Origin of the sequence: Arthrobacter sp. efr-133-TYG-120, from assembly GCF_030209785.1 — a bacterium.
In the GTDB taxonomy this organism is placed as follows: domain Bacteria; phylum Actinomycetota; class Actinomycetes; order Actinomycetales; family Micrococcaceae; genus Arthrobacter.
In genome coordinates this window covers 57,130-266,400 of record NZ_JARVRI010000001.1, presented here as the reverse complement: position 1 = coordinate 266,400, position 209,271 = coordinate 57,130, and the positions used below count along the sequence as shown (strand labels likewise).

The 209,271-nt window shown below is 64.2% G+C and carries 188 protein-coding genes, 2 tRNA genes and 3 pseudogenes (1 of these 193 only partly in view); 103 read left to right on the top strand and 90 right to left on the bottom strand.

From position 1 onward, the window contains the following. Positions 1 to 169: 169 nt before the first annotated feature. A pseudogene (glgC, locus tag QRN51_RS01235) lies at positions 170 to 1,489 on the top strand (glucose-1-phosphate adenylyltransferase); the annotation flags it as partial. Here the strand turns inward: glgC (QRN51_RS01235) and QRN51_RS01230 are convergent. From QRN51_RS01230 to QRN51_RS01190, 9 genes are all read right to left on the bottom strand, one after another. Then, positions 1,485 to 4,916: an error-prone DNA polymerase gene (locus tag QRN51_RS01230; RefSeq protein ID WP_284988310.1), complete on the bottom strand. Its 3,432-nt coding sequence runs from the start codon at positions 4,914 to 4,916 to the stop codon at positions 1,485 to 1,487. The pseudogene glgC (QRN51_RS01235) and the gene QRN51_RS01230 sit on opposite strands and share 5 nt — an antisense overlap. A 35-nt stretch (positions 4,917 to 4,951) precedes the next feature. After that, positions 4,952 to 6,574, bottom strand: a complete 1,623-nt coding sequence (locus QRN51_RS01225; protein WP_284988309.1) for a DNA polymerase Y family protein — start codon at positions 6,572 to 6,574, stop codon at positions 4,952 to 4,954. Further along, positions 6,571 to 7,227, bottom strand: coding sequence for a DnaE2-dependent mutagenesis accessory factor ImuA' (imuA', locus tag QRN51_RS01220; RefSeq protein WP_216363235.1), 657 nt, complete (start codon positions 7,225 to 7,227; stop codon positions 6,571 to 6,573). Before imuA' ends, QRN51_RS01225 begins: the two co-directional genes overlap by 4 nt. 31 nt (positions 7,228 to 7,258) lie before the next feature. Beyond that, positions 7,259 to 9,001 carry an ABC transporter permease subunit gene (locus tag QRN51_RS01215; protein WP_284988308.1) on the bottom strand — a complete coding sequence of 581 codons (1,743 nt, stop codon included), beginning with the start codon at positions 8,999 to 9,001 and terminating at the stop codon, positions 7,259 to 7,261. Beyond that, the gene (locus QRN51_RS01210) at positions 9,001 to 10,527 is read right to left on the bottom strand and encodes an ABC transporter substrate-binding protein (protein WP_284988307.1); all 1,527 of its coding nucleotides are present in this window, start codon (positions 10,525 to 10,527) and stop codon (positions 9,001 to 9,003) included. Before QRN51_RS01210 ends, QRN51_RS01215 begins: the two co-directional genes overlap by 1 nt. A gap of 34 nt (positions 10,528 to 10,561) precedes the next feature. After that, positions 10,562 to 11,824 carry an MFS transporter gene (locus QRN51_RS01205; protein WP_284988306.1) on the bottom strand — a complete coding sequence of 421 codons (1,263 nt, stop codon included), beginning with the start codon at positions 11,822 to 11,824 and terminating at the stop codon, positions 10,562 to 10,564. Then, a complete protein-coding gene (locus QRN51_RS01200; protein ID WP_284988305.1) occupies positions 11,821 to 12,621 on the bottom strand; it encodes an ABC transporter ATP-binding protein in 801 nt (266 codons plus the stop codon). Before QRN51_RS01200 ends, QRN51_RS01205 begins: the two co-directional genes overlap by 4 nt. Then, positions 12,618 to 13,496 carry an ATP-binding cassette domain-containing protein gene (locus tag QRN51_RS01195; RefSeq protein WP_284988304.1) on the bottom strand — a complete coding sequence of 293 codons (879 nt, stop codon included), beginning with the start codon at positions 13,494 to 13,496 and terminating at the stop codon, positions 12,618 to 12,620. Before QRN51_RS01195 ends, QRN51_RS01200 begins: the two co-directional genes overlap by 4 nt. Positions 13,497 to 13,655: 159 nt before the next feature. Then, entirely contained in the window at positions 13,656 to 14,501 is an 846-nt protein-coding gene (locus tag QRN51_RS01190; RefSeq protein ID WP_284988303.1) for a phosphotransferase, read from the bottom strand. Between the two features lie 87 nt (positions 14,502 to 14,588). On the opposite strand from QRN51_RS01190, the gene QRN51_RS01185 reads away from it, so the two are divergent. From QRN51_RS01185 to QRN51_RS01175, 3 genes are all read left to right on the top strand, one after another. After that, on the top strand, positions 14,589 to 15,191 hold the full coding sequence (locus QRN51_RS01185) for a cadmium resistance transporter (RefSeq protein ID WP_284988302.1): 603 nt from the start codon (positions 14,589 to 14,591) through the stop codon (positions 15,189 to 15,191). An 88-nt stretch (positions 15,192 to 15,279) separates the two neighbouring features. Beyond that, positions 15,280 to 15,843, top strand: coding sequence for a hypothetical protein (locus tag QRN51_RS01180; RefSeq protein ID WP_059389348.1), 564 nt, complete (start codon positions 15,280 to 15,282; stop codon positions 15,841 to 15,843). A 47-nt stretch (positions 15,844 to 15,890) separates the two neighbouring features. After that, positions 15,891 to 16,262, top strand: coding sequence for a sec-independent translocase (locus tag QRN51_RS01175; RefSeq protein ID WP_284988301.1), 372 nt, complete (start codon positions 15,891 to 15,893; stop codon positions 16,260 to 16,262). 4 nt (positions 16,263 to 16,266) lie between these two features. Here the strand turns inward: QRN51_RS01175 and QRN51_RS01170 are convergent, their stop codons facing one another. Together QRN51_RS01170 and QRN51_RS01165 are read right to left on the bottom strand one after the other, a co-directional pair. Next, on the bottom strand, positions 16,267 to 17,988 hold the full coding sequence (locus QRN51_RS01170; RefSeq protein ID WP_284988300.1) for an amidase: 1,722 nt from the start codon (positions 17,986 to 17,988) through the stop codon (positions 16,267 to 16,269). Continuing rightward, positions 17,985 to 19,031 (bottom strand): agmatine deiminase family protein, encoded by a 1,047-nt coding sequence (locus tag QRN51_RS01165; protein ID WP_284988299.1) that lies wholly within the window; start codon positions 19,029 to 19,031, stop codon positions 17,985 to 17,987. Before QRN51_RS01165 ends, QRN51_RS01170 begins: the two co-directional genes overlap by 4 nt. A 100-nt stretch (positions 19,032 to 19,131) precedes the next feature. Between QRN51_RS01165 and QRN51_RS01160 the strand changes: the two genes are divergently transcribed. Next, positions 19,132 to 19,797, top strand: a complete 666-nt coding sequence (locus QRN51_RS01160) for a TetR/AcrR family transcriptional regulator (protein ID WP_284988298.1) — start codon at positions 19,132 to 19,134, stop codon at positions 19,795 to 19,797. Here the strand turns inward: QRN51_RS01160 and QRN51_RS01155 are convergent. From QRN51_RS01155 to QRN51_RS01140, 4 genes are read right to left on the bottom strand one after another with little or no spacing between them, the layout of a single operon-like run. Next, positions 19,794 to 20,633, bottom strand: coding sequence for a PfkB family carbohydrate kinase (locus QRN51_RS01155; protein WP_284988297.1), 840 nt, complete (start codon positions 20,631 to 20,633; stop codon positions 19,794 to 19,796). The genes QRN51_RS01160 and QRN51_RS01155 overlap by 4 nt on opposite strands. 46 nt (positions 20,634 to 20,679) lie before the next feature. Next, positions 20,680 to 21,174 carry a nucleoside deaminase gene (locus tag QRN51_RS01150; RefSeq protein WP_284988296.1) on the bottom strand — a complete coding sequence of 165 codons (495 nt, stop codon included), beginning with the start codon at positions 21,172 to 21,174 and terminating at the stop codon, positions 20,680 to 20,682. Positions 21,175 to 21,185: 11 nt separating this feature from the next. Further along, positions 21,186 to 22,163: a nucleoside hydrolase gene (locus QRN51_RS01145; protein ID WP_284988295.1), complete on the bottom strand. Its 978-nt coding sequence runs from the start codon at positions 22,161 to 22,163 to the stop codon at positions 21,186 to 21,188. 37 nt (positions 22,164 to 22,200) lie between these two features. Continuing rightward, positions 22,201 to 23,634, bottom strand: coding sequence for an MFS transporter (locus QRN51_RS01140; protein WP_284988294.1), 1,434 nt, complete (start codon positions 23,632 to 23,634; stop codon positions 22,201 to 22,203). A 159-nt stretch (positions 23,635 to 23,793) separates the two neighbouring features. Between QRN51_RS01140 and QRN51_RS01135 the strand changes: the two genes are divergently transcribed. After that, positions 23,794 to 24,579 carry a GntR family transcriptional regulator gene (locus tag QRN51_RS01135; RefSeq protein WP_284988293.1) on the top strand — a complete coding sequence of 262 codons (786 nt, stop codon included), beginning with the start codon at positions 23,794 to 23,796 and terminating at the stop codon, positions 24,577 to 24,579. Between the two features lie 105 nt (positions 24,580 to 24,684). On the opposite strand, the gene QRN51_RS01130 is transcribed toward QRN51_RS01135, so the two are convergent. Continuing rightward, positions 24,685 to 25,464 carry an SDR family NAD(P)-dependent oxidoreductase gene (locus tag QRN51_RS01130; RefSeq protein WP_284988292.1) on the bottom strand — a complete coding sequence of 260 codons (780 nt, stop codon included), beginning with the start codon at positions 25,462 to 25,464 and terminating at the stop codon, positions 24,685 to 24,687. Positions 25,465 to 25,555: 91 nt separating this feature from the next. Next, positions 25,556 to 26,173, bottom strand: coding sequence for a TetR family transcriptional regulator (locus QRN51_RS01125; protein WP_059389342.1), 618 nt, complete (start codon positions 26,171 to 26,173; stop codon positions 25,556 to 25,558). On the opposite strand from QRN51_RS01125, the gene QRN51_RS01120 reads away from it, so the two are divergent. Continuing rightward, a complete protein-coding gene (locus QRN51_RS01120; protein ID WP_350224956.1) occupies positions 26,055 to 27,224 on the top strand; it encodes a ScbA/BarX family gamma-butyrolactone biosynthesis protein in 1,170 nt (389 codons plus the stop codon). The genes QRN51_RS01125 and QRN51_RS01120 overlap by 119 nt on opposite strands. Position 27,225: 1 nt before the next feature. On the opposite strand, the gene QRN51_RS01115 is transcribed toward QRN51_RS01120, so the two are convergent. Next, entirely contained in the window at positions 27,226 to 27,924 is a 699-nt protein-coding gene (locus tag QRN51_RS01115) for a ScbR family autoregulator-binding transcription factor (protein WP_284988290.1), read from the bottom strand. Between QRN51_RS01115 and QRN51_RS01110 the strand changes: the two genes are divergently transcribed. Both QRN51_RS01110 and QRN51_RS01105 read left to right on the top strand, forming a co-directional pair. Continuing rightward, positions 27,915 to 28,865: an NAD-dependent epimerase/dehydratase family protein gene (locus QRN51_RS01110; RefSeq protein WP_284988289.1), complete on the top strand. Its 951-nt coding sequence runs from the start codon at positions 27,915 to 27,917 to the stop codon at positions 28,863 to 28,865. The two genes, QRN51_RS01115 and QRN51_RS01110, sit on opposite strands and share 10 nt — an antisense overlap. A 251-nt stretch (positions 28,866 to 29,116) precedes the next feature. Next, a tRNA-Ala gene (locus tag QRN51_RS01105) sits at positions 29,117 to 29,192 on the top strand. Positions 29,193 to 29,267: 75 nt separating this feature from the next. Here the strand turns inward: QRN51_RS01105 and QRN51_RS01100 are convergent. Continuing rightward, positions 29,268 to 29,645 carry a cupin domain-containing protein gene (locus tag QRN51_RS01100; protein ID WP_059389338.1) on the bottom strand — a complete coding sequence of 126 codons (378 nt, stop codon included), beginning with the start codon at positions 29,643 to 29,645 and terminating at the stop codon, positions 29,268 to 29,270. Positions 29,646 to 29,854: 209 nt separating this feature from the next. Between QRN51_RS01100 and QRN51_RS01095 the strand changes: the two genes are divergently transcribed. Then, positions 29,855 to 30,994: a class I SAM-dependent methyltransferase gene (locus QRN51_RS01095; RefSeq protein ID WP_502870835.1), complete on the top strand. Its 1,140-nt coding sequence runs from the start codon at positions 29,855 to 29,857 to the stop codon at positions 30,992 to 30,994. Positions 30,995 to 30,997: 3 nt separating this feature from the next. On the opposite strand, the gene QRN51_RS01090 is transcribed toward QRN51_RS01095, so the two are convergent. After that, entirely contained in the window at positions 30,998 to 31,888 is an 891-nt protein-coding gene (locus QRN51_RS01090) for an aminoglycoside phosphotransferase family protein (protein WP_284988287.1), read from the bottom strand. A gap of 129 nt (positions 31,889 to 32,017) precedes the next feature. Between QRN51_RS01090 and QRN51_RS01085 the strand changes: the two genes are divergently transcribed. The 4 genes from QRN51_RS01085 (at position 32,018) to QRN51_RS01070 (ending at position 36,536) form a co-directional block, all read left to right on the top strand. Then, entirely contained in the window at positions 32,018 to 33,271 is a 1,254-nt protein-coding gene (locus QRN51_RS01085; protein WP_284988286.1) for an ROK family transcriptional regulator, read from the top strand. Positions 33,272 to 33,375: 104 nt separating this feature from the next. After that, on the top strand, positions 33,376 to 34,731 hold the full coding sequence (locus QRN51_RS01080) for an extracellular solute-binding protein (protein ID WP_284988285.1): 1,356 nt from the start codon (positions 33,376 to 33,378) through the stop codon (positions 34,729 to 34,731). A gap of 111 nt (positions 34,732 to 34,842) precedes the next feature. After that, on the top strand, positions 34,843 to 35,661 hold the full coding sequence (locus QRN51_RS01075) for a carbohydrate ABC transporter permease (protein ID WP_284988321.1): 819 nt from the start codon (positions 34,843 to 34,845) through the stop codon (positions 35,659 to 35,661). A gap of 20 nt (positions 35,662 to 35,681) precedes the next feature. Next, complete coding sequence (locus QRN51_RS01070; RefSeq protein WP_284988320.1) at positions 35,682 to 36,536, top strand: carbohydrate ABC transporter permease; 855 nt, start codon at positions 35,682 to 35,684, stop codon at positions 36,534 to 36,536. A gap of 18 nt (positions 36,537 to 36,554) precedes the next feature. Here the strand turns inward: QRN51_RS01070 and QRN51_RS01065 are convergent, their stop codons facing one another. Next, a complete protein-coding gene (locus QRN51_RS01065; RefSeq protein WP_113990700.1) occupies positions 36,555 to 36,758 on the bottom strand; it encodes a hypothetical protein in 204 nt (67 codons plus the stop codon). A 451-nt stretch (positions 36,759 to 37,209) separates the two neighbouring features. Here QRN51_RS01065 and QRN51_RS01060 point away from each other — a divergent pair, with 451 nt between their 5' ends. After that, positions 37,210 to 38,178 (top strand): methylenetetrahydrofolate reductase, encoded by a 969-nt coding sequence (locus tag QRN51_RS01060; RefSeq protein WP_284988284.1) that lies wholly within the window; start codon positions 37,210 to 37,212, stop codon positions 38,176 to 38,178. A 66-nt stretch (positions 38,179 to 38,244) separates the two neighbouring features. Beyond that, on the top strand, positions 38,245 to 40,578 hold the full coding sequence (gene metE / locus QRN51_RS01055) for a 5-methyltetrahydropteroyltriglutamate--homocysteine S-methyltransferase (RefSeq protein WP_284988283.1): 2,334 nt from the start codon (positions 38,245 to 38,247) through the stop codon (positions 40,576 to 40,578). A 90-nt stretch (positions 40,579 to 40,668) separates the two neighbouring features. On the opposite strand, the gene QRN51_RS01050 is transcribed toward metE, so the two are convergent. Next, complete coding sequence (locus QRN51_RS01050) at positions 40,669 to 41,175, bottom strand: DUF2004 domain-containing protein (protein WP_059389332.1); 507 nt, start codon at positions 41,173 to 41,175, stop codon at positions 40,669 to 40,671. A gap of 51 nt (positions 41,176 to 41,226) precedes the next feature. Then, positions 41,227 to 42,204, bottom strand: coding sequence for a LysR family transcriptional regulator (locus tag QRN51_RS01045; protein WP_284988282.1), 978 nt, complete (start codon positions 42,202 to 42,204; stop codon positions 41,227 to 41,229). Positions 42,205 to 42,690: 486 nt separating this feature from the next. Between QRN51_RS01045 and nrdH the strand changes: the two genes are divergently transcribed. The 12 genes from nrdH (at position 42,691) to ppgK (ending at position 56,708) form a co-directional block, all read left to right on the top strand. Continuing rightward, complete coding sequence (nrdH, locus tag QRN51_RS01040; RefSeq protein ID WP_028267421.1) at positions 42,691 to 42,933, top strand: glutaredoxin-like protein NrdH; 243 nt, start codon at positions 42,691 to 42,693, stop codon at positions 42,931 to 42,933. 56 nt (positions 42,934 to 42,989) lie between these two features. Then, positions 42,990 to 43,460, top strand: a complete 471-nt coding sequence (gene nrdI, locus QRN51_RS01035) for a class Ib ribonucleoside-diphosphate reductase assembly flavoprotein NrdI (RefSeq protein WP_059389331.1) — start codon at positions 42,990 to 42,992, stop codon at positions 43,458 to 43,460. Between the two features lie 11 nt (positions 43,461 to 43,471). After that, positions 43,472 to 45,619 (top strand): class 1b ribonucleoside-diphosphate reductase subunit alpha, encoded by a 2,148-nt coding sequence (gene nrdE, locus QRN51_RS01030; RefSeq protein WP_284988319.1) that lies wholly within the window; start codon positions 43,472 to 43,474, stop codon positions 45,617 to 45,619. 118 nt (positions 45,620 to 45,737) lie between these two features. After that, the gene (gene nrdF / locus QRN51_RS01025) at positions 45,738 to 46,712 is read left to right on the top strand and encodes a class 1b ribonucleoside-diphosphate reductase subunit beta (protein WP_059389329.1); all 975 of its coding nucleotides are present in this window, start codon (positions 45,738 to 45,740) and stop codon (positions 46,710 to 46,712) included. A gap of 272 nt (positions 46,713 to 46,984) precedes the next feature. Beyond that, positions 46,985 to 48,199, top strand: a complete 1,215-nt coding sequence (locus QRN51_RS01020) for an ROK family transcriptional regulator (RefSeq protein ID WP_284988281.1) — start codon at positions 46,985 to 46,987, stop codon at positions 48,197 to 48,199. Beyond that, positions 48,196 to 49,161: a carbohydrate ABC transporter permease gene (locus tag QRN51_RS01015; RefSeq protein ID WP_284988280.1), complete on the top strand. Its 966-nt coding sequence runs from the start codon at positions 48,196 to 48,198 to the stop codon at positions 49,159 to 49,161. The genes QRN51_RS01020 and QRN51_RS01015 overlap by 4 nt, the downstream gene beginning before the upstream one ends. Further along, positions 49,154 to 49,969 (top strand): carbohydrate ABC transporter permease, encoded by an 816-nt coding sequence (locus QRN51_RS01010; protein WP_269995570.1) that lies wholly within the window; start codon positions 49,154 to 49,156, stop codon positions 49,967 to 49,969. The genes QRN51_RS01015 and QRN51_RS01010 overlap by 8 nt, the downstream gene beginning before the upstream one ends. Before the next feature lie 41 nt (positions 49,970 to 50,010). Continuing rightward, the gene (locus tag QRN51_RS01005; protein WP_284988279.1) at positions 50,011 to 51,261 is read left to right on the top strand and encodes an ABC transporter substrate-binding protein; all 1,251 of its coding nucleotides are present in this window, start codon (positions 50,011 to 50,013) and stop codon (positions 51,259 to 51,261) included. Positions 51,262 to 51,355: 94 nt separating this feature from the next. Then, positions 51,356 to 52,543, top strand: coding sequence for a glycoside hydrolase family 15 protein (locus QRN51_RS01000; RefSeq protein WP_284988278.1), 1,188 nt, complete (start codon positions 51,356 to 51,358; stop codon positions 52,541 to 52,543). Then, positions 52,540 to 54,792, top strand: coding sequence for a glycoside hydrolase family 31 protein (locus QRN51_RS00995; protein WP_284988277.1), 2,253 nt, complete (start codon positions 52,540 to 52,542; stop codon positions 54,790 to 54,792). Before QRN51_RS01000 ends, QRN51_RS00995 begins: the two co-directional genes overlap by 4 nt. Before the next feature lie 39 nt (positions 54,793 to 54,831). Continuing rightward, positions 54,832 to 55,830 carry an aldo/keto reductase family protein gene (locus QRN51_RS00990; RefSeq protein WP_284988276.1) on the top strand — a complete coding sequence of 333 codons (999 nt, stop codon included), beginning with the start codon at positions 54,832 to 54,834 and terminating at the stop codon, positions 55,828 to 55,830. Positions 55,831 to 55,895: 65 nt separating this feature from the next. Continuing rightward, the gene (gene ppgK, locus QRN51_RS00985) at positions 55,896 to 56,708 is read left to right on the top strand and encodes a polyphosphate--glucose phosphotransferase (protein WP_284988275.1); all 813 of its coding nucleotides are present in this window, start codon (positions 55,896 to 55,898) and stop codon (positions 56,706 to 56,708) included. Here the strand turns inward: ppgK and QRN51_RS00980 are convergent. The 8 genes and pseudogenes from QRN51_RS00980 to QRN51_RS00945 all read right to left on the bottom strand — a co-directional run bounded on the left by QRN51_RS00980 (position 56,674) and on the right by QRN51_RS00945 (position 71,353). Then, the gene (locus QRN51_RS00980) at positions 56,674 to 57,345 is read right to left on the bottom strand and encodes a DNA alkylation repair protein (protein ID WP_284988274.1); all 672 of its coding nucleotides are present in this window, start codon (positions 57,343 to 57,345) and stop codon (positions 56,674 to 56,676) included. The genes ppgK and QRN51_RS00980 overlap by 35 nt on opposite strands. Positions 57,346 to 57,463: 118 nt before the next feature. After that, a pseudogene (locus tag QRN51_RS00975) lies at positions 57,464 to 59,087 on the bottom strand (HNH endonuclease signature motif containing protein). A 72-nt stretch (positions 59,088 to 59,159) separates the two neighbouring features. After that, positions 59,160 to 62,336: an efflux RND transporter permease subunit gene (locus QRN51_RS00970; RefSeq protein ID WP_284988273.1), complete on the bottom strand. Its 3,177-nt coding sequence runs from the start codon at positions 62,334 to 62,336 to the stop codon at positions 59,160 to 59,162. A gap of 1 nt (position 62,337) precedes the next feature. Next, on the bottom strand, positions 62,338 to 62,802 hold the full coding sequence (locus tag QRN51_RS00965) for a hypothetical protein (protein ID WP_284988272.1): 465 nt from the start codon (positions 62,800 to 62,802) through the stop codon (positions 62,338 to 62,340). Next, positions 62,799 to 65,993, bottom strand: coding sequence for an efflux RND transporter permease subunit (locus QRN51_RS00960; protein ID WP_284988271.1), 3,195 nt, complete (start codon positions 65,991 to 65,993; stop codon positions 62,799 to 62,801). The genes QRN51_RS00965 and QRN51_RS00960 overlap by 4 nt, the downstream gene beginning before the upstream one ends. 275 nt (positions 65,994 to 66,268) lie before the next feature. Beyond that, positions 66,269 to 67,261 (bottom strand): hypothetical protein, encoded by a 993-nt coding sequence (locus tag QRN51_RS00955; RefSeq protein WP_284988270.1) that lies wholly within the window; start codon positions 67,259 to 67,261, stop codon positions 66,269 to 66,271. A 404-nt stretch (positions 67,262 to 67,665) separates the two neighbouring features. Next, entirely contained in the window at positions 67,666 to 70,431 is a 2,766-nt protein-coding gene (locus QRN51_RS00950; RefSeq protein ID WP_284988269.1) for a PAS domain S-box protein, read from the bottom strand. 31 nt (positions 70,432 to 70,462) lie between these two features. Beyond that, on the bottom strand, positions 70,463 to 71,353 hold the full coding sequence (locus tag QRN51_RS00945; protein ID WP_284988268.1) for a ribonuclease Z: 891 nt from the start codon (positions 71,351 to 71,353) through the stop codon (positions 70,463 to 70,465). A 136-nt stretch (positions 71,354 to 71,489) separates the two neighbouring features. Between QRN51_RS00945 and QRN51_RS00940 the strand changes: the two genes are divergently transcribed. Then, the gene (locus QRN51_RS00940) at positions 71,490 to 72,464 is read left to right on the top strand and encodes a dienelactone hydrolase family protein (RefSeq protein WP_284988267.1); all 975 of its coding nucleotides are present in this window, start codon (positions 71,490 to 71,492) and stop codon (positions 72,462 to 72,464) included. 28 nt (positions 72,465 to 72,492) lie between these two features. Then, complete coding sequence (locus QRN51_RS00935; RefSeq protein ID WP_284988266.1) at positions 72,493 to 73,149, top strand: DNA alkylation repair protein; 657 nt, start codon at positions 72,493 to 72,495, stop codon at positions 73,147 to 73,149. A 61-nt stretch (positions 73,150 to 73,210) separates the two neighbouring features. Here QRN51_RS00935 and QRN51_RS00930 read toward each other — a convergent pair whose 3' ends face one another. Further along, positions 73,211 to 74,365, bottom strand: a complete 1,155-nt coding sequence (locus QRN51_RS00930; RefSeq protein WP_284988265.1) for a PDDEXK nuclease domain-containing protein — start codon at positions 74,363 to 74,365, stop codon at positions 73,211 to 73,213. 215 nt (positions 74,366 to 74,580) lie between these two features. Here QRN51_RS00930 and QRN51_RS00925 point away from each other — a divergent pair, with 215 nt between their 5' ends. From QRN51_RS00925 to QRN51_RS00905, 5 genes are all read left to right on the top strand, one after another. Continuing rightward, positions 74,581 to 74,775, top strand: coding sequence for a DUF1918 domain-containing protein (locus tag QRN51_RS00925; protein WP_059389323.1), 195 nt, complete (start codon positions 74,581 to 74,583; stop codon positions 74,773 to 74,775). A gap of 72 nt (positions 74,776 to 74,847) precedes the next feature. Beyond that, positions 74,848 to 75,336 carry a DedA family protein gene (locus tag QRN51_RS00920; RefSeq protein ID WP_059389322.1) on the top strand — a complete coding sequence of 163 codons (489 nt, stop codon included), beginning with the start codon at positions 74,848 to 74,850 and terminating at the stop codon, positions 75,334 to 75,336. 32 nt (positions 75,337 to 75,368) lie between these two features. Next, positions 75,369 to 76,172, top strand: a complete 804-nt coding sequence (locus QRN51_RS00915) for a thioesterase family protein (protein ID WP_059389321.1) — start codon at positions 75,369 to 75,371, stop codon at positions 76,170 to 76,172. Beyond that, positions 76,172 to 76,948 carry a lipoate--protein ligase family protein gene (locus QRN51_RS00910; RefSeq protein ID WP_284988264.1) on the top strand — a complete coding sequence of 259 codons (777 nt, stop codon included), beginning with the start codon at positions 76,172 to 76,174 and terminating at the stop codon, positions 76,946 to 76,948. The genes QRN51_RS00915 and QRN51_RS00910 overlap by 1 nt, the downstream gene beginning before the upstream one ends. Before the next feature lie 56 nt (positions 76,949 to 77,004). Next, complete coding sequence (locus QRN51_RS00905) at positions 77,005 to 79,305, top strand: FdhF/YdeP family oxidoreductase (RefSeq protein WP_284988263.1); 2,301 nt, start codon at positions 77,005 to 77,007, stop codon at positions 79,303 to 79,305. Positions 79,306 to 79,334: 29 nt separating this feature from the next. On the opposite strand, the gene QRN51_RS00900 is transcribed toward QRN51_RS00905, so the two are convergent. Together QRN51_RS00900 and QRN51_RS00895 are read right to left on the bottom strand one after the other, a co-directional pair. After that, the gene (locus QRN51_RS00900; RefSeq protein WP_059389319.1) at positions 79,335 to 79,592 is read right to left on the bottom strand and encodes a mycoredoxin; all 258 of its coding nucleotides are present in this window, start codon (positions 79,590 to 79,592) and stop codon (positions 79,335 to 79,337) included. Between the two features lie 126 nt (positions 79,593 to 79,718). Then, the gene (locus QRN51_RS00895; RefSeq protein ID WP_059389318.1) at positions 79,719 to 80,108 is read right to left on the bottom strand and encodes a hypothetical protein; all 390 of its coding nucleotides are present in this window, start codon (positions 80,106 to 80,108) and stop codon (positions 79,719 to 79,721) included. Positions 80,109 to 80,313: 205 nt separating this feature from the next. Here QRN51_RS00895 and QRN51_RS00890 point away from each other — a divergent pair, with 205 nt between their 5' ends. Continuing rightward, entirely contained in the window at positions 80,314 to 81,513 is a 1,200-nt protein-coding gene (locus tag QRN51_RS00890) for an MFS transporter (protein ID WP_284988262.1), read from the top strand. On the opposite strand, the gene QRN51_RS00885 is transcribed toward QRN51_RS00890, so the two are convergent. From QRN51_RS00885 to trxB, 3 genes are all read right to left on the bottom strand, one after another. Next, positions 81,503 to 82,750 carry an APC family permease gene (locus tag QRN51_RS00885; RefSeq protein WP_284988261.1) on the bottom strand — a complete coding sequence of 416 codons (1,248 nt, stop codon included), beginning with the start codon at positions 82,748 to 82,750 and terminating at the stop codon, positions 81,503 to 81,505. The genes QRN51_RS00890 and QRN51_RS00885 overlap by 11 nt on opposite strands. 4 nt (positions 82,751 to 82,754) lie before the next feature. After that, positions 82,755 to 84,005 carry an Nramp family divalent metal transporter gene (locus tag QRN51_RS00880; RefSeq protein ID WP_059389316.1) on the bottom strand — a complete coding sequence of 417 codons (1,251 nt, stop codon included), beginning with the start codon at positions 84,003 to 84,005 and terminating at the stop codon, positions 82,755 to 82,757. 172 nt (positions 84,006 to 84,177) lie between these two features. Beyond that, complete coding sequence (trxB, locus tag QRN51_RS00875; RefSeq protein ID WP_284988260.1) at positions 84,178 to 85,155, bottom strand: thioredoxin-disulfide reductase; 978 nt, start codon at positions 85,153 to 85,155, stop codon at positions 84,178 to 84,180. A 66-nt stretch (positions 85,156 to 85,221) separates the two neighbouring features. Between trxB and QRN51_RS00870 the strand changes: the two genes are divergently transcribed. Continuing rightward, positions 85,222 to 85,740: a GNAT family N-acetyltransferase gene (locus QRN51_RS00870; RefSeq protein WP_284988259.1), complete on the top strand. Its 519-nt coding sequence runs from the start codon at positions 85,222 to 85,224 to the stop codon at positions 85,738 to 85,740. Between the two features lie 31 nt (positions 85,741 to 85,771). Here QRN51_RS00870 and QRN51_RS00865 read toward each other — a convergent pair whose 3' ends face one another. Then, positions 85,772 to 86,464, bottom strand: a complete 693-nt coding sequence (locus QRN51_RS00865; protein WP_284988258.1) for an NUDIX domain-containing protein — start codon at positions 86,462 to 86,464, stop codon at positions 85,772 to 85,774. 46 nt (positions 86,465 to 86,510) lie between these two features. Between QRN51_RS00865 and QRN51_RS00860 the strand changes: the two genes are divergently transcribed. Further along, entirely contained in the window at positions 86,511 to 87,269 is a 759-nt protein-coding gene (locus tag QRN51_RS00860; protein WP_284988257.1) for a DeoR/GlpR family DNA-binding transcription regulator, read from the top strand. Between the two features lie 12 nt (positions 87,270 to 87,281). Here QRN51_RS00860 and QRN51_RS00855 read toward each other — a convergent pair whose 3' ends face one another. The 3 genes and pseudogenes from QRN51_RS00855 to QRN51_RS00845 form a co-directional block, all read right to left on the bottom strand. Beyond that, on the bottom strand, positions 87,282 to 87,878 hold the full coding sequence (locus QRN51_RS00855) for a TMEM175 family protein (RefSeq protein ID WP_284988256.1): 597 nt from the start codon (positions 87,876 to 87,878) through the stop codon (positions 87,282 to 87,284). A gap of 73 nt (positions 87,879 to 87,951) precedes the next feature. Next, positions 87,952 to 88,995: pseudogene (locus tag QRN51_RS00850) on the bottom strand (NAD(P)-dependent alcohol dehydrogenase). 125 nt (positions 88,996 to 89,120) lie between these two features. Continuing rightward, complete coding sequence (locus QRN51_RS00845; RefSeq protein ID WP_284988255.1) at positions 89,121 to 90,683, bottom strand: CehA/McbA family metallohydrolase; 1,563 nt, start codon at positions 90,681 to 90,683, stop codon at positions 89,121 to 89,123. A 232-nt stretch (positions 90,684 to 90,915) separates the two neighbouring features. Here QRN51_RS00845 and QRN51_RS00840 point away from each other — a divergent pair, with 232 nt between their 5' ends. Continuing rightward, positions 90,916 to 91,158, top strand: a complete 243-nt coding sequence (locus QRN51_RS00840; protein WP_284988254.1) for a hypothetical protein — start codon at positions 90,916 to 90,918, stop codon at positions 91,156 to 91,158. A 90-nt stretch (positions 91,159 to 91,248) separates the two neighbouring features. Here the strand turns inward: QRN51_RS00840 and QRN51_RS00835 are convergent, their stop codons facing one another. The 4 genes from QRN51_RS00835 to QRN51_RS00820 form a co-directional block, all read right to left on the bottom strand. Continuing rightward, complete coding sequence (locus QRN51_RS00835; protein ID WP_284988253.1) at positions 91,249 to 91,860, bottom strand: DUF305 domain-containing protein; 612 nt, start codon at positions 91,858 to 91,860, stop codon at positions 91,249 to 91,251. Between the two features lie 136 nt (positions 91,861 to 91,996). Further along, a complete protein-coding gene (locus QRN51_RS00830) occupies positions 91,997 to 92,428 on the bottom strand; it encodes a hypothetical protein (RefSeq protein WP_284988252.1) in 432 nt (143 codons plus the stop codon). Between the two features lie 93 nt (positions 92,429 to 92,521). Continuing rightward, complete coding sequence (locus QRN51_RS00825) at positions 92,522 to 93,349, bottom strand: slipin family protein (protein WP_059389307.1); 828 nt, start codon at positions 93,347 to 93,349, stop codon at positions 92,522 to 92,524. 207 nt (positions 93,350 to 93,556) lie between these two features. Next, a complete protein-coding gene (locus tag QRN51_RS00820; RefSeq protein ID WP_059389306.1) occupies positions 93,557 to 93,742 on the bottom strand; it encodes a hypothetical protein in 186 nt (61 codons plus the stop codon). Positions 93,743 to 93,840: 98 nt separating this feature from the next. Here QRN51_RS00820 and hrpB point away from each other — a divergent pair, with 98 nt between their 5' ends. The 3 genes from hrpB (at position 93,841) to QRN51_RS00805 (ending at position 99,668) form a co-directional block, all read left to right on the top strand. Continuing rightward, positions 93,841 to 96,555, top strand: a complete 2,715-nt coding sequence (hrpB, locus tag QRN51_RS00815) for an ATP-dependent helicase HrpB (protein ID WP_284988251.1) — start codon at positions 93,841 to 93,843, stop codon at positions 96,553 to 96,555. A gap of 69 nt (positions 96,556 to 96,624) precedes the next feature. Then, the gene (locus QRN51_RS00810; protein ID WP_284988318.1) at positions 96,625 to 97,377 is read left to right on the top strand and encodes a M50 family metallopeptidase; all 753 of its coding nucleotides are present in this window, start codon (positions 96,625 to 96,627) and stop codon (positions 97,375 to 97,377) included. Between the two features lie 113 nt (positions 97,378 to 97,490). Further along, positions 97,491 to 99,668 carry an elongation factor G-like protein EF-G2 gene (locus tag QRN51_RS00805; RefSeq protein WP_284988250.1) on the top strand — a complete coding sequence of 726 codons (2,178 nt, stop codon included), beginning with the start codon at positions 97,491 to 97,493 and terminating at the stop codon, positions 99,666 to 99,668. Between the two features lie 21 nt (positions 99,669 to 99,689). On the opposite strand, the gene QRN51_RS00800 is transcribed toward QRN51_RS00805, so the two are convergent. From QRN51_RS00800 to kynA, 8 genes are all read right to left on the bottom strand, one after another. After that, on the bottom strand, positions 99,690 to 100,355 hold the full coding sequence (locus QRN51_RS00800) for an alpha/beta hydrolase family protein (RefSeq protein ID WP_284988249.1): 666 nt from the start codon (positions 100,353 to 100,355) through the stop codon (positions 99,690 to 99,692). A 2-nt stretch (positions 100,356 to 100,357) separates the two neighbouring features. After that, on the bottom strand, positions 100,358 to 100,978 hold the full coding sequence (locus tag QRN51_RS00795) for an L-threonylcarbamoyladenylate synthase (RefSeq protein ID WP_059389303.1): 621 nt from the start codon (positions 100,976 to 100,978) through the stop codon (positions 100,358 to 100,360). Positions 100,979 to 101,005: 27 nt separating this feature from the next. Next, entirely contained in the window at positions 101,006 to 101,806 is an 801-nt protein-coding gene (locus QRN51_RS00790; protein WP_284988317.1) for an ABC transporter permease, read from the bottom strand. Positions 101,807 to 101,882: 76 nt separating this feature from the next. Then, a complete protein-coding gene (locus tag QRN51_RS00785) occupies positions 101,883 to 102,869 on the bottom strand; it encodes an ABC transporter ATP-binding protein (RefSeq protein ID WP_284988248.1) in 987 nt (328 codons plus the stop codon). Further along, positions 102,866 to 103,951, bottom strand: coding sequence for a LolA family protein (locus QRN51_RS00780; protein WP_284988247.1), 1,086 nt, complete (start codon positions 103,949 to 103,951; stop codon positions 102,866 to 102,868). Before QRN51_RS00780 ends, QRN51_RS00785 begins: the two co-directional genes overlap by 4 nt. A gap of 86 nt (positions 103,952 to 104,037) precedes the next feature. Continuing rightward, on the bottom strand, positions 104,038 to 104,892 hold the full coding sequence (locus tag QRN51_RS00775) for a PaaX family transcriptional regulator (RefSeq protein ID WP_284988246.1): 855 nt from the start codon (positions 104,890 to 104,892) through the stop codon (positions 104,038 to 104,040). Then, positions 104,889 to 106,127: a kynureninase gene (gene kynU, locus QRN51_RS00770; protein ID WP_284988245.1), complete on the bottom strand. Its 1,239-nt coding sequence runs from the start codon at positions 106,125 to 106,127 to the stop codon at positions 104,889 to 104,891. Before kynU ends, QRN51_RS00775 begins: the two co-directional genes overlap by 4 nt. 43 nt (positions 106,128 to 106,170) lie before the next feature. Then, positions 106,171 to 107,055 (bottom strand): tryptophan 2,3-dioxygenase, encoded by an 885-nt coding sequence (gene kynA, locus QRN51_RS00765; protein ID WP_284988244.1) that lies wholly within the window; start codon positions 107,053 to 107,055, stop codon positions 106,171 to 106,173. A 119-nt stretch (positions 107,056 to 107,174) separates the two neighbouring features. On the opposite strand from kynA, the gene QRN51_RS00760 reads away from it, so the two are divergent. The 4 genes from QRN51_RS00760 (at position 107,175) to QRN51_RS00745 (ending at position 109,907) form a co-directional block, all read left to right on the top strand. After that, positions 107,175 to 107,672 (top strand): HAD domain-containing protein, encoded by a 498-nt coding sequence (locus tag QRN51_RS00760; RefSeq protein ID WP_284988243.1) that lies wholly within the window; start codon positions 107,175 to 107,177, stop codon positions 107,670 to 107,672. 169 nt (positions 107,673 to 107,841) lie between these two features. Beyond that, positions 107,842 to 109,056 carry an inorganic phosphate transporter gene (locus QRN51_RS00755; protein WP_059389297.1) on the top strand — a complete coding sequence of 405 codons (1,215 nt, stop codon included), beginning with the start codon at positions 107,842 to 107,844 and terminating at the stop codon, positions 109,054 to 109,056. Continuing rightward, positions 109,053 to 109,274: a hypothetical protein gene (locus QRN51_RS00750; RefSeq protein WP_059389296.1), complete on the top strand. Its 222-nt coding sequence runs from the start codon at positions 109,053 to 109,055 to the stop codon at positions 109,272 to 109,274. Before QRN51_RS00755 ends, QRN51_RS00750 begins: the two co-directional genes overlap by 4 nt. Positions 109,275 to 109,310: 36 nt before the next feature. After that, the gene (locus tag QRN51_RS00745) at positions 109,311 to 109,907 is read left to right on the top strand and encodes a dihydrofolate reductase family protein (protein ID WP_284988242.1); all 597 of its coding nucleotides are present in this window, start codon (positions 109,311 to 109,313) and stop codon (positions 109,905 to 109,907) included. Here the strand turns inward: QRN51_RS00745 and QRN51_RS00740 are convergent. Continuing rightward, complete coding sequence (locus QRN51_RS00740) at positions 109,860 to 110,327, bottom strand: hotdog fold thioesterase (protein WP_284988241.1); 468 nt, start codon at positions 110,325 to 110,327, stop codon at positions 109,860 to 109,862. The genes QRN51_RS00745 and QRN51_RS00740 overlap by 48 nt on opposite strands. A 181-nt stretch (positions 110,328 to 110,508) precedes the next feature. Between QRN51_RS00740 and polA the strand changes: the two genes are divergently transcribed. The 4 genes from polA to rpsA all read left to right on the top strand — a co-directional run bounded on the left by polA (position 110,509) and on the right by rpsA (position 117,165). Then, a complete protein-coding gene (polA, locus tag QRN51_RS00735) occupies positions 110,509 to 113,151 on the top strand; it encodes a DNA polymerase I (RefSeq protein ID WP_284988316.1) in 2,643 nt (880 codons plus the stop codon). An 89-nt stretch (positions 113,152 to 113,240) separates the two neighbouring features. Further along, a complete protein-coding gene (locus tag QRN51_RS00730; RefSeq protein WP_284988240.1) occupies positions 113,241 to 114,545 on the top strand; it encodes a GNAT family N-acetyltransferase in 1,305 nt (434 codons plus the stop codon). A gap of 45 nt (positions 114,546 to 114,590) precedes the next feature. After that, on the top strand, positions 114,591 to 115,523 hold the full coding sequence (locus QRN51_RS00725) for a polysaccharide deacetylase family protein (protein ID WP_284988239.1): 933 nt from the start codon (positions 114,591 to 114,593) through the stop codon (positions 115,521 to 115,523). A 166-nt stretch (positions 115,524 to 115,689) separates the two neighbouring features. Beyond that, positions 115,690 to 117,165: a 30S ribosomal protein S1 gene (gene rpsA, locus QRN51_RS00720; RefSeq protein ID WP_284988238.1), complete on the top strand. Its 1,476-nt coding sequence runs from the start codon at positions 115,690 to 115,692 to the stop codon at positions 117,163 to 117,165. 177 nt (positions 117,166 to 117,342) lie between these two features. On the opposite strand, the gene QRN51_RS00715 is transcribed toward rpsA, so the two are convergent. Beyond that, complete coding sequence (locus QRN51_RS00715) at positions 117,343 to 118,032, bottom strand: IMPACT family protein (protein WP_284988237.1); 690 nt, start codon at positions 118,030 to 118,032, stop codon at positions 117,343 to 117,345. 22 nt (positions 118,033 to 118,054) lie between these two features. On the opposite strand from QRN51_RS00715, the gene coaE reads away from it, so the two are divergent. The 5 genes from coaE to QRN51_RS00690 all read left to right on the top strand — a co-directional run bounded on the left by coaE (position 118,055) and on the right by QRN51_RS00690 (position 124,376). Then, positions 118,055 to 119,275, top strand: a complete 1,221-nt coding sequence (gene coaE / locus QRN51_RS00710) for a dephospho-CoA kinase (RefSeq protein WP_284988236.1) — start codon at positions 118,055 to 118,057, stop codon at positions 119,273 to 119,275. A gap of 2 nt (positions 119,276 to 119,277) precedes the next feature. Beyond that, positions 119,278 to 119,595, top strand: coding sequence for a hypothetical protein (locus QRN51_RS00705; protein ID WP_284988235.1), 318 nt, complete (start codon positions 119,278 to 119,280; stop codon positions 119,593 to 119,595). 41 nt (positions 119,596 to 119,636) lie between these two features. Further along, complete coding sequence (uvrB, locus tag QRN51_RS00700) at positions 119,637 to 121,724, top strand: excinuclease ABC subunit UvrB (RefSeq protein WP_059389294.1); 2,088 nt, start codon at positions 119,637 to 119,639, stop codon at positions 121,722 to 121,724. 179 nt (positions 121,725 to 121,903) lie between these two features. Further along, positions 121,904 to 122,938: a TerC family protein gene (locus QRN51_RS00695; RefSeq protein WP_059389293.1), complete on the top strand. Its 1,035-nt coding sequence runs from the start codon at positions 121,904 to 121,906 to the stop codon at positions 122,936 to 122,938. Positions 122,939 to 123,020: 82 nt separating this feature from the next. Then, entirely contained in the window at positions 123,021 to 124,376 is a 1,356-nt protein-coding gene (locus QRN51_RS00690) for an MFS transporter (protein WP_284988234.1), read from the top strand. Between the two features lie 16 nt (positions 124,377 to 124,392). On the opposite strand, the gene QRN51_RS00685 is transcribed toward QRN51_RS00690, so the two are convergent. The 3 genes from QRN51_RS00685 to QRN51_RS00675 are packed head-to-tail and all read right to left on the bottom strand — an operon-like array spanning position 124,393 to position 128,775. Next, positions 124,393 to 125,739, bottom strand: a complete 1,347-nt coding sequence (locus QRN51_RS00685; protein WP_284988233.1) for an alpha/beta fold hydrolase — start codon at positions 125,737 to 125,739, stop codon at positions 124,393 to 124,395. Continuing rightward, positions 125,732 to 126,229 carry a GNAT family N-acetyltransferase gene (locus QRN51_RS00680; RefSeq protein ID WP_284988232.1) on the bottom strand — a complete coding sequence of 166 codons (498 nt, stop codon included), beginning with the start codon at positions 126,227 to 126,229 and terminating at the stop codon, positions 125,732 to 125,734. The genes QRN51_RS00685 and QRN51_RS00680 overlap by 8 nt, the downstream gene beginning before the upstream one ends. A 20-nt stretch (positions 126,230 to 126,249) precedes the next feature. Then, positions 126,250 to 128,775, bottom strand: a complete 2,526-nt coding sequence (locus QRN51_RS00675) for a DEAD/DEAH box helicase (protein WP_284988231.1) — start codon at positions 128,773 to 128,775, stop codon at positions 126,250 to 126,252. Positions 128,776 to 128,832: 57 nt separating this feature from the next. On the opposite strand from QRN51_RS00675, the gene QRN51_RS00670 reads away from it, so the two are divergent. The 17 genes from QRN51_RS00670 (at position 128,833) to QRN51_RS00590 (ending at position 148,254) form a co-directional block, all read left to right on the top strand. After that, positions 128,833 to 129,612: a trans-aconitate 2-methyltransferase gene (locus QRN51_RS00670; RefSeq protein WP_284988230.1), complete on the top strand. Its 780-nt coding sequence runs from the start codon at positions 128,833 to 128,835 to the stop codon at positions 129,610 to 129,612. Between the two features lie 138 nt (positions 129,613 to 129,750). Continuing rightward, positions 129,751 to 131,496, top strand: a complete 1,746-nt coding sequence (locus QRN51_RS00665) for an ABC transporter ATP-binding protein (protein WP_284988229.1) — start codon at positions 129,751 to 129,753, stop codon at positions 131,494 to 131,496. Positions 131,497 to 131,585: 89 nt separating this feature from the next. Beyond that, positions 131,586 to 133,397, top strand: coding sequence for an ABC transporter ATP-binding protein (locus QRN51_RS00660; RefSeq protein ID WP_502870834.1), 1,812 nt, complete (start codon positions 131,586 to 131,588; stop codon positions 133,395 to 133,397). Further along, positions 133,394 to 133,771, top strand: coding sequence for a GntR family transcriptional regulator (locus tag QRN51_RS00655; RefSeq protein WP_284988227.1), 378 nt, complete (start codon positions 133,394 to 133,396; stop codon positions 133,769 to 133,771). Before QRN51_RS00660 ends, QRN51_RS00655 begins: the two co-directional genes overlap by 4 nt. 65 nt (positions 133,772 to 133,836) lie before the next feature. Beyond that, positions 133,837 to 136,764 carry an excinuclease ABC subunit UvrA gene (gene uvrA / locus QRN51_RS00650; RefSeq protein WP_059389287.1) on the top strand — a complete coding sequence of 976 codons (2,928 nt, stop codon included), beginning with the start codon at positions 133,837 to 133,839 and terminating at the stop codon, positions 136,762 to 136,764. A 100-nt stretch (positions 136,765 to 136,864) separates the two neighbouring features. Next, positions 136,865 to 137,581 carry an HAD hydrolase-like protein gene (locus QRN51_RS00645; RefSeq protein ID WP_284988226.1) on the top strand — a complete coding sequence of 239 codons (717 nt, stop codon included), beginning with the start codon at positions 136,865 to 136,867 and terminating at the stop codon, positions 137,579 to 137,581. Continuing rightward, positions 137,568 to 138,236: a lysophospholipid acyltransferase family protein gene (locus QRN51_RS00640; RefSeq protein WP_059389285.1), complete on the top strand. Its 669-nt coding sequence runs from the start codon at positions 137,568 to 137,570 to the stop codon at positions 138,234 to 138,236. Before QRN51_RS00645 ends, QRN51_RS00640 begins: the two co-directional genes overlap by 14 nt. A gap of 56 nt (positions 138,237 to 138,292) precedes the next feature. Continuing rightward, entirely contained in the window at positions 138,293 to 140,290 is a 1,998-nt protein-coding gene (gene uvrC / locus QRN51_RS00635) for an excinuclease ABC subunit UvrC (RefSeq protein ID WP_284988225.1), read from the top strand. An 87-nt stretch (positions 140,291 to 140,377) separates the two neighbouring features. Next, positions 140,378 to 141,301 carry an RNase adapter RapZ gene (gene rapZ / locus QRN51_RS00630; protein ID WP_284988224.1) on the top strand — a complete coding sequence of 308 codons (924 nt, stop codon included), beginning with the start codon at positions 140,378 to 140,380 and terminating at the stop codon, positions 141,299 to 141,301. Further along, the gene (locus tag QRN51_RS00625) at positions 141,301 to 142,317 is read left to right on the top strand and encodes a gluconeogenesis factor YvcK family protein (RefSeq protein ID WP_284988223.1); all 1,017 of its coding nucleotides are present in this window, start codon (positions 141,301 to 141,303) and stop codon (positions 142,315 to 142,317) included. The genes rapZ and QRN51_RS00625 overlap by 1 nt, the downstream gene beginning before the upstream one ends. Before the next feature lie 9 nt (positions 142,318 to 142,326). Continuing rightward, a complete protein-coding gene (whiA, locus tag QRN51_RS00620; protein WP_133202987.1) occupies positions 142,327 to 143,307 on the top strand; it encodes a DNA-binding protein WhiA in 981 nt (326 codons plus the stop codon). Between the two features lie 109 nt (positions 143,308 to 143,416). Then, entirely contained in the window at positions 143,417 to 144,040 is a 624-nt protein-coding gene (locus QRN51_RS00615) for a superoxide dismutase (protein ID WP_059389282.1), read from the top strand. 285 nt (positions 144,041 to 144,325) lie between these two features. Beyond that, on the top strand, positions 144,326 to 145,336 hold the full coding sequence (gap, locus tag QRN51_RS00610; protein ID WP_059389281.1) for a type I glyceraldehyde-3-phosphate dehydrogenase: 1,011 nt from the start codon (positions 144,326 to 144,328) through the stop codon (positions 145,334 to 145,336). 9 nt (positions 145,337 to 145,345) lie between these two features. Beyond that, complete coding sequence (locus QRN51_RS00605) at positions 145,346 to 146,572, top strand: phosphoglycerate kinase (protein WP_284988222.1); 1,227 nt, start codon at positions 145,346 to 145,348, stop codon at positions 146,570 to 146,572. A gap of 83 nt (positions 146,573 to 146,655) precedes the next feature. Continuing rightward, positions 146,656 to 147,471, top strand: a complete 816-nt coding sequence (gene tpiA / locus QRN51_RS00600; protein ID WP_284988221.1) for a triose-phosphate isomerase — start codon at positions 146,656 to 146,658, stop codon at positions 147,469 to 147,471. Between the two features lie 47 nt (positions 147,472 to 147,518). Then, positions 147,519 to 147,776: a preprotein translocase subunit SecG gene (gene secG, locus QRN51_RS00595; protein ID WP_059389278.1), complete on the top strand. Its 258-nt coding sequence runs from the start codon at positions 147,519 to 147,521 to the stop codon at positions 147,774 to 147,776. Positions 147,777 to 147,858: 82 nt separating this feature from the next. Beyond that, on the top strand, positions 147,859 to 148,254 hold the full coding sequence (locus QRN51_RS00590) for an RNA polymerase-binding protein RbpA (RefSeq protein ID WP_284988220.1): 396 nt from the start codon (positions 147,859 to 147,861) through the stop codon (positions 148,252 to 148,254). On the opposite strand, the gene pgl is transcribed toward QRN51_RS00590, so the two are convergent. Genes pgl through tkt form a run of 6 tightly spaced genes read right to left on the bottom strand, consistent with a single transcriptional unit; the run spans position 148,207 to position 156,474 of the window. Then, positions 148,207 to 149,025 carry a 6-phosphogluconolactonase gene (pgl, locus tag QRN51_RS00585; protein ID WP_284988219.1) on the bottom strand — a complete coding sequence of 273 codons (819 nt, stop codon included), beginning with the start codon at positions 149,023 to 149,025 and terminating at the stop codon, positions 148,207 to 148,209. The two genes, QRN51_RS00590 and pgl, sit on opposite strands and share 48 nt — an antisense overlap. An 8-nt stretch (positions 149,026 to 149,033) precedes the next feature. Continuing rightward, positions 149,034 to 149,957: a glucose-6-phosphate dehydrogenase assembly protein OpcA gene (locus tag QRN51_RS00580; RefSeq protein WP_284988218.1), complete on the bottom strand. Its 924-nt coding sequence runs from the start codon at positions 149,955 to 149,957 to the stop codon at positions 149,034 to 149,036. Next, complete coding sequence (zwf, locus tag QRN51_RS00575) at positions 149,954 to 151,519, bottom strand: glucose-6-phosphate dehydrogenase (protein WP_059389277.1); 1,566 nt, start codon at positions 151,517 to 151,519, stop codon at positions 149,954 to 149,956. The genes QRN51_RS00580 and zwf overlap by 4 nt, the downstream gene beginning before the upstream one ends. A 15-nt stretch (positions 151,520 to 151,534) precedes the next feature. Beyond that, complete coding sequence (locus QRN51_RS00570) at positions 151,535 to 153,166, bottom strand: glucose-6-phosphate isomerase (protein WP_284988217.1); 1,632 nt, start codon at positions 153,164 to 153,166, stop codon at positions 151,535 to 151,537. Between the two features lie 5 nt (positions 153,167 to 153,171). Next, positions 153,172 to 154,290 carry a transaldolase gene (gene tal / locus QRN51_RS00565; RefSeq protein ID WP_284988216.1) on the bottom strand — a complete coding sequence of 373 codons (1,119 nt, stop codon included), beginning with the start codon at positions 154,288 to 154,290 and terminating at the stop codon, positions 153,172 to 153,174. Between the two features lie 57 nt (positions 154,291 to 154,347). Beyond that, complete coding sequence (gene tkt / locus QRN51_RS00560; protein ID WP_370872085.1) at positions 154,348 to 156,474, bottom strand: transketolase; 2,127 nt, start codon at positions 156,472 to 156,474, stop codon at positions 154,348 to 154,350. Between the two features lie 403 nt (positions 156,475 to 156,877). Here tkt and QRN51_RS00555 point away from each other — a divergent pair, with 403 nt between their 5' ends. Then, positions 156,878 to 157,840: a heme o synthase gene (locus QRN51_RS00555; protein ID WP_059389275.1), complete on the top strand. Its 963-nt coding sequence runs from the start codon at positions 156,878 to 156,880 to the stop codon at positions 157,838 to 157,840. 179 nt (positions 157,841 to 158,019) lie between these two features. On the opposite strand, the gene QRN51_RS00550 is transcribed toward QRN51_RS00555, so the two are convergent. The 3 genes from QRN51_RS00550 to QRN51_RS00540 are packed head-to-tail and all read right to left on the bottom strand — an operon-like array spanning position 158,020 to position 160,762. Then, positions 158,020 to 158,964, bottom strand: coding sequence for a COX15/CtaA family protein (locus QRN51_RS00550; protein WP_059389274.1), 945 nt, complete (start codon positions 158,962 to 158,964; stop codon positions 158,020 to 158,022). A gap of 59 nt (positions 158,965 to 159,023) precedes the next feature. After that, positions 159,024 to 159,800 (bottom strand): ABC transporter permease, encoded by a 777-nt coding sequence (locus tag QRN51_RS00545; RefSeq protein ID WP_284988215.1) that lies wholly within the window; start codon positions 159,798 to 159,800, stop codon positions 159,024 to 159,026. Beyond that, positions 159,797 to 160,762: an ABC transporter ATP-binding protein gene (locus QRN51_RS00540; protein ID WP_284988214.1), complete on the bottom strand. Its 966-nt coding sequence runs from the start codon at positions 160,760 to 160,762 to the stop codon at positions 159,797 to 159,799. The genes QRN51_RS00545 and QRN51_RS00540 overlap by 4 nt, the downstream gene beginning before the upstream one ends. A gap of 152 nt (positions 160,763 to 160,914) precedes the next feature. On the opposite strand from QRN51_RS00540, the gene QRN51_RS00535 reads away from it, so the two are divergent. The 8 genes from QRN51_RS00535 (at position 160,915) to QRN51_RS00500 (ending at position 168,808) form a co-directional block, all read left to right on the top strand. Next, the gene (locus tag QRN51_RS00535; protein WP_059389270.1) at positions 160,915 to 161,682 is read left to right on the top strand and encodes a helix-turn-helix transcriptional regulator; all 768 of its coding nucleotides are present in this window, start codon (positions 160,915 to 160,917) and stop codon (positions 161,680 to 161,682) included. An 11-nt stretch (positions 161,683 to 161,693) separates the two neighbouring features. Beyond that, positions 161,694 to 163,169 (top strand): Fe-S cluster assembly protein SufB, encoded by a 1,476-nt coding sequence (sufB, locus tag QRN51_RS00530; RefSeq protein ID WP_284981344.1) that lies wholly within the window; start codon positions 161,694 to 161,696, stop codon positions 163,167 to 163,169. A gap of 2 nt (positions 163,170 to 163,171) precedes the next feature. Then, positions 163,172 to 164,500, top strand: coding sequence for a Fe-S cluster assembly protein SufD (sufD, locus tag QRN51_RS00525; RefSeq protein ID WP_284988213.1), 1,329 nt, complete (start codon positions 163,172 to 163,174; stop codon positions 164,498 to 164,500). 26 nt (positions 164,501 to 164,526) lie between these two features. Further along, positions 164,527 to 164,883, top strand: a complete 357-nt coding sequence (locus tag QRN51_RS00520; protein ID WP_059389267.1) for a non-heme iron oxygenase ferredoxin subunit — start codon at positions 164,527 to 164,529, stop codon at positions 164,881 to 164,883. Positions 164,884 to 164,921: 38 nt separating this feature from the next. Further along, complete coding sequence (sufC, locus tag QRN51_RS00515; RefSeq protein WP_284988212.1) at positions 164,922 to 165,716, top strand: Fe-S cluster assembly ATPase SufC; 795 nt, start codon at positions 164,922 to 164,924, stop codon at positions 165,714 to 165,716. 14 nt (positions 165,717 to 165,730) lie between these two features. Next, positions 165,731 to 166,063 carry a metal-sulfur cluster assembly factor gene (locus QRN51_RS00510; RefSeq protein WP_059389266.1) on the top strand — a complete coding sequence of 111 codons (333 nt, stop codon included), beginning with the start codon at positions 165,731 to 165,733 and terminating at the stop codon, positions 166,061 to 166,063. Between the two features lie 125 nt (positions 166,064 to 166,188). Further along, on the top strand, positions 166,189 to 167,598 hold the full coding sequence (locus tag QRN51_RS00505; RefSeq protein ID WP_284988211.1) for a class I adenylate-forming enzyme family protein: 1,410 nt from the start codon (positions 166,189 to 166,191) through the stop codon (positions 167,596 to 167,598). Then, positions 167,591 to 168,808, top strand: coding sequence for a thiolase family protein (locus QRN51_RS00500; RefSeq protein WP_284988210.1), 1,218 nt, complete (start codon positions 167,591 to 167,593; stop codon positions 168,806 to 168,808). The genes QRN51_RS00505 and QRN51_RS00500 overlap by 8 nt, the downstream gene beginning before the upstream one ends. On the opposite strand, the gene QRN51_RS00495 is transcribed toward QRN51_RS00500, so the two are convergent. The 4 genes from QRN51_RS00495 to QRN51_RS00480 all read right to left on the bottom strand — a co-directional run bounded on the left by QRN51_RS00495 (position 168,805) and on the right by QRN51_RS00480 (position 171,721). Next, positions 168,805 to 169,428, bottom strand: coding sequence for an energy-coupling factor transporter transmembrane component T family protein (locus tag QRN51_RS00495; protein WP_059389265.1), 624 nt, complete (start codon positions 169,426 to 169,428; stop codon positions 168,805 to 168,807). The two genes, QRN51_RS00500 and QRN51_RS00495, sit on opposite strands and share 4 nt — an antisense overlap. Further along, positions 169,425 to 170,156: an energy-coupling factor ABC transporter ATP-binding protein gene (locus tag QRN51_RS00490; protein WP_284988209.1), complete on the bottom strand. Its 732-nt coding sequence runs from the start codon at positions 170,154 to 170,156 to the stop codon at positions 169,425 to 169,427. Before QRN51_RS00490 ends, QRN51_RS00495 begins: the two co-directional genes overlap by 4 nt. Positions 170,157 to 170,174: 18 nt before the next feature. Continuing rightward, positions 170,175 to 170,789, bottom strand: a complete 615-nt coding sequence (locus QRN51_RS00485; RefSeq protein WP_284988208.1) for a biotin transporter BioY — start codon at positions 170,787 to 170,789, stop codon at positions 170,175 to 170,177. 158 nt (positions 170,790 to 170,947) lie between these two features. Next, positions 170,948 to 171,721, bottom strand: coding sequence for a YrzE family protein (locus QRN51_RS00480; protein ID WP_284988207.1), 774 nt, complete (start codon positions 171,719 to 171,721; stop codon positions 170,948 to 170,950). A gap of 224 nt (positions 171,722 to 171,945) precedes the next feature. Here QRN51_RS00480 and QRN51_RS00475 point away from each other — a divergent pair, with 224 nt between their 5' ends. After that, the gene (locus QRN51_RS00475) at positions 171,946 to 173,544 is read left to right on the top strand and encodes an ABC-F family ATP-binding cassette domain-containing protein (RefSeq protein ID WP_284988206.1); all 1,599 of its coding nucleotides are present in this window, start codon (positions 171,946 to 171,948) and stop codon (positions 173,542 to 173,544) included. Positions 173,545 to 173,553: 9 nt separating this feature from the next. Here the strand turns inward: QRN51_RS00475 and QRN51_RS00470 are convergent, their stop codons facing one another. From QRN51_RS00470 to QRN51_RS00450, 5 genes are all read right to left on the bottom strand, one after another. After that, a complete protein-coding gene (locus QRN51_RS00470) occupies positions 173,554 to 173,997 on the bottom strand; it encodes an SRPBCC domain-containing protein (protein ID WP_059389261.1) in 444 nt (147 codons plus the stop codon). Between the two features lie 88 nt (positions 173,998 to 174,085). After that, complete coding sequence (locus QRN51_RS00465; RefSeq protein WP_284988205.1) at positions 174,086 to 174,571, bottom strand: YbaK/EbsC family protein; 486 nt, start codon at positions 174,569 to 174,571, stop codon at positions 174,086 to 174,088. After that, positions 174,555 to 175,409: an SURF1 family cytochrome oxidase biogenesis protein gene (locus QRN51_RS00460; protein ID WP_059389259.1), complete on the bottom strand. Its 855-nt coding sequence runs from the start codon at positions 175,407 to 175,409 to the stop codon at positions 174,555 to 174,557. Before QRN51_RS00460 ends, QRN51_RS00465 begins: the two co-directional genes overlap by 17 nt. Further along, a complete protein-coding gene (locus QRN51_RS00455) occupies positions 175,410 to 175,688 on the bottom strand; it encodes a hypothetical protein (protein WP_284988204.1) in 279 nt (92 codons plus the stop codon). It abuts the gene before it with no gap. Beyond that, positions 175,685 to 176,206 carry a DUF3099 domain-containing protein gene (locus QRN51_RS00450; RefSeq protein WP_284988203.1) on the bottom strand — a complete coding sequence of 174 codons (522 nt, stop codon included), beginning with the start codon at positions 176,204 to 176,206 and terminating at the stop codon, positions 175,685 to 175,687. Before QRN51_RS00450 ends, QRN51_RS00455 begins: the two co-directional genes overlap by 4 nt. A gap of 153 nt (positions 176,207 to 176,359) precedes the next feature. Between QRN51_RS00450 and QRN51_RS00445 the strand changes: the two genes are divergently transcribed. Continuing rightward, the gene (locus tag QRN51_RS00445) at positions 176,360 to 177,085 is read left to right on the top strand and encodes a beta-ketoacyl-ACP reductase (protein ID WP_059389256.1); all 726 of its coding nucleotides are present in this window, start codon (positions 176,360 to 176,362) and stop codon (positions 177,083 to 177,085) included. Positions 177,086 to 177,173: 88 nt separating this feature from the next. Continuing rightward, positions 177,174 to 177,923 carry an SDR family oxidoreductase gene (locus QRN51_RS00440; RefSeq protein WP_284988202.1) on the top strand — a complete coding sequence of 250 codons (750 nt, stop codon included), beginning with the start codon at positions 177,174 to 177,176 and terminating at the stop codon, positions 177,921 to 177,923. Positions 177,924 to 178,009: 86 nt separating this feature from the next. Here the strand turns inward: QRN51_RS00440 and serB are convergent, their stop codons facing one another. Beyond that, complete coding sequence (gene serB / locus QRN51_RS00435; RefSeq protein ID WP_284988201.1) at positions 178,010 to 178,903, bottom strand: phosphoserine phosphatase SerB; 894 nt, start codon at positions 178,901 to 178,903, stop codon at positions 178,010 to 178,012. A gap of 125 nt (positions 178,904 to 179,028) precedes the next feature. Between serB and QRN51_RS00430 the strand changes: the two genes are divergently transcribed. The 3 genes from QRN51_RS00430 to QRN51_RS00420 are packed head-to-tail and all read left to right on the top strand — an operon-like array spanning position 179,029 to position 181,447. Continuing rightward, complete coding sequence (locus QRN51_RS00430; RefSeq protein ID WP_059389255.1) at positions 179,029 to 179,814, top strand: ABC transporter ATP-binding protein; 786 nt, start codon at positions 179,029 to 179,031, stop codon at positions 179,812 to 179,814. A gap of 19 nt (positions 179,815 to 179,833) precedes the next feature. Continuing rightward, positions 179,834 to 180,619, top strand: coding sequence for a sulfite exporter TauE/SafE family protein (locus QRN51_RS00425; protein ID WP_284988200.1), 786 nt, complete (start codon positions 179,834 to 179,836; stop codon positions 180,617 to 180,619). A gap of 9 nt (positions 180,620 to 180,628) precedes the next feature. Beyond that, positions 180,629 to 181,447, top strand: coding sequence for a TrmH family RNA methyltransferase (locus QRN51_RS00420; RefSeq protein WP_284988199.1), 819 nt, complete (start codon positions 180,629 to 180,631; stop codon positions 181,445 to 181,447). A 30-nt stretch (positions 181,448 to 181,477) separates the two neighbouring features. On the opposite strand, the gene QRN51_RS00415 is transcribed toward QRN51_RS00420, so the two are convergent. Beyond that, positions 181,478 to 181,747 carry an aldo/keto reductase gene (locus QRN51_RS00415; protein WP_284988198.1) on the bottom strand — a complete coding sequence of 90 codons (270 nt, stop codon included), beginning with the start codon at positions 181,745 to 181,747 and terminating at the stop codon, positions 181,478 to 181,480. Positions 181,748 to 181,760: 13 nt separating this feature from the next. Then, positions 181,761 to 181,931, bottom strand: a complete 171-nt coding sequence (locus QRN51_RS00410) for a hypothetical protein (RefSeq protein WP_284988197.1) — start codon at positions 181,929 to 181,931, stop codon at positions 181,761 to 181,763. Positions 181,932 to 182,086: 155 nt separating this feature from the next. On the opposite strand from QRN51_RS00410, the gene QRN51_RS00405 reads away from it, so the two are divergent. Together QRN51_RS00405 and QRN51_RS00400 are read left to right on the top strand one after the other, a co-directional pair. Next, positions 182,087 to 182,662: a carboxymuconolactone decarboxylase family protein gene (locus QRN51_RS00405; protein WP_284988196.1), complete on the top strand. Its 576-nt coding sequence runs from the start codon at positions 182,087 to 182,089 to the stop codon at positions 182,660 to 182,662. Between the two features lie 10 nt (positions 182,663 to 182,672). After that, complete coding sequence (locus QRN51_RS00400) at positions 182,673 to 183,572, top strand: RNA polymerase sigma-70 factor (protein WP_284988195.1); 900 nt, start codon at positions 182,673 to 182,675, stop codon at positions 183,570 to 183,572. A 387-nt stretch (positions 183,573 to 183,959) separates the two neighbouring features. On the opposite strand, the gene QRN51_RS00395 is transcribed toward QRN51_RS00400, so the two are convergent. Next, a complete protein-coding gene (locus tag QRN51_RS00395) occupies positions 183,960 to 184,136 on the bottom strand; it encodes a hypothetical protein (protein ID WP_284988194.1) in 177 nt (58 codons plus the stop codon). Between the two features lie 2 nt (positions 184,137 to 184,138). Here QRN51_RS00395 and QRN51_RS00390 point away from each other — a divergent pair, with 2 nt between their 5' ends. From QRN51_RS00390 to lplAB, 4 genes are all read left to right on the top strand, one after another. Next, positions 184,139 to 184,441, top strand: a complete 303-nt coding sequence (locus tag QRN51_RS00390) for a hypothetical protein (RefSeq protein ID WP_284988193.1) — start codon at positions 184,139 to 184,141, stop codon at positions 184,439 to 184,441. Positions 184,442 to 184,460: 19 nt separating this feature from the next. Then, on the top strand, positions 184,461 to 184,691 hold the full coding sequence (locus tag QRN51_RS00385) for a hypothetical protein (protein WP_284988192.1): 231 nt from the start codon (positions 184,461 to 184,463) through the stop codon (positions 184,689 to 184,691). 202 nt (positions 184,692 to 184,893) lie between these two features. Continuing rightward, the gene (locus QRN51_RS00380) at positions 184,894 to 185,151 is read left to right on the top strand and encodes a type B 50S ribosomal protein L31 (RefSeq protein ID WP_009358283.1); all 258 of its coding nucleotides are present in this window, start codon (positions 184,894 to 184,896) and stop codon (positions 185,149 to 185,151) included. Positions 185,152 to 185,232: 81 nt separating this feature from the next. Beyond that, the gene (lplAB, locus tag QRN51_RS00375; RefSeq protein ID WP_370872639.1) at positions 185,233 to 186,330 is read left to right on the top strand and encodes a lipoate-protein ligase LplAB; all 1,098 of its coding nucleotides are present in this window, start codon (positions 185,233 to 185,235) and stop codon (positions 186,328 to 186,330) included. 35 nt (positions 186,331 to 186,365) lie between these two features. On the opposite strand, the gene QRN51_RS00370 is transcribed toward lplAB, so the two are convergent. The 4 genes from QRN51_RS00370 to QRN51_RS00355 all read right to left on the bottom strand — a co-directional run bounded on the left by QRN51_RS00370 (position 186,366) and on the right by QRN51_RS00355 (position 191,136). After that, positions 186,366 to 186,998 carry a hypothetical protein gene (locus QRN51_RS00370; protein WP_148667616.1) on the bottom strand — a complete coding sequence of 211 codons (633 nt, stop codon included), beginning with the start codon at positions 186,996 to 186,998 and terminating at the stop codon, positions 186,366 to 186,368. After that, positions 186,985 to 187,332: a hypothetical protein gene (locus tag QRN51_RS00365; protein WP_284988190.1), complete on the bottom strand. Its 348-nt coding sequence runs from the start codon at positions 187,330 to 187,332 to the stop codon at positions 186,985 to 186,987. Before QRN51_RS00365 ends, QRN51_RS00370 begins: the two co-directional genes overlap by 14 nt. Positions 187,333 to 187,448: 116 nt before the next feature. Further along, entirely contained in the window at positions 187,449 to 190,088 is a 2,640-nt protein-coding gene (gene pepN / locus QRN51_RS00360; RefSeq protein WP_284988189.1) for an aminopeptidase N, read from the bottom strand. A 4-nt stretch (positions 190,089 to 190,092) separates the two neighbouring features. Next, positions 190,093 to 191,136 (bottom strand): YeiH family protein, encoded by a 1,044-nt coding sequence (locus QRN51_RS00355; RefSeq protein ID WP_284988188.1) that lies wholly within the window; start codon positions 191,134 to 191,136, stop codon positions 190,093 to 190,095. A gap of 113 nt (positions 191,137 to 191,249) precedes the next feature. Between QRN51_RS00355 and QRN51_RS00350 the strand changes: the two genes are divergently transcribed. The 3 genes from QRN51_RS00350 (at position 191,250) to QRN51_RS00340 (ending at position 194,653) form a co-directional block, all read left to right on the top strand. Continuing rightward, entirely contained in the window at positions 191,250 to 192,806 is a 1,557-nt protein-coding gene (locus QRN51_RS00350) for a circularly permuted type 2 ATP-grasp protein (protein WP_059389248.1), read from the top strand. A gap of 72 nt (positions 192,807 to 192,878) precedes the next feature. Continuing rightward, positions 192,879 to 193,805, top strand: a complete 927-nt coding sequence (locus QRN51_RS00345) for an alpha-E domain-containing protein (protein ID WP_078108851.1) — start codon at positions 192,879 to 192,881, stop codon at positions 193,803 to 193,805. Next, a complete protein-coding gene (locus tag QRN51_RS00340) occupies positions 193,802 to 194,653 on the top strand; it encodes a transglutaminase family protein (protein WP_284988187.1) in 852 nt (283 codons plus the stop codon). Before QRN51_RS00345 ends, QRN51_RS00340 begins: the two co-directional genes overlap by 4 nt. A gap of 25 nt (positions 194,654 to 194,678) precedes the next feature. On the opposite strand, the gene QRN51_RS00335 is transcribed toward QRN51_RS00340, so the two are convergent. After that, the gene (locus QRN51_RS00335; protein ID WP_059389247.1) at positions 194,679 to 196,130 is read right to left on the bottom strand and encodes an SDR family oxidoreductase; all 1,452 of its coding nucleotides are present in this window, start codon (positions 196,128 to 196,130) and stop codon (positions 194,679 to 194,681) included. Between the two features lie 107 nt (positions 196,131 to 196,237). Next, the gene (glgC, locus tag QRN51_RS00330) at positions 196,238 to 197,620 is read right to left on the bottom strand and encodes a glucose-1-phosphate adenylyltransferase (RefSeq protein ID WP_059389246.1); all 1,383 of its coding nucleotides are present in this window, start codon (positions 197,618 to 197,620) and stop codon (positions 196,238 to 196,240) included. A 104-nt stretch (positions 197,621 to 197,724) separates the two neighbouring features. Between glgC (QRN51_RS00330) and glgA the strand changes: the two genes are divergently transcribed. Continuing rightward, positions 197,725 to 198,924, top strand: coding sequence for a glycogen synthase (glgA, locus tag QRN51_RS00325; protein ID WP_284988186.1), 1,200 nt, complete (start codon positions 197,725 to 197,727; stop codon positions 198,922 to 198,924). Positions 198,925 to 199,094: 170 nt separating this feature from the next. Here glgA and QRN51_RS00320 read toward each other — a convergent pair whose 3' ends face one another. Both QRN51_RS00320 and QRN51_RS00315 read right to left on the bottom strand, forming a co-directional pair. After that, a complete protein-coding gene (locus QRN51_RS00320; protein WP_284988185.1) occupies positions 199,095 to 201,203 on the bottom strand; it encodes an acyl-CoA dehydrogenase family protein in 2,109 nt (702 codons plus the stop codon). A 34-nt stretch (positions 201,204 to 201,237) separates the two neighbouring features. Further along, positions 201,238 to 202,029 carry a TetR/AcrR family transcriptional regulator gene (locus tag QRN51_RS00315; RefSeq protein WP_284988184.1) on the bottom strand — a complete coding sequence of 264 codons (792 nt, stop codon included), beginning with the start codon at positions 202,027 to 202,029 and terminating at the stop codon, positions 201,238 to 201,240. On the opposite strand from QRN51_RS00315, the gene QRN51_RS00310 reads away from it, so the two are divergent. Genes QRN51_RS00310 through QRN51_RS00300 form a run of 3 tightly spaced genes read left to right on the top strand, consistent with a single transcriptional unit; the run spans position 202,028 to position 205,664 of the window. Beyond that, complete coding sequence (locus tag QRN51_RS00310) at positions 202,028 to 203,398, top strand: acetyl-CoA C-acetyltransferase (protein WP_059389244.1); 1,371 nt, start codon at positions 202,028 to 202,030, stop codon at positions 203,396 to 203,398. The genes QRN51_RS00315 and QRN51_RS00310 overlap by 2 nt on opposite strands. 5 nt (positions 203,399 to 203,403) lie before the next feature. Beyond that, complete coding sequence (locus tag QRN51_RS00305; protein ID WP_284988183.1) at positions 203,404 to 204,756, top strand: 3-oxoacyl-ACP reductase; 1,353 nt, start codon at positions 203,404 to 203,406, stop codon at positions 204,754 to 204,756. Beyond that, complete coding sequence (locus QRN51_RS00300) at positions 204,753 to 205,664, top strand: MaoC family dehydratase (RefSeq protein WP_284988182.1); 912 nt, start codon at positions 204,753 to 204,755, stop codon at positions 205,662 to 205,664. The genes QRN51_RS00305 and QRN51_RS00300 overlap by 4 nt, the downstream gene beginning before the upstream one ends. Positions 205,665 to 205,959: 295 nt before the next feature. Here the strand turns inward: QRN51_RS00300 and QRN51_RS00295 are convergent. Further along, a tRNA-Leu gene (locus QRN51_RS00295) sits at positions 205,960 to 206,042 on the bottom strand. Positions 206,043 to 206,319: 277 nt separating this feature from the next. On the opposite strand from QRN51_RS00295, the gene QRN51_RS00290 reads away from it, so the two are divergent. Together QRN51_RS00290 and QRN51_RS00285 are read left to right on the top strand one after the other, a co-directional pair. After that, positions 206,320 to 207,624: a M20/M25/M40 family metallo-hydrolase gene (locus QRN51_RS00290; RefSeq protein ID WP_284988181.1), complete on the top strand. Its 1,305-nt coding sequence runs from the start codon at positions 206,320 to 206,322 to the stop codon at positions 207,622 to 207,624. A 10-nt stretch (positions 207,625 to 207,634) separates the two neighbouring features. Then, on the top strand, positions 207,635 to 208,795 hold the full coding sequence (locus QRN51_RS00285; RefSeq protein ID WP_284988180.1) for an acyl-CoA dehydrogenase family protein: 1,161 nt from the start codon (positions 207,635 to 207,637) through the stop codon (positions 208,793 to 208,795). Between the two features lie 47 nt (positions 208,796 to 208,842). On the opposite strand, the gene QRN51_RS00280 is transcribed toward QRN51_RS00285, so the two are convergent. Next, positions 208,843 to 209,076, bottom strand: coding sequence for a DUF5703 family protein (locus QRN51_RS00280; protein ID WP_059389241.1), 234 nt, complete (start codon positions 209,074 to 209,076; stop codon positions 208,843 to 208,845). A 39-nt stretch (positions 209,077 to 209,115) separates the two neighbouring features. Here QRN51_RS00280 and QRN51_RS00275 point away from each other — a divergent pair, with 39 nt between their 5' ends. Next, positions 209,116 to 209,271, top strand: the 5' portion of a protein-coding gene (locus tag QRN51_RS00275) for a hypothetical protein (RefSeq protein ID WP_059389240.1). It continues 117 nt past the right edge of the window; the window shows 156 of its 273 coding nt (coding positions 1-156); its start codon is at positions 209,116 to 209,118; the stop codon falls past the right edge of the window.

The window sequence follows — 209,271 nt, the reverse complement described above, 5'->3', positions numbered from 1 at the left end:
CGGGTCTTCCCGAAACACCCCTCCCTGGCCTCCAAGGCCGAACTGGGGCTGATCGCGAACGCCTAGGAATGCGCCCCCGCTGCTGTTCGAGCAGCGGGGGCGCGTTCCACCCCGAGCTTCATCGCAACGCGCGGTGAGTAGTTCCACGGCCAACATCAAACACAAGGGAGTGACGATGGCTTCGAAGAAAGTCTTGGCGATTGTGCTGGCCGGCGGTGAGGGTAAGCGACTCATGCCGCTTACCGGAGATCGCGCCAAACCAGCCGTCCCATTCGCAGGGAGTTACCGGCTGATCGACTTCGCCCTGTCCAATCTGACCAACTCGGGCTATTGGCAGATTGTGGTGCTGACCCAATACAAGTCCCACAGCCTGGACCGGCACATTTCAGAAACGTGGCGGATGTCCGCACAATTGGGCAACTATGTAGCGTCGGTTCCGGCTCAACAACGCGTCAGTAAAAGCTGGTTCCTAGGCAGCGCAAATGCGATCTACCAGTCGCTCAACCTCATCGAAGACGCCCGTCCTGACATCGTCGTGGTCGTGGGTGCTGACCACGTCTACCGGATGGATTTCGAGCACATGGTGCGCAGCCATATCAGTTCCGGCGCAAAGGCCACTGTGGCGGGCGTGCGTCAACCTCTGGCCATGGCCGACCAGTTCGGCGTGATCGAGGTGGACCAGGCCGCCAGTTCCGATACCGCGAGCGGCGGCCCGGCCAAGAGGATCGCAGCATTTGTGGAAAAGCCGGCTTCGACGCGTGGGCTTCCTGAAGACCCTTCCCAGTTCCTGGCATCGATGGGGAACTACGTTTTCGACGCCGATGCCTTGGTGGGGGCGCTTGAACACGACGCCACCCGGCAAGACACGAAACACGACATGGGCGGTGACATCATCCCCTATTTCGTTTCCCGTGGCGAAGCGTTCGCCTATGATTTTTCAAGCAATGATGTCCCAGGGGCCACGGATCGTGACCGCAACTACTGGCGCGACGTCGGTACTATCGACTCATACTTTGAAGCACACCTCGATTTGATTTCGCCGGATCCGGTGTTCAATCTCTACAACTCCGATTGGCCGATCTACACACGGCAAAGCGCTTCGCCTCCGGCCAAGATGGTTCGCGGGGAAGGCGGAACCGTCGGCACGGCCCAGGACTCAATTGTTTCCAACGGCGTCATCGTATCGGGCGGTCTCGTGGAAAATTCGGTGCTCTCCAACGATGCGTTCATTTCCAGTGGTGCCCGCGTTATCGACTCGGTGCTGTTGGACAACGTCACCATCGGCGAAGGGGCGGTGGTCAAGCGGGCCATCCTGGACAAGAACATCAGGGTTCCAGCCGGCGCAACCATCGGCCTGGACCCGGACCTGGACCGACGGCGCGGCTATAACGTCACGGATTCGGGCATCACGGTCCTGAGCAAAGGTCAACACGTACCTCTCCCGGATGAACACGACCGGGAACTCGCCCGTGCGGCACGCCTGGCTACCTGAAGTCGCGGGAGTTGGACTTCACTGTCAGGACCAGGGGTTCCAGCTTGTCCGCCACGAGATTGGTGACTCCTTCCGGCGATCGTTCGAGGAAACCCCGGACGACCAGCGCGGATGATTCCCGGGCGACGCGGCGATGCCTCTTCCAGAGGCCAACGCTGCAGATGACATTGAGGATGCCGCTCTCGTCCTCCAGATTCACGAAGGTGATCCCTTGCGCGGTCTGGGGGCGTTGGCGGTGGGTCACGACGCCGGCCACTTCAACACGCGTGCCGGACTCGACCTGGGAGAGCCGGTCCACCCGCAGCACCCCCCTCGAATCCAGGGCCTCGCGGGCATGGCGCATCGGATGGTCATCGGTGCTGATTCCTGTCGCCCACATGTCGTAGGCAACATTTTCCAGGGGGGAGAGCTCGGGCAGCAGCGGTGGCTGGACGGCGACGTGGGTCCCGGGCAATTGTCCTTCCCGCTCGAGCGCGGCATCTCCGGCTTGCCACAATGCTTCGCGGCGGTTCATTCCCAGCGAATCGAGTGCTCCCGCTGAAGCGAGTGCCTCCAGCTGATCCGCGCTGAGATTCGCGCGGCGGGACAGATCCGCCATGTCCCGGTAGGCGCCATGCTCCTCACGCTCGGTGACGATCCGCTTCGCCACTTCGGCGCCGATGGACGTGACGCCGTCGAGCCCCAACCGCACGGCGCGTGAGCCATCCCGCCGGTGCAGGTAGTCCTCGCGTGGTCGATCCTGCTGGAAGAGGCCGATCTCCGGCTGGTGGAAGTCCAAGCAGGAATCCATGCCGCCCACTTGGCCTGTTTCGGCACTTGCAGCCTCGTCGAGCACTTCGAGGGTCGCCTCGGCAAGGGAATGCAGTACATCCGGGCGCAACACCTGGACCCCGTGCCTGCGGGCATCCGCCACGAGGGTTTGCGGGGAGTAGAAGCCCATGGGTTGTGCCCGCAGCAGGGATGCGAGAAATGCGCCAGGGTAGTGCAGCTTCAGCCACGAGCTTGCGTAGACCAACACCGCGAAGCTCAAGGAGTGGGATTCCGCGAAACCGAAGTTCGCAAAGGCCTGGATCTTGGCGTAGATGGCGTCGGCGTCGTCCTTGCTGATCCCGTTGGCCGCCATCCCCGCATAGAGCTTGGCCTCGAGCGACTCGATCTTCTCCCGGCCCCGTTTGGAGCCCATCGCGCGGCGGAGCAGGTCCGCATCCTCGGCGGTGCAGCCGCCCACGGCAACTGCCATCTGCATCAGTTGCTCCTGGAACAAGGGCACACCCAAAGTCCGCTTAAGCACGGGCTCCAGCAATGGATGAAGGTACGTGATTTTTTCCGTGCCTGCACGGCGCCGGATGTAGGGGTGCACGGCGCCACCTTGGACCGGACCTGGGCGGATCAGCGCGATTTCGACCACCAGATCGTAGAATTTCCTCGGTTTCAGCCGCGGCAGCGTGCTGATCTGGGCCCGTGATTCCACTTGGAACACCCCGATCGAGTCGGCCCGGCAGAGCATGTCGTAGACGGCCGGTTCTTCCCGCGGGATGGTCTCGATGGTCCAACGCTCCCCGAAATGCTTGTCGATCAAATCAAAGGAGTACTGCAGGGCGGCGAGCATGCCCAGGCCAAGAAGGTCGAACTTGACCAGGCCCATCCACTCGCAATCGTCCTTGTCCCATTGCAGGACCGTGCGGTTTTCCATCCGGGCGCGTTCGATGGGTACCACCTCGCCGACAGGCCGTTCGGTGAGGACCATGCCGCCGGAGTGGATGCCCAGGTGCCGGGGGAAGCCCAGTATCTGGTCAGCAAGGTCCAGGACCGGGGCCGGGATGTTGTTGGTCTTGCCATCGCTGAGATCGCCCCAGTGATCGAGCCGCTTGGACCAGGCGTCCTGTTGGCCCTGGCTGTAGCCGAGTGCTTTGGCAATGTCCCTGACGGCGTTCTTCGGCCTGTAACTGATGACATTCGCTACTTGGGCCGCGTTGAACCGTCCGTACTTGCGGTAGACGTATTGGATGACTTCTTCCCGCCGGTCCGAGTCGAAATCGACGTCGATGTCCGGTTCTTCTTCGCGGAGGCTGGAGAGGAAACGCTCAAACGGAAGGTTGTAGAAGATGCTGTCGACGGCAGTGATCCCCAGCGCGTAGCAAACGGCAGAGTTCGCCGCGGACCCCCGGCCTTGGCAGAGGATGCCGCGGGAACGGGCAAACTGCACGATGTCGTGCACAATCAGGAAATAGCCGGGGAAGTTTTTCGCCTCGATCACTGCGAGTTCCTGCTCGATCCGGCGATGGACCCGTTCGTCGGCGTCCGGGTACTTGTCCCTCACCCCTTCTTCAACAAGTTGCCGCAGCCACGTGATGAGACTGTGCCCCGCAGGAACATCGAGCTTGGGAAGCTTCGGGCGGGCTGCCCGTAACTGGAATGCAAGCTCGTCTGCGATCTCGACAGTCCGTTCGACCGCGCCGGGGTAGCGGGCGAACCGCGCTACCATCTCGGAACCGCTCCGCAAATGGGCGCCGCTGCTTGCGGGCAGCCACCCGTCCAGCTCCTCCAGGCTGCGGCGTGCCCGGACCGCCGCCATGGCCGTTGCCAGCGGATATCCCTCCGGGGACGCATAATGTACGGCGTTGCTGGCGATGAAAGGTATGCCTGCGCGCTCGGCAATCCGGACGAGGGCATCGTTGTGGCTGCTGTCGAGGGGATTCCCGTGATCGAAGAGCTCCACCACCACGTTTTCCCGCCCGAATCTCTCGATCAAGGCCTCCACTTCCAACGCAGCGGCTTGCTCGCCGTCGCTCATGAGGGCCCTCCGGACTGAGCCTTTGCGGCATCCGGTCAGCACCAGGCAGTGGTCCCTCAGCGAATGCGCCAGTTCGTCGAGGTCGTAGATGGGGTGGCCCTTCTCGGCGTCGGCCGCGAGATGGGCGGCAGTCATGGCCCCTGCCAAACGGTGGTACCCCTCTTCCTGGCGGGCGAGGACGAGCAAATGGTCACCTTCGGGGTCGGCTTCGCCTTGCTGGGGTTTGCTGAGCCCGAGTGACAGCTCAGCGCCGAACACGGTCTTCAGCTCGTAGGCTTCGGCGGCCTCCGCCATTCGCACGATCCCGTAGAAGCCGTCATGATCGGTCAGTGCGAGGGCATGGAGGCCCAGCCGGACCGCCTCCTCAACCATCTTCTCGGGTGAGGAGGCGCCGTCCAGGAAGCTGTAGTGCGAATGCGCGTGCAGTTCGGCATAAGGCACGACGGCGGCACCCGCCCTCGACGCGACCCTTGCGGGATCGAGGGGGACCGGGCGGTAAGGCCCGCGTTTCCTTGACCAAGCGGGGCTGTCGCCGCCGTCCCCTTTGGACTTGCCGATCTCCGGCACGCGCCGGTCCGACAGCGTGCGTTCGAACTCCGACCACGGGATCGACGGGTTGTTCCAAGCCATCTTTGTCTTCCTGACTAAAGTTCAGTGTCTGGTGTTCAGTCGTAGCGGGCCTCTGCCCACCAGTTCTGCTCGTCCAGGAGAAGGAGCCAAGCCTCTCCGTTTCCGTCCACAAGCTGGAACCGGTCCGATTCAAGGCGATGATCGGCGTCCCACCACCTCTGCCGCAACGGCCAGGGGCCGGCCCACTGAGCTACCAGTCGCCGTCGTGCAGGGTCTCCGCCGGGACAGAACCACATGGGCGGGGCAAGCAATCCGCCGCGATGGTCTGTACGGACTTTTTCCTTGTTCGCATCAAGCAGCAGGACGGGGATGAGGGAAGCGAACACCGTGGCGGGCTGCGGGTCTGGAATCCTGCCCGGCCACGGCCTGGAGGCCAGGGCGGCCGTTCCCGCGGGCAAGGCATCTCCCCAAGGAACCAGGCGGCGCCGCTCGGCCAGCAAGCGACCTCCGGAAACCGCGGGCACTACCACGGCTTCATGCCCCAGCATGCTTTGGATCCGGCTGAGTCCATGATGAATCTGTTCCTCGGCTCCGTCTCCAAAGAGCGCCCGACCATGATGGGCAATGGAATCCACACGGACGGGGACGAACTCGACCCGCGTGACCGGTGACGACAGTCCGCCGCGTGCCATGCCGCCGTCGTGCGTTCCGCTGGCTTGGGCAGTTTTATCGTTGGATACAGGGGGCTGCGACTGAAGCTGCCAACGCACCCTGTCCACGACGTCGCTGGCTGTGAAATGGCGGGGGTGGCCCCACGTCCGCTCGGAGCGGCTCTCTCCTTCGTCAGTGATCAGAACCCTCAGCTCCGTGCAGACCAGGCCTTCCGTCTGCACCCCGGCCACGAAGGCGTCTGCCGTGGCGCGGAGTTGGAAGGCGAGTTGGTCAACCCGGTCCAGGCCGGGTTCGAACTCGACGCGTTGATCCAGTTTCCGCGGAGGAGTCCGGGGAATCACCTTGCGGGGATCCTGTCCGCTTGCCAGGGCATGCGCAGTGATTCCGGCAGCCCCGAAACGGGCCCTGACATCTGCGGCGTGAAGATTCGCGAAATTCCCCAAAGTGAGGATGCCAAGGCGTTTGAGCAAGGAAGCCAGCTTCGGCTGCCCCAGTACTTCCACCGGAAATGGAGCCAGGAAATCCCGGGAAGAACCCGGCGGGAGCACCCGGACGGCAGATAGTTCGCTGGTGCTCCGGGCTGCTTGCTCGGCGGCGAACACGGAATCGGCGATCCCCACCCGGGCCTCCACGCCGAGGCGGTCGGCCGATTCAAGCACAGCACCTGCTGCCGCTTCTTCTCCGCCGTAATATCGTGCGGCACCCTTGGCCCGGATAGCGCAGAGACCGGGTCGAAGCACTTCCACTCCAGGGGTCCGTTCCTCGAGTGACGAGACCACAGGTTCGAATTCCCTCGCATCCCGCACCGGATCAACGGCACACACCACCAGCTCAGGGCAGCGGGTCTGCGCTTCCCGCAGCCGCAAGCCCCGGACCACTCCCTCTGCCCGGGCTTCCGCGGAGCAAGCAGCAATGACCCCTTGGCCGATGACTGCCACAGGTACATCAGGCGGCAGGGCATCTGCCAGGCGGGCGGCGACGAGGGGCCAATCCGGGAACCAAGTCACCAACGCCCGTACCGGGGTTTCAAGCTGAAACAGCATCATGCTCCCATCCGATGGCGGGACAGATCCACCGTGCCGCTGTCCGCAAGATCCACGGAGGCCCTGCGGGAACTGCCCCGCAGCGCAACCTCGAGCTCGAGTTCCTGCTTGGCGAGATGTCCGTGGCCCTGTCCGAGCCCCGCCCACTCGTATCCATTCACGTGCAAGACGGCTTCACTCTGCGGCCATGGTCCCAAGACAAGGAGGACGGCACTCCGCTCCCGGAGCCTGGCTCCCAAGCGGGCAGCCTCGGCGGGTGCGACTTTTTCCGGAGCCCGCGCAAGGACCACCGAGAGCACGTCCGCCAGGGCGGCGATCACCGGCATCCAACTGGCCCCGGGGTCAGGCACCAGCACCAGCCGGTCGAGCGCAATGCCGAAACCTGCTGCCGCCTCGATCCCGAAGTCAGGCAGCCCAGCTACTCCGCACCATGAGCCGTTGCGTGACGGCCCGGCCAACAAGGCCATGGCCAGCGACATGGATCCCTGTACGGAGTACGCCGCTCCCGGTCGCAGTCCGCCCGGGAGAAGCCTGCTGAGCGAGGGGAGTACGGGAAGCGAACGTTCGCTTCCGCGCTTGCCCTGCATGAGATGGATCTGCGCCTGCAAGTCATCGCGCAGCGAAGCCGGCGAAGCGGAAGACAGGCGGGATGACATGTTTCAATTTTCGAACATATATTCGAATGAGTCAATCGGGGGCCGGATCCCCCTGCGAGCGCGACCACGTGACGCTCGACAGTGAAACGGCCAGAATCGAGGCGAGGATCAATGCCGACGCCGGGGCGGCAACGGCCCACGGTGCCCGCTCCACGTAGTTGATTCCTTCGGCAAGGACGAGGCCCCACTCGGGCGACGGCTGATGGGGGCCGAGGCCCAGGAACCCCAGGGCAGCCAAGGCGAGCGCGATTCCCGGAATCCGGAGCATCGAATGCCTGAACACCGGACCAAGGATGGTCGGGAGGATGTAGCGCCAGAGGATGCGGACCCTTCCCACGCCCAGGACCGGAAGGATCTTCACGTGGGGCTGGGCCCTGGCCTCCTGCGCCAGGGCGGCAGTGTGGGCGGCGAGGGGTGCCCAACTGACCAGGGTGACGGCTATCGCCGCACCTTCAGCCGATGGGCCGGTCATCACGGCAACGATCAGCCCGGCCAGGATAGGCGGAGCGGCGTTGGCTACTTCAAGGGGACCGGTGGCCGCGAGCGGGAAGAGCCCGACGACGATCCCGATCACAAGGCAAGCCAGGACCACGAGCAATGCAGTTCCCAACGTGGACACGGCGCCATGCCCCACCCGGGCAAGGAGGTCCCGTCCGCTTGCATCGGCCCCGAAGGGCAGCTCCAAACCCGGGCCGGCAAGCCGTGCATGGCTTGAGGTGAACGGATCGCGAAGCAAGCCCGCGACGACGATGAGCAGCAACGCTCCCGCAGCGACGAGCGGAACCGCGGCATCCCGCCGTCGTGGTCTTCCCGGGGAGTCCGGAACCGGAACTGTCCCCGAGCGCAGCGCTGCTCCCATGAGAAGGTTCCGGGCCGCGGCGCTGAGGGAACCTGCCCCGATCGCCAGCATGAGGAGGGCCAGTACTCCTGCCTGCAGCGCGGGTATGTCCTGGGCGCTCGCCGCCCCCAGGACCGCACGGCCCAAACCGGGAATCGCGAAGACCTTCTCCACGGCAACTGCCCCACCGGTGAGGCCAATGAGGACAAGCCCGATCTGGCTCATCACCGATGGCAGGGCCCGACGGAGCACAGCCGCGGTGAGCCTGGCGCGGCTTGCTCCGGCCATGGCCCACGTGGCCACCCATTTTTCGGCGAACGCCACGCCGATGGCGTCGGACAGGAGCCGCCCGATGAGCCCGCCGGCGGGCAGGCCGAGGGCGAGAGCCGGCAACACCGCGTGGTCCAGGACCTGCCAGCCGTACGGCGGGAACCAGCCCAGCCACACCGCGCCGACGACAAGGAGCATCGCCGCCAGCAGGAACTCGGGGAGCGCCGTCATGGCCGCCGCCACGACGCCGGAGCCCCGCCTGGGGTTCCCGGCCAGCCCCCGCATCACGGAAGGAACGCACAGTGCGGTGGCCACCACCGTTGCAACGGCCACCGCGCAGGCCATCAGGGTGACGGAGACGCCGAGGGTTTCCACAGTGCCGGCGCCAACAGGCGTGTTGGTGATCCAGGAATTTCCCATGTCCCCGCGCACAAGGCCTCCGGCCCAGTCGAAGAAGATGTGTACTGGTCCTCGATCGAGTCCAAGCTCCGCGCGGATCGTGCCCAGCGTTTCGTCAGTCGCTTCCCGGTCGGCATACCGGGCCCGCAGGATGGTGTATTCCGGGCTGTGTCCCGAAAGCCACGGCAGGAGCCCGATCAGCACGACTATGGCAAAGAGCGCCACAGCTCTGGAAACAGCAGCTTTGATGAACGCGGGGCACCGCATCAGCCGGAGATTCCTGTTTTGCTGGTGATCAGGGCGCGCTCGCGGGGATCGCGTTCCACGTTGCGGATCCTGGCCGATTCGCCTTGAATGATGCGTTCATGCAGCAGCGGCACGGCCGCGTCCTTCGAGAGGATCAGTGCCTCGGCGGCGGCAATTGCCGCCCGGCGCTCCGGGCCTGCCGGGATGGCTGCGGCCTTGCTCAGTGCCGCGTCCACCTCCGGATCGCAGAACTGGGAGATGTTGAAGGAGCCTTTGCAGGAGAAGTCGCTGAACATGTAGGCGACGGGATCGCCGGAGTCGAGGACAGTGGCCCGGGACAGGATGAAGGCATCGAATTTGCCCGCCAAGGCGTCTGCCTCGATGTGCTGGTACTCGCGGACTTCCTGCTCCACGATGAAGCCGGCGGCTTCGAGCTGCTGCTCAAGCTGCACGGCGACCTCGGGCAGCTCGGCCCGGTCCGTGAACGTGCCAAGTTTGATGCGGCGGCCATTGGCGGGTGCCGCGTCCGCCCGCTTTTTCAGGGCTTCGATGTATGAGGTGTTCTGCCGCTCCTTGGCGGCCCAGGGGAGAGCCGGGCCCAGGAGGCCTTCGGCGATGTCCGCCCGTCCTTCGTAGACCCGGTCAACAATGGAGGTCCGCTCGACCGACGTCCGTGCCGCTGCCCGGACCGACGGATCCGCGAAAGGACCCGCCTTGGTGTTCAGGTAGAGGGTGTTGGTGCGGGGCATGGGGACTTCATGAATCAAGTCTGCCTTGATCTGGGCGACCTGGCCTACGGGAATGGCCTCCACGACGTCGGCCGTTCCGGTCCTGAGGGCGGCAGCGCGTGCCGTGCCGTCGGGAACGTATTGGACGTCGACGCCGCTGCTCGCCGCCTTTTCGCCCCAGTAGTCGGCGAAGCGGTTGAGTGTTGCCGAGCTGGTGCCGTCCGCGGACGCCAGGACGTAGGGCCCCGTTCCGGCGTTGATGGGGCTCACGACGCCACCGGGCTTGTAGGCGGACGCGGCGAGGATGGAAAGCTGGGGACTGGAAAGCCGCTGCGGAACCAGCGGGTCGTCCGTCTGGGTGGTCACGACGACGGCGTTCCCGCCGTCGGTGCGGACGCTGAGCTGCACGCCGTCGAGGATCCGCGGCTTGGGCTTGGCATTGGCTGCTGCCGTTAACGACGCCGCCACTTGCTCCGCCGTCAGGAGCGTTCCGTCATGGAATTTCACGCCTGCACGGAGTTCGAAGCGCCAGTTCCTGCCGTCCAGTTGCGTCCAGGCCGTTGAAAGCGATGGCTGGGCATCGCCGAGGGCATCCAGGACAACCAAAGTCTCGGCGGTCTTCCAGCGTGAGAGTTTGAAGGCGTCGTCGCTCAAGGGAGTAAGTCCTGAACGCGGGGGCTGCAGCATGGCCACCTTGATCCGGGAGTCGGTGCTGCTGGCTGATGGCGCGGTGCCTTGGGCGAAGCAAGCGCTGAGGGCGGCGGCCATTGCGGAGGAGAGGAGTATCGCGGCAACTGCTTTTGGGCGTGGAATAGCCATGGATTGGTGCCTGTCTTTCGTGGGTGTGAGTGGATCAAACGGTGTGGAGTTGTTGCGGACGCGGTGCCGGGACGGATGCCGGAAGGAAGCGATGTATGAGTGCCGCGGAGCTCGCCGCGAGAATTGCCGACACCAGCCACGGAGAGACCGCGGCCAGGGATGGTGTGGTGGCCTGTTCATAGAGCGGAGCAAGGAGCATATTGCCGAGGAGAACCATGGTTCCGCCGCAACTCGCGAGCAAGCCGTAATAGGCGCCGGTGGAGCGTCCTGCGGCAAATTCGAGGACCAGATCCATGGCAACTGGTGCCACGCACATGTGCCCGACGGCGAGCGCAGTGACCAGCAGGAACGCCGGTAGCGCAGGGAATGCGTCGGGCGAGGGGAAGGCGGCCATGGCTGCGATAGCGACGAACCCCAGGGCCTGAACGGCGAATCCCGCGGCGAGCGCGACGCCCGGTCCCTTCCGTTTCATGAGCCTGGCGATGGGCCATTGCAGGGTGATGATCAAAATGGATGCGTAGGCGAAAATCGCCGAGAGCGCACCCAAACCCGCGTCGCTCCGTTCCAGCTCGATGGGCAACCCGAAGTAGAGCTGGTTGTAGGCAAAGAGGTTGACGCTATAGAAAGCCGCGAATGAGACGAAGCCCTTCTCCCTGAGGCAGGACCAAGCGTCCGACGGCGGCGCGGCGGCCGAGTTCCCGGCGGACGTTGCGACGGCGCTCGCCGTCGTCGCTGGTAGGAAAGTGCCGAAGACCACTGCCATCACGGCGAAGACCCCCGCCCCGACGAGCAGGGCCGCGTCGAAGCCGGTCTGAAGCAGGACGGAGCCGAGCAGGGGACCGGCCACGGCGCCGATTTCCCCGAAAATGACCAGCAGCGCGAAAAGAGTGGTTTTGTGGGGCTGAAGGGTGGCACGTCGTTCTTCGGCCCCACCCACAAGGCTTTCCAAAGCGGGTGAAAAGAGGGCGCCACCCGCCCCTGTGATGATGGCTCCCAGGAGGAAAAGGGGGAAGTCCGAAGCCCACAGCAACAAAAGGTACCCGGAGATCCGGGCGAGGCATCCGGCAATCATGACGGGCCGGGCTCCCCAACGATCCGCGGCGGCTCCGCCCACGAGGAACAATCCTTGCTGGGCGAAGGTACGTGCGCCGAGGACAATTCCCACGGCCATTGCGCCCATGCCAAAGTCCTCGCGCATCAAAACCGCCAGGAAGGGGACAACCGAGTAGAAGCCAAGGTTGAAGATGAGCTGGCTGGCCAGCAGTAGCCGGGGCGTGGGCTCCGCGCGTGAGTTCATGGCTTGTCCTGTCGTACGTCCCTGCCCAGTCCGGGGATGGAGGTGACAAGCTCCCTGGCCTCCCGGGTCTGTGGGTTCGCGTACACGGCAGAGGTGGGTCCTTGTTCCACGATGCTTCCCCCGGAGAGGACCAGGGTTTGGGAGCACAACCGGGCGACGGCGGCCAGGTCATGCGAGACAAACAGGAGCCCAAGCCCGTCCCGATGGACCAGCTGTTCCAAGAGGGCCAAGACCGAGTTCCTGAGGGGAAGGTCGAGTCCGCTCACCGGCTCGTCAGCCAGGAGGATGGTTGGCGCGGGGACCAGGGCCCGTGCAATGGCCACGCGTTGTTTTTGCCCGCCGGAGAGTTCCGAGGGCCGACGCGCAAGCAAGCCGCGATCGAGATCGACCCGTTGCAAGGCATCCAGGATCATCCTGCGGTGATCTCCATTGATGCGCAGTTGCCTCAGGGGTTCAAGGAGCAGCCGCTCCACGTTCATGCCCGGATCAAGGCTCGCCGCCGGATTCTGCGGGATGTATTGCACCGCGCGGCGGTACCACCTCAAGGACGACGCCGGGCCGGGCACAACCGGGGTGTCGTTGAACGTGACGGTTCCGGCGTCCGGCTTCTCCAAAGCAAGCAGGATCCGCAGGAGTGTCGATTTTCCGGCGCCCGAGCCACCCACCAGGCCAACGCTGTCTCCCGTGGCAATCCTGAGGGAAACGTCCTGCAATGCCGGCCGGGCCGGCCGTTGCTTCAGGAGCCTGCGGCCCGGGTAGCTGAGTCCGAGATTGCCAGCGCTCAGGACTGCCTTCATGCTGTGGCTCTCCGGCGGAGGGAATCGAATCCGAGATGGGCGGCTTCCACCAGTTGCTTCGTGTACTGGTGCCGGGGCCGCTCCACCACCGATTCCATGGATCCCTCTTCGACGATCCGGCCGGAACTCAAGACGAGGGCCTGGTGGCAAAACGCCGCAGCCACAGCAAGGTCATGCGTAATGAACAACATCGCGCCGGCGGCTGCGGAACGCGCGGATTCCGAATACACGGATTCCGAGCAAGCTGATTCCGAATACAGGGACAAGGCCTCAAGGACCTTGGCCTGGCTGACCATGTCCAATGCGGTAGTGGGTTCATCCGCTACCAGGACGGAGCTGCGGCAGGCAAGGGCGAGCGCGATGCAGACCCGCTGCAGCTGACCTCCCGACAGTTCGCCGCTGAAGCTTTCCATGGTCCGTTCGGCTTCCCCTATTCCCATCGACGCGAGCAGCTCAAGTGCCCTTTTCCGCGCCGCGGAGCCTGAAAGGCCGGCATGCCGCAGCGGGATCTCCAGCTGTTTGCCCAGGCGCACCAAGGGATTGAGCGCTGACATCGGGTCCTGATGGATAGCGGTGAGTCCCGAGCGGCGGGTTCGCCGGTCGGACAAGGTCACGTCTACTCCGTTGATCTGCAACTGCCCGGAGGCGCTCATCGAAGCCGGGAGCTGTCCCAGGAGGGCAGCCGCCGTCAGGGACTTGCCCGAACCCGAAGCTCCCAAAAGGGCCAGTCTTTGACCCCGGTCGACAGTGAAGCTGACTCCGTCAATCAGGGCGCGTCCATGGAGGGACACCCTCAAGTCTTGAACCAGGAGGGCAGGGTGCATGGTGAACTTTCGGCTAGGGACGATATGGTTACTGATGCTATCAATAATCATTCTCATTAATCCAAATGTTTCCGGGGAGCCGCCTGATGATCGCGCCTGGAAACCATGGAGACTACCTTGGGGAACAAGCAGCCAGCGACGGCGATCTCCGGACCATGCGCGCGACCCTTCCTTTTCTGCTCCGTCACCTCGACGACGATTAAGGCCAGGTCACGTTATTGCGGCGTGGAGAAGTGCGGCGTTTTCGGCTAGCCACGCTTGGCGGCGAAGAATCTTGTCCCCGATGCCCTCGTCCCACATCCGTTTCCACCCGCCGCCCTGGGTAAGCGCCCTGTGCCGTATCACATGCCAGGAGCGCACGGCGGCGTTCCGGGTTACGCCAACAATCTTGGCCCGATCGGCCGGGCCCAAGCCGTAGGCGTCCATCAGCATGGCAGCCCGGGAGGCGGCGTCGACTCCGCGCATGACGGGATCGCGGTCGGTGACGGGCATCCACGCGCCCCACCAGAGGAGCAAGTTCGCGACCTCTTCGGCCCGGGTCGCGGGGCGCAGCAGATCGAAGTCAATCAGGGCGACGGCGGTGCCGTCCCGGAAGACGACATTCTCCGGGGTGATGTCCATGTGGGCGAGGAATGTCGCCGGTCCCGCGATTGAGCCGGGGCACCCAAGAGGATCAGCGGCGTCGTCCCCGTGTGCCCAGCCGGGTACGCCCAGCGGCTGCACTGCGTCATCGTAGGCCCGCACCAGGCGCGCGACGCTGATGGCACTCGATTCGTCGGCTACCCAGCTTGGCCAGGGACGGCCGGCGGTGTCCCCGGGAACGAAACTCAGGGTGTCCCTGCCGCTGTCGTCGATGCCCAGGAATCGGGGCGCGCCCTGGAAGCCGGCCGATTGGAGGAAATCCAGGAGGCGGCGGACCCGCGGAGAAGTGTCGCCCACAGGGCGCCGCACTGTATCGCCCACCCGGACGAGCCCCTCCGTCACGTCCCCGCCAAGTAGCGGAACGGCAGGTTCCTGCTGCCCGGGCTCGACGTACGGACGGCTATCGCTAGTCATCGTCCGATGCTGCCATGGCGGGGTCGACTGCGCCAGCCGGTGTGGTCAGGGCAAGGGCACCGGCCCGACGCGGTAGTGTCATCAGCGATGGAAGATCTGGGCGGCACCGTACTGACAGCGGCTGGAGCCTTCGCGGCGACAAATCTTGATGACCTCCTGGTCTTGTCCGTTCTCTTCCTGTCAGCCAGGACGCGCCCGGTGCCCAAACTCTGGAGAATCTGGGTAGGTCAATACCTCGGCATTGGAATACTGACCGGTGTGGCGGCCGCGGCCGCGTTGGCGCTCACTCCCGTCCCGGTTGAGTGGGTTGGTTTCCTGGGTCTGGTGCCGCTTGTCTTGGGCTGCTACGCCTTGATTAAGGTTTCCCGCCCGTCCGGAGATCCACCGAAGCCCCGTTCGCTGACCGTGCCCGTGGTTGTCGCGGTGACAGTTGCCAACGGTGGAGACAACATCTCGGTATACATTCCGCTGTTCCATTCGCTGGGACCGACTGCTTCGGTGGTGACGGGGCTGACTTTCGCGGTGCTGGTGGCGGTGTGGTGTGCCGCCGGTTACTGGCTGACAGCCCACCCGAAGGTGGGCGCGTTCTGCCGGCGGGCCGGAAACTGGGCTATTCCCGTGGTGTATGTGGCGCTTGGGCTCACCATCATTGTCCGCTCCGGAATCATTGCGCTGCTGTTCCAGCGCTGATCTTCGTAGCATGCAGGGTTCTCCCATCCGGAACTGATATGACTGCGGGTGGGTTTCATCCGGAAGCGCGCAGGAGGATTGGCAGGATATGTTCCGAGGTTCGTTTGTTGTAGGCGCTCTGGTTCTGCTTTTCGGGGCAGCGGCCGTGTTGGGGTTCGGAGCCATCTTCCGGGCCAAGAGTGTCGCGGCCCGGATTGACGCCGCAGCCGCCGGGATATTGGCCGCCGCAATGGCGGCGGTAGGGCTCGGGTGGGCTCCGCTCGGTGTGGTCCCGCTGGGAGCGGCGACTGGCGTTGTCTTCCTCTTGTCCGTCGTGAGGATCGTGTACCAAGGGCCACGGGCAGCGGGAGCCGCCGGAGCCGGGCGGTGGTCGGCGATCTATGGCGCAGCGGTGGCAGCCCTCTCGGGCTGGGTGCTGCTCTCCGCGTCGAGTGGAGCCGGATCGGTGTCGGATCATCCAGGACACCAACTGGGCATCATTCTCGCCGACATCATGGGCGCGATCCTCATGCTTTTCGCCGCCACGGGTTGGCTGTTGGGCACGTTCGCGATGCCGGCCGAGAGTAAATCGCACGCCGTACCCCGATTGAAGGGTGTCCGCGAGGCGTTGGTGGCAGCTGGACTTGCCGTAGCGTTGTACGCGATCTCCTAAGCCCGGTGCCGCCCGGAACCACCTGGCGGCGGATTTAGAATGGAGCCATGATCGATATTTCGGTCGAGAAGGTAGCTCTTCTCCTGATCATTGCCGTTTTGGTCCTTGGACCCACCAAGCTTCCGGAGTACGCGAGGAAGCTGGGGCGGCTTATCCGCGAACTGCGGCGCATGGCTTCCGGAGCGCAGGAAAAGCTTCGCCAGGAGCTCGGTCCGGAATTCGAGGACATCGATTGGCGGAAAATGGATCCGCGCCAATACGATCCTCGCCGTATCATCCGTGAAGCCCTCCTCGAGGACGAGCCGCTTCCTGAGCCTGCCATCCCAACCCAGCCGCAGACCCCTGGACAGCCTCCTGCCCGCCCGGTTGTGCGGTTGGCGGCCGGGCGGAAGGCCCCTTTCGACGACGAGTCCACCTGATCCGTTAGTCGAGGCGCGGTGTGCGCGGGGGAGCGGTGCGGCGCTCGCCTGTTCCTTCGAAGGCCGCGGCCAGTGACAGCAGTGCGGTGTCGTCGTACGCGCGGCCGGCGAACGTGAGCCCCACGGGCATGCCGATATCGCTCATAGTTCCCATCGGTACGGTGACTGTCGGGATCCCCAGGTGCCGGGGGACGAGGTTGCCGTTGGCCACCCAGACGCCGTTGCGCCAGCCGAGATCGGCTGAGGATTCGTTGACGTCCATGTCGGCCGGGCCGACGTCGGCTGCCGCGGGGAAGATGACCGCATCCAGGCGGAGGCCGTCCATCCACTCCTCAAGGTCAACCCGCCGGGTCTCTTCGAGTCCGTGCAGTCCTTCTTCGAGGGACGGGATGTCGGTGACGGAGGAAGCCCCGTGCAAGCGGATGTGCGCCGGGTAGTCGGCGATATCGTCGTCGAACCCGTCATAACGGTCCGGGAGCGCGCCTTCCGGATGCGGGAAGATCGCAGCGCCGTCGACGTCGGCCAGGCTGTTGAGCGACGGATCCCCGTTGGCGGAGAGGAAGTCGTCCCAGGCCCAGGCCGAGAGATCGACGATTTCCCGCCGGAGGAAGTCTAGGCTGACCAGTCCGCGGGTGGCGATGGTGGGCGCTCCCGGGCGGTCGCCTTCGTAGTTGGAAACCACGGGGAAGTCCACCAGCACCACGTCGGCGCCGGCGGCTTCGAGGTCGCGCCGGGCTGCCTCCCACAGTGCCATGACGGAATCGCGCGTCTGGATTCGTTGACCGGTGGGTACGCCGATGCCGGGAGTTTCGCTGGTGCCGGCGTCGGGGTCCGCGTTGATGTACATGCGCGGCACCCCGAAGCGCTTGCCCCTCAACGCTGAGCGGGCGCCGTCTACGTTGGATGGTGCCAGCGCAGGGTAGGAGGCCGGACGGACCTGGGACGCGGCCGGGATCTGGACCCAGGGCTGCGCGCGCCAGAAGTCGCCGCGGGTTTCGGCGTCGTCGGCCACAATAACATCGAGCAGTTCCAAAAGATCCGCGATGGACCGGGTGTGCGGCACCACGACGTCCATGGTGGGGACCAGCGGCCAGTTCCCGCGCACCGAAATGACCCCACGAGACGGTGTGTACGCGCACAAGGCATTGTTCGACGCGGGCGCGCGGCCGCTGGACCAGGTCTCCTCGCCCAGGCCGAAGGCTCCGAAGCTCGCGGCGGTAGCGGTTCCGGAGCCGTTCGAGGATCCGGAGCCGAAAGCGGCGGTGAGGAAATCGCCGTTGTAGGGGCTTTCGGCGCGTCCATAGACGCCGCGCTGCATGCCGCCGTTGGCCATGGGCGGCATGTTGGTCAGGCCGATGAGCACGGCCCCTGCCTCGCGGAGGCGTTCGATGGTGAAGGCATCGCCTTGCGCGATGAGGTTTTTGAACGCGGGGGAGCCAGCGGCGGCCGTGAGCCCTTTGGCCAGAAAGCTGTCCTTGGCGGTGTAGGGAATGCCGTCGAGGGGCCCGAGGGCGGTGCCGCTTGCCCGGCGCATGTCGGAAGCCCGGGCATCGGCGAGTGCGTCGGGGTTCATCACCACCAGTGCGTTCAGCGTGATGCCGTTGCGGTCGTAGGCGTCAATGCGGTCAAGGTACGCCTGGGTGAGTTCCCGGCTGGTCACCGTGCCGGCTTCCAGGGCGGTGCGCAACTGCGCGATGGAGGCCTCGACGACGTCGAAGCGGCTCATCGTGCCACCGGCCCGTTGAGTGTGGGCTGCTGCTGCGTGATGCAGTGGATTCCCCCGCCCCGGGCGAGGATTGGCCGGGCGTCTACGGTCACGACCCGGCGGCCCGGGTAGGCCTCGGCCAGGATTTCCGCCGCCAGGGCATCAGCGCGCTCTTCGCCATAGCCGCATGCGATCACGCCGCCGTTGACTACGAGGTGGTTGACATAGCTCCAATCGACGAAGCCTTCTTCGTCGCGGAGGGTCTCAGGCGCGGGAAGCAGCGTGATCTCGAACGGCTTGCCAGCGGCGTCTTGCTGGGTTTCGAAGAACCGCTGCAGGGTGCGGCTGACCTCGAAGTCGGGGTGGCCCGGGTTGGTCTGCGAGTGCAGCAGGACCCGGCCGGGAGAGGGAAGGGTGGCCACCATGTCGATGTGGCCGCGTGTGCCGAGGTCCTCGTAGTCACGGGTGAGACCGCGTGGTACCCACACGGTCTGGGTGGTGCCCAGCGTGCGTGACAGTTCCGCTTCGACGCGTGCCTTGTCCGCGTAAGGGTTTCGGTGTGGATCCAGCTGAACGGTATCGGTGACAAGGACGGTGCCTTCGCCATCGACGTGGATGGCCCCGCCTTCGTTGACCAGCAAGGAAGTGACCAGTTCAGCGCCGGATTCTTCGGCGACAAAGCGGGCCATGCCAGCGCTCTTCTGCCATTCGGACCAGGCCGGGGCGCCCCAGCCGTTGAAGATCCAGTCAACTGCGCCGAGCACTCCGGGCCGTTCGTCGTCGACGACGAAGGTGGGTCCGACGTCGCGCATCCAGAATTCGTCGAGGGGAGCCTCAAGCTGTTCGATTCCGGCGCCGAGCATCCGGCTGGCCCTGTCCCGTTCGCTGGGGTCGACCACCATGGTGACGGGTTCGAACTCGGACACCGCATGCGCGACGGCGGTCCAGGCCGCGTACGCTTCTTCCGCCGAAGCGGCGTCGTCGCCCAAGGTCAGGCCAGTGCGGGGGAACGCCATCCAGGTGCGCTCATGGGGTGCGGTTTCGGCTGGCATTCTCCAGGCCATGGAAGTCTCCTCCGTGTTGTGAGGTGAAATGTGGTGTGAGGTGTCATTTCTTATTGATCGCATGATCAACAACAGGAAAACTACTTTAGACTGTTGTGTGATGTCAAGCACCATACAGAAACGCGCTGCGCGGAAGACGCCGGCCGAACGCGCGGCCGAAATAGCCGAGGCCGCCAAGGAAATAGCGCTTGAGCAGGGGCTTTCCGCCATTACGCTGCGGAACGTTGCAGCGCGGGTAGGGGTGGCCTCGGGCCTCGTCGCGCATTATCAGCCCAACGCGGAGGCCTTGGTGGCGGGGATCTTCTCGACCATCGTGGCGGCGGAGACCGAGGAGGTTGCCGGCCTTCTGGAGGCGCAGCCGACTCCCTTGGAACAGCTCGGCATGCTCCTTGAAACGCTCATGGACAGCAGCCGCCTGGACGTCACAGCCATTTGGGTGGAGGCGTGGACCCTGGGGCGCCGGAACGAGGCGCTCGCAGCCTGCGTCCGTGAGCAGATGGATGCATGGCAGGCCGTGGTGCAGCGCGTGGTCGAGGCGGGGATCGACGCCGGTGAGTTCGACACGTTCGACGCTCCGTCTGTGGCTTGGCAGATCCTGGGCATGGTGGACGGACTGAACGCCCAGGCGCTGGTGCGCTGGGATGGCGTCAGCGACCGCGGAACGCACCTGGCCCGCGCAGTGGAGGGCATGGTGGGTGCGGCCCGCGGTTCGCTGTTGCCGGGCGGCGTCCAGCACGCCGGGATGATCCCAAGTCCGGATTCCTAGTTCGGCAGGTAGTGTTCCAGCCGCGCGAACTCCGGTTGCGAAAGCTCGCTCCCGACGGCGGCGGCCCCCACCGCGCAGGCCGCCGCGAGGCTGCTTTCCTCGTCTAGGCCCGACGCAAGTGCGAGGACGAGCGCCGCACAGAAGGCGTCGCCGGTCCCCACGCTGTTGACGACGCTCGTCCTCGTCGCGGGCGCATGGGCGGTCTTGACCCCTTGCGTGTACATCGACGCCCCGCCCGCACCATACGTCACGGCCACGCGTTTGGCGCTCCGAAGCTGGGGGATGAGCTCGTACTCCGACTCGTTGACGATCACCAGATCGCACCGTTCAAGAAGCTCTGCCGGGAGTGCCTGTGCCGGGGCCGCGTTGAGGGCGAAGAACCCGGTGGTGCGGCGCGCGGCTTCCAGTACGGTTTCGACGGCGATCTCAAGCTGTGCGAGTACCGGCCCGCCATCCGAGAAATCAGCGCGTTCCAGCGAAACCATGGCGTTGGCTCCCGGAGCCACGGCGATCTGGTTTTCGCCCTCGTTGTCGATCACGATCAAGGCGGTGCCGGTTGGTGCGGAAACCTGCTCCACTGCCGAAGTGTCAACCCCTGCCCGGTCCAGGGCCTCCGTCAGAAGCCGGCCATCCGGATCCGCGCCGACTGCGCCCACCATGCGGGCGGCACGGGCGAGCCGGGCAGCTGCCGCGGCCTGGTTGCCTCCCTTTCCGCCGGGCTGGCGGGTGAGCGTGCCGCCGCCGATGGTTTCACCGGGGGACGGCAAGCGATGGACGCGGCACGTGAGATCGACGTTGAGGCTGCCGACAACAGTGAGCGTGCTGGGGTGGGGCATGAGTTGTCCTTCGGGTGGTGCTGGATTGCGGGGTCGGGTTTCCGGCCTAGTGCCAGAAGCCACGGTGGACTTCTGTCGCCTCGGGAAGCGGAACCGGGCCGGTCACGGCGACGGTGTTGCCGCCGTGGGCAAGGACTTCGCGGCAGGGCAGGTCAAGGGTGGGCACGCCCGACTGCTCGGTGACGATCGAGGCAAGGTCCTTCTCGGACAAGGCATAGACCACGCGCCCGATTCCCGCCCAATAGATGGCACCGGTGCACATGGCACACGGTTCGGTGCTCGTGTACAAAGTGCTGCCGGCCAGTGCCGCGGCATCGAGCTTCCTGGCGCTCAATCGGACCAAATTGGTCTCGGCATGCCCGGTGGGATCGTGTTCCGTGTTGACGGTATTCATGGCTTCCACGAGGGTTCCGTCCGGGGCCAACAGGAGTGCACCGAACGGGTGGTCGCCGCGATCCCGGGCAGCCCGCGCGAGCGAAATGGCGCGGTGCAGGAACTCAAGGTCGGCCTGGCTTGGCTTGGCGGGTAACGAAGTGTTCATCAAAAGCCCCTTCAGTTCGCTGCCGGCAGGGACAGGATCCGCTCCAAGAGGTGTGCCGCGGCGTCGCCCTTGACGGACAGCACAACCCGCGATGCCCGGTCCGGCACCTCCCGCACGCCGGCGGCTTCGCCGTCGAGCCGCTCACAGCGGGTCTTGCCGTGGGCCTCACCCTTACTCGTATCCACGGAAATTCCAACGTACGGGGCGTCGTCGAGCTCGAGGGCACCCACGGCGATTGCGGCCGCCAGCGGATCGTGGAGGGCGGCGCAGTGTTCACCGAAAATCGTGTTGTAGAAGGCGAAGTACTGGACGAGCATGCCCGACAGTGCGCTGGCCACCGGATGTCCGGCAGTTCCGAGCGCCGCACGATGGGCCTCATCGAAGCGGTGGTTCATGGTGACATCCAGGGGCACCAACGTGACCGGCCAGTCGGCTTCCATCACTGCGGCCGCGGCCTCGGCGTCGTTGAAGATGTTGGCCTCGGCGACGGGGCTGACGTTGCCCGGCACAAACGCGGCTCCGCCCATGATCGTGACATCGCGGACGAGTGCCGGGAGGTTCGGGTCCAGCTGCAGCGCGAGGGCCAGATTGGTGAGCGGGCCTACGGCGATGACGCGCAATTCACCCGGATACTCGTTGGCGAGCTGCACCAGCATCTCCGCGGCAGTCTCTGATTCCACCGTCAGTCCGGCGTCTTCCAAGGTGATCCCGCCGATGCCGTTCTCGCCGTGAACGTGCGGCGCCCCGCCGTCGAACGTCCCCATGAGGGGATCGTGGGCACCCACGGCAACCGGGATCCCGGTCCGGCCCGCAGCATGGAGCAGATTCAAGGTGTTGACGGCCCCGGTTGCGGCGCTGACGTTGCCGCTGACGGTTCCGATCCCGGCCAGCTCCACCTCTGGGCTCGCCAGGAGATAGGCGATGGCCAGGGAATCGTCGATGCCGGTATCGCAATCGAGGTAGAACGGCTGCGGTGTGGTGGTGGTCATGGTGCTCCTTCGGGGTTTTGGTGACGTGGGTTCGGGCTTAAGCATGGGCGGCGACGGCGGCCGGTGCCGCTGCGGCGCTCGCAGCGACAGGGCGGAGGATCAGGGAAGCAGCAAAAGCCGCCAGGGCGAAGCCTGCCGAGATCCACAGGGCAGTTTGGTAACCGGCGATGGTTCCGGCGGCGACGGCGGGTGCGACGACGGCGATTCCCACACTGGCTCCGATTCCAAAGCATGCTCCATTCAGGCCGGGCACGGAACCGGGCGCCGATTTGGGTGAATTCAGCACGGCGATCCCGCTGACGGTGCTCTGGAACTGGCCGAGATAAAGGACTCCCATGATGATCAGCAAGGCGAAGACCATCCAGCGGTCCGCGGCAAAGATTGCCACGGCGACTGCCGCGACGACGATCAGCCCGCTGCTGATCCGCAGGGCCTTGAACCAGCCGATGCGCTGCGCGAACCAGCCGGAGAACACCGCAGTGAGCACACCCACGAACGCTGTAGGCGTCAGGTACAGGAGGGCTGACATGGAGGCGGATAGTCCGTATCCCGCGTGTGCGTCCTGGCTGAGGAGGATCACGGTGAAGTTCAACGCCGAGAAGATACCGGCAAGGGTCAGCACTGTGCTCGCCAAAACCGGCCATACCTGGCGGGATCGCAACTGTTCGATGGCGATCAGGGGACGCGCAACCCTCTTTTCCACGGCCACGAACGCCAGCCCGGCAATCACGGCGCCGGCGAGATATCCAAGGGTCCAGATATCGCCCCATCCGGACGTGGAAGCCTGTCCGATCAGGTTGCTCAAGAGAACCAGGAACGTGCCCAGGGTGCCCGCGCCCCACCAGTCCATGCGTCCTTCCCGTGTCCGGGCGGCCCTTTTCGGGACGACGACGGCGACCAACACGATCGCCAGCACGCCCACACCGAGGACAAGGACAAAGAGGAACTGCCAGCCGATGGTGTCGGTGATGAAACCGCCCAGGAAGCCGTCGAGTCCGCCGATGCCGCCGTTGACCGCCGAAATGACGCCGACGGAAATGCCGAAGAGGCGTTTGCTGAAGCGCTCCGACAAGAGCAGGAAGGAAATGGTGAACGTGGCGCTCGTGGCACTTTGCAGGACACGGCCCACGAGAAGGATGGTCAGGTTCGGCGCCCACAGGCATAGGACCGTGCCGCACAACATCATCGAGAGGACGATCAGCAAGGTGCGGCGGCGTCCCAGGAAGTCGCTCCATCGCGAAAGCGCCATGCCCAGGACGGCGCCGGTCAGGAAGAACAGCGACTGGACTTTGGCCACGTTTTCGGTGGATTCCTGGAAATGGGCAGCCATGGCCGGCAGGGCCGCCGAGAACAGGCTGGCGTTGAGCTGGTAACTGAGGATCGAAAGGATGAGCGTGGCGATGAGGACGGGCACTCGCGCTGCTTTTCGCCGAAGGGGGAGCCCTGGGGTGCTGGTGGCTTGGGTGGTCATGGACAAACTTCCTTGTTTGAAACAAAACGGCTTCTGGGGGCGGCTCGATGCAGGTGTGGCGCAGAGCACAGGATGGCTTATATGTGCATCATACACGCTTGTTATACAAGCTCGGAATACTCATCGCGTAAACTCTGAACATCGACGAAGGGAGCCATCTTGGACCGCAGCGCTGAAGCCGTTCTGTCGGAGCCGTTGGATGCCACCGCCAACATCCCGCTCCGTGTTGCCGTGTACTCGCGCATCATGAACGCCATCAGGGCGGGGCACTTCCCCGTTTCCTCGCTATTGCCTTCGGAAACGGACCTGGGTTCGGCAATGAAGGTCAGCCGGACGGTAGTCCGTGAGGCGCTCATGCTCCTCGAGGAAGACGGCTATGTGCGGTCCCGCCGGGGCATTGGACGGTTTGTGGCCACGCGCCTGCCGCGGGTCGGCCTGGAGCGGATCAGGCCCATGGAGGAGATTCTCGCTGAGGCCGGATCCGCTATCCAGGTCAGCCGGACGCAGCACGTACTGCACCCGTCATCGTCGGTGTTTACCGCAGAGCCCCTCGGAATCCGCGAAGAGGAGCCCTCCTGGTTCTTCGAGAGCGTCCTCACACGGGACGGCTCTCCTATCGCCTTGGTCCAAGAGCACGTCGCAAGCAAGGGGGGTCTCATTGATCGTGACCCTGAAGCGGCACGCGCCATCGTGGAAGACGTTCAGGGAGAGGCCACGCTGCTGGCTAACTTGATCTCGGCTATTGGCCCGGCCTTTGGTCCCGGCGAGACCGACATCGCAGCAGGCACCCCGGGCGTCGCGCGCGGCGAGCTGCTTGAGCTGGATGCCCAGGACCCGGTGCTGATCCTGACCCAGACCGTGGAGCACTCCGGCCAGGTCGTCTACCTGGCCAAGACACTGGTCAACACCGGAGTGGTCCAGATCGGAATCATCCAGGGAACCTAACGGGCGGGCACCCAACTGACTCGCAGTAGATGTCGTTTTGAGGGCCTATAACGACACCTGCTGCTAGTCAGTTGGGGACTTGCGGGGCGAGGGTGGCCGTGGGGACTAGTTGGCTGGGCGGACGGCTCGTCCCGCGGCTGCGATTACCAGCTTCTCCGGGAGCAGCTTGACGGCCACCCGGGCAACAAAGGAGTTGAGCCGGCCATCCACGACGCTCGGCTTGTTCCCGCGGATCGCGGACATGGCGGTGTCCACCACCTGCTCCGGGGTCCGCAAGGATCCGGCGGCTGCTGCCTCGCCGGCGATGTCAAAGAAGGGCGTGTCCGTAGCCCCCGGGCAAACGGCAAGGACCTTCACGCCCGTTCCTTGAGTCTCCGCCCACAGCGCTTGGGTGAAGGAGAGCACAAACGCCTTCGTCGCGCCGTAGACGGCCATGTGGGGTATCGGCTGGAATGCGGCCGTACTCGCGATGTTGATGATGGCCCCCGAGCCGCGCTCAGCCATACCAGGCAAGTAGCGTGTGCTGGTACCGACCAAGGTGGAGCAGTTCAACTGGATCTGTTCGGCGTAGCGGTCGGCGTCCGCTTGGACGACTTGTCCGTGTGTTCCGAATCCCGCGTTGTTGACCAGGATGTCCACTGTGAGTCCCAGCGAATCGGTGGCGAGCTGGAGTTCCTTTGCGGAGTCCGGAAGGCTCAAGTCCATGGCAAGGACGGTCACTTCGGTGCCGTGCCCGCGGAGTTCAGCCGCAAGCGCGTCAAGTTTGTCCTGGCTGCGCGCAACCAGGATCAAGCGTGCGCCCTCAGCGGCAAGTCTGCGGGCGAAGACCGAACCAATGCCCGTAGAGGCTCCAGTGATGAGGGCTGTTTTGGCTGAAATGTTCATTTTCTTCTCCTACGTTCCGACTGTTAATAAACTGACTGTGCGGTTTGTTTTTTGCCCACGAGTCGAAGTCTCAGGCTCGTGGCCCGCTGCATTACTGGCTGGAAATGAACTGCTGCTCGAGGAATTGCAACAGCAGGTTCGCGCGTCTCTCGAAGGCATCGAGATCTTTGGGGTCAAGGGCATCGGTGACCGACTTCAACCCGTCGAATGCGGCCACGATAACCGTTGCCGCGTCGCCGGGATCGCCTGAAAACGCCAGGACGCCGCTTGCGCGGCCCCTTTGAAGGATGCCGGCCACGAGATCCACCCATGCGGCCAGGGGAGAGGCGCCACCGGGGTGCTCCTTCGTGGATGCCAGTTGATTCGCCAAATGCACCACGCCCCACGCGGAAGAGTCGCTCAGGACTGTTCTGACCATGAACTCCCCGAGGCTGCGCAACTCCTCCAGCGGGTTGTTCTTGCTCAGAATTTCTTCTTGCACGCGACGCAGCCAACGTGACTTTTGCTCGTCGACGACGGCCTGGGCCAACATTGCTTTCGAAGAGAAGTGGAAGTAGATGGCTCCCTTCGTGAGCCCGACTTCGCGGATGATGTCGTCCATCCGGGTCTGCTCGAACCCCTTGCGCGCAAAAACGTCCGCGGCAACTCGAAGGATCTCATTCCGTGTGGCCGCGCCCTTGGGCGTACTGCCTGTGTCGCCGAACTCCATATTGCCACGTTACAAACCGACCAGTAGGTATGTCAATCTGGGTAGTTCGCCGGCTTCGATCATCCGATGGGCACAGCGTGCCGATAGGATTTGGTCGTTTAATAAGGGGCGCAACAGTAGCGATCGCTGCTCTGGCAGATTTTGGGAGGAGTGGGGGGACCCAATGCGCGATGAAGCGCTCTTCGAGGCTTCCGTCAAGCGGGAGCTCGTTCATAAGCGCTCCGTTTCGGAAGTCTTCTTGACTGACTTTGTCCAAACAAGTTCAAGGCGGTTCATTGCGGGAGCGCAGTGGCCGCGATGGCACGTTTTTTATGGGTCGCCGGACGGTTCGCCTGATTCGGCGCTCATGGCTGAGACATTGAGGCAGGCGGTAATCTTCATGTCCCATTTGTGCGGAGTGCCCTTGACCCACAAGTTCCTCATGCCGTACATGAGCATCTCGGTAGAAGCCGCGCTCCTGGATCCCTTGGTACCTGCGCAAGTTGCGGTCGAACTTGACGTGAAGGATATGAAGCTCAGTGGAGGGCAGTTGTCCGCCCTGACTGTCACTGCTCGGTTCGTTGTTGACGGCACTCCCATCGGGGAAGGGGCCGCGGCGGCCCGCATTGTGAATCCTGCGACGTACCAGCGATTGCGCGGGGCGGTCCCCACTGTATTGCCGGCCGCTGGAGAAGACTTGCTGGCGTGTGCCGACGTCGGGCATGCCACCCAGCGGAACGTGATGCTCGGGCCAAGCTCGCGCCCCTTCGTCTGGCCGCTGCGGGTTGACCCAACCCACCCCATCTTCTTTGACCATCCGCTGGACCACGTCCCGGGAATGCTCTTGGTGGAGGCCGCAAGGCAGGCTGCGCGCGCAGCGTGTTCCCGGCCGGATGTCGATTTTGCCCTGTTTGAGGCGGAATTCATGAAGTTGGTTGAGTTCAGCTATCCCGTGGATGTTGTTGTGACTCGACTCGAATCACATGCCGCCCATGGTGTGATGAGAGTCCGGTTGTTGCACGAAGAAGAGACTCTGATGTCCTTGGTGGCTCAGGTCAAAACGCCGCATTGATTCAGGGCGTCCCTGGGCCTTGCGGGTGGCTGGGTATTAATGCCGGCATCATGAAACCCCACATGTCGTCAATCCTTTTGAGAACGTCGCGCCGTTCTGTCAGCACGTTGGAAACCATCTGGACGCCCGTGAAAGACGCAACCAAATACCGTGCGAAGTCTGCGGCCTCAACCTCGGGCCGCACGTCACCGTCCAATTGGGCTTGGCGCGTCAGCATCTCCATGGTGGTTACCCAGTCCTGGTAGGGACCTTTGACGTCTCCATTGAACGCCGAAGCTTCGAAGGTCAGCCGGATTCCGGCCCTGACGATTGGCTCATCGAGTAGCTGTTGGCCGAATGTCCGGCACATGGCGATCATGGTCTCCAGCGCGGGCAGTCCCGCGGCGGCGATCTTCTCCCCGGCGACACGCACGATGTTGTGCTGTTCGGCGATGACGGCAAGCGCCAGGTCTTCCTTCGACTTGAAATGGAAATAGAGCGCGCCTTTAGTGACCGAGGCGCGCTCAGTGACGTCGCTCAGGCTTGCATTCCCGTAACCGACCTCTTCAAAGATCGACGCTGCACCCTCGATGACTGCCGTTCGGGTGGCTTTGGCACGTTGTTGCATGATCCGCGTGGAGACCTCTCCGGTTTCTGCGTCCGGGATACTTGAGTACATGAAACTGACGGACCCGAAGATCGGTGGGGGACATGTCAACATGTGTTGACCATGTGCCCCGGGTACTGGTCCTCGGTTCGTCCGGTTTCATTGGAAGCCGGGTTGTAGCCTCACTCGCCGGATCCGGAGGGGCGCACGTTGTTGCACTCTCACGAAAACCGGTTGCAAGACTACGAAACAACAACGCTACCATTGCGACCGCTGACATTTCCGTCCCGGGGAGCCTGATTCCCTTCTTGGCCGGTACGGATGTGGTCATCCACGCAGCATCCTATGTGGGCGCCGAGCCTCGCCTTGCCCATGCGATCAACGAGGCCGGCACCGGTCACGTCGTTGAGCAGTGCCGGGAAGCCGGGGTAGCCCGGCTGATCTATGTCAGTACGTGCAGTGTTTACGGGAGCGGTCCCCACCGCGGCATTCTTGAATCCGAGGTGGGATATCACCCGGCCTCGGTTGCCAGCGCCACCCGTGCCGTTGCCGAACAGCTGGTTCTCGGCAACGGCGGCGAAGTTGTTCGCCCCAACCTCGTGTTCGGTGCGGGAGACCGCTGGTTTGTTCCGGGCCTGCTCAGGCTGATGAAGGTTGCTGGCGGGTGGCCGGGCGATGGTTCGGCGCTGCTTTCGATCATCGGCGTCGAGGCCCTTGGCAGGCTGCTTTCCGGGCTTGCGTTGGCACCCCGGCAACCCGGGCGCGCTTTCCATGCCGCATATCCGGAACCTGTTCCGGTGTCATCCCTCCTGGAGAGCGTTGCCCGGGTATTCGGTGTGGAGTGCCCCAAGTTCCTGGGAGATGACGAACAGGCAGGCCCGGCCTTGCGCGCGGCAGGATTCAGTAGCCATCAGGTTGACTTGGTGACGAAGGATCACTGGTATTCCTCCGGAGGCCTTTGGCGGATCTCCGGGCTCGAACCGGAAACGTTCAGCAGTGCCCTTGGTGAATTTTCTTCCGCCTACCACGTTTCCCGGGAGCCCAACCGGTCATAAACCGGTTGATCGGTTTGTTTAATGGCCGGCCAGTCTCTAGACTTCAGTCCAGCGGCTCGTTGTGTTTGCGGCAACTAGTTGAAGGGCAGTAATGGGGGGAGGTGCGGCCGAGCAATCGACCGCACCTCATCTGTCCTACCGCACATCCTCGGTCCGGGTGCCGACGGCGTTCGATTTCCTATCTCACATCCTTGTGGTTTAGTATTGACGAGTTGCTCCGGCGGGGATGGAAGTCCCGGTGAGCAAAGTTCGGGGCTGTGGCGCAGCTGGTAGCGCACCTGCATGGCATGCAGGGGGTCAGGGGTTCGAGTCCCCTCAGCTCCACCACAAGAAAAGGGAATCACCCGAGCGGGTGGTTCCCTTTTTCGTCTCTCCGTGGCAAGCGTCAGGCACGGCCCCGTGCTACTCGCGCTTGACTCCATATTCTGCCGCGCTGACAAACTCGATCGCCGAGTAGGTCTCGTCGCCTACCACCCAGGCGTTGTGTCCGGGCGGAATGGTGTACGAATCTCCTTTGGAGATGCTGATCTTCTTGCCGTCGCTGGTCTCGACTTCCAGTGCGCCGGCAATGCAGTAACCCACGTGGTTGAGCTGGCAGGAATCCGTTTGGACCACCGGTTTGATGCAGTCCGCCCAACTCCAGCCCGGTTCGAAGCTGAGGCGGCCGATCGTGTAGTCACCAACAGTGACGTTTTCCACCACGGTTTTCTCCGGGCGGCGAACTTCATCGGGGGAATTGTGCGACTTTACTTCAAGCTGAGTGACGAGGTTGACAGTCATGGTCTGCTCACAAGGGGAGTGGGAGCCTGGTCTTCCAGGTCCGCAACGTGGCTCGCCCTTCGCAGCGGACCCTGATGTCCGGGCTGCTTGCGGCGCGTGCCGTGCCTTCAGCAGCGGTCAGACGGTCGATTACTTGCAATCTCTACCATCCTCCGCCACCCCCGTGTTGTCGAGGGTTCCTGAGGGGGATAGATTGGTGCACCGTGACCTTGACCGAGCTGGATGCACACCTTGAGACGCTCTTCGGCACCCTGCGCCGCTTTCCCGACGTCGAGGCGGAGAACCTGCATGCGCATGACGCCACCGACCGGCTCCTCCTTGAGAGCGCGGCGGGCTACCTCAGTAATCCGGAATCCCGCGTTGCGGTGATCGGCGACCGCTACGGAGCCCTGACCCTCGGCGCCTTGGCGGCGCTCGGCGTCGGGCACGTCCGGGTGACCCAGGACCCCTACGCCGGCAGGCTCGCGCTGCAGCGGAACGCCGAGGCGTCCGGGCTGTCGGGCCGCTTTGATCAGTTCGAGCTGGGCGCCGGCCTGCTCGACGGCGCCGAACTGGTGATCATGCAGCTGCCCAAGGCCCTCGCGGAACTGGAAGAAATCGTCGACGCCGTTGCGCGCTTTGCGGCGCCGGGAGCTGTCCTGCTCGCTGGAGGACGCGTCAAGCACATGTCCCTGGGCATGAACGCCGTCCTTGAACGCCGCTTCGAATCGGTGCAGCCGCAGCTTGCGCAACGGAAGTCACGTGTCCTGCTTGCCGCCGGTCCCAAGCGGCCGGACACCCCGGAGCCCTTCCCGGTCTCGGAACAGAACACGGAGCTGGGGATGACGGTCTGCGCCCACGGGGGTGCGTTTTCGGGCACGAAGCTGGATATCGGCACGCGTTTCCTCTTGGGCTTCCTGGACAGGATCCCTGGAGCGCGGCACGCGGTAGACCTCGGCTGCGGTACCGGGATCCTCGCCACGATCTACTCCCGGAAGCATCCCGACGCCCGGGTTACGGCGACGGACCAATCGGCGGCAGCCGTCGCTTCCGCGAGGGCAACCGCGGCAGCCAACGGACTGGCAGATCGCATCACGGTAGTCCAGGACGACGCCATGTCCACTTTCGAACCGGGCAGCGCCGACCTCATCCTGCTGAACCCGCCGTTCCACCTCGGCGCAAGCGTCCATGCCGGGGCGGCCACGAAGATGTTCGATGCCGCGGCGAGGGTCCTGTCTTCCGGCGGCGAACTCTGGACTGTCTACAACAGCCATTTGCAGTACCGCGCGGCGCTCGAAAGGCTGATCGGTCCCACCACCGAAATCGGCCGCAACCCGAAATTCACCGTGACGCGCAGTATCAAACGTTAACCATCAGAGCGCTTCCGACAGCAACTGCTCCACCCCGAAGTGCCCGATTCCCGCCATCCGCGGATTGTCATCCGAGAAACTGACCATCGCCGTCGCAAGGACCACAGCCCAGCCGCGGGACCGGGCCCACGTAGCGGCGTCCACCGCGCCTCCGAAGGCCGCCATGAAACGGCGCCGCGCACCGCCGTCGAACATCAACCATGCCACGGCGAGGTCGACGGCGGGATCCCCGGCCCCGAGGTCGCCGAAGTCGACGACGGCGGCGAGGCGGCCGTCGGGCCGCAGGAGGACGTTGGCCGGGTGGAGATCTCCATGCAGCCACAGCCCGGGGCCGTCCCACGGCGGCGCCCCGCAGGCCTCGGAAAAGAGCGTCCGCAACCGTGCCGCCTGCGGATAGCGGCCGGAATCGTCGAGCCGCTCCATGACCACGCCGGACCTCGCTGCCAAAGGCACCCCCCGGACGGGATTGACGGGCGCGCCCGGTGCGGCCGGAACGTGGATGGCGACGAGGAACGCGGCAAGGTCCTCGGCTGCCGCGTTCCGTAACTCCTGGGGCGCCCGCGCCGCGGAGAGTCCCTCCAACCAAGGAGTCACGCTCCACGGCCATGGATAATCCGCGGATGGCCGCCCCGAATGGATGGGGCTGGGGAGGGGCACTGGCGAACGCTTGGCATACCCGGGGAGATAGTGCTGCTCATGCAGTATCAGCTGCGCTGCCGCCTCCCGGCGGGGCAAGCGGACGGCCCACTCCTTGCCGAGCCGGTACATGACGTTGTCCCAGCCGTTGGCCACCAACTCCAAGGGAAGGTCGGCGAGCCCTGGCAGTTGATCTTCGAGCAAACTCCTCACCAACCCTGCGGTGATGTCCAGCTCGGCCTGCGGCATGAGTGCCATATTCCGGGGCCTCCGATCAGCAATATCCGGGTCCATTACGCCTGGGCAGCGTGTGGGCATACCGGGACAAGCACAGGTGCCGTACGATGCAAATGCAACAGCATTATTCGAATGATTTTAGGGGAATCCGTGACTGAGATCCGCCAGCCGACTCCGAGGCGCGGAACCAATCTGCCCCGCATGGGGGACTTCAACCTGACCGTCATTCTCGACGCAATCAGGCGTTCGTCCGGCGGACTGAGCCGGGTGGAACTCGCCCAGATTGTCGGCCTTTCACCGCAGACCATTTCGAACATCTCCCGCCGCCTCCTGGATCAACATCTCATTGTCGAAGCGGGCAAGGAAGGCAGCGGCCCGGGCAAGCCCCGCACGATCCTGCGCCTGAACCCTTCCGGAATGTACGCGCTTGGCGTCCATCTCGATCCTGCGGTCATCACCACCGTGGTCCTGGACCTGGTCGGAGACGTTGTGAAGCACTCCAGGATTCCCACGCCGGCCGGAAGCAATCCGCAGCGCGTCATCGCCGCCATAGCGGAGGAAATCAAGGCGCTGATCGAAGATTCAGGTGTTGATACGGGAAAGATCGCGGGACTTGGCGTCGCGGCGCCGGGCCCCATAGACCTTGACGAGGGTACGGTCGTGGATCCGCCCCTCATGACGGGTTGGGACCGGGTGCACTTGAGGGACGCCCTTGCCGAAGCCACCGGGCTCGAGACCCTTGTGGACAAGGACGTTACCAGCGCGGCCGTCGCCGAAACCTGGGCGGGCGGGGCCAGCGGCACCGGAAGTTTCATCTTCATGTATATGGGTACCGGTATTGGTTGCGGCATCGTCTTGAATGACGAAGTTGTCCGTGGAACGTCCGGCAACGCCGGTGAGATCGGACACATCATTGTCGATCCGGACGGGCCAGCATGCGATTGCGGCCTGCGCGGTTGCGTCAAGTCCTCCTGCATCCCGCAGGTGCTCGTGGCCGAAGCCGAAGAGCAAGGTGTCCTGAACGGTGGCCGCAAAGGCACCGAAGGCCCGGAGGTCCAGGAAGGCTTTGCCCGGCTTTGCGATGCCGCGGATGCAGGTGACGAACGGGCCATCGCGATCATAGACAAGTCGGCGGTGCTGGTTGCCCGGGCGGTCGCGGTGGTGACCAACACCCTCGACGTCGAACGCGTCGTGTTTGGCGGCCCGTTCTGGGGCCGGATGTCCGAACGTTACCTGGATCGCATTCCGCCCTTGCTCGCGGCCAACAGCGCCGCCAACAGCATCCACGGCATCGAGGTTGTCGGGACCGGAGTGGGCGAAGATGTCGGCGCCATCGGCGCGGCCTGCCTGGTGCTGGAACATACGCTTGCGCCGCGCGCCCAGCGGCTCCTCTTGGAAGGCTGAGGCCTTCACCACGTCCTGCGTCGCAGGGCCGCATTTATCAATATCGGTAACAGGCTGGGCCAGCTGAAGTGTGGGGGCTGCAGCCGCTTGAAGATCGGAGCGTCATGCGTCGCCCAGTCCGGATCGGAGCAGCACTGCTCGGCGTCGTAGGCCTTTTGGCCTCGCCCGCCTGCTCTGCCCAACCGCAAGCTGTTAACAAACAAACCATCAAGATCGTCTATCAAAAGACGGACTCCTTCACCGCCCTGGACAAAGTCTTCCAGGACGCCAAGCAGGAATTCGAGGCGGCAAACGCCGGCGTCACCGTGGACTTGGAGCCCATCCAAGCCAACGACGACGATTACGGCACCAAGCTCGCGCTGGCCCAGCGTTCCCCGGACACGGCTCCGGACGTCTTCTACGAGGACACCTTCAAGGTCCGCTCGGACGTCGACGCCGGATACTTGCTGAAACTCGACTCGCAGCTGGCCGCGTGGGACGAGTGGTCCAAGTTCAACGAGGGTGCCAAGGCCGCGGGACGCGGTGACGACGGCAGCATCTACGCCGTCCCGCTCGGCACTGACACGAGGGCCATCTGGTATAACAAGACAGTCCTCCAGAAGGCCGGCATCTCGGTGCCCTGGCAGCCGAAGACCTGGGAAGACATCCTGGTTGCGGCCCGCACGATGAAGGCCGCGGATCCGGGCGTGATTCCCTTCAGCATGTACGCCGGAAAAGGCACCGGTGAGGGAACCGTCATGCAGAGCTTCTACGAATTGCTCTATGGAACGGGAAGCTCCCTGTATTCGGAAAGCGACAAAAAGTGGGTTGTGGGTTCCAAGGGGTTCACCGACTCGCTCCAGTTCCTGAAGACCCTCTACGACGAGAAGCTTTCCGTGACCCCTGCGGATGCCCTCGATTCGAACGTCTGGAAGAAAGTCTTTGGAAAGTGGCTGCCGCAAGGCAAAATGGGTGCCACCGTGGAAGGCTCCTACGCGCCGTCTTTCTGGCAGAAGGGCGGCTCCTACGAATGGGCCGGCTATGCGCAGGACATGGGAGTGGCCATGTTCCCGACACAGCGTGGACAGGATCCCGGTGGCGTGAGCATGTCCGGTGGATGGACGCTCGCCGTCGGCGCGAAGACCAAGACCCCGGACCTGGCCTTCAAGTTCCTGACCACTGCCGTGAACAAGAAGAATGCCTTGGCGTTTGACGTGAACAACTCGCAGATCGCCGTCCGCACCGATGTCGCTTCCGATCCCGGATACCAAGCGGCCAACCCGTTCGTGAAGGATGTTTCCGATTTGGTGGGCGTCACCCACTATCGCCCGGCAACCGCCGACTATCCGAAGATCTCCCTCGCGGTCCAACAAGCCACCGAGGCTGTCATCACCGGCAAACAAAACCCCGCGGAAGCCGCAGCCGAATACGACGCTTCGGTCAAGAAACTCGTCGGCGACGCCAAGGTCATGCAGAAATGACGCATGGCAGTCCCTGATTCCCTCAACCGCGGTTCCCTGCGACGCAGATCGCCCGTCCGAAAGGCTCTGCGTCGCAGGCTCCGCTTGTTGCCGGTTTTGCCGTCAATACTGATGTTGGCCCTCTTCATGGTGGCACCTGTGGCGTGGTCCTTCTACGCCTCCTTCACCAACGCCGCATTGTCCGGCAAGGCGGCCTTGAACCCCCAATGGGTCGGCCTGGACAACTACGCGCGGATGCTGACGGATTCGGTCTTTCCGCTCTCGGCATGGCTGACGGTAATTTTCGTGGGCGTTTCCGCGATCCTCGGACAGAACGCCCTGGGCCTGGTCATCGCCCTGTTGATGACGAGATCCGGGGGAGCGACGGCGTCGCTGGTGGGCACGGTGGTGGTCGCGGCGTGGATCCTGCCGGAGATCGTGGCGGCCTTCGCGGCCTACGCGTACTTCAGCCAAGACGGCACACTCAACCAGCTCTTGGCAATGTTCGGTGTCCAAGGCACCAACTGGCTCTACGCTTTTCCGATGGCCGCCATCATCCTGGCCAATGTGTGGCGCGGCACCGCGTTCTCGATGCTGGTCTACAGGGCCGCGCTTTCCCAGGTCCCGCGCGACATTTCCGAAGCCGCCCTCATGGACGGCGCCAGGGGTTGGCAACGCCTGGCCTTCATCACCCTGCCGATCATCCGGGGAAGCATCGCCACGAACCTCATGCTGATCACCCTCCAGACTCTCGCGGTATTCACCCTCATCTGGGTGATGACGGCCGGTGGTCCCTCCAACGCGAGCACCACCTTGCCCGTGCTGGCGTACCAGGAAGCCTTCAAGCTCGGAGACATCGGCTACGGCACCGCGATCGCTTCGGTATTGATCCTGATCGGCATGGTCTTCGGGGCTGTGTACGTCAGGCTGATCCGCGGGGCGAAGCCGTGACCTCCCTGCGGCGTGCGCCCCTGCTCGCCGGGAAGCGCCCGACGGCGGTACCAGGGCGGCGGCTCCGCGTGCGCTTCGCTGCCAATGCGGCTTTGGCCGTGATTGGGCTGTGCTTTGTGCTGCCCCTTGCGTGGTTGCTTCTCGCCTCCGTTGATCCGAACGCCGGATACGAGACGCGGTGGCCGCAATCGGCGTCGCCCGCCAATTTCGCCGCCGTGATGACGCCCGGGCTGCTCTTCCAGCCGCTCGTGAACAGCTTCCTGCTCTCTGCCGGAACCGCCGTCGTGAACCTCGCGGTTGCCGTGCTAGCGGCCTATCCGCTGTCCCGCTACCAATCGCGATTCAACAAGCCGTTCCTCTACGCGATCCTGTTTGGCACTTCGCTCCCGGTCACGGCGATCATGGTGCCGGTCTACGGCCTGTTCGTACAGTTGCAATTGCTGGACTCGATGCCGGCAACCATTTTCTTCATGGCAACCACCACCTTGCCGATGGCCATTTGGATGACCAAGAACTTCATGGACTCCGTGCCGTTGGAGCTGGAGGAAGCCGCCTGGATGGACGGCGCCTCGGGACTGGCCACGCTGCGGAGAATCGTGGTGCCCCTGATGAGGCAGGGGCTGGGAGTGGTGTTCATCTTCGTCTTCATCCAGGCCTGGGGGAACTTCTTTGTCCCGTTCATCCTGTTGTTGTCTACCTCAAAGCAGCCGGCCGCGGTGTCTGTCTTCAGCTTCTTTGGCCAGCACGGAGCCATTGCCTACGGGGAACTCGCCGCGTTCTCCATCTTGTATTCGGTCCCGGTGCTTATCCTCTACACGGTGGTCGCCAAGGGTTCGGGAAGCGCGTTTGCGCTGTCCGGCGCGATGAAGGGCTGAGCGGCCGACAGCCAGGACTCAGTCGATGTCCTCCACGATGGTGCCGTAGGGGATGGAATCATCCAGGTGTGCTTGGTGGCCGGTGAGGCCGCGGTTGTAAAGCACCCGCACCCCGTGAAGCTTGTCCGCGGCCGATTGCATCAAGATGGGGCGGACGGTTTGGATGAACCGCTCGTCCTTGCCGTCGAGGTATTCCTGATAACTGGCTGGAAGCTGGATCATGGCAAAAGAATAGTCCTGCAGGACCGTCATGGGGAGGGCTCGCAACGGGCTTCTCTGTGGCGTACTGTTTTCGGCTTTAAACCCTGCCGTTAGCCAAAGCGAACAATCTTCAGAAATCAGGCGAAACCTAGCGTAAAAATGCGTCTTAATTCGGCAGGGGATTTGTGGCGCCCGGAACCCCGATCTAGAGTCGTATTCAAGTTACCGCGGTAACGTGTCAGCGATCCTCCGCCGGATCTGCCTCTTGAAGGCAGGCAGGAGGGTGTGGGTGCCCCCATGTGGGCCTGACATTTGCACACGGACAACTTCATTCCAGGCGTAACAGTCGCGGCTGCGCCCTGCTGGAGTTCGTTGCGTGTATCCCCAAACTCAATTCACCGATTCTGCAGTCCATGGACCTGGCTTTCAAGTCCGTGAACGCAGGCCCGCTGACACACAGCCAAGGACGCAAATGTCACCACCAAGCCTCATCGACACCCATCCAAACTTGACCGGCACGGCTCCCGTTGCCCTGTCCTACGAACTTTTCCCTCCCCGCTCTCCCGCCGCCGCGGAGTCCCTCTGGACGACCATCGGGGAGCTCGAGGCCACTGACCCCGATTTTGTCTCGGTCACCTACGGCGCCAGCGGCTCCAACCGGGACACCGCCGTCGAGCTCATCAACCGGCTGCTGCTCGAAACGACCCTGCGGCCATTAGCCCACCTGACCTGCGTTGGAAACACCCCGGAGGAATTGGCCGAGATCATCGGCGAGCTCCTGGACAACGGCGTGCGCGGCATCTTTGCGCTGCGCGGCGACCTCCCCAAGGACAGCGGACAGCCGGTCAACGGTTCGCTGCGCTACGCCCAGGACCTGATCGAACTGATCCGGCGCGTGGAACAGCGACGTTCGGCCCTCCTGTGCGCGGGCAAGATCGCCGTTGGCGTGGCCGCCTATCCCACCCGCCACCCTGAGTCGCCGAGTGTGGAGCACGACGTCGAGGTGCTGCTTGCGAAGCAGCGTTCGGGCGCAGACTTCGCCATCACGCAGGTCTTCTTCCACACCGAACAATATGCGGACCTGATCTCCCGGGCCCGGCGTGCGGGCGTCACGATCCCGATCATCCCGGGCGTCATGCCGCTGACCAGCCTTCGCCGGCTCAAGCGCCTCGGCGAGCTCACCGGCGTCGAGCCGGCACCGGAGCTCATCGAGAGCCTTGCCGCGGCGGACAGCGACGCCGAACGGCGCAGGATCGGAGTCCGTGCCACCGTGGACCTGGCCAACGCCGCCCTCCAGGCCGGTGCTCCGGGCATCCACCTGTACACCTTCAACGAGCACGCCTGCGCCCTGGACGTGCTGGACAAGCTTGCCTTGCCCCGGCCGGCCAGGCCCGCCAGCAGGCTCAGTGCCATCGCCCGCCGCCAAGAACTCGTCAGCTGATCAGCCAACGCTGCTCCGCGCACCCCTAGACACATCGATTTGCACCTACTGCCCCAAGGAAATCCCATGACTGAACAGAACATCACCCAATTCCCCGCCGCATCCCTGCTCGGCTACCCGCGCATCGGCCGCCGTCGTGAACTCAAGAAGGCTGTTGAAGCGTACTGGGCCGGCAAGATCGACGCCGCTGCCCTTGACGCCGCTGCCAAGGACATCCAGCTGACCACAGCGAAGCGACTCCAGGAACTGGGCCTCAACGAAGCCGCCGCCGTTCCGGGCACCTTCTCCTTCTACGACCAGGTGCTCGACGCGACGGCTCACTTGGGTGCCGTCCCGGCCCGTTTCGGCCAGTTGCTCAACGCCGAAGGCCAGCTCGACATCGATGGCTACTTCACCTTGGCCCGCGGCAACAAGGAACAGCAGCCGCTGGAAATGACCAAGTGGTTCGACACCAATTACCACTACCTCGTGCCGGAAATCGGCCCGGAGACCGACTTCAAGCTCGCCTCCAACCGCATCGTGGAGGAATTCGAGTTCGCCCTGGCCAACGGCATCGAGACCCGCCCGTACATCGTGGGCCCGGTGACCTACCTTCTGCTTTCCAAGGCTTCGGACGACGCTCCTGCGGGCTTCGCCCCGCTGTCCCGACTCGAGGACATCCTCCCGGTCTACGTTGAGCTGCTCGGCAAGCTTGCCGCCGCCGGCGCCAGCTGGATCCAGTTGGACGAGCCCGCCCTCGTCGTCGACCAGGACACCCCGGCCGAAGAAATCCAGGCTGCCGTTGCCCGTGCCTACGAAGTTCTCTCCGGTGCCGCAGAGCGCCCCCAGCTCTTCGTCTCCACCCCGTACGGCTCCCTCGACGGCCAGCTCGGTACCCTTGCCGCCACCAACATCGACGCCCTGCACATCGACGTCTTCAAGGGCGCGGTACCGTCCGCGGCAGCCCTGGCGGGCCTCGGCAACAAGACCCTGGTTGCCGGCGTCGTCGACGGCCACAACATCTGGCGCAACGACCTCGCGGTCTCGGCCGCAAAGCTCGACGAATTGAAGGCCGCGGCCGGCAAGCTCGCCGTCAGCACCTCCACCTCCACCCAGCACGTTCCGCACGATACTGCCGAGGAAACCCAGCTCTCCGCGCAGCTCCGCAGCTGGCTCGCATTCGCTGACCAGAAGGCTGTCGAGGTCAAGACCCTCGCCGACTACCTGGCCAACCCGGCTTCCGCGAAGGCCGCCATCGACGAAGCTTCCGCAGTGATCGCCTCCCGCGCTACCGCCGAAGGCGTCCAGCGCGCCGACGTCCGTGCCCGCACCGCTGCCCTCACCGAGGCCGACTTCAACCGCTCCGAGTACTCGGTCCGCGAAGCCGCACAGGAAGCAGCGCTTCACCTGCCGCCGCTGCCCACCACCACCATCGGTTCCTTCCCCCAGACCTCGGAAATCCGCTCCGCCCGTGCCCGCAACAACAAGGGCGACCTCACCAACGAGCAGTACGAACAGCTCATGAAGGATGAGATCAAGCGCGTTGTCGAGCTGCAGGAAGAGCTCGGCTACGACGTCCTGGTGCACGGCGAGCCCGAGCGCAACGACATGGTCCAGTACTTCGCCGAGAACCTCGAAGGCTTCGACGTCACGGTCCACGGCTGGGTCCAGTCCTACGGCTCGCGTTGCACCCGTCCGTCCATCCTTTGGGGCGATGTCACCCGTTCGGCTCCCATCACGGTTGCTTGGGCCGAATACGCGCAGTCCCTCACCAACAAGCCGATGAAGGGCATGCTCACCGGTCCGGTCACCATCCTGGCCTGGTCCTTCGTCCGCGACGACCAGCCGCTGGGCGAGACCGCCAACCAGGTGGGCCTGGCGCTGCGCGACGAAATCGCCGATCTCGAGGCTGCCGGCATCAAGGTCATCCAGGTGGACGAGCCCGCCCTGCGCGAACTCCTGCCGCTGCGCAAGGCCGACCACGCAGCCTACCTGAAGTGGTCGGTTGACTCCTTCCGCCTGGCCACCGCTGGTGCCGCCGACGCCACCCAGATCCACACCCACCTCTGCTACTCGGAGTTCGGCGTGATCATTGACGCGATCGACGGCCTCGACGCCGACGTTACGTCCATCGAAGCAGCACGTTCACGCATGGAGGTTGTCCACGACCTCGAGGCGCACCACTTCGGCCGCGGCGTTGGTCCGGGCGTCTACGACATCCACTCGCCGCGTGTTCCGGGCGAGGCCGAAGTCACCGAGCTGCTGTCCACCGCCGTCAAGCACGTTCCGTCCCGCCAGCTCTGGGTCAACCCGGACTGCGGCCTGAAGACCCGTGGCTACGCCGAGACCGAAGAGTCCCTGCGCAACCTGGTCAAGGCCACCAAGACGGTCCGCGCCAGCCTGCTCGAAGCAGCCAAGTAGACATCACGTAGTACGAACGGCGGCGGCCGGTCACCTCGAAAGGTGACCGGCCGCCGTCGTTAACTCCTGCCTCAGGACCTTGGTCCTGCGTCAGGATTCCCAGAGGATCTCGTCGTCCACCACGCCGTCCTCGTCCGCCGCGACTACCAGGAGTTCGTCGGTGAAGTGCGAGCCCAAGGTGAAGTCGAGGACGAAATAGCGCTCCGGCTGGCCGGGGTAGATCGCTACATGACCTAGTTTGAGGGCCTTGAGGAAGACGTCCTTGGTGAGCTGCGTCTTGTCGCGGACGCCGAACACTGCCTCCAGTTGCTCGTCCTTGAGCTGGTTGGAGTGGAAGTGGAGGAATTGCTGGGAGTTGGTGCCGTCCTGGTCCAGCTCCTCGGCGATCATGTCCCGGACCTGGTCCACCAGCTCGGGGAGGTAGCCCAGGCGGTAGTCCACCTTATGGAGTGCCTTCTCGTCGAAGTGGTCGTGCGCCGCGACGTTCAGGTCCAGTTCCAGGGGATTTCCGGCGAGCTCGTGCGAAGCCACGTAACAGTGCTCCCGCCCGTGGTTGAGCTCGATCTCCCCAAAATGTTTGCTCGCTACCTTGCTCATGTCTTCAAGATAGTCCCAAACAAGCGGCGTGTTCCAGCATCCTGGAAGATTTCAGGTGCGTGGTTTGGGCGTTGACTTTTGCGTCGTTTTGGGCATCGTAGCGGCACTGCCGGCGCGGACGGTTGCGGTGCTCCCGCGAAGGGTATCGGCCAGCAATTCCGTGAAGAGCTGCACCTGCGCTGTGCGCTTCTCGTTGATGAGCAGGGCGAACACGTTGCGGGCTAGCCGGATGTCCGGAACGTCGAGGACCACGACGCCGGGCGGCCGGTGTCGCAGCGCGAGTTCCGGCACCAGTGCGGCGCCGAGCCCCGCTGCCGCCATCTCGAGGCTGGCGTGGAAGTCGTCGCTATAGGCCGCGACGCGCGGGTGCAGATTGCAACTGGCGAACAAGCGTTCAATCACCACCGCGTCGCTGGTGCCCGGGTGGTGCATGATCCAGGGCATGTCCGAGAGTTGCGAGGCCTGCATTTCGGCGTCCTCCCGGATGCCCCAGGACGCGGGGAGCACCACCCGGAAGTCGTCGTCGCCGATCCATTGCCGGTCCAGGGTGTGGGGCCACGCGAGTCCGGACTGGCCCACTTGGTACACCAGCGCCAGGTCCAGTTCGCCGCCGGTGCGCAGCCCTTGGATGGTTTGGGAAGGTTCGGCCACCCATACACGGAGTTCTATGCCAAGCTTCTTCCAGCGCGGGTTCCGGAGAATGTCCGGCAGGACGTAGGTTGCCAGGCTGGGGAAGATGCCGAGCCGCAGTTCCTGGACGGGGGAGTCCGCGCTCCTCGATGCGGCGGCCAGCAGGGTCTCGACGTCGGTGAGCACTTTGGAGGCATGCCGCACCATGGTCAGGGCGGCTTCGGTGGGAACCACGCTCCGTGGGGAACGGTGGAAGAGTTCGACGCCGGTGTCCCGTTCCAGGGATGCCATCTGTTGGGATACGGCTGAGGCTGTGTAGCCGAGCCGTGCGGCGGCTGCCGCGAAGGAACCGAGCCGCGTGACTTCAAGCAGTGTCCGCAGGTGGAGAAGGTTGACCATCAGTGATCCTTAGGCTCGATGCCGGCCGAAATCCGTGCCCAGCCAGCATAGCGGTGTGAATTCGGTCTCCGCTGCTGCCCGGGGGAGCCACGAAACCGTGTTTGCAGGATGCCGCGACACGCCGGGATCCAAGCGACACGCTGAGGATTAAATGTGGCTAAGTAGTCCACAGGGTGTGGATTACGTCTCCGGATTTGGCGGATTCCCGGACATTTTTACCTCCCTTGCCTGTGGACTACCGGTGCGTAAAATGACATACTTGTAATACATCATCTTGGGGTTCCGCTGAGGCGCTTGCACTACATGTAGTATCGATTTACGGATTGAGCGGGAAACCAGCACAAGACATGCAAGACATGAATGCAAGACGTGAATAGAAGAGTTCGGCCGCCTAGGCGGTCAGCGGGCCGGCATCGGAGTCGGAATCAGTTCCGGTCGGGGCCTGCCAAGCGAAGAGCAAAGACTTCAACAAAGGGGACAGGGACCATGACTGTTACGGTTTACACGAAGCCGGCCTGTGTTCAGTGCAACGCAACCTACCGTGCACTCGACAAAAAGGGCATCGCCTACCAGAGCGTTGACATCTCACAGGATGCCGAGGCCCTTGAGCGCCTGAAGGCCCTTGGATACATGCAGGCCCCCGTCGTGGTGACCGAGCAAGACCACTGGTCAGGATTCCGTCCGGACAAGATCGAAGAGCTGGCGCTGGCTGCCGCTTCGGTAGCGTAGTTTTTCAGGACTCCGCCACAACAACAAAGTATTCCAATGTAGTCGAGGTGACTCCCATGGCAGCGCTGGCAACAGCAACTGCTCAACTGAACGCTGAAGCCGTCAGCACGCGGAGTCACCTCATCTACTTTTCCTCCACATCTGAGAACACCAAGCGCTTCGTCCAGAAGCTCGGCGTCGACGCGGAACGCATCCCGCTCCATGCCAAGGACGCACCGCTGCTCGCACTGGAACCTTTCGTCCTGGTGCTGCCCACGTATGGCGGCACGAATGGCGAAGGATCGGTGCCCAAGCAAGTCATCAGGTTTCTGAACAACCCGCAGAACAGGGAACTGATCCGCGGCGTCATCGGAGCAGGAAACACCAACTTCGCGGAAAACTACTGCATGGCGGGAGACATCATCGCCACCAAATGCCGGGTTCCGCTTCTTTATCGATTCGAACTCATGGGGACTCCGGAAGATGTTGACCGGGTCAATCAAGGATTGGAAAAGTTTTGGACACGACTGTCGCAGATACAGAAGTAACCAAGGGCGCTATGGACACCGCCAAGGTCAAGAAGCCATTGCCGGAGGCCTACAAGGGCCTTGGCTACCATGAGCTCAATGCCATGTTGAACCTTTATGGTCCGAACGGGGAGATCCAGTTCGAAGCCGACCGCGAGGCCGCGCACCAGTACTTCCTGCAGCACGTGAACAACAACACCGTTTTCTTCCACGACCTGGAAGAGAAGTTGGACTACCTGGTCAAGAACCAGTACTACGAGCGCGAGACCCTCGATCAGTACACGATGAACTTCATCCGTGACCTGTTCAACCGCGCCTACAAGAAGAAGTTCCGCTTCGAGACCTTCCTCGGCGCCTTCAAGTTCTACACCTCCTACACGCTCAAGACCTTCGACGGCAAGCGTTTCCTGGAGCGCTACGAAGACCGTGTCTGCATGGTTGCCCTGCACCTTGCCCGCGGCAACGAGGAGCTGGCCAGCCGCCTCGTCGACGAAATCATCGACGGCCGCTTCCAACCCGCCACGCCCACGTTCCTCAACGCCGGCAAGGCCCAGCGCGGCGAGCTGGTCTCCTGTTTCCTGTTGCGCATCGAAGACAACATGGAGTCGATCGCCCGCGGCATCAACTCGGCGCTGCAGTTGTCCAAGCGCGGCGGTGGCGTGGCCCTCTCGCTGACCAACATCCGCGAGCACGGCGCCCCCATCAAGCAGATCGAAAACCAGTCCTCCGGCGTCATCCCGGTCATGAAGCTCCTCGAAGACAGCTTCTCCTACGCCAATCAGCTCGGTGCCCGCCAGGGTGCGGGTGCCGTGTACCTGCACGCCCACCACCCGGACATCTACCGATTCCTGGACACCAAGCGTGAAAACGCCGACGAGAAGATCCGCATCAAGACGCTGTCCCTCGGCGTCGTCGTCCCGGACATCACGTTCGAGCTGGCCAAGAAGAACGAGGACATGTACCTCTTCTCCCCGTACGACGTCGAACGCGTCTACGGCGTCCCGTTCTCCGACATCTCGGTCACTGAGAAGTACTACGAGATGGTGGACGACTCCCGGATCAAGAAGACCAAGATCAGCGCCCGCGAGTTCTTCCAGACCCTCGCGGAGATCCAGTTCGAGTCCGGCTACCCGTACATCATGTTCGAGGACACCGTGAACCGGGCCAACCCGATCGCGGGCAAGATCACCATGAGCAACCTGTGCTCGGAGATCCTGCAGGTGTCCACGCCGTCCATCTACGCCGAGGACCTCAGCTACGAGACGGTCGGCAAGGACATCTCCTGCAACCTTGGTTCGATGAACATCGCCAAGACCATGGATTCCCCGGACTTCGGCCTCTCGATCGAGACGTCCATCCGTGCCCTCAGCGCGGTGTCGGACATGTCCTACATCAACTCGGTGCCGTCCATCGCGCAGGGCAACGCCCAGAGCCACGCCATCGGCCTCGGCCAGATGAACCTGCACGGCTACCTTGCCCGTGAGCACGTCCACTACGGTTCCGAAGAGGGCCTGGACTTCACCAACATCTATTTCTACACGGTGCTGTTCCACGCTCTCCGTGCCTCGAACAAGCTGGCCATCGAGACCGGCCAGCCCTTCGGCGGCTTCGAGAACTCGACGTACGCCAGTGGCATGTTCTTCGACAAGTACACCGAGCAGGAATGGGCCCCGGAGACCGGGCGCGTCCGCGAGCTTTTCGCCGGCATCCACATTCCCACGCAGGACGACTGGCGCGAGCTGAAGGCTTCCGTCATGGAGCACGGCATCTACAACCAGAACCTGCAGGCCGTCCCGCCCACAGGCTCCATCAGCTACATCAACAACTCGACATCCTCGATCCACCCCGTCGCGTCGAAGATCGAGATCCGCAAGGAAGGCAAGATCGGCCGCGTCTACTACCCGGCCCCTTACCTGACGAACGACAACCTGGAGTACTACCAGGACGCGTACGAGATCGGTTACGAGAAGATCATCGACACCTACGCCGCGGCCACGCAGCACGTGGACCAGGGCCTGTCCCTGACTCTGTTCTTCAAGGACACCGCCACCACGCGTGACATCAACAAGGCGCAGATCTACGCATGGCGCAAGGGCATCAAGACGCTCTACTACATCCGCCTCCGCCAGCTCGCGCTGGAAGGGACCGAAGTTGAGGGCTGCGTTTCCTGCATGCTGTAACCGATAACGGTTGTTTATTTGCGGCAGCTGCCGCGCCTCAAAACTGAAGAGCACGACGCCGGGTGAGCGCCCGGCGTCGTACGCTTACCTTAAAGAACACATACGTTAAGGGGACGAAATGACCGAGAAGGTCAAGCTGCTTAGCCACGTCGAAGCGATCAACTGGAACCGCATCCAGGATGACAAGGACGTGGAGGTCTGGAACCGCCTGGTCAACAACTTCTGGCTGCCGGAGAAGGTGCCGCTGTCCAACGACGTCCAGTCCTGGCACACCCTGACGCCGGACGAGCAGCAGCTCACCATGCGCGTCTTCACGGGCCTGACCCTGCTGGACACCATCCAGGGCACGGTTGGCGCGGTTTCCTTGATCCCGGACGCGATCACCCCGCACGAAGAGGCCGTGTACACCAACATTGCCTTCATGGAGTCGGTGCACGCGAAGTCGTATTCCTCGATCTTCTCGACCCTATGCTCCACCAAGGAGATCGACGACGCCTTCCGCTGGTCCCTCGAGAACGAGAACCTGCAGAAAAAGGCGCAGATCGTCATGGACTACTACCAGGGCGACGATCCCCTGAAGCGCAAGGTCGCTTCGACGCTGCTGGAATCGTTCCTGTTCTACTCCGGGTTCTACCTTCCGATGTACTGGTCTTCCCGGGCCAAGCTGACGAACACGGCAGACCTCATCCGCTTGATCATCCGCGACGAAGCCGTGCACGGCTACTACATCGGCTACAAGTTCCAGAAGGGCCTCGAAAAGGTCTCCGAGGAGAAGCGCCAGGAAATCAAGGACTACACCTTCGAACTGCTCTTCGAGCTGTACGAAAACGAAGTCCAGTACACGCACGACCTCTACGACGGCGTCGGCCTAGCCGAGGACGTCAAGAAGTTCCTGCACTACAACGCCAACAAGGCCCTCATGAACCTCGGCTACGAGGCCATGTTCCCGGCGTCCGTCACCGACGTAAACCCGGCCATCCTGTCGGCTCTGTCACCCAACGCTGACGAGAACCACGACTTCTTCTCGGGGTCCGGGTCGAGCTATGTGATTGGCAAGGCTGTTAATACCGAGGATGAGGACTGGGAGTTCTAGTTCCTTCTCCTTCGTCTTCCCGATCCACCGTTTTATGAGATAGACCGCCAGAGGGCCGCTCCGATTACAGGAGCGGCCCTTTTTTGCTGTCATGCCGGTGAGGCGTTGCGCCCCGGTTTTGAAGTTGACCGGCCTGCCGGCGTATTCGGCGCGGGAATAGCCTCCCGCGTCCGCCCCTTTCCGGACCTTTTTCCCCGCAGTCACCGTGAACCCTTGACGTGAGCTGGATCATAGTTCTAATCTTCATTTAGTCGTAAATAAAGGAGAATACAATGGTTCGGCCGAGCGGCAACGCTGACGTTACGCGGTCTGCGATCCTGGCATTTCTTGGTACCTCCGGAGGCGCGTCCCGGGCTGACTTGGCAAGGGCACTTGGTGTCTCCCCGGCGCTCATGACCCAGCTCATCAAAGAGCTCATCGCCGATGGCCTCGTGAGGGAGCTGTCAATGTCTCCCTCCAATGGCGGTCGTCCTGCCCGGATGCTGGGCCTCGCCACGGCCGCCGGGCGCGTGGTGGGTATGAAGATCTCGAAGGACCATGTCGCCTTCGTTGAAACGGAACTTAGCGGGCACGTAGTCCGCTCAGACAATAGGGCATACGACGCTTCTTCGATCACCTCGCTTTCCGACGTCGTCTCACTCGTCCATTCATTCGTTGGCGAAGACCGTGTCACCCCCCTTCTGGGAATAGGTGTCGGAGTTCCCGGCTCGGTGGACGCGCAAGGAAGCGGTGTTGTTGATTCAAGCCTCCTTGGCTGGCGGCAGGTACCGCTTGGAGCCGTTCTGAGCCGGGAACTGCATGTTCCGGTGCTGGTGGAAAACAATGTCAACGCCCTCGCTGTGGCCGAACGGCTCTATGGGTCGGGACGCGAGCATGGCGAGTTTCTGGTCGTGACGATCGGCGAAGGCGTCGGCGCTGGATTTGTCACCGGCGGAGCCGTCGTACGCGGAAGCAGGGGCGGTGCCGGCGAAATCGGTCACATACCTGCAGTTGCGGATGGGCCTCTTTGTACCTGCGGCAACCACGGATGCATTGAGGCCCTGATTGGGGAAAAGACACTCGTCGCGCAGGCGCGGCAATCCGGAATCATTTCGTCGTCCGCCACTATTGCAGATCTGCAAGAGCGCGCGAACGACGGCGACCCGCTCGCCCAGGATGTTTTCCGGGAGGCCGGCCAGCCGCTGGGGCGCATCGTCGCTGGTCTCGTGCAGATTCTGGATCCGGAGATTGTGATCGTCAGCGGGGAAGGAACCCGGGCGTGGCGCCACTGGGCAGCAGAATTCGAGCGATCTTTCAGGGGCGCCTTGACGGCAGACCGCCGGAGCATCCCCGTGATCGTCGAGTCCTGGGACGACGAGGCCTGGGCGCGCGGAGCCGCTGCGCTCGTGGCGTCAGCGCCCTTCTACAGCGAAGAAAGTTCAGGTGAGCAGGGGAGACAAGTTCGTGCCCGGCTCACCCACGTACCGGCGGAGGTCGGAGGATTGTGACCGCATTACAAGACTCAAGGTCCGGCAACCCCGGACCCGCGGCAACTACGAAGGGCTACCGGGGACCCGGGATTCAGCGCAAAGCCACCGGCCCGCGTCTCAAATACGGGCTGACTGTCGCAGCGTTCCTCATCCCGAGCGCGTTGCCACTCTTGTTCTTCACCATCATTCCCATGTTTTCGGCATTTTGGATCAGCCTGAACCAGTGGAATCTAGTCGGCCCGATGAAATGGGTGGGCCTCGGGAACTACAGCAAGCTCATCAGCGACCCCGGCACGCAAGGTGCTTTCCTGCACACTGTCTACTACATCGTCGGATACCTGCCGCTTGTGTACATCGGCGGCCTAGCCATTGCGCTTGCCCTCAATTCCCGGATCAGGGGACGCAGCATGATGCGCGGACTCTACTTCCTCCCAGTGGTGACCAGTTGGATCGTCGTTGCACTTGTCTGGCGCTGGCTACTGAATCCCAGCACGGGAATCGTCAACTGGCTGCTTGGACTCATCGGCGTGGCAGGGCCGGGATGGTGGACGGATCCGGCATGGTCGATGCCTTCCATCATCGTGGCTTCCGCGTGGAAGGACCTCGGCTTTGTCATGGTCATTCTGCTCGCGGGCCTCCAAGCCATTCCGGAGGACTTGTATGAGGCCGCGACTGTCGACGGCGCCGGCCGGTGGAGGCGCCTATTCAGCATTACGCTTCCCATGCTTTCCCCCTCAACCTTCTTTGTCATTGTGTTGTCGCTGATCAATGGATTCCAGGTCTTTGACCAGGTCTATGCCATGACCGGAGGCGGCCCCAATAACTCTTCCCAAGTGGTGGTCCAGCAGATTTACGACCTCACGTTCCGCTACGGCAGGGCCGGCGAGGCATCGGCCCTGTCCTGGCTACTGTTCCTTTTCATCCTGGTCATCACCCTGATTCAGGTGCGCGGTCAAAAGAAATGGGTGCACTATGCGTAAGCAGCGTCCCTCGATCACCCTGAACATCCTCGTCCTCGTTGGCGCCCTCATGATGGTCTTCCCCTTTCTTTGGGCGTTCGTCACGTCCATCAGCCCCGGCGCAGGCCTCTCCGCAACTCCGCAACTCATCCCGGAGAACCCATCCCTGTCCGCGTACGCTGAGTTGCTCCAACGGCTCCCGTTCGCCCAGATCGTGCTCAACAGCCTGATCCTTGCCATCCTCACCACGGTGTTCCAGCTTGTCACCAGCTCACTGGCCGCCTATGTCTTTTCCCGCATGCCGTTCAAAGGGCGCAACGCAGTGTTCGCGGTGTATCTGGCCACCATGATGATCCCGATGCAGGTGCTGGTGGTCCCGTTGTTTGTGGAGATGAAAAGCCTGGGCCTCATCGATACCTATCTCGGCGTGCTGTTGCCGGGGATCGCCAGCGCCTTCGGCGTGTTTCTCCTCCGGCAGGCCATGAATTCCGTGCCGCAGGACCTGGACCAGGCCGCGACGTTGGATGGGGCTGGCCACTTCCGCATCTTCGGCCTCATTGTCCTTCCCCTGGTCCGTCCGGCGCTGGCGACACTGACAGTGTTCGCGTTCCTGAACAGTTGGAACAGCTTCCTATGGCCGCTGATTATCCTGCGCACTCCCGCGATGAAAACCCTCCCCGTGGCGTTGGCCGGACTGCAAGGCCAGTACACCACCCAGTGGGACATCGTGATGGCCGGATCAGTGGTCAGCGTCCTGCCAATGCTCGCCCTCTATATCTTCACCCAGAAGTACATCATCCAAGGGGTTGCGGGCACCGGACTCAAATAGACCGGATCGGCCAGTTTCCTCATCTATCAATGGAGATACACATGAACAAGAAGCCCCTTGCATCGCTGGGTCTCGCCCTCACCGCAATCCTGGCCGTCTCAGGTTGTGGAACGACGGCAAGCTCAAATGTTTCAAGCACCGAAAAAGTAACCATCAAATACTCAAACTTCATCTCGAACGGAGGTAACGAAAAGAATCTGGACACCATTGTTCAGGCCTTCGAGAAGGCCAACCCGAACATCACCGTCCAGGTCACTACCTTGCCCTACAAGGACTACGCCACGGCGCTCCAGACGGACCTGGCCGCCGGGACCCAAGCCGACACCTTCGACATTGAATACGCGAACTTGCGTTCCTACGTGGCCAACGGGGCTGTCGCACCTCTCGAGGGGGTTGACGGTTCCAAGTACAAGCAATCCCTGCTGCAGTCCTACCAGTCAGACGGCAAGCAGTACGCGCTGCCCAGTTCCTTCTCCGACGTCGTGCTCTACTACAACAAGGCACTCTTCGATGCCGCCAAGGTCGCTTACCCCACAGCCAGCTGGACTTGGGCCGATGAAACGGCTGCCGCGAAGAAGATCACGGACAGCGCCGCGGGTGTCTATGGAGACTTCCAAAACGTGAGCTTCTACGAGTTCTACAAGGCTCTGGCCCAAACCGGTGGCAAGTTCCTCAACGACGACGGCAAATCGGTCGCCTTCAACTCGCCCCAGGGCATCAAAGCGGCCGAATGGCTGGCAGGCAAGAGCGGAACCACCATGCCTACACCCGCCCAAGGCGCCGGAACCCCGGACTTCGACACGAAACTGTTCAAAGACGGCAAACTCGGCATGCTCCACAGCGGCATCTGGGTCGCCAGCAGCTTCGCCGATTCACCGAAAAGCTGGGACATCGCAGTCGAACCCGGAGACACGCAGAAGGCAAGTGCCGAGTTCTCCAACGCCATCGGCGTTTCTGCCAACTCGAAGAACAAGGCCGCAGCCCAGAAATGGGCCGAATACATGACCAGCTCCGACGTCATGGCACAGACCCGCATCAGCGCAGGATGGGAACTTCCCGCCACCTCCGATGACTCAGTCCTGAAGCCCTATCTCGCAAAGGACAAGCCGGCAAACCGCAAGGCCATCTTTGACGCCCTTGACAACGTCGCCCTCCCGCCGGTCGTCGGCGACAACCAGCAAAAAATGGTCGACATCATCACGAACGCTCTTGGCGAAGTCGAGGCGAAGCGCTCCACTGCTGCTGATGCCCTGAAGGGTGCCGCGGACCAAATCAACGCGTTGCTGAAATAGGCCGGGCGCACCCCGAACAAAGTCGGTGAGCGGGCCGCGGTGGCACCGTGAGCTGCCGGCACCGCGACCGGCTCACCATCTGAAAGAGAAGCCAATGATCGACAAATCAATGCAAAGTTCAACGGTAGCGTGCAACGGAGATCCCGCGGTCCGTTCGATAGTCCAGGCCGGCATCCGGCTCATCTTGGAACAGCAGACCCCTGGGGGCGCCTACCCGGCAAGCCCGTCGTTTTCCGCCTACGCCGGATACTGCTGGTTCCGCGACGGCTCATATATCGCTGACGCCATGTCCGCCTCCGGCCACATCGAATCCGCTGAACGGTTCTTCGACTGGTGCTCGAATGCCTTGACTTCCCGTGCTGGAAGGATCCGCCGTATCGCGGCTGAAAGCCTGGCCGGCAGGCCGGTGGCCGCAGACCAAATGCTGCCCACGCGTTTCACTCTCGACGGGGGCGAAGGAAGCGATGACTGGTGGGATTTCCAGCTCGACGGATACGGTACCTGGCTTTGGGCCTTGGCGGAGCACAGCGCCCGCCATGACCGGCCACTCGAACGCTGGGCTGAGGCCATTGACCTCACGGTCGACTATCTCTCCGTCTCGTGGCAACGTCCCTGCTATGACTGGTGGGAAGAATCGGCACAACACGTGCACGTGAGCACTCTGGGCTGCATCGCCTCCGGATTGGCCAGCATCGCCCAAACCGGCCTGATCGGGAAGTCACTCTCAGAACGGGCCGCCTCGACCGCACACGAGATCCGTCGGCGAGTGCAAAACGAAGGGGTCCAGGACGGCCATCTCACGAAATGGCTGGGAACAGACACAGTAGACGCTAGCCTCGTGTCGCTGATTGCTCCAATGAACTTCCTGCCCCCGCACAGTCCCTTGAGCGCAGGGACCATCGCGGTCATCGAGGAGCAGCTCACCGTCGACAATGGCGTTCACCGGTATCTTGCTGACACCTACTACGGCGGTGGCCAATGGCCCTTGCTTAGCTGCTTCCTCGGCCTGGCCCATGCCGCTTCCGGAAACAGAACCAGGGCCCATGAGCTCCTGGAATGGACCGCGTCCACCGCCGGTGCCAACGACGAACTTCCCGAACAGGTCGACCATCACCTTCTTGACCCCGATCATCTTCAACCTTGGAATGAGCGCTGGGGTTCCTCGGCAAACCCGCTCTTGTGGAGCCACGCCATGTTCATCCGCCTCGCCATCGCCCTCGGCGTCCCGTACGACACCGCCGGTCCGACTCCGGCTCCAGCAGCGAAAGAGAACGCTAAATGATCCGCCACAAACCGTTCGGCTCCGGCCACCCCTACGTCGCCGACACCGATCAGCGCAGCCCGTCCCATCCAGTCGCGGGGGAGCCTGTCACCTTGGGCGTGCGAACCTCGCCGGAACTGACCGACGTGATCTGCGAACTCGAAGTCACCGGTCGCGACGGCACTGTCGCGAAACTGAGCGAAGCCCTGGAACGGGTACCGGCAGCATCGCGGGGACAAGTCATCGATGGAGGCCACCTGGCATCCGCCCAGGCCAAACTCGCCCGTTCAGCCAGAGGCTGGCAGCTGACCCTCCCGCCGGCGGAGCCCCAGACAACGTACAAGTACCGCTTCACGGCGCAGACCCGAAGTGGCGGGACCCAGAAGACTCAGTGGTTCAGCTACACCGCCGCCACCTGGGCCGCCTCCAGCCAGGCCGTTAACGTCATCGGAGCTGACCGCGTGATCGCCGACTCCGTTGAGGTGTTGCACGACGGTGTCCGGCCTTTACGTGTTCGTTTCGCGCTCCCGTTGGCCTTGAGTGAGCGTGTCACCGGCTTTGGCGAGCGTTTTGACGCCCTCGATCACCGGGGGTCCAAGCTGGACGCGGTCGTCTTCGAGCAATACAAGAGCCAAGGAGCGAGGCGGAAAACGTACATGCCGATGCCTTTTGCCCATGTAGTAGGCGGAGACGGCTGGGGATTTCATGTCGAAACTTCCCGACGTACGTGGTACGACATCGGTGCCTCCGACGAACGCCGCCTGGTCATTGAAGCCGAAGTCGGCCCCGAACCCCTGGACGGGGACACTCTTCTGAACTTGAGGTTTGTCGAAGGAACGCCGACGGCGGTCCTGAAGTCCTTCCTGTCCGTCGCCGGCGGCGCCAAGGAGCTTCCTGACTGGGTCTTCAGGCTGTGGGCCAGCGGTAACGAGTGGAACACCCAGTCAGAAGTGATTCGACAGATGGACCTGCACCGCCAGACCGGGATTCCGGTCGGATCGGTCGTCATCGAGGCGTGGAGCGACGAGTCTACATTCACTGCGTTCCGCGATGCTGAATACGAGCCGAGTTCCGATGGCTCACCGCACAGCCTCAGCGACTTCTCCTTCCCGGAGCATGGTGCCTGGCCGGATCCCAAGGCCATGGTCGACGACCTTCATGCACGGGACATCCGGGTGGTTCTGTGGCAGATTCCGCTCATCAAAATGCGACCCCACCCGCAAGGACAGGCCCGATTCGATGCTGAGGCCGCAATTCGTGATGGTCGGCTCATCCGTGAGGAGGCCCCGGACGGCAGCCTGCGTCCCTACCGTAACCGAGGCTGGTGGTTCCCGCTCAGCCTGATGCCGGACCTGACCGATCCGGAAGCCGCCCGATGGTGGACCGAGAAGCGACGCTATCTCGTCGAAGAAATCGGCGTCGACGGATTCAAGACCGACGGCGGGGAACACGCCTGGGGCGAAGAACTCCAGTACCTGAACGGAATGCGCGGAGATGAAGGAAACAACCTCTTCCCGGTCGCGTACGCCAAGGCCTACGGCGACCTTCTTGAATCCGCCGGCAAGGCCCCCGTCACCTTCAGCCGTGCGGGTTTCACCGGTTCCCAGGCACACGGGGCATTCTGGGCCGGGGATGAGAATTCCACCTGGGATGCCTTCCGCTGGTCCCTCTTTGCCGGACTCTCCGCCTCGGCATGCGGAGTCTTGTACTGGGGCTGGGACTTCGCCGGCTTCTCTGGCGACGTCCCGAGCGCGGAACTGTACCTTCGGTCAGCCGCCGCAGCAGTATTCGTGCCCATCATGCAGTATCACTCCGAGTTCAACCACCACCGGAAGCCATCGAGGGATCGCACTCCATGGAACATTCAGGAAAGAACCGGGGACCAGACTGTCATTCCTGTCTTCCGTGAACTTGTCGAACTGCGCGAGCGCCTCGTTCCCTATCTGGCTGAGCAAGCGCGGAAGGCTATCGACACCGGTGCCCCCCTCATGCGTCCGCTGTACTTCGACCACATCAACGATGAAGAGGTATGGAAGCACCCCTTGCAATGGATGCTCGGTGAGGACCTACTTGTTGCTCCGGTTACCGATGAGGCGGTCCGCACTTGGACGGCGTACCTTCCCGGCGGCAATTGGATCGACGCCTGGACGGCGGAAAAATACGCCGGCAAGCGAACGGTCGAGGTATCCGCGCCGCTGAACCGTGTTCCTGTTTTCGTGAGGGCGGAAGCCTGGAACGACATGAAGGACGTTTTCCTTCCGACCGCGTAATCAAGAACTGAACAGGACCAGCTACCTCGAAGGAAATCCTTGGAATATAGAAAACTTGGCCGAAGCGGCATGTATGTCAGCGAGATCGCGTACGGCAACTGGCTAACGCACGGATCGCAAATCGAGGACGACACCGCAGCGCAGTGCGTGCACGCTGCGCTCGACGCCGGCATCAGCACCTTCGACACCGCCGATGCGTACGCCGAGACGCGTGCAGAAGCCGCCCTCGGTCTAGCGCTGTCCGGGGTTCGTCGCGAAAGCGTGGAGATCCTCACCAAGGTGTATTTCCCCACCGGGCCCGGAAAGAACGATCGCGGACTCTCTCGGAAGCACATCATCGAAGCTATCCATGGAAGTCTCCGCAGGCTCAAAACCGACTACGTAGACCTTTACCAGGCCCACCGGTTCGACTACGAAACACCCCTTGAGGAAACGATGCAGGCTTTTGCTGACATCGTGCGCGCCGGGAAGGCCCACTATATCGGCGTCTCCGAGTGGACGGTGGATGAGATCCGGTCGGCAGCCGCCTTGGCCAAGGAACTCAACATCGAGCTGGTCTCCAACCAGCCCCAGTACAACATGCTGTGGAGGGTTGTTGAACCCGAAATCATCCCGGCCTGCGAAGAGCTCGGGATAGGCCAGATCGTGTGGTCGCCGCTTGCCCAAGGAGTGCTGACCGGCAAATATTCACCAGGAAAGGGCGCCCCTTCCGGCTCCCGCGCCACCGACCAAAACGGAGGCAAAGACACGATGGCTAGGTGGCTGGGCGATGACGTCCTCACAACGGTCCAACGCCTTCGGCCCTTGGCAGCAAGCGTGGGGCTTCAACTAGGAACCCTCGCCCTGGCGTGGGTGCTTCAGAACCCGAATGTATCTACTGCCGTTGTCGGAGCCTCCAAACCAGAACAGATCAAGGAAAACGCAAAGGCGGCCGGGCTAACGCTGGAGAACGCACTCCTGAAGGAGATCGATGAGATCCTCGAACCCGTTATCGAACGTGACCCTCGCAAGGTCGATAGCTGTCACAGCAGGCCTTGAGCAGCACTAGCGGCGGCAGCGATAACAAGCTGCCGCCCTCCAACAGATCAAAGAATCGGACCAACATGGCTGTAAACATGACAAGCGCGGGTCATTTCATTGGCGTTGACATCGGTGGAACCGGCGTCAAGGGCGGGATCGTCAACCTCGAAAAGGGCGAGATCCTGGGAAACTGCGTCCGTCTAGCCACGCCCCAACCAGCGGATCCGGAGTCTGTCGCAGACGTCGTCCGGCAGCTGGTGGACGAGCTCACCGCAGGCAGCGAAGCGGGACTTGATTCAACCGTTGGCGTAACCTTCCCGGGCATCGTCCAGCACGGCACGTCCCGATCTGCGGCAAATATGGACAGGACCTTCGTCGATTTCGACATCGCCACCCACTTCTCCGAGCGCATTCGGAGGCCGGTCGCCGTCCTGAACGACGCCGACGCCGCCGGACTCGCGGAGGCCCGCTACGGCGCCGGAAGGGGAACACGCGGCACCGTTCTGGTCATTACCCTGGGCACAGGGATCGGCTCAGCCCTGATTTTCGACGGAGACGTATTACCCAATGTAGAGCTCGGTCACATTTCGATCGATGGCCACGACGCTGAAACCAGAGCTTCCGCCGTCGCCCGCGAACGCGACGGATTGGGCTGGAAAGAATACAGCGTTCGCTTGCAACGCTACCTTTCCGAGCTTGAGTTCATGTTCTCGCCCGAGCTCATCATTGTGGGCGGAGGCATCTCTCAAAGAACCGACGAATACCTGCCTCTCCTCACGCTGAGGACTCCGGTCGTGCCGGCGAAGCTCAGGAACGATGCCGGCATCGTGGGCGCCAGCATTCAGGCAGCATCAACCGCGCCTACTTATCGTGCTGTCGGCGCACCATTTCAGTGATCCAGATGGGCGCGAACGGAGAGGTGCAGTTCGGGGGAGTCGGGTAATCCTTGAGCACCTCCAGGCGCTCACCGATGTCGATAGCGCGGGCGCGGTGCCCGGCGTGTTCGATTCCGATCTGGGCCAGGCAGTGGTTCATGGCCCATTGCAGGCGATCCGGGGCGTCTTTCATTTCGGCCTCGATCACATCGAGCAATCCTGCAAGGTCCAGGCCCTCGGGATTCTTTGAAGCGCGTTCAGTAGTCAGCGCCCAGCCGGCGCTCGCAACTACGGGATCCGGATCGGCGAACCAGGCAAGGCGGAGCTCCTCGCAATGCGGGTTCTTCTTCACCACGTAGTTGACGAGCCAGTCGTGCACTTTGGGTACACGTGCAGCACGCAACATGACGTCCAGCTCATCGCGCTCGAACGCCTTCGGACGGCAGATAAGGATCGCGAGCAGTCTGGCTGCCGTGTCTTCGGTCGCCCAGAGCTGGTGCGCGAGTTCCTGCTGCGTCTTCAACCGCTTCGCGAGCGCGCGCAGTTTGCCGAGGTTCACACCGTGATCGTCACCGTGTTTCTCGTTCACCGCGCGTGCTTTCGGGTCCTCGAGCACGGCCAGCTCGGCAACTATCTCGTGCACGGACGTCTCTGCCACCTCAGCCTCCTGTTCATCATTTGTGGCTTGAGCTTACTAGGACGCGCAGCCTCGCCGCGCCGTCACGAGGGCGTGCAGAGGCTGCCGGCCGGTGTCCCCTCTCCGGACTTCCACGTGGTCAGGCGCTTTGGTGCGCGGCGGATTCCGGGAAGGGGTCGTCGAGGGGCACAGGCCAGTCCGGGTCGTAGAGATCGTCGGCTTCCGAGTCCGCGTCGGGCCATGGGTGCGCGGCCGTGAAGGAGTTCCAGTCCGGGAACGGATCCGCGGGCAGTTCCGGTTCCTGAAATGCGGGCGGGTCCAGGTCAGGGAGGGTGTCCGGTTCCTGGCCGGTCGGGAGGTGGTGGGGCCAGCGGGGTGGTTCCCAGTCCTGGTGTTCGCTGGGGTAGTGCCGATGTGAGGGCGAGGTCCAGCCAGGCGGACTGTCTTTGCTGGCGGGGGTGGGGGTCCATGCGGTGGTGTGTTTGAGCCGGTGGTGTTTGGGGCATGGCTGGCCGAGGTTAGAGATGCCGGTGGTGCCTCCGTCGGCCCAGGCCAAGAGGTGGTCTGCCTCGTTGTCCAGGGAGTGGTTGTTGCAGCCAGGGAAGGGGCATTTGCCGTCGCGGAGCCGCAGCCATTGGCGCTGGGCTTTGGTGAGGCGGTAGCTTGTGCGTCCGATTTCCAGCGGGGCGCCGTCGCGGGGGTCGGTCAGGACACGGTGGAAGGAGTCGGCGCCGTCGGTGACAAGGCGGCGGGCCATGGAGGGCGGGATCGGCCCGTACCCGTCAAGCATGGCCGGCTCGTCCGTGGCGCCTAGCAAGGACAGGACCGGGAGGTGATCAAGACCTGCGCCCTCGGGGACGGTACCCGCCCTGCCAGCCCCGGTTCCACTCGTCCGGCGCCCGTGCCGCCGTCGGGCAGTCCGCCGTCGACCGTCGCGGAGCCGGTGTTGGCGAGGAGCCAGGTGGCGGTGACGTCGGCGCGGAGTTGGGCGAGGGTCCGGGCCTCGTGGGGGCTTTGGAGGGCGCGGGCGGCGGCGGTGGTCCGTTCCCAGATCCCGGCCGCGGTGTCGGCGGGAAGGTGGGCGGAGAGCCAGGCCATGCCGTCGCGGTCCGGGAGGTATTCGACCCGCGGCTCGTGTGGTGTGGCGTTCTTCGATGCTGACGGGGTGGTGGCGTTCGCGCCAGGTGCGGGCTTTGGCCCGGAACCGGGACGGGACGAGCTCCCCGGCGGGGCAGCCCCGGGCGGGGTTGGGGGCGTCGGGGTCCAGGAAGTGCGCTTCAAGGGCCGCTGCTGCGGCCGGGCCCAGGCCGTCGGTTTCGTCGACGATGATCCGGGCATGCTGCCAGGAGATCGACCCGGACTCGAGGGCGGCCAGGGTCAGCGGCAGGTCCCTTGGTCAATGCCTGGGATTCGGCCAGGAGGGTGCCGGCGGTTCGTTCGCTGACGGTCAGGACACAGGCGAGCTCGGCGACCAAGGCGAGCTCGTGGGCGGTGGACTCCCGGGGCGAGGACGCCGGCGGCGCCAGGGCCCTGGCCGCCTGGGCGTAGTCCGCGGCGAGCCTCGCTTTCAGCGCGGCGGTCCGGGCCTCCAGCCGGGCCACTTCGGCGAGGCCGTCCAGGCAAGCATCCGCCCGATCCCGGAGCGGATCGGCGGTCTCGGAAGAACCGGCGTCGCGGGTGAAAGCGGCAAGCGCGGCGACGGACGCGGCGATGGCCTGCACGGCCGCGCCGCTGTCCGCACTCCAGGCTGTCCTTCGATCCATGCCCACAGCATCGCAGGAGGCACCGACAATTTAATCTTGGCGCCGTTGGACCGGTGCGCGAGGCAGAATCGGCTAGCTAGGTTCCTGCGCTCGGGAAGGAAGCACTCGCCTGAATCTCCGGAAAAGGAACGTGAGTGCCTCCCGTGGATCACGGGACCCTGCTTTTGCGAAGCGGAGGTAGAGCGACGGGACAATGAACAAATTGAGCAGGGTGGACGTGACGAGTCCGCCCAGAATGACCACAGCCATGGGGTGTTCGATTTCGTGGCCCGGGATATTTCCCATAACCACCAAGGGCACCAGGGCAAGTCCGGTAGCCAAGGTGGTCATGAGGATAGGGGAAAGCCGTTCCGCCGCTCCGCGCAACACGAGGGCGCGGCCGAAGGCTTCGTCCTCGTTCCTTTCCAGATGCTGGCAGTGGCTGATGAGCAGGATCCCGTTGCGGGCTGCGATGCCCATCACCGTGAGGAAACCGACGAGTGAGCCGAGCGAGAGGACCCCGCCGGTCACGTAGGCAGCGAAAACCCCGCCGACCAGGGCGATGGGGAGCGTCAGCAGCGCGAGCAGGGCCAGCCGCCAGCTCCGGAACGACGCTTGCAGGAACAGGAAGATCAGGGCCAGGGCCGCCACGGCGAAGATCGTCAGGCGTTCGGTGGCCGCCTGGCGTTCCGTGTACTCACCGAGGAGTTGGACGCTGTAACCCGGCGGCAGCTTCATGTCTTCGAGGCGTTCCTGGAGCGTGCGGACAACGGTCCCGAGGTCTGCCCCCTGATCGATAAAGGAACCGACCTCAACCCGGCGGGATCCGTTGGTGCGGTCAATGAGGTTGGGTGTCGATTGCACGCTGACGGAGGCGACGTCGGCCAGCCGGACGCGCTGTCCCCCGGGGGTGTCGATCGGCAGGTCCTCGATACTGGTGACGCTGGCGCGGGTCTCCGGGGTGCTCCAGACTTGGACGTCGTAGGCGCGTCCGTCCCGGAAGACGTCGCCTACTTCTTCCCCGGCCACGAGTGTCGCGGCCGCCCGCCTCACGTCGCCGGGTTTCAGCCCGTACTTTTGCGCTGCGGCAAGGTCCACCTTGACCGTGATCTGCGGTACCTCGACTTCCAGGGAAACGTGGGGTTCATTGGTGCCCTGGATATGGTCAAGGATGGACTTGATCTTCTGGGCCTGGTCCCGCAGCACGTTCAGGTCGTCCCCGTAGACCCGGACCAGGATTGGTTCGCTGGAGCCGGTCAGGACCTCTTCGATCCTCTCTTTCAGGTAAGTCTGGACGTCGCGGTGCAGGCCCGGATAGCCGTCGACAACCTCCTGGACAGCTGCCACCGTTTTTTCGTAGTCGGCGTGGCGGTCGATGCTGATCCAGTTTTCCCCGGCGTTGACGCCGACGATTTCGTCGGCGGTGAACGCCTGGCCGATGTGGGTACCGCAGTTCAGGACCCCGGGCACCTTGAGGAGCTCCTCACAGCCCCTTTGTGAGATGCGGTATACCTCCGCTGCCGAAGTGCCGGGCTCTGCGACCCAGTGCATCAGGAAGTCCCGTTCCTTGAAGGTGGGGAACAAGGACTGGCCCAGCAACGGAGCGATCACCAGCCCCGCGAGAGCGACGGCGCCGAAACCGGCGTAGCCGTAGCGGGGCCGGTTCATGGTCCGGGACAAAATGGCGTGATATCCGCGCTTGAGCACCCGGACCAGTGGAGGATCGCGCTGCTCCAGTTTCGCGTTGCCGAGCAGGATCAGGGCCAGGGCCGGTGTCACCGTCAGCGCGACCAGCATCGAGGCGAGGACGGCCAAGGTATAGGAGACAGCCAGCGGCCGGAAAAAGACACCGGTCAGTCCGTCGAGGAAGAAAATGGGAACGGCCGCGACGACGATGATCAGGGTCGCGTAGACAATGGGACTTCGCATTTCCAGAGAGGCCCTGAGCACCACCGAGGCCGTTGGTTCGCCGCTGCCCAGGGCCCTATGTTGTCTGAGCCGGCGCATGATGTTTTCGACGTCGATGATCGCGTCGTCGACGACCACACCCACGGCGATGACAAGCCCCGCCAAGACCATGGTGTTGATGGAGCTCGCCGTGAAGTACAGCACGAGCGCCGCCGTCAGGAGGGAGAGCGGAATGGCCACAAGGCTGATCAGGGCGGTGCGCCACTGGAAGAGGAAGGCGCCGAGGATCATCACAACCAGGAGGCAGCCCAGGAGCAGCGCGAGGCTGAGGTTGGAAATCGCCTCCTCGATGAAGCTCGCCGGACGGAAGATGGTGGTGTCAAAGGTGATTCCACTCAACCCTGGCTGGAGCTGGCGGAGGGCGTCCTCAACTCCCTTGGTCACATCGAGGGTGTTGCCCCAGGGGAGCTTTTCGACGATGAGCATGAGCCCGTGCCCGTTGTTGATGACAGCGTCGCCGATGAGCGGCTGATGGTCTTCAACGACCTTGGCCACGTCGCCCAGGTGCAGCGCGACGCCGTCCTTTTCCCTGATGGTGACCTGTGCCAGGTCCGCTGGGCTCGAAACGGCCTGGACATGCTGGACGCCCATTCTTTGATTCGGACTGTCGATGAAGCCTCCCGTGCCGATGAACCGGCCGGGGGAGTACTTCAGGAGGCCGGCGTCCACGGCTCCCGCGGTGACTTCCATGACCTCGTTGAGCGAAACATTTTCAGCCTTGAGCCGGTCCGGCTGCACCTGGACCTGCAGCATCTGGAGCCTTTCACCCCAGATGGCGACGTTGGCCACTCCGGGTACCCGGAGCAACCGGGCGCGGATCGTCCAGTAGGAGAGCATGGACATCTCGATCAGGGACCGGCTGGAGGAGGTCATGCCAATCTTCATCACGCGGCTCGTCGACGACAGCGGCTGAAGCATGACCGGCGGAGCCGCCCACGTCGGCAGGGCGGATGTCACTGCCGCCATCCGTTCCGAGACCACCTGGCGGGCGTTCAGCAAATCGGTACCCTGCTTGAAGATGAGCACGATCGAGGACAGCTGCGGGACGGACTTGGAGCGCAGCTCATCAAGGCCGGGCATGCCGCTCAGGGAAGCCTCGATCGGTACGCTGACCAGTTCTTCCACTTCCTGCGCGGTCAGGCCGAGGCAGGCCGTCTGGATTTCCACGCGCGGGGGCGCGAATTCCGGAAAGACATCGATGGACGCCGAGCTCAATTGCACTGAGCCCAACAGCATCACCGCGCAGGCCAGTGCAACAACCACTGTCCTGAATTTGAGGCTGATGCCTATGATCCAACGCATCTCAGTGGGCCGTATCGAATTCCTCGCCGAACAATTCCTCGGCCCCTAACGTGACCACCACCGTGCCGATCGGCGGACCCTCCTTCAGCAATGCGGCTTCGCCGGCGATTCGCTCGATACTTACCGACTGGCGGACATACACGCGGAGCTCCGGATTCGTGTAGACCCAGGTCCGGCCCTGGCTGTCGTACAGGATCGCCCCGTAGGGGACGGTCAGCTTCCCCTGCGGACCCGACGACGCCGTCCCGGTCTTTAGCCCCAGACGTTCGACGGCGCGTTCCGTCAGGGTGACGCGGTGCAGGTCCGTCCCCGGGACTTCCTCCACGGTGGCAGGGGAGTCAGCGGCAGGCACGGCTTCGGCTTGCGGCTGGGAGCAGGCCGGCAGTGAAAGCGTCAGCAAAGCGGCGACCACCAGGGCGATCAGGACTTTCGTGCTGCGGCCCTGCCGCGAAGCTAACTTCTTCATGGTGCGTCCTCGCTCTGTGCCCGGAGCAGCGGATCGTTCCGGGGTGCGGTCCTGGGCGCCGGTTCCGGTCCGAATCCAAGCAACAGCGCGGGCAAGACAAATAGCAGGAAAAGGGTCGTGGTCAGCAGCCCGCCCCAAATGATGATGACGAGCGGTTGGATGATTTCCGTTCCGACCACGCCACCCATGAGCACGAGCGGCAGCAGGCCAAGAGCCGTTATCAGGGCCGACATCAGCACGGGCATCAACCGGTCCAGCGCGCTTCGGATCACGAGCGCGGGGCCAAAGGCAGGACTGTCCTCGGACCCCAAGCTTCGGGCGTGCCGAATGAACAGGATGGATCCACGTGCGGCAATGCCCAGGAGGGCCGAGAATGCAGGAAGCGAGACCAAGGAGTTGATTCCGCCCGTCATCTGCGCAGCGAGCACTCCGCCCGAGAGCGCGGCAATCAAGCCCAGGAAGACCGTCGCACCCAGCCGCCAGCTTCCCAGCGCCGTCTGGAGAAGCACCAGGATTCCGGCCCCGGCGACCGCCGCCAGCAGCCACAGCCACCGGGCGCTGTTCTGCTGTTCTGCGTACTGGGTGAGGATTTCCGCATGGTATGAGAGCGGGAACTGCAGTTGCTGGAGGCCCTTCTCGATGTCCTGCTGAACGTCGTTGAGGGCGCGCCCTTGAATATCAGCCTTCACATCGATCCGGCGCGATGTGTCATCGTGCAGGATGACCGCCTCGTTCCCGACCATGTTGACCTGTGCAACGTCGCCGAGGCGTACGTGACCTCCGCCGGGGGTATCGATCAGCAGCTCGCGGACGCTGGTAAGGCTGTTCCTGGTGGACGGAGTTCCTTTGACGATCACCGAGAAGACTTTTTGTTGCTGGTATATGTTGCCGACTTCGATTCCCTGCAGCAGCGCTGCGGCGGCGCGCCTGACATCGCCGGGTATGACGCCCGCTTTCTGGGCCGCGGTCAGGTCAACCTGGACCTCGACGATCGGTTGTTGGGTGGGCGCGTCGACATGGGGATTGGCGACGCCGTCGGTCCGGGCCAGGATTTGCCGCACCTCCTCTGCCTTCTGACGGAGGGTGGCCATATCCAGGCCGTAAACCCGGACGGTGAACCCGGGGTCGGCGGCCTGTTGGATCTGCTCGATCCTCTGTTGCGGGTACGTGGATACTTTGCTGGTCAGCCCCGGGTACCCGTTCACCACGTGCTGGACGGCCGCCGCGGTGTCGCGGTAGGACGCCTCCGCGGAAACTGTCACCCAAAGCTCCCCGGCGCTGATGTCGCCCACCTGGTCCGAGGTGATGGCGCGCCCGATGTGTCCCCCCACATTGACCACGCCCGGGAGTGTCCGGAGCTCTTGGGCGGCCGCATCAGTGATCCGCGTCATTTCCTGGTCTGAGGTGCCAGCGATCGCACTCCACTGCACCACGAGGGTCTTGTCCGGCAGGACAGGCACTGTCGGACGGCCGCTGGCTAACTGGGGGGCGAGGGCAAGTCCGGCGAGGGCGAAGGCTGCGGCGCCCGCGAGTACCCACCGGCCCTTTCCCGCTGTCCCGGACAACGCACGGCCGTACCCGGTGTGGACCCGGCTCAGGGTGCGTTCTTCGCGTGCGGTGGTCCGGCCGACGGGCAGGACGAAGACCAGCGCCGCGGTTACCGTTAGAGCCACGATCATCGCGACAGCCAAGGTGAGCAGGTAGGAAAGGAGCAGCGGGCCGAAGAGCGCTCCGTCCTCGCCCGGCACGAAGAACACGGGGAGCACAGACAACGCCATGATGAGCAGGGAATAGAGAATCGGCGTTCGCACTGCGCGCAGGGACGCCGTCACCAAGGTGTCACTCAATTGCGCGGTCCCGACGCCGGACGCGCCGGACGCGGCGCCGGACCCGACGTCGGACGCGACGCGTGCCCTGCCAGTTCGGACTGCGCCATAGAGGTCCTCGGCGACGTCTCCGACGATGACGGCCAAGGCCAGGACCATGCCGGCGAGGACCATGGTGTTCATTCCGGTGCCTCGTAGGTACAGGACCAAAGCCGCCGCCGTCAGGGAGACCGGAATCGTGATCAGGCTGATGACGGCGGTGCGCCAGGAGCGGAAGAACGCGCCAAACATGGTGGCTGTCAACACGAGCGAGACAAGCAGTGCGACACCAAGCGTGCCTACCTCTTCTTCGACGAACGCTGCCTGCCGGTAGACGGTGGTGTCGATCGTGACACCGGACAAGCCTGGCTGGAGGGCGTGGAGAGCATCATCGATGCCCCGGGTCACATCCCTTGTGTTCGTCTCCGGGAACTTTTCGATGACCAGGAGCAGTTCGGCATCCTTGCCGGAGAGTGCATCCCCGATCAGCGGCTGGTGATCGGTCACGACGTGTGAAACATCGCCCAACACCAGCTTTCCGGCCGGCCCTTCCAGACTGACTTGGCCCAGATCCTCGGGCGTGGTGATTGGCAGGACGTGCTGCACTCCAAGCCGCTGGTGGCCCGTCTCCAGGAAGCCGCCGGTGCCGGGTGTGGACGCCTCAAGGTAACTCAAGGGGGATACCCAGACGGCATTGCCGGTAGTCGTAATGACCTCGTCCAGCGTCACGCCCTTGGCCTCAAGTTCCCCAGGATCGACCAGGACCTGCAGCTGCTGGTCGCGGAGGCCCCAAATTGCCACGTTCGCGACGCCGGGCACCGCCAGGAGTCCGGGCTTCAAGGTCCAGCGGGCCAGAACAGACATGTCTATGGCCGACATCTCTTTGGAGGTCAGCCGGATCATCATGACCCGGCTCGTCGATGAGAGGGGCTGCATCAGGACGGGTGCGGCAGACACATTCGGCAAGGCGCGTGCTTGGGTCAAACGCTCAGACACAAGCTGGCGGGCCCGGAAAAGGTCGGTCCCCGGCTTGAACACCATCTGGATTGATGACAGGCCGGGGACGGATTTGGAATGAATGGCTTCCACCCACGCCACACCGTTCAACAGGTCTGCCTCCATGGGGGAGGTGATCAGTTGTTCAACCTCTGCGGCGGAGAGCCCCAGGGCCTCAGTCTGGATTTCGACCTGTGGAGGGGCGAACTCCGGGAAGGCATCCACTGCCATGCCCGGCAGGCTCGTGAAGCCGAAACCCAGGATCCCCACCGCCACGGCCAGGACCAGAAACCGGAACTGGAGTACCCACCGGAGGACCGTGCCCATCATGGCCGGTCACCCGGCTCCTTGGGTGTGAAGGTGGAGAAGCCGTAGCGGGGAGGAGACACCCCAGAATCGATGTCCGGTGAGTGCCCGCTGAAAATGTTAGATCCCCGGTACCTGTCCACCACGCCGCTCCTTGGAACAGTGCCAAAGCGCCCCCAGACGTGTACGTCAATCATGAGCCCCGGCCGAACCTTGGGTCAACGCTCAATGCAAGGATTCTCAGGATAATGACAGGGAATTTTTCGTCCATTCACAAGTGATAGTGGTATACGCCAGAACTAGCCGCTGGAGCCCGGTGTCGCAACCTCGGCGCGGGGGGTCGTTCCGTAAACACTCGCACTGACCTGGTAGGCGTGCCCGTCCAATTCCAACGCCTGCCGATTGATCTCAGTCAGGGCGGAGTCCGCGAGCGCCTCCGCTTTGATGAGGTCCAACGACTCCTGGTCCGCGCCGCCAACCGCTGTCACTTTCACCAGCCCCGTGCCCGCTGAATAGAGTTTTTGCTGGTGGCCAACGGACGGTTCCAGCGGATTGTACTCATCAACGGTCAACACATCGTCGTAGCACGCGGCCGGTACGCATACCCGCTCATGCTGCTTGAAGACAGTTCCACAATCCAGGAAGCCCACATCGGGTGCGTGGGCTTGGACGTACCCCGGGGTACCGGTCACCGGCTGATCCTGCATGGCGATCCCTGCCTGGGCCTTGGAAATGCCGTGAATGAAAGTGCGGGGCGCGCCGGTGAAAGTGCCGTTCTCGTACTCTTCCGGGTACTCCCCGAAGAGCCAGACAGCTCCCTTTTCCGTCTGGGCAAAGAAGGCCAGCTCGGATTCCACGAGCTGCCCGTCGTAGTAGTCACGGTCCCACATCACGAGGGTCTTCACGCCGTCAATCACTTTTGTCAGTCCGGTCACTGAGTGGACCACCGTGCGCTCGGTGGTGCCGTCGGCACTCTTCACCATGCCCTTGGTCGTGTACTGCATGCCGGGCTTCAGTGGAAACCACTTGTTGTCAATCCTCGGCGCCGGCTGGAAGGCCGAGCGGTCGTAGTGGATGGCGGACCCGGCCCCGCAGAACTCTGCGGCGTCCGTGGTCGCCGTCGGGGTAGCAGTCGGCGGGGCAGATCCCGACGTCGGCCCTGTCAGGGGCCCGTTCGACGTGGCCGGGGAAGGCGTACCGCTTGGCCCGGAACACGACGCCACCGCGGACATTGCCAGAAACAGCACGAGTGCAGAACCCAACGCTGTGAGTCGTTTGCTTGGCTGGAACATCTCGGTGTCCTTTCACAACAGGCTGATGAAAGGAGGGCCGGGACAGCGGGAGAGGTTTTCATGCCGCACCGCCCACGGTCCAACATTTCTCAATTGTGCTCCGGCCGGCACGGAAAAAGAACAGACGGCGCACAAACCCGATGTGGCGAAGGGCGTTCCCTTGGGCACCAGGGGGGCCGGCGGCGTCTGGGGTAGAGCGCCCCGAGCCCCGGGCTCCAGGGGCACTCCCGCCGTCGGCCCCGTCCAGCGCCGGTCCCGGAGGGCCGGCTGGTCTGTTTCAAGCCGCGGATGTGTTCCTGTATTAATTCAACATCTTTCCCGGCCCGTAGGCACGAGTGCCGCCTACTCGTTTTCCAGGCACGGGCCGCCGAACACGCGGAGAATCCTACGTAAGCACCCCGTGATCAAAGGCCCGATGAAGGGACCGCACGGGGAACCCAGCGATTGAGGGCTTCTTCCAGGCCGGCCAGATCGACTGGTTTGCTGAGGTAATCATCCATGCCGGCTGCGAGGCAGCGCTCGCGGTCTTCGTCCTGGGCTCCTGCGGTCATGGCGATGATGGGCAGGCGGACAGAGCCGTTCTCCTGCACCCGGATGCTCCTGGTGGCCTCGAAGCCGTCCATGACGGGCATGTGGCAATCCATGAGCACAGCCGCATAGGAGCGGGCGGCGATGGCGGAGACGGCCTCGGCGCCATCGGCAGCGACCTCGGCTTCGTAGCCCAGCTTGGCAACCATTTCGCAGGCGACGAGCTGGTTCACCGCGTTGTCCTCCACCACAAGGATCCTACCTTTGGAGGGCCTGTCCGGCCTCGGTGGCCGTGCAAGTGCGGACGCCGGTCCGGTCGCCGCATTGCCCGCTGCCAGTCGCACCAGGCGGTCGTAGAGTTCCGAACCGCGTACGGGTTTCGTGAGCCATTCGCTGATTCCCGCGCCGGCCATATCGGGCTTGGATACCTGGGACGCGGAGGTCAGCATCATAAGGCGGATGCCCCGCAAGCCTGGGTCCTTCGAGAGCTCGTGGGCAAGCTCGAGGCCGTCCATGTCCGGCATGCACATGTCGAGCACGACAATGTCGAAGGGTTTCCCTGCGGCGGCTGCCTTCCGTGACCGGTCGAGCGCCGTACGCGCGTCGGCAACCGGGTCCGGTCGCAGCCCCCATGTGTTCAATTGCGATTCCAACACCAACCTGTTGGTGGCATTATCGTCGACCACCAAAACGCGCAGACCCGCCAGTGGGCCAGGGACAGTGCGGGCGGGAACCCGCCCGGGTTCCTTGGCGAGCGGCAATCGGAGGGAGAACCAGAACGTGCTTCCCTCACCAGGGGTACTGGTCAAGCCGATGTCCCCGCCCATCACTTCCGTCAGGCGCCGGCAGATGGCCAACCCCAGCCCGGTTCCACCGTACCGACGCGTGGTGGATGCATCTGCTTGGGAGAACGAATCGAACAAGCGCAAGTGATCCGCGGCGTCGATACCAATGCCGGTATCGCTGATTTCGAATCGAACAAGCGCTGTTCTTGCGTCTTTGTCTGCGATGGTTACCCGGATGGCAACTTCACCGGACGCGGTGAATTTTACGGCGTTCGAAGCCAGGTTCAACAGGATCTGCCGGATCCGGCCGGCATCACCGGCCAATTGCGCGGGAACATCGGGGTGGCAGTACGCGATGAGTTCCAAGCCTTTGCCCTGGGCTGCTTCGGCCAGGAGCGACGCCACTTCCTCCATCACGTCCTGCGGATCGAAGGGCGTGATGTCCAGGTCGATCTTCCCCGCTTCCAACTTCGAGAAGTCCAGGATGTCGTTAATCAGGGTCAATAGAGCTCCGGCAGCGGTCTGGACCCCTTCGGCGTACTTGCGTTGCGTTTCATCCAGCGGCGTGTCCAACAACAGCGTTGTCAAGCCGATGACCCCGTTCATGGGGGTGCGGATCTCATGGCTCATCGTCGCGAGGAACTCGGACTTCAACCTGCTCGATTCCAGGGCCGCCTCCCTGGCTGCCAACAGGTCCGCTTCGGCGGCACGCCGAGCGGTAATGTCCTGCCCGATGCTCGCAATTCCGGTGACTCCGTGGTCGCCGCGGATCGGGGAGACCGTGAGGGACACAGGCACGATGGACCCGTCCTTGCGCATCCGGTCCGTCTCGAAGCTACGGGCCTGGCCACCATTCTGGACGGCGGTGAGCACCTCGTCCTCGGCTTGGAGGTAGTCCGGAATGAGGAGCTGTACGTTCTGCCCGGTCGCTTCAGCGGCAGTGTATCCGTACAGTTTCTCCGCCCCAGGGTTCCAGCTGGTGATGACGCCCGCGGGGGTCATGCCGATGATCGCGTCGGCCGAAGACTCAACAATTGCGGCCAGGCCCTCCACTTGGGCGAGTGCCTCCCGCGCCTGGTCCTGTGCGCGCTGACGGGAAGTGACGTCGCGGAAACTCCAGACCCGTCCCACGATCTCATCCCCGACCTGTTGGGGCCGGGAATACCGTTCAAACGTCCGCCCGTCACGGAATTCCAACATGTCCAGGCTCTCCGCCCCCGGATCGGCGTACAGTTCCTGGACCTTGCCTATGAACCCGTCGGGATCCGTGAGCTGGTCGAGGACGAAAGCCAACAGCCGGCCGTCGTCGTGCGACTCCAGGAGATCCGCGGGGATGCCCCACAACTCGGCAAAGCGCTCGTTCGCCCCCGCGATAGTCCCGTCCGCCGCGACAACCAGGATGCCATCGGCCGTGGACTCAAGGGTAGCGCTGAGAAGGGAGAGGGCATCGCGGAGTTCGGCATCAACGCGGACGCGGTCACTTACTTCGCGGATAGAGGCAACGAGCTGCATGGCCGGTCCGACGCCGAGGGGAGCAAAGCTGACCTCAATGGGAAACTCGGCGCCGTCGCGGTGGCGGCCGAACAGTTTCAGGTCAGTCCCGGCCCGGCGTATTCCCGGATCACGGGCAAAGAGGTCCCGGATGGCGCCGCCTTGGCCCTCGAACCGCGCCGGAAGCAGCACCTCATAATGCTTGCCCAGCAGTTCGTTACGCGAATAACCGAAGAGCTGCTCTGAATAGGCATTGCCGAACGTGACCTGACCGTCTGCGTCGATCACCAGCAAGGCGTCCGGTACGGCCTCGACCAGGCCGCCAAAAAAGCCGAACTGATCCAGCGGCCGTATTTCGTTTGTCATTTCGGCCCCCAGAGCTGAATGGATGACAAGCCTACAACCACCGCTGCCGTTTCGGGAAGGGAACCCGGTCCAGGTCGTTCGCGGCGATGACGGAGGCCCCGCCGGACCGCGCCCGGGCTTGCTCCGCGAGCAGTCGGACGTCGGGATAGCGCGACGAGAAATGGGTCAGGATGAGCATGCCCGCTTCGGCGGTGGCAGCCAATGCCCCCGCCTGCCCGGCGGTGAGGTGGCGGTACTGCGCGGCGAGGTCGCCGTCGTCGTCGCTGAAAGTGGACTCAGCCACAAGAAGGTCCACGCCGTTGGCGAGTTCCCCAGCGCCGTCACACGGCGCCGTATCCATCACGAAGGCGAAGCTCTGTGCTGGCCTCGGCACGCTCACGTCTTCCAAGCGCACACCGCCCAGGCTCCCGTCCCGCTGCAGGAGGCTGATATCGGATCCGGTAATCCCGGCCGCCGCAAGCCGCTCCGGCAGAAGGCTGCGGCCTTCGGGCTCCACAACCCTATAGCCGTAGGTCTCGATCCGGTGGAGCAGCGGGCGCACCTCGACCCCGTCGGCGACGGGACCGGGACCACCGTGCGGATGAAGCCGAAGGTCGACGCCGGGCGACGCGACAGCGACGAGGGCGCGGATCATGTCCTCGCCGGACTCGGGATAGTGCAGGTGGATCGGATGCTCCACCCGGTCCAGGGCCATGCGCGAAAGCACGCCCGGCAGCCCGAAACAATGGTCGCCGTGGACATGGGTAACACAGATCCGCGTGATCTGGCTGGCCGAGACGCCGGCTTGGATCATCTGCCTCTGGGTACCTTCGCCAGGATCGAAGAGCAGGCCCTCGCCATCCCAAAGGAGCACGTATCCGTTGTGGTTGCGGGTCCTGGTCGGGACCTGGGAGGCGGTGCCGAGAACCACGAATTCACGCATGGAACCGAGTGTCTCATTACTTGGCGGCTACGCCCATCATCCAGGGCTTACTTGGCGGCTACGCCCATCATCCAGGGCGCCCTTGCCCGGTAACGGTCTTGGGAGGAGGATATGCGGCAGACTCAGGAGGCCTTCCATGATCCAGCTCGGGAAATTTGAAAAGTACCTGGTCGAGGAATTCTTCGACGACTACCGCTCGGGAGACATGTCGCAGCGAGCCTTCATTCGCCGGCTCGCATTTATCACCGGGAGCATGGCTGCCGCCTCCTCGACGATGCTGCAGCTCGGATGCACTCCGGATGAGGTTCCGCTAAGCACCGATCCCATGCCAAGCCCCGAGGCCTCGGCCGCCCGGCCCGCAACGACGGCGGCTTCCGGGCCAGTACCGGGGGCGAAGAGCCCGCTTTCCGTACCTGAGGGCGCGTTCGGCCTCGTGACGGCCACCGTCCGGTTCCCCTCCGGCGGAACCGGGATCAGCGCCTACCTTGCGAGGACCGACGGGGCCGGTGCGGGACCCGCGGTCCTTGTCTGCCACGAGAACCGCGGACTGACCCCGCACATCCAGGACGTGGCCCGCCGTTTCGCCAAGGCCGGGTACGTTGCTTTGGCGCCGGATCTCCTGAGCCGGGAGGGAGGCACACCGGGCATGGATCCCGACGCCGTGCCCGGGGCGCTGACACGGGCGGGAGCTGAGCGCCATGTTTCCGACTTTTCCGCGGCCTTCGATTACCTCCGATCACTGGAATTCGTGGACGGCGAGCGGATCGCCATGAACGGCTATTGTTTTGGCGGCGGCATCACCTGGCAATCCGCCACCGAGATACCCAGGTTGAAAGCCACAGCGGCCTTCTACGGACCGGCGCCCGACCTGGATAAAGTCCCATCCATCAAACCTGCCGTCTTGGGCGTCTATGCCGAACTCGACCAGCGCATCACCGGCGCAATGCCGGCACTTCGGGATGCGCTCGCAGCCACCGACGTCCGCCACCAGCTCACCGTCTATCCCGGCGTCGACCATGCCTTCCACAACGACACCAGCGAGCGGTACAACGAAACGCAGGCGACAGCCGCCTGGCGGGACATGTTGGCCTGGTTCGGCGAGTACGTCTGAACGGACAGTATTGCGAAAGAATGTTCGCATGAGTGACGCCGGCGAGTTCATCGATGAGGCCTTGCGCCGTGAAGGCTCGTGGATCCGTGCAGAGCAGGCCCAGGCCCGGCTGGGAAACGGGCTCCAGCATTACGGGTCCTCGATCGGTGCTATCCGTGGGACAGTCCGCGATGCCCTCCGCCGCCACCCGGGACTCGAGCATGACGAGGTCACTGCCTTGAGTTCGGAATTGTGGGAGGTTCCCGTTTTCGAACGCCGGCTCGCGGCAATCGTCCTTCTGCAGTCCAAGGTCCATCTGCTGACGAATACCGATCTGACGCGCCTTGAGGGTTTTGTCCGCGAGGGAAGGCTGCGTGAACTCGTAGATCCGCTCGCGGTGGACGTGATCGGACCTTTGATCGCCGGACTGGAAGGGCAAGCCAAGGCGCGGGCTGGAAGCGTGATGGATCGATGGGTGCGGGAGCATGACGAGTGGCTATGCCGCGCTGCCCTGATGTCGCCCCTGCGGGCGCTCCGTGGCGGTGGAGGCGACTGGGAAGCGTTTGTGAGCCACGCCACCGTGGCGCTGGACGCCGCTCGGGAAATGGGCGCCGAGGCGGAGGTGGTCAGGGAAGCGGTCTCCACCGTTCTCAACGACGTTGCCAAGCGACGGCCTGAGCTGCAGTTCCCCTCGCCAGTCGCTTGAACCGCCAGTCCCTTGAACCGCCAGTAGCTTGAGCTTGTTGCCCCAGCGCCGGGGCCACTGTTCACGGATTGGGTTCAGCTTCCACGGCAGGCGCGCGTCCCTTGGACGCGGCGTTCGCCCGTTCATCGGCCAGTTCGGCCTCGAGGAGTTCAATGCTTGGAAGGCTCGAGGCGAGTTCCTCCGGCAGCGATTCGATGATTTTGCTCTGCCATTCCGAGACACCGATGGGCAGGTTGATTCCCCGCAAGGCGTACTCGGCCACCACGTTGTTCTTCTCCTTGCAGAGCAGGAGGCCGATGGTTGGCTTGTCATCGGGATGCGCCAGGAGATCGTCCACGGCCGACATGTACATGCCTAGCTGGCCGACAAACCCGGGCTCGAACTTCACCGCCTTAAGCTCGATCACTACATAGCAGCGGAGCTTCAAGTGATAGAAGAGGAGATCGGCGAAGAACTCATCGCCGTTGATTTCCAGCCGGACCTGCTCGCCGACAAAGGCGAAGCCTTGGCCCAGTTCCAGGAGGAACTTCTCCACATGTTGGACGAGTTGAAGCTCCAGTTCCCGCTCGTTGCGGCGGTCTGTCATGGCGACGAAGTCGAACACATACGGGTCCCTGGTGGCTTGTTGGGCAAGGTCCGAGTCCGCCGGCATCATGGTGGTGCTGAAGTTGGTTATTGCTTGCCCGGAGCGCTCATGGAGGCGCGTTTCGATCTGATGGGCAAGGACGTTGCGCGACCATCCGTGTTCGACGGCGGCAGCCGCGTACCAGAGGCGGGTCGCGGCGTCGTCGAGCTTCTCAAGCAGCGCGATCTGGTGGTACCAGGGCAATGTTGCAAGCGGCACTTGCAACATTGGGAACTCCGGCCAAGCCTGGGCGAAAGTCTTCATGTAGCGGAGGTTCCTTGGCGAGAATCCCTTGGATCCAGGAAACCGGGTTTGTATGTCTGCCGACAGGCGGGTGACGACTTTCGAGCCCCAGCCTTGCTCCGATTCCCGCTGCGCCAATTGCCTGCCGATGGACCAATAGGAAGCAAGCAGCGCCTTGTTCGCCGCGGAAATGGCCCGTGAACGTCCCGTGCCGACTTCCTTGGAGACACTGGCAAGCAGCTCGGGGTACCAGTCCGGCATGGAGGTGCGCGCCGGGGGAGCAGCGAACGACGCCGCGGCTTCCGCCGCCGTCGTGGTCTGTTCCGGTTTCAGTTCTTGGCTTCGCACTGGCTGTCCTCTTCTTAGGCGGTTGGGCTTCTTAGGCGGTTGGGCGACTTGGGCGCATGGCGACCGGTTCGGCGACCATTTCGTCGAACGTACGGGAGAGGGCTGACAATTTAGGAGCTGGGACGTGCCACCGCTCAGCCGGCTGGGTGGACCGCCGGCACCCTGTTCCCACGACGGCCCAACACTCGTAATCTGAATGCTGGGAGGTGGTTCCTGTGGAAGCAGCCCAGGGAGATCGGATCATCATTCATGGCAGGACGGTCGGGGCGTCCGACCGGCACGGCGAGATCATCGAAGTCCGCGGTGCAAATGGTGCGCCGCCGTATTTCGTCCGTTTTGACGATGGCCACGAGACCATCCTGTATCCGGGTGGTGATTTCACGATCGATCGCACAGGCGGGAGCTCGTAGCCGCCCGGCCGGCCGTGTTTCCTCGTGAGCTAAGGTAAGACTTAGCTGTGAAGGAGACCGGGGAGGGCGCGCGTGGACCAGATCCTCGACCTGCCCTTTGAAGTGGCGCTTGCGGCGCTCTTCGCCGTCGTGATGGTCCGGGTCAACGCGACATACTGGATCGGCCGCGGCGCAGCGGCCGGAATGGAACGCACGCGGTTCGCACGCGCCTTGCATCGCCCCAAAGCAAGCAAAGCGCAGGCCCTGATTCAGCGCTTTGGTCCCTACGCGGTCGTGCTGACCTTCCTGACTATCGGACTCCAAACCGCCGTGAACCTGGCCGCGGGGGCTGCGAGAATGCCACTCAGCCGGTATCTCCCTGCGGCAATTGTAGGCTCCGGTATCTGGGCCCTCGTCTACGCGACCATCGGCCTCGCGGCGATGGATGCCTGGCTCGCCGTCATGGCGGCCTCCCCTTTTGCCGCCGCGCTCCTGTTCCTCATCCTTGCCGGATTGGCGGTCTGCCTGGTCATGCGACGTCGGCGTCGGACGGCTGTGGCGCCAGAAGATACAGTGGTCTGAGTTCCATTACCGGACCGGCGAAAGGGCAGGCGTTGAGTATTGAGCTTCCGGACCTTGCGGAAGGCGACTTCTACTACGAATCGCTCGGGAATGGGCGCTTCCGCTCAACCATCCACGCCCAGGGGGCGTGGAATCCGCACGAGCAGCACATGGCGCCTGCATCGGGCATCCTGGCTGATGCCCTGCTCCGCCACGAGCCGCGCGACGACGTCCGGATGGCCCGCCTCAGCTACGAAATCCTCGGATTGATCCCCGGCGGCGAATTCGACATCACCACGGCCACGGTCCGCCCCGGCAGGACGATTGAATTGATCCAGGCGGAACTCTCGGCGGCAGGACGCGTGGCTATCCGTGCCACCGCCTGGCGCATGGCGACCAGCGACACGAGTGCCGTCGCCGCCATAGAAGACGTTGAAATGCCGGCCCCGGACGAATGCAAGCCGTGGGACGGCGCGAGCGTATGGCCGGGTGGCTACATCCGGTCCCTCGAAATGCGGATAGCGGAAGGACACCGGGCAGGCTCCGGCAAAGTCTGGATCCGCACGGAGCATCCGCTCACCGATGCTGCGGACAGCCGCGATCTCGCGCGGCTGGTCGGACTCGTGGACACAGCCAACGGTATTGCCGCGCGCGTTTCACCCGGAAAGAACAGCTACATATTCCCCAACCTTGACCTGCAGATCCACATGTACCGCGAACCTGCGGGCGAATGGCTGGGCCTGGACAATATGGTCTCCTTCGGAAACGACGGCATCGGCCTCACATCCACCGTGCTTCACGACATCAGTGGCCCTTTCGGCCGCGCGGAGCAGATCCTCACGCTGAGGAAGAGCTGATGGTTGAGGACCTCGCCCGGACACAGCGCACGCTGACGGTAGTGCGCCAGGAAGAATCCCTCGGAGTCGCCGATGACCTGGACTTCGGGATCGAACTCCTCAACCGTGCCCGCAGAGGGCTGCTCGGCCCGACGCTCCGAATGTACAGGCCCCGGCCTACGGTGGCGTTCGGGCAACGCGATGCCAAGCTGCCGGGATTCCAGGCCGCGTCCGAGGCCTGCCGGAACCTGGGTTTCGAACCCCTGATCCGCAAGGCGGGCGGGCGTGCCGCGGCCTACCACCGGGGCACCCTGGTGATCGATCATGTGGAGCCTCACGCCGACGCGATTGCCGGGGCGAAGGCCCGATTCTCCTTCTTTGGCGAGCTACTCGCTGGTGCGCTCCGCCGCGTCGGGGTGCAGGCCGCCGTCGGGGAGATCCCCGGGGAGTACTGCCCGGGCGAGTTCAGCGTCCACGGCCTGGACCCCGATTTTCCAACGCACCAGATCAAGCTGGTCGGGACCGCCCAGAGGGTTGTCTCCGGGGGGTGGCTGTTCAGTTCGGTGATCGTCGTCGAGAACTCGGCGCCCATCCGCGAAGTCCTCACTGCCAGCTATGGCGCCCTCGGACTCGAGTGGGACCCAGCCACTGCCGGGGCGGCCAACGACCTCTTGCCGCAGCTGGACGTACCCACGGTGGAGGGAGCCGTCGTCGCGGCTTACGCGGAATATGCCGAACTCGTCGACGGCGATTTCCAGAGCCTGCTCCCCGTGACGAGCACCAGCACGGCGTTGTAGACGAATACTGCCAGGACTACGCTTGAGGCCACAAGCAAGTGGACCGAGGTAGAACAATGGACAAGAAGCCATCGGTTGTTCACGATTCCGATGCGGACCTCACCGTTGGACCGCCGAAGCGATCGGCCGCGGGTTTGCCCAGCCTGGTGGACTCCTTGCCGCGTGCGGTGAGCCAGATGGGGCCGTCCCGCACTTGGAAGTCCTTGCTGGCCATGAACCAGAAGGACGGCTTCGACTGCATGAGTTGCGCCTGGCCGGATCCTCCCGAGCGGAAGCTGGCCGAGTTCTGTGAGAACGGTGCGAAGGCCGTCGGGTGGGAGGCTGATCCGCTCAAGGTTCCGTCCGGTTTCTGGGACGAGAACGACGTCGAATCCCTCGCCCAGCGCTCGGAATACTGGCTGGGACAGCAGGGCAGGCTCGTTGAACCCGTCTACAAACCCGCGGGTTCCAGCCACTACCGTTCCATCAGTTGGGACAATGCGTTCCGGATTGTGGCCCGTGAGCTGAACGCCCTGGAATCGCCTGACGAAGCGACCTTTTACACGAGCGGGCGGACGAGCAACGAAGCCGCGTTTGTCTACCAGCTCTTCGTCCGGGCGTTCGGAACCAACAACCTGCCCGATTGCTCGAACATGTGCCACGAGTCCACGGGGCTTGCCCTCGGTGAGACGCTCGGCGTCGGAAAGTCCGCCGTCAGCTACACGGACTTCGCCAAGGCGGATTTGATCATCATCATGGGCCAAAACCCGGGGACCTGCCACCCCCGGATGCTCACCGCGTTGGAGGAGGCAAAACTCGCTGGTGCCAGCATTGTGGCGGTGAACCCGCTCCCCGAAGCCGGACTCATCAACTTCAAGAACCCGCAACGTCCCCGTGGGCTGGTGGGCAAAGGAACGGACTTGGCGGACCAGTTCCTGCAGATCCGCCTCGCAGGAGACATGGCGTTGCTTCAGGCAGTCTCCAAGCGGGTTCTGGACGCGGAGAAGGCAGCGCCGGGGGCGGTACTCGATCATGCGTTCATCGAGGAGCACTGCCAAGGACTCGAAGAGTTCCAAGCCCACATCGACGAGCTGGACGAGAAGGACGTCCTTGCCGCGACGGGCCTAAGGACCGAGGAAATCGACGAGCTCGCATCCCGCTACCTGCGTGCGGAGAAAGTCATCATCACCTGGGCGATGGGCCTGACCCAGCACAAGAAGGCCGTGTCCACCATCAAGGAGATCGTCAACCTGCTGTTGCTCCGTGGAAACATCGGCAAACCCGGCGCCGGGCCGTCGCCGATCCGTGGGCACAGCAACGTCCAGGGCGACCGCACCATGGGCATTTGGGAGAAGATGCCCGAACCATTCCTCGACGCCCTGCAGAGGGAGTTCGGCTTCGACCCGCCGCGGCACCCCGGCGTCGATTCCGTGGACAGCATCCGCGGCATGCGGGACGGCAGGATCAAGGTGCTCGTAGCGCTCGGTGGAAACCTCGTGCACGCAATGTCTGACACCACTGCTGCCGAGGCGGCCGTCCGCAAGACCCGATTGTCAGTCCAGATCTCCACGAAGCTCAACCGTTCCCACGCCGTGGTGGGGGAGCAAGCGATGATCCTGCCGACCATCGGCCGTACGGAAATAGACCGCCAGGCCGGCGGAGAGCAGTTCGTCACCGTCGAGGACACCGTCTGCGCGGTTCACCGCTCGGCGGGAAGGCTGGGGCCGATTTCGGACAAAGTCTTGTCCGAAGTGGCGATCGTATGCCGCATGGCCGCCACGGTACTCGGCGACAAAGTCCCTGTGGACTGGCGAAGTTTCGAAGCGAACTACGACTCAGTGCGCGAACACATCTCCCACGTGGTGCCTGGCTTCGAGGACTTCAATAAGAGAGCCCGGAGCCGTGACGGTTTCGTCCTGCCCCACGGCCCCCGGGACGAGCGGAAGTTTCCCACCGCCACCGGGAAAGCGATGTTCACTGTCAACGACCTTGAGACCATCCATGTCCCGGAGGGGCGCCTGCTGCTCCAGACGGTGCGCTCCCACGATCAGTTCAACACGACCACCTACAGCATGAACGACCGCTACCGCGGCGTGAAGAAGGGCCGCATGGTGCTCTTTGCGCACAGCGACGACCTGGCTGACCTGGGCCTTGCCGACGGCGGCTATGTGGACGTCCACAGCGAAGCCGACGACGGCGTGGACAGGGTCCTGCGCCAGCTGCGGTTGATCGCGTACCCCACGGCCCGCGGTTGCGTGACTGCCTATTACCCGGAGGCAAACGTCCTTGTACCGCTGGATTCGACCGCCGAGGGCAGCAACACTCCTGCGTCCAAGTCCGTGGTGGTGCGCCTGGAACCAGCCGCACCACCGGGATAACTCAGCCCGGATAACCCAGCTCTGGAGGTTCAGGCGGCGAGGCGCGCTTCGACCTCGGCTGCGGACGGGTTGGTGGCCGCGGTTCCGTCCGGGAAGAGGACAGTGGGGACGGTCTGGTTCCCGCCGTTCAGCTTCTCCACGAGTTCGGCAGTGCCCTCGACCTCTTCGATGTTGATCTCGTTGTAGCCGATGCCCTTGGCGTCCAGCTGCTTCTTCAGGCGGTTGCAATAACCGCACCAAGTGGTCGAGAACATAGTGATGGTGCCGGATTCGGGGGTGAAGTCCACGGATTCTCCTGCCGTCGTTGTTTTGAACTACTCGCATCAACGGTAACCCGGCAGGCACTATTCCTTCGCGCGCATGTGTCACATGACACGCAAGGGCGAATCGGTCATGGATTTGGGCGCGCGGTCCTAGAGCGACTCTTCGACGGTGACGCCGGACTGGAACTCACGGCCGTCGGCTTCACTGAAGGCTGTCATCACATGTCCCTTGCCAAGGCCGTTGATCGCCGAGAGGGGGAAATGGCCGGTAATAGTGTTCCCCGAGTGCTCAACACCCTTCAGGTCGTAGTTCTCTTCGGCGCTTTGGTCGTGGTTAAAGGAGAAGAAGGCGATCGCCTCCCCGTTCATGAACTCGATACCCAGTCTTCGCTGAGAGGAATAGTCCGGAGTCGCCGCGACCAGGCCTACGACATAGGCGCCGGAACCAGGGATGTTGCCCTCGATCTCGAACTTCGCCACGAGCGTGGCTTCCGTGGCGGTTACGCTGGCCTGCTTCAGAAGTGCCTCATGGATGCTCATGGCTCAATCCTGCTCTGTGCGACCTCCGCCGTCCACCCCTGATTCGGGTTTTGTCAGAGCCCCGCCGCCGGCCGGATCCTCTCGGGCCCGCGGCCAAAATCCGTCTTGACCAGCCGGAAGACCTGCCGATACAGGTACCGGCAGGGCCTCCCTCACGGCCGGGAAGGCTTCTAGGGTTGAGGGCGTGGATAACCCGAATGGAAGCGTGAAGCGATTGCTCGTCCCGTCTGCGGCGCTGTTGTGGGGGTTCCAGTTCGCGTTTCTCAACCCCGCGCTGGCACTCCTGCTGGTGGCGCTCTTCAATGCCACCCCGGCCGAGGTGGGGTGGGTCCTCGCGGTCTACAATGCCAGCGGCTTCGTCGCTTCCCTTCTTGTGCCGGCGTATGCCGACCGTGCAAACGACTACTTGCGCCCCATGCTGGCCTGTGGCGTCCTGACCCTGGCGCTGTCCACCCTCCTGGCCGTGAGCACTTCGCTGCCGCTCGCCGTCGTGGGCTTGATAGTCCTTGGCGGCCCGGCAGGGGTCGGAAGCTCGCTCTTGTTCGCCCACCTCAGGCACTCAGGCGCCGGAATGAGCGACGTGATGAACACCCGCGCGATTGTCTCTTTCGCCTGGGTCGCGGGACCGCCCCTCGCGACATTCATCATGGGCGCGCTGGGCAATCGGGCCATCCTGCTCGCGCTTGGTGTGGTGGCCGTCCTCAACGTCACCACGACTGCTGCCATGATTTCCCGACGGCGCGCTGCCTCCGACGAGAATCGTCCCAAGGCCCATGCCGAAGAGGATGGGCACCCGTTCTCGAAATTCGGGGTCGCCGCCGTCGTCTTCGCCTTTGTCGCCTTGCAGGCCACAAACAGCGCCGCTGTGTCCATCATGAGCCTGTTCGTGACCCAAGGGCTCGGTGTGGATGTCATCTGGGCGGGCATCGCGCTTGGCGTGTCGGCCGCGCTTGAGATACCTGCGCTCTTCCTGATCGGGCGGCTGGCGCGCCGCTACTCCAGCCGGGCGCTCATCGCCTCCGGATGCGTGGCCGGGATCGCCTACTACGCGGGCATGGCCTTTGTCTCCAACCCTGCCACCCTGATTGCGCTCCAGGTCCTGAATGCCTGGTTCTTCGGGATTGTGGCGGGCGTGGGGTTGACGTTGTTCCAGCGGCTGATTCCCCGTCCCGGCCTGGCTTCCGGGCTCTACACCAACACGCGGCGCGTCGGCGCTATCGTCTCGGGCCCCATCATCGCTTTGGGATCGACGACGGCGCTCGGCTACCAGGGCATCTTCGCGGCTTGCGCCGCACTCACGGTCTTGGCGCTGGTAGTCATTGTGCTGGCCGGGCGGACGTCGCGGCGAATGCCGCCGAAGGAGCGTCCTGCTGCCCCTGCGCCAACCCATGACGCTATCGCTTGAGCCTTACGACGCGCAGGAGGATGCCTGCCGCGAACATGAGGACGCCCAGGGCCGCCGATAGCGGCGGGAGCGTGCTCACGAGGACCACACAGGCCAGGGCTCCGAACACCTGGAGCGCTTTGGGGTATCGGCGGTCCTCGGCCGGCTGGGTAAACGCCGCAATATTGGCGACCAGGTAGTAGATGAGGACGCCGAACGAGGAGAAACCGATCGCGCCGCGCAAGTCGGCGAACGCGACGATCACGCAGATCACGACGGCGAGAGTGACCTCGGCCCGGTGCGGGACACGGTACCGGGGGTGGACGGCGGCGAGCCAGTGCGGCAGGTCGTGGTGCCTGGCCATTGCCAGGGTGGTCCGGCCCAAGCCCGCGATGAGGGCCAACAGTGCACCGAGGGAGGCGACGGCGGCTCCCGCACGGACCGCCGGGACGGCCCAGGCTAAGGTCCCGGCTCCGACCGCGGCAGCGAGCGGCGTCGGGGTGGCAGCCACACCGTCCGGGCCGAGCGCGGCAAGGAGAGTCACGGCGGTGATGGCGTAAATGACGACGGCGATGCCCAAGGCGATCCCGATGGCACGCGGAATCGCCCGGCGGGGGTCCCGGACTTCCTCTCCCATCGTGGCGATCCTCGCGTAGCCGGCGAAGGCGAAGAACAGCAACCCTGCGGATTGGAGGATCCCGTACCAGCCGTGCGCAAGCAGTCCGTCCCCGGGGATGTTGGCCGGAGACGGGGCAGAGCCGCCCCAACACGCTGCCACCCCGACGGCGAGGGCCGCCAGCACTGCGAGAACCAGAATGCGGGTCAGGCCAGCCGTGCGGGTCACCCCGTGATAGTTCACCGCGGCGAGGACGACGACGGCGGCGATGGCCACGGGACGTTCCCACCCGGGAGGGGCCGCGTAGGCGGCGAATGTCATGGCCATGGCCGCCGCGCTGGCGGTCTTGCCGATGACGAATCCCCAACCGGCCAGGTATCCGGCCCAGGGTCCCAGCCGTTCACGGCCGTAAATGTAGCTTCCGCCCGACGTCGGGTACGCGGCGGCGAGCTGGGCGGAGGACGTCGCGTTGCAGAATGCCACAGCCGACGCGATGACGAGCCCGATCAGCAACCCTGATCCTGCGGCGGAAGCGGCAGGAGTGAAGGCGGCGAACACGCCGGCGCCGATCATCGAGCCCAGTCCGATCACGACCGCGTCGAAGGTACCCAGCCGACGGGCCAGGCCCTGGGGGTTGCTCATGGGCCTAGGACTTCCCCGTGACTGTCAGGACGATAAGGACGCAATTGAGTCCCACGATCAGTGCAGCGCTGGTCCACCCGGCAATCCTCAATGGCGTGGAATCCGTGTGGATGCCCATGACTTCGCGCTTGCCGGTGAGCCGGATCAGCGGAATCAAGGCGAAAGGAATGCCGAAGCTCAGCAGGACTTGGCTCAGCACGAGTGCCAGCGTGGGTTCGATGCCCGCGCCGAGAATGACCAGCGCCGGGACCAGCGTAACCACCCGGCGGAGCAGTAGGGGTATTCGGATCTTAAGGAGCCCGCCCATGACCGTTGCTCCGGCGTAGCATCCGACGGACGTTGAAGCGAGGCCTGAGGCAAGCAAACCGATACCGAAAGCCACGCCGATGATCGGACCAAGGGCAGATGTCACAGCGGCATGGGCGCCGGCGATCGTGTCGGTTCCTTCGACTCCCCGCAGGCTGGACGCGGCCAAAAGGAGCATGGCGATGTTCACGACCCCGGCAAGCACCAAAGCCCCCACGACGTCCACACGGGTGATCTTGATGAGCCGCGTCCGTTCAGCGGGGTCCTCCGAGAAACCATGCCGGTCGCGGGCCAGGGCTGAATGCAGGTAGATCGCATGCGGCATGACCGTGGCGCCGAGCATGCTCGCGGCAAGCAGGACAGTGTCCGTGCCCTCGAACCGCGGCACCAGACCCGCCAATACGCCACCGGTCTCCGGGGGATTGACGAAGAGACCCGACACGAAACCGACGGCGATGACGGCCAAGAGCATCATGATGGCGTATTCAAAGGACTTCTGGCCCCGTGACGACTGGAGCGCCAGGAGCAACATGGAAGCCACTCCGATGATGATGCCGCCCATGAGAAGTGGCAGTCCGAAGAGGAGGTTGAGGGCCACGGCTCCGCCGATGACTTCGGCCATGTCGGTAGCCCCGGCCACCACCTCCGCCTGGACCCAGAACAGTCTGCGACGGTGGGTTCCCAAGCGTTTGCCCAGGAGCTCAGGAAGGCTGTGCCCGGTGGCCAAACCAAGTTTCGCCGATTGGTACTGCACCAGGACCGCCATGATGTTCGCCGCTACCAGGACCCACACGAGGAGGTAACCGTAATTCGCTCCCGCGGTGAGGTTTGCCGCGACGTTGCCCGGATCGACATAGGCGATCGCAGCCACGAAAGCCGGCCCCAACAGGAGCAGCCGGGACTTCCACCGGGGTTTGCTCGCCGGTCGCTCAACAATCGTGGCAGCCATGGTTTCCTCAACAGCGGGGATACGGACATGATGAGGATACCGTTAAGTTAGGCATACCGAAAAGTAGCTTTTAGGTGCAGCTTGATAAGCTCGCGCTTTGCCCAACTAACTAGCAGTAAGTGTCGCTTTGAGCCCTCAAAACGACACTTACTGCTAGTTAGTTGGGCGCGGCTCAGGCGTGGGTGGGTTCTTCCACCAATGCCGTGGCGATGCTGTCCGCGTCATCGAGTGCGGCGAGGTACCGTTCGGCATCCAGGGCCGCGGCGCAACCCGTGCCGGCGGCCGTAATGGCCTGGCGGTAGCGGTGGTCCACGGCGTCGCCGCAAGCGAAGACTCCGGAGAGGTTGGTAACAGTGGTGGGGGAATCCACCTTGATGTAACCCTCCGCGTCGAGTTCCACCTGTCCTGCGACAAGGTCCGTCCGCGGGACATGTCCAATGGCCACGAATATGCCCGTAGCCGCATGTTCACGCGATTCACCGGATCGAGTGTCGGCCAGGGTAACCCCGGTAACCTTGGCGTCGCCGTGGATCGCCGTGATCGCCGAGTTCCACGCGAAGCGGATTTTCGGATTGTCCTTGGCCCGTTGGGCCATGATCCGGGACGCCCTTAGCTCTTCCCTACGGACGACGACGGTCACGGTCTTCGCGAACCGGGTCAGGAACATCGCCTCTTCCATGGCGGAGTCGCCGCCCCCCACCACGATGATTTCCTGTTCGCGGAAGAAGAAGCCATCGCACGTGGCGCACCATGAAACGCCGTGTCCGCTCAGCCTCTTCTCTTCGGGCAAGCCGAGTTCTTTGTAGGCGGAACCGGTCGCAAGGATTACGGCCGGTGCCTCGTGGGTGTCGCCGGAGCCGGTGACCACGCGCTTGAGGTGCCCGGCCAGCTGGACTTGAGTGACGTCGTCGAACACTATCTTCGCGCCGAAGCGCCCGGCTTGTTCCTGCAGGCCATCCATGAGCTCGGGTCCCTGGATTCCGGCGGGGAATCCGGGGAAGTTTTCCACCTCCGTGGTGTTCATCAGCGCGCCGCCGGCGGTGACTGATCCGGCAAGGACGAGGGGGCTCAGGCCCGCCCGGGCGGCATAGATTGCCGCGGTGTAACCGGCGGGGCCGGATCCAATGATGATCAGTTGTTCTGTGCTCATGGGACAAGTGCAACAAGGTCGGGGGATTCAATCAAGGGCTCGTCAATCCATGTGCATAATGGGTGGATGTTCAGCGAAGCCGGAGCCGTCCTGATCCGGCCCATGAATCCCGAGGATTGGCCCTCGGTCCGTGCGATTTTCACGGAGGGTATCGAGACCGGGCAGGCAACCTTTGAAGCGGCAGCCCCGGACTGGGAACAGTTCAACGCGGGCCGCCTTCCTGATCACCGATTCGTCGCTGTTACATCCGGCCTCGTGGTGGGGTGGACTGCTGTTTCCCCTGTGTCTGCGCGCCCGGCATATGCCGGTGTCGTCGAACATTCCGTCTATGTCGCCGGTTCTGCGCGCGGACGGGGTGTTGGAGGTCTGCTGTTGAAAACGCTGGCTGCGTCGACCGAAGAGCACGGCATCTGGACCATCCAGTCGAGCATTTTCCCCGAGAACCAGGCCAGCATCCGCCTTCACGAGGCCAACGGATTCACCATTGTTGGCCGTCGCGAACGCATCGCACGCATGAGCACAGGGCCCCTTGCCGGCCAATGGCGCGACACGCTCCTGCTTGAACGGCGCTCACGCCGGGTCTGAGCAGCGCGGTCTGAGGAGGGCCGAGGGTGGCTTATGGCACTTGGCAGAGGCCGTTGAGGGCCGCCCACTGAAGGAGCATGATCGACTTTCCGTCCACGATGCGGCCGTCGTCGATCATGGCGAGGGCATCGGAGAAGGCAATCTCGATGGTTTCGATGTCCTCGCCATCCGCGGCTACTCCGCCGCCGGGGCCTGTCTGGTCCGCCGGGGTGTAGGGCGCGACGTAGAAGTGCAGCCGTTCGGTGACAGATCCGGGGCTCATGTATGCGTCGAAGACGTGCCGCAGCGTTCCGACGTCGACGCCGAGTTCCTCGCTTGCCTCGCGCCGGATGGCCGTTTCGGGATCGTCGTCGTCCAGCAATCCGGCAGCAGCCTCGATCAGCATGCCGTCCGGATGATCGTTGACATAGGCCGGAAAGCGGAACTGCCGCGTGAGCAGAACCGTGCCCCGGCCGGCGTCGTACAACAGAATCGTCGCGCCATTCCCGCGATCGTAGCTTTCGCGTTGCTCCGTGACCCATCGGCCGTCCCTGCGGCGGTAGTCGAAGGTGGTGCGACGCAGCACGTGCCAACCGTCGGAAGTCACTTCGACATTGCGCACCACCACGGCGGGATTGCGGTCGAGGCCTCGGCCGGCCTGGTCGAGACCGGTGCGGCCGCGGTGGTCGGGTACATCAATTCCAGGACGCAACGTCGTGGGCGGGGCATCGTTTCTCGGAGTCATCCCGCTAGAATAGTGCATGATCGTGCAACATCAGGAAGGAACGCGCATGCTTGCTGCCGAACGGCACCAATTTCTCCTCTCGCGGCTTGCCGCCGATGGCAAGGTGATCGCCAAAGACATCGCCCACGAACTCGGCCTGTCCGAAGACAGCGTGCGCCGCGATCTGCGCGAGCTTGCCGCGGCCGGGCTCTGCCAGCGCGTATACGGCGGTGCGCTGCCGGCTTCTCCTGCGATTGCCGACTATGCCACCCGCGCTACGGTCGAGCCGGAGAGCAAGGGGCGCATTGCTGCCTGCGCCATTTCGATGATCCAGCCGGGTTCCGCCGTGATCCTCGACGGCGGCACCAGCACCCTCGCGGTGGTCCACGCGCTGCCGGCGGAGCTCGACTGCACTGTGATTACCCACAGTCCGACCATCGCCTCGGCGCTTGTCGAGCATCCCCTCATCGAGGTGTTCCTCCTCGGGGGCCGCTTGTTCAAACACTCTGCCGTGACCTGCGGGGCTGCGGCCGTCGAGGCCACCCAGGCCGTTTCCGCCGAGTTGTTCTTCCTCGGCGTCACCGGAATCCACCCAGACCACGGACTCACCACCGCCGACGCAGACGAAGCCGCCATGAAGCGTGCCCTCGCCGCCCGTGCGGCAGATACGTACGTCCTCGCGAGCGCCGAGAAGATCGGGGCCGTTTCGCGCTACTCGGTGTTGCCTTTCGCCAGCGTCGCCGGCCTCATCACCGATGCGCCAGCCAACGATCCCACCATGCGGGAGCTCTCGCGCCTTGGCGTCGCCCTTGTCGGCGCTGGATAACCGGGCTTGCCCCTACCCGGACCGGTCCTCGTGTGCACGGGTGACGAAGTGTTCAACGCGCCGGTCCGGAACCAGCCAGATCATGGCCACGACGGTGTACGCGGCGACGGCGAGCAAAGGATGGAGGAAGCAGAGGCCAAGGCCGGCCACATAGATGAGCGGCGACGTCTTCCCCTTCCAGTCCCGGCCGATCGCCTGGGCCAGCGCACCCTGCCGGCCCTGGCGCCGGATCAACGACTGCTGCAGGACGTAGTAGGCAACGGCGGCGCACAGCAGGTTGAAACCGTAAGCCAGCACCGGGACCTCGGCGAAGCCCGACTCATCCATCCAACGTGTGCTGAACGGGAAGAGGGATATCCAGAACAGCAAGTGCAGGTTCGCCCAGAGAATTCGGCCGTTGACCCGATCCGCCAGATGGATCATGTGGTGGTGGTTGTTCCAGTAGATCCCCACGTAGACGAAGCTGAGCAAATAGCTGAGGAACGTGGGAAAGACGCTCAGCAAGGCATGCCAGCTAGGCTCCGCGGGCACCCGCAGCTCAAGCACCATGATGGTGATGACGATCGCGAGGACGCCGTCGCTGAATGCCTCAAGCCGGTTCTTGTTCATCGCATTGCCTTCATGGGGACATCATCGTTGCTGCGGACTCCCGCGGCCAAGAGATTACGCCCGCCCTTCCCGCCTAGCCCAGCGTGGAGGCATCAATGACGAAGCGGTACCGCACATCGGAGGCGAGGACCCGCTCGTAAGCGTCGTTGATCTTCTCGGCCGGGATGACTTCGATCTCGGCCCCCAGCCCGTGTTCGGCGCAGAACTCGAGCATTTCCTGGGTCTCCCGGATGCCCCCGATCGCCGATCCGGCGAACGAACGCCGGCCCCCGATGAGTGCGAAGGCGTTGACCGGCAGCGGTTCCGCCGGTGCGCCCACGTTCACCAGCGCGCCGTCGAGCGCCAGCAACTGAAGGTAGGAGCTGATGTCGATCGGGGCGCTGACGGTGTTGATGATCAGGTCGAAGGTCCGCGCGAGCTTTTCGAAGGTGGCCGGCTCGCTCGTGGCGAAGTACTGGTCCGCGCCCAAACGCAGGCCGTCTTCCATCTTCTTGAGCGACTGGGACAGCACCGTCACCTCGGCGCCCATGGCGTGCGCGAGCTTGACGGCCATGTGGCCCAGCCCGCCGAGTCCGACGACGCCGACCTTCTTGCCCGGTCCGGCACCCCAATGCCGGAGAGGCGAATACGTGGTGATGCCTGCGCACAGCAGGGGAGCGGCGGCGTCGAGCGCTATCCCTTCGGGGATCCGCACCACGAAGTCCTCGGTCACGACGACGTGGGTGGAGTATCCGCCCTGGGTGATGGTGCCGTCGCGGTCAACGGCGCCGTAGGTCCCGGTCATGCCTTTCAGGCAGTACTGCTCCTCGCCCTTGCGGCAGTTAACGCACTCGCCACAGGAGTTGACCATGCAGCCCACGCCTACCCGGTCGCCGACCTTGTGGCGGGTCACGTCGGAGCCGATTTCGGTGACGATTCCGGCGATTTCGTGGCCGGGGGCGAGCGGGTAGGACTGCGGTCACCAGTCGCCGCGGACTGTGTGGATGTCTGAATGGCAGATGCCCGCGTACTTGATCTCGATGAGCACGTCGTGGGCGCCGACGTCGCGGCGCTCAATGGTGGTCGGAACGAGGGCTTCGCTTGCGGACGGGGCTGCGTAAGCATTGACGGTCAGCATTATTCTCCTGTTGGTGGACGGAGGATTGGCACTATCCATCCAACAGGAGAATTCCGACGTGAGGGAGTCCCTGCTGGTAGGGGTACTGGCAGGGACTCCCTCAACGGAAGGGGATCCGTTGCGGACTAGCTGGCGCCGAGGAAGATCGGGTTCGTCAGCGCTGCCATGGGACCGAGCGGGATGACTGTTCCCATCTCCGTGCCGCTGCCGGATGTTCCGTCGATCTTCGGATGCCGGACCTCAACGCGCACGTAAGCCGCGAGCTGCGGGGTGGTGACCCAGGTGCTCGTTCCCTGGCCCGACGCGGGAAGGGTGACCTGCTGGGTCTGTCCTTCATCCGTGATGAAGCGTACGACGCCGTTCGGCACGCCGGCGATTTTCGCCGTCACCGTGACGGGGGCACCTGCCGCGACGTTGAGCCGCTCGCCCACGGTCGCGCTCTTGCCGCCGGACGTGACCTGGAAGTCCACCGAGACGTCAGCCGACTCGGCGATCCAGTTCCGGCCATTGCGGATGCCGTCCAGCAGGGCATCGCGGGACAACGCTGCGGCGTTGACCACGTTGTGCGGGAAGCCAATGACCTGCGGGACGCTGTGGGCGTCGCTGTTGCCCATCGCCGGGAGCCACCGGCCACCGGTACGGACGGAGTGCGCGAGCATCGAATCCCAGGTGTTGACGGAGGACTCGTCGTCCAGGGTCCACGGGCCCGTCCATACCTCAACCGCATCGGCGTCGTCATAGCCGAACTTCCAGCGGCAGGCGACATACGGGCAGTACGGGTGAGCCGGAACAACAATTCCGCCCGAGGCGTGGATCCGCTGGGCTTCCTGCTCGAACCCCTTGTCGCGGGCACGGTAGCGCCAGTCGATCCATTCGCCCGGCTCCAGGCCGAGCGCGAGGTAGTGGCCGTTGCGCGTGGTGACTTCCTCGCCCGTGAGGATGAGCAGGTCGTTGCCGGCAAGCGGCCCCCAGACGCCGTGCGATGCCGGCGTGTTGTGGTCCGTCGAGATCATGAAGTCGAGGCGCGCGGCGCGGGCGCCGGCTGCGACGTCCTCGGGCGTGCGCTTTCCGTCCGAGTAGACGGTGTGCAGGTGGGCGTCCCCGCGGTACCAGCCTGCGCCGCGGCCGGCAACCTGCTGCGGCGGATACTGGGGCTTGAAAGGGGCGACGTCGGGTCCGTACTCAAGCGTGACGTTCACCGTGTAGTCAAGGCCCTGCTCGGCCACCTGGTACGGGCCAAGAACGACGTTCCACGTGCCCTTCCCAATCGGCCCCGGCAGGTAACCCGGCGTCGTGTCGCCGGCGCTGATGCTGAATTCGGTGCGGAAACCACCGGACCAGCCGCGGAATCCCTTCCCGGCGAGGTCGGTACCCTTCTCATCGAAGATTCCGATGTCGCAGGCGTTCGTGAGAAGTCCGGAGGCCACCTGGGGCTTGCTGTAGGTGTACGAAACGCTGATCTTGTTGACGCCGGCCGGGACCTCGATCGGCAAATAGACGAAGTCCGCTGCTCCCGGATCCAGATGGCCGGTGATCGTCTTGCTCTTGCTGGTTCCGGTAGCGGCTGCCGCGAACGAAACCGGGGCCAGGGTCAGAGCCGCGCCGGTCAGTGCGGCGGCCAGGAAGCCGCGCCGGGTAGAGGAAAAGGAGACATTGTCGCCCGAATGGGCTTTGCATGGTGAAGTCACTCACTCGATGTTGCACACCGTTACTGAACAGTAGGCAACGGAACCAAGAACGCAGCATGAAAGCGGGAGCGTCAGCAAGCGGAGTCCATTCAGTGGACCCGTCGTCAATTGGCCCTTGCCACGAGCCATGCCCGGCCTTACTGTTCTTGGCATGCACCAAGGGCTGGGGCGACGGCGCAACCATTCCCATGTACCGAACAGGACGGTGTTTTAGATGTGCGATATTCCGGGTTTGATCAGTCGCCTTGAAGCCCAAGACCTCGCTCGATTGCGCGAGGCAGGCAAAGAAAAGCCCCTGGAACCGGGGATGATCGCCGCTATTGATGCCGCGGCCGGCGGGCCGGGCGAGGGCCGCGGGTACTACGTGGTCAGCGGTTCCCTGTATCCGATCGAAGCCAGGGACTACCACCTCAGGGAAGATGTGGCGGAGGCGCTGTTCGCGGCGGAAGGAACATCCGTAGGCGCCACGGCCTAGGCCCGGGGACGCCGTAACCCAAGCCGCAGGCACCGGCCCGCACTGGAAAAAACAGGTGGGCCGGCGGTGTGGTCTGGAGGGTGCTTGTGACTACAGCGCGCCCAACAGCTCCTGCATTTCCTTGATCTCGGCCTCCTGCGCCGTCACGATGTCCTTGCCGAGTTTGAGGGCATCGGCGTTCTTACCGTCGGTGCCTTCCTTCTGCGCCATGGCCACGGCCCCTTGGTGGTGGGCGATCATGTGGGTCAGGAACAGCCTGGCTGCATCCCGGCCTTGGGTGGCCTCGAGTTTCGTCATGTCCTCGTTGTCCACCATTCCGTTCATGGTGTGGCCGCCCGACATCCCCGCGGGCTCGTTCCAGTCCTTGAGCCAGCCGGTCATCTTCTCGATCTCCGGGCCTTGGGCTGCCTTGATCCTGCCGGCGAGCGCAGTCACTTGGGCAGGGATGCCGTTCTTGGCGAGTATGACGTCGCTCATCTGGACGGCCTGGGCATGGTGGGGGATCATCATCCGGGCAAACTCGGCATCCGCCGCGTTATGGTCTCCCGCGGTCGCCGCGGCCGGGGATGCGGCCGAACCAGACGAAGAGGCGCTTCCGTGGTCCATTCCCGGCATGCTGCTGCCGCCGGTTCCGGCCGAGCAGCCGGCGAGCGCGATTGCTGTGGCCACGGTAAAGGTGGCGAGGGTCAGGTTTTTTCTCATGGTTTTGGGGTCCTTCAATCAATCAGCCTGCAGAAGCGCGGCTGCGTGGGACGCGCACAGCAAGCCCACTGTGTGGGGCGGCGCGTCAGGGTGGAGTCTTGTGCAGCGGGTCGGCAGCCCGGTGCGGCGGTGGATTTTACGTGCGGCTGATGCAGAGATCGCCCGGGGAAGGACTACCCGGGCGATGCGAATATCCGGAGACCAGGGTACCGGCCTCTGACGTGCCCGCATTGGCGTAGGGCGGGACACCTGGTAGGGGTGCTGTCAGGGTGTTATGGCCCGGAGCGGGGACGCAGACGGCGTGCAGGGCCGACATCGTGGTGCACGTGCCCGGGCTTGCACACGACTGCGCCGGAGATGAATCCGCGTGCTGAACTATGTGCGACGGGCCGATGACAGTGGCGGGGCCCACGACGGCGGACTGGCCCATAGCCGGGGTGGCGTGCATGCTGTGCCCACCCGCCATGACATGCATCCCGACGATTCCGCCGATGATCGCGAGCAGTCCTGCCAACAGGCCCGTGCGGATGAGGAAGGCGGTGGCGCGGCCCCGTGAGGGGTCGGTCATGGTCTTCCTCCTTCCGTAGCTTGTTCGCCCGGTTCGCGGGCTTTACGACGGCTTCAACGAGTATAGGCGCCGTTCAGTTTCATTCTGCCGCGCTCACCCTGCCATCGTCCGTCCTGTCATGGTCCTTGGTGGTTGCGCGGCTTTCGCGGCGGCGGCTTCGCGGGCCAGGAATGCTCCGAGCTCGCCGATGGTGCTCATCAAGGGAGCCGGGAAGACGACCGTGGTGTTCTTGTCCACGCCGATCTCCACCATGGACTGCAGGTTGCGCAACTGCAGGGCCAGTGGATGGGCCATCATGGTGTCAGAGGCCATGCCCAGCGCGGCAGCGGCCAGGGACTCGCCTTCGGCGGCGATGATCTTGGCGCGCTTTTCACGCTCGGCCTCGGCCTGGCGGGCCATGGCGCGCTTCATGCTGTCCGGCAGTTGGATGTCCTTGAGTTCCACGAGGGTCACTTCGACGCCCCATTCCAAGGTCAGTCCGTCCAGGATCTGGCGGATGTTGGCATTGATGACGTCCGTTTCTGCGAGCGTTTCGTCGAGGGTGTGCTGACCCACCACCTTGCGAAGCGTGGTTTGTGCGATCTGGTCGATCGCGGCGTAGACGTTTTCGATGGCCAGGACGGACTTGATGGCGTCCACCACCCGGAAATACGCGACGGCGGAAATGTCTAGGCTGACATTGTCCCGGGTGATGATGCCCTGGGACTGGATCGGCATGGTGACGATCCGCAGGGAGACCTTCCTCAGGCGGTCGACGAACGGGATGATGATCACAAGGCCCGGGGTCCGGAGGCCCTGGATCCTCCCAAGCCTCAACAGGACACCGCGCTCATACTGCGTGACAATGTGGACGGCCATCGCAAACCAGATGACCAGCAGGACAATCAAGACAATCAGCCAGGTGATGGCGTCCGCTGTCATGGCCGCACACCGGCTTCGTCGCTAAGTGCTAATGCGTTCATGGCGGAGATCCTTCGGTGGCAGTGGAGGGAAAAGGGAGCCCACTTTCCGCAACGAGGCAGGCGAACCCGCTTACGTTGTATCTCCAGTAAATACCTTGGAATCGCCGAGTTGTAGGGCCATAAATGAAAGGAACGCCCTCTGGGACGTTCCTCTCAATTTCGTGGCTTAGACCCTTTCGCGGGTCCGGTCGATAACCGGCTCCGGATCGTTCCTGAACTCACGGTAGCGGCGTGGGAAGGCCCAGAACATGAAGTCCTTCGCGTCGACCTTGGGCTCAGGGCGTTCCTCGGGTTCCTGTGAGGCATCTTTCCTGGTGTCCCGCCGGAAATCCTTGTTGTAGCCGTAGCACATCACAGACCTCCTTCTAGCAACTGCCCTTTAATCGTCCTCCCGATTCGGCAAGCAGTCCACCTTTCAACGGCTGATCCGCTTATAGGCACAATGGAGGAGTGAAATCCCCACCCGTTCCCCGGAATGCCGCGCTCGCATACCGCCCTTTCGACCTGGACACCATCGGCGAGGGACTCGTCTTCGGAGAATCGCTGGGGGAACTCGCCAAAGCCCTCGATACAAGGGGAACGGCAGGAACCGCCGTCGTGCAAGCGCCCCCGGGGACCGGCAAGACGACGCTCGTGCCGCCCTTGCTTGCCAACATCCTGCTCGCCGACGGCGCGGCCGGCGCGGTGACCGGAAGGCAGCGCCCCCGGGTGATCGTGACCCAACCACGGCGGGTCGCCGCACGCTCAGCGGCACGGCGCCTCGCCGCTCTCGACGGCAGCCGGCTCGGCGAACGGGTCGGATACACGGTCCGCGGCGAAAGCCAGGCGGGCCCCGGGACCATAATCGAGTTCGTGACTCCCGGAATCCTCCTGCGCCGCCTGCTCGCGGATCCGGGGCTTGAGACCGCCGGGGCTGTGATCCTGGACGAGGTCCACGAGCGCGGCCTGGAGACGGACCTGTTGCTCGGAATGCTCATCGAAGTCCGTGAGCTGCGGGAGGACCTCATGCTCGTCGCGATGTCCGCAACCCTCGACGCGCCGCGGTTTGCCGCGCTGATTGGAGGCCCCGGAGAAGGCACAGGCGGAAAGCACGACGGCGGCGGGCCGGCACCCGTCGTCGACTGTCCGTCCGCGCTGCATCCCTTGACGGTGGACTGGGCGCCCGCGGCAGGTCCACGGTTGGACGGACGCGGCGTGACCCGCGCCTTCCTGGACCATGTGGCGGACACTGCCGCGTCGTCGTACGCGGACACCCTCGCAGCTGATCCGGACATCGACGCCCTGGTGTTCCTTCCTGGTGCGTGGGAGGTCTCCCACGTCGCGTCCCGGCTGCGCGCCAGACTGGCTGCGAGGGCCAGGGACGTGGAGGTATTGGAGCTTCACGGCCAGGCAAGCCCGGCCGAACAAGACCGGGCGGTCTCCGGCAGGGAGCCCGGCGGATCTCCCCGGATTATCGTCTCGACTGCCCTGGCCGAATCCTCCCTGACCGTTCCGGGAGTGCGGCTGGTCATCGACGCGGGGCTGTCCCGTGAACTGCGGCGCGACGCCAACCGCGGCATGTCCGGCCTGGTCACGGTCTCCTGCTCCCGTGCCTCCGCCGAACAACGCGCAGGACGCGCTGCACGCCAAGGGCCAGGACGAGTGGTCCGCTGCTACGAGCACAAGGCATACGGCGCCGCACCGGCCCACCCCACACCGGAAATTGCGGCCGCCGACCTGACGGGCGCGGCCCTCGTCCTCGCGTGTTGGGGATCGCCGGGGGGCCGGGGGCTCGCACTTCCGGACTCCCCGCCCCAAGGCGCGATGGACGATGCCATTGAAGTGCTGCGGGAACTTGGCGCCATCGACGCGGACGGACTTGCCACGGACGTGGGGAAGACCCTGGCCCGGATCCCCGCCGATCCACGACTGGCCCGCGCATTGCTGGATGGTGCCGCCACTGTCGGGCACCGGGCGGCTGCCGAGGCTGTCGCCCTCGTGGCAGGGGATCAACGGGCTCCCGGAGCTGACTTGACGCGCCTGCTGGCCACACTCCGGGCAGGCAAGGACCCCGCGGCCCGGCGTTGGGCCGAGGATGTCCGCCGCATGGAGGCGATCGCACGCCAGGAGCGATCCGGCGTCGGGCCTTCCCTGACCGCACCGCCGAGCCTGCCTTCACTGGCGAGTCCTGCCGAAGCCTTGGGGTTCGTGGTCGCGCTTGCGTTCCCCGACCGTGTTGCGCGCCGCGTTCCAGGCACCGGCCCTGAACGCTACCTGCTGACGTCGGGAACACGTGCCGGGCTGCCGGCGGGCAGTCCGCTCGCCGGCCACGATTGGCTCGCTGTGGCCGAGGTATCCCGTGCGGACGGCCGGGATGCGGCAGGCACTGGCGCCGTCATCCGTTCCGCTGCACCTTTGGCGGCGGATGCGGCGGAAGCTGCCGCCAGCCACCTCCTGAGCGATACGGTGGAAGCCGAATTCACGCGGGGCCGCGTCACCGCCAGGCGGGAACGGCGGCTGGGTGCGATTCTGCTTTCGTCGACGCCCGTACGGCCCACCATCGACGACGGTCGCGCTGCCGTAGCCCGCGCCCTGGCGAAAGAAGGCCTGGGGACCATTGGCTGGTCGACGGCAGCCGATACCTTGCGCCGGCGACTGGCTTTGCTGCACAGGGAACTGGGCGATCCATGGCCGGACGTCTCCGAGCCCGCCTTGCTGGCCAGGCTGGAGAAGTGGCTGGCACCGGAGCTCGAAGCGCTCGCAGGAGGCGCTGCGACGAACGGGATCGACCTGGCCGAGCCGTTGCGGCGGCTTTTGCCGTGGCCCGAGGCGGCCCGGCTCGGTGAGCTGGCGCCGGAATGGCTTGAGGTGCCGAGCGGTTCCCGGGTGCGGATCGACTATCCGGACGTTGCCGACGACGACGGCCGGCCGGTCGTGGCGGTCAAGTTGCAGGAGTGCTTCGGCTGGGCTGCGACGCCGCGCTTGGTAGGCGGACGGGTGCCGGTGCTGTTCCACCTTCTTTCTCCGGCCAGGCGACCGCTGGCCGTGACAGCTGACCTGGCCTCCTTTTGGTCCGGCCCGTACGCCCAGGTCCGTGCGGAGATGCGCGGGCGCTATCCGAAGCATCCCTGGCCCGAGGACCCGTGGACAGCGCCAGCAACGGCCAAGACCAAGGGGAAGATGTGATCCCGGCTTGCCGGTGGTTCCAGCTGGCTGGGAGGCGTTCACAGGCTTTTTCTTTAGGATGCCACGGTGATGAACATGGAATTGCGTCCCGCTGACCTTGCCAACGACTGGTGGCAGGCCGTGCTGCGGGGATTCACCACACAAGAGGTCCCGAACCTTGCGACCCCTGTTGTGCTGGGCATCTTGGCTGCTGCCGTCGTACTGAGCATCCCGCGCGCCACCTGGCGCTGGTTTGGCCTTTATGTGACCTTCGTGCATGAACTGGGCCACGCGTTCGCTGCCCTCATGACGGGGCGGGTCGTCCACGGCCTCCGGATCGGGCTGGACCACTCCGGACAGCTCCTGAGCAGCGGGCGCGGCAAATTCGGCGCAGCCTGGTCCGGGTTCTGGGGATATCCGAGTCCCGCCGTGGTAGGCGTGGCGCTCATCTGGTCCGTGTCGGCAGGGCGGTCCGGGGCAGCCATGTCCATCGGCGCGCTGGTGTTGCTGCTCGCACTGATCTTTCTGCGGAACTTCACGGGAATCTTCGTGGCGCTCCTCAGTGCCGCGATTGCCCAGTTGCTTGTCATGTTCGCCACTCCCTCGACGGTAAGCCATGTGGTACTCGGACTTGGCATAGCCCTCGAGGTGGGCGCCGTGCGGGATTGGTTCAAGGTGGCTTCGGTCCACACCCGTCGGCGCGACCGGCTCGCGTCGTCGGATGCCTACATCCTGGCCCGGTCCACGGGGGTGCCGTCCTTGCTGTGGCTCGTGGCTTTCGCCGTTGTCATCGCAGCAAGCGCGGTGTTTTCCCTTCGCACGGTGTGGGGCATGCTCTCCTAAGGCTGCGGTTTCGGCACGGACTGGGTCGATTGCTCTTGCCGTGCGCCAGTCCAGGGTGTGGAATCGGTTAGCAAAGGACGCGGGGGATTCGGCTTCTACTCCAGGAGGTGCTCATGTCGGTGAAAGGCCCAGGCAGTGCGACGAAGGGGTCGAACCGGACCAACCCCGATCTTCGACGGGCGGACCCGTCCTCGGCGCCAGCCGATCGGCCCGAAAACATCCGCAACGTCGTCCTGATTGGCCGCTCGGGCGCGGGAAAGACGATGCTGCTCGAATCACTCCTTTACGCTGCCGGGGTGGTGAGCCGCATGGGTTCGATCGTGGATGGCACCACCGTGAGCGACTCGGAAGCGACGGCCATCCACCAGCAGCGATCCATCGGGCTGTCCGCGGCGCCCTTGGTCTTCGACGACATCAAAGTGAACCTTCTCGACACCCCGGGCTACGCCGATTTCATGGGAGAGCTGCGCGCGGGGCTGCGTGCCGCGGATGCGGCTCTGTTCGTAGTGTCGGCCGTTGACGGCGTCGACGCCGGAACCACCGCCCTGTGGGGTGAATGCGAGCGCGTTGGCATGCCCAGGGCCGTGGTCATCAGCCGGCTTGACCATCCCCGGGCGAACTACGATGCCGTCCTGGCCGAATGCCGGTCCGCCTTCGGCGATTCTGTCCTTCCCCTTCATTTGCCGGTCCGCACCGCGGACGCTGTTTCCGGAGTGCTCGGGCTGCTTTCGGGCTCGGTGTCGGAGTACACCCCCGGGGAACCACGGCCCGCGGTCCGGGCGGCGACAGCGGCGGAACTGGCCGGCGCGGAAGGTGTCCGGGGGGAACTCATCGAGGGCATCATTTCCGAGAGCGAGGACGAGACCTTGATGGACCGGTACCTCGGCGGCGAGGACGTCCCCATCGATACCCTCGTGGAAGATCTGGAGACCGCGATCGTCCGGGGGACGTTCTTTCCGGTCCTGGCCAGCTCTTCCGTGACCGGAGTCGGCACGGCCGAACTCTTGGAAGTGCTGACCCGCGCCTTTCCGCCTCCGACTGAGCGAAGCCTCCCGACGGTGACTGACCTGGGCGGGACACCCTTGGAACCCCTGGCATGCGATCCGGACGGTCCGCTCCTTGGCGAAGTGGTGCGGACTACTGTTGACCCGTTCCTGGGACGGGTGTGCCTTGTCCGGGTCTTCTCAGGGACGCTGCGAGAGGACTCTGCCGTGCATGTGGGTGGACACGGCCTGGCTGAGCGCGGGCACCCCGACCACGACAGCGACGAGCGGATCACCCACCTGTACTCCCCGTTGGGCTCAAGCCTGCGGCCGGTGCAGTTCGCCGTGGCCGGAGACATTTGCGCGCTGGCGAAGGTGGCGAGCGCCGAAACGGGAGACACGGTTTCCGCGCGCGAGGCTCCACTGCTCGTGGAAACCTGGGACATGCCCGAGCCGCTGATGCCTGTGGCGATCGAAGCAGCCTCGCACGGCGATGAAGACGCGCTGTCCAAGAGCCTGGCCAAGGTCGCGGCGGGAGATCCGACCCTGAGGGTGGAGCGCAACTCCGAGACGCACCAGCTGGTCCTGTGGTGCATGGGGGAGGCCCACTCGGAGGCAGTCCTGGACCGTTTGCGCGAGCAGGGGGTGAAGCTGCAGACCGTGGATGTCATTACCCCGCTCCGGGAGACCTTTGCCGCCCAGTCCGCGGGCCACGGACGCTATGTCAAACAATCCGGCGGCCACGGACAGTACGCGATCTGCGATATCGAAGTGGAACCCCTTGAACGCGGGGGAGGCTTCGAATTCGTGGACAGGATTGTTGGCGGGGTCATCCCCGGCACGTATGTTGTGTCGGTCGAGAAAGGCGTCCGGACCCAGATGAGCAAGGGGGTGCGGGCAGGTTTCCCGGTGGTCGACATCAGGGTGATCCTGGTGGGCGGCAAGACCCACAGCGTCGATTCATCGGACGCGGCTTTCCAGGCCGCTGGCGCTTTGGCCTTGCGGGAAGCCGCCGCGGCGGGCAGCATTCAACTGCTCGAACCGATTTCGGCCGTGACGGTCCTTGTGGCCGACGAGCACGTGGGCGGGGTCATGAGCGATCTGTCCTCCCGCCGCGGGCGCGTCACCGGAACGACATCCGTGGGCGGAGAGCGTACTGAGATCAGCGCCGAAGTGCCGGAGCAGGAACTGCTGCGGTACGCGATCGTGCTGCGGGGACTGACGGCGGGCAGCGGTCGATTCCGCCGGGAGTACTTGCGGCACGAGCCGTTGCCGCCCGGCATAGCCGTCGCCTCGGCGAAAGCCTGAGGCTCAGAGTCTCCTTCCAGGTCAGCGGTTCTTGCGAAGGAACGCTGAAACGGGAGGTGCCAATGAGGCCCCCACCTCCGCAGCGCTCTTCTTGACTCCCGCGCGGCCAAAGGAATGGTCGCCGCCCTCCCACCACTCGATGGTGGCGGCGGGGCCGATCCGGGCCACCACGTTTTCGAGCAGCTCGGGCGTCGCGAAAGCGTCCCGCGTGCCCTGCAGGAAGAGCATCGGCAGCGTGAGCCCGTAAAGGTGCTCGTCACGGAGCTTCTCGGGTTTTCCGGGCGGGTGCAGCGGGTAGCCGAGATAGACGAGTCCCTCGGCGGGCATGCCTTCGGCCACTGCCATCGACGCCATGCGACCGCCGAAGGACTTGCCGGCCGCCCACAGCGGTTCTCCCTCCGAACGGGACGCGGCTTCCGCCATGACGGCCCGCCAGGCCGCGATAGCCGCGGGAGGTCGGTCGGGGAACTTCTTGCCGGCTTCCCGGTAGGGGAAGTTGAAGCGCAAGGTCGCGACGCCGTCGTCGTTCAAAGCGTGCGCGAGGCCGCCCAGGAACGGATGCTCCATGCCCGCCCCGGCTCCGTGGGCGAGAACGAGGGTCGCGACCGGGTTGTCCGGTCGGCCGTAGATACCGGAGACCGGTGTGCCGTCGACGTCGATCGTGACACTGGATTCGGCGGTACGCATGCTCACTCGAATCGGGAGGGATCGCCGGTGCCGCGCCTGACCACTTCCGCGGTGCCGCTCGAGAAGTCCACCACCGTGGTGGGCTCTGCGCCGGTGTCGCCGGAGTCGATCACGGCTTCCACCAGATTGTCCAGGCGTTCCTTGATCTCCCAGCCTTGGGTCAACGGCTCCTCCTCGTCGGGGAGCAGCAAGGTGCTGGAAAGGAGCGGTTCGCCCAGTTCGGCCAGGAGGGCCTGGACAAAATTATGGTCCGGAATCCGCACGCCTACCGTTTTCTTCTTGGGGTGCAGGAGGCGGCGGGGGACTTCCTTGGTGGCAGGCAAGATGAACGTGTAGCTACCCGGTGTGACGGCCTTGATGCTTCGGAACACATCGTTGTCGATCATGACGAACTGACCGAGCTGCGCGAAGTCCTTGCAGACCAAGGTGAAATGGTGCTTGCTGTCCAGCTGCCGGATCGAGCGGATCCGGTCGAGGGCTTCCCTGTTGCCGATTTGTGCGCCGAGCGCGTAGCAGGAATCGGTGGGATAGGCGATGAGCCCGCCGGACTGGAGGATATTCACCACCTGGGCAATTGCGCGTGGTTGGGGGTCCTGCGGGTGGACATCGAAGAATCTTGCCATGCCACGAGCTTACGGGCAGGCCGTACTTCAGGACAGGACATCCTTGCTGGTGAACTTGCCATAAGCCAACGCGCCGGCCGCCACGACGTAGGCCGCCTGCAGCAGGGCATTGTCGCCGAGGCTCGTCCACGAGATGGGTTGGCGCAAGAGGTCGGCGAAACCCAACCAGTAGTGGCTGAACAGCCACGGGTGCAGCCACTCCAATTGCGGCAGGTTGTCGGCCACTTGTGACACCACGGACAGGACGATCGTTGCGGCCATGGCCCCGACCGGCACGTCCGTGAAGGTGGATATTGCCAGCCCGATGGCGGAGAGCCCCAACAGTGACACAGCAATGTACGCGGCTATCAGCAGGGAACGCACCACTGATTCGCCGACGCCGATCGTGTCGCCGGAGAGCAGGGTAACGGGACCTACCGGGAAGAGCGCGACGCCGGCCAGCGCACCGGCGGCGGCCACCGTAAGGGTCGCTGCCAGGCAGAAAGCCGCGGCGGACGCGTACTTGATCAACAAGAGGCGGACGCGTCCCGCCGGGGCGACGAGCAAGTACCTGAGCGTGCCAAGGTTCGCTTCTCCGGCAATCGTGTCGCCTGCCACCACTCCGATCGTGAGGGGAAGGAACAAGGGCACGGAGACGATCATTGCCGTGACGCCGACGAAAAGCCCGTTCTGGGTGATGCGATCAAGGAACGGCGGACCACGCCCTGGCGCCACGGGATGCGAGCTCAGCTTGACCGCCGCGGCAATGAGGATCGGGATCGCCGCGAGCGCGAGGAGCATGGCCCATGTCCGCAGCCGCCTGAACAGCACCGAGAGCTCGGAGGCCATGAGTGCCAACGAGCTTGATAGCCGGGTGTTTGTTACCAGGCCGCCCTGCGCGGCAGTCGTGAATTCGGTTCCGCGTTCAGCCGGCAATGTCGAAACCCTCTCCGGTCAGGGAGACGAAGCGCTCCTCCAGGCTGGCGTCCTCCACGCCGAAGCCCCGCACCCGGACGCCGTCGGACACGAGGGCAGCCACGATCGCCTCGGGAGCCACCCCGTACCCCGGCGGCCCGGTGCTGACGAGGCTCTGGCCATCGGCACCGTGCGATCCGGGCAGCGGCACTGACAGTTCCGATTGCAGGCCCAGCCTGGAGAGGACACGGACAGCGGCCTCAATATCGGGCGTGTGGAGCCGGATCGTGGCCGTTCCCGCGGCGCGCAGTTCGTGCAGGGTTCCTTGCGCCACGAGTTTGCCTACGCTCATGACACCCACATGGGTGCACATCTGTTCCACTTCCGCGAGGAGGTGGCTGGAGACGAACACGGTGGTGCCCCCGGCGGCGAGGGAGCGGACCAGGCCGCGCACCTCCCGGGTCCCTTGCGGATCCAGGCCGTTGGTGGGTTCATCGAGGACAAGCAGTTCCCTCGGCCGCAGCAGGGCATGTGCAATTCCCAGCCGCTGCTTCATCCCGAGCGAATAGGCGCGCACCTTTTTGCCCGCGGCATGGGACAACCCCACCCTCTCGAGCGCTTCATCCACCCGTGCGGCCCTGGTCCGCGGGGATGCGTGAAGATCGGCGCTGTCCAATCGCCGAAGGTTCGCCGCCCCGGACAGGAAAGGGTAGAAGGCCGGGCCTTCCACGAGCGAGCCCACGTTGGGCAGGACCGTTGCCAGTTGGCGCGGCATATCGCCACCCAGAACCCGGATGCGGCCGTTCGTGGCGGCCGCCAATCCAAGCAGCAACCGGATGGTGGTGGTCTTGCCCGAGCCATTTGGACCGAGGAAGCCAAAGACTGAACCGCGCGGAACCGCCAAGTCGACGTCCTCGACGGCGGCCCGGTGGCCAAAGCGCTTGCTGAGGCCTTGCGTCTCTATCGCCAGTTCAGCCGGCGGGGATGCCTCCGTCATTTCGTGGCGGCTGCGGCCTGCAACCGCTCAAGTGGCACCATTCCCGCGAAGACGCGGCCGTCGTCGAGCATCAAGACAGTTACCAGGCTGGTGATCACTGCACGGCCGCCCGCTACCGGCTGGGTGAGCTGGGCCACCATCGGAGCCGAGCGGACATCGGCGGGCACGGTCCCCGAGGGCATGGCGATCACTGCGTCCCAGCCGGTTCCCGTGACTGTTGGCCGGCCCCCGGTTGCCTTTACCTGCGGTGCTTGCCCGGTCTTACCGGGGAGGGTACGCGGTTGCGGGGTTGCCTTCTCTTCCACGGCGGCACCGCGGGGCGGAGTGAAACTGAACAGGGCGGCGTCGGGCGCCGACAAGCTCACGTCAATGAACGCGAGCGAAAAGGCCGCCGCGGCCTGGCCCCGTGCCCGCACCTCGACGCCGAGCGGCAGGCCGGAGGCGGAGTCGACGGCGATTGTCACGGAATCGACCAGCGTGCCGGTACTCCGCGGCTTGATCACCAGTTGGTAGGCCGTGCGGCCGGCCACCGCGGTTCCGTCGCCCACGGTCACGTCTGTTGTAGGCCCGACGGCGGCGAGGAAGTGCTGCGCGACGACATCAGGCGTGATCGCTCCGGGAGTAGGCGTCGCGTGCGGGGCCGCAGCGCGGGCCGGTTCGGCGGGCATCGTCATGTGCGCCGCACTGTTGTCGGCCGAGTTGTAGAGCCAGAGATCGTTGCCGTTGCGGACGAGGTCGCGCTCGGCGAGCATGTCCATCACCTGGAACCTGGCCTTGGCGGGGCCGTCCAGGTAGACCCGGACCGTGTGGGATCCGCTCAACAGTTCCATGACCGAAGCGGGGCCTTGGGTTGCCGTTGGCCCGACGGAGGGGAGCTGGGGGAGTCCCAGATCGGAACTTTGTTGAAGGGTTCCGGACAAAGCATGGACGTCGGCCCGGCCGATCATCGCGATAACTTCCTCTGCCGTTTTAGGAGGCAGGCTCGTCGCAGCTCCCGCCTGGTAGGAACCAGCGAGGGCCGCCGCAGCAAGGGCTACCGGAACCAGCGCGGCCGGCAACCAACGCAACCAAGGACGGGTCATGACAACCTCGCGAACCATCCACCATCGGCGAAGTTCATGCTTCCAGCGTACGCCTGCTGCCCGGAGTGATCACCCGTTCTTGGCCCCTAAGCTTCCAGCGTCCTCCGCACGAAGTCCGCGCTGGGCCGTGAATAGGCGGCCCCCAAGCGCTCGAACAAGGCGATTCCCGCCATGCCCGGCCAATCCTCGGGAAGGAATTCCGCCGGCAGCCCCGGATCAAGGTACGGAATGATCCGCCAGCGGTCGATGCAACGGACGTAACGGGCGAAGGTTTCGGCCGAGGCCGGGCCGCCGTCGGAACCGCTGTCTTGGCCGCCGTCGTCCGCCGCGGAACCTTGATGCCGGATGAAGTCGCGATGCAGTTCTGCCACGGTGTCCAGGTCCCACCATGCGGATGCGGCCTCGCGGAGGCTGCCGCCCACCAAGGGGGTGTCCGTCACGAACACCGTGGCCATTCCGCGCAACCCCAGGTCCTCGAGGATCTCCTCCACTTCCACCCTGAGCGAATCCGGGCAGATCCACAGCCCTGCTGCCACCGTGCCGCAGCCGATCCAGTGCAATCTCCGCCGCAATTGGTGCCGCTTTTCCCGCTCCGTTTCCGGAATGGAAAAGGACACGAGGCACCAGCGGTCCGCGGGGGACATCAGGCGGGGGTTGAAGATCCGCCGGTCTCCGCGGGCAAGCATCGTGGCGGCGCCCTCGGTGACGGCGAAGCCGGGAACACCTTCACGGAGCTGAGGAAGGACGATTTCCTTCTTCTTCAACCGTGACAAGGCCGTTCGGGACACGGCAGCGGTCACGCCAAGGGCCTCCATGAGGACGATGATGTGCCTTGTGGACATCCATCCGCCGGCATCGCGCAGGTACAAGCCGATGACGGTCCGCAGCAACGACGTGGTACTCCCGGGCCGGGAGTCCATGTCGTCGAGGACGGCACTCACAGGAGTTCGGTCAGGGCGTCCCGGATGGCGGTCACTCCCAGCTCAACCTCCGCGTAGCTGGTGCTGAGCGGCGAGAGCCCGATCCGCAATCCGTGCGGCGGACGGAAATCTGGAATGACACCCCGCTCCCAAAGCGTCCGTGTCACCTCGCCGAACAGGGGATGGTCCACCGTGATGTGCGAGCCACGCTCTGCGGTGTTGCGCGGGCTGACAATCTCGACGCCGAGGGGGGCCAGCATGTCCTCAGCCAAGGCAACTGCGTACTCCGTCAGCTTGATGGACTTCTCCCGCACCGCATCCATGCCCACTGATGCGATCAGCTCAACCATGTCCTTGAGCGGCTGCATGGCCAGCACCGGGGGAGTTCCGGTGATGAAGCTGCGGATCCCACGGGCCGGGGTGTAGCTTTCCGTCATGCCGAAGGGGTTGTCGGCGCCCATCCAGCCCCAGATGGGCTGTTGCAGTCGGTCCTGCTGCGACGCGTTGACGTACGCGAACGCGGGGGAGCCCGGGCCGCCATTGAGGTATTTGTAGGTGCAACCAACAGCAAGGTCCACACCCCAGGCGTCCAGTTCGAGGGGCACCGAGCCTACCGAGTGGCACAAGTCCCAGAGCATGAGCGCTCCGGCTTCCTTGACCATCGCGGTGATCGCCGCGGCATCCGCCAGAAAACCCGAACGGTATGCCACGTGGCTGAGTACGACGACGGCGGTCCGCTCGCTGAGCAGTCCCTCGAGGTCCGTGGTCCGGACGCCGCTGGCCGGGTTGGAAGCGACCCACTTGATGGTGGCGCCCTTCTCCGCGGCGATGCCCTCGATGATGAAACGGTCCGTGGGGAAGTTGTCCCGGTCCACCACAATCTCATCGCGGCCCGCTTGGGCGTCGACCGCTGCCCGGATGAGCTTGTAGAGCATCACGGACGTGGAATCCCCCACGGTCACCTGGCCGGCGGCCGCGCCGAGGGTCACGACGCCGATGCGGTCGCCCACTGCGGTGGGCTCATCCATCCACTGTTCGTCCCAGCCGCGGATAAGGCGGCTGCCCCAGGCGTCCTCGACGAAGGACGCGAGCTTCGCCGATGTCGCCTTGAGCGGCCTGCCGAGCGAGTTCCCGTCAAGGTAGGCCGTGAGCTGGCCGTCCGACGGGGCGTAAAAGGCCTCACGCTGCCCGGCGAGGGGATCCGCGGCGTCGAGCTCTGCCGACGTCGGCCGTTGCGTTTGCTGCACGCTGTTCATGTCTCTCCTGAAGAAAGCGATGGGGTTGCTTGGAATTTGCTGTTCAGTTGCCGATCTCGGTGCGGACGGCGTAGAGCTCCGGGAAGAAAGTGAGGTCAAGGGCCCGCTTGAGGAAGTCGACGCCGGAGGAGCCTCCCGTGCCCACCTTGAATCCGATGGTCCGCTGCACGGTACGCAGGTGGCGGAAGCGCCACGCGTGGAAGTTGTCCTCGATGTCCACAAGGTCTTCGCACGCTTCGTAGAATCCCCAGGGTGTGGCTTCCGATTCGTAGATCTCCTGGAAGACCGGTACCAGATCCTTCTGGAACGTCCACGGTTCGCTCGTGTCACGTTCAAGGATTTCGGCCGGAACACCATAACCGGCCCGCGCCAGCACTGCGAGGAAGGCGTCGTAAAGAGTCGGCTCCTCCAACAGGGTACTGAGCTGGCTGTGCGCCGCCGGATCGCTCTCGAAGACCCGGAGCATGCCGCGGTTCTTGTTGCCCAGCAGGAACTCGACGCCGCGGTACTGGTGGGACTGGAAGCCTGACGAACTGCCCAGGAAGCGCCGGAATTCGGAATACTCGCGGGGAGTGAGCGTGCCCAGGACAGACCACTGCTCGGTCATGGTCCGCTGGATCGCCTTGACGCGTGCGATGCATTTGAGGGCTTTGGCAAGGTTGTCCACATCAAGGAGCCGGCGGGCTTCAAGAAGCTCATGCAGGATCAGCTTGAGCCACAGTTCGCTGGTCTGGTGCTGGATGATGAACAGCATTTCGTCATGGTGTTCCGGGGTGCTCAACGGGTGCTGGGCCGTGAGGAGGCGGTCAAGGTCCAGATACCCGCCATAGGACATGGCCTGGCTGAAGTCGGTGCGGACCGAATCCTCGATGGGCCTGATTCCCTGGGCCCTGATGGTCTCTTCGGAGTGGCCGGTGCGGTTTTCCATGCATTGAGATTATCACTTATGTGACGAACGTCAAGATAGTGAATTTCCGGACGGTCCCGGTGGCGTTCCAAAGCGCTTGCCTTACGCTGGCTTTGTTGGCACGTCCGGGAGGGGGCTGCATGACCACCGTGTCGCTGTATCTGGATGTCGACGGCGTGGTGAACCCCTTCGGTCCCCTGGGCTTCACCGATTGGGGTACGGAATGGAAAATCGCCGACGCCGGAATCCTGGACGTCGTCTACGCGTCCGAACTGGTTGACGAACTCAATGACCTGGCCGCCCACCCCGCGGCGAGGTTTGTATGGTTGACCACGTGGCAGCGGCTCGCGCCCGAGTTCCTATGCCCCGCCATCGGTCTCCACGGCGAGCATTGGCCCGTCTTGACCAGCGATGGTTGGGACCAGACTGCCGATTGGTGGAAGCTGGACGTCTTGCAGAAGGACGTCCAGGAGTCCGGAGCCGAACGGATCGTGTGGATGGACGATCAGCTGGACCATGAAGCCGCGGCCCGGTCCTGGGCCGAGTTTCTCGGCAACCGTGTGCTGTGGATCTCACCGGATCCGCGGCGGGGCCTGTCACGCAGCGATATCGCGGCTGTTCGGCAATTCCTTGGATGATTCGATGTTTGGCCATGCCGGCAATGGCACGTAAGATTCTTAAGGTTTCACGCCCGCCATAGTTAATTCCGCCAGTACAGTCAGATGAACGCGTGCTGAACTGTTTTTTGTTGGGCAGGCCCCGGGGAAGTGGAACTGCGCATCATCGACTCTGCAGATTGGGCACCAGGTGGGAATCACCTTCATGGTCGCGCTTGTCATAGCGCTGGCCTTATTTTTTGACTTCACCAACGGGTTCCACGACACTGCGAACGCCATGGCGACTCCGATCGCCACGGGTGCCATCAAACCCAAGACGGCTGTTGCCTTGGCCGCGGTGCTCAACCTCGTGGGCGCGTTCCTCTCGACCGAAGTGGCAAAGACCATTTCGGGCGGCCTGATCCGCGAGGGCACGGACGGTATCCACATCACGCCGGAGATCATCTTCGCCGGGCTGATGGGGGCCGTCCTGTGGAACATGTTCACGTGGCTCAAGGGGCTGCCGTCCAGTTCTTCGCACGCGCTTTTTGGCGGCCTCATCGGCGCTGCGATCGTCGGCATCGGATTCCACGCCGTCAACTTCGACACCGTGCTCCAGAAGGTGATCCTTCCGGCCGTCTTCTCGCCACTGCTCGCCGGTGCCGTGGCCTATCTGTGCACCAAGCTGGCCTACCTCCTGACGTCCCGGCATGACCCCGAAACCGGCGACAAGCTGACCCAGAAGCGCGGCGGATTCCGTACCGGCCAGATCTTCACTTCGAGCCTCGTCGCCTTGGCCCACGGTACCAACGACGCGCAAAAGACCATGGGCATCATCACCCTCGTCCTGATCGCCGCCGGAACCCAGCCGGCCGGCAGCGGCCCGCAGCTCTGGGTCATCGGGGCCTGCGCACTCGCCATCGCCATCGGAACCTATGCGGGTGGCTGGCGCATCATCCGGACCATGGGCTCGGGGCTGACCGACGTCAAGCCAGCCCAGGGCTTCTCCGCGGAAGCCAGCACGGCATCAGCCATCCTCGCTTCCTCCCACCTCGGCTTCGCGCTCTCCACCACGCAGGTGGCCTCCGGTTCGGTCATCGGCTCGGGACTCGGGCGCAAAGGCACCACGGTGCGCTGGGGAACGGTGGGGCGCATCGCCACCGGCTGGCTCTTCACCCTCCCTGCGGCTGCCATCGTGGGCGCTTTGACGGCGTTCCTCATCGGCACCGGTACCGTCGGGGTGGTCATCGCCGCAGTCGTGGGCACCGCCGTCGTCGTCTACATGTTCATTTACTCGAGGAAATCGCACGTGGGCCACCACAACGCCGTGGAAGTCGAGGAAGCCGGCACCGCAGTCCGCTTCCGCAAGAAGAAGGCTAGAAAACAGAACCTGAGCAAAAGCGCGAGTAAGGACATCCAGGCATGAAGTGGTTTGATCTGGTGGAGGTAGCCGGCGCGACCCTTGTGGCGGCCGTTCTCCTCGTCGTGCTGTATTCGCTCGGTGTCCGCCTCACCGCCATCGCGGGCGACGCCCGGCAGAAATCGCCGGGCATGGTCCGGTCGCTCGCCTACGCTTGTTTTGCGGCCTGCGGCATCGCCGTGCTTTTCGGGATCTACCTGATCGTTCCGTACTTCTCGAAGTAGCTGTGAACGCTGCTGCCTGATGGGTAGGGTGGGGCCATGGCGGATTTCCAGTACTACGTGGCATCCTCGCTTGACGGGTTCATCGCCACGAAAGAAGACGATCTTGGCTGGCTGCTCCAGTTCGAAGAGGCCGAGGGCGTCACCGAAAGCTATGAAGACTTCATGGCGGGCATCGGCTGCATTGTCATGGGCGGCCAAACGTACCGCTGGCTCATGGAACACGAACCGGGCAAGTGGCCCTACCAGGGTGTTCCATGCTGGATCTTCACCCACCGCGAATACGCCGCGCCGCCCGGCGCGGACGTCACATTCGTCCGTGGCGAGGTTGAGGAATTCGCGCCGGACCTGATTGCCGACGCCGGCGACAAGAACGTGTGGCTGGTTGGCGGCGGAAACCTCGTGGCCCAGTTCGCCAAGGCCGGCCTGCTGGACGAGATGATTGTCACCCTGATTCCGGTCGCTTTGGGTTCCGGCAAGCGCTTGTTGCCTGTTGAAAGCCCGACGGCGCCCCTTGAGTTGGTCTCCTCCCGCACCCTGGGTAGCGCGGCAGTAGAGGTGCGCTACAGGTTCCCCGCGCGTGCCGGTTCAGCGGGCCCTGTTCTCCCGGATCATGTTGGTGATCCGGGCAGTTGAGAGTCGCCGGCCGTGATCGTCGGTCATGACAATTTCATGGGTGGCGAGCGTGCCGCCCAAGTGGATGGCCGTGCAAGTGCCGGTGACCAGGCCGCTCGCAATGGAGCGATGGTGGGTTGCGCCCACCTCGATTCCCACCACGTGGCGCCCGGCTCCGGCATGCAGGGCTGCCGCGAAGGAGCCCAGCGTTTCGGCGAGGACCACGTGGGCTCCGCCGTGGAGGATGCCGGCAACCTGGGTATTGCCTTCGACCGGCATGGTGGCAACGGTCCGTTCAGGGCTCAGTTCCAGGAACTTGATGCCCATCTTCGCTACGAGGGAACCCACGCCATAGCGGGAAAGCCAACCGTGCAACTCTTGCGGAACGCCGGCCGCATTGAGTTCGTCGGTGAACGGGCCCGGCGTGAAATTGTCCATCATGGCAACTAGGCTGGCACCTGTGAGCGAAACAACCAAACCGGACTCAGTTCCAACGGCAACGTCAACGGCAACCGCAAGCGCAGTGTCAACTGCCACCGCAACGGCACCAGACCCTTCAACAACCACTGCGGGCACGGCGGCCGGTGGCCGGCCGAGGCTCCTGGTCCTCGACGGTCACTCGATGGCGTTCCGGGCGTTCTATGCCCTGCCGGCAGAGAACTTCGCCACATCCTCGGGCCAGCACACCAACGCCGTGCATGGCTTCACCTCGATGTTGATCAACCTCATCAAGGACCAGAAGCCCACCCACGTTGCGGTGGCCTTCGACGTCTCGGACGACACGACGTTCCGCAAGGCGGAGTACAGCGAATACAAAGGTGGCCGCAACGAGACGCCGCAGGAATTCCGCGGGCAGATCGATCTCATCGACCAAGTCATGGAAGCGTGGGGCATCAAGACCATCAAGATGCCCGGGTACGAGGCAGACGACATTCTTGCCACACTCGCGGCCCGGGGAGAGGCCGCAGGTTACGAAGTCCTCCTGGTTTCAGGGGACCGTGACGCTTTCCAGCTCATCACGGACAACGTGTTCGTCCTGTACCCGAAACAGGGTGTTTCCAATATTCCCCGCATGGACGCGGCAGCGATCGAAGAAAAGTACTTCGTTCCCCCGTCCCGCTACTCCGATCTCGCCGCGCTGGTAGGGGAGTCCGCCGACAACCTCGCCGGCGTTCCCGGCGTCGGCCCCAAGACCGCGGCCAAGTGGATCAACCTGTACGGCGGCCTCGAAGGGATCCTGGAGAACCTGGATTCGATCGGCGGCAAAGTCGGTGGAGCCCTCAGGGAAAACATCGACGCCGTCAAGCGGAACCGCCGCCTCAACCAGCTGCTCAAAGACCTTGAGCTCCCTGTGACGCTCGCGGAACTCGAGGAGCCGCGCCCGAACCGCCAGGAGGTCGAGACTCTCTTCGACACCCTTGAATTCAAGACCCTCCGCGCCCGGCTGTTCGCACTCTATGGCGACGACACCGCTGGCGCGCCCCCCGAAACCATCGACGCGCCCGACTACAAGATCCTGGACGACGCCGCCGCCCTGGAGGAGTTCTTCGCCGCCGGTACGGGGAGCCGTGCCGCCGTCGCCGTGCAGTTGGTTCCCGGGCGGATCGGTGACGACGCCTCTGCCCTCGCGATCGTGCGTGCCAACGGGGCGGCCTACATCGAGTTGTCATCCTTGGACGCGGCGGCCGATGCCGTCCTTGCCAAGTGGCTTCAAGACCCCGAAGAAGCCAAGGTCATGCACGAGTTCAAGGACGCGTTGAAGGCCCTGAACCACCGTGGACTCGGCCTGGAAGGCGTGGTGGACGACACTGCCATTTCGGGCTACCTGATCCAGCCGGACCGCCGCAGCTACGAACTCGCCGAGCTCGCCCAGCACCACCTGAGGATCACCGTCGCGGCTGCGGCTGTACAAGCCGGCCAGCTGGAACTCGATCTTGGTGATGGGCCGGACGGGGCCGCCGCCAGCGCGCTCGTCCAGCAGGCCGCCGTCGTGCACACACTGAGCAAGCACTTCGAAAGCGAGCTCGCCGAACGCAAGGCCGAGGCGCTCCTGACCACCTTGGAGCTGCCGGTCGCACGGGTCCTGGCCCAGATGGAACTGTCGGGCATTGCCATCTCCACGGAACGCCTGAACGAACAGCTCGCGGACCTGGCGAAGGTGATCGACAACGCCCAGGAGCAAGCATTTGCCGCGATCGGCCACGAGGTCAATCTTGGCTCGCCCAAGCAGCTCCAGACCGTCCTCTTCGAAGAGCTCGGCCTGCCGAAGACCAAGAAGATCAAGTCCGGCTATACGACGGACGCTGCCTCGCTGAAGGCCCTATTGGAGAAGACCGGCCACGAGTTCCTGGTGCAGCTCATGGCCCACCGGGAATCCTCCAAGCTGGCCCAAATGCTGGAGACCCTCAAGAAATCGGTGGCTGAGGACGGCCGCATCCACACCACGTACGCGCAGAACGTCGCGGCCACGGGGCGTATTTCCTCGAACAACCCCAATCTGCAGAACATCCCGGTGCGCAGCGAGGAAGGCCGGCGGGTCCGCGGAATCTTCGTTGTCAGTGAGGGCTACGAATGCCTGCTGTCTGCCGACTACTCGCAGATTGAAATGCGCATCATGGCCCACCTGTCCGGCGATGAAGGCCTCATCCAGGCGTACAAGGACGGCGAGGACCTGCACCGCTATGTGGGCTCGCACATTTTCAACGTGGCACCGGAAGACGTCACTAGTGCCATGCGCTCCAAGGTCAAGGCCATGTCCTATGGGTTGGCCTACGGACTGACCTCGTTCGGCCTGTCCAAGCAACTGGAAATCTCGGTCGACGAAGCCAGGACCCTCATGAAGGACTACTTCGACCGCTTCGGCGCCGTGCGCGACTATCTGCGCGGCGTGGTGGAGCAGGCCCGGATCGACGGCTACACCGCCACGATCGAAGGCCGCCGTCGCTATCTTCCGGACCTGACCAGCACGGACCGCCAGCACCGCGAGATCGCCGAGCGCATTGCACTGAACTCGCCGATCCAGGGTTCGGCGGCGGACCTCATGAAGCGGGCCATGCTCGGCGTTTCGGCCGAGTTGACCAGCCAGGGGCTGAAGTCCAGGATGCTGCTGCAGGTCCACGACGAACTCGTCCTCGAGGTCGCCCACGGCGAACGCGAAGCCGTCGAAAAGCTCGTCACCGAACAAATGGGGACGGCGGCCGAGCTCACGGTGCCGCTCGACGTGCAGGTAGGCGTCGGTTCCAGCTGGTACGACGCCGGGCACTAGCGGGCCCGCCGGCCTCCATAGCCGTTCTGCATGGGGGCACGCCGCCGATATGGTGGCGTGCCCCCATGCTGTCTGGCTAGGCTCGGGAGGTGGCTGATCCCAAGGAAACAAACGAAAAGTACAACGTCAAGCGCTTTCGTTCCGTCGGCAAGGAGAACCCGGACTACGGACAAGCCCGTGATTGGCTCCGCGCCGTCGGCTTCGGATTCCATGACGAGCAGCGAAGCGATGAGCTCATCGACAAGATCCTCGCGATGTACCAAGCGGACAACCGTGAGTTGACCGGTGTTTACGTCAACGAAGAACCTCCGTTGCATGCGCTCAACCCGGGATTTCCGGTGGCGACATTTGGAACGCTGGAAAACAAGCTGAATGTTGGCTTCGGCGAAGAGCTGCGGACGCGCCAGATCACCGCGGTCACCGTGCGCGGAACGCACCGGCGGCATGGGATCCTGCGCGGGATGATGACCGCCGACCTCGCCGATGCCAAGGACGGCGGCTTCGCCATGGCCGCACTGACCGCATCCGAAGCGTCCATTTACGGCCGCTTCGGTTTCGGCGTCGCGACCTTCGAGCGAAGCATCAAGGTGGACACCGGTCCGAAGTTCCGCATCCGTCATGAGCCCGTTGGCCGGGTGGAGATCGCCGATCCACGCGTCCTCCTGGACCTAGCGCCCGAGGTATTCGAACAGGTCCACCACCGTACGCCGGGGTCCATCGTGAGGCAGGACTCCTACCGCCATCACGTGTCCGGGGCGATGACTCGTGACGGCAGCGAAGACAAGGCCATCAAATGTGCGCTCCACTATGCACCGGACGGCATCATCGACGGCTACGTGTCATACAAGTTCGCCGGCTGGGACACCAAGCCGTACACGGTGGAAATCGTGGACCTTGTCGCCGCGACGGACTCCGCGTACCTGGAACTGTGGCAATTCCTGGGCAGCATCGATCTCGTCGAACAGGTTTCCTGGCCCGACGCTCCCGTTGAAGACCCCCTTGTATGGGCGCTCGAGGACGGACGCTGCATTGCGTCTTCCGACTACCGCGACATGTTGTGGTTGCGCGTCCTGGACGTCCCTGCAGCCTTGTCAGCCCGCCGCTACAGCGCCGATGGACGGTTGGTCCTGCAGATCCGGGATGCGCTCGGTTTTGCCGACGGTACCTGGGAATTGACGTCCGACGGCGGCGTTGTCACCGTCAATGCGGCGGATGGCGGGAGCCCTGACCTGAGCATGGACGTCACCGATTTGGGGTCTGTCTATTTGGGTGCCGTCAATCCTGTAACCTTGGCTTCGGCTGGCCGGATCCGCGAGCACACGGCAGGAGCAGCATTGGCTGCCCGGCACATGTTCGCCGTCGAACGTCCAGCCCATTGCCTGACGCACTTCTAGGCGCATCTCCACCCACACACTCGATCTACAACAGAAGAGGATTCCATGGGGGAATTCCAGCCGGGGGGCCACTCCTCCGGCCCATCAGGGCTGCCGGGCCGGCGGTCCTTGCTGGCGGCTGCCGCCGGACTCGCGATGACCGGCCTGGCGGCCTGCGCCCAACAACCGGCAGCCGCCCCCGCGCCACGCCCCGCAACGGTTTCAACGCCGGTCGTGGACGAGGCCGGCCAGAATCCGGTGGTGCCCGAAACGCGGCCGGTGCCGCCGTCGAGGTCCCAGGTTGTAGCTGAATTTTCCGCGCGCAAGCCCGTCGAATGGGGTCTTGGGGTCCCCGGCGTGGTCTCGAAAACGGCGTCGACGCATGCGGTCCTCACGTTCGATGCTTGCGGTGGCCCCCAAGGCTCGGACTGCGATCAACGATTGCTCAAGACCCTCCGCAAGCTCAACGTTCCCGCCACCTTGTTCGTCAATGGCCGGTGGATCAAGGCCAATCCCGGGCTGGCGGCCGAGCTCGCGGCCGATCCTTTGTTCGAGCTCGGCAACCACGGCTTCCGGCACCAGCCCCTATCGGTCAACGGACGCTCGGCGTACGGAATCCCGGGCACCGCCAATGCGGGTGAAGTGTATGACGAAATCATGGGCAACCAAGAGGTCATGGAGCGGCTTTCCGGCAAAGCCCCACGCTTCTTCCGGGCCGGAACCGCCTACTACGACGACGTCGCGGCGGCGATCACCAATGCCCTCGGACTGGTACCCGTGAGCTTCACGGTGAACGGCGACGGCGGCGCGACCTTCCCGGCACCGACGGTCGCGGGCGAAGTGGGGAAAATTGCCGCAGGTCACGGCGCCGGCCAGATTGTGATCTCGCATTTCAACCAGCCCGCCGGCGGTACCGCGGAGGGCTATGCCCGCGCCCTTCCGGGCCTGCTGGACCGTGGCGTGACGTTCGCGCGGCTTGGTGACACGCTGCCGCTTTGACCCTCCTTGAGGCAAACGACTAGAATGAACGGGCGCATACTACGTGCGCGCAAATTTACAATCCACAATTCAGGATGACCCGGCGTTTGCCGTGTCCTGCGGACCGGCAACGGGAAGCGGGCGGTTTGCCTGACCGATACTCTATCCACAACGGAGCCCCTACTACATGACCATCACCTCCACCGAGAAGCCCGGTACCCCCGTAGTCGCGATCAACGACATCGGTACCGCTGAGGACTTCCTCGCAGCTGTCGACGCCACCATCAAGTACTTCAACGACGGAGACCTCGTCGAAGGTATCGTCGTCAAGGTTGACCGCGACGAAGTTCTGCTCGACATCGGTTACAAGACCGAAGGTGTCATCCCTTCCCGCGAGCTTTCCATCAAGCACGACGTTGACCCCGGGGACGTCGTCTCCGTTGGCGATCAGGTCGAAGCCCTGGTGCTCACCAAGGAAGACAAAGAAGGCCGACTGATCCTCTCCAAGAAGCGTGCTCAGTACGAGCGTGCCTGGGGCGACATCGAGAAGGTCAAGGAAGAAGACGGTGTTGTCACCGGTACCGTCATCGAGGTTGTCAAGGGTGGTCTTATCCTCGACATCGGCCTGCGCGGCTTCCTGCCCGCATCCCTCGTCGAGATGCGCCGCGTCCGCGACCTTGCTCCGTACATCGGTCAGCAGATCGAAGCCAAGATCATCGAGCTGGACAAGAACCGCAACAACGTTGTTCTTTCCCGCCGTGCATGGCTCGAGCAGACCCAGTCCGAGGTTCGCTCCACGTTCCTCAACAAGCTGGAAAAGGGCCAGGTTCGTCCCGGCGTCGTTTCCTCCATCGTCAACTTCGGTGCATTCGTGGACCTTGGCGGCGTAGACGGCCTCGTTCACGTTTCCGAGCTGTCCTGGAAGCACATCGACCACCCGTCCGAGGTTGTCGAGGTTGGCCAGGAAGTCACCGTCGAGGTTCTCGAAGTGGATCTGGACCGCGAGCGCGTGTCCCTGTCCCTCAAGGCCACGCAGGAAGACCCGTGGCAGACCTTCGCCCGCACCCACGCCCTCGGCCAGGTTGTTCCGGGTAAGGTCACCAAGCTGGTTCCGTTCGGTGCGTTCGTCCGCGTCGAAGACGGCATCGAAGGCCTCGTTCACATCTCCGAACTGGCTGTCCGCCACGTTGAGCTTGCTGAGCAGGTCGTCTCCGTTGGCGACGAGCTCTTCGTCAAGGTCATCGACATCGACCTCGAGCGCCGCCGCATCTCGCTCTCCCTCAAGCAGGCTAACGAGGGCGTTGACGCTGAGAGCACCGAGTTCGACCCGGCTCTGTACGGCATGGCCGCTGAGTACGACGAAGAGGGCAACTACAAGTACCCCGAGGGCTTCGACCCCGAGTCGAACGAATGGCTCGAGGGCTACGAGACGCAGCGCGCCGCTTGGGAGCAGCAGTACGCTGACGCCCAGGCACGTTGGGAGGCTCACAAGAAGCAGGTTTCCCAGCACGCTGCTGACGACGCCGCTGCTGCCGCTTCCGGCGAGAGCGACTCCGGCACCACCAGCTACTCCTCCGAGCCGGCTGCCACCGAGTCCAACGCGGGCACCCTGGCATCCGACGAGGCACTCGCCGCCCTGCGCGAGAAGCTGACCGGCAACTAATTGCCACTGGCCCGGGTTTCCGGGCCGGATCAAAACGGCTCCTGCGATTCATTCACGAATCGCAGGAGCCGTTTTGTTTAACCCCCTTGCACTGGTTGCCTGCTTGCCTGTGCCTCTCACCCGCGTCCCTCTTGCCCGGCTCCCCACGGCACAGGGGAGGGCATGTCCCGTGGGTGCTCAGGCCTGGACGTCGACCCATTCCGTTCCCCGCAACTGGAGGCCCGAGGCGCCGCCGGTCAGGGATGCCAGCCGCTCACCGGCGTCCGCGATTGCGCCAGGATCATCGGGTAGCGCCACGCGCAGGATTGTCTCCGAGGGCTCGTAGCTAGTTTCGGCCATGACGTAGCCCGCGGAGCGCAGATCGTTTTCCAGCCTCCCGGCCGCTTGGTGGGGCACGGGGATGTCGCACATCCGCAGGCGGCGGCGCTGGACCAGGGGAGCGGAGTCCAGCGCGGCCGAGATCGATTCGGAGTACGCACGGACCAGTCCGCCCGCGCCCAGGAGGATCCCACCGAAATAGCGCACGACGACGGCGCTCACGTCGCTGAGGTCAGCCACCCCAGGCAAGGTCTCGCGTTTGATGAGCGCCTCAAGCATGGGGATGCCAGCTGTTCCGGAGGGTTCGCCGTCGTCGTTGGACCGCTGGATGACGCGGTCCGGACCGAGGACGAATGCCGAGCAGTGGTGCCGGGCGTCATGGAATTCCTTGCGCAGTTCCGCCACCAGGGCGCGGGCGGCGTCCTCGTCGGAAGCGCGGCGCAGCACCGTGATGAAGCGCGAACGTTTGATCTCGAGTTCGTGGCGGAAATCGTCTCCCGGCGCCAATGTTGTGTACGCGGTCGCCCGGCTTTCTTCCTGTTCTGCCACCGACCCAGTCTAGTGTGGAGGGGTGCTGAAGATTGGACTTACCGGCGGGATCGCCTCCGGCAAATCGCTCGTGTCCGCCCGGCTGAGGGAGTTGGGCGCTGTCTTGATTGACGCCGACGCGCTGGCCCGCGAGGTCGTGGAGCCGGGCACTCCGGGCTTGGCGGACGTCGTGGCCGAGTTCGGTAAAGACATCGTCGACGCCGAGGGGCGCCTTGACCGGGCACGCCTCGGCGCGATCGTGTTCGCCGAGTCGGATCGCCGCGAAGCGCTCAACGCGATCATCCATCCCCGGGTCAGGGAGAAGGCTGCGGCGATGCTCGCGACCGCGAAACCCGGCGACATCGTCGTCCAGGATATTCCACTCCTGGTCGAAACCGGGCAGGGAAGCAGCTTCCACCTGGTGCTCGTCGTCGATGCGCCGGACGAGGAACGGATCCGGCGCATGACGGAGATCCGAGGCATGACAGCGGAGGACGCGGTGTCGCGGATGGCCGCGCAAGCCAGCCGGGATGAACGGCTGGCCGCGGCCGACATCGTGTTGGACAACTCCGGAACCGTGGCGGAAGTCACCGAGCTGGTGGAAACTCTCTGGGAAGAACGATTGGTGCCGTTTGCCCGCAACCTCGCGGCGGGCCGTCCGGCCCCACGAGCCGGCGGACCTGTATTGCGGCCGCCAAACCCCGACTGGCCGGCCCAGGCCGGGCGGCTGCTTGCCCGGATCCGGCGGGCATCCCCGGAGGTGTTGGGCGCAGACCACATCGGTTCGACGTCGGTACCCGGCCTTCTTGCAAAAGACATCATCGACCTGCAGGTCAATGTGTCCTCGCTTGAAGCCGCAGACCGGATAGCGGGGGTCTTGGGCGAGGCAGGTTTCCCGTTGCGGGAGGCCTCTGCCCGTGACACACCCAAGCCACCGGACTTGGATCCATCGGCATGGCAAAAGCGCTTCCATGCCAACGCGGACCCCGGGCGGGCAGCCAATGTCCATGTCCGGGTGCTTGGAAGCCCGGGCTGGCGTTATGCGTTGTTGTTCCGGGATTGGCTCCGCGCCAACCCCGAGGCCGTGGCAATGTATGCGGCCCTGAAGCAAGAGCTTGCCGCGCAGTACGCCGGTGACGGCCGGACCCTGGCGTATGCGGAAGCCAAGGAGCCCTGGTTCACCGAGGTCGCGTGGCCGCTCATGGATGCCTGGGCCAGCAGCAGCGGTTGGCAGCCGCCGTCGTACTCCATGGCGCAAGGCTAGGCATGGCCCCGAAACGGAGAATCACGCCGCACCTTGAGGGACAGCGGCTCGGCGCCGTTCGTGCGTTGGCGTGGGGCGGCGTCGTCCTCATGGCCGGGGCCGCGCTGCTGTGGTTCCTTGCCGGCGGCCGCGAGGAGTTCGTCGCTGGAACGCAGCCGGCGACGTGGCGCGTCCTCGTGCCGGGCACAGCTTTCTGGTTGGCATGGACCGCCTGGCTTGGGGCAGGAGTGTGGTTCGCCGTCAAGATGTTCCGTTCCATCATGGGGCGACTCGACGACGGTTGGACCAGGCCAGGCGGAGGTGACGGTTCCACCGGATAACGCGGACAGTAACTGTCCGCGGGCGGGGGTACATTGGATTCATGAGTCTTGCCCAGGAGATCAACCGTGTGGTCGCGCCTTTTGAGGTCATCAGCGAATTCAAGCCGGCAGGTGACCAGCCGGCCGCAATCGCGGAGCTGACCGAACGGATCAACAACGGCGAGAAAGACGTCGTCCTGCTCGGCGCCACCGGTACGGGCAAGAGTGCCACCACCGCCTGGTTGATCGAACAAGTGCAGCGTCCCACCTTGGTGATGGTCCAAAACAAGACCTTGGCCGCGCAGCTCGCCAACGAGTTCCGGGAGCTGCTGCCCAACAACGCGGTGGAGTACTTCGTTTCCTATTACGACTACTACCAGCCCGAAGCCTACGTCCCCCAGACGGATACCTTCATCGAGAAGGACTCCTCCGTGAATGAGGAGGTGGAGCGGCTGCGGCACTCGGCCACCAACGCGCTGCTGACCCGCAGGGATGTCATTGTGGTGGCTACCGTGTCGTGCATCTACGGCCTGGGCACCCCGGAAGAATACATCGCCGGGATGGTCACGCTCACCAAGGGCGCCGAAATGAACCGGGACGATCTCCTGCGCAAGTTTGTCGGCATGCAGTACACCCGCAACGACATGGACTTCCACCGCGGCACGTTCCGGGTCCGCGGAGATACCGTGGAGATCATCCCGATGTACGAAGAGCTGGCCCTGCGCATCGAGTTCTTCGGCGACGAGATCGAGAACATCTATACTCTGCATCCGGTAACGGGCGACGTCATCCGCGAGGAAACCGAGATGTACATCTTCCCGGCCTCGCACTATGTCGCCGGTCCGGAACGCATGTCCCGCGCCATTACCGCCATCGAGAACGAGCTCGGGGAGCGGCTCAAGGTCCTCGAAGGCCAGAACAAGCTGGTGGAGGCCCAGAGGCTGCGCATGCGCACCACCTACGATCTCGAGATGATGCAGCAAATGGGTTTCTGCAACGGCATCGAGAACTACTCACGCCACATCGATGGCCGCGGCTCCGGCACGGCCCCGCACTGCCTCATCGACTACTTCCCGGACGACTTCCTGCTGGTCATTGACGAATCCCATGTCACGGTTCCACAGATCGGCGCCATGTACGAGGGCGACATGTCGCGCAAGCGCACACTCGTGGACCACGGTTTCCGGCTTCCTTCGGCCATGGACAACAGGCCGCTCAAATGGGATGAATTCCTGGAACGGGTGGGCCAGACCGTCTATCTTTCCGCGACCCCCGGCAAGTACGAGCTGGGCAAGGCCGACGGGTTCGTCCAACAGATTATCCGCCCTACCGGACTGATCGATCCCGAAGTCATCGTAAAGCCGACCAAAGGCCAGATCGACGACCTCCTTGGCGAAATCAGGACGCGCGTGGAGCGCGACGAACGCGTCCTGGTCACCACCTTGACCAAGCGGATGGCCGAGGACCTGACCGACTACTTGCTGGGCCATGGGGTCAAGGTCCAATACCTGCACTCCGACGTCGACACCCTCCGTCGCGTGGAACTGCTCCGGGAGCTCCGCATGGGCAGCTTCGACGTCCTGGTGGGCATCAACCTGCTCCGAGAGGGCCTCGATCTGCCCGAAGTGTCACTTGTCAGCATCCTCGACGCCGACAAGGAAGGATTCCTCCGCTCGGCCACCTCCCTCATCCAGACCATCGGGCGCGCCGCCCGAAACGTCTCGGGCCAGGTCCACATGTACGCCGATCGGATCACGGACTCGATGGCGAAGGCCATTGAGGAAACCAACCGCCGCCGGGAAATCCAGGTCAAATACAACACGGACAACGGGGTCGATCCCCAGCCGTTGCGCAAGAAGATCGCGGACATCACTGATCAGCTTGCCCGCGAAGACGCCGACACCCGCGAGTTGCTCGCCGCAGCCGGAAAGGGCGGCCGGACCGGCAAGGGCAAGGGCGCTTCGAAGGTCCGGCAAGATGGCCTGGCCGCGGCGCCGGCCGAAGACCTCGTGGGCCTGATCGAACAGCTGACCGAGCAGATGCACGCGGCTGCCGCTGAGCTCCAATTTGAGATCGCTGCTAGGATCCGTGACGAGGTGGGCGACCTCAAGCGCGAACTCCGCCAAATGCAGTCCGCCGGGCACGCTTAGGGTAAAGTTGGGCCTACGTAGGGGAGTATCCCAAGCGCTACGTCCGTCAACACGCAAGGCACAGACGCCTCGCCGGGCCTAGCGGATCGCCGTTTGAGCGTTGTTGCCTTCGGGCATGGAGACGCAGGCAGGTCGGAGAGACTTACGCCGTTTTGGCGTACCTGCGAAAGGCATTTTAGATGCAACTCCCCGCCTGGTTTGAGATCGGCTCCTTCGTCGTTCTCGGAATCATCCTCCTTGTCGACCTTCTCCTGGTGGTCAAGCGTCCGCACGAACCCTCCATGAAGGAAGCAGGCCTCTGGGTCGCTTTCTACGTCACCCTCGCCTTGGTGTTCGCCGGAGCGATGTTCGCTTTTGCCGGCCCGGAGCATGGCAGCCAGTTCATCGCCGGTTGGGTGACCGAATACAGCCTGAGTATCGACAACCTCTTTGTCTTCATCATCATCATGGCGCGGTTCTCCGTGCCCCGTAAGTACCAGCAGGAAGTGCTCATGGTGGGCATCATCATCGCCCTCGTCCTGCGCGGTATCTTCATTGCCCTGGGTGCCGTGGTGATTGAGCAGTTCAGTTGGGTCTTCTACATCTTCGGCGCGTTCCTGCTCTGGACCGCGTGGAAGCAAGCCACGGACAACGGCGAAGACGAGGAAGACGGTGCCGAAAACCCGCTGATCGCCCGTATCCGAAAAGTTGTCCCGATGTCGGAGAAGTTCGACGGCGGCAAGCTTCGGACAACGGTCAACGGCAAGAAACTGTTCACTCCCATGCTGATCGTCTTCGTGACCATCGGCATGACGGACCTCCTGTTCGCCGTGGACTCCATTCCGGCCATCTTCGGACTGACGCAGAGCGCCTTCATCGTCTTCACCGCCAACATCTTCGCCCTCATGGGCCTGCGCCAGCTGTACTTCCTGCTTGGCGGACTCATGAGCCGGCTGATCTACCTCAAGCACGCATTGTCGATCATCCTCGCCTTCATCGGCGTCAAGCTGGTCCTGCACGCCATGCACGTCAACGAACTGCCCTTCATCAACGGCGGCCACCACATCGAATGGGCTCCGGAGATCCCGACCTATGTGTCCCTCGCGGTCATCCTCGGCACCATCGTCGTGGCGGTTGTCGCGAGCCTCCTGACCCCGGCGGGCAGCAAGTCCAAGCTGGATGCCCGGCTCGAAGAAGATTCCCGCAAGAGCATGAACAAAGTCAGCGGCAACTAACACGGGTCAACTGCGGAACGTTTCGGAGCCCCGGCCCTTACTGTGGCCGGGGCTCAGCGTTTGGCGGAGATATGCTCTTGGCATGGCGTTGACCTCTCCGATGACCCTCGATCCGGCAGCAGTACAGCGACGCACAGTCCGATTGCTGAGCACCGCACAACTGCTGAGCGGTGTGGGCAACGGCGCCACCCTGTCCATCGGATCGTTGCTTGCCGTCCAGCTCAGTGGATCGAGCGCCTGGGCGGGATCGGTCACCACTATCCTCACGCTCGCCGGTGCCGTCACTGCTTTGCCCCTGGCCGGTCTTGCCGAGCGCAGGGGGCGCCGTGCCGGGCTCGTCACCGGTCTCCTGGCCGCGATGCTTGGGGCAATCTTCATGATTATCGCGGCGGCTACGGGGGCTTTCGCGGTGCTCCTCCTTGGTGCAGCCCTGCTGGGTCTCGGCACGGCATCGAACCTCCAGGCGCGATTCGCCGCCGTCGATCTCGCCGCACCGGAGCGCCGCGGACGATCGCTTGCAACCGTGGTCTGGGCAATCACCATCGGCGCCGTGGCCGGTCCGAACCTCATCCAACCTGGCGCTGCGGTGGGCGAAGCTCTGGGCCTGCCCGCAATCTCCGGGCCATTCGTCTTCTCGGTTGCCAGCCTCCTTCTGGCCGCGGTGTTACTGATGGCCGCACTGCGCCCCGACCCGCTGTTGCTGGCAAGGCGCCTGGCCGAGGGGACGCACGACGACGGCGGAAGCGCTGGCGCCCGTGCCGAAGCAGGAGGGCCCCGACGTCGTTCATTGACTGCCGGATTCCAGGCCGTGCGGGCGTCTCCGCGCGCCAAACTGGCCCTGACTGCGGTGGTTGCGGCGCATGGAATCATGGTGGCGGTCATGTCGATGACGCCGTTGCACCTGCAGGAGCTCGTCTCTACCGCGCCGGTTGGGGGCCATGTGGGTCACGAGGGCGGCCACGCCATGGGTACCGACGCCCTGGTGATCATTGGATTTACGATTTCCCTCCACATCGCCGGCATGTTCGCTTTGTCGCCGCTGATGGGGTGGCTGACTGACAGGGCGGGCCGGATCCAGACGATCGTGCTGGGCTTCGTGCTGCTGGCGGTGGCTGTCGCCGTGGCCGGCTTCGGGCAGCAGGACCCGGCCCTGGTCACGGTGGGGCTCGTCGTGCTCGGCCTAGGGTGGTCGGCCGCGACGATTTCAGGATCCACCCTGTTGGCCGAGAGCGTCGAGCGGCAGCAACGCGTCATCGTCCAGGGAGTCTCAGACACACTCATGGGGGCTGCCGGTGCCTTGGGCGGAGGCTTCTCCGGGCTCGTGCTGGGCTGGGTGGGCTACGAGGGTCTGAACATGGCTTCCGGTGCCGTGGCCGTCGTCGTGCTGGCCGTCGTCGCGGCTTCGGTGAAGCGTCCGGCAGTACGGCCGGCGGGCTGAGCTGAACAGCAGAACCTCAGTTCTTGCCGCGCACCATCCCCAGGAGCCGGTTGAAGATTCCTTCCCCGTCCTCGCCGATGCCATCGTGATGGAAATCCCCTGTGATCCAGGCCTGCAGTCCGCGGACGGCGGCCGCGGTTTCCATGGATAGCTGGAAGTCCACATAGATGTCGTCGCGGTAGACAGCTGCCGCGACCGGCACAGTATTCGCCTTCAGCCGGGACACATCGTAGAGCGGTTTCCAGTCCTGTTTGCCGGCCAACAGCGCAGCCACTTCCTGCAGGGGCACAAGCGCTGGATCCTGTTCGAAGTACCAGGGGTAGACCATTTCGCCCGTAAGGAGCGGCTCCGCGGCGTCGGGATGGAACTCGGGGAACTCCCCGCTCACCCGCCACGCCGCCCAGCCGGTCGCCTGCCCCTGTCCGTAGATGGACTCGTGCAAGACCGCGTACAGGGGATTCGATGCCCGGGAAACGAGGCCGTAGACCTGTTCCAGAAAGGCGTCGGAGAGGCGTTCGCCCGCGGGAGACGGCACGAAGGCGTCCTCCAGGAGGGTGTGCAGGGCATCCACGCGGGCGTTCCCGCCCAGGAACGATCCCACCATTTGGAAGCGTTCCGTGGTGAGGCGTTCTCCGCTGGGCAGCCGCTCGTCCGTCGATTCCAGATGCCGCGCGATCCGGGTGACCCGCTTGCGGTCCTCCGGGTACCACCCGAAGTATTCCGCGTTGCGTTCCGCGACCCGTTGGAAAGTCGCCTTGTAGACGCGTTCGGCCGGACCTTCCAGCGGCGCCAGACCTCCCGTGATGAGCACTTCGCTCAAACCTTCCGGCGCGAAGGACAAGTAGGTCAGCGCGCAGAAACCGCCGAAGCTCTGGCCCAGGACGGTCCAGGGTTCCGAACCGAGGGTCTTGCGGATGAGTTCGGCGTCGGCCACGATCGAATCCGCCCGGAAATGCGTGAGGTAGTCTGCCTGTGCGGCGGCATCGCCCCGGAGCGGCAAGGTATTTCGGTCCGCCGGCGTGGACAGGCCCGTGCCGCGTTGATCCAGCATCAGGATGCGGAAACTCCTCGCGGCAGCCTTCATCCAGCCGGACAGGGAGGTGGTCCGGGTTCCGCGTCCGCCGGGCCCGCCCTGGAGGTAGAGCAACCACGGTAGCCGGGCTGTGTCCTCCTCCGAGTGCTCGGCGGAGACGAACTCCCGCGCGAAGACGGTGATCGTTTCCGCGGTGTTGTCGGCTTCCACACCTGCGGACGCCCAATGGTCGAGGGGGACCGCGAAGAAGTGTTCGGTGGTGCGGACGCCCCGGAATTCGTGACGTGCCCGGATGGTGTGCGCCACGCCCTCAACCACGCGCTCAGCCACGAGCCATGACCTTGTCGCTGCCGAAGGCACCCAGCGCTTCGCCGGTCAGCCGGAAGGTCGACCAGCCGTCCATGGGCACCGCTCCGAGGCCGCGGTAGAAGTTGATGGACGGTTCGTTCCAGTCCAGGACACTCCATTCCACCCGTGCATAACCGCGTTCGACGGCGGTGGCGGCCAGGTGCTGCAGGAGCGCCTTCCCGTGGCCTTCGCCCCGGGCATCGGGCGTGACGTAGAGGTCCTCGAGATAGATGCCGTGGACGCCTTCCCACGTGGAGTAGTTCAGGAACCACAAAGCGAATCCCTGGACGTCTCCTGCCGCGTTTTCCGCCATGTGCGCGTACACCCGTGGATTCTCGCCGAACAAGGCCTCGGTGAGCATTTCCGGCGTGTTCTTCACGGCGTCGGGCTCTTTTTCGTAGACGGCAAGCTCATGGATCATCTGCAGGATCGCGGGGACGTCGGACACTGTGGCTGGGCGGACAACACTCATGATTCGAGCTTACTAGGCGCCTACAGGCGGTTGACCGAGGTCACCCTGACCACGGCGGTGCCGCTCTCGTCCGAGGCTGCCAGGTCCACTTCGGCGGAAACGCCCCAGTCATGGTTGCGGGCCGGGTCATCGAAAATCTGCCGCACCCGCCAGATGCCGGGTTCCTCCGTGATCATAAGGAGTCCCGGGCCCCGGGCATCGGGGCCGGTTCCGATGTCGTCGTGCTCGTCGAAGTAGTCGTCCAAAGCGTCTTCCCAGCGCTCCGCATCCCAGCCGCTGCCGGCGTCGAGCTCGCCCAAGGCAGCCGCATCCTCGTCCGCGAACAACTCAACGCGCCGGAACATTTCGTTGCGGACCATGACCCGGAAGGCGCGGATGTTGGACGTGAGCGACGGCGGCGGGGGAGGTGGAGCGTCGTGCGGCGTCGGAGCCACCCCGGAGGTGAGCTCTTCCCACTCGTCGAGCAGGCTGGAGTCGACTTGGCGGACCAGTTCACCCAGCCAGGCGATGAGGTCCTCGAGGTCTTCGCGGAGCACGTCCTGCGGGACCGTCTGGCGCAGGGCCTTGAAGCCGTCGGCCAAATACCGCAGCACGATTCCCTCGGAGCGGGCCAGCCCATAGAACTGCACGAACTCACCGAAATTCATGGCGCGCTCATACATGTCGCGGACCACCGACTTCGGAGCCAGCTCAAAGTCGCCCACCCAGGGTGCGGCCTTGCGGTACACCTCGAACGCTTCGCCCAGGATCTCCGCGAGGGGCTGCGGGTAGCTGACCTCTTCAAGCATCGCCATGCGCTGGTCGTAATCGATGCCGTCGGCCTTCATCGCGGCGACGGCCTCGCCGCGTGCCTTCTTCTGCTGCGCAGAGAGGATCTGCCGGGGCTTCTCGAGGGTCGCTTCGATCACGGACACGACGTCCAAGGCGTACGACGGCGACTCCGGATCGAGGAGCTCGAGCGCGGCAAGCGCAAACGGTGAAAGCGGCTGGTTCAGGGCAAAGTTGGCTTGCAGGTGAACGGTCAGCCGGACGGATCGTCCTTCTTTCTCCTGCTCGGCCTCGGGAATGCGTTCAACCACTCCGGCTGCCAACAGCTCGCGGTAGATGCTCAGGGCCTTCTTCATGAGCTGCAGTTGGGCGGGCCGTGCCTCGTGGTTCTCAGTGAGGAGACGGCGGGCAGCGGCGAACGGGTCGCCGGGGCGCTCCATCAGGTTGAGCAGCATCGCATGCGTCACAGTAAAACTCGAGGTCAACGGGTCCGGCACGGACTCCACCAAACGGGTGAAGGTGGGCTGGCCCCAGGAGACAAAGCCTTCCGGCGGTTTCTTCCGCACCACTTGCCGCAGTTTCTTCTGGTCGTCGCCGAACTTCGCGGTGGCTTTCGCCATAGCCTTCGCGTTTTCCACCACGTGTTCGGGAGCCTGCACCACAACCGTTCCGGCCGTGTCGTAGCCCGCCCGGCCGGCACGGCCCGCGATCTGGTGGAATTCCCGGGAGTTCAGCAGGCGGGTGCGGACGCCGTCGTACTTGCTGAGCGCCGTCAGGAGGACAGTGCGGATGGGAACGTTGATCCCGACCCCGAGCGTGTCGGTGCCGCAGATGACCTTCAGGAGTCCTGCTTGTGCCAGCTGCTCAACGAGGCGGCGGTACTTGGGCAGCATGCCGGCGTGATGGACGCCGATCCCATGGCGGACCAGCCGGTTCAGGGTCTTGCCGAAGCCGGCGGCGAACCGGAAACCCGCGATCAGCTCGGCAATCTTGTCCTTCTCCTCGCGCGTGCACATGTTGACGCTCATGAGGTTCTGGGCCCGCTCGATGGCCTCGACCTGGCTGAAATGCACCACGTACACGGGAACCTGCTTGGTGCTGAGCAGTTCTTCGAGGGTTTCGTGGACCGGTGTTTCCTGGAAGTAATAGTGCAGCGGGATGGGCCGTTCGGCCGAACTCACGGTGGTAGTGGACCGTCCGGTGAGTTCGCTCAGGCCGGCTTCGAAGCGGCTGACGTCTCCCAGGGTGGCCGACATCAGCAGGAACTGGGCCTGGGGGAGCTCCAGGAGCGGCACCTGCCACGCCCAACCGCGCTGGGGATCGGAGTAGAAGTGGAATTCGTCCATGATGACCGTGCCGAGCTCGGCTTCCTTGCCTTCGCGCAAAGCGATGTTGGCGAGGATTTCGGCGGTGCAGCAAATGATCGGCGCATCCTGGTTGACTCCCGAATCTCCGGTGATCATGCCGACGTTCTCTGCTCCGAAAATGTCGCAAAGCGCGAAGAACTTTTCCGAGACCAAGGCCTTGATGGGGGCGGTGTAGTAGCTGCGCAAGCCGCGGGACATCGCCTCGAAGTGCGCGGCGATCGCCACGAGGGATTTTCCGGAACCGGTGGGGGTTGCCAGGATGACATTGGCGCCCGACGCGAGTTCCATGATGGCCTCGTCCTGGGCGGGGTAGAGCTGAAGTCCGCGGCTCTCCGTCCAGGCGACGAAGCGTGTGTAGATTTCGTCCGGGTCAACGCGTCCGCCGTCGGGGAGCTGCTCAAGAAGTTTCATTGCCTTCCAGCTTAGTGTGGGTGGAGCAGACCACGGGGACCGACCATGGAGGATGCAGTGAAGTGGGATCCAGCCAAGTACATCGAGTTCGGCAATCACCGCGACCGGCCGTTTTTTGACCTGACGTCGAGGATTCTGGCGGAGGACCCCCGGCACGTCGTGGATCTGGGCTGCGGTCCGGGGAACTTGACGGCGACCCTCGCGACGCGATGGCAGGGCGCCGCCGTCGTCGGGCTGGACTCCTCAGCCGAAATGCTGGCAAAAGCCCAAGTCCTCGCTGCCGCGCAACCGGGTCTTTCGTTCGTGCAGGCAGACATTGCCGGATGGGCACCGGAAGCGGACACCGACGTCGTGGTCAGCAACGCGGCGCTGCAATGGGTGCCGGGCCACTTGACGATGCTCGCCGGGTGGCTCGAAGCTCTGAAACCAGGCGCGTGGTTTGCGCTCCAGGTCCCCGGAAACTTCGGTGCGCCGTCCCACGTGCTCATGCGCGAACTGGCCGCTTCGCCGGAATGGTCCGGAAGGCTGTCCGGCGTGCTCCGCCATGACGACGCCGTGGGCGAACCGGCCGACTACCTGCGGATCATGCTCGACGCCGGATGCGACGCCGACGCCTGGGAAACCACCTACCAGCAACTCCTGCCGGGAGCCGATCCGGTACTGGAGTGGGTGCGCGGGACCGGCCTGCGTCCAGTGCTCGCAGGGCTTCCCGAAGACGAAGCACGCGAGTTCGAAAACCACTACGCAGCCGCGCTCCGCGAGGCCTATCCGCGGGGCCGGCACGGAACAGTGTTTGCCTTCCGCAGGGTTTTTGCGGTGGCACAAAAACGAGGCTGAGCGGGCCCGCGTCCAAAGGACGCCGGAAGTGCCGCGTTTACAAGGTTTCGCACTGTGTTCTGAACTACAATGGCAACGCGATCTCGGGGTGGCATCGTGTGGAATCCGCTGCTCCGGAGGCCAACGATTGGAGGCAGTGTGCTGGCATCCTTGCTGTTGCAGCGCCTCGCCCCCTACAAGCCCCACGTGCTGGCCATCGTTCTCCTGCAGCTCGTCCAGACCGGCGCCACACTCCTCCTGCCCACCTTCAACGCGAAGATCGTCGACGACGGCCTGGTCGCCGGGAACAGCGAGGTAATCCTGCGCCTGGGTACCTGGATGCTGGTCCTCACGGTGATCCAGGTGCTCGCCGCGGTGCTCGCCGGCTACCTCGGAGCGATTGTCGCCATGAAGGTCGGCCGCGGACTGCGGCAGGAACTCTTCGACAAGATTCATTCCCTGCCCGACCAGGACGTCGCAGCCTTCGGACCGGCCAGCCTCGTGGTCAGGACGACGAATGATGTCCTGCAGCTGCAGAACATCACGGTCCTGGTTTTCGGCATGCTGGTGGCGGCGCCCGTCATGGGCATCGGAGGCGTGATCCTGGCGGTCGAACAGGACGTTGCCCTGTCTTGGATCGTTTTCGCCATCGTTCCCGTGTTGCTCGCCATCATGCTGTTGATTGTCCGCAAGCTCGTCCCGCTGTACCGCGAGGGCCAAGGCTTGGTGGACCGGATCAATAGCGTCCTCCGGGAACAGATCCTGGGGACCGCGGTCATTCGTGCGTTCGTCCGCCAGCCGTTCGAGATGAAACGGTTCGAGGCCGCCAACGACGCACTGACAAGGAACAATCTCCGTTCGGCCAGGATTGTCGCGGCCATGCTTCCCCTCGTCATGACCGTGGTCAATCTTTCATCCGCGGGCGTGGTCTGGCTAGGCGGGCACCGCATCATCGCGGGAGACATGGAGCTGGGTGCGCTCACGGCGTTCATCGCCTACATCATGCAGATCCTCCTCGCGATCATGATGGCAATGTACGTGTTGAGCACGGCCCCCCGGGCGGCTGTCAGCGCTGAACGCGTCACCGAAGTGCTCAACACGGAATCAGAAATCACGCAGCCGGGAAACACTGCCGGCGGGATGGTGGCACGCCCCTCGCGGGCTGAAGGCCTGCGCTTCGACAACGTCGTTTTCGCCTACCCTGGAGCCGAAACACCAGTAGTGGAAAGCATCACATTCCACGCGGCTCCGGGAAGCACGACCGCGGTCATCGGCTCCACGGGAAGCGGCAAGTCGACCATCGTCAGCCTTGTGCCGAGGCTGCTTGAGGTGAGCAGTGGAAGTATCTCGCTCGACGGCCGGGACATCGCGGCCGTTCCGCTCAATGCCTTGCGCAACCAGCTCGGCGTCGTGCCCCAGGAGAGTTGGCTGTTCCGCGGAACCATCGCCGAGAACCTGCGGATTTCCTTGCCTTCCGCGACAGATTCGCAATTGTGGCATGCCCTTGAGACGGCCCAGGCCGCGGATTTCGTGAACGAGTTGCCGCAAGGACTGGAGACCATGTTGTCCCAGGGCGGCGCCGGTCTGTCCGGCGGCCAGCGGCAGCGCTTATGCATAGCCCGCGCCATTCTGCGCCCTGCATCCGTCTATTTGTTTGACGACAGCTTCTCTGCGTTGGACACGGTGACGGAAGCAAAGCTCCGGGCCGCGCTTGAACCGGAACTCCGGGGGGCGACCGTCATCATTGTCGCCCAGCGCATCAACACCGTGGTGTCGGCGGACCAGATACTGCTCATCGACGAGGGCCGCCTGGTGGCACAAGGAACCCATGCCGAACTTCTCGAGTCCTCGGAAACTTACCGGGAAATCGTAGCGTCCCAGCTGGAAACGGACGACGCCGCGTGAGCAGCGAAGGCGAACACCTCGCCATTCCAGCGAAACCGTCGCGGTCGCTCCTCCGCCTGGTGGGCTTGATGAAGCCCTCCCGGGGAATCATGACCGCCGCGATCCTGTGCATCTGCGGCTTTGTCACGCTCAATGTCGCCGCACCCAAAATACTCGGTGACGCCACCGACGTCATCGCCGCCGCCGTGTTCGGCGCGCAGTTCGACGCCGGGCGCTTCGTCTTCCTCTTGCTCCTGGCCGCAGGCATGTATTGCGTCACGTCGCTGCTTAGCTGGGCGCAGGGCCGCCTCAACGCCCTCGCCGTCCAGCGCCTCGCACACGACCTCCGCGAAGCCGTGGAAGGGAAACTGCATCGCCTTCCCGTGGCCTACTACGACGGCCGCTCCCGGGGCGACGTGCTGAGCCGCGCGACGAACGATCTCGACAACGTGTCGCAGACGCTCAACCAGCTCCTCTCCCAGCTCCTGACCTCAACACTGATGGTCATCGGCTCGCTCGTGATGATGCTGCTGCTTTCGCCGCTCCTCGCCGTCGTGTCCCTGCTGGCCGTTCCGGTTTCGGCGCTGGCGTCGATTATCGTGACCCGACGCTCGCAGAAATACTTCGTCCGGCAGTGGGAAGCCACGAGCGACGTGAACTCGCTTGTGGAGGAGACAGCCACGGGACACGAGACCATCAAGCTTTTCAACGCCCAGTCATCGATGGCGGTCCGCTTCGCTGATCACAACGACGGGCTTTACGCGGCCAGTTCCAAGGCACAGTTCGCTTCAGGGTTGCTGGTGCCCCTCATGGCTTTCGTGTCCAACGCCAGCTACGTGGGGGTTGCCATTGTCGGTGCCCTGCAGTTCCTCGCCGGGGCGATGAGTATCGGGGGCATTCAAGCGTTCATCCAATTCAACCGCCTCTTCAGCCAGCCGCTGGGCCAGATCGGCGGAATGGCCCAGGTCCTGCAATCATGCGCGGTTTCCGCCAGCAGGGTCTTCGAGCTGCTGGACGCCGCCGAACTGACAGGGGAACGTGCGGAACAGGGCGCAGATGCCCGCGCCGACTCCGGTCCGGGCCTTGAGTCGCGGTTTGACGCGCGGTTTGATGCCCCCTCGGGGCGCGTTGCCTTCGAACACATCTCCTTCAGCTACCGGCCGGATGCGCCCCTCATCGAGGACCTGTCCTTCCAGGTGGAACCGGGACAGACAGTTGCGATTGTCGGGCACACCGGAGCCGGGAAGACCACACTGGTCAGCCTCCTCATGCGTTTCCACGAACTCGGCTCCGGACGGATCACCATCGACGGCGTTGACATCGCGGGCATGGGACGCGACGCACTCCGCCGGAATTTCGGCGTCGTTCTCCAGGATCCGTGGATTTTCACCGGCACCATCCGGGAGAACATCGAGTATGGCTTTCCGGGCGCCGGCGAGGCCGAGATCGTGGCCGCAGCCGAGGCGAGCCACGTCGACCATTTTGTCCGCTCGCTGCCCAACGGGTACTCAACCATGCTCAGCAACGGAGGTGAACCCCTCAGCCAGGGCCAGAGGCAATTGCTGAGCATCGCGCGCGCACGGCTCTCGGGCCGCCCCATCCTGATCCTGGACGAAGCGACAAGTTCGGTGGATACCCGCACCGAAGTCCTTATCCGCCAAGCGATGCACCGGCTCCGGAGCAACAAGACGTCATTCGTCATCGCGCACCGCTTGTCCACTATCCGCGACGCTGATCTAATTCTCGTCATGGACCACGGACGGATCGTTGAACACGGCACGCATCATTCGCTGTTGGCGCTTGGCGGGCACTACGCCCACTTGCATGAAGCGCAGTTTGCCGCCGGAGGCGGCGAACTCGCCGCGATGCCGGTGAGGTCCGCGAAGCACCGCGCCGGGCAAGGAGAGAGGGAAGCATCATGAGCCCGCTTGAGTTTCCCGGTTCGTGGCGTCCCAATCAGTCCAGTACCGTCGCGCTGTACGAACAGCTTCGGCTCCGCGTCATCGAGTTGGCCGACGGCGGCATCCTGGCTGTCGGTACCAAGCTCCCCGCGGTGCGCAGCTTGGCCGAACAATTGGATGTCGCCCCCCACACGGTGGCCCGGGCCTATAAAGAACTTGAAGCTGCTGGAGTAGTGGCCACCCGTGGCCGCAACGGAACAGTTGTGTGCGCCCGGGATGACCGCTGGAGCGCGTTGGCAGCCGTGGCTGCGAGCTACTCGGCGGCGGCCAAAGCGCAGGGCGCCAGTTTCGCGGAGGCGGTGCAGCTTCTGGCGGCTGCCTACGACGCCGATTGATACCCGTCGGTAGGCTGTGGGAAGCCACATGGAAATTCGAAGAAGTTTTCGATTAGCATTAGTGGGTGCCTAAAGCCGTAGCTGAAGTCCCCGCCGTCGAATCCTTCGCAAGTGTTTCCGAGCAGCAAGCTGCCACGCCCGTAAGACATGACCTGTCCCGGCTCGTGGTCAAGGGAGCGCGTGAACACAACCTCCGCAACGTCGATCTCGACCTTCCCCGTGACGCAATGATCGTTTTCACGGGCTTGTCAGGTTCAGGCAAGTCGTCCTTGGCTTTCGACACTATCTTCGCGGAGGGCCAGCGCCGGTACGTGGAGTCATTGTCGGCATATGCCCGCCAGTTCCTGGGCCAAGTGGACAAGCCGGACGTGGATTTCATCGAGGGCCTTTCGCCGGCAGTGTCCATCGACCAGAAGTCGACGAGCAAGAACCCGCGCTCCACAGTGGGCACCATCACCGAGATCTACGACTACATGCGCCTTCTCTGGGCACGTGTCGGCCGGCCGCATTGCCCCGTGTGCCACGAGCCGATCACGCGCCAGACGCCGCAGCAGATCGTCGACCAGTTGCTGGAACTCGAATCCGGCACCCGATTCCAGATTCTTGCCCCTGTGGTCCGCGGACGCAAGGGCGAATTCGTCGAGCTCTTCAAAGAGCTCACGGCCAAAGGATACTCACGCGCCCGGGTGGACGGAGATCTCGTCCAGCTGAGCGATCCGCCCAAGCTCGGCAAGCAATTCAAGCACTCCATTGAAGTGGTCGTGGACCGGCTCGTTGTCAAGGAAGGGATCAGCCAGCGGCTGACCGACTCGATCGAAACCGCGCTCCGGCTTGCGGAAGGCCGGGTACTGGTCGAGTTCGTGGATCTCGACGCCGAAGACCCAGCCCGGATCCGGGCCTTCTCCGAAAACCTTGCCTGCCCCAATGAGCACCCGCTGGCCATCGACGAGATCGAGCCACGCTCCTTCTCGTTCAACAACCCCTTCGGCGCATGTTCGGCCTGCAGCGGTATCGGCACCAAGCTCGAGGTCGACGAAGAGTTGGTTGTCCCCAATCCGGAACTTTCCTTGAACCAGGGTGCCATCGCACCTTGGTCGCTGGGTACTGCCACCACGGAGTACTGGAACCGGCTCCTCGAAGGCCTGGCCCTGGAGCTCGAGTTCTCCATGGACACCCCGTGGGAGAAGCTGCCGCAGGAAGTCCGGCAGACGGTGCTGCACGGCAAGGACCACAAAGTAGTCGTCCAGTACCGCAACAGGTTCGGCCGGGAGCGCAAGTACAGCACCGGCTTCGAAGGCGCCATCCAGTACGTTCACCGCAAGCACGGCGAAACGGATTCCGACTGGGCCCGCGACCGCTACGAAGAGTACATGCGGCAGGTTCCTTGCCCCGCATGCAACGGTGCGCGGCTCAACCCGGCGTCGCTGTCCGTGCTGATCAACGGCAAGTCCATCGCCGAAGTTGCGGCCCTTCCGATGCGTGATTGCGCGGATTTCCTCGGTAGCCTCACGCTCACCGACCGCGAGGCCCAGATCGCCCACCAGGTTCTCAAGGAGATCCAGGCGCGCCTGACATTCCTCTTGGACGTCGGGCTCGAATACCTGAATCTCGAACGGCCGTCCGGGACCTTGTCCGGTGGCGAAGCCCAGCGTATCCGGCTCGCCACGCAGATCGGCTCCGGCCTGGTGGGCGTCCTGTATGTCCTGGACGAGCCGTCCATCGGGCTGCACCAGAAGGACAACCGCCGTCTGATCGAGACGCTCACCCGATTGCGCGATCTCGGCAACACACTGATTGTGGTCGAGCACGACGAGGACACGATTCACGAGGCCGACTGGGTTGTGGATATTGGACCCGGCGCCGGTGAGCACGGTGGCCAGGTGGTGCACTCCGGTTCCTACAAGGAGCTCCTGGAAAACACGGACTCGCTGACCGGCGACTACTTGTCCGGCCGGCGCAAGATCGACATCCCGGCCAAGCGGCGCAAGTATGACAAGAAGCGCGAGCTCAAGGTCATCGGCGCACGCGAAAACAACCTGAACAACGTTGACGCAACGTTCCCGCTGGGCCTCTTCACGGCAGTCACTGGCGTCAGTGGCTCGGGGAAGTCCACCCTGGTGAACGAGATCCTTTACAAGGTCCTTGCCAACAAGCTCAACGGTGCCAAGCAGGTCGCCGGCCGGCATCGCTCCGTGGCGGGCCTTGAGCACCTCGACAAAGTGGTGCACGTGGACCAGAGCCCCATCGGGCGGACCCCGCGCTCCAACCCCGCCACGTACACGGGCGTCTTCGACAACATCCGGAAGCTTTTCGCGGAAACCACCGAAGCCAAGGTCCGTGGATACCAGCCTGGACGCTTCTCCTTCAACGTCAAGGGCGGCCGCTGCGAGGCGTGCTCCGGTGACGGCACCCTGAAGATCGAGATGAACTTCCTGCCGGACGTCTATGTTCCCTGCGAGGTGTGCCACGGTGCCCGGTACAACCGCGAGACCCTGGAGGTCCATTACAAGGGCAAGACCATCGCGGACGTCCTCAACATGCCCATCGAGGAGGGTGCCGAGTTCTTTGCCGCTTTCACCCCCATTGCCCGGCATTTGAACACCCTCGTCGACGTCGGCCTAGGTTATGTCCGGCTCGGGCAACCGGCCACCACGCTTTCCGGCGGCGAGGCGCAGCGCGTGAAGCTGGCCTCGGAACTGCAGAAGCGTTCGAATGGCCGGAGCGTCTACGTATTGGACGAGCCCACAACGGGCCTCCACTTCGAGGACATCCGGAAGTTGCTCATGGTGCTGCAGGGTTTGGTGGACAAGGGCAATACGGTCATCACCATTGAGCACAACCTCGACGTCATCAAGTCCGCTGACTGGATTGTGGACCTTGGCCCCAATGGCGGTTCAGGCGGCGGCCGGATCGTGGCAACGGGCACGCCCGAACAGGTTGCCAAGTCCACGGAAAGCCATACCGCAACCTTCCTGGCGGAGATTCTCGGTTAGCCCTGCGTGAACGGCCGGGGAATTTTTCGGCAGTGGTCGAAGTATTCCCTGGCCGGCATGTGAGTTTCAGGCATGCCTCAACTCGTGAGAAACTAACCCGGTGACTCAAACAATGGTGCCCGTAATCTTTGATCTGGACGGCACCCTTGTCGATCCTGCAGGCGGCATAACCGGCGGTATCGCCGCGGCCCTGGGCGAAATGGGGCTCCGTGTCCCGGAACAGGCCGTGCTGGACTCCATGGTCGGGCCCAAGCTCAGCGATTCCCTGGAACACATTGCCGGGGTTCCCACAGGAAAAGTCGACGAAGTCATTGGGCTGTACCGCAGCTATTATCGTTCCGTCGGAATCGCTCAAAGCCGGCTATACCCCGGAATCCGTGAGCTCCTGCAGTTCTTCGCGGAGTCGCGGCGGCCGGTTGCCGTCGCCACCCAGAAACCCCAAGGCTTGGCCCACACCGTGTTGGAGCACCATGGCATTGCCGGTTTCTTTGCCTCCATCTGCGGTGCGCCGGACGACGAGTCAATAGCCGCCAATACAACTCCGGGTAAGGTGGCAATCGTTGGTGCCGCTCTGGCCACGTTGCGTTCCCAGCCTGCGGTGATGGTCGGAGACCGCCACCAGGATGTTGCCGGTGCCATGGCCAACGGCCTTGACTGCATCGGGGTCAGTTGGGGATTTGCGCCCGACGGCGAACTTCAGGAGGCAGGCGCCGTCGCCGTCGTGGACACCGCGGCGCAGCTGCTGAAGAAGATCGAAGAACTTGACGCTGTCCGCGCGGCGGCCCTGAGCGAGGTGCAGAACGATGGAAGCCTTTGATGTCATCCGCTGGACCACGCGCGGACTGATTTCCAGCACCTGCCGGCCCACGGTCATCGGGCTGGAGAACGTGCCCAAGGAAGGGCCCTTCATCGTGGCCCCGAACCATTTGTCTTTTCTGGACAGCGTTATTGTCCAAGCCTTGATGCCGCGCCCGGTGGGCTTCTTTGCCAAGGCCGAGTATTTCACCACCAAAGGCTTCAAAGGCCGCGCGATGAAGGCGTTCTTCCAGGCCGTTGGATCCATTCCGGTGGAACGCGGAGAGCAGGCGGCCAGCGTGCAGGCCCTCAAGACCCTCCTGGACATCCTGGAGAACGGCAGGGGCATCGGCATCTATCCGGAGGGAACCCGCTCGCGCGACGGCTTGCTCTACCGCGGGCGGACCGGTGTCGGCTGGCTTGCCCTGACAACTGGGGCGCCGGTGGTGCCGGTTGGCCTCATCGGCACGGACAAGCTGCAGCCCGTGGACCGGAACACCGTTCGTCCACAGCATTTCACCATGAAGGTCGGCGAGCCGTTGTACTTCGAGAAGACCGGTCCGGACCATTCCCTGCCGGCCAGGCGCGAAGTCACGGACAAGATCATGGATGCCATTGCGGTATTGAGCGGCCAGGAACGTTCCACGAGCTACAACCAGAGCAAGTCCGCGGAGTAGCCCTCCGCGAAGCGGGCCCGTACGGGGGAGCGCGATTCCCTTACTAGACTGGATCTGTGGCAGATCCAGCGAGTTATCGACCCCAGACGGGAGAAATCCCCACCACCCCCGGTGTCTATCGGTTCCGGGATCCGCACGGCCGTGTCATCTACGTGGGCAAGGCGAAGAACCTCCGATCCCGGCTGAACTCGTACTTTGCCAACCCGGCGGGTTTGCTGCCGAAGACGCACGCGATGGTGCACGCGGCCAGTAGCGTCGAATGGACCATGGTGGGCAGCGAGCTTGAGTCGCTCCAGCTCGAATACACCTGGATCAAGGAATTCAAGCCCCGCTTCAATGTGGTCTTCCGCGATGACAAGACGTATCCGTACCTTGCCGTGAGCATGGCGGAGAAGCTCCCGCGGGTACAGGTCATGCGCGGGGAGCGCCGCAAGGGCACCCGCTACTTCGGGCCATACACGGCCGGGGCCATCCGCGAAACAATGGACACCTTGCTCCGCGTCTTCCCGGTCCGCAGTTGCAGTGCCGGCGTGCTGAAGCGCGCCCAGGCCAGCGGCCGGCCATGCTTGCTCGGCTATATCGACAAATGCTCGGCCCCGTGCGTCGGCCGCGTCACCGCCGACGAGCACCGGGCCATCGCCGAAGACTTCTGCTCGTTCATGGGTGGCGAAGCCAAACGCTTCATCACCCGCCTCGAAAAGGACATGGGCGCCGCCGTCGCCGAGCTGGACTACGAGCGGGCGGCCCGGCTCCGGGACGACATCATCGCGCTCCGCAAAGTGTTCGAGCGCAACGCCGTCGTGCTTTCCGAAGACACCGACGCGGATGTCTTCGCCCTGCACGACGACGACCTTGAGGCTTCCGTGCAGGTATTCCACGTCAGGGGTGGCCGAGTGCGCGGCCAGCGGGGCTGGGTCGTGGAAAAAGTCGAAGACGCCACCACTCCGGAACTCATCGAACACCTCTTGCAGCAGGTCTACGGAGAGGACAGCGACAACCAAGGCCGTATTCCGCGCGAAGTCCTCGTCCCTGAGATTCCGAGCAACCATCACGAACTGCTCGAATGGCTCGGCGGCCTCAGGGGCGCCAAGGTGGACATCCGGGTGCCGCAGCGTGGCGACAAGGCCGCCCTCATGTCCACCGTCCGCGAAAACGCCGAGCAGGCGCTGAAGCTCCACAAAGTCCGGCGCGCCGGCGATATCACGGTCCGTTCCCAGGCGCTCCAGGAACTGCAGGAAGCGCTCGAGCTTCCCGTGCCGTTGCTCCGGATCGAGTGCTACGACATTTCCCATGTGCAGGGCACCAACGTGGTTGCGTCCATGGTGGTGGTGGAGGACGGCCTCCCGAAGAAGGCCGACTACAGGAAGTTCTCCATCACCGGTGCGGCGGCAAGCGACGACACCGCTGCGATGCACGACGTCCTCACCAGGCGCTTCAGGCACTACTTGCAGGATAAATCCGCCCAGCTTCCCAAGAGCGGAGAAGTTCCGCACCCGGGAACAGGTGAACCGCCGTCGTCGGAGGATGCTGCCCTCACGGGTGCCAAGGCGAAGTTCGCTTATCCGCCCAACCTCGTCGTCGTCGACGGCGGGCAACCCCAAGTGAATGCGGCCGCCCGGGCCCTCGCGGAACTGGGCATCGACGACGTCTACGTCGTGGGCCTCGCCAAGCGCCTCGAAGAGGTCTGGTTGCCGGACAGCGACTTCCCGGTGATCCTGCCCCGCACCTCCCAGGGGCTCTATCTGCTCCAGCGCATCCGCGACGAAGCCCACCGTTTCGCCATCACCTTCCACCGGCAGAAACGTGGAAAGGCCATGACGGTGTCGGCGCTTGACGGCGTTCCGGGTCTCGGCGAAGCCAAACGGAAGGCGCTCGTGGCGCATTTCGGTTCGCTCAAGAAGATCAAGGCGGCAACGGCCCTCGAGCTCACGGCCGCGAAGGGGATCGGCCCGGCATTGGCGGAAGCGGTCGTCAGCCATCTCGCGGCGGCCGGTGCCTCCGGAGAGGCCGCTCCTGCCGTGAACATGACCACCGGCGAAATCCTTGAAATTTAGCTAGGGTAATAAGCGGACCCCTCCTGAAGGGGTCCGCTTGTGGACCATCCCAAAAACTTTGGACCATCTCAGAAACGGGGAAACTTGATGTCAGAGCCAACAGCAGGATCCGGCGCGGAGCAGGACGGTCTGGTACCCGTCAAGCCTGTCGAAGCGGAACTGCTGGTGGTGACCGGCATGTCCGGAGCAGGCCGGAGCACCGCCTCCGACGCCCTGGAGGACCATGGCTGGTACGTCGTCGAAAACCTTCCCCCGCAGATGCTGGGGACGCTGGCGGAAATCGTCTCGCACGCGCCACAGTCCATCCCCAAGCTTGCCGTCGTCGTGGACGTGCGCAGCAAGGGCCTCTTCACCGATATCAGGACGGCGCTCGGCGCGCTCAGCGCCACCGGAATCACCTTCCGCGTCCTCTTCCTCGATGCCAGCGACAACGTCCTGGTGCGGCGGTTTGAGCAGGGCCGCCGCCCGCATCCACTCCAGGGCGGTGGCCGGATCCTGGACGGCATCGCGGCGGAGCGGGACGTCCTGAAAGAGCTAAAAGAATCCGCGGACGTCGTCTTGGACACGAGCACGTACAACGTCCACGGCCTGGCGACCGCCATCACCGAACTTTTCACCGACACGGGCCCTGTGGCGCTGCGCTTGAACGTCATGAGCTTCGGCTTCAAATACGGCCTGCCCGTGGACGCCAACTTCGTGGCGGATGCTCGCTTCATCCCCAACCCGCACTGGGTTCCGAAATTGCGTCCGCACACAGGGCTCGACGCCGACGTCAGCGACTATGTCCTGGGGGCCGCTGGCGTGAAGGACTTCGTCGACCGTTACGTCCTCGCCTTGGAGCCCGTCCTCGACGGCTATCGGACGGAAAACAAGCACTACGCCACCATTGCCGTCGGTTGCACCGGCGGCAAGCACCGTTCGGTCGCGGTCGCCGTCGAACTCTCCAAACGGCTCGCGCAATACCCGCGGGTCACCGTCACCACAAGCCACCGCGATCTGGGTCGCGAATAATGGGGGTCCTGACCGGACCCCTGCCGCTGGTTCCACCGAAAGGCACGCCGGGCAGCCAGCCCGCCAAAGGCCCCTCGGTTGTGGCACTCGGCGGCGGACACGGGCTTTCCGCGTCGTTGTCGGCGTTGCGGCTCCTGACCTCCGAGCTCACCGCTATTGTCACCGTTGCCGACGACGGCGGATCCTCCGGGCGGCTCCGCGAAGAGTACGGCGTCCTTCCGCCGGGCGACCTTCGAATGGCGCTGAGCGCACTGTGTGACGACACCGATTGGGGCCGCACCTGGCGGGACGTCATGCAGCATCGCTTCAAGACTCCAAGCGGACGCGAAGGTTCCCTGGACGACCATGCCATGGGGAACCTGCTCATTGTCACCCTCTGGGAGCTTCTGGGCGACGCCGTGGCCGGACTGAAATGGGCAGGCGCCCTCTTGGGTGCCCGCGGCCAGGTCCTCCCGATGTCCACCCAGCCGCTGAACATCGAGGGCGACGTCCGGGTGCCACTGCCCGGGGGCGGGTACGAGTTCCAGATCGTCAAAGGCCAGGCCAAGTGCGCCGTTGCCGGATCGCTCGAAAACGTCAGGCTCCTTCCGGAAGACGCACGCGCCTGCATCGAAGCGTTGACCGCAATCGAGCTTGCGGACTGGATCATCCTGGGTCCCGGCTCCTGGTACACGTCAGTGTTACCGCATTTGCTGCTGCCGGAAATGCGCCAGGCCTTGTGCGACACCCCCGCCAAACGCTGCCTCACCATGAACCTCGCCATGGACACCAAGGAAACCTCCGGGATGTCCGCGGCGGACCACCTGGATGCCCTGCGCCACTATGCGCCGGAGTTCAGCGTGGACGTTGTCCTGGCCGATCCCACCTCGATATCGGACCTCAAGGAATTCGAACGCGCTGCCGGGATGATCGGTGCGGAGGTGGTCTTGGGTAAAGTGGGGGCGTCGAGCCGCCGTCCAGTCCACGACCCGCTGCGTCTGGCATCGGCGTATCACGATATCTTCGGGAATAGTTAGGAACATGCGATGGCACTGACCGCATCGGTCAAGGAAGAACTTTCCCGGCTGGACATCAAGAAGTCGTCCGTCCGCAAGGCCGAAGTTTCGGCCATGCTGCGTTTTGCCGGCGGGCTGCACATCATTTCGGGCCGCATCGTGATCGAGGCGGAGGTTGACCTCGCCTCAACGGCGCGGCGGCTGCGCGCCGCGATCGCCGAAGTCTACGGGCACCAGAGCGAGATCATCGTCGTCTCCGGCGGGGGACTCCGTCGGGGTAGCCGCTACGTTGTCCGCGTAGTGCGCGACGGCGAAGCCCTGGCCCGCCAGACCGGCCTCCTCGACGGCCGCGGGCGGCCCGTGCGCGGCTTGCCGTCCGCCGTCGTCAACGGTTCGGCGTCGGACGCGGAGGCTGTGTGGCGCGGCGCGTTCCTGGCTCACGGTTCCCTCACCGAACCCGGCCGGTCATCCTCGCTCGAGGTCACGTGCCCCGGGCCGGAATCGGCGCTTGCCCTGGTGGGCGCTGCCCGCCGCCTCGGCATCCAGGCCAAGGCCCGGGAAGTGCGCGGCGTGGATCGCGTGGTCATCCGTGACGGCGACACCATCGCCGCGTTGCTCACCCGGATGGGCGCGCATGACGCCCTCATGGTGTGGGAGGAGCGCCGCATGCGGAAGGAAGTCCGGGCCACGGCCAACCGCCTCGCGAACTTCGACGACGCCAATCTGCGCCGTTCGGCCCAGGCCGCCGTCGCGGCTGGCGCCCGCGTGGACCGGGCCCTGGAAATCCTGGGTGACGACGTTCCGGACCACCTCAAGTACGCGGGTGAACTCCGGGTCGCGCACAAGCAGGCCAGCCTCGATGAATTGGGCCGGCTTGCCGATCCGCCCATGACCAAGGACGCCATCGCGGGAAGGATCCGCCGGCTGCTGGCCATGGCGGACAAGCGGGCCGGCGACCTGGGGATCCCGGGCACCGAGGCAAATGTGACCCCCGAAATGATGGACGAATAGGGCGCCCGTCCTAGAATCGTCAGGGTGTAGATTTCCGGCCGGTTCGCCGGTCGGATGAACAAAACGAGAGTTACCAAACGGACCCCGGTCCACTACATTGGAGGATTTCGTGACAGAGTACGTACTGCCCGAGCTCGGCTACGACTACGCAGCACTTGAGCCGCACATTTCGGCGAAGATCATGGAGCTGCACCACAGTAAGCACCACGCCGCCTATGTAGCAGGCGCCAACAACGCTTTGGCCCAGTTGGCCGAGGCGCGCGACAAGGGCGACTTCGCCAACATCAACCGCCTCTCCAAGGACCTCGCGTTCCACACCGGCGGCCACATCAACCACTCCGTGTTCTGGAACAACATCTCCCCGGACGGTGGCGACAAGCCCGAGGGTGAGCTGGCTGCGGCCATCGATGACGCCTTCGGCTCCTTCGATGCTTTCCGTGCCCAGTTCTCGGCAGCCGCGCTTGGACTGCAGGGTTCCGGCTGGGGCTTCCTTGCCTACGAGCCCATCGGCGGAAACCTCCTCATCGAGCAGCTCTACGACCAGCAGGGCAATGTCGCAGTCGGCACCACGCCGCTGCTCATGCTGGACATGTGGGAGCACGCTTTCTACCTGGACTACGTCAACGTCAAGGCCGACTATGTCAAGGCCTTCTGGAACATCGTCAACTGGGCCGACGTCGCAAAGCGCTTCGAAGCGGCCCGCGCGAACGCCACCGGGCTGATCGTTCTCTAGGGACTCCGCCCAGGATCGGTGAGTGACGCGGAATACACGGGGATGTAACAAACTTCACATTCAGGTGAATTTCGCCCAAATACCGGATTGTCTGCCCCCGCAGTTGCGGGGGCAGACGTAGTTAAACGTAAGATGGGTCACGGAAGGCGGTTAGCCTTCAGCAATGTGGCTGGTCGCCCTCCGATCTGATAATCACTTCTGCCCAATGATGTGCGGGAATTGTTAGTTGGAATCAAGATCCGACTCACTAGGTGTGCTTGCAAGAGCACCAAGGAGACTGAAATAGTGACCACCCGTATTGGTATCAACGGCTTTGGCCGCATCGGCCGCAACTACTTCCGCGCAGCACTCGCCCAGGGTGCCGACCTCGAAATTGTTGCGGTCAACGACCTCACGAGTCCCGAGGCACTTGCCCACCTTTTGAAGTACGACTCCGTCGGCGGCCGCCTGACCCAGTCCGTCGAAGTCAAAGAGGGCAACCTCATTGTCGACGGCAGCATCATCAAGGTCCTCGCAGAGCGCGACCCTGCAAACCTGCCGTGGGCCGAACTGGGCGTCGACATCGTCATCGAGTCCACCGGCTTCTTCACCAAGGCCGCCGCTGCGCAGAAGCACATCGACGCAGGTGCCAAGAAGGTCCTGATCTCCGCTCCTGCTTCGGACGAAGACATCACCATCGTCATGGGCGTCAACCACGAGCTCTACGACCCCGCAGCACACCACATCATTTCCAACGCTTCCTGCACCACCAACTGCCTCGGCCCGCTGGCCAAGGTGGTCAACGACGCCTTCGGCATCGAACGCGGCCTCATGACCACGGTGCACGCCTACACGGCGGACCAGAACCTGCAGGACGGCCCCCACAGCGATCTCCGCCGTGCCCGCGCCGCAGCGATCAACATGGTTCCCACCTCCACTGGTGCTGCCAAGGCGATCGGCCTCGTCCTTCCGGAACTCAAGGGCAAGCTCGACGGCTACGCCATCCGCGTCCCGGTCCCCACCGGTTCCGCCACGGACCTGACCGTCACGGTTTCCCGCGAAGTAACCGTTGAGGAAGTCAACGCGGCTCTCAAGGCAGCTTCGGAGACCGAGCAGTTCAAGGGCATCCTCAGCTACACGGCAGACCCGATCGTCTCTTCTGACATCGTCGGCGACCCCTCTTCTTCGATCTTCGACTCCGGCCTCACCAAGGTCATCGGCAACCAGGTCAAGGTTGTTTCCTGGTATGACAACGAATGGGGCTACTCCAACCGCCTCGTTGACCTCACGGAGCTCGTCGCATCCAAGCTGGGCTAGGGTAGACACATGACATCTCACACCCTCAACGAACTGATCGCTGAAGGTGTCCGCGGGCGGTACATTCTTGTCAGAAGTGACCTGAATGTGCCGCTCGACGGCTCTACAGTGACCGACGACGGCCGCATCAAGGCCTCCCTCCCGGTCATCGAAAAGCTCTCGGACGCCGGTGCCCGCGTGCTCGTCACCGCCCACCTGGGACGCCCCAAGGGCGCTCCCGAGGCCAAGTATTCGCTCAAGCCGGCTGTGGCGCGGCTTGCCGAGCTCGCGCCATTCAAGGTCCAGCTCGCGGAAGACACCGTTGGTGAGTCCGCCAAGGAGCTGGCCGGGTCCCTGGACGATGGAGACGTCCTGGTCCTGGAGAACGTCCGTTTCGACGCCCGCGAAACCAGCAAGGACGACGCCGAGCGCGGCGCCTTCGCCGATGAACTCGTGGCGCTCACCGGCGACAACGGTGCCTTCGTGGATGACGCCTTCGGCGCCGTCCACCGCAAGCACGCCAGCGTCTACGACGTCGCCACCCGGCTTCCTTCCTACCAGGGTGACCTTGTGCACACCGAGGTGGAGGTTCTGCGCAAACTCACCACGGATACCCAGCGCCCGTACGTCGTGGTCCTCGGCGGTTCCAAGGTCTCTGACAAGCTCGCAGTGATCGACAACCTCCTCGGCAAGGCAGACACCATCCTCGTCGGTGGCGGAATGCTCTTCACCTTCCTCGCAGCGGCCGGTCACAAGGTTGCGGGCAGCCTGCTTGAAGCTGACCAGATCCCCGTGGTCCAGGACTACCTCAAGCGCGCCTCCGACGCCGGTACCGCCTTCGTCATCCCCACCGACGTCGTGGTCGCAAGCCGCTTCGCCGCTGACGCTGAACACGAAGTGGTCGCCGCTGACGCGATCGAGGACAGCTCGTTCGGCGCCTCCGGCATTGGCCTGGACATCGGACCGGTATCCGCGGAGGCTTTCGCCGGGCAGATCAAGGCCGCACAGACTGTGTTCTGGAACGGCCCCATGGGCGTCTTCGAATTCGAAGCCTTCTCCGGCGGCACCCGTGCCATCGCCCAGGCCTTGACTGAGACGCCGGCATTCACCGTGGTTGGCGGCGGCGACTCCGCCGCGGCCGTCCGGACCCTCGGCTTTGAGGACTCCCAGTTCGGACACATTTCCACGGGCGGCGGCGCCAGCCTGGAATACCTTGAAGGCAAGGATCTTCCCGGGCTGAGCGTTCTGGACCGCTAAGGCTACATGGCCGGCGGGGCGCCCTTCCTTGAAGGCAAGCGCCCCGCCGGCTTTCCCTATCTCAACGCATCTTTGGAGCACACGTGACAACTTCTGCCAACGGAAACTTCATCCGCAAGCCCTTCATTGCCGGCAACTGGAAGATGAACATGGACCACGTCCAGGGCATCACCCTGCTCCAGAAGCTGGCTTGGACCCTCTCCGACGCCAAGCACGACTACAGCCGGGTGGAGGTGTCGGTCTTCCCCCCGTTTACCGATCTGCGCGGTGTGCAGACCCTCGTCCAGGGCGACGAGTTGGACGTCGTCTATGGCGGACAGGACCTCTCGCAGTTCGACTCCGGAGCGTATACCGGCGATATCTCCGGCCAGTTCCTCAACAAGCTCGGTTGCGCCTATGTCCTGGTGGGCCACAGCGAACGCCGCACCATCCACAACGAGGACGACCAGGTCATCAACGCGAAGGTCAAAGCAGCCTTCCGCCACGACGTTACGCCGGTCCTGTGTGTCGGCGAGGGCCTTGAGGTCCGCCAGGCCGGCACCCATGTGGAGCACACGCTGGCCCAGTTGCGCGCTGGCGTCGAAGGCCTCACCGCAGACCAGGCCGGCGAACTGGTTGTCGCGTACGAGCCTGTCTGGGCCATTGGTACTGGCGAAGTCGCGGGTCCCGAAGACGCACAGGAGATGTGCGCCGCTATCCGTTCAGAGCTCGCATCCTTGTTCGACGATGCTGTGGCCGCCAAGACCCGCCTCCTTTACGGTGGTTCGGTCAAGGCCAACAATGCGGCAGCGATCATGGCCGAAAGCGACGTCGACGGCTTGCTGGTGGGTGGCGCGAGCCTGGACCCCGCCGAGTTTGCTAACATTGTCAGGTTCGAGAGCCACCTCAGCGCGGCTTAGTCCGTTTCCGGTTCCGCTCCCGTTTTCCGTTCTTCTGAAAGGCCGTCGTGGACGTTCTTCAAGTCATTCTGCAGATTCTGCTGGGCATTACCAGCCTTCTGCTGACGCTGCTCATCCTCCTCCACAAGGGACGTGGCGGCGGGTTGTCCGATATGTTTGGCGGTGGCATGAGCTCAGGATTGAGTTCTTCAGGTGTCGCAGAGCGAAACCTCAACCGCTTCACCATCGTCTTGGGCTGCACTTGGGGTGTCGTGATCATTGGACTTGGCCTCATCATGCGCTTCACCGCGGGCGGAGACTCCTAGCACTGCCGTCGCCGGGATCCTCCCACTAGACTAGGCTGCATGGCCTTCAAGCCATGCAGCCGAACTCTCAAGGGGATCGACGATGGTTCATGGTACTTCTGGATTCCGGGGCACACGGGCCGGCGTAACAGCTGGATCGGCCCCGAGAAACCAACCCGACTCTGTAGTCGGCGAAAGCTTGCCGCGTATTCGTGTTCCCTATTGGTGCGCCAAGGGACATGAGACGCGGCTTGTTTTCGTTAAACTCCCGGAAGATCAAATCCCGATCCGGTGGGATTGCCCGAAGTGTGGCCTGGTTGCCGTCCGCGAACAGGGCGAAGCCACCATGGAACGTGCGGACGAAGAAATCTTCAAGAGCCACCTGGACTACGTTAAAGAAAGACGCTCCAGCCAAGACGCGGAGATTGTCCTGGCCGGAGCGCTCAAGCGGCTACGCGCCCGCGGGGTCCTTTCGGACGAGCTGCTGGGGGACGCGTGAGGCTGCATTCTCATCGATAAGCCACAGGGTCCTCGAGCGGCCACTGGGCCCGGAGGCGGGAACCTGTACCGGGTTGGCCCCGGCAAGTGCCAGCCCCACGGCGCCGGCCTTGTCCTCGCCTGCCACGACCATCCAGATTTCCTGGGCGGAGTTGATGGCGGGCAAGGTCAGCGAAATCCTCGACGGCGGTGGCTTGGGGGAGTTCTCGACCCCCACCACCGTACGGTCCTTCACGCGGATACCTGCCTGCTCCGGGAAGAGCGAGGCAATATGCGCATCCGGACCCACCCCGAGCAGCAGGATGTCGAAGCGGGGCAACTCGCCTGCCTCCTCGGGACGGTTGTCCGAGGTGTCCGCGGAGTGCTCGGCCTCGGCAGCGGCTTTGAGCCGGGCCGCGTAGTCCGCCGCGGCCTCGTCCGCGGTGGCGAACTCATCCGATGATCCCGGTTCGTGCACGCGGGCCGGGTCCACCGGCAGGCTGGAGAGCAGTGCCTCACGCGCTTGCACGGTGTTGCGGTCGGTGCTGTCCTTGCCGACGAAGCGCTCGTCACCCCACCAGAAGTTCACCCGGGACCAGTCAACGGCCGGCGCCGCGGGCGAATCGGCAACCGCTTTCAGGGTGCCGATGCCCACGGTTCCGCCGGTGAGGACCACAGTGGCTTCTCCGTGCTTGTCCTGGACGTCCACCAGCTTGGTGATGAGCCGTGCTGCGATCGCGGCCATAAGGACGGCGGAGTCGGGATGGATGCTTACTCTTGGGTCAGCGCTCACTGGGACGGTCACTCCTTGCTATTGGTTCGGGGCAGTCCCATAGTAATCACTTCTCCGAAGACATCGTCCGGATCAAGACGGCGCAATTCTTCGGCGAGGCAGTCCCGCAGGCTGCGGCGAGGCAGTGAAATCCGCTGCGCGGGCTGGCCCGGCTGGGTCAGTTCCGCAATGGTGAGTCCGGGACGGACCAGCTGGACGTCGCCTGTGGCGCGGCTCAGCCGTACCCTGCGGATGCCTGTTCCCGCCGGGTCGGCAACAATCTGGACCGGAGCGTCGAGGAACAGGGTGAGCCAGGCGGCCAGCAGCAGCGTGCTGGGCGAGTCGGAAGCACCCTCGACGGCGATGGCCGTGACGGGGGATTCGTCTACCTGGTCCAGGGCTGCCGCGAGCTGGAGGCGCCAGTTGGTCAGGCGTGTCCAGGCCAGATCGGTGTCGCCGGCCCGGTACGTGTTCCGGATCCGGGCCAGCGCTGCTGCGGGGTCGGCCTCGTTGGCGGAGTCCGTGATGCGGCGGTGCGCGATCCTGCCGATGGAGGTCTCGCAGGCGTTCTCGGGTGCTCCGTGCGGCCACCAGGCCACGATCGGCGCGTCCGGGAGCAGCAGTGCCGCGACGAGGGATTCGCTTTCCTTGGCGAGTTCACCGTAACCGCGCAGCACGATGACTTCTGATGCTCCGGCGTCGCCACCCACGCGGATCTGGGCGTCGAGGCGGTTCGGCGCTTCGCTGCCTGCGTCCGCGAGGACGATGATGCGGCACGGATGTTCGCGGCTGGCCTCGTTGGCTGCCTCGATGGCTTCTTCCTCAAGCCCGGACTTGGTCACCACCACGAGGGTCAGGACGCGTCCAAGGGCGATCACACCTCCCTGCTCGCGCAGGGAGGTGATCTTCTTGGAGATCTTGGAGGTGGTGGTGTCGGGAAGATCTACGATCATGGCCTTCTCCAGGTTCGTCCGTCGCGGGCAAGCAGCTCGTCGGCCGAGGCCGGGCCCCAGCTGCCGGGAGCGTAGGGTTCGGGCTGTTCGTCGAGTCCGGCCCAGTATTCCTCGAAGGGGTCCAGGATCTTCCAGGACTCCTCGACTTCCTGGTGCCGCGGGAAGAGCGGGGGCTCGCCGAGCAGCACGTCCAGGATCAGGCGTTCGTACGCCTCGGGGCTGGACTCCGTGAACGAGTGGCCGTAGCCGAAGTCCATGGTCACGTCGCGGACTTCCATCTGCGTGCCGGGAACCTTGGACCCGAAGCGGATGGTAGCGCCCTCGTCGGGCTGGACCCGGATGACCACGGCGTTCTGGCCGAAGTCGTCCTCGCCATGGCCGCGGAACAGCAGGTTGGGTGCGCGCTTGAACACCACGGCGATTTCCGTGACGCGGCGGCCAAGACGCTTGCCGGCCCGCAGGTAGAACGGAGCCCCGGCCCAGCGCCGGGTGTTGATGTCCAGGCGGATGGCCGCGTAGGTTTCCGTCTTGGAATCGGCCGGAATGCCGTCTTCCTCGAGGTAGCCCTGCACCAATTCCCCGCCCTGCCAGCCCCCGGTGAACTGGCCGCGGGCCGAATGGGTGGAGAGGTCCTCGGGAAGCCTGACAGCAGCGAGGACCTTTTCCTTCTCGGCACGCAGGTCATCGGCGTTGAAGGAAATGGGCTCCTCCATGGCCGTCAGGGCCAGCAACTGCAGCAGGTGGTTCTGGATGACGTCGCGGGCCGCGCCGACGCCGTCGTAATACCCCGCCCGGCCCCCGGTGCCGATGTCCTCGGCCATGGTGATCTGGACGTGGTCAACATAGTTGGCGTTCCACAAAGGCTCGAACAACTGGTTGGCGAAGCGCAGGGCCAGGATGTTCTGGACCGTTTCCTTGCCAAGGTAGTGGTCGATGCGGAAGACCGCGTCCGGCGGGAAGACGGACTCCACGATGTCGTTGAGCTTGCGCGCGGACTCCAGGTCGTGGCCGAAGGGCTTCTCGATGACCACGCGGCGCCACTGGCCGTCGCCGGCCTGCGCCAGCCCGTGCTTGGAGAGCTGCTGGCAGACCTGCTCGAAGGCCTTGGGCGGGATGGACAGGTAGAAACCGTGATTGCCGCGCGTGCCGCGGGTCTCGTCGAGTTCGTCAAGCGTGGCGCTGAGGCGCTTGAACGCCTGGTCGTCGTCGAACTCTCCCTGGACGAAGCGGATGCCCTCGGAGAGCTGGTTCCAGACGGCGTCGTCGAACGGGGTGCGGGAGTGCGCCTTGACGTTCTCCTTGACCTCGTTCGCGAAGTCCTCGTTGCTCCAGTCCCGCCGGCCGAAGCCGACGAGCGCGAAGCTCGGCGGCAACAGCCCGCGGTTGGCGAGGTCGTAGACCGCCGGCATGAGTTTCTTCCGGGCAAGGTCGCCGGTGACTCCGAAGAACACCAGCGACGATGGCCCTGCGATGCGGTTCAGGCGCCGATCCCGAGGATCCCGAAGGGGATTGCGGTGGCTTGCCTTTCCGGTGGACCGGTAACCGATTTCAGTTTCTGGCATGTTTGGGTTTGTGCCTTAGCTTTCGAGCGCGCTGGCCTGGCCGGCCAATGCGGCGACGATTTCCTGGAGCTGGGCAACGCCGGCTCCGCGGTCCGTGAGGTGCAGACGCAGTACCGGGCGGCCGTGGTTCTCGAGAACCTGGGCATCGCCGGCCGCCTGGGCCGCAATCAGCTGACCGAAGGTGAACGGCCGTTCCGGAATGGCGATGTCGCCGGTCGCGGAAGCGGTCACTTGCAGGAACGAACCGATGGCCGGTCCGCCCTTGTGGAATTGCCCGGTGGAGTGCAGGAAGCGCGGACCCCAGCCAAAAGTGACCGGGCGGCCGCTGACCCCGGCGAGTTCGTCCCGGATGCCCTCAAGCTGCGCGAACGCGATCCGGTCGAAATACGCCTGGACGCTCAGGTAGCCGTCCGTGCCGAGTTCGCCGAGGAGCGCCTTGACGGCATCGGCGGCCGTTGCCGCGTCGCCGAGCCACGCACCTCCGCGGACCTCGATCGCGCCGTCGACGAAGTTCGCCGGCGTCGGCTCGGGACGCGCGTCCAACAGGCCGCGCGCGGCAATCTTGGCTGCCTCGACGTCGGGCTGGTCAAAGGGGTTGATGCCCAGCAGGCGGCCGGCGACCGAGGTGGCGAATTCCCAGACGAACATCTGGGTGGCGAGGCCACCGGCGATGGCGGCTTCGTTTTCGCCGAGTTCGACGTCGGATTCCGCACCGACGAGGCGGATCACCAGGACGTCTTCCGCACCGCTGCTGACCTCGGGTGCGGAAGGACCTGCAACAACCGGCAGGACCCCCGTGCCGAGCTTGCCCGTGGATTCGGCGATGAGCTGTTCGGCCCAGTCCGCGAAGCCGACGATTCCGGAACCGTCTTCGACGATGACGATCTTGTTGCGCAGCGGGGTGGTTCCGCCCAGGGCGGCACCGAGCCGGAGCCCGATGTTCTCGGGTGAGTCTTCGTTGAGGATTTCCGCAGCTTCCTCGGCCTCGTCCAGGAATGCCTGGATGTCGACTCCCGCGAGGCCGCTGGGGACCAGGCCGAAAGCCGTCAGCGCCGAAAAGCGGCCGCCGACGTTCGGGTCGGCGTTGAAGACGGCACGGTAGCCGGCTTCACGGGAGGCCTTGTCCAGCGGGGAACCCGGATCGGTCACGATGACGATGCGGCTCTTGGCATCGATGCCGGCCTCGGTGAAGGCCTGCTCGAATACTCGTCGCTGCGAGTCGGTTTCCACGGTGGAGCCTGACTTGGACGAGACCACGATGGCGGTCTCGGCCAGGCGGTCCGCGAGGGCAGCACCGACTTGTTCGGGGTCTGTGCTGTCCAGCACGGTCAGCTCGACGCCAGCAGTGCCGGCAATGACCTCGGGGGCAAGCGAAGAGCCGCCCATGCCACACAGGACAATGCGGGAGACGCCTTCGGCCCGGAGGGCATCCCGGAGTCCCAGGATCCCTTCGACCAAGGGCTGGGAAACGGTTGCCGCTTCCACCCATCCGAGACGGATGGCGGATTCGGATTCGGCGTCCGGACCCCACAGAGTGTGGTCCTTGGCGAAAATCCTGGTGGCAATCCGGTCTTCGACAAGTGCCGGGATGTGTTGCTCGATGGCCTGCTGCGCAGCACCGCTGGCGTCGTAGCTGAGAGTGCTCATGTGGGTTAGGAAGCCTTCCGTGCAGAGGCGAGGGCACCTTCGACGTCGGCCAGAAGTTCCTTCCAGCTGGCGACGAACTTGTCCAGGCCCTCGGATTCGAGGATTGCGACGACGTCGTTGTAGGAGATGCCCAGGCCCTCGAGTGCGTTGAGGACGTTGTTTGCTTCTTCGTAGGTGCCGGAGATGGTGTCACCCGTGACGACGCCGTGGTCGAACGTGGCGTCGAGGGTCTTTTCCGGCATGGTGTTGACGACGCCGGCCGCGACCAGTTCGGTCACGTACAGGGTGTCCGGGTACGCCGGGTCCTTGACGCCGGTGGAGGCCCACAGCGGGCGCTGCGGGAGCGCGCCGGCTTCGGCCAGGACTGCCCAACGCTCGGTGGAGAACAGCTCTTCGTAGACCTGGTAGGCGAGGCGGGCGTTGGCGACGCCTGCCTTGCCCTTGAGGGCCTTGGCCTCATCGGTGCCGATGGCGTTGAGGCGCTTGTCGATCTCGGTGTCCACGCGGGAGACGAAGAAGGACGCCACGGAGTGGATCTTGGAGAGGTCGTGGCCGTTTTCCTTGGCCAGCTCCAGGCCGGACTGGAAAGCGTTGATGACGGCGCGGTAGCGCTCCAGGGAGAAGATCAGGGTCACGTTGACGCTGATGCCCTCGGCCAGGGTTGCCGTGATGGCGGCGAGGCCTTCGAGGGTTGCCGGGATCTTGATGTGGACGTTGTCCTTGTTGACCTTCTTGTACAGGTGCTTGGCCTCGGCGATGGTGCCTTCGGTGTCCCACGCCAGGCGGGGGTCCACCTCGATGGAGACGCGGCCGTCCACGCCGTTGCTCGCTGCCGCGACCGGGGCGAAGAGGTCGCAGGCATCGGCGACGTCGGTGGTGGTGATCTCGAAGACAGTCTCTTCAACGGTTGCGCCCTTGGCGGCCTCTTCGGCAATCACGGCGTCGTAGTCGCTGCCGGCGGTGATGGCGGCGTGGAAGATGGACGGGTTGGTGGTGACACCAACTACGTTCTTCTCTTCGATGAGCTTCTGCAGGCTGCCGCTGGAAAGGCGTTCGCGGGAGAGGTCGTCAAGCCAGATGGACACGCCGGCGTCGGAAAGCTGCTGGGTGGGAGTCGTAGTCATTTCTTTAATCTCCTTGGAAATCTGTTCGTTGCTGTCGGATTCGTCTCAAACGCTTTTTCAGCTATTGAGACCCGCGAGGGAGTCCTTTGCGGCGGCGGCGACTGCTTCTGCCGTGATGCCGAACTCCTTGAAGAGGCGCTTGTAGTCTGCCGAGGCGCCGAAGTGCTCGAGGCTGATGGAGCGTCCGGCGTCGCCGACGAATTCCTTCCAGCCCAGTGCCAGGCCGGCTTCGACCGAGACGCGGGCCTTGACGGCGGCGGGGAGCACGGACTCGCGGTACGCGGAGTCCTGCTTGTTGAACCACTCGACGCACGGCATGGAGACGACGCGGGTGGCGATGCCTTCGGCCTGGAGCGCTTCGCGGGCGTTCACCGCGAGCTGGACCTCGGAACCGGTGCCGATCAGGATGACCTCGGCCGGGACCGTAGCGCCGTCCTTTGAAGCCTCTGCCAGGACGTAGCCGCCCTTGGCGACCCCGGCGGTGGAGCCGAAGGTGTCACCCTCGGCAAGGCCTTCGCCGCGTGCGTAGGTCGGGATGTTCTGGCGGGTCAGCACGATGCCTGCCGGGTTCTCGTGGTTCTCAAGCATGGTCTTCCATGCCGCGGCAACCTCGTTGGCGTCGCCGGGACGGACAACGTCCAGGCCCGGAATGGCGCGGAGGGTGGACAGCTGCTCCACCGGCTGGTGGGTTGGGCCGTCTTCGCCCAGGCCGATCGAGTCGTGGGTCCAGACGTACAGCGACGGGACGCCCATGAGCGCGCCAAGGCGGATCGCGGGACGCTGGTAGTCACTGAAGATCAGGAACGTGCCGGAGAACGCCCGGGTCCGGCCGTGCAGCGAGATGCCGTTCACGATCGACGCGGCAGCGTGCTCGCGGATACCGAAGTGCAACACCCGGCCGTACGGGTTGCCCTTCCACGCGCCGGTGGAGCGCGAGGCCGGGATGAACGACGGCGAACCCTCGATGGTGGTGTTGTTGGACTCGGCGAGGTCGGCTGAGCCGCCCCACAGTTCCGGAAGGACCGGGCCGATCGCGTTCAGGACCTTGCCGGACGCGGCGCGGGTGGAAACTTCCTTGCCTGCTTCGAACACCGGCAGTGCGGCGTCGAGCTCGACGGGGAGCTTCTTGGCCTCGATGCGCTCAAGCAGTGCCGCGCCCTCGGGGTTGGCGGTCTGCCAGGCCTCGAAGGATGCCTGCCATTCGCTGCGCTCGGCTGCGCCGCGCTCGACGACTGCACGGGCGTGCGCCAGGACGTCCTCGTCAACCTGGAAGGAACGCTCGGGATCGAAGCCCAGGACTTCTTTCAATGCTGCGACTTCTTCGGCACCGAGGGCGGAACCGTGGATCTTGCCGGTGTTCTGCTTCTTGGGAGCCGGGTAGCCGATGATGGTGCGCAGCGAGATGATGGACGGCTTGCCGGTCTCGGCCTTGGCGGCGAGCAGGGCACCGTAGAGCTCCTGGACGTCTTCGACGTATTCGCCGGTCTTCGTCCAGTCCACGCGCTGGGTGTGCCAGCCGTAGGCCTCGTAGCGCTTGAGGACGTCTTCGGTGAAGGCCACGTCGGTGTCGTCTTCGATGGAGATGTGGTTCTCGTCGTAGATCACCACGAGGTTGCCCAGTTCCTGGTGGCCGGCCAGCGAAGAAGCTTCCGAGGTGACGCCTTCCTGGAGATCGCCGTCGGAGGCAATGACCCAGATGGTGTGGTCGAACGGGCTCTCGCCGGCGGGAGCATCGGCGTCGAACAGGCCGCGTTGGCGGCGCTGCGAGTAGGCGAAGCCCACCGAGGAGGCCAGGCCCTGGCCCAGCGGGCCGGTGGTGATCTCGACGCCGGCGGTGTGCTTGTATTCCGGGTGGCCGGGGGTCAGCGAGCCCCAGGTGCGCAGGGCCTCGAGGTCCTTCAGCTCCAGGCCGTAGCCGGAAAGGAACAGCTGGATGTACAGGGTCAGCGATGTGTGTCCGGGGGACAGGATGAACCGGTCGCGGCCGATCCAGTCCGGGTGCTTCGGGTCGTGGCGCATCAGCTTCTGGAACAGCAGGTAGGCGGCCGGCGCAAGGCTCATGGCCGTACCGGGGTGACCGTTGCCGACCTTCTCGACGGCGTCAGCGGCCAAAACGCGGACGGTGTCCACGGCGCGCTGGTCCAGGCTTGTCCAAGTCAGTTCTTGCTCTTCCAAATGTGGCACGTAAACCGAGCCCCTCTCTGTGCTGACGGCTGGTGACGGCACATGGCAAGCCTCGGGCACAGGATGGCGCCCGCTGCGAAGTTCCTACCAGCCGTTCACCATTGAAACGTTGATCTATCATCCAGACATGCAAATCTGAGAATACGCTTTCTCGGAAACCTGCGTGAGCTGATCTGCAGACAGCTTAGCCCGGTTCGCCACCCCGAATGGTGGGAATCTCAAAAAATGGACGCATATTCCGTTTTATGAATCACGGCAGCGGCAAAGCGCCGGTGAACTTTCGGAAACAAAGGAAAGTTCCGGGTGCCATGGCGTCGGACAGGCCACGGTATGATATCTGGAGGCCGAACCGGGGTGCCGCCACCGCGGGAAACCCGCCTTGACAACACCAGCAAAGAACAGAGTGACTGCCAACGTGAGCACAACAGATACGCCCCTCAATGCTTCCCCGGCTGTGGGGAAGCGCGGAATGTCCCGTAAGTTCAAGGCGTATCTGGCACTGACCAAACCCCGCGTGATCGAATTGCTGCTGGTCAGCACCCTGCCCACCATGATCTTCGCGCAACGGGGCTTTCCTTCGATCGGCTTGATCCTCGCCACGTTGGTGGGCGGCGCCTTCGCAGCCGGCAGCGCAGGGGTCTTCAACTGCTACATCGACCGCGACATCGACAAGCTGATGCACCGCACCGAAAAGCGGCCCCTCGTGACGGGCGAAGTCACCCCTCGCGAAGCACTCGTCTTCGCATGGATCCTTGGAGCTGCCTCCATCGCCATCCTGTGGTTCGGGGCCAATCCGCTGTCGGCGTGGCTCGGCCTTGGTGCGATTGTTTTCTACGTTGTCATCTACACGATGATCCTCAAGCGCCGCACTGCACAGAACATCGTGTGGGGCGGCGCGGCCGGCTGCTTCCCGGTGCTGATCGCCTGGGCCGCCGTGACCAACACTGTGGAGTGGCCCGCCGTCGTGCTCTTCATGGTGATTTTCCTGTGGACTCCTCCGCACTACTGGCCGCTGTCCATGCGGTACGGCGAGGACTACCGCAACGCCAACGTCCCCATGCTGGGTGCCATCGCAGGTGCCAAGGTGGTTTCCGTGCAGGTGGTTCTCTACGCCTGGGCCATGGTTGCGTGTTCGCTGCTTTTGGTGCCCGTGGGCCGCGCCGGCTGGGTGTACACCATCGCCGCCGTCCTCGCGGGCGCCTGGTTCCTGTATGAATCACACGCCCTCTACAACCGGGCACAGGGCGGGGACGTCTCGAACAAGGGAGCCATGAAGGTCTTCCACGGCTCCATCAGCTACCTGACGCTCCTCTTCATTGCCCTCGCGGTGGACCCGTTCATCGGTTCCCCGATCATCGGCGGCTGACGGCCAGTCACACTCGCCCTCTACATCCCCGTCACCCCCAAACGCCCGCTCACCTATGGGGCCGTTTTCCCGAACGCCCGCTCACTGATAGCGCCAAAACGAAAGACCCTCTTTCACGTCGCATGACGTGAAAGAGGGTCTTTCCTTTGGCTTTCGCAGGGGCCATCAGCCGCCAGGTGCTAGAGCTTCGGGCTGAACCGGGCCACATCCGCCGCGTTCGTGGCGGCACTCATGAGCAGGGCGGCGCCCAACATGTGCGCGCCTACCAGGAGGGCAGGAATGCCGTTGTAGTACTGGGCAAAGCCAATGACCGCCTGCAGGACCGTCACGGCGAGCAGCAGCAGGGCAGCTGTGCGGAACAAGCCGGTGATGCCCTTGCGCAGGACGAAGTAGACGGCGAAGACGGCTCCCGCCGTGATGAGGTACGCGGGCACTGCGTGGATATGCGAGAAGAGGTCCCAGTCGAGATCGTTGCGCGGCGCGTTCGCGTCGCCTGCGTGGGGTCCGGCACCGGTCACCACGACGCCGAGGCACACGGCGACTGCCGAGAAGAACGCGACGGCGGTCATGACGGGGCTCATTGCGCCCGGAATCGGCGCCAACGTCAGCTTCATGAAGCGGCCGGTCCGTCCGTAGGCGCGGTTGACCAGGAGCGTGGAGAAGACAACCAGGGCCATCGAAACCAGGAAGTGCAGGCCGACAACCCAGGGGTTCAGATTCGACAGCACGGTGATGCCGCCGATGATGGCCTGGGCCGGAATGCTCGCGAGCAGGCCCACGGCGAGGAGGAAAAGGTCGCGGCGTTCCTTACGGAGGTTCCACAAGTACACCAGCATCAGGACGGCGACGGCGGCCAGGGCGAACGTCAACATGCGGTTGCCGAATTCGATGAAGCCGTGGATGCCCATCTCCGGCGTGTTCACCAGGGAACCGCTGGTGCAGCGCGGCCACGTGGGGCAGCCGAGCCCCGAGGATGTCAGCCGGACCGCGCCGCCGGTGACCACCAGGACCACCTGGCCGATCAGCGACAACATCGCCAGCCTGCGGACGGTGCTGTTGACCTCCGTGGGGAGCTTGGCGGTCAACTGCTGGATGGACTTCGGGAGGCGGGAAGCCGTGCTCACAGTTTTCTCAATTCTCGGTACTCAATTCACGCTGACGTTTTGGTTCCACAACGGGACGCTCAGTTCCATTTGAACCAGCGGACGGCGGCCGCGCCAGGAACGATGGTCCACAGCAACAGCACAAGAACGTAGGGCAGGGAGACGCTGCCATGGAAGAAAGCGTCCCTGAGCGACTGCCCCAGGGCTCCCGAGGGCAGGAAATGCACAATGTTCTGTGCCAGTTCCGGCAAACGCTCGGCAGGAACCACGATTCCGCCGAGGGCGCCCAGCAGAATCCAGAGCAGGTTCGTGATGGCGAGGGTTGCCTCCGGCCGCACTGTACCGGCAACCAGAAGCCCGAGCGCGGTGAAGGCGGCAGCGCCGAGAACCAAAAGCACCAGGCCCGGAAGCCAGCCTTCGGGACGCGGATGCCAGCCCAGCAACCCGGCCACGGCGCCGATCACCAGGACCTGGAGGACCAGGACGGCCAAGACGGCGATGATCTTTCCGGCGATGAGGCCGGTCCGGCCCAAGGGAGTGGTCGAGAGGAAGCGGAGCACGCCGTAGCGCCGGTCGAAGCCCGTGGCGATGCCTTGGCCCGTGAATGCCGTGGACATGGCGCACAATGCGAGGACGCCCGGCGTCGCGATGTCCACACGGCTGGCGCCCAAGCCATCGAGCAGCGGTGTGACGGCGAGTCCCACCAAGGCCAGCAAGGGCATGATCACAGCCAGGATCAGCTGCTCGCCGTTCCGGATCATGGTCAAGGTTTCGTAGCGCCCCTGCAGCAGGATCCTGCGCATCAAAGGTGCGGGTCCGGCGTGGGGTGTGCTGCGCGCGGGGATCGCAGTGGTCATCGGATGTCCCTTCCGGAAATGTCCAGGAATACGTCTTCCAAGCTGCGCGCCTCCAAGCGGAGGGACGCCGGCATAATGCCCTTTTCGGCCCACCAGGCCGTGAGTTTGGCCAGATGTTGCGGAGTCAGCGTGCCTGCGATCGCGTAGCTGCCTGCCCGGCTTTCCGTGATGGTGAGTTCGTCGCCGATGGCCGCGGCTATGTCGAGTCCGGCCGGGGCATCGAAGAACAGGGTGCGTTCGGTCACGCCGTCCATGGCCTCGTGGCCGTGGCTCAACAAGTCGGCGACGGTGCCCTCTGCGACGTTGTGACCGGCGTCGATGATGTAGACGTAGTCCGCAAGCCTCTGGGCGTCATCCATGAGGTGTGTGGTGAGGATGATGCCCATGCCGGCATCCCGCAGTTCGGCGATGAGCTCGAAGACGATTTGGCGGGACTGGGGATCGAGGCCCGCGCTGGGCTCGTCCAGGAACAGGACTTCGGGGTTGCCGATCAAGGCGGCCGCAAGCGAGAGCCGTTGCTTCTGGCCGCCCGACAGGCGGCGGACTCCGGTGCGGCTGAAAGTGTCGATGCCCAAGCGCTCCACGAGTCCATCCAGGGGCAGCGGGTTTTGGTACATGCCCGCAATGTGCCGAAGCAAGGGGATGGGCCGGGCCGACGGCGGGAGGCCGCCGTCCTGCAGCATCACGCCGACGCGCGAACGAAGGTTCGCGCCGGCCGTGTCGGGGTCTTCGCCAAGGAGCGCGATGCGGCCGCCGGTACGTTTTTGAAGGCCTTGCGCGCATTCGAGCGTTGTCGTCTTGCCCGCGCCGTTTGCACCGAGCAAGGCGGTGATCTGGCCGCGTTCTGCGAACATTGACAGGCCGCTGACTACCCGGAGCATCTTGCCGTCAAGGGAAGCCAGCGGGCCAACGTCCTTGATGAGTCCATCGATGGTGAGGACAGGGGATTCGGGGGATCGCACCAGAGTATTCTACGTGAAGTAGTAACGGTGCGGCGGGCAAGGTGCCGCAGGCCAGCCTTGCCTTACTGGATGCCCGGACTAAATTACGACATGATTGTGTTGTGTATTCCATGAGGAGTTCTGTTTCCGTGCCCGCAAGGCATAGCGCGGTCATGCCTGTGCCCGGTGGCACAGCTGCTGGCGCGGCTGACGCGGAAGACCGCACCCGCGACCGTGTACTCAACGCGGTGTTGGAGCACGGTCCCGTCAGCGCGGCTGAACTCGGCGACATGCTGGGTTTCACCCCCGCAGCCGTCCGCCGTCACCTGGATCACCTCCAGCGCGCCGGGGTCATTGAGGTAAAACGCGTCGCGAAGGCGGGTGCCGGCGCAGGCCGGCCGGCCCGTCGCTATGTCCTCAGCTCACAAGGGCAGTCGAAGCTCGGGGATGACTACCTGAACATTGCCAGTTCCGCGTTGCGGAAGCTCAGGGACCTCGCGGGCGAGGAAGCTGTCAGGGACTATGCGGTGGAGCGCTTCGCCGAAATGGAAGAGCGCTACGCACCCGAAGTGGACCTGGCGGGTTCCGACATTGCGGCCCGCGCTGTGGCACTGTCCAAGGCGCTGAGCAGGGACGGATATGTCGCGTCCGCTGCGTCTATTGAGACCAAGGCGCCGTTGCCCGCTTCCCTCTCGAGCGTCCAGCTGTGCCAAGGCCATTGCCCCATCCAGCAGCTCGCCGCGGAATTTCCCGTTTTTTGCGACACCGAGACCGAATTGTTTTCCCGTTTGGTCGGTGTCGACGTCCGCAGGCTTTCCACCCTCGCGCAGGGCGGACATGTCTGCACCACCCACATTCCAACCGGCAGGCCGGCCGCGAAGGAAGCCCTCGGGTTTCCGAAGCTGCGGGCCACGCCCCATGTCGAATCCAACAATCAGTAAGAAAGGCCGTGATGACGGGTCAATTAGCTGAAGGAACAGCAGAGAAAGCGCTAGCTGACGGTGCTGTGATCTCGGAGATTCTGGAGAAGAATCCCGAGCTGCACGGTATTGGCAACTACGAGTACGGATGGGCTGACAAGAACGACGTCGGCGCCAACGCACGCCGTGGTCTCAACGAAGAGGTAGTCCGCGACATTTCGGCTAAGAAGAACGAGCCGCAATGGATGCTGGATCTCCGCCTGAAGGGCTTGAAGTACTTCGACCGCAAGCCCATGCCCACCTGGGGTGCAGACCTCTCCGGCATCGACTTCGACAACATCAAGTACTTCGTGCGCTCCACGGAAAAGCAGGCTGCCACGTGGGAAGACCTCCCCGAGGACATCCGCAACACCTACGAGAAGCTGGGCATCCCGGAAGCCGAGCGCAGCCGCCTCGTGTCCGGCGTGGCCGCGCAGTACGAGTCCGAGGTCGTGTACCACCAGATCCGCGAGGACCTGGAAAAGCAGGGAGTCATCTTCCTGGACACCGACACCGCGCTGCGTGAGCACCCGGAGATCTTCCAGGAATACTTCGGCACCATCATTCCGGTGGGCGACAACAAGTTCGCTTCGCTGAACACGGCCGTATGGTCCGGCGGTTCCTTCGTGTACGTCCCCAAGGGGGTCCACGTGGACATCCCGCTGCAGGCCTACTTCCGCATCAACACCGAGAACATGGGCCAGTTCGAGCGCACCCTGATCATCGCGGACGAAGACTCCTACGTCCACTACATCGAAGGCTGCACCGCTCCGATCTACACTTCGGACTCGCTGCACTCGGCAGTGGTGGAAATCATCGTGAAGAAGGGCGCCCGCGTCCGTTACACGACCATCCAGAACTGGTCCACCAACGTGTACAACCTGGTCACCAAGCGCGCCATCTGCGAAGAAGGCGCCACCATGGAATGGATCGATGGCAACATCGGCTCCAAGGTGACCATGAAGTACCCGGCTGTCTACCTGGTCGGCGAGCACGCCAAGGGTGAGACCCTGTCCATCGCCTTCGCCGGCGAAGGCCAGCACCAGGACACCGGCTCGAAGATGGTCCACATCGCGCCGAACACCAAGAGCTCCATCATTTCCAAGTCCGTTGCCCGCGGCGGCGGCCGTGCAGCCTACCGAGGCCTGGTCCAGGTCCGCGAAGGCGCCAAGCACTCCGCCAACACGGTGCGTTGCGACGCCCTGCTGGTAGACACCATTTCCCGTTCCGACACCTATCCCTACATCGACATCCGCGAGGATGACGTGGTGATGGGTCACGAGGCCACCGTTTCCCGAGTCAGTGAGGAGCAGCTCTTCTATCTGATGTCACGCGGTATGCCCGAGGACGAGGCCATGGCCATGATCGTGCGCGGCTTCATTGAGCCGATTGCCCGTGAGTTGCCCATGGAATACGCCCTTGAACTCAACCGCCTGATTGAACTGCAGATGGAAGGATCCGTCGGTTAGCAATGACTGAAATCACTACTGAAAAGGCCCGCATCGGCGCGCCCTCGGCACAGCCATTTATTGACGGCTTCACCGAAGAAGGCGAGAACCTCTCGCCTGTCAACACCGGCACCAACACGTCTTCCACCTCGGAAAAGACCTCGGAACAGGCTCCTTCGGCCGGACCGCTTGCGGGCGCCTCGGCCAAGAGCCACTCCCACGGCGGCGGCGTTGGAATTCCGGACAGTTCGCGCGCAGGTCGACTGACCTCGTACAAGCTGGCCGACTTCAAACCCCTCACCGGACTGGAAGAAGACTGGCGCTTCACCCCGCTCAAGCGGCTTCGCGGCCTACACAACGAGGTCCTCTCCGGTTCGGCACCGTCGGTCGCCGTGACCGCCCCGGAAGGCGTCGTCGTCGAGACCGTGGGGCGGGACGACGTCCGCATCGGCTCCGCAGCCATCCCGGAGGACCGCGTGTCCGCCAACGCTTGGGAGAACTTCACCGAGGCCACCGTCATTACGGTGCCCGCGGAGCTCCAGCTCGACGGCGAAGTGTCCGTCCTGCTGACCGGCACCTCCACTGAAGCTTCCGCCCAGCACATCGTGCTCGTGGCAGGGCGCTTCTCCAAGTCCCGGATCGTCCTGGACCACCAGGGCAGCGCGATCGTTTCGGAGAACGTCGAAATCCTCGTCGAAGACGGTGCCGACCTGACGGTCATCTCGCTCCAGGAATGGAACGACGACGCTGTTCACGCCTCTTCTCAGCAGGCCAAGCTGGGCCGGGACGCCAAGTTCAAGCACATCGTGGTCAGCCTCGGCGGCGACGTCGTGCGCATGACTCCGTCCACGCGCTTCACGGCGCCGGGCGCGGAAGCCGAGATGTTCGGCCTGTACTTCGCCGACGCCGGCCAGCACCTCGAGCAGCGCTTGTTTGTTGACCACGCCGTGGCCAACTGCAAGTCCAACGTCCTCTACAAGGGCGCCCTGCAAGGCCGCAACGCGCACACCGTGTGGGTTGGCGACGTCCTGATCCGCAAGGAAGCAGAAGGCACCGACACCTACGAGGCCAACCGCAACCTGGTCCTCACTGACGGTGCACGCGCCGACTCGGTGCCGAACCTGGAAATCGAGACCGGTCTGATCGAGGGTGCCGGCCACGCCAGCGCCACCGGCCGCTTCGACGATGAGCACCTGTTCTACCTGATGGCACGCGGCATTCCGGAAGACGTCGCCCGCCGTTTGGTGGTCCGTGGCTTCCTCAACGAGATCATCCAGCAGATCAAGGTACCGGCACTCGAAGAGCGCCTCACCGAGGCTGTTGAGCGTGAACTCGCCGCGAGCGACAACTAATTCTAGCCAAGCAGGGAAAACAGACTATGAGCGATCAGCCACAAGGCGAACTGGTATGCAACGCCAACGAGATCCAGGTCAAGCAGGCGCTGCGCATCCTGATCGATGACTACCCCGTAGCCATCGTCAAGGACTCGATGGGGGAGATCCACGCCATCGGCGACACCTGCTCGCATGCCGACATTTCCCTTGCCGAGGGTGAAATCGAAGGCTGCGCGATCGAATGCTGGGGCCACGGCTCCCAGTTCGACCTCCGCACCGGACAGCCCTTGCAGCTCCCTGCCTATGACCCCGTCCCCGTCTTCGCCGTCACCCTCGACGGTGACGACGTCTACGTGGACGTGACCAACGTTGTGAACGGCGCGTCAGTACAGAACTACTGAGCGCCAAGTGCCTAAAGACTTACGAAAGAAAGAAGAGCATGTCTACTCTTGAGATCAAGGACCTGCACGTCAGCATCGAGACGGAGCAGGGTACCAAGGAGATCCTGAAGGGCGTCAGCCTGACCATCAAGACCGGCGAGACCCACGCAATCATGGGCCCCAACGGTTCGGGCAAGTCCACCCTGGCGTCCACCATTGCCGGCCACCCGCGCTACAACGTCACAAGGGGCACCATCACGCTCGACGGCGAAGACGTATTGGCCATGACCGTTGACCAGCGCGCCCGTGCAGGCGTCTTCCTGGCCATGCAGTACCCCGTAGAGGTTCCGGGCGTCACCATGACCAACTTCCTGCGCACCGCCAAGACGGCAATCGACGGCGAAGCTCCCGCCCTCCGCACCTGGACCAAGGATGTCAAGGCGGCCATGCAGCAGCTGCGCATCGACGCCGACTTCGCACAGCGCAACGTCAACGAGGGCTTCTCGGGCGGCGAGAAGAAGCGCGTGGAGATCCTCCAGCTCGAACTCTTCAAGCCGAAGTTCGCCGTGCTTGACGAGACCGACTCCGGCCTGGACGTCGACGCGCTCAAGGTCGTCTCCGAGGGCGTCAACCGCGCCCACGCCACGGGCAACATGGGTACTTTGCTCATCACCCACTACACCCGCATCCTGCGCTACATCAAGCCGGACTTCGTCCACGTGTTTGTTGATGGCCAGGTTGTCGAAGAGGGCGGCCCCGAATTGGCCGACCGCCTCGAAGAAGAAGGCTACGACCGTTACGCCACGGGCGCCGGCGCAGCCACCATCGCTGCTGCCGCAGCAGCACAGGCCTAGTTAGGACTCCCGCCATGACCGAAATCAACGCGGCTCGCACCAGCCTCGAGGACGTCGAGGAGGCGCTCAAGGATGTCATTGACCCGGAACTCGGTGTCAACGTGGTGGACCTTGGGCTGCTCTACGGTCTGAAATACTCGGAGGAGGACGGCGCCCTGCTCATCGACATGACGTTGACGACGGCGGCCTGTCCGCTGACGGATGTCCTCGAGGAGCAGGTCGGCCAGTCCCTCGACGGCATCGTCGACGACTGGCGCCTCAACTGGGTATGGATGCCGCCATGGGGTCCCGAGCGGATCACTGACGACGGCAAGGACCAGATGCGGGCCCTCGGCTTCAACATCTGAGTCCCCACCGCTTGCTTAAAGTACGACGACGGCCGGCCACCTTTCGCGAAAGGTGACCGGCCGTCGTCGTACCCGCACAGCGTCACAGAAGGCCGGGGAGCTGGCGCAGAGGCTAAAATTCGATGATGCCTTTTCTGGACAAACTTCAGCGCTGGGCCGATGACCGCCCCGACGACACCGCCGTCGTCGTCGGCGGCAAACGGCTCAACTGGGCTGACCTTCGGGACGCCGCAACGTTGCGCCTGGGCGAGACCCCCGCGACGACGATACTCGCCGAGCCCAATTCCCTGGACTTCGTGGTGGCATACACGGCGGCGGTGGCCGGCGAGCGGCGCTGCGCCGTGCTCGACCCGTTGTGGCCGCACGCCATGATCGATGAGGTCACCGGGAGGATGAGGCAAACCGGGCCCGCCACCGGCCTCCACCATGGCGAACGCGACCAGCTGACCGACGGCGATCCGGACACCACGTTCCTGATCGGGCTGACGTCCGGAACCACGTCCGTCCCCAAGGCCTTCACCCGTTCACGGCGTTCGTGGCAGGTCTCGTTCGACGCCTCCATCGAATTCTTCGGGCTGACGCCGGAGGACAGGACGCTTGCGCCCGGACCGCTGGCCGCGAGCTTGAACCTCTACGCCTTGTCCGAATGCTTGTATGCGGGGGCGGCTTTCCAAACCCTGGAGACCTTCGACGTCGGCGATGTCCACGCGGCCATCGCTTATGACGGGGTCACCCGCCTTGTCCTCGTGCCTACTATGCTGCGCCTCTTGAGTGAGCGCGGATTGACCGGGGGCGTGGACGCATCCGGTATTCGGAGCATTATTTGCGCAGGCTCGAAGCTGGACGCCCGTACCCTTGAGGCGGCCAGGCGGTGGGCGCCCAATGCGGCAATTTTCGAGTATTACGGTGCGTCCGAGCTCAGTTTCGTTTCCGGAACGCGCCTTGCCGCCGGGGAACCGCTCGACGCCGGCGGAACGGGAATCGGCCAACCGTTTCCCGGCGTCGAACTCAAGATCATGGACGACGACGGCGCGGAGCGGCCCGAAGGGGCAGACGGGAATATCTGTGTCCGCTCCGGCATGGTCAGCAACGGGTATCTGTGGGGCGACGACGGCCAAGCGCTGCGGTGCTTTGATGGTTGGTACACGGTGGGGGACCAGGGCTATGTGGACTCCGGTGTCCTCCACATCCTCGGCCGTCGGTCCGACATGATCATCACCTCCGGGAGGAACGTCTATCCCCACGAGGTGGAACTCGCCCTGGCATCGGTCCCCGGGGTCTCGGCGGCTGTAGCGGCCGGGATGTTGGACGAAGTGCGCGGCCAGAAAGTCGTCGCCGGAATCGTACCCGCCTATGGTTCGGTGACGGCAACCCAAGTGAAGACGGGACTGGACGGTTTGCTCGCCCGGGACAAGCGACCCCTGCGGTATTTCACCCTGTCCGAATTGCCCGTGACGGACCGCGGGAAGGTCAGCCGCCAAATGTTGCTCGACTGGATTGAGAACAACGATCCGCGGGCGAAACCCCTTGCCTAGCCGTGAGCGGGCCACGGGGCTGGACCCCTCGCGCCAGCCGGTGATCATCGCCGCCTTGCGTACACCAATTTGCCGGGCCAATGGGCAACTGAAGCCGCTTCGCGCCGAGGAACTCCTCGCTCCCGTGCTGCGCTCACTCCTGAAAGCCACCGGTGTTGCCGGCTCGGGCGTCAGCGACGTCGTCATCGGCAATGCGGTGGGCGGGGGCGGAAACCTGGCCAGATATGCCGCATTGCTCGCGGGACTGCCCGTGGGTGTTCCAGGGCTGACCGTGGACCGGCAGTGCGGTTCCGGACTCGACGCCATCGCCCTGGCCTCCCGGCTCGTGGCCGCGGGGGGTAACGGCGTCTTCCTCGCCGGGGGTGTGGAGAGCATCAGTACTGCTCCGTTGCGTGCCAGGCGAAATCCGGACCCCGACGGCGAGCCGGACTTCTACACCCGCGCCACCTTCGTGCCGCCCGGGTTCGGGGATCCGGACATGGGTGTGGCCGCTGAAAACGTAGCGCGGGAGTGTGGCGTCAGTCGCGAACAACAGGACGGGTTCGCCGTGCGGAGTCACGAGCGCGCCGTCGCTGCCCGTGCCGCCGGCGCATTCGCCTCCGAAATTGTTCCCTTGGAAGCCGGGGGCGTCGTAGTGCAGGCGGATGACGGACCCCGGGCATCCCTCAAGGCCGGAGTCATGGCCCGCTTTCCGTCGGCATTCGTACCGGGCGGCACTGTGACCGCCGGAAACTCGTGCTTCGACGCTGACGCGGCTTCCGCCGTCGTGATCACCTCACTCGAGCGCGCACGGCAACTTGGTGCCGCCGACGGATTGCTCGTCCTGGGCTGTGACACCGCGGGCGTGGACCCGGAATTGCTGGGGCTCGGAGCTTCGGTGGCGGCCAGACGGTTGCTGGCCGGGCTCGATCTTGAACCTGCGGAACTGGACCTCGTGGAATTCAACGAGGCATTCGCTTCGCAGACCCTCGCCTGCCTTGAGGCGCTGGGAGTGGAACCGGAACGGGCGAACGTCGACGGCGGTGCGCTGGCGTTGGGACACGCCTACGGTGCGTCGGGCGCTGTCCTGGTAACGCGGCTACTTGCCCAGGCCCGCAGGATTGCCGAAGATCAGCCCGGCCGGGAGAGCCTGGCACTGGCAATGATCAGCATCGCGGGTGGCATGGGCACGGCGGCAATGTTCCAGTACTCCCAGTTGCAGGGCAATTAGTCTTCCGCGTCGCCAAGACCGCGCGCGGCCAGGGCATCGCCGGTCTGGCGCGCATAGGCAACCGTGGTGATGAATACCGGCAGTACCAGGGCGCGGGGATTGCGTTCGAGGCCGCGCGCACGGGCTGAGTCACGGACATCGGAGAATGCGCCCGCGATGAACGGAAGGCTGCGTAGCATAATGGCGATGGTCAGCGCGAAACGCTCGGGGTCCGCCCCGAACCGCTTGAACGGCTTGGACAGGGCAACCACCCCGTCCAGCAACGCCTGCACCGGAGTCGTGACCGTCAATACCGACGCCGCAACGACGCAGACCAGCACATTGAGCACGATCCGCGCGGCTACGGGGCCGCCCAGTTGCCACCATTGGAAGGCGCCGATCACGGCGAGGATGGGCGTCACGAGCCAAACGGAACGCGCGAGACGTTTGAGCCCCGCGCCGCTGAGCAGGAAGAGCACGCACATCACCCCGAGGACGGCTGCCGAGACAAGCCAGTCGACAACGAGGAACGACGCCAGGCCGCAGCCGGCAACGAGCAGGAACTTGAGCCATAGGGGAGTGCGGTGCACGATCGAGTCGCCCGGCACATAATTCGGGATCAGGACCCCGTGGCCCCTCACGTCGCCTCGACCTTGCCTTGTGCGGGCTCAGCGGCGCACAGCGCGCGGTAGTGTTCGACGGCGTCGGCTGCTCCGCCGTCGAACACTATCCGTCCGCAATCCACCACCAGGGCACGATCCGCTTCGAGGGCGAGGTCGAGATCGTGGGTGGACATGATGATCTGTTGCTCCAGGCCCGCAAGGGTCCGCCTGAGCAGCTCCCGGTTGCGCAGGTCCAGCAATGTTGACGGCTCGTCGAGGACCAACACGCCGGGGTTTACCGCGAGGACTGCGGCCAGGGCGAGTAGTTGCCGTTCGCCGCCGGACAGCTCGTAAATGCTTTGGTCGGCAAGGTCGAGGAGCCCGAACCGTTCCAGGACGGCTTCCGCCCGGGCTGTACGCTCCTTGGAGTTCTTGATGGAACGCCGCAGTGATAGTTCGACGTCTTCCCGCCCGGTCGGCATGACCAATTGCGACAGGGGGTCGGTGAACACGAATCCCACCTGGCTGCGGACCTGGCGGACGTCAAGCAAGCTGTCGGCGCCGTTGACGCTGACGGTGCCTTCGCTGGGCGCCACCAAGCCGTTGAGCAAGCGCAGAAGGGTGGACTTTCCCGAGCCGTTGGCCCCGATGACTGCGATGCGTTGCTCCGTGAGTTCCAAGGAGACGTCCTGCAGCAAAGTCTTGGGCGCCGGGCTGCCATCGATGGCTACGCGCACCGCGACTTCGCTGAGAATGATGGTGTTCATGTACTGATTGTTCCCGCTTTACTTCACGCGGCGGACCAGGATGTCCGGGAAGGCCTTGTGGAGCGAGACGGCGATGATCGCAGCAAGGACGTTCTTGATGGTGTCGCCGGGGTAGTAGGGCAGGTCGGCCAGGAATGCCTTGGCGAAGTCGAACTTGCCATTGACCATGAAGCCAAGCACTCCGAGGCCGTGGATGAGGACGATGGTGCTGATCATGGCTGCGGCAAACAGGAAAACGGCGCGGTATTTGACGGTCTTGCGGATCACGATTGCCGCCAGCCAGCCGGTGGCGGCCGCCGCCAAGGGAAAGGCGATGATGTAGCCGGCCGACGGTGTCGCCAGGATACCGAGCCCGCTGCGACCTCCGCTGAAGATCGGCAGTCCCGCGAAACCAAGCAGGGTGTAAAGACCGACGGCGGCAAAGGCCCGTCCGCCGCCGAGCACAAGGCCCGTGAGGATGACGGTGAGGGTCTGCAGGGTGATCGGCACGCCGAGTGCGCCGACAGGAATGCCTGGAATCAGTGTTGAGGCGGCCACGAGGGCTGCGAATACCGCGATGAGGCCGATGTCCGTGGACGTCCAGCGGGTTTGGGGTGAAGTTTTTCGCGTGGATGCGGTTTCGGTGCTGCTCATCGTGAGTCCTATCTGGTGCCGGGGCAGAGGGAATCCCCTGAAACCGACACTACAGAGCGGCCTGACACTGCATTTTGTAGGGTGTCCACGAGCAACGCGCCCGGGCCTTGGGGCCAAGGTACAAAGAGCGGCGCTGTTGGTTGCCGGAGCCGCCTTGGCTAAGCCTCGACGTCCTCTGCTGTTGGGGTAAAGCCCGCGCGGTCAACCCTGCGGTGGTAGTGCATTCCAGCCAGTCCGCCCAGTGCCGCGGCGATGAGGGTCACTGCTGCCACGACCAGGGCGGCGATGATGCCGATGGTGCTCAGCTGTCCCTCATTCACCGGAATCCTCGGGAAACTGTTCACGGTGGCGAGGATATTGAACCGCGGTCCGGCGAACAAGCCCAGCAACGCGACCAGCACGGCGACAATAATTGCCCAAAACCAGACCATGAGCCCCTGCCTGATGCCGTTGAACCGGGCCATGCGTCCGGCAACGTAGCCGCCGCAATAATAGGAGAGGAACAGGATCACCAGAAGCGCGATGATCCCGGCAATGCCAACGGACTGCGATGATGCCAGGTTCGCTGCGTCACTGACGTTCGCGTTGTTCGCGAGTCCAACAGCGATCCCGGCGGCCGCCACGAGGGCGACCAGGAGCACGGCCATTCCCGTGGCGGTCAGCCAACCGAAGAAGGCCGAGCCGATCTTGATTCCGCCGAACTGCTCCTTTTCGCGGGCGATGACTGTCTCGCGGGTGGCGGCGTTTGGGTCTGATGCGGCGGGAACCACGGGGTAGCTGCTCGTCTCGTCGACGTAGCTGTTGTCAGTGTAGCCAGGGCCGGTTCCAGGTACATCTCCTACCCGGTCACGGCGTGGTTCGGTGTAAGGGACTTCATCCTGGCCGCGGTGGGCCCGGACGTGTTTGCCATCGGATCCTGTTGTGCTGCTCATCGAGAGCCTCCTTCGGAATCGTCCTACCTTCACCTAACCACGCACCGAAAATAGTAGCAAGGGTGCTTACTATTTCGGGGCGTTCCGCGCCCTGCCCTGGCGCTGGCGAGTGTGGGACCCCGTGGGCGGTAGAATCGTAAAGGCCGTTTGTTCGGCCCCTCCACTTCAGCCGCGCCTTGACTTCGGGTGCTGCGGGTGTTCCCCATTGAAAGGCATCCCCCGAATTGATTACCGTCCAGGAACTCGAACTGCGCGCCGGCGCCCGCCTGCTCATGGACCAGGTGAGCTTCCGCGTGGACAAGGGGGACAAAATCGGTCTGGTGGGCCGGAACGGTGCAGGCAAGACGACCCTCACCCGCGTCCTCGCCGGTGAGGGACTCCCCGCTGCCGGCAAGGTTGCCCGCAGTGGCGAGATTGGCTACTTGCCCCAGGATCCCCGGACCCCGGACATGGAACAGCTTGCACGCGACCGCATCCTTTCCGCCCGCGGCCTCGACGTGGTGGTGGGCAAGCTGAAGCAGGCGCAAGCGGACATGTCCAGCGAGGACGCCACGGTCCAGCGCAAGGCCATGAACCGCTACGACCGTTTGGAAGCCGAGTTCCTCGCGGGAGGCGGTTATGCGGCCGAGGCGGAAGCCGCAGCTATTTCCTCCAACCTGGCACTTCCCGAGCGTCTCCTGAACCAGCCGCTCAAGACACTCTCCGGCGGCCAGCGCCGCCGCGTGGAACTAGCCAGGATCCTCTACTCGGACGCCGAGACCCTCCTCCTGGACGAACCCACGAACCACCTCGATGCAGACTCCATCACGTGGCTCCGCGACTTCCTCAAGGGCCACCAGGGCGGGCTGATCGTGATCAGCCACGATGTGGAGCTCCTGGAAGCCACCGTCAACAAGGTCTACCACCTGGACGCCAACCGGGCGCAGATCGACTTCTACAACATGGGTTGGAAGCGCTACCTGCAGCAGCGGGAAACCGACGAGCGCGCCCGAAAGCGCGAACGCGCCAATGCCGAGAAGAAGGCCCAGGTCCTCATGGACCAGGCCAACAAGATGCGTGCCAAGGCCACCAAGGCCGTGGCCGCGCAGAACATGGCGAAGCGTGCCGAACGGCTGCTTGGCGGCCTGGAAGCAGTCCGCGAGAATGACCGCGTGGCAGCCTTGCGTTTCCCGGATCCTGCTCCGTGCGGCAAGACTCCGCTCACGGCAGAGGGTTTGAGCAAGTCGTACGGCTCACTGGAAATCTTCACCGACGTGGACCTGGCAATCGACCGTGGCTCCAAAGTGGTCATCCTGGGCCTCAACGGTGCCGGCAAGACCACCCTCCTGCGGATGCTCGCGGGGGTGGACAAGCCGGACACCGGCGATATCGTCCCGGGCCACGGGCTCAAAGTGGGCTACTACGCTCAGGAACACGAAACCCTGGACCACGACCGCACGGTCCTGGAGAACATGCGTTCATCGGCTCCGGACATGAAGGACGCAGAGGTCCGCGGGATCCTCGGGTCGTTCCTGTTCTCGGGTGACGACGTCGACAAGCCGGCAGGTGTGCTTTCCGGCGGTGAGAAGACGCGGCTGGCCCTCGCCACGATCGTGGCCTCAAGTGCCAACGTGCTGCTACTCGACGAACCCACCAACAACCTCGACCCGGCCAGCCGCGCCGAGATCCTGGGCGCACTGCGAAACTATTCCGGCGCCGTCGTGCTCGTCAGCCACGATGAGGGCGCCGTGCAGGCCCTGAACCCGGAACGTGTTGTCCTGCTTCCGGACGGGGTCGAAGACCACTGGAACGAAGACTACCTGGACCTCATCACGCTCGCTTAGGGCTGAGGGTCAGGGCATTTCCCACGGCACGGAGGCAAGCGGGCGGCCCAGTTCAATGTAGCTTTTCAGATTGGACAGGACCGCCGACCAGCCGCGGCCTGCGATCGCCAACTGTTCGTCGTCGGCGATGTTCCTGTGATGGACCGTGAGCCTTGCAATGCCGTCGTGCGACTCGATGGTGAACGTGACAACGTCGGGCTTCACCACCGCCGGAACCGCGGGATCCTCCCACGTGTTCACCAGGCGCGCCGGGGGTGTTGCTTCCAGGATAGTTCCCACGACGTCGGCGGTTCCGGAGCCGTCCGTGCGCTGGTGTTCCCATCGTGAACCTGCCTTCCAATCCGAGACATTGGCATGGCCCCAGTATTCAGCGCTTTGGGCTGCGTCCGTGAGCGCCGTCCAAATCTGGTCCGCGGTTCCTTCGATGTACGTGACGTAGGTGTATTCAGCCATGCTCAACAGCCTAGCCCCAGGCCGCAACGGAACGACGGCTCCGCCGGATCAATAGCCCGGCGGATCAATGACCCGACGGACCACCGGATCAGCGGACCTTGAGGGGCTGGGCGGCCGTAATCCGCTGGAGTTCGCTGTAACTGATGGAGAACATCGAGTTATGGTCACCCGCGCCCGCCCAGAGCAGTGGATGCTCCTGGAGCGAGATGTCGAGGATGGTTCGTAGGGGCCGCGGGTGTCCAAGGGGAGCCACGCCGCCTACGGCCTGGCCGGTGTGCTCCAAGACGAAGTCCGGGCTGGCCCGGCGGATCCTGGCTGTCCCCAGGGAATCCGCGACCAAGGCGGTGTCCACCTTCGCGGCCCCGCTCGCGAGAATCAACAGGGGAGTGCCGTCGAGTTCGAAGACGAGGCTGTTGGCGATGGCCGCAATGTCGCAACCCAGCAAGGATGCTGCCGCAGCGGCGGTGGGGACATCGTCGTCGAAGGTGAGCACCGTGTCCTGGGCGCCCGCCGCGGTCAGGGCGGACTTCACGTTCAGCACGGAGGCCGGGATCGTTTCAGTAGCCTTGCGCATCCAGGATGGCGTCTTCCTCTTCTTCGGCCGTTGGCCGCTTTGATTTCCGTGGCGCGGGTGCCTTCGGACGAGGCATCGCGCTGATTTCTTCTTCCTCGTCCTCGGCATCAATCCGGGCATTGCGGGCCTGTTGCCTGGCCGCGTAGCCGAAACCAACGAACATCAGCACGCCGAACGCGAACCACTGCAAGGAGTAGGAAAGGTGGGTGCCCTCGTCGGTGGCCGGCTTGGCGAACGGCGCGGGCATCACCTGGACTGCGGGCGATTCCGTGGCGAGCTGCCCGTAGGCCCCGGTCATGATGGGATAGCCAAGTTCCGTGGCATATGAAGGGAGGTCGATCGATGCCAGCTGGCCGTCCACGGCGCCGCGGCCCAGATCCGGTTCAGAGGCCTTCAAGCGGGCGACGACGGTAACCTCGCCGGCCGGCGGGGCCGGGATGCTGTCAGGGTGCCCGGGTGTCTTGTTTCCGATGGGCAACCATCCGCGGTCAATTACCACGGCGTCGCCACTCGACAATCGGAACGGGACCACTACTTCATACCCGGGCTGGCCGTTGAGGGGACGGTTACGGACGACTCGTTGGCCCGCAACGTCATACCTTCCGTGGAGCTCAACTTGTGCCCATTCCCGTTCGGGGTCCAGGGACTGGAATTCCGCCTTGGCGGCGGAGAAGGGAAGGGGAGCGGCCGAGTAGTTGGTGACAACGCGGTTGATCTCGGCCAACGTCTCGGCCCTGCGGTCCATTTGCCAGCGACCCAGCAAGACGCAGCCGGTGGCGAAGATCACGGCCAAGACGAAGTAGCCCAGCCACTTGCTGGAAAAGAGAAAGCGGTACATTCAGATGGCCTCGCCTGGGTCAGTGGTCATCGCGAACGGGATGGTCTCTTTCCAGAGGCCGCGGGTCTGCAAGTAGTCCTCCAACCATTCCCGGTGTTCCTCGCAGGACAGCCATACTTTGCGGCGCTCGGGAGTGTGGATGCGGGGATTGTTCCACAGGAGCTGCCACGTCGCCTCGGCGCGGCACGCCTTGCGTGAGCAGACGGCCGGATGCGTCCCGCCCCGGCCCGCGTGCTCTTCATTCTCCAGCCCAAGGCCGCCCATAGTGAAGATATTCATGAAGCCGCCTGTTCTTCCCCGCCGAGCGGAAATCGCTGCTTGCTGGCACCGGTGTTGTCGGCTGGTTCCGGACCGGAAGCGTCCTGGACGGTGGCGTCGTCGCCGTCGTCGATGAGTTCGCCTTCCAGGACGGTGACGGGCGCCGCCGACGGCGCCCCTTCTTCAGCCGGTCCCGCTTCCAGCTCGACGGCCGGGACGTAGTCCAGCAAGGCGTCGCTGTGGACTTCGGCCTTGTCGCTGCCATTGGCGATCACTACGGCAATCCAGGGCAGGAACACGGCCCCTGCGACAGCGATGATCTTGAACCAGCCGTCGACCACGAAAATGAGGATGAGGCACACCAAGCGGATACCCATTGCCAAGGCGTACTTGATCATTCGTTCGCGCATGTCGTCCGAGTGGGCGGCGGCGGCGTCGGTAATGCTATGCACCACGGGGTCACCTGATACGGCGTCCGGGTCCCCGGGCGCCTGCAGGGGACTGCTATCTCTTGTCACGGCTGATTCATCACGCTCCAACGGCTTCCCTCAATTCTCTCACCCTTGAACGGGCCTCCCAAACCGCGCCAGGTGCAGCTACCCGCGGCCGGGGCCTCGCGGCGGCTAAGATCGATGCAGGAAATCACCCACTTTCAAGCGGCACAGTCCTGCCGCGGAACTCTGGAGAGCAGCATGTCTGAAGCAGTATCAACCGCCCGCAGCGTCCTCATTACGGGCGGAAACCGCGGCATCGGCCTGGCTATCGCAGAGGCATTCCTCGCCAACGGCGACAAGGTCGCCGTGACCTACCGCAGCGAAACCCCCCTTCCCGAGGGCATCCTTGGCGTCAAGGCCGATGTGACGGACGAGGCCTCCCTCGACGCAGCGTTCAAGGAAGTCGAAGCCGCCCATGGACCCGTGGAGGTTTTGGTAGCCAACGCCGGGATCACCAAGGACACTCTCCTTTTGCGCATGAGCGAGGACGACTTCACGTCCGTCATCGACACCAACCTCACGGGCGCCTTCCGGGTGATCAAGCGTGCCTCCAAAGGCATGATCCGCCTGCGCAAGGGCCGGGTTGTGCTGATCTCTTCCGTGTCGGGTCTCTACGGCGCACCGGGACAGATCAATTACTCGGCCTCGAAGGCGGGCATGGTGGGCATCGCCCGTTCCCTCACCCGCGAACTTGGTAGCAGGGGCATCACGGCGAACGTGGTGGCACCGGGGTTCATCAACACGGACATGACCGCCGAGCTTCCCGAAGACACCCAGAAGGCCTACTTGGCGAGTGTTCCGGCCGGCCGCTTTGCCGAAGCCTCCGAGGTGGCCAACGTGGTCCGCTGGATTGCCAGTGACGAAGCCGCATACATTTCCGGTGCCGTCATCCCCGTGGACGGCGGCCTGGGCATGGGCCACTAGATCACCAATCCCGCTGGCATGATTGACTCGGAATTAATAGAAGTTGGATGTTTTCAACAAGTTGGACGTTTTGAATAAAGGAGCACGAATGGGACTGCTGGACAACAAGACGGCAATCGTCACCGGTTCTTCGCGCGGCATCGGCGCTGAAGTAGCCAAGATCCTGGCTGGCGAGGGCGCTGCCGTGGTCGTCAACTACCGCCAGAAGGCCCCCCGGGCCAACAAGGTAGTCGGCGAGATCCAGGCGGCCGGCGGCCGTGCCGTAGCCGTTGGCGCGGACCTGACCACGCAGGAAGGCGTCCAGGCGCTGGCCAGCGCCGCCATGGAGGAATTCGGTTCGCTGAACGTCCTCGTGCTCAACGCTTCCGGCGGCATGGAGTCCGGCATGGAAGAGGACTACGCCCTCAAGCTGAACCGCGACGCCCAGATCAACATGCTCAACGCCGCAGTTCCGCTGATGCCGGAAGGTTCCCGCGTGGTGTTCGTCACGAGCCACCAGGCGCACTTCGTCGAGACCGTTCCCACGATGCCCGAGTACGAGCCCGTTGCCCGGAGCAAGCGCGCCGGCGAAGACGCATTGCGTGAACTTCTGCCGAACCTTAGCGACAAGGGCATCTCCCTCGTGGTGGTTTCCGGCGACATGATCGAGGGCACCGTGACGGCCACCCTGCTGGACCGCTCGAACCCTGGCGCCATCGAGGCCCGCCGGGCCGAGGCCGGCAAGCTGTACTCGGTGGAGGAGTTCGCAGCCGAGGTGGCGAAGATGGCCACGGCCGACGTCGAGAGCGGCCACACCGAGTACGTCGGCGGCGCCGATTACTTCGGCAAGAGCGCCTGATCACCTCTTAGCGCATAAAGAAGCGGCCCGGGACTGTCTGAATGACACTGTCCCGGGCCGCTTCGTCGTTGCGCGTGAATTTCCGCCTAAACGCCGGCGATATGCCGGACCGCGTCCAGGTACGGCATGTTGATGGCGGCATCGGCTACCGCCCGGACGGCAGGCTTGGCGTTGAACGCCACACCGATGCCCGCAGCGCCCAGCATGTCCAGGTCATTGGCACCGTCGCCCACTGCGATGGTGTGCTCCAGGTCGATTCCCTCGGCGGCTGCCCACTCGCGAAGGTACTTCTCCTTGGCGGCGCGGTCGATCACGTCGCCAAGGACCTTGCCCGTCAGGAAGCCGTCAACGATTTCAAGTTCATTTGCGATCCAGTAGTCCAGGCCGAGTTCCTCAGCGATGGGCCGAAGGATCTGGTTGAAGCCACCGGATACCACCGCCACCGCATGGCCGGCGGCCTTGAACGCGGCCACGAGTTCCGCGGCCCCCTCGCTCAGGCGCACCTCAGCGCGGACGGCGTCGACGACGGCGGCCGGCAGGCCTGCGAGGACCGCCACCCGGGCGTGGAGGCTTTGCGCGAAGTCCAGTTCGCCGCGCATCGCAGCCTCGGTCACGGCGGCTACTTCCTCGCGTTTGCCGGCGTGCGCGGCAAGTAGTTCGATCACTTCCTGCTGGATCAAGGTGGAGTCCACATCCATGATCAGCAGCTTGCGCGAAGCATCACGCAGCGCGTCGGCGACAATCGCGGTGTCCATGCCCGGTGCGGAGGCCTCGGCGACCCTGCGCCGGAGGCCTGACAAGTCGGTGTCAGTAGCCCCGTCAACGGCCAGGCCCATGGTATAGACCCCGAAGCGCTCGTCGCCCGAACGCGACTCCGACGTGAAGGTAGCCCCCGATCCGGACAAGACCTTGCGCAGGTGTTCAAGCTCCGAAAGGGACAAATTCACGCCATAGCTGACCGCGGTCAAGTTCGAACTCATGGCTGCAATCTTAGCGAGCGGGGAACCGCCGCCCGAACTCGTGCTTCATCCACGTCGTCGCGCAGACCATGTGACCGGAGTTCCAGTTATCTATCGCCCCTATTTTTGTCCTAGTGTCTACTCCTATGAGTGATGTTCTTGAATTGGCTTCCGTCAGCGTTGTCCGAGGTACCAAGACCCTGCTGGACAAGGTTGACTGGCAGGTCAATGAAGGCGAACGCTGGGTCATCCTCGGTCCCAACGGTGCCGGAAAGACCACTCTGCTCCAGATCGCCGCAGCCCGGATGCATCCCACCAGCGGGAAGGCCGGGATCCTGGACGAGACGCTAGGCCGGGTGGACGTGTTCGAGCTCCGTCCGCGGATCGGCCTTTCCTCGGCGGCCCTGGCTACCCAGATCCCGGAACAGGAAAACGTGTTGAACGTCGTGGTCACCGCAGCCTACGGTGTGACCGGCCGCTGGCGTGAGGGATACGAGCGCGACGACGAGCGCCGGGCCTTCGGCCTTCTCAACGAATGGGGCATGGGTCCGCTGCTGAACCGCTCCTTCTCCTCGCTTTCCGAAGGCGAGCGCAAGCGCGTGCAGATCGCCCGGGCCCTCATGACCGACCCGGAGCTGCTCCTCCTCGACGAGCCGGCCGCCGGCCTGGACCTCGGCGGACGCGAAGAGCTCGTCCACAAACTCGGTGAACTCGCCCGTGACGAGGACGCCCCCGCCATGGTCCTCGTGACGCACCACCTTGAAGAAGTTCCTCCGGGATTCACCCACGCCATGCTGCTTCGCGACGGCGGGGTGGTTGCCGCAGGACCCATCGAGGAAGTCCTGACCGCGGAACACCTCAGCAACACCTTCGGCCTGCCCCTGGATGTGACCGAAAACTCCGGCCGCTACACGGCCACCGCCCGCCGCTAGGCCGGGGCAGCGAGAAGCAGTGGAGATCCTTAGCGGCATCCTGATCTTTTTCGCGGGTTTGTGGGCCGGAACCATCAACAGCGTTGTCGGCTCCGGCACCCTGGTGACGTTCCCGGTCCTCATCGCCCTGGGCTACGCGCCCGTCACGGCGACCATCAGCAACGCCATGGGGCTTGTGGCCGGCAACGTGACAGGGGCCTGGGGCTACCGACACGAACTCAGGGGCAGGGGCCGGCAACTGCTCAGGCTCTTGCCGGCGTCGCTGCTTGGCGGCATCACGGGTGCTTGGCTGCTGCTGCACCTTCCGGAAAAGGTCTTCTACTACGCCGCTCCCGTCCTGATCGTGGTCGCGCTGCTCATGGTGCTCTTCCAGCCGAAACTCCAACGGTGGGTCCAGGACCGGGCCGGCAACCCGGAGCACGCCATCCACGACAAGCGGCACACCGTGATCCTGGTGGTGTTGGTGTACCTCGCGGGGGTCTATGGCGGTTATTTCGTGGCGGCCCAGGGCATCCTGCTGGTCGGCATTCTGGGTGTCTTCATGACCGGCACCATCCAGAACGCCAACGCGATGAAGAACATCCTGGTGCTGGCCGTCAACGTAGTGGCAGCCTGCTCCTACCTCTTGTTTGCCTTTGGCCGGATCGAATGGCCGGTGGTGGCAGTCATCGCGGTCAGTTCGTTGATCGGCGGTCTGGTGGGCTCCAAAGTGGGACGGCGTTTGAAGCCCCTCGCGCTGCGCATCGTGATCTTCGCGCTCGGCATCGTGGCACTCGGCTTCATGATCGCCAACTTGCTGAAATAGGAACCCCCCGTGACTTTTCACTATCTCGAAACGGCAGACGACCCGCGCGTTGCCGACTACACACAACTGACGGATGTCCATCTCCGCAAGCTCCGCGAGCCCGCGGAGGGCATGTACATCGCAGAGTCGTCACGGGTCCTGCGACGCGCCCTCGCGGCCGGGCACCAACCCCGTTCCTTCTTCCTGGCGGAGAAATGGTTGGAAGACCTCGACGACGTCTTCCAACAGTTCCCGGAGGTCCCGGTCTACATCGGCAAAGCTTCGCTGCTTGAGGAAATCACCGGATTCCACCTGCACCGCGGTGCCATGGCAGCCATGCACCGGCCCGCACCGGTGCCCCTCGAGGAACTTCTCGCCGATTGCGTTCGTGCACGAGGGCGATCAAGGATCGCAGTGCTTGAGGACCTTACCGACCATACAAATGTCGGAGCCGTGTTCAGGTCAGCCGCGGCCATCGGCGTCGACGCCGTGCTGGTGTCACCTCAGTGTGCCGATCCGTTGTACCGGCGCTCGATCAGGGTCAGCATGGGCACAGTTTTTCAGGTGCCGTGGACAAGGGTCGACCCGTGGCCAGCTAGCATCGAACAGCTGAAAGAGGCGGGCTACTTCGTGGCAGGCATGTCCCTGGGGGAGGGAGCCATCACTCTGGATGAGTTGGTGGCCCAGGATCATCAAAACCTGGTGCTGGTTTTCGGAACCGAAGGCGACGGGCTGAAGCCCGAGACAGATCAACTACTTAATGCCCGCGTGACGATTCCGATGATGAACGGCGTCGACTCGCTGAACGTTGCTGCGTCGTCGGCTGTCGCCTTCTACGCGACGAGGTAACGAATGGCACGAAGGAAGATCTGAGACGGGTCAGGGTGCCCAGACATGCATCTGCTGCACGTCGATGCTGTCCATACCGAGCCGTGCGAGGCTCGCCTCGGTGCACTCGCGGAGATAGCCCTTGGGGAAGGCCTTCGAGACCGGCGTATCGGCCGCCGCGGGCCATTGCCTGTTCTTCGGCGAGGCCTTGGTCGCGACGACCACCGGCTCCTGCCGATCGGTGAGCACCTTCCCGATCAGCTGCTCGCTGTGTCCGTCGCCATATCCCATGGCAGCCCTGACGCGTCCTGACCGGGTCATTCGCTTGCTCGAGTCATCGCCGCAGGGGATCGTCTTTGCGCCGTGCCGCCTGCTTCAGCTCGGCGATCCGCAGCCGAAGGAAAACAATGACGAGGACCCGGGCGTACACCGCCAGCCCAGCCAGCACGAACGTGACGATCGCGTACAGAACCCCAATAACACTGACGGCTGGACTTAAATTCACTGGTTCCCCCCAATAAGCGTTAGCCCTAGGCTACGCGGGCGGGAACAGTTATCAGATCAGGTGGACGCCGCCCTCTGGCGTCACGTCGCTGTCACAGATCGGGCGCGGGCGGTGTCTTCATGTCGTAGACCCAGAACAGACCCGCAGGAGGAGTCATGACCAGCAGGATCCCGGCCGCAGAGATCACCGGTTTCTACGGCGCACTCATCAAGAAGTTCAGCGCGAAGATGTTTGGCAAAGTCCCGAAATCGCTGGGGGTCATGTGGCACAACCAGCCCGTTCTCAAGGCATCCATGGGCTTCGGACAGAAGCTGCAGAAGTGGAACAGCTGTGACGGGTCGCTGAAGTCCTATGCGCACATGGCCGTGGCCTCACTCATCGGTTGTACGTGGTGCCTGGACTACAACTACTTCATGGCCCACAACCACGGCCTCGACCTGGAAAAGGCACAGCAGATCCCGCGCTGGCGTGATTCCGGGGTCTTCACGCCCCTGGAGCGGGACGTGCTGGAATATGCCGAAGCGATGAGTACGACCCCCGTAACGGTCACTGACGAGCTCGCTGCCCGGCTGCTGGAGCAGCTCGGCTCACCGGGCCTGGTTGAGCTGACCAGCGTTATCGGCTTTGCCAACCTCACGACCCGCGGCAACGTCGCCCTGGGCATTGAGTCCGAGGGTTTCGCGGATGCCTGTGGCTTGAAGCCGCTCGCGGCACGAAGCGGCGCGCGGTAGCGTGGCGGGCATGAGCAGCTCCGGCGCCGCCGACAGCTTGGACCTTTTCGTCACTCATCGCAGCCTGCTCTTCACCGTCGCCTACGAAATGCTCGGCTCCGCCGCCGATGCCGAGGACGTGGTGCAGGAGGCCTGGCTGCGGTGGTCTGACCTGGGCGCCGGAGCCCGCGCGGAGGTGCGTGACCCGCGGGCCTATTTCGTCCGTATCGTCACCCGCCAGGCGCTCAACCGCCTCCGCACGCTGTCACGACGGCGGGAGGATTACGTCGGGGAATGGCTGCCCGAGCCCCTGCTCACCGTGCCGGATGTCGCCGAGGACGTGGAACTGGCCGAAAGCGTCTCGATCGCCATGCTCACGGTTCTCGAATCCCTCACCCCTGTGGAGCGGGCGGTCTTCGTACTACGGGAGGTTTTCGACGTGCCCTACGAGGAGATTGCCGAGGCCGTGGGTAAGTCAGCGGCCGCCGTGCGCCAGATCGTCAGCCGTGCGCGCTCTCATGTGGCCGCCCGCCGCCCCCGCATGCGCGTGGACCGCAGCGAGCAGCAGGAAGTCGTCGAACGGTTCCTGGCGGCGGTCACCACCGGGGATGTGCAGGGCTTGATGGATGTGTTGGCGCCGGACGTCGTACTCATCGCCGACGGCGGCGGCCTCGCGCAGGCGGTTCGGGTGCCGGTGTACGGTGCGAAGAAGGTGACAAATCTGCTGCGGTCCTTCCCAGAGGCCGCGCTCAACCCGAAAATCGCTCTGCTTTGGCTCAACGGCGGCCTCGGCATCCGGATCGACGACGAAGCAGGCGGTCCGTCGCTTATCAGCCTGGTGGTGGAGGACGGCAGGATCGCGCGGATCTTCGCCATGCGTAACCCGGACAAGCTGGGCCACTTGGAGGAGGAGACCCAGTTGGTGCGCTAGCCGCTCCGACCCTCCATTGCGATCTCGGCGCAAGTCGGCGTGGCCTCGTACAGCTGAAGTGGGATCCACCGCTCCACATGCGGACTTCTGAGACAAAGTGCAGCATGATTCTTTGGCTGTGGTCTGCTGTCTCTTCGCCAACTCGAGCCCGCGATTCCGACCCGTCGAACACTAGACGGGCGAGCCAAGCAACAGCCGGCGCTCTGCCCCGGTCGGGCACGCCTGCGGCGCGAAGGGTCTGAGCGTCGTTATCCGGCTCATCCGATAGGTGGACCAGGCAAAACCGAATCGGCGCACAATCTAGTCCCCGAGGATGACGTTTCCGTCGACGCCGCAAAATAAAGTGAAAGACGGCTATCACCTTTGGCGTTGCTGATTCCAAGTCAATCAGAGGTTAGGGGACAACTTGATGAATGCACTGAAGAAGTTGCTCACGGGAACCGCGGCAGCGGCAGCTTCCGCAGACTTCTCCATGTCGATCCCGGACGGGTACGTCGCAGAACTCACCAACGACGGCGGCGTGCAGCTCCGCAACCAGTCCGCCCGCATCGTGATTCCATTCATCAGTGCCCCATGGGCAACTCGACTCCAACGGCAAGAAGCTCCCGACGTCGTATACCGTCAACGGGCCCAAAATCATCCAGCACGTCAACACCAACGGTGCTGCCTATCCAATCGTCGCGGATCCCTCGATCCAGTGGATTCCATACCCGGTCGTCGCCATGTACGGCTGGGAGGCTGACACCATCCGCAACATCGGAAACGTCTGGCAGTCCAGCTCAGGGCTTCTCCTATGGGGTTGCTACGGATTCGGGATTTGGAATCCTGGAGCCGGGGCCATACCCGTGCCAGCCCGCGACTGCGCATAACGCACGAGGAGAAACATGCTTGTTCCGGTACATCTATAGTGCTGTATTCGTCTTCGCAATGTTCTGGGCGATCTTTCTCGAAGACCTCCCTGTCTTCGGGCGGCTCGTCTTCCCGCTCTTTGTGCTCATTCCTCTGATACTCAACGAAATACAGATCCAGAAGACGCGGAAGCTGAAAGCAGAACTCCGCTCACGCGAGGCAGAGTCCCTGCCGAACGACGTCCACCACGACTACAGGGAAGCAAACTAGCCAGGACACTTGCAGGCACTCCTGACAGGCGCGGCCAATGAGGAGACCGCCCCCGTGGCTGACCTCGGTTCGTTTGGCCCTGCGGTTTCCGCTATGATTGGTTGTTGGCCCGACCGCTGAAATTTGCAAATGGAAGCAACGGACCACCTCCATTCATACCTGGCAACTGGCAAAATCCAGCTGCGTGAACAAAGGTCCCATTATGAAGTCTGATATCCACCCGAAGTACGAAGCTGTTGTATTCAACGACCTGGCTTCCGGCGTCAAGTTCCTGACCAAGTCCACCGTGTCTTCTTCCAAGACCATCGAGTGGGAAGACGGCAACACCTACCCGGTCATCGACGTCGAAATCTCCTCGGAGTCCCACCCGTTCTACACGGGCAAGCAGCGCATTATGGACTCTGCAGGCCGCGTCGAGCGCTTCAACGCTCGCTTCAAGGGCTTCGGCGGCAAGAAGTAATCAACTTCACCTCCAAGCTTCTGTGAAAGCCCGCACCCGCCGTATCTTCGGTGGCTGCGGGCTTTTGCGTTTTCCGGCAGGATGGAAGCCATGACTTCCAGCATGGCTTTCGAGCAACCCGATCCCCTGCTCCACGGCGAATACAAGGTCCCCGGCGGAAAGCTCGTGGTGGTCGACCTCGACGTCGTGGATGGGCAGTTCGCGCACGTCTCGCTCAGCGGAGACTTCTTCCTGGAACCGGACGAGGCCCTGCAGGACATTAACCGGGCGCTCACGGGCCTTCCGGAAAGTTCGACGCCGGCAGAGATTTCCGCTGCCGTCTCCGCCGCATTGCCCGCGGACGCTGTCCTGTTCGGCTTCTCTGCCGACGCCGTCGCCGTCGCTGTCCGCAGGGCGCTGTCCAAGGCGAGCGGGTGGGCGGACCACCAGTGGGAGGTCATCCCGCCGTCGGTCCTTCCCACCCACCTCAATGTAGCGCTGGACGAGGTCCTCACCGAACAGGTCGGGGCCGGGCTACGCAAGCCCACCCTGCGCTTCTGGGACTGGGAAGAGCCGTCGGTGGTAATCGGCAGCTTCCAGTCTTACCGCAACGAGGTGGATCCCGACGGCGTTGCCCGCCACGGCATCACGGTTGTCCGCCGCATCAGCGGCGGGGGAGCGATGTTCATGGAAGCGGGGAACTGCATCACCTATTCGCTCTATGTGCCACAGAGCCTCGTCGATGGCATCAGCTTCGCCGACTCCTACGCGTTCCTGGACGCGTGGGTCATGGCTGCCCTGGAAAAACTGGGCATTACCGCGTTCTACGTCCCGCTCAATGACATCGCCACCGAGCAGGGAAAGATCGGCGGTGCCGCACAAAAGCGCCTCGCCAACGGCGGCATGCTGCACCATGTCACCATGAGCTACGACATCGACGCCGACAAGATGGTGGAGGTTCTGCGCATCGGCAAGGAAAAGCTTTCCGACAAAGGCACCCGCAGCGCAAAGAAGCGCGTGGATCCACTCCGTCGGCAAACCGGCCTGGCGCGGACGGACATCATCAAAGCCATGCAGGAAGTCTTCACCGAGCGCTACGGCGCCACGGAGTCCCGCATCACCGACGCTGAATTGGCGATAGCCCGGGAGCGGGTGCAGTCAAAGTTCGGTACTGAAGAATGGCTGCACCGTGTCCCTTAACTGCACCGTGTTCCTCAACTGCGGGTGTTCCCTCGTTAACCGGCCCGGTACGCGTCCACTGCCTGTTCCAGGACCGGACCGTAGAGCGGCCATGAATCGGCGGGAGCCGCCACGATGAGGACGCTGATGCCCTTACTCCCCGCTACGAGGCAAGCCATTTCCCGGTATTGGTTGTTGCCGACGCGGGTCACGTAGCTGTCCTCGACACAGGATCCCGTACCGCCAAGGAAAGCCATTCCGGATCGCTCGGCGATTTTGGTGGGCGACGAGGAGTTCTCGTCCGCCAAGTGATCGATCCTGAAGGTGCTCCAATTGTCCAGCGACTCGCTGCCCTGCCGGGGCGTGGCGTTGAAGTAGATCCGAAGTTCACCCGTTGGGGACGAGACAGCCGCGGACACGCTGCCCGGGTCGCTTTCCGCAGGACTCGCATCGGCAGGGACCGAAAGGACCCCGGTGCCATCCGGGAGGTCCATGGTTCTCCAGCCTGCCGGGGCCGGTGCCGCCGTGAACCACCCGAACGGCGCTTCCGCAGACTGCTCGGGGCGGGAACCCGGGCTTTGACCAGCGGAACTGCAAGCTGCGACGGCGATTATCGCAGCAGCCGTGCCCAAGGAGAGCCCGGCGGACAGTGCCGGTTTATTGCGAGGCGGCGTGCTAGCGGTTTCCATCGCCGTCGTCCGGTCCGCCGTTATCGTCGCCGTCGCGGTCGCCGCCATTGGGGTGCTGCGGGGTCGGCGGCGCCATGTGCGGTGGCGCCGGTACCGGCGGCGGAACGACGGCTGGCGCTGCGGGTGGAACCGTGGCTGGAACGACGGCGGGTGGGGCAGCAGGCGGCGCGACCGGCGTCGCCGTCGGCGCGGGTGACGGTGTGCTTGGGGCGGGCGTTGTACTCGCCGGCGGCCTTGCGGGCGCCGGAGCGGCAGGTTGTCCGCCGAAGCAGCCCCCGAGCAAAAGGCTGGCACCCAGCGCCGCGACGGCAAGCACGGGGCGAGGAATCTTCATGGTGACCGTCCTCAAGAAAGGCCCATGCGGAGCGCCGGGCTTTGCAACTAAAGACGATGCCGGCGATCCCCTTGGTTCAAGGCCAGCAGTCCACCCCGGGATCGCCGGCTCCTGCGTCAGCCCCGCTCGAGCGCCACAGCTTCCCGTTGCGGGGCACCGGCGGCTTGGGCCGCCAGGGCGCGGAACAAATGGCTTCGCTGCTCAATGACGATGCGTCGGAGCGCCCGCGGGGCTGACGTGTGGGTGCCTAGCCAATCGTCCGTGCGTCGAAGCACCGGATGATCTGCCGGCGCCATGCCGGCCTGCAGATCCTGGGCCGAGGGGAACAGCCCCCGGACAATCCGGCCCGCGATCTCGATGCTCCGGGACTGCCATATGTCTTCCAGGCAGTCGAAGTACGGTTCGGTGAAGCCGTCCAGGAGCCCGGACGGGGCAAGGGAGAAGCCTGCGATTGTCGCGCCCAGAATCTCGTTGGAGAGCCCGGTGTCGTTGACTGCGGCATTCCATGCGGCCGTCTTGACGTCGGCATCGGGACGGGCAGCCGCGGCCAGTGCATGGCCTTCGCGTCCGGAGGCGGTGTGGTCCAGGGCGAGTTCGGCATCCAATTCCGGGAGCGTGGCCGCTCCGTTCGCTGCCAATGCCTGCCACAGGCTCCACCGGAGATCCGCGTCCACCGCCAGCCCGTCCACTACGACGTTGCCGGAGAGAATGCCGCGGAAGAATTCGACGTAGGCGCCATCATGCCGCGACAAGTCTGCCAAGGTCCTGGCCCACGCGAGTTGCTGGTCCGAACCCGGCTCGGAGCTTCGCAACCGCATCGCGCTGGCAGCCATCAGGCCCTCCCGGACCTCATCGCGCTGCGGAGCCGGTACGTAGCGCTCGACGGCGGTCACCGCGTTGCCGAGAACGTTGAGGAGGACGCCGATTCCTGGCTCGGCGGGCGCGAAGCGTTCGACGGCGGCGACGTACAGTGCCGCCGGGGTCACGGCGTCGCGAGCTGAATCCCATAAGGCTGTCCAGCACAATGCCCGGGCCATCGGATCGCTGATCCGGTCCAGGGAGGAACGTACTGTTGCTTCGGACCCCGCATCCAGGCGGACCTTCGCATAGCTGAGGTCGTCGTCGTTGACGAGAAGGAGGGCCGGGCGCTGCTTGCCGGCGAGTCCGCCCACGGTAGTGTCGGCGCCGTCGAGGTCGAGCTCGATGCCCTCGGTTCGGAACAACTGTCCGCCGTCGTCAAAGTTGTAAAGACCTATCCTGAGCCTATGCGGCCGGTGCTCCTGCTTGCCGGTGATGGGGTCCACGGAGTCCTGGCGCAGGGTGACCGCCGCCATGGCATCGCCGCTCCCGGAGATCTCGGCCGCAATGGTGGAGATCCCCGAGGTCTGCAGCCACTGTCGGGCCCAGGTTCCAAGGTCCCGGCCCGATGCCGTGCCCAGGGCTTCCAGGAGGTCGGTCAGCGAGGTGTTGCCGTATTCGTGATCCCTGAAGTAGCGTCGCGAGCCGGCAATGAACGCCTCGAACCCGACGTAGGCCACCAATTGCTTGAGGACGGAAGCGCCCTTTGCGTAGGTAATGCCATCGAAGTTCTGCTTGGCGGCTTCCAGGTCGGGAATGTCCGCCACGATGGGGTGGGTCGTGGGCAGCTGGTCCTGCACATAGGCCCAGGACTTGCGCTTGTTCGCAAAATTCACCCAGGCGGTGTCCCAGTCCGTGGCCTTGTCCACGCCGAGGGTGCCCATGTAGTCGGCGAAGGATTCCTTGAGCCAGAGGTCGTCCCACCAGGTCATGGTCACGAGGTCTCCGAACCACATGTGGGCCATCTCGTGCATGAGGGTGTTGGCGCGGGCTTGGTACTGGGCATCGGTGGCCCGTGAGGTGAAGACGTACTTCTCCGTGAAGGTGACCAAGCCGGGATTTTCCATCGCACCGAGGTTGTACTCCGGCACGAACGCCTGATCGTACTTGCCCCACGGGTAGGGGTAGTCGAAGAGATCGTTGAAGAAGTCCAGGCCGTTCTTCGTCAGCCGGAAAAGCTCCGCGGCGTCGAAGGACTCCTGCATGGATGCGCGGCAATAGAGCGCCAGCGGAACCTCAAGGCTGGTGCCGTCGTCGAGCGTCTTGCTCCAGCGGTCAGTAGCGCGGAAATAGGGACCGGCGAGGACGGTGGTGATATAGGTGGACATCCGCTTGGTGGTGGCGAAGTCCCAGCGGCTCGTAGCCGGGTCGCTGGTCAGTTGCGTCCGGGCAAGCTCTGCGCCGTTGGAAGCCACCTGCCAAGCGGAAGGCGCCATGACGTGGAAGGTGAATTCGGCCTTCAGGTCCGGCTGCTCGAAGTTCGCGAACACGCGGCGGGCATCCGCCGGTTCGTATTGCGTATAGAGGTAGCACTGCCCGTCGGCCGGATCGACGAAGCGGTGCATGCCCTCGCCGGATCGGCTGTAAAGGGCGGTTCCGGTGACCGTGACCTGATTTTCGGCCTGGAGATTGTTGAGGTGGATCCTGTCGCCGTCCACCACCTCGGCGACGTCGAGTCCTTTTCCATTGAGGAAGACGCTGTGCACGCCGCCGTGGATGAAATCCAGGAACGTGGAGGAACCAGGCTCCGCGGAGAAGTCAATGATGCTGCGGCTGGTGTACCCCGGCACGCCGGAATCTGCGGCTTCGCGGACGTCAAGGGAGACATCGTAGCTGTGGGTGCTGATCAGGGCTGAACGGGTGGCGGCTTCAGCGCGCGCCAAGTTGTGATTCGACACCCAGCTATCTAATCATGAGGAAGACTGCGCCCAGGCCCAAGATGGCGATAAGGAACCAGGAGCCAAGCGCGACTAGCGCGGCGCGGCCACCCGTGTGCAACAGCGTGCGGACGCGGACCGCCGAACCCAGCCCGAACAAGGCCGAGGCGAGCAGGATGTCTTGGAGCCCTCCTGCGGCGTCCAGCACGCCAGGACCGAGCCAGCCAACGGAACGGACGGCCACCATCGCGATGAACCCGAGCACGAAGAGAGGGACGATCGGCGGAAACTTACCGCCGTCGTCGTTCGCCTCCGTACCGTTGCGCGACTTCCGCCGCATGGACCATCGTTGCGCAAGGCCCGCCCCGGCCACGATGGGGGCCAGCAGGACCACCCTGGTCAGTTTCACGACGACGGCGAGCGCCAGCGCCACCGGACCGGCAGTCTGTGCAGTCGCGACTACCTGGCCGACGTCGTGCACGGAAGCCCCGGTCCAGGCGCCGAATTGTTCCGGGCTCAGGCCCAAGGGGTGCATGAGCAGGGGCAGGACGCCGATCGCGAGCGTGCCGCAAAGGGTCACCAGGGCAACCGGCAGGACGGTGTCCTGGTGTTTGATGCGGCGTACCGCGGCCATGGCTCCGATCGCGGAGGCACCGCAGATGGAGAAGCCGGTGGCTATCAGCAGGGCGCCCTCGCGGGGAAGCTTTACCAAGCGGGCCAGCCCATAGGTGCCCGCGAAACTGAGGAGCACGACGGCGGCAATCAGGACGAGAGCGAACCAGCCAAGGTCGAGGACATCGACAACGCTGACCTTCAGGCCCAACAGCACGATGCCCGCCCGCATGTGGTGCTTGCCGGCGAAGTCGAGGCCCGGGCGGGCGCGTCCGGCAGCCCAAGCCGCGGTGCCCGGTATATTTGCAGCTAACAAACCCAGCGCTACAGCGGCTGTCATGGCAGGGATGGGGGGAAGCAGGGCATGGACAATGAAGGCAAGTCCAGTGGCTGCCACTGCCATGACGATCCCGGCTCCCAATCGGGAGACCGGGGCCGGGAAACGATTGGAGTGCATTCGTCAACCTTGATGCATGCAGGCGCTGAAATGCGAACCGGGTTCACGCTTGGTGTCGCAACATGCAGAACGCGAAATGCGTTCGTAATCGAAAAGGTGATTGTCTGAATCCCATGTCAGAGCTATTCCGGGATTACTCCGAGGCCGCCGCGCGTTCCGGCGCCTACGACGAAATGTTCGCCCCAGGCACCGTTGCCCGAAAGTCCTACGGCCAGGTGGACGGCGCACTTCGCGAGCTTTCGCTTGCGGATGTGAGCGCGCGTGCCGAGTCGATGGCGCGGACCTTCTTGGACCGGGGCGTGACCTTCGATTATGCGGGGGAGGAGAGACCCTTCCCGCTGGATATCGTGCCGAGGGTGATTCCGGCTGACGAGTGGGATGTCCTCGAGCGCGGGGTGGCGCAGCGGGTGCGGGCGCTGGAGGCTTTCCTGGACGATGTCTACGGGCGGATGGCGGTGGTCGCTGATGGCGTGGTGCCGCGGGCATTGGTGACCACGAGCGCGCATTTCCACCGTGCCGTGCATGGTTTCGAACCGGCCGGTGGCGTGCGGGTGCACGTGTCCGGTATCGACGTTGTCCGCGATGCGGCGGGCACCTTCCGGGTGCTGGAGGACAACGTCCGTGTGCCTTCCGGCGTGTCCTACGTGCTGGAGAACCGGCGGGCGATGGCGAAGGGTTTGCCGGAGGCGTTCGGGCAGCAGCACATCCGTCCGGTCGAGGAATACCCGCGGCGTCTGCTGTCGGCGTTGCGGAAGACGGCGCCGTCCGGGGTCGATGACCCCACGGTGGTGGTGCTTACCCCCGGTGTGTTCAACAGCGCCTACTTCGAACACACGCTACTGGCCGGGTTGATGGGCGTTGAACTGGTCGAGGGCAGGGACCTGATCTGCCGCGGTAACCGGGTCTACATGCGCACCACGGCCGGTGAACAGCGGGTGGACGTGATCTACAAGCGGATCGACGACGAATTCCTGGATCCGCTGCAGTTCCGTTCCGATTCCATGCTCGGGTGTCCGGGACTCGTGAACGCGGCCCGGGCGGGCGGTGTGACGATCGCAAACGCCGTTGGAAACGGGGTGGCCGATGACAAGCTGGTCTATTCCTACGTGCCGGACCTGATCCGGTACTACCTGCACGAAGAGCCGGTGATCGCGAACGTGGAGACTTTCCGGCTGGAGGAGAAGGAAGCCCGGGAGCAGGTCCTGGACCGGCTTGAGGAACTCGTGGTCAAGCCGGTGGACGGTTCCGGGGGCAAGGGCCTGGTGATCGGTCCGGATGCTTCACGGGACGAGCTGGACGCCTTGCGGAAGCGGGTGCTGGCGGATCCGCGAGGCTGGATCGCGCAGCCGGTGCTGCAGCTTTCCACCGTGCCCACCCTCTCGGGAGACCGCTTCGGGCCCCGCCACGTGGACTTGCGTCCGTTCGCGGTCAACGACGGCGACGACGTCTGGGTGCTGCCGGGCGGGCTGACCCGGGTGGCACTGAAGGAGGGCTCGTTGATCGTGAACTCTTCCCAAGGCGGCGGTTCCAAGGACACGTGGGTACTCTCCGACTCCCCGCAACTGCCCGCCGTCGAACTGCCCCGTTCCTCCATCACGGTGCGTGAACAGGTCTCGGTCTGGCCCGTCGAAAGCAACTGGCGGGACCGCCAATCGGACCAGCAGCAGTGATCCGTCACGCTATGGTGCCGGAGCAGGATACATTCATCGTCACAACGCAGGACCCGAAGGAGGCACAGCCCCATGCTGAGCCGTATTGCTGAATCCCTTTTCTGGATCGGCCGTTACGTGGAGCGGGCCGACGGAACGGCCAGAATCCTGGACGTCCATCTAGAACGCCTAAACCACCTTCCGCTCGAGGAGCAACGCAGTGTGGCGAGGGAACTCCTGGCTGTCATGGGAGCCCGGCCACAGAGCGAGGAATTCGGCTTGCCGGAGCTGCTGCACGCCCTCGCCTACGACAAGACGAGTGCCACCTCGATTGCCGGGTCCCTGGGGGCCGCGCGTGAAAATGCGCGGCGCGCGCGCGAGACTGTGTCCTCGTCATTGTGGGAGAGCCTCAACACCACCTATTACGGGCTGAACCAGCACCGTAAAGACGTCGTGGGTACGTACCGCTTCTGCAACTGGGTCCTGGAACGCACCGCAATGGTCAGGGGCCTCGCGGACACTACGGTGAGCCACGACGAAAGCTGGCTCTTCCTGGTCCTCGGCCGCTCGCTCGAACGCGCCGACATGACCGCGCGGATGCTCTCCACCCGGGATGTGCTCTCCGCCGGAATGTCCTGGGTGAACATGTTGCGTTGCGCCGGCGCCTACGAGTCGTTCCTTCGGACCCGCCGTGCGGCGTTCGGAGACCAACACGCCGCGGAGTTCCTTCTGCTGGACCGTTTGTTTCCCCGCTCCATCGTCTTCGCCCTGCGCGACGCCGACGAATGCCTGGCCAAGCTGGATCCCTCCGCCCAGCGGGTGGGCTTCATCAACGACGCCCGTCGGATCGTCGGCCAGGCCCGTACCTTCCTTGAGTTCCATCGCACGGACGATCTCATGTCCGAGTTGCCCGAGCACATGGACCGGGTGCAGAAAGCCGTCACGCAGGCCTCCGACGCGATTTCCCGTAAGTACTTCAATCAGGCGGATGAACTGGCCTGGGTGGGAGAAGTTTCATGACCCGGCTGAGCATCGTCCACAAGACGGCCTACAAATACAACCGCCGAGTGACCCTGTCGTACAACGAGGCACGCATGACCCCGTTGACCGATCCGCAACAGGTGGTGCTTGAATCCTCGCTGAAGATCACGCCGTCGCAAGCTGCCGTGAGCACCTACCGTGACTATTGGGGCACCCGCGTCACCGCCTTCGATATGCAGATGCCGCACGAGCGCCTCGAAGTGGTGGCAACCACCACCGTTGAGGTCCACCGGGTGGAGCGGGTCGCCCTGGACGACGAGATTGTGGGCTGGGATGTGATGGCTTCCGACGAGATCCGGGACCAGTTCAGCGACTGGCTGCCCCAGTCGCAGCTCACGGGTCCGGGGGAGGAAGTCCTCGGCATCATTCCCGCCGTCGTCGCCGGCAAGAATCCGCACGAGACAGCCATGGCCATTTTCGAATGGATGCGCGGCGAAATGAGCTATGTGAAGGGCACCACGGGCGTCACCACCAACGCCGAAGAAGCCTGGAACCAGCGTCAAGGAGTCTGCCAGGACCTGGCCCACTTGGCTATCGGCTCACTCCGCAGCTGCGGCATCCCGGCCCGGTACGTGTCCGGGTACATCCATCCGCGGCCCACGGCAGAGATCGGCGAAACCGTCGCGGGTCAATCCCACGCGTGGCTGGAATGGTGGGACGGCGAATGGCGCAGCTGGGATCCCACCAACCACAAGCCTGCCGGAGATCTCCACGTCACCGTGGCGCGGGGCCGGGATTACCGGGATGTTCCGCCCTTGAAGGGGATCTTGTCCGGGGGCGGCGGCTCAGGCCTCACCGTCACTGTCGAGATAACCCGGCTCACTTAGCAGGACCGCGGCCCTCCGCCTGGATTTACCAGGGGGAAGGCTTGTAGTCCTTCAGGAAGACGCCGTACTGGTCTTCGCCGTTTTCGCCCATGACGATGGGATCGTAGACACGCGCCGCTCCATCCACAAGGTCGAGCGGCGCGTGGAAGCCTTCCTCCATGAGCCGCACTTTGGTGTAATGCGGGCGTTCGTCCGTGATCCATCCGGTGTCGACGGCGGTCATCAGGATCCCGTCGCTGTCCAGCATCTCTTGCGCACTGGTCCGCGTCATCATGTTCAACGCGGCCTTTGCCATGTTTGTGTGCGGGTGCCCGGGGCCCTTGTAGGCGCGGGAGAACTGCCCTTCCATGGCCGAGACGTTCACGATGTACTTCCTGCGTGCCGTGGAACGCTTCATGGCCCCGCGAAGCCGACTCACCAAGAGGAACGGCGCCGTGACGTTGCAGAGTTGAACCTCGAGCATCTCCAGCGGATCTACTTCGTCCACCACCTGGGTCCAGCTATTGATGGCCGCGAGGTCGGGAACCAGGCCGCCGGCATCGATCGCGGTGCCTGTCGCTATCCGCTCCAACGACGCGGAGCCCGTGGACAGCGCGAGCGAGGTAATCGCATCTCCCGCGAGGACGGGATGTTCCGTGACGCTGTGGGTGATGGCCAACGGGTGTTTGTCGTGGGCATGCCCGAAGGTGACGAGTTCGGGGCCGCCGTTGGCTGCCTCCAAGGCCTCAGGCAGCGGCTCGTCCTCGGCATCCACCAAGGGCTTGTACGCATTCCCCGAACGCCGGACGGTCTGGGCGGCGTTGTTGATGATGATATCGAGCGGGCCGGCTTCGTTGAGGGAATCGGTGAGGGCCATGACCTGTGAGGGGTCCCGGAGGTCGATGCCCACAATCCTGAGCCGGTGCAACCAGTCAGCACTGTCTTCCATGGCGGCGAAGCGTCGTGCCGCGTCTTTGGGGAAGCGGGTGGTGATCGTCGTGTGTGCGCCGTCGCGGAGCAAGCGGAGGGCGATGTACATGCCGATCTTGGCGCGCCCGCCCGTGAGGAGGGCGCGGCGTCCGCTGAGGTCGGTGCGGGCATCGCGCTTGCTGTGGCTGAAGGCCGCACATTCCGGGCACAACTGGTGGTAGAACGCGTCTACCTGCGTGTAGTGCTGCTTGCAGATGTAGCAGGGCCTGGACCGGATGAGGTGGCCGGCGATTTCGCCCGTCGCCGAGGTTGCCAGCTTGTTGCCGCGGGTTTCGTCGTCGATCCTGTCCGGGGCCGCGGTTGCGGTCAGTGCGATGACGGCGCGGTCGGCTTCCGCGATCTCGTCCCGTTTGGTGACCCGGCGATGCCGCTTGACGGCTTTGAACATCTTTCCCGTGGCACGACGGATTGCGACGTAGTCCGGGTGCTCCTCGTCGTAGGCGTGGATGGTGTTCAAGACCTTGAGGCAGGCCTGGATCTCTTCAGGCGTCAAATCGGCGGGGCTCATTGGGTCAATTTTACAGGGTCAGGCACAGCAAAGCCTCCCGGGCAACAGAGGCTGGAGGCCTGCTGTCGGCCGGGAGGCCGGGGCTATCCTGGTTCCGGTGTTCCGGGTCAGACCTCTACCGAGTCCGCCTGGATTTTCGTGACCTGCTCCGCGGAGTCCCTGATGTCGGGGAACTTCTCCGTGGCAGCCTTGATTGCTTCCGGCACCGAGCGGCGGTACTCGGCAGCCAGGGCAAGCTCGGAACCGTCAGGCTCCGGTACTACCTGACCCTTGGCGAGTACGGTGATTCCGGATTCGGTGACCTTGAAGCCGCGCGCGCGGTCGAGGTCGGCATCCAATCCAATGGCGGCCCCGGCAGGAACCTTCACGTTCTTGTCGATGATGGCCCGCTTGATGACGGCGCCTTCACCGATGCGCACCTTGTCCATCAGCACCGAGTCCTGGATCCTGCTGGCCGGTCCAACGTAGACATCGTTGGAGAGGACGGATCCTTCCACGATTCCTCCGGAGATCACCGAGCCGCTGGCCACGATGGAGTCCAAAGCGGTGCCGACCGTGTTGTTGTCTCCCCGGACGAACTTGGCCGGCGGAGAGATGCTCTGCCGCGTGTAGATGGGCCATTCCGAGTTGTACAGGTTGAACACGGGGACCGGGGAAATCAGGTCCATGTGGGCGTCATAGAACGAATCGATGGTTCCAACGTCACGCCAGTAGGTGCGGTCGCGGTCGGTGGATCCGGGAATGTCGTTGAGCGTGAAGTCGTAGACGCCGGCCTCACCCTGGGACACGAAATAGGGGATGATGTCGCCGCCCATGTCGTGCTTGGTGTCCAAGCGCTCCGCGTCGATGCGAAGTGCTTCCACCAGGGCATCGGCGTCAAAGACATAGTTGCCCATGGAAGCAAGGAACTGCGAGGGATCGGCGGCGAGGCCTTCCGTTTCAGCGGGCTTTTCCACGAACGCCGAGATCTTCTGGGGATCGTTCTTGTCGACCTCGATGACGCCGAACTGGTTGGCCATGTTCAGCGGCTGGCGGACGGCCGCAACCGTGGCCTTGGCTCCGCTCGCAACGTGCTGTTGAACCATTTGCTGGAAGTCCATGCGGTAGACGTGGTCCGCTCCGACAACCACCACAATGTCCGGGTTGGCGTCGTGAATCAGGTTCAGGGACTGGTAGATGGCATTCGCGCTGCCGAGGAACCAGCTCTTGCCCACGCGCTGCTGGGCCGGAACCGAGGCGACATATCTTCCCAGCTGGGTGGACATCCGCCAGGTCTCGGAGATGTGGCGGTCAAGACTGTGCGACTTGTACTGGGTCAGCACCACGATCTGGAGGTACCCGGAATTGACCAGATTCGAGAGAGCGAAATCGATCAACCGATAGCCCCCCGCAAACGGCACCGCAGGTTTTGCCCTGTCTGCCGTCAATGGCATAAGGCGGTTTCCTTCGCCGCCTGCCAACACAATTGACAATACTTTCTTCAACGCCATGGTGTTTGCTCTCCCTGTACGTCTTTGTAGCCCCCGAAAAAAGCCCGGGTTGCCGGACCCTTTCACACTAGAACACATACTCCGGAAGGACTACGTTAGGTAGCGTGCGCGTAGACATTGTGACTAAAGAGTTTCCACCCGAAATCTATGGCGGGGCCGGTGTGCATGTTGCCGAGCTCAGCCGCGTCTTGGCGAAGCACGTGGATCTGCAGGTGCGTGCCTTTGGCGCGCCCCGTGATGCGGACTTCCACGGGGCAACGGTGACGTCGTATTCCACACCGGATGATCTGGGCGCGGCCAATGCCGCTGTCCAGACCCTTGGCGTGGATTTGCGCATCGTGCCGGACATCGCCGGAGCGGACCTGGTCCATTCCCATACCTGGTACGCCAACATGGCCGGCCACCTGGCGTCCCTGTTGCATGGGATACCCCACGTGCTCAGCGCACATAGCCTGGAGCCGTTGCGCCCATGGAAAGCGGAGCAGTTGGGTGGCGGCTACGCGTTGTCCTCATGGGTTGAAAAAACCGCCTATGAGGCTGCCGCCGCTATCATCGCCGTCTCGGAAGGCATGCGGAAGGACATCCTGCGCAGCTATCCGAACGTGGATCCCGCCAAGGTCCGCGTGGTCCACAACGGCATCGACGTCGACATGTGGCAGCCGGACGAAGGCGAAGACGCAATCCGTGCCCTCGGCATCGACCCCGCCAAGCCGAGTGTGGTCTTCGTCGGGCGCAACACCCGGCAGAAGGGCGTTCCTTACCTCCTGAAGGCTGCGGCCAGCCTGCCCGACGATGTGCAGCTTGTGCTGTGCTTGGGCGCGGCGGACACTCCGGAACTCGCGGCCGAAACGGCCCGGCTCATCGAGGAATTGCAGGGCAAGCGCGAAGGTGTCCTGGTCATCGAACGCATGCTTCCGCGGCATGAGCTCATCCAGGTCCTCAGCCATGCCACGGCCTTCGCCTGCCCGTCGATCTACGAACCCCTCGGCATCGTCAACCTTGAGGCCATGGCATGTGGCGCAGCCGTGGTGGCCAGCGCTACAGGCGGCATCCCCGAAGTGGTTCAGCACGGTGAAACAGGACTGCTGGTGGAACTGGAGCAGGTCACGGACGGTACCGGCACCCCGCTGGATCCCGAAAAGTTCGTCGCAGATTTCGCCGCCGCCCTCAACGAGGTGGTGTCCGATCCTGCGCGAGCCAAGGTCATGGGCGCCGCGGGCCGCGTCCGGGCGGAGGAACACTTTTCCTGGGAATCGATCACCGAAACAACCCTTGAGGTCTATCGCTCGGTCCTCACCCAGTAGCCCACCAGCCCAACTGACTCGCAGTAAGTGTCGTTTTGAGGGCTCATAACGACAACAAATGCGAGTCAGTTGGGGAAGAACGACGGCGGCGCCGCACCCCCGCTGAGGGGTGCGGCGCCGCCGTCGTTAAAGGATTCGGCAGATGTTCACCGGCCGGTCACGGCAGGATGCTAGCTGGATTTTCTTCCCTTCAAGGCGAGGAGGCTCTTCTCCTCGGCGGGTGCCTCGCCGCTAGCCCTCTGCGCCTGGAAGTAGCCCCGGGCTTCGTCCTGGCGTTCCTTCTCGGCCCCCGAGGCGATGGCCGCCCGCAAGTGCTCCGGACCGTAGCCGAAGGAATCGACCAGGTCCAGGGCGTGGGGACGGATCTTGACGAGCAGCCTGTTGATGTAGGCCCCCACAGTGCGTCCGCGCTGCATGGAGAGGCGGCCGTTCATGAGGTACCAGGACAAGTGCTTCTCAATGAGCGAAAGGCCGAACAGGTCGCGGAGCCAGGTCAGTACTCGCAAGGTGCCCGGATCGCCGACCTTGCCAAGGGCTTCCGTGAACGCTTCCCATTGCAGTAGCTCGGCGTGGGCCTGGGCGGCTTCAATCAGATCGTCCTGGTGCTGGTTGAACAGGGCGGCGCCTTGGTGCTGCGGAAGCTTGTTCGCACCCTTGAGCGCCGAACCGACCTCCGCCACCATGGACTGCACCCGGTCCGTCAGGAGCGTGCGTTGGCCTTCCTCGTCCCGCAGGGCCAAAGCAGCCTTCTGGACTGATCCGGTGTCCGCCACGAACTGCGCCACTTGCCGCAGGCCGGTCCGGTTGATGGCGACGTCGGCAGCCTGGGCAGCGACGAAGCGGGCCAGCACGCCAAAGTCGACATTGCGGAACTCTTTGGCATAGTCCGCCAGGAGGCGCTTAGCCACGAGCTGCAGAAGCACGGTGTTGTCACCTTCGAAAGTGGCATAGACGTCCAGGTCCGCACGCAGCGAGGCGAATCGGTTCTCGATCAGGAATCCGGCGCCGCCGCAGGCCTCGCGGCACTCTTGCAGGGTGTCGAGGGCGTGCCAGGTGCTCATGGGCTTGAGGGCGGCGGCCAGGGTCTCGAGGTCCTGGCGGTCGGCGTCAGTGTCGTGCCGGCCGGAGAAGACGTCGTCGAACTTTTCGAGCAGCTGCTCATGCGCGAAGCTCGCCGCAACGGTGGTGGCAAGGCGAGTGAACAAGCGGCGCTGGTGCCGCTGGTAGTCCAGCAGTACTTCCTCGTCCGTGGGGGATGAGGCGTTGAACTGGCGCCGTTCGGCGGCGTACCGGATGGCTGTCGTCAAGGCCACCTTGCTGGCTGCGACTGCGGCTCCGTCGAGGGAGACCCGGCCTTGCACCAAAGTACCGAGCATCGTGAAGAAGCGCCGTCCCGGGCTGGCGATCGGCGAGGTGTATTCGCCGTCGGGGGCGACGTTGCCGTAACGGTTGAGCAGGCTGGTGCGCGGGACGCGGACGTCGGTGAAGTGGAGGCGGCCGTTGTCGATCCCGTTGAGCCCGCCCTTGATGCCGTCGTCCTCGCCGCCGATTCCGGGCAGGAACTCTTTGGTGTCCGGGTCCCTCAGCTCGACATAGAACGCGTGGACGCCATGGTTCACATTGCGGGTGACCAGTCGGGCGAATACGACGGCGGCCAGGCCATCCTCGGCTGCGTTGCCGATGTAGTCCTTCCACGCGGCGCGGAACGGAGTGTTGATGACGAACTCCTGGGTGGCCTCGTCGTAGGTGGCCGTGGTGGCAATGCTCGCAACATCGGAGCCGTGCCCGGTTTCGGTCATGGCGAAGCAGCCGGGGATCTCCAGGCTCATGATCCCGGGCAGCCATTTGTCCTGGTGCTCTTTCGTGCCGAGGTGCATCACGGCTGAACCGAAGAGGCCCCACTGGACGCCGGCCTTGATCTGCAGTGATGGATCGGCAGTGACGAGCTCCTCGAAGCCGGCGATGTTGCCGCCGTGGTCATCCGAACCGCCCAGGCTGGTGGGGAAAGCCCGGTGCACGGCGTTGTTGTCCACGAGGTACTTGAGCTGCCCGAAGACGCGCTTGCGGTGCTCGGTATGCGTCAAGCCTTCGACCTTGTGCACCTCGGGGCGGCCCGCGAGGTCACGTGCCGTGTGCCGGATGTGGGCCCACTTGCCGAGCAGCAGTTCGCCAAGGGCCGCTACGTCCACCGTGGGGGCGGGCTCAACTGGCTGTGTGGTTGCAGCCGTTTCCGCGGCCACCCGGTTGCTGGAGGAGGTGCGGTCCACTACTTCAGTCATGGTCATTCCTTCTTTGGTTCCGAACAACGTGGAGTCATTGCTGATATTCAGGGGAGTTGATCTTGAGTTCCGGGGCGATTCCCACGCACAGCCAATCGGTGATCCGGGCCGCCATGGTTTCCTGGTCGGGCTTAGCGGGGGAGGCGGGACTGCCGAGCCACCTCTCGCCGGCATTGCGGACAAGCCCGATGGCGGCGGTGGGCCAGTAGTCGATCAACGCTTCCTTTTCCGCCCCCAGGTGTTCCCGCATGGGCCTGGCGATCATCGCGCTGATTGATTCGAAGAAGTGGCCAAGGGCTCCCGAAGCTGCGATGGCGTCTAGCGCCGATGGTTCCCCTTGCGAGAGCCGCGTGATGAACGCGTAGACGGCGGGGCTGGACTCCGCCATCTGCAGGTACGCGGAAACCATGGCGAACAGGCCTTCGCGGGGAGTTTGAGCGCTTTCTGCCGCTTCCTTCATTCGTCGTTGCATTTGTCCGAGGACTACTTCGCCCATGGCTTGCTGCAAGCCGGCTTTGTCCCCGAAATAGCGGTAGTACACCGATTTGGAGGTGCTGGCCGCGGTCGCGATGTCCTCCATGGAGGCGTCGCTGCCCAGTGCATGGACGGCTTTGCGGGCGGCCTTGATGAGTTCCCGCCGGCGTTCTTCGCGGTGGACCTGCCAGCGGGCGGCACGGCCGTCGACGGCGGGAGCCTCGCTGTCCGCGGGGGGCGGGGTCACGGCGTCGCGGTCGGCGGGAAGTCCTGGGCTGGGGATGTTCACGATACTCAGCGTATCAGGTACGCTGGGTATCAGTAACCCGATGTGATCTAAGGAGCAACGCATGCCTGCAGCAGCACATTCCGCGAGCGCGCCACACGAATCCCCGGTAGCCCCGGGTACAGTCCGCAAGGCAGTAGTGGTTGGCGGGAACAGGATCCCCTTTGCCCGTACCGGGGGCGCCTACACCAAATCCTCGAACCAGGACATGCTGACGGCTGCACTGGACGGGCTGATCGCACGCTTCGGCCTTCAGGAGGAACGGATCGGTGAAGTCGCAGCCGGAGCTGTCCTGAAGCACTCCCGCGACTTCAACCTGACACGCGAAGCGGTGCTTGGCTCGGCCCTTTCGCCGGAGACACCCGCCTACGATCTCCAGCAGGCGTGCGCCACCGGCCTTGAAACCGTCCTGGGCCTCGCCAACAAGATCAAGCTTGGCCAGATCGACTCGGCCATCGCCGGCGGCGTCGACTCTGCCTCCGATGCCCCGATTGCCGTCAGCGAGGGCCTCCGCGAGGTCCTGCTCGACCTCAATCGCGCCAAGTCCCTGCCCGATCGACTCAAGGTCCTCTCGAGGCTGCGTCCCAAGGACCTCGCCCCGGATGCTCCGAACACCGGGGAACCGCGTACCGGCCTCTCGATGGGAGAACACCAGGCGCTGACCACGGCCCAATGGAAGATCAGCCGCGAAGCCCAGGACGAGATCGCGTTCAACAGCCACCACAACCTCGCCGCGGCCTACGATCGTGGCTTCTTCGATGACCTCGTCACTCCATACCGCGGGCTGAGCCGTGATTCGAACCTCCGGCCCGATACGTCCATGGAGAAGTTGGCCACCCTCAAGCCCGTCTTCGGCAAGAGCCTTGGCGCGGAGGCCACCATGACGGCCGGCAACTCGACTCCGCTCACGGACGGCGCCTCCACGGTGCTCCTCGGCACTGAGGACTGGGCTGACGCCCGTGGCCTGCCCAAGCTGGCCGTCGTCGTTGACGGAGAGGCGGCCGCCGTCGATTTCGTCCACGGCAAGGACGGACTCCTCATGGCCCCGGCCTTTGCGGTACCGCGACTCCTCGCACGCAACGGGCTGTCCTTCGAAGACATCGACTTCTTCGAAATCCACGAAGCCTTCGCGGGCACCGTCCTGAGCACGCTCGCCGCATGGGAAGACGAGGAATTCGGCCGAACCAGGCTGGGACTGGACGGTGCGTTCGGCAAGATCGACCGCGCCAAGCTCAACGTCAATGGCTCGTCCCTCGCCGCCGGACATCCTTTTGCCGCCACTGGAGGACGCATCGTGGCTTCGCTGGCGAAGATGCTCCACGACAACGGCCCGGTTGACGGCCGCCCTGCGCGCGGACTCATTTCCATCTGCGCTGCCGGAGGGCAGGGCGTCGTCGCGATCCTCGAGGCCTACTCCGCTCCGGAAGGTCGGTAACCGGCATGACGGACAAATACACGCAGTTTGTCAGCCACGGGATCGGCAAGGACCTGGCCAAAAAGCTCGGACTGCCCCAACCTGCCGTGCTCCGGAGGTACAAAGAGGGAGAGCCGCTGGTTCCGGGTCCGGTCCTGGTACTCGGGAGCGGCAACGGCAGAACCGCCGGCTCCGACGACTTGGCTGCCGCCCTGGCGGGCTGGGGCCTCGACATTCGGCGTTCCGCCTTGCCCAAGGAAAAGCTGGGTGCGATCGTCCTGGTGCTTGACGCCGTCGAGCATCCGGAAGAGCTTGCCGGACCGGTTCTCACTGCGGCTCCGTCGCTCCGCGATTTGGCCCCCGGCGCGCGGGTGGTCACGATCTCCCGCACCTCGGCGTCCGCTGCCACCCCGGCTGTTGCCGCCGGCCGTCAAGGCGTCGACGGGCTGCTGCGTTCGCTCGCCAAGGAACTCCGGGCGGGTGCCACGGCCAACGGCATTCTCCTCGGGGACGGTGCCGGCACCACGAGCCCGAGCACGCTCGGCGCGCTGCGCTTCTTCCTGTCCGGCCGGTCCGCGTTCGTGGATGGTCAGTTCCTGACCGTTACCTCAGGCGCCGGCCAACTTTCCGCCGACCCCGACAAGCCCCTGGCCGGGAAGGTCGCCGTCGTGACGGGAGCCGCCCGTGGGATCGGCGCGGCGATCGCACGGACGCTGTACCGGGACGGCGCCCGGCTCGTGGTGGTGGATATTCCCGCTGCGGGTGACCACCTCGCCGCCGTCGCCAACGAGGTTCATGGCACTGCCCTGCAATTGGACATCACGGCCGGGGACGCCGGGAGGCGGATCATCGACCACGCCGTGGAACGCCATGGCGCGCTGGACATCGTCATCCACAACGCGGGTATTACCCGGGACAAGCTCCTGGCCAACATGGATGAGGGCCGCTGGAATTCCGTCATCGGCGTGAACATCGCCTCGCAGTTGAGAATCAACGAGGCACTCCTTGGTGCGGAACAGCTCCACAAAACCCCGCGGATCGTATCCGTGGCCTCCACGAGCGGCATCGCGGGCAACCGCGGGCAGACAAACTACGCCGCATCCAAAGGGGGAGTGATCGGCATGGTGAGGGCCACGGCGCCCTTGCTGGCTGAACGCGGCAGCTCCATCAACGCCGTCGCGCCCGGCTTCATAGAGACAGACATGACCGCCCGTATCCCCTTCGCTACCCGGGAAGTAGCCCGCAGGCTTAATTCGCTGCAGCAGGGAGGCCTGCCCGGCGACGTGGCAGAGGCAATCGCGTTCCTGGCATCGGACGAGGCCGGTGGAATCACGGGAGAAGTGCTCAGGGTCTGTGGACAGAACCTGGTGGGTGCATGACTACGGAACAACCGCTCATCCTGGGGGAACTGCCGTCCCTCTCTAAGCTGTATGTGAACGCGGCGGCGACGGCGGCACGGCGGAGGGTGATGGGGTTCCAGGCAGCCACCGCGCTGCCCCACGGGAGCCACGAGGTCCGCGGGGTGCGGGCCGACGTCGCGAACCTCACCGCCTACCAGCACCTGATCGGCGAGACAGCGAGTGACGCACTGCCGGCGGGCTTCATCCATGCCCTTGCGTTCCCGGTTGCCATGAGCGTGCTTAACCGGGACGACTTCCCGCTTCCCTTGCTGGGGATGATCCATTTGAAGAACCATGTGGAGCAATTGCGGGCAGTCCAGTTCAGTGAGCCGCTCGACGTCCGGTCCTGGGCAGAGCACATGCGCGGCCACAGGGCTGGAACCCAGCTGGACGTCGTCGCCGAAGTCCGGTCAAGCAACGGCGGGGCCTTGCTCTGGCGCGGCGTCTCGACGTACCTCGCCAAGGGGGTCTTCCTTCCGGGAGTCGACAAGGCCGCCGCGGCCGCCGCTCCACCGGAGTTCAGGGCGCCCGCACCAACCGCCGTCTGGCAGCTCGGAGTGGATACCGGCCGCCTGTACGCCGCCGTATCCGGGGACTTCAATCCGATCCACTTGAGCCTGCTCTCGGCCAAGGCGTTGGGCCTGCCGCGGTCGATCGCGCACGGCATGTACCTTGCGTCCCGGGCCTTGGCTGACGTGGGATCGGTGAAGTCGGAAGCGTTCCGGTGGGACGTAAATTTCGAGGCGCCGGTGTTCCTTCCGGCGCGGGTGGCCCTGGAAATCGGCACGGTCCACTCCGCGTCAGGCTCGTGGGAGCGTTCGGACTACGTGGCCTGGAACCCGCGAAGCGGCAGGAGGCACTTCAGCGGATCCGTGACGGCGCTGTAGGGCGCCGGTTTCGGGTTCCAGGTTCAGGGGCAAGGTTCAGCGTTACGGTCCAGGGTCCAACAACAGCTACGACGACGGCGGTCACCCACGCGGGCGGCCGCCGTCGTCGTGCCTGGCGGAGCCGGATTCAGAGCCGGGTCCCGGAGCCGGGTTCGACGGCGGATTCATTGCCGGTGGTGAATTCCCGGTAATGCAATTTAATAAATGTGATGAACGCCGCATTAGCGTCCGAAAAGGCAAATTCAGGTTAAACAAACAAGGCCTGGAATTCTCAGAATTCCAGGCCTTGCAATTGTGCGCGGAGGGGGACTTGAACCCCCACCCCCTTTCGAGGACTAGCACCTCAAGCTAGCGCGTCTGCCATTCCGCCACCCGCGCAGGTGGTGTTCGGAGCGTTCGTTCTGCGCCTCTCGGCGCTTCTCTTTCCTCCGAAGCAGCGAGAAAAACTCTAACACGGTTTCTGGGAAATAAAAAAACCGGAGCTCGGGACGGCGCTGTCAACGGCAATTGGGCCTCGCCAATCCGCGCCAAAACGCGGGAAAGCGCGCGGCCAAACGGGCATGCGGTGGGTAGGCTGAGGGAAGCGCGCGGGGAGCGTCCGCACCATCTGCCTTCCCGCCGGAGTACGTCCATCCCAGCCAGCAAGGAGAGTTCCATGACTGATATCCGACCCGAGGACGAAGTAGTCCCGATCTGCCAGGAACTCATCCGCATAGACACCTCGAACTTCGGTGACGATTCCGGTCCTGGCGAACGCGCCGCAGCGGAATACACGGCGGCGCTTATTAATGAAGTTGGATTGGACGCGGAAATCTTCGAGTCGGCTCCGGGCCGGGCCAATGTTGTCACGCGCATGGCCGGGGAGGACCCCTCGGCCGGCGCCCTGGTGGTGCACGGCCACCTCGACGTGGTTCCGGCGCTCAAGGACCAGTGGTCCGTGGATCCCTTCAGCGGCGAACTCAAGGATGGACTCATCTGGGGACGCGGCGCCGTGGACATGAAGGACATGGACGCCATGATCCTCTCGGTCATGCGTGACTTCGCCCGGACGGGACGCAAGCCCAAGCGCGACATCATCTTTGCCTTCTTCGCCGACGAGGAAGCCGGGGGCAACCACGGCGCGCGCTACGCCGTCGAGCATCGCAGGGAACTCTTCGACGGCGCGACGGAAGCGATCTCCGAGGTAGGTGGGTTCTCGGCCACCATCGGGGGCCAGCGCACCTACCTGCTGCAGACCGCGGAGAAGGGGCTTTCCTGGCTGCGCCTCGTGGCCCACGGCCGTGCCGGGCACGGCTCGCAAATCAACACCGACAACGCGATCACCCGCCTGGCCGGGGCAGTCACGAGGATCGGCGAATACCCCTGGCCGATTGAGCTGACCCCCACTACCCGTCAGTTCCTCGACGGCGTGACGGAACTGACCGGCGTCGAGTTCGATCCGGACAATCCCGAGGCCCTGCTGAAGGAACTCGGCACCGTCGCCCGCTTCGTCGGAGCCACCCTTCAAAACACCTCGAACCCCACGCTGCTGAGCTCCGGATACAAGCACAACGTCATCCCCGAATCGGCCGAAGCGCTGGTGGACTGCCGCACGCTCCCCGGCCAGCAGGAGATGGTCTTCGAAACCGTCAAGAAACTCGCCGGAGACGGCGTGGAGGTCAGCTACGTCAACAAGGACGTGTCCCTGGAAGTGCCGTTTGCCGGCAACCTGGTCGACGCCATGATCGATGCCTTGCACTCGGAAGACCCCGGCGCCAAAGTGCTGCCCTACACCTTGTCCGGCGGCACCGACAACAAGTCGCTCAGCAAGATCGGCATCACAGGCTACGGATTCGCCCCGTTGATGCTCCCGGAGGAACTCGACTTCACTGGCATGTTCCACGGGGTCGACGAACGCGTTCCTGCCGATTCGCTCAAGTTCGGATCCAGGGTGCTCAACACCCTGCTCAGCAACTACTAGGGAGAACGCCTTGACCCCCGAAGAGATCCTGCCGGACGAGATGCTCCGCCGCATCCGGGACCGCGCCGCGGGGTACGACCAGAACAACTCGTTCTTCCACGAGGATCTTGAGGAGCTCGCCGCGGCGGGATACCTGAAGATCTTCGTCCCGGAGTCCGACGGCGGACTGGGGCTCGGGCTCGAAGCCGCGGCGGCGCTTCAGCGCCGGCTTGCCACGGCTGCCCCGGCCACGGCGTTGGCCGTCAACATGCACCTTGTCTGGACCGGCGTCGCGCACGTCCTGGCGAGGCGCGGCGACGGCTCCCTCGACTTTGTGCTGAAGGAGTCCGGACACGGCGAGGTCTTTGCCTTCGGGATTTCCGAGCCGGGAAATGACTCCATGCTCTTCGACTCAGGGACCACGGCGGAACCGCAGCTGGACGGCGGGTACAGCTTCACCGGGCGGAAGATCTTCACGAGCTTGTCGCCGGCATGGACCCGCCTCGGCATCTTCGGCAAGGATGGCGGCGCACGGGAGGGGAGTGGTGAGCTGGTTTTCGGCTTCATCCAACGCGACGCACCCGGCCACGAGACACTGAATGACTGGGACACCCTGGGCATGCGTGCCAGCCAATCGAACACCACGCTCCTCCACGGCGCCATGGTGCCGCCGGAACGGATCTTCCGGAAACTGCCCGTAGAACCCAACCAGGATCCGTTGATCTTCGCGATCTTCGCGTGCTTCGAAACGCTGCTTGCCGCGGTCTACACAGGCATCGCGGAGCGGGCATTCACGCTGGCGGTCGAGGCCGTCAAGCGCCGTACCTCGGCCAAGTACGGGGGCCGAAGCTTTTCGCAGGACCCGGATATCCGCTGGAAGATTGCCGACGCCGCCATGGCAATGGATTCCATCCAGCCGCATTTGGCGTCGGTGGCCCGTGATGTGGATGCCCTGGTCGATCACGGGTCGCAGTGGTTTCCCAAGTTCGTGGGGCTCAAAGTGCGGGCCACGGAGAACGCCCGGACCATCGTGGACGTGGCGATACGAGTTTCGGGAGGCTCCAGCTACTTCCGGGGCTCCGAACTCGAACGGCTGTACCGCGATGTGCTGGCCGGGATCTTCCATCCCTCCAATGAGGAATCCGCGCACACCACAGTTGCCAACGCGTGGCTTGGTCCGCTCGAAAGCTGAAACACTCGAACGCTGGAGCGGGGACCCTGAAATAACGGCCGTGCTGCTTACACGGTGCGCTGTACGTTGAGTACTCTGCGGCGCAGCCAGAACCGGCGACCGCCGCCGATATAGAGGATGCTCCGCTCCAGTTCCCACTTGCCGTATTCGGAGTGCTCCACGAGCCGACGCCGCGCCTCGGGCAAGGAATCGTCAGGGCTGACAGTCAGTACGAGGTACTCGTACTGCCTTGCGTAGTCCCGCTGACGCTCCACTGAACTGCTCAGAAATTGTTCTCTCATCCCTCTCCATTTTCGTCTTTTTCGGGCTAACGTGAAGTCATGAGCATCGATCCGCGTGTCGCGCTTCAGTCATTGACAGCAGCCTTGGAAGAGCACCTGATTGCCGCTTCCGCCCGCCGGGGCGAAGGAGATCCCACTGTGGAGGCAGCGTTTTTCGCCGTTGCAGATGCCTTTGAGGTATATGAGGACTCACTA

What these genes read in the sequence shown, in the direction of transcription:
- QRN51_RS00995 (WP_284988277.1), top strand. Translation starts at nt 52,540, where the DNA reads ATGATCCGCCACAAACCGTTCGGCTCCGGCCACCCCTACGTCGCCGAC.
- QRN51_RS00405 (WP_284988196.1), top strand. Translation starts at nt 182,087, where the DNA reads ATGACCAGCAGGATCCCGGCCGCAGAGATCACCGGTTTCTACGGCGCA.
- sufB (WP_284981344.1), top strand. Translation starts at nt 161,694, where the DNA reads ATGACGGGTCAATTAGCTGAAGGAACAGCAGAGAAAGCGCTAGCTGAC.
- QRN51_RS00400 (WP_284988195.1), top strand. Translation starts at nt 182,673, where the DNA reads ATGAGCAGCTCCGGCGCCGCCGACAGCTTGGACCTTTTCGTCACTCAT.
- QRN51_RS00760 (WP_284988243.1), top strand. Translation starts at nt 107,175, where the DNA reads ATGACCACCGTGTCGCTGTATCTGGATGTCGACGGCGTGGTGAACCCC.
- QRN51_RS00395 (WP_284988194.1), bottom strand. Translation starts at nt 184,136, where the DNA reads ATGAATGGAATCACGATGCGGGCGGACTGGTTGCGGAGCTGCACGCCG.
- QRN51_RS00545 (WP_284988215.1), bottom strand. Translation starts at nt 159,800, where the DNA reads ATGACCACTGCGATCCCCGCGCGCAGCACACCCCACGCCGGACCCGCA.
- QRN51_RS00905 (WP_284988263.1), top strand. Translation starts at nt 77,005, where the DNA reads ATGGACAAGAAGCCATCGGTTGTTCACGATTCCGATGCGGACCTCACC.
- QRN51_RS00300 (WP_284988182.1), top strand. Translation starts at nt 204,753, where the DNA reads ATGACTACGGAACAACCGCTCATCCTGGGGGAACTGCCGTCCCTCTCT.
- QRN51_RS01205 (WP_284988306.1), bottom strand. Translation starts at nt 11,824, where the DNA reads ATGAACTCACGCGCGGAGCCCACGCCCCGGCTACTGCTGGCCAGCCAG.
- uvrB (WP_059389294.1), top strand. Translation starts at nt 119,637, where the DNA reads ATGAGTCTTGCCCAGGAGATCAACCGTGTGGTCGCGCCTTTTGAGGTC.
- QRN51_RS00950 (WP_284988269.1), bottom strand. Translation starts at nt 70,431, where the DNA reads ATGACAAACGAAATACGGCCGCTGGATCAGTTCGGCTTTTTTGGCGGC.
- QRN51_RS00470 (WP_059389261.1), bottom strand. Translation starts at nt 173,997, where the DNA reads ATGGCTGAATACACCTACGTCACGTACATCGAAGGAACCGCGGACCAG.
- QRN51_RS00870 (WP_284988259.1), top strand. Translation starts at nt 85,222, where the DNA reads ATGTTCAGCGAAGCCGGAGCCGTCCTGATCCGGCCCATGAATCCCGAG.
- QRN51_RS00860 (WP_284988257.1), top strand. Translation starts at nt 86,511, where the DNA reads ATGCTTGCTGCCGAACGGCACCAATTTCTCCTCTCGCGGCTTGCCGCC.
- QRN51_RS00625 (WP_284988223.1), top strand. Translation starts at nt 141,301, where the DNA reads ATGGGGGTCCTGACCGGACCCCTGCCGCTGGTTCCACCGAAAGGCACG.
- QRN51_RS01100 (WP_059389338.1), bottom strand. Translation starts at nt 29,645, where the DNA reads ATGACTGTCAACCTCGTCACTCAGCTTGAAGTAAAGTCGCACAATTCC.
- QRN51_RS00305 (WP_284988183.1), top strand. Translation starts at nt 203,404, where the DNA reads ATGACGGACAAATACACGCAGTTTGTCAGCCACGGGATCGGCAAGGAC.
- metE (WP_284988283.1), top strand. Translation starts at nt 38,245, where the DNA reads ATGACTGAACAGAACATCACCCAATTCCCCGCCGCATCCCTGCTCGGC.
- QRN51_RS00690 (WP_284988234.1), top strand. Translation starts at nt 123,021, where the DNA reads ATGGCGTTGACCTCTCCGATGACCCTCGATCCGGCAGCAGTACAGCGA.
- QRN51_RS00910 (WP_284988264.1), top strand. Translation starts at nt 76,172, where the DNA reads ATGGTTGAGGACCTCGCCCGGACACAGCGCACGCTGACGGTAGTGCGC.
- kynU (WP_284988245.1), bottom strand. Translation starts at nt 106,127, where the DNA reads ATGAACAGCGTGCAGCAAACGCAACGGCCGACGTCGGCAGAGCTCGAC.
- QRN51_RS01110 (WP_284988289.1), top strand. Translation starts at nt 27,915, where the DNA reads ATGTCAACATGTGTTGACCATGTGCCCCGGGTACTGGTCCTCGGTTCG.
- QRN51_RS00535 (WP_059389270.1), top strand. Translation starts at nt 160,915, where the DNA reads ATGCCTGTGCCCGGTGGCACAGCTGCTGGCGCGGCTGACGCGGAAGAC.
- QRN51_RS00835 (WP_284988253.1), bottom strand. Translation starts at nt 91,860, where the DNA reads ATGAGAAAAAACCTGACCCTCGCCACCTTTACCGTGGCCACAGCAATC.
- QRN51_RS00310 (WP_059389244.1), top strand. Translation starts at nt 202,028, where the DNA reads ATGCCTGCAGCAGCACATTCCGCGAGCGCGCCACACGAATCCCCGGTA.
- nrdI (WP_059389331.1), top strand. Translation starts at nt 42,990, where the DNA reads ATGGCAGCGCTGGCAACAGCAACTGCTCAACTGAACGCTGAAGCCGTC.
- QRN51_RS00520 (WP_059389267.1), top strand. Translation starts at nt 164,527, where the DNA reads ATGAGCGATCAGCCACAAGGCGAACTGGTATGCAACGCCAACGAGATC.
- QRN51_RS01120 (WP_350224956.1), top strand. Translation starts at nt 26,055, where the DNA reads ATGTCGTCCATCCGGGTCTGCTCGAACCCCTTGCGCGCAAAAACGTCC.
- QRN51_RS01185 (WP_284988302.1), top strand. Translation starts at nt 14,589, where the DNA reads ATGGAAGATCTGGGCGGCACCGTACTGACAGCGGCTGGAGCCTTCGCG.
- QRN51_RS00355 (WP_284988188.1), bottom strand. Translation starts at nt 191,136, where the DNA reads ATGCACTCCAATCGTTTCCCGGCCCCGGTCTCCCGATTGGGAGCCGGG.
- QRN51_RS00280 (WP_059389241.1), bottom strand. Translation starts at nt 209,076, where the DNA reads ATGAGAGAACAATTTCTGAGCAGTTCAGTGGAGCGTCAGCGGGACTAC.
- QRN51_RS00825 (WP_059389307.1), bottom strand. Translation starts at nt 93,349, where the DNA reads ATGACAGCGGACGCCATCACCTGGCTGATTGTCTTGATTGTCCTGCTG.
- nrdF (WP_059389329.1), top strand. Translation starts at nt 45,738, where the DNA reads ATGACCGAGAAGGTCAAGCTGCTTAGCCACGTCGAAGCGATCAACTGG.
- QRN51_RS00680 (WP_284988232.1), bottom strand. Translation starts at nt 126,229, where the DNA reads ATGAGTGTTGTCCGCCCAGCCACAGTGTCCGACGTCCCCGCGATCCTG.
- QRN51_RS00830 (WP_284988252.1), bottom strand. Translation starts at nt 92,428, where the DNA reads ATGACCGACCCCTCACGGGGCCGCGCCACCGCCTTCCTCATCCGCACG.
- QRN51_RS00465 (WP_284988205.1), bottom strand. Translation starts at nt 174,571, where the DNA reads ATGCGCAAGGCTACTGAAACGATCCCGGCCTCCGTGCTGAACGTGAAG.
- QRN51_RS01180 (WP_059389348.1), top strand. Translation starts at nt 15,280, where the DNA reads ATGTTCCGAGGTTCGTTTGTTGTAGGCGCTCTGGTTCTGCTTTTCGGG.
- sufC (WP_284988212.1), top strand. Translation starts at nt 164,922, where the DNA reads ATGTCTACTCTTGAGATCAAGGACCTGCACGTCAGCATCGAGACGGAG.
- QRN51_RS01075 (WP_284988321.1), top strand. Translation starts at nt 34,843, where the DNA reads ATGTTGGCCCTCTTCATGGTGGCACCTGTGGCGTGGTCCTTCTACGCC.
- QRN51_RS00320 (WP_284988185.1), bottom strand. Translation starts at nt 201,203, where the DNA reads ATGACTGAAGTAGTGGACCGCACCTCCTCCAGCAACCGGGTGGCCGCG.
- QRN51_RS00675 (WP_284988231.1), bottom strand. Translation starts at nt 128,775, where the DNA reads ATGAAACTTCTTGAGCAGCTCCCCGACGGCGGACGCGTTGACCCGGAC.
- QRN51_RS01010 (WP_269995570.1), top strand. Translation starts at nt 49,154, where the DNA reads ATGCGTAAGCAGCGTCCCTCGATCACCCTGAACATCCTCGTCCTCGTT.
- imuA' (WP_216363235.1), bottom strand. Translation starts at nt 7,227, where the DNA reads ATGTCATCCCGCCTGTCTTCCGCTTCGCCGGCTTCGCTGCGCGATGAC.
- QRN51_RS01210 (WP_284988307.1), bottom strand. Translation starts at nt 10,527, where the DNA reads ATGGCTATTCCACGCCCAAAAGCAGTTGCCGCGATACTCCTCTCCTCC.
- QRN51_RS00965 (WP_284988272.1), bottom strand. Translation starts at nt 62,802, where the DNA reads ATGAAGAAGTTAGCTTCGCGGCAGGGCCGCAGCACGAAAGTCCTGATC.
- QRN51_RS01145 (WP_284988295.1), bottom strand. Translation starts at nt 22,163, where the DNA reads ATGACCACCACCACACCGCAGCCGTTCTACCTCGATTGCGATACCGGC.
- QRN51_RS00895 (WP_059389318.1), bottom strand. Translation starts at nt 80,108, where the DNA reads ATGAGCATCCATGAGGCACTTCTGAAGCAGGCCAGCGTAACCGCCACG.
- QRN51_RS01175 (WP_284988301.1), top strand. Translation starts at nt 15,891, where the DNA reads ATGATCGATATTTCGGTCGAGAAGGTAGCTCTTCTCCTGATCATTGCC.
- QRN51_RS01090 (WP_284988287.1), bottom strand. Translation starts at nt 31,888, where the DNA reads ATGGCACTCATGCCGCAGGCCGAGCTGGACATCACCGCAGGGTTGGTG.
- QRN51_RS01195 (WP_284988304.1), bottom strand. Translation starts at nt 13,496, where the DNA reads ATGATTATTGATAGCATCAGTAACCATATCGTCCCTAGCCGAAAGTTC.
- QRN51_RS00480 (WP_284988207.1), bottom strand. Translation starts at nt 171,721, where the DNA reads ATGAGCAGCACAACAGGATCCGATGGCAAACACGTCCGGGCCCACCGC.
- QRN51_RS00945 (WP_284988268.1), bottom strand. Translation starts at nt 71,353, where the DNA reads ATGCGTGAATTCGTGGTTCTCGGCACCGCCTCCCAGGTCCCGACCAGG.
- QRN51_RS00960 (WP_284988271.1), bottom strand. Translation starts at nt 65,993, where the DNA reads ATGATGGGCACGGTCCTCCGGTGGGTACTCCAGTTCCGGTTTCTGGTC.
- QRN51_RS00705 (WP_284988235.1), top strand. Translation starts at nt 119,278, where the DNA reads ATGGCCCCGAAACGGAGAATCACGCCGCACCTTGAGGGACAGCGGCTC.
- QRN51_RS00805 (WP_284988250.1), top strand. Translation starts at nt 97,491, where the DNA reads ATGTCGGTGAAAGGCCCAGGCAGTGCGACGAAGGGGTCGAACCGGACC.
- QRN51_RS00380 (WP_009358283.1), top strand. Translation starts at nt 184,894, where the DNA reads ATGAAGTCTGATATCCACCCGAAGTACGAAGCTGTTGTATTCAACGAC.
- zwf (WP_059389277.1), bottom strand. Translation starts at nt 151,519, where the DNA reads ATGCCAGAAACTGAAATCGGTTACCGGTCCACCGGAAAGGCAAGCCAC.
- QRN51_RS00865 (WP_284988258.1), bottom strand. Translation starts at nt 86,464, where the DNA reads ATGACTCCGAGAAACGATGCCCCGCCCACGACGTTGCGTCCTGGAATT.
- QRN51_RS00790 (WP_284988317.1), bottom strand. Translation starts at nt 101,806, where the DNA reads ATGGCCTCCGAGCTCTCGGTGCTGTTCAGGCGGCTGCGGACATGGGCC.
- QRN51_RS00370 (WP_148667616.1), bottom strand. Translation starts at nt 186,998, where the DNA reads ATGGAAACCGCTAGCACGCCGCCTCGCAATAAACCGGCACTGTCCGCC.
- QRN51_RS00655 (WP_284988227.1), top strand. Translation starts at nt 133,394, where the DNA reads ATGAGCCCGCTTGAGTTTCCCGGTTCGTGGCGTCCCAATCAGTCCAGT.
- QRN51_RS01045 (WP_284988282.1), bottom strand. Translation starts at nt 42,204, where the DNA reads ATGGTCAACCTTCTCCACCTGCGGACACTGCTTGAAGTCACGCGGCTC.
- QRN51_RS00315 (WP_284988184.1), bottom strand. Translation starts at nt 202,029, where the DNA reads ATGCGTTGCTCCTTAGATCACATCGGGTTACTGATACCCAGCGTACCT.
- QRN51_RS00725 (WP_284988239.1), top strand. Translation starts at nt 114,591, where the DNA reads ATGGGGGAATTCCAGCCGGGGGGCCACTCCTCCGGCCCATCAGGGCTG.
- kynA (WP_284988244.1), bottom strand. Translation starts at nt 107,055, where the DNA reads ATGGAAAACCGCACCGGCCACTCCGAAGAGACCATCAGGGCCCAGGGA.
- QRN51_RS00800 (WP_284988249.1), bottom strand. Translation starts at nt 100,355, where the DNA reads ATGCGTACCGCCGAATCCAGTGTCACGATCGACGTCGACGGCACACCG.
- QRN51_RS01080 (WP_284988285.1), top strand. Translation starts at nt 33,376, where the DNA reads ATGCGTCGCCCAGTCCGGATCGGAGCAGCACTGCTCGGCGTCGTAGGC.
- QRN51_RS00810 (WP_284988318.1), top strand. Translation starts at nt 96,625, where the DNA reads ATGAACATGGAATTGCGTCCCGCTGACCTTGCCAACGACTGGTGGCAG.
- QRN51_RS01225 (WP_284988309.1), bottom strand. Translation starts at nt 6,574, where the DNA reads ATGATGCTGTTTCAGCTTGAAACCCCGGTACGGGCGTTGGTGACTTGG.
- QRN51_RS01050 (WP_059389332.1), bottom strand. Translation starts at nt 41,175, where the DNA reads ATGAGCAAGGTAGCGAGCAAACATTTTGGGGAGATCGAGCTCAACCAC.
- whiA (WP_133202987.1), top strand. Translation starts at nt 142,327, where the DNA reads ATGGCACTGACCGCATCGGTCAAGGAAGAACTTTCCCGGCTGGACATC.
- QRN51_RS00605 (WP_284988222.1), top strand. Translation starts at nt 145,346, where the DNA reads ATGACATCTCACACCCTCAACGAACTGATCGCTGAAGGTGTCCGCGGG.
- rapZ (WP_284988224.1), top strand. Translation starts at nt 140,378, where the DNA reads ATGTCAGAGCCAACAGCAGGATCCGGCGCGGAGCAGGACGGTCTGGTA.
- QRN51_RS01155 (WP_284988297.1), bottom strand. Translation starts at nt 20,633, where the DNA reads ATGCCCCACCCCAGCACGCTCACTGTTGTCGGCAGCCTCAACGTCGAT.
- QRN51_RS00970 (WP_284988273.1), bottom strand. Translation starts at nt 62,336, where the DNA reads ATGCGTTGGATCATAGGCATCAGCCTCAAATTCAGGACAGTGGTTGTT.
- QRN51_RS01230 (WP_284988310.1), bottom strand. Translation starts at nt 4,916, where the DNA reads ATGGCTTGGAACAACCCGTCGATCCCGTGGTCGGAGTTCGAACGCACG.
- QRN51_RS00955 (WP_284988270.1), bottom strand. Translation starts at nt 67,261, where the DNA reads ATGTTCCAGCCAAGCAAACGACTCACAGCGTTGGGTTCTGCACTCGTG.
- QRN51_RS00940 (WP_284988267.1), top strand. Translation starts at nt 71,490, where the DNA reads ATGATCCAGCTCGGGAAATTTGAAAAGTACCTGGTCGAGGAATTCTTC.
- QRN51_RS00590 (WP_284988220.1), top strand. Translation starts at nt 147,859, where the DNA reads ATGGTTCATGGTACTTCTGGATTCCGGGGCACACGGGCCGGCGTAACA.
- QRN51_RS00880 (WP_059389316.1), bottom strand. Translation starts at nt 84,005, where the DNA reads ATGGCTGCCACGATTGTTGAGCGACCGGCGAGCAAACCCCGGTGGAAG.
- QRN51_RS00580 (WP_284988218.1), bottom strand. Translation starts at nt 149,957, where the DNA reads ATGATCGTAGATCTTCCCGACACCACCACCTCCAAGATCTCCAAGAAG.
- tal (WP_284988216.1), bottom strand. Translation starts at nt 154,290, where the DNA reads ATGACTACGACTCCCACCCAGCAGCTTTCCGACGCCGGCGTGTCCATC.
- QRN51_RS01170 (WP_284988300.1), bottom strand. Translation starts at nt 17,988, where the DNA reads ATGAGCCGCTTCGACGTCGTCGAGGCCTCCATCGCGCAGTTGCGCACC.
- QRN51_RS01000 (WP_284988278.1), top strand. Translation starts at nt 51,356, where the DNA reads ATGATCGACAAATCAATGCAAAGTTCAACGGTAGCGTGCAACGGAGAT.
- QRN51_RS01130 (WP_284988292.1), bottom strand. Translation starts at nt 25,464, where the DNA reads ATGAACATTTCAGCCAAAACAGCCCTCATCACTGGAGCCTCTACGGGC.
- QRN51_RS00570 (WP_284988217.1), bottom strand. Translation starts at nt 153,166, where the DNA reads ATGAGCACTCTCAGCTACGACGCCAGCGGTGCTGCGCAGCAGGCCATC.
- nrdE (WP_284988319.1), top strand. Translation starts at nt 43,472, where the DNA reads ATGGACACCGCCAAGGTCAAGAAGCCATTGCCGGAGGCCTACAAGGGC.
- QRN51_RS00740 (WP_284988241.1), bottom strand. Translation starts at nt 110,327, where the DNA reads ATGATGGACAATTTCACGCCGGGCCCGTTCACCGACGAACTCAATGCG.
- QRN51_RS01125 (WP_059389342.1), bottom strand. Translation starts at nt 26,173, where the DNA reads ATGGAGTTCGGCGACACAGGCAGTACGCCCAAGGGCGCGGCCACACGG.
- QRN51_RS00345 (WP_078108851.1), top strand. Translation starts at nt 192,879, where the DNA reads ATGCTGAGCCGTATTGCTGAATCCCTTTTCTGGATCGGCCGTTACGTG.
- QRN51_RS00885 (WP_284988261.1), bottom strand. Translation starts at nt 82,750, where the DNA reads ATGAGCAACCCCCAGGGCCTGGCCCGTCGGCTGGGTACCTTCGACGCG.
- QRN51_RS00935 (WP_284988266.1), top strand. Translation starts at nt 72,493, where the DNA reads ATGAGTGACGCCGGCGAGTTCATCGATGAGGCCTTGCGCCGTGAAGGC.
- QRN51_RS01140 (WP_284988294.1), bottom strand. Translation starts at nt 23,634, where the DNA reads ATGACCACCCAAGCCACCAGCACCCCAGGGCTCCCCCTTCGGCGAAAA.
- QRN51_RS01115 (WP_284988290.1), bottom strand. Translation starts at nt 27,924, where the DNA reads ATGTTGACATGTCCCCCACCGATCTTCGGGTCCGTCAGTTTCATGTAC.
- polA (WP_284988316.1), top strand. Translation starts at nt 110,509, where the DNA reads ATGGCGTTCCGGGCGTTCTATGCCCTGCCGGCAGAGAACTTCGCCACA.
- QRN51_RS00695 (WP_059389293.1), top strand. Translation starts at nt 121,904, where the DNA reads ATGCAACTCCCCGCCTGGTTTGAGATCGGCTCCTTCGTCGTTCTCGGA.
- QRN51_RS01215 (WP_284988308.1), bottom strand. Translation starts at nt 9,001, where the DNA reads ATGCGGTGCCCCGCGTTCATCAAAGCTGCTGTTTCCAGAGCTGTGGCG.
- QRN51_RS01150 (WP_284988296.1), bottom strand. Translation starts at nt 21,174, where the DNA reads ATGAACACTTCGTTACCCGCCAAGCCAAGCCAGGCCGACCTTGAGTTC.
- QRN51_RS00795 (WP_059389303.1), bottom strand. Translation starts at nt 100,978, where the DNA reads ATGGCAAGATTCTTCGATGTCCACCCGCAGGACCCCCAACCACGCGCA.
- QRN51_RS00505 (WP_284988211.1), top strand. Translation starts at nt 166,189, where the DNA reads ATGCCTTTTCTGGACAAACTTCAGCGCTGGGCCGATGACCGCCCCGAC.
- QRN51_RS01200 (WP_284988305.1), bottom strand. Translation starts at nt 12,621, where the DNA reads ATGAAGGCAGTCCTGAGCGCTGGCAATCTCGGACTCAGCTACCCGGGC.
- QRN51_RS00640 (WP_059389285.1), top strand. Translation starts at nt 137,568, where the DNA reads ATGGAAGCCTTTGATGTCATCCGCTGGACCACGCGCGGACTGATTTCC.
- QRN51_RS00820 (WP_059389306.1), bottom strand. Translation starts at nt 93,742, where the DNA reads ATGTGCTACGGCTACAACAAGGATTTCCGGCGGGACACCAGGAAAGAT.
- QRN51_RS00335 (WP_059389247.1), bottom strand. Translation starts at nt 196,130, where the DNA reads ATGAGCCCCGCCGATTTGACGCCTGAAGAGATCCAGGCCTGCCTCAAG.
- serB (WP_284988201.1), bottom strand. Translation starts at nt 178,903, where the DNA reads ATGAGTTCGAACTTGACCGCGGTCAGCTATGGCGTGAATTTGTCCCTT.
- QRN51_RS00510 (WP_059389266.1), top strand. Translation starts at nt 165,731, where the DNA reads ATGACCGAAATCAACGCGGCTCGCACCAGCCTCGAGGACGTCGAGGAG.
- QRN51_RS00460 (WP_059389259.1), bottom strand. Translation starts at nt 175,409, where the DNA reads ATGTACCGCTTTCTCTTTTCCAGCAAGTGGCTGGGCTACTTCGTCTTG.
- QRN51_RS00445 (WP_059389256.1), top strand. Translation starts at nt 176,360, where the DNA reads ATGTCTGAAGCAGTATCAACCGCCCGCAGCGTCCTCATTACGGGCGGA.
- QRN51_RS01160 (WP_284988298.1), top strand. Translation starts at nt 19,132, where the DNA reads ATGTCAAGCACCATACAGAAACGCGCTGCGCGGAAGACGCCGGCCGAA.
- QRN51_RS00340 (WP_284988187.1), top strand. Translation starts at nt 193,802, where the DNA reads ATGACCCGGCTGAGCATCGTCCACAAGACGGCCTACAAATACAACCGC.
- QRN51_RS00350 (WP_059389248.1), top strand. Translation starts at nt 191,250, where the DNA reads ATGTCAGAGCTATTCCGGGATTACTCCGAGGCCGCCGCGCGTTCCGGC.
- QRN51_RS00490 (WP_284988209.1), bottom strand. Translation starts at nt 170,156, where the DNA reads ATGAACACCATCATTCTCAGCGAAGTCGCGGTGCGCGTAGCCATCGAT.
- QRN51_RS00365 (WP_284988190.1), bottom strand. Translation starts at nt 187,332, where the DNA reads ATGAAGATTCCTCGCCCCGTGCTTGCCGTCGCGGCGCTGGGTGCCAGC.
- QRN51_RS00440 (WP_284988202.1), top strand. Translation starts at nt 177,174, where the DNA reads ATGGGACTGCTGGACAACAAGACGGCAATCGTCACCGGTTCTTCGCGC.
- QRN51_RS00415 (WP_284988198.1), bottom strand. Translation starts at nt 181,747, where the DNA reads ATGACCCGGTCAGGACGCGTCAGGGCTGCCATGGGATATGGCGACGGA.
- nrdH (WP_028267421.1), top strand. Translation starts at nt 42,691, where the DNA reads ATGACTGTTACGGTTTACACGAAGCCGGCCTGTGTTCAGTGCAACGCA.
- QRN51_RS00750 (WP_059389296.1), top strand. Translation starts at nt 109,053, where the DNA reads ATGAAGTGGTTTGATCTGGTGGAGGTAGCCGGCGCGACCCTTGTGGCG.
- QRN51_RS01020 (WP_284988281.1), top strand. Translation starts at nt 46,985, where the DNA reads ATGGTTCGGCCGAGCGGCAACGCTGACGTTACGCGGTCTGCGATCCTG.
- QRN51_RS00290 (WP_284988181.1), top strand. Translation starts at nt 206,320, where the DNA reads ATGACTGATATCCGACCCGAGGACGAAGTAGTCCCGATCTGCCAGGAA.
- sufD (WP_284988213.1), top strand. Translation starts at nt 163,172, where the DNA reads ATGACTGAAATCACTACTGAAAAGGCCCGCATCGGCGCGCCCTCGGCA.
- QRN51_RS01005 (WP_284988279.1), top strand. Translation starts at nt 50,011, where the DNA reads ATGAACAAGAAGCCCCTTGCATCGCTGGGTCTCGCCCTCACCGCAATC.
- QRN51_RS00780 (WP_284988247.1), bottom strand. Translation starts at nt 103,951, where the DNA reads ATGACCCGTCCTTGGTTGCGTTGGTTGCCGGCCGCGCTGGTTCCGGTA.
- rpsA (WP_284988238.1), top strand. Translation starts at nt 115,690, where the DNA reads ATGACCATCACCTCCACCGAGAAGCCCGGTACCCCCGTAGTCGCGATC.
- ppgK (WP_284988275.1), top strand. Translation starts at nt 55,896, where the DNA reads ATGGCTGTAAACATGACAAGCGCGGGTCATTTCATTGGCGTTGACATC.
- QRN51_RS01060 (WP_284988284.1), top strand. Translation starts at nt 37,210, where the DNA reads ATGTCACCACCAAGCCTCATCGACACCCATCCAAACTTGACCGGCACG.
- QRN51_RS01165 (WP_284988299.1), bottom strand. Translation starts at nt 19,031, where the DNA reads ATGGCCTGGAGAATGCCAGCCGAAACCGCACCCCATGAGCGCACCTGG.
- QRN51_RS00855 (WP_284988256.1), bottom strand. Translation starts at nt 87,878, where the DNA reads ATGAACAAGAACCGGCTTGAGGCATTCAGCGACGGCGTCCTCGCGATC.
- QRN51_RS01190 (WP_284988303.1), bottom strand. Translation starts at nt 14,501, where the DNA reads ATGACTAGCGATAGCCGTCCGTACGTCGAGCCCGGGCAGCAGGAACCT.
- glgC (WP_059389246.1), bottom strand. Translation starts at nt 197,620, where the DNA reads ATGGCGTTGAAGAAAGTATTGTCAATTGTGTTGGCAGGCGGCGAAGGA.
- lplAB (WP_370872639.1), top strand. Translation starts at nt 185,233, where the DNA reads ATGGAAGCCATGACTTCCAGCATGGCTTTCGAGCAACCCGATCCCCTG.
- QRN51_RS00455 (WP_284988204.1), bottom strand. Translation starts at nt 175,688, where the DNA reads ATGAATATCTTCACTATGGGCGGCCTTGGGCTGGAGAATGAAGAGCAC.
- QRN51_RS01065 (WP_113990700.1), bottom strand. Translation starts at nt 36,758, where the DNA reads ATGATCCAGCTTCCAGCCAGTTATCAGGAATACCTCGACGGCAAGGAC.
- QRN51_RS00430 (WP_059389255.1), top strand. Translation starts at nt 179,029, where the DNA reads ATGAGTGATGTTCTTGAATTGGCTTCCGTCAGCGTTGTCCGAGGTACC.
- QRN51_RS00745 (WP_284988242.1), top strand. Translation starts at nt 109,311, where the DNA reads ATGGCGGATTTCCAGTACTACGTGGCATCCTCGCTTGACGGGTTCATC.
- QRN51_RS00485 (WP_284988208.1), bottom strand. Translation starts at nt 170,789, where the DNA reads ATGAGCAGCACCGAAACCGCATCCACGCGAAAAACTTCACCCCAAACC.
- QRN51_RS00660 (WP_502870834.1), top strand. Translation starts at nt 131,586, where the DNA reads ATGACCGCCGCGATCCTGTGCATCTGCGGCTTTGTCACGCTCAATGTC.
- trxB (WP_284988260.1), bottom strand. Translation starts at nt 85,155, where the DNA reads ATGAGCACAGAACAACTGATCATCATTGGATCCGGCCCCGCCGGTTAC.
- QRN51_RS00785 (WP_284988248.1), bottom strand. Translation starts at nt 102,869, where the DNA reads ATGACGGAGGCATCCCCGCCGGCTGAACTGGCGATAGAGACGCAAGGC.